General features: G+C 53.2%; 218 protein-coding genes, 2 tRNA genes and 4 pseudogenes. 115 read left to right on the plus strand and 109 right to left on the minus strand.

Going from position 1 to position 210,262, the window contains the following annotated elements; all coding sequences use genetic code 11:
- Window positions 1–172: 172 nt before the first annotated feature.
- Window positions 173–925 carry a pirin family protein gene (locus J1782_RS24175; protein ID WP_217154053.1) on the minus strand — a complete coding sequence of 251 codons (753 nt, stop codon included), beginning with the start codon at window positions 923–925 and terminating at the stop codon, window positions 173–175.
- Between the two features lie 81 nt (window positions 926–1,006).
- Window positions 1,007–1,588 carry an isochorismatase family protein gene (locus J1782_RS24180; RefSeq protein ID WP_152326018.1) on the minus strand — a complete coding sequence of 194 codons (582 nt, stop codon included), beginning with the start codon at window positions 1,586–1,588 and terminating at the stop codon, window positions 1,007–1,009.
- Between the two features lie 187 nt (window positions 1,589–1,775).
- Between J1782_RS24180 and J1782_RS24185 the strand changes: the two genes are divergently transcribed.
- Together J1782_RS24185 and J1782_RS26600 are read left to right on the plus strand one after the other, a co-directional pair.
- A complete protein-coding gene (locus J1782_RS24185; protein WP_217154054.1) occupies window positions 1,776–2,645 on the plus strand; it encodes a LysR family transcriptional regulator in 870 nt (289 codons plus the stop codon).
- A 39-nt stretch (window positions 2,646–2,684) separates the two neighbouring features.
- A pseudogene (locus J1782_RS26600) lies at window positions 2,685–2,804 on the plus strand (alpha/beta hydrolase); the annotation flags it as partial.
- Window positions 2,805–2,858: 54 nt separating this feature from the next.
- On the opposite strand, the pseudogene J1782_RS24190 reads toward J1782_RS26600, so the two are convergent.
- A pseudogene (locus tag J1782_RS24190) lies at window positions 2,859–3,078 on the minus strand (transposase); the annotation flags it as partial.
- 163 nt (window positions 3,079–3,241) lie between these two features.
- On the opposite strand from J1782_RS24190, the gene J1782_RS24195 reads away from it, so the two are divergent.
- Window positions 3,242–3,880: a dTMP kinase gene (locus J1782_RS24195; RefSeq protein ID WP_152326020.1), complete on the plus strand. Its 639-nt coding sequence runs from the start codon at window positions 3,242–3,244 to the stop codon at window positions 3,878–3,880.
- 91 nt (window positions 3,881–3,971) lie between these two features.
- Here J1782_RS24195 and J1782_RS24200 read toward each other — a convergent pair.
- The 3 genes from J1782_RS24200 to J1782_RS24210 all read right to left on the minus strand — a co-directional run bounded on the left by J1782_RS24200 (window position 3,972) and on the right by J1782_RS24210 (window position 6,711).
- Window positions 3,972–4,047, minus strand: a tRNA-Asn gene (locus J1782_RS24200).
- Window positions 4,048–4,190: 143 nt separating this feature from the next.
- The gene (gene mtfA / locus J1782_RS24205; protein ID WP_152326358.1) at window positions 4,191–4,967 is read right to left on the minus strand and encodes a DgsA anti-repressor MtfA; all 777 of its coding nucleotides are present in this window, start codon (window positions 4,965–4,967) and stop codon (window positions 4,191–4,193) included.
- A 208-nt stretch (window positions 4,968–5,175) separates the two neighbouring features.
- Window positions 5,176–6,711, minus strand: coding sequence for an EAL domain-containing protein (locus J1782_RS24210; RefSeq protein WP_259228668.1), 1,536 nt, complete (start codon window positions 6,709–6,711; stop codon window positions 5,176–5,178).
- A gap of 259 nt (window positions 6,712–6,970) precedes the next feature.
- Between J1782_RS24210 and aqpZ the strand changes: the two genes are divergently transcribed.
- Both aqpZ and J1782_RS24220 read left to right on the plus strand, forming a co-directional pair.
- Complete coding sequence (aqpZ, locus tag J1782_RS24215; RefSeq protein ID WP_217154055.1) at window positions 6,971–7,666, plus strand: aquaporin Z; 696 nt, start codon at window positions 6,971–6,973, stop codon at window positions 7,664–7,666.
- 105 nt (window positions 7,667–7,771) lie between these two features.
- Complete coding sequence (locus tag J1782_RS24220; RefSeq protein ID WP_152326022.1) at window positions 7,772–8,785, plus strand: alpha/beta fold hydrolase; 1,014 nt, start codon at window positions 7,772–7,774, stop codon at window positions 8,783–8,785.
- Window positions 8,786–8,861: 76 nt separating this feature from the next.
- On the opposite strand, the gene J1782_RS24225 is transcribed toward J1782_RS24220, so the two are convergent.
- The gene (locus J1782_RS24225) at window positions 8,862–9,368 is read right to left on the minus strand and encodes a phenolic acid decarboxylase (RefSeq protein WP_217154056.1); all 507 of its coding nucleotides are present in this window, start codon (window positions 9,366–9,368) and stop codon (window positions 8,862–8,864) included.
- A 160-nt stretch (window positions 9,369–9,528) separates the two neighbouring features.
- Between J1782_RS24225 and J1782_RS24230 the strand changes: the two genes are divergently transcribed.
- Window positions 9,529–10,425 (plus strand): LysR family transcriptional regulator, encoded by an 897-nt coding sequence (locus J1782_RS24230; protein ID WP_217154057.1) that lies wholly within the window; start codon window positions 9,529–9,531, stop codon window positions 10,423–10,425.
- A gap of 33 nt (window positions 10,426–10,458) precedes the next feature.
- Here J1782_RS24230 and J1782_RS24235 read toward each other — a convergent pair whose 3' ends face one another.
- Window positions 10,459–12,093, minus strand: coding sequence for a phosphoethanolamine transferase (locus tag J1782_RS24235; protein WP_217154058.1), 1,635 nt, complete (start codon window positions 12,091–12,093; stop codon window positions 10,459–10,461).
- 373 nt (window positions 12,094–12,466) lie between these two features.
- Between J1782_RS24235 and lpxA the strand changes: the two genes are divergently transcribed.
- The gene (lpxA, locus tag J1782_RS24240) at window positions 12,467–13,255 is read left to right on the plus strand and encodes an acyl-ACP--UDP-N-acetylglucosamine O-acyltransferase (protein ID WP_254303157.1); all 789 of its coding nucleotides are present in this window, start codon (window positions 12,467–12,469) and stop codon (window positions 13,253–13,255) included.
- 18 nt (window positions 13,256–13,273) lie between these two features.
- On the opposite strand, the gene J1782_RS24245 is transcribed toward lpxA, so the two are convergent.
- From J1782_RS24245 to J1782_RS24260, 4 genes are all read right to left on the minus strand, one after another.
- Entirely contained in the window at window positions 13,274–14,290 is a 1,017-nt protein-coding gene (locus J1782_RS24245) for a DUF2891 domain-containing protein (RefSeq protein ID WP_217154060.1), read from the minus strand.
- A gap of 12 nt (window positions 14,291–14,302) precedes the next feature.
- Window positions 14,303–15,253: a DUF979 domain-containing protein gene (locus J1782_RS24250; RefSeq protein WP_208950806.1), complete on the minus strand. Its 951-nt coding sequence runs from the start codon at window positions 15,251–15,253 to the stop codon at window positions 14,303–14,305.
- Window positions 15,250–15,939 (minus strand): DUF969 domain-containing protein, encoded by a 690-nt coding sequence (locus J1782_RS24255; protein WP_152326028.1) that lies wholly within the window; start codon window positions 15,937–15,939, stop codon window positions 15,250–15,252. Before J1782_RS24255 ends, J1782_RS24250 begins: the two co-directional genes overlap by 4 nt.
- 361 nt (window positions 15,940–16,300) lie before the next feature.
- Window positions 16,301–16,960: an epoxyqueuosine reductase QueH gene (locus tag J1782_RS24260; protein ID WP_152326029.1), complete on the minus strand. Its 660-nt coding sequence runs from the start codon at window positions 16,958–16,960 to the stop codon at window positions 16,301–16,303.
- 183 nt (window positions 16,961–17,143) lie between these two features.
- Between J1782_RS24260 and J1782_RS24265 the strand changes: the two genes are divergently transcribed.
- The 6 genes from J1782_RS24265 to dsrB all read left to right on the plus strand — a co-directional run bounded on the left by J1782_RS24265 (window position 17,144) and on the right by dsrB (window position 22,113).
- A complete protein-coding gene (locus tag J1782_RS24265; protein ID WP_152326030.1) occupies window positions 17,144–18,154 on the plus strand; it encodes an AI-2E family transporter in 1,011 nt (336 codons plus the stop codon).
- A 224-nt stretch (window positions 18,155–18,378) separates the two neighbouring features.
- The gene (locus J1782_RS24270; protein WP_152326031.1) at window positions 18,379–19,440 is read left to right on the plus strand and encodes an NAD(P)-dependent alcohol dehydrogenase; all 1,062 of its coding nucleotides are present in this window, start codon (window positions 18,379–18,381) and stop codon (window positions 19,438–19,440) included.
- 165 nt (window positions 19,441–19,605) lie between these two features.
- Window positions 19,606–19,944 carry a hypothetical protein gene (locus J1782_RS24275; RefSeq protein WP_152326032.1) on the plus strand — a complete coding sequence of 113 codons (339 nt, stop codon included), beginning with the start codon at window positions 19,606–19,608 and terminating at the stop codon, window positions 19,942–19,944.
- Between the two features lie 152 nt (window positions 19,945–20,096).
- Window positions 20,097–20,972, plus strand: coding sequence for an ion transporter (locus J1782_RS24280; protein WP_217154061.1), 876 nt, complete (start codon window positions 20,097–20,099; stop codon window positions 20,970–20,972).
- 298 nt (window positions 20,973–21,270) lie between these two features.
- Window positions 21,271–21,480, plus strand: a complete 210-nt coding sequence (cspE, locus tag J1782_RS24285; RefSeq protein ID WP_013575246.1) for a transcription antiterminator/RNA stability regulator CspE — start codon at window positions 21,271–21,273, stop codon at window positions 21,478–21,480.
- Window positions 21,481–21,915: 435 nt separating this feature from the next.
- The gene (gene dsrB / locus J1782_RS24290; RefSeq protein WP_217154062.1) at window positions 21,916–22,113 is read left to right on the plus strand and encodes a protein DsrB; all 198 of its coding nucleotides are present in this window, start codon (window positions 21,916–21,918) and stop codon (window positions 22,111–22,113) included.
- 97 nt (window positions 22,114–22,210) lie between these two features.
- On the opposite strand, the gene J1782_RS24295 is transcribed toward dsrB, so the two are convergent.
- From J1782_RS24295 to J1782_RS24315, 5 genes are all read right to left on the minus strand, one after another.
- Window positions 22,211–23,911 (minus strand): methyl-accepting chemotaxis protein, encoded by a 1,701-nt coding sequence (locus J1782_RS24295; RefSeq protein WP_152326034.1) that lies wholly within the window; start codon window positions 23,909–23,911, stop codon window positions 22,211–22,213.
- 245 nt (window positions 23,912–24,156) lie between these two features.
- Window positions 24,157–24,771: a transcriptional regulator RcsA gene (gene rcsA, locus J1782_RS24300; RefSeq protein ID WP_152326035.1), complete on the minus strand. Its 615-nt coding sequence runs from the start codon at window positions 24,769–24,771 to the stop codon at window positions 24,157–24,159.
- Between the two features lie 390 nt (window positions 24,772–25,161).
- On the minus strand, window positions 25,162–26,352 hold the full coding sequence (locus tag J1782_RS24305; protein ID WP_217154063.1) for a glycoside hydrolase family 88 protein: 1,191 nt from the start codon (window positions 26,350–26,352) through the stop codon (window positions 25,162–25,164).
- 22 nt (window positions 26,353–26,374) lie between these two features.
- Window positions 26,375–27,661 (minus strand): oligosaccharide MFS transporter, encoded by a 1,287-nt coding sequence (locus J1782_RS24310; protein WP_152326037.1) that lies wholly within the window; start codon window positions 27,659–27,661, stop codon window positions 26,375–26,377.
- A gap of 52 nt (window positions 27,662–27,713) precedes the next feature.
- Entirely contained in the window at window positions 27,714–29,552 is a 1,839-nt protein-coding gene (locus J1782_RS24315) for a DUF2264 domain-containing protein (RefSeq protein WP_217154064.1), read from the minus strand.
- A gap of 265 nt (window positions 29,553–29,817) precedes the next feature.
- On the opposite strand from J1782_RS24315, the gene J1782_RS24320 reads away from it, so the two are divergent.
- A complete protein-coding gene (locus tag J1782_RS24320) occupies window positions 29,818–30,669 on the plus strand; it encodes an AraC family transcriptional regulator (RefSeq protein WP_165057271.1) in 852 nt (283 codons plus the stop codon).
- Between the two features lie 16 nt (window positions 30,670–30,685).
- Here the strand turns inward: J1782_RS24320 and J1782_RS24325 are convergent, their stop codons facing one another.
- Window positions 30,686–32,110, minus strand: coding sequence for a pyridoxal-dependent decarboxylase (locus tag J1782_RS24325; protein ID WP_217154065.1), 1,425 nt, complete (start codon window positions 32,108–32,110; stop codon window positions 30,686–30,688).
- Between the two features lie 91 nt (window positions 32,111–32,201).
- Window positions 32,202–33,602 (minus strand): CoA transferase, encoded by a 1,401-nt coding sequence (locus J1782_RS24330; protein WP_217154066.1) that lies wholly within the window; start codon window positions 33,600–33,602, stop codon window positions 32,202–32,204.
- Window positions 33,603–34,001: 399 nt separating this feature from the next.
- On the opposite strand from J1782_RS24330, the gene J1782_RS24335 reads away from it, so the two are divergent.
- Window positions 34,002–35,660: a glucan biosynthesis protein D gene (locus tag J1782_RS24335; RefSeq protein WP_152326041.1), complete on the plus strand. Its 1,659-nt coding sequence runs from the start codon at window positions 34,002–34,004 to the stop codon at window positions 35,658–35,660.
- 281 nt (window positions 35,661–35,941) lie between these two features.
- On the opposite strand, the gene J1782_RS24340 is transcribed toward J1782_RS24335, so the two are convergent.
- On the minus strand, window positions 35,942–36,124 hold the full coding sequence (locus J1782_RS24340; protein ID WP_152326042.1) for a hypothetical protein: 183 nt from the start codon (window positions 36,122–36,124) through the stop codon (window positions 35,942–35,944).
- A gap of 382 nt (window positions 36,125–36,506) precedes the next feature.
- Here J1782_RS24340 and J1782_RS24345 point away from each other — a divergent pair, with 382 nt between their 5' ends.
- Window positions 36,507–37,604 carry a glycerol dehydrogenase gene (locus J1782_RS24345; protein WP_165057278.1) on the plus strand — a complete coding sequence of 366 codons (1,098 nt, stop codon included), beginning with the start codon at window positions 36,507–36,509 and terminating at the stop codon, window positions 37,602–37,604.
- 57 nt (window positions 37,605–37,661) lie between these two features.
- Here the strand turns inward: J1782_RS24345 and J1782_RS24350 are convergent, their stop codons facing one another.
- On the minus strand, window positions 37,662–38,948 hold the full coding sequence (locus tag J1782_RS24350; RefSeq protein ID WP_217154067.1) for a DUF445 domain-containing protein: 1,287 nt from the start codon (window positions 38,946–38,948) through the stop codon (window positions 37,662–37,664).
- A gap of 172 nt (window positions 38,949–39,120) precedes the next feature.
- Between J1782_RS24350 and J1782_RS24355 the strand changes: the two genes are divergently transcribed.
- From J1782_RS24355 to J1782_RS24365, 3 genes are all read left to right on the plus strand, one after another.
- On the plus strand, window positions 39,121–40,779 hold the full coding sequence (locus tag J1782_RS24355; RefSeq protein WP_217154068.1) for a multidrug ABC transporter permease/ATP-binding protein: 1,659 nt from the start codon (window positions 39,121–39,123) through the stop codon (window positions 40,777–40,779).
- A 22-nt stretch (window positions 40,780–40,801) separates the two neighbouring features.
- Window positions 40,802–41,620 carry a hypothetical protein gene (locus tag J1782_RS24360; protein ID WP_217154069.1) on the plus strand — a complete coding sequence of 273 codons (819 nt, stop codon included), beginning with the start codon at window positions 40,802–40,804 and terminating at the stop codon, window positions 41,618–41,620.
- A gap of 166 nt (window positions 41,621–41,786) precedes the next feature.
- Complete coding sequence (locus J1782_RS24365; RefSeq protein WP_152326047.1) at window positions 41,787–44,213, plus strand: DUF3772 domain-containing protein; 2,427 nt, start codon at window positions 41,787–41,789, stop codon at window positions 44,211–44,213.
- Between the two features lie 600 nt (window positions 44,214–44,813).
- On the opposite strand, the gene J1782_RS24370 is transcribed toward J1782_RS24365, so the two are convergent.
- From J1782_RS24370 to J1782_RS24400, 7 genes are all read right to left on the minus strand, one after another.
- Window positions 44,814–47,963, minus strand: coding sequence for an efflux RND transporter permease subunit (locus tag J1782_RS24370; protein ID WP_217154070.1), 3,150 nt, complete (start codon window positions 47,961–47,963; stop codon window positions 44,814–44,816).
- Window positions 47,960–49,210, minus strand: coding sequence for an efflux RND transporter periplasmic adaptor subunit (locus tag J1782_RS24375; protein ID WP_217154071.1), 1,251 nt, complete (start codon window positions 49,208–49,210; stop codon window positions 47,960–47,962). Before J1782_RS24375 ends, J1782_RS24370 begins: the two co-directional genes overlap by 4 nt.
- Window positions 49,210–50,463, minus strand: coding sequence for a TolC family protein (locus J1782_RS24380; protein ID WP_217154072.1), 1,254 nt, complete (start codon window positions 50,461–50,463; stop codon window positions 49,210–49,212). The genes J1782_RS24375 and J1782_RS24380 overlap by 1 nt, the downstream gene beginning before the upstream one ends.
- A gap of 14 nt (window positions 50,464–50,477) precedes the next feature.
- Window positions 50,478–50,735: a copper-binding protein gene (locus J1782_RS24385; RefSeq protein ID WP_254303158.1), complete on the minus strand. Its 258-nt coding sequence runs from the start codon at window positions 50,733–50,735 to the stop codon at window positions 50,478–50,480.
- Window positions 50,736–50,910: 175 nt separating this feature from the next.
- Window positions 50,911–51,330, minus strand: coding sequence for a hypothetical protein (locus tag J1782_RS24390; protein WP_165057292.1), 420 nt, complete (start codon window positions 51,328–51,330; stop codon window positions 50,911–50,913).
- 175 nt (window positions 51,331–51,505) lie between these two features.
- A complete protein-coding gene (gene corA, locus J1782_RS24395; RefSeq protein WP_152326052.1) occupies window positions 51,506–52,513 on the minus strand; it encodes a magnesium/cobalt transporter CorA in 1,008 nt (335 codons plus the stop codon).
- 121 nt (window positions 52,514–52,634) lie between these two features.
- Entirely contained in the window at window positions 52,635–53,468 is an 834-nt protein-coding gene (locus tag J1782_RS24400; protein ID WP_208950821.1) for an oxidoreductase, read from the minus strand.
- A 159-nt stretch (window positions 53,469–53,627) separates the two neighbouring features.
- Between J1782_RS24400 and J1782_RS24405 the strand changes: the two genes are divergently transcribed.
- On the plus strand, window positions 53,628–54,569 hold the full coding sequence (locus tag J1782_RS24405) for an AraC family transcriptional regulator (protein ID WP_254303159.1): 942 nt from the start codon (window positions 53,628–53,630) through the stop codon (window positions 54,567–54,569).
- 7 nt (window positions 54,570–54,576) lie between these two features.
- On the opposite strand, the gene J1782_RS24410 is transcribed toward J1782_RS24405, so the two are convergent.
- Genes J1782_RS24410 through J1782_RS24420 form a run of 3 tightly spaced genes read right to left on the minus strand, consistent with a single transcriptional unit; the run spans window position 54,577 to window position 58,923 of the window.
- A complete protein-coding gene (locus J1782_RS24410; protein ID WP_217154074.1) occupies window positions 54,577–56,184 on the minus strand; it encodes an efflux transporter outer membrane subunit in 1,608 nt (535 codons plus the stop codon).
- Window positions 56,168–57,736: a DHA2 family efflux MFS transporter permease subunit gene (locus J1782_RS24415; RefSeq protein WP_152326056.1), complete on the minus strand. Its 1,569-nt coding sequence runs from the start codon at window positions 57,734–57,736 to the stop codon at window positions 56,168–56,170. The genes J1782_RS24410 and J1782_RS24415 overlap by 17 nt, the downstream gene beginning before the upstream one ends.
- Window positions 57,733–58,923 (minus strand): HlyD family secretion protein, encoded by a 1,191-nt coding sequence (locus tag J1782_RS24420; RefSeq protein ID WP_152326057.1) that lies wholly within the window; start codon window positions 58,921–58,923, stop codon window positions 57,733–57,735. The genes J1782_RS24415 and J1782_RS24420 overlap by 4 nt, the downstream gene beginning before the upstream one ends.
- A 263-nt stretch (window positions 58,924–59,186) precedes the next feature.
- Here J1782_RS24420 and J1782_RS24425 point away from each other — a divergent pair, with 263 nt between their 5' ends.
- Entirely contained in the window at window positions 59,187–60,098 is a 912-nt protein-coding gene (locus J1782_RS24425) for a cation diffusion facilitator family transporter (protein ID WP_152326058.1), read from the plus strand.
- A 96-nt stretch (window positions 60,099–60,194) separates the two neighbouring features.
- Here the strand turns inward: J1782_RS24425 and J1782_RS24430 are convergent, their stop codons facing one another.
- The 19 genes from J1782_RS24430 to J1782_RS24520 all read right to left on the minus strand — a co-directional run bounded on the left by J1782_RS24430 (window position 60,195) and on the right by J1782_RS24520 (window position 81,661).
- On the minus strand, window positions 60,195–60,341 hold the full coding sequence (locus J1782_RS24430) for a DUF2474 domain-containing protein (protein ID WP_152326361.1): 147 nt from the start codon (window positions 60,339–60,341) through the stop codon (window positions 60,195–60,197).
- 36 nt (window positions 60,342–60,377) lie between these two features.
- Window positions 60,378–61,385, minus strand: coding sequence for a cytochrome d ubiquinol oxidase subunit II (gene cydB / locus J1782_RS24435; RefSeq protein WP_217154075.1), 1,008 nt, complete (start codon window positions 61,383–61,385; stop codon window positions 60,378–60,380).
- 2 nt (window positions 61,386–61,387) lie between these two features.
- Entirely contained in the window at window positions 61,388–62,806 is a 1,419-nt protein-coding gene (locus tag J1782_RS24440; protein WP_217154076.1) for a cytochrome ubiquinol oxidase subunit I, read from the minus strand.
- 188 nt (window positions 62,807–62,994) lie between these two features.
- Window positions 62,995–64,095, minus strand: a complete 1,101-nt coding sequence (locus J1782_RS24445) for an iron-containing alcohol dehydrogenase family protein (RefSeq protein ID WP_217154077.1) — start codon at window positions 64,093–64,095, stop codon at window positions 62,995–62,997.
- A gap of 74 nt (window positions 64,096–64,169) precedes the next feature.
- Window positions 64,170–65,018, minus strand: a complete 849-nt coding sequence (locus tag J1782_RS24450) for a MurR/RpiR family transcriptional regulator (protein WP_217154078.1) — start codon at window positions 65,016–65,018, stop codon at window positions 64,170–64,172.
- A 3-nt stretch (window positions 65,019–65,021) separates the two neighbouring features.
- Window positions 65,022–66,341, minus strand: a complete 1,320-nt coding sequence (locus tag J1782_RS24455; protein ID WP_217154189.1) for an MFS transporter — start codon at window positions 66,339–66,341, stop codon at window positions 65,022–65,024.
- A gap of 211 nt (window positions 66,342–66,552) precedes the next feature.
- On the minus strand, window positions 66,553–66,891 hold the full coding sequence (locus J1782_RS24460; RefSeq protein ID WP_104922154.1) for a hypothetical protein: 339 nt from the start codon (window positions 66,889–66,891) through the stop codon (window positions 66,553–66,555).
- A 116-nt stretch (window positions 66,892–67,007) separates the two neighbouring features.
- The gene (fhuF, locus tag J1782_RS24465) at window positions 67,008–67,772 is read right to left on the minus strand and encodes a siderophore-iron reductase FhuF (protein WP_152326064.1); all 765 of its coding nucleotides are present in this window, start codon (window positions 67,770–67,772) and stop codon (window positions 67,008–67,010) included.
- Between the two features lie 130 nt (window positions 67,773–67,902).
- Window positions 67,903–68,817 (minus strand): dihydrodipicolinate synthase family protein, encoded by a 915-nt coding sequence (locus tag J1782_RS24470; RefSeq protein ID WP_217154079.1) that lies wholly within the window; start codon window positions 68,815–68,817, stop codon window positions 67,903–67,905.
- Window positions 68,818–69,323: 506 nt separating this feature from the next.
- Window positions 69,324–70,931, minus strand: coding sequence for a gamma-glutamyltransferase family protein (locus J1782_RS24475; protein WP_217154080.1), 1,608 nt, complete (start codon window positions 70,929–70,931; stop codon window positions 69,324–69,326).
- 23 nt (window positions 70,932–70,954) lie between these two features.
- The gene (locus J1782_RS24480) at window positions 70,955–71,830 is read right to left on the minus strand and encodes an ABC transporter permease (protein WP_217154081.1); all 876 of its coding nucleotides are present in this window, start codon (window positions 71,828–71,830) and stop codon (window positions 70,955–70,957) included.
- A 1-nt stretch (window position 71,831) separates the two neighbouring features.
- The gene (locus tag J1782_RS24485; RefSeq protein WP_152326067.1) at window positions 71,832–72,776 is read right to left on the minus strand and encodes an ABC transporter permease; all 945 of its coding nucleotides are present in this window, start codon (window positions 72,774–72,776) and stop codon (window positions 71,832–71,834) included.
- A gap of 16 nt (window positions 72,777–72,792) precedes the next feature.
- A complete protein-coding gene (locus tag J1782_RS24490; protein WP_152326068.1) occupies window positions 72,793–74,310 on the minus strand; it encodes an ABC transporter substrate-binding protein in 1,518 nt (505 codons plus the stop codon).
- Window positions 74,307–75,434, minus strand: a complete 1,128-nt coding sequence (locus J1782_RS24495; RefSeq protein WP_217154082.1) for an ABC transporter ATP-binding protein — start codon at window positions 75,432–75,434, stop codon at window positions 74,307–74,309. Before J1782_RS24495 ends, J1782_RS24490 begins: the two co-directional genes overlap by 4 nt.
- Complete coding sequence (locus J1782_RS24500; RefSeq protein WP_152326070.1) at window positions 75,431–76,453, minus strand: ABC transporter ATP-binding protein; 1,023 nt, start codon at window positions 76,451–76,453, stop codon at window positions 75,431–75,433. The genes J1782_RS24495 and J1782_RS24500 overlap by 4 nt, the downstream gene beginning before the upstream one ends.
- A complete protein-coding gene (locus J1782_RS24505) occupies window positions 76,446–77,177 on the minus strand; it encodes a FadR/GntR family transcriptional regulator (protein ID WP_152326071.1) in 732 nt (243 codons plus the stop codon). Before J1782_RS24505 ends, J1782_RS24500 begins: the two co-directional genes overlap by 8 nt.
- Before the next feature lie 596 nt (window positions 77,178–77,773).
- The gene (locus J1782_RS24510; RefSeq protein ID WP_165057322.1) at window positions 77,774–79,858 is read right to left on the minus strand and encodes an EAL domain-containing protein; all 2,085 of its coding nucleotides are present in this window, start codon (window positions 79,856–79,858) and stop codon (window positions 77,774–77,776) included.
- A 351-nt stretch (window positions 79,859–80,209) separates the two neighbouring features.
- A complete protein-coding gene (locus tag J1782_RS24515; RefSeq protein WP_165057324.1) occupies window positions 80,210–80,443 on the minus strand; it encodes a hypothetical protein in 234 nt (77 codons plus the stop codon).
- Between the two features lie 195 nt (window positions 80,444–80,638).
- Window positions 80,639–81,661 (minus strand): LacI family DNA-binding transcriptional regulator, encoded by a 1,023-nt coding sequence (locus J1782_RS24520; protein WP_217154083.1) that lies wholly within the window; start codon window positions 81,659–81,661, stop codon window positions 80,639–80,641.
- Window positions 81,662–81,921: 260 nt separating this feature from the next.
- On the opposite strand from J1782_RS24520, the gene ascF reads away from it, so the two are divergent.
- Together ascF and J1782_RS24530 are read left to right on the plus strand one after the other, a co-directional pair.
- On the plus strand, window positions 81,922–83,397 hold the full coding sequence (ascF, locus tag J1782_RS24525) for a PTS cellobiose/arbutin/salicin transporter subunit IIBC (RefSeq protein ID WP_217154084.1): 1,476 nt from the start codon (window positions 81,922–81,924) through the stop codon (window positions 83,395–83,397).
- A gap of 14 nt (window positions 83,398–83,411) precedes the next feature.
- Window positions 83,412–84,842 (plus strand): 6-phospho-beta-glucosidase, encoded by a 1,431-nt coding sequence (locus J1782_RS24530; RefSeq protein ID WP_165057326.1) that lies wholly within the window; start codon window positions 83,412–83,414, stop codon window positions 84,840–84,842.
- Window positions 84,843–84,899: 57 nt separating this feature from the next.
- Here J1782_RS24530 and J1782_RS24535 read toward each other — a convergent pair whose 3' ends face one another.
- The 3 genes from J1782_RS24535 to J1782_RS24545 form a co-directional block, all read right to left on the minus strand.
- Window positions 84,900–85,394 carry a DUF3828 domain-containing protein gene (locus J1782_RS24535; protein ID WP_217154085.1) on the minus strand — a complete coding sequence of 165 codons (495 nt, stop codon included), beginning with the start codon at window positions 85,392–85,394 and terminating at the stop codon, window positions 84,900–84,902.
- Window positions 85,394–85,762 carry a hypothetical protein gene (locus tag J1782_RS24540; RefSeq protein ID WP_152326078.1) on the minus strand — a complete coding sequence of 123 codons (369 nt, stop codon included), beginning with the start codon at window positions 85,760–85,762 and terminating at the stop codon, window positions 85,394–85,396. Before J1782_RS24540 ends, J1782_RS24535 begins: the two co-directional genes overlap by 1 nt.
- A gap of 237 nt (window positions 85,763–85,999) precedes the next feature.
- Entirely contained in the window at window positions 86,000–87,007 is a 1,008-nt protein-coding gene (locus J1782_RS24545) for a LacI family DNA-binding transcriptional regulator (protein WP_217154190.1), read from the minus strand.
- Window positions 87,008–87,207: 200 nt separating this feature from the next.
- Between J1782_RS24545 and J1782_RS24550 the strand changes: the two genes are divergently transcribed.
- From J1782_RS24550 to J1782_RS24580, 7 genes and pseudogenes are all read left to right on the plus strand, one after another.
- Window positions 87,208–88,287, plus strand: a complete 1,080-nt coding sequence (locus tag J1782_RS24550) for a cellulase family glycosylhydrolase (protein ID WP_152326079.1) — start codon at window positions 87,208–87,210, stop codon at window positions 88,285–88,287.
- Window positions 88,288–88,329: 42 nt separating this feature from the next.
- Entirely contained in the window at window positions 88,330–89,727 is a 1,398-nt protein-coding gene (locus tag J1782_RS24555) for an MFS transporter (protein WP_217154086.1), read from the plus strand.
- Between the two features lie 424 nt (window positions 89,728–90,151).
- Complete coding sequence (locus tag J1782_RS24560) at window positions 90,152–90,994, plus strand: ABC transporter substrate-binding protein (protein WP_165057334.1); 843 nt, start codon at window positions 90,152–90,154, stop codon at window positions 90,992–90,994.
- Between the two features lie 24 nt (window positions 90,995–91,018).
- A complete protein-coding gene (locus J1782_RS24565; protein WP_152326082.1) occupies window positions 91,019–91,849 on the plus strand; it encodes an amino acid ABC transporter ATP-binding protein in 831 nt (276 codons plus the stop codon).
- Window positions 91,846–92,607 carry an amino acid ABC transporter permease gene (locus tag J1782_RS24570; RefSeq protein ID WP_217154087.1) on the plus strand — a complete coding sequence of 254 codons (762 nt, stop codon included), beginning with the start codon at window positions 91,846–91,848 and terminating at the stop codon, window positions 92,605–92,607. Before J1782_RS24565 ends, J1782_RS24570 begins: the two co-directional genes overlap by 4 nt.
- The gene (locus tag J1782_RS24575; RefSeq protein ID WP_165057336.1) at window positions 92,597–93,289 is read left to right on the plus strand and encodes an amino acid ABC transporter permease; all 693 of its coding nucleotides are present in this window, start codon (window positions 92,597–92,599) and stop codon (window positions 93,287–93,289) included. The genes J1782_RS24570 and J1782_RS24575 overlap by 11 nt, the downstream gene beginning before the upstream one ends.
- A gap of 305 nt (window positions 93,290–93,594) precedes the next feature.
- A pseudogene (locus tag J1782_RS24580) lies at window positions 93,595–93,921 on the plus strand (ArsC/Spx/MgsR family protein); the annotation flags it as partial.
- Window positions 93,922–93,928: 7 nt separating this feature from the next.
- On the opposite strand, the gene J1782_RS24585 reads toward J1782_RS24580, so the two are convergent.
- Genes J1782_RS24585 through J1782_RS24600 form a run of 4 tightly spaced genes read right to left on the minus strand, consistent with a single transcriptional unit; the run spans window position 93,929 to window position 99,032 of the window.
- Complete coding sequence (locus tag J1782_RS24585) at window positions 93,929–95,560, minus strand: ABC transporter ATP-binding protein (protein ID WP_217154088.1); 1,632 nt, start codon at window positions 95,558–95,560, stop codon at window positions 93,929–93,931.
- Complete coding sequence (locus J1782_RS24590) at window positions 95,557–96,396, minus strand: ABC transporter permease (protein WP_217154089.1); 840 nt, start codon at window positions 96,394–96,396, stop codon at window positions 95,557–95,559. Before J1782_RS24590 ends, J1782_RS24585 begins: the two co-directional genes overlap by 4 nt.
- The gene (locus J1782_RS24595; protein WP_217154090.1) at window positions 96,393–97,388 is read right to left on the minus strand and encodes an ABC transporter permease; all 996 of its coding nucleotides are present in this window, start codon (window positions 97,386–97,388) and stop codon (window positions 96,393–96,395) included. Before J1782_RS24595 ends, J1782_RS24590 begins: the two co-directional genes overlap by 4 nt.
- Before the next feature lie 21 nt (window positions 97,389–97,409).
- Window positions 97,410–99,032, minus strand: coding sequence for an ABC transporter substrate-binding protein (locus J1782_RS24600; protein ID WP_165057344.1), 1,623 nt, complete (start codon window positions 99,030–99,032; stop codon window positions 97,410–97,412).
- Window positions 99,033–99,342: 310 nt separating this feature from the next.
- On the opposite strand from J1782_RS24600, the gene J1782_RS24605 reads away from it, so the two are divergent.
- Window positions 99,343–100,635 (plus strand): NtaA/DmoA family FMN-dependent monooxygenase, encoded by a 1,293-nt coding sequence (locus J1782_RS24605; RefSeq protein WP_152326089.1) that lies wholly within the window; start codon window positions 99,343–99,345, stop codon window positions 100,633–100,635.
- Window positions 100,636–101,540: 905 nt separating this feature from the next.
- On the opposite strand, the gene J1782_RS24610 is transcribed toward J1782_RS24605, so the two are convergent.
- The 3 genes from J1782_RS24610 to J1782_RS24620 all read right to left on the minus strand — a co-directional run bounded on the left by J1782_RS24610 (window position 101,541) and on the right by J1782_RS24620 (window position 104,519).
- Window positions 101,541–102,881, minus strand: a complete 1,341-nt coding sequence (locus J1782_RS24610) for an LLM class flavin-dependent oxidoreductase (protein WP_217154091.1) — start codon at window positions 102,879–102,881, stop codon at window positions 101,541–101,543.
- Between the two features lie 68 nt (window positions 102,882–102,949).
- Complete coding sequence (locus tag J1782_RS24615; protein ID WP_152326091.1) at window positions 102,950–103,510, minus strand: GNAT family N-acetyltransferase; 561 nt, start codon at window positions 103,508–103,510, stop codon at window positions 102,950–102,952.
- Window positions 103,511–103,520: 10 nt separating this feature from the next.
- Window positions 103,521–104,519, minus strand: a complete 999-nt coding sequence (locus J1782_RS24620) for an LLM class flavin-dependent oxidoreductase (protein WP_217154092.1) — start codon at window positions 104,517–104,519, stop codon at window positions 103,521–103,523.
- Window positions 104,520–105,039: 520 nt separating this feature from the next.
- On the opposite strand from J1782_RS24620, the gene J1782_RS24625 reads away from it, so the two are divergent.
- From J1782_RS24625 to J1782_RS24635, 3 genes are read left to right on the plus strand one after another with little or no spacing between them, the layout of a single operon-like run.
- Window positions 105,040–105,936, plus strand: a complete 897-nt coding sequence (locus J1782_RS24625) for an ABC transporter substrate-binding protein (protein WP_217154093.1) — start codon at window positions 105,040–105,042, stop codon at window positions 105,934–105,936.
- The gene (locus J1782_RS24630; RefSeq protein WP_228389045.1) at window positions 105,933–106,871 is read left to right on the plus strand and encodes an amino acid ABC transporter permease; all 939 of its coding nucleotides are present in this window, start codon (window positions 105,933–105,935) and stop codon (window positions 106,869–106,871) included. Before J1782_RS24625 ends, J1782_RS24630 begins: the two co-directional genes overlap by 4 nt.
- Window positions 106,864–107,625: an amino acid ABC transporter ATP-binding protein gene (locus J1782_RS24635; protein WP_152326094.1), complete on the plus strand. Its 762-nt coding sequence runs from the start codon at window positions 106,864–106,866 to the stop codon at window positions 107,623–107,625. The genes J1782_RS24630 and J1782_RS24635 overlap by 8 nt, the downstream gene beginning before the upstream one ends.
- Here the strand turns inward: J1782_RS24635 and J1782_RS24640 are convergent.
- Genes J1782_RS24640 through purB form a run of 4 tightly spaced genes read right to left on the minus strand, consistent with a single transcriptional unit; the run spans window position 107,612 to window position 112,044 of the window.
- Window positions 107,612–108,949: an MmgE/PrpD family protein gene (locus J1782_RS24640; RefSeq protein WP_217154094.1), complete on the minus strand. Its 1,338-nt coding sequence runs from the start codon at window positions 108,947–108,949 to the stop codon at window positions 107,612–107,614. The genes J1782_RS24635 and J1782_RS24640 overlap by 14 nt on opposite strands.
- A gap of 14 nt (window positions 108,950–108,963) precedes the next feature.
- The gene (locus tag J1782_RS24645) at window positions 108,964–110,127 is read right to left on the minus strand and encodes an amidohydrolase (RefSeq protein ID WP_152326096.1); all 1,164 of its coding nucleotides are present in this window, start codon (window positions 110,125–110,127) and stop codon (window positions 108,964–108,966) included.
- Between the two features lie 10 nt (window positions 110,128–110,137).
- Entirely contained in the window at window positions 110,138–110,665 is a 528-nt protein-coding gene (locus J1782_RS24650; protein WP_152326097.1) for a GNAT family N-acetyltransferase, read from the minus strand.
- A complete protein-coding gene (gene purB / locus J1782_RS24655) occupies window positions 110,662–112,044 on the minus strand; it encodes an adenylosuccinate lyase (RefSeq protein WP_217154095.1) in 1,383 nt (460 codons plus the stop codon). The genes J1782_RS24650 and purB overlap by 4 nt, the downstream gene beginning before the upstream one ends.
- Window positions 112,045–112,390: 346 nt before the next feature.
- On the opposite strand from purB, the gene J1782_RS24660 reads away from it, so the two are divergent.
- Genes J1782_RS24660 through J1782_RS24670 form a run of 3 tightly spaced genes read left to right on the plus strand, consistent with a single transcriptional unit; the run spans window position 112,391 to window position 116,011 of the window.
- On the plus strand, window positions 112,391–113,470 hold the full coding sequence (locus tag J1782_RS24660; protein WP_217154096.1) for an iron-containing alcohol dehydrogenase family protein: 1,080 nt from the start codon (window positions 112,391–112,393) through the stop codon (window positions 113,468–113,470).
- Window positions 113,471–113,479: 9 nt separating this feature from the next.
- Window positions 113,480–114,784, plus strand: a complete 1,305-nt coding sequence (locus tag J1782_RS24665; protein WP_152326100.1) for an LLM class flavin-dependent oxidoreductase — start codon at window positions 113,480–113,482, stop codon at window positions 114,782–114,784.
- A 15-nt stretch (window positions 114,785–114,799) separates the two neighbouring features.
- The gene (locus J1782_RS24670) at window positions 114,800–116,011 is read left to right on the plus strand and encodes an aminotransferase class I/II-fold pyridoxal phosphate-dependent enzyme (RefSeq protein ID WP_152326101.1); all 1,212 of its coding nucleotides are present in this window, start codon (window positions 114,800–114,802) and stop codon (window positions 116,009–116,011) included.
- A 122-nt stretch (window positions 116,012–116,133) separates the two neighbouring features.
- Here the strand turns inward: J1782_RS24670 and J1782_RS24675 are convergent, their stop codons facing one another.
- Window positions 116,134–116,307, minus strand: coding sequence for a hypothetical protein (locus tag J1782_RS24675; protein ID WP_165057359.1), 174 nt, complete (start codon window positions 116,305–116,307; stop codon window positions 116,134–116,136).
- Window positions 116,308–116,731: 424 nt separating this feature from the next.
- Between J1782_RS24675 and J1782_RS24680 the strand changes: the two genes are divergently transcribed.
- The 5 genes from J1782_RS24680 (at window position 116,732) to J1782_RS24700 (ending at window position 121,918) form a co-directional block, all read left to right on the plus strand.
- The gene (locus J1782_RS24680) at window positions 116,732–117,835 is read left to right on the plus strand and encodes an ABC transporter ATP-binding protein (protein WP_217154097.1); all 1,104 of its coding nucleotides are present in this window, start codon (window positions 116,732–116,734) and stop codon (window positions 117,833–117,835) included.
- A 64-nt stretch (window positions 117,836–117,899) separates the two neighbouring features.
- Complete coding sequence (locus J1782_RS24685; RefSeq protein WP_217154098.1) at window positions 117,900–119,180, plus strand: ABC transporter substrate-binding protein; 1,281 nt, start codon at window positions 117,900–117,902, stop codon at window positions 119,178–119,180.
- Window positions 119,181–119,189: 9 nt separating this feature from the next.
- Window positions 119,190–120,113 carry a carbohydrate ABC transporter permease gene (locus J1782_RS24690; protein ID WP_152326104.1) on the plus strand — a complete coding sequence of 308 codons (924 nt, stop codon included), beginning with the start codon at window positions 119,190–119,192 and terminating at the stop codon, window positions 120,111–120,113.
- On the plus strand, window positions 120,110–120,955 hold the full coding sequence (locus J1782_RS24695) for a carbohydrate ABC transporter permease (protein WP_193333125.1): 846 nt from the start codon (window positions 120,110–120,112) through the stop codon (window positions 120,953–120,955). The genes J1782_RS24690 and J1782_RS24695 overlap by 4 nt, the downstream gene beginning before the upstream one ends.
- An 18-nt stretch (window positions 120,956–120,973) precedes the next feature.
- A complete protein-coding gene (locus tag J1782_RS24700) occupies window positions 120,974–121,918 on the plus strand; it encodes a metallophosphoesterase (RefSeq protein ID WP_217154099.1) in 945 nt (314 codons plus the stop codon).
- Between the two features lie 45 nt (window positions 121,919–121,963).
- Here J1782_RS24700 and J1782_RS24705 read toward each other — a convergent pair whose 3' ends face one another.
- Window positions 121,964–122,956, minus strand: coding sequence for a 2-hydroxyacid dehydrogenase (locus J1782_RS24705; protein WP_165057367.1), 993 nt, complete (start codon window positions 122,954–122,956; stop codon window positions 121,964–121,966).
- A gap of 237 nt (window positions 122,957–123,193) precedes the next feature.
- Here J1782_RS24705 and J1782_RS24710 point away from each other — a divergent pair, with 237 nt between their 5' ends.
- From J1782_RS24710 to J1782_RS24720, 3 genes are read left to right on the plus strand one after another with little or no spacing between them, the layout of a single operon-like run.
- Window positions 123,194–125,920, plus strand: coding sequence for a YdbH family protein (locus J1782_RS24710; protein ID WP_217154100.1), 2,727 nt, complete (start codon window positions 123,194–123,196; stop codon window positions 125,918–125,920).
- Window positions 125,917–126,111 (plus strand): YnbE family lipoprotein, encoded by a 195-nt coding sequence (locus tag J1782_RS24715; RefSeq protein WP_152326108.1) that lies wholly within the window; start codon window positions 125,917–125,919, stop codon window positions 126,109–126,111. The genes J1782_RS24710 and J1782_RS24715 overlap by 4 nt, the downstream gene beginning before the upstream one ends.
- 8 nt (window positions 126,112–126,119) lie before the next feature.
- Window positions 126,120–126,458, plus strand: coding sequence for a YdbL family protein (locus tag J1782_RS24720; RefSeq protein WP_235937309.1), 339 nt, complete (start codon window positions 126,120–126,122; stop codon window positions 126,456–126,458).
- A gap of 125 nt (window positions 126,459–126,583) precedes the next feature.
- Here J1782_RS24720 and J1782_RS24725 read toward each other — a convergent pair whose 3' ends face one another.
- Complete coding sequence (locus J1782_RS24725; protein ID WP_152326109.1) at window positions 126,584–127,201, minus strand: FMN-dependent NADH-azoreductase; 618 nt, start codon at window positions 127,199–127,201, stop codon at window positions 126,584–126,586.
- A 300-nt stretch (window positions 127,202–127,501) separates the two neighbouring features.
- On the opposite strand from J1782_RS24725, the gene hrpA reads away from it, so the two are divergent.
- The 3 genes from hrpA (at window position 127,502) to J1782_RS24740 (ending at window position 132,427) form a co-directional block, all read left to right on the plus strand.
- The gene (gene hrpA / locus J1782_RS24730) at window positions 127,502–131,395 is read left to right on the plus strand and encodes an ATP-dependent RNA helicase HrpA (RefSeq protein ID WP_217154101.1); all 3,894 of its coding nucleotides are present in this window, start codon (window positions 127,502–127,504) and stop codon (window positions 131,393–131,395) included.
- Window positions 131,396–131,624: 229 nt separating this feature from the next.
- A complete protein-coding gene (locus tag J1782_RS24735; RefSeq protein WP_217154102.1) occupies window positions 131,625–132,092 on the plus strand; it encodes an STM2901 family protein in 468 nt (155 codons plus the stop codon).
- On the plus strand, window positions 132,092–132,427 hold the full coding sequence (locus J1782_RS24740; protein WP_165057375.1) for a DUF1493 family protein: 336 nt from the start codon (window positions 132,092–132,094) through the stop codon (window positions 132,425–132,427). Before J1782_RS24735 ends, J1782_RS24740 begins: the two co-directional genes overlap by 1 nt.
- Before the next feature lie 26 nt (window positions 132,428–132,453).
- Here J1782_RS24740 and tssD read toward each other — a convergent pair.
- A pseudogene (gene tssD / locus J1782_RS24745) lies at window positions 132,454–132,744 on the minus strand (type VI secretion system tube protein TssD); the annotation flags it as partial.
- A 292-nt stretch (window positions 132,745–133,036) separates the two neighbouring features.
- Here tssD and J1782_RS24750 point away from each other — a divergent pair.
- On the plus strand, window positions 133,037–133,234 hold the full coding sequence (locus tag J1782_RS24750; RefSeq protein WP_165057377.1) for a hypothetical protein: 198 nt from the start codon (window positions 133,037–133,039) through the stop codon (window positions 133,232–133,234).
- Window positions 133,235–133,458: 224 nt separating this feature from the next.
- On the opposite strand, the gene J1782_RS24755 is transcribed toward J1782_RS24750, so the two are convergent.
- From J1782_RS24755 to rstA, 5 genes are all read right to left on the minus strand, one after another.
- Window positions 133,459–134,340: a serine protease gene (locus J1782_RS24755; protein ID WP_165057379.1), complete on the minus strand. Its 882-nt coding sequence runs from the start codon at window positions 134,338–134,340 to the stop codon at window positions 133,459–133,461.
- 346 nt (window positions 134,341–134,686) lie between these two features.
- On the minus strand, window positions 134,687–135,166 hold the full coding sequence (gene asr, locus J1782_RS24760; RefSeq protein ID WP_195815867.1) for an acid resistance repetitive basic protein Asr: 480 nt from the start codon (window positions 135,164–135,166) through the stop codon (window positions 134,687–134,689).
- Window positions 135,167–135,671: 505 nt separating this feature from the next.
- Complete coding sequence (locus J1782_RS24765) at window positions 135,672–137,153, minus strand: carboxypeptidase M32 (protein WP_217154103.1); 1,482 nt, start codon at window positions 137,151–137,153, stop codon at window positions 135,672–135,674.
- Window positions 137,154–137,155: 2 nt separating this feature from the next.
- Window positions 137,156–138,481, minus strand: a complete 1,326-nt coding sequence (rstB, locus tag J1782_RS24770) for a two-component system sensor histidine kinase RstB (RefSeq protein ID WP_152326118.1) — start codon at window positions 138,479–138,481, stop codon at window positions 137,156–137,158.
- Complete coding sequence (gene rstA / locus J1782_RS24775; protein ID WP_152326119.1) at window positions 138,478–139,209, minus strand: two-component system response regulator RstA; 732 nt, start codon at window positions 139,207–139,209, stop codon at window positions 138,478–138,480. Before rstA ends, rstB begins: the two co-directional genes overlap by 4 nt.
- A gap of 360 nt (window positions 139,210–139,569) precedes the next feature.
- Here rstA and J1782_RS24780 point away from each other — a divergent pair, with 360 nt between their 5' ends.
- Window positions 139,570–139,989, plus strand: coding sequence for a hypothetical protein (locus J1782_RS24780; RefSeq protein WP_104922006.1), 420 nt, complete (start codon window positions 139,570–139,572; stop codon window positions 139,987–139,989).
- Between the two features lie 78 nt (window positions 139,990–140,067).
- Here J1782_RS24780 and J1782_RS24785 read toward each other — a convergent pair whose 3' ends face one another.
- From J1782_RS24785 to J1782_RS24795, 3 genes are read right to left on the minus strand one after another with little or no spacing between them, the layout of a single operon-like run.
- A complete protein-coding gene (locus J1782_RS24785) occupies window positions 140,068–141,303 on the minus strand; it encodes a cytochrome c (RefSeq protein ID WP_152326120.1) in 1,236 nt (411 codons plus the stop codon).
- Window positions 141,300–143,063 (minus strand): GMC family oxidoreductase, encoded by a 1,764-nt coding sequence (locus tag J1782_RS24790; protein WP_165057389.1) that lies wholly within the window; start codon window positions 143,061–143,063, stop codon window positions 141,300–141,302. Before J1782_RS24790 ends, J1782_RS24785 begins: the two co-directional genes overlap by 4 nt.
- Before the next feature lie 15 nt (window positions 143,064–143,078).
- Entirely contained in the window at window positions 143,079–143,828 is a 750-nt protein-coding gene (locus J1782_RS24795) for a gluconate 2-dehydrogenase subunit 3 family protein (RefSeq protein ID WP_152326122.1), read from the minus strand.
- Between the two features lie 543 nt (window positions 143,829–144,371).
- On the opposite strand from J1782_RS24795, the gene J1782_RS24800 reads away from it, so the two are divergent.
- On the plus strand, window positions 144,372–145,805 hold the full coding sequence (locus J1782_RS24800; RefSeq protein WP_254303161.1) for a YchO/YchP family invasin: 1,434 nt from the start codon (window positions 144,372–144,374) through the stop codon (window positions 145,803–145,805).
- A gap of 3 nt (window positions 145,806–145,808) precedes the next feature.
- On the opposite strand, the gene narL is transcribed toward J1782_RS24800, so the two are convergent.
- Window positions 145,809–146,459, minus strand: a complete 651-nt coding sequence (gene narL / locus J1782_RS24805; protein ID WP_152326124.1) for a two-component system response regulator NarL — start codon at window positions 146,457–146,459, stop codon at window positions 145,809–145,811.
- Entirely contained in the window at window positions 146,456–148,246 is a 1,791-nt protein-coding gene (gene narX / locus J1782_RS24810) for a nitrate/nitrite two-component system sensor histidine kinase NarX (protein WP_217154105.1), read from the minus strand. The genes narL and narX overlap by 4 nt, the downstream gene beginning before the upstream one ends.
- Before the next feature lie 362 nt (window positions 148,247–148,608).
- Between narX and J1782_RS24815 the strand changes: the two genes are divergently transcribed.
- A complete protein-coding gene (locus tag J1782_RS24815; RefSeq protein ID WP_152326126.1) occupies window positions 148,609–150,027 on the plus strand; it encodes a NarK family nitrate/nitrite MFS transporter in 1,419 nt (472 codons plus the stop codon).
- 55 nt (window positions 150,028–150,082) lie between these two features.
- Here the strand turns inward: J1782_RS24815 and rcnR are convergent, their stop codons facing one another.
- Entirely contained in the window at window positions 150,083–150,355 is a 273-nt protein-coding gene (gene rcnR, locus J1782_RS24820; protein ID WP_217154106.1) for a Ni(II)/Co(II)-binding transcriptional repressor RcnR, read from the minus strand.
- 121 nt (window positions 150,356–150,476) lie between these two features.
- Here rcnR and J1782_RS24825 point away from each other — a divergent pair, with 121 nt between their 5' ends.
- Window positions 150,477–151,385, plus strand: coding sequence for a nickel/cobalt efflux protein RcnA (locus J1782_RS24825; RefSeq protein WP_217154107.1), 909 nt, complete (start codon window positions 150,477–150,479; stop codon window positions 151,383–151,385).
- 101 nt (window positions 151,386–151,486) lie between these two features.
- Here J1782_RS24825 and J1782_RS24830 read toward each other — a convergent pair whose 3' ends face one another.
- The 3 genes from J1782_RS24830 to J1782_RS24840 form a co-directional block, all read right to left on the minus strand.
- The gene (locus J1782_RS24830) at window positions 151,487–151,759 is read right to left on the minus strand and encodes a YqjD family protein (RefSeq protein ID WP_101078878.1); all 273 of its coding nucleotides are present in this window, start codon (window positions 151,757–151,759) and stop codon (window positions 151,487–151,489) included.
- Window positions 151,760–151,870: 111 nt separating this feature from the next.
- Entirely contained in the window at window positions 151,871–152,674 is an 804-nt protein-coding gene (locus J1782_RS24835) for a DeoR/GlpR family DNA-binding transcription regulator (protein WP_217154108.1), read from the minus strand.
- Between the two features lie 23 nt (window positions 152,675–152,697).
- Window positions 152,698–153,735 (minus strand): alcohol dehydrogenase catalytic domain-containing protein, encoded by a 1,038-nt coding sequence (locus J1782_RS24840; protein WP_152326131.1) that lies wholly within the window; start codon window positions 153,733–153,735, stop codon window positions 152,698–152,700.
- A gap of 190 nt (window positions 153,736–153,925) precedes the next feature.
- Here J1782_RS24840 and J1782_RS24845 point away from each other — a divergent pair, with 190 nt between their 5' ends.
- From J1782_RS24845 to J1782_RS24870, 6 genes are all read left to right on the plus strand, one after another.
- The gene (locus J1782_RS24845; protein WP_217154109.1) at window positions 153,926–154,381 is read left to right on the plus strand and encodes a PTS sugar transporter subunit IIA; all 456 of its coding nucleotides are present in this window, start codon (window positions 153,926–153,928) and stop codon (window positions 154,379–154,381) included.
- 117 nt (window positions 154,382–154,498) lie between these two features.
- Window positions 154,499–155,923 carry a PTS fructose transporter subunit IIC gene (locus tag J1782_RS24850; protein ID WP_217154110.1) on the plus strand — a complete coding sequence of 475 codons (1,425 nt, stop codon included), beginning with the start codon at window positions 154,499–154,501 and terminating at the stop codon, window positions 155,921–155,923.
- Window positions 155,924–155,949: 26 nt separating this feature from the next.
- Window positions 155,950–156,219 carry an HPr family phosphocarrier protein gene (locus J1782_RS24855; protein ID WP_152326134.1) on the plus strand — a complete coding sequence of 90 codons (270 nt, stop codon included), beginning with the start codon at window positions 155,950–155,952 and terminating at the stop codon, window positions 156,217–156,219.
- An 80-nt stretch (window positions 156,220–156,299) separates the two neighbouring features.
- Window positions 156,300–156,977, plus strand: a complete 678-nt coding sequence (deoC, locus tag J1782_RS24860; RefSeq protein ID WP_217154111.1) for a deoxyribose-phosphate aldolase — start codon at window positions 156,300–156,302, stop codon at window positions 156,975–156,977.
- A 66-nt stretch (window positions 156,978–157,043) separates the two neighbouring features.
- Window positions 157,044–158,063, plus strand: coding sequence for a Gfo/Idh/MocA family oxidoreductase (locus J1782_RS24865; RefSeq protein ID WP_217154112.1), 1,020 nt, complete (start codon window positions 157,044–157,046; stop codon window positions 158,061–158,063).
- A gap of 441 nt (window positions 158,064–158,504) precedes the next feature.
- Window positions 158,505–159,719, plus strand: a complete 1,215-nt coding sequence (locus J1782_RS24870) for a site-specific integrase (RefSeq protein ID WP_217154113.1) — start codon at window positions 158,505–158,507, stop codon at window positions 159,717–159,719.
- 406 nt (window positions 159,720–160,125) lie between these two features.
- On the opposite strand, the gene J1782_RS24875 is transcribed toward J1782_RS24870, so the two are convergent.
- The 27 genes from J1782_RS24875 to J1782_RS25005 all read right to left on the minus strand — a co-directional run bounded on the left by J1782_RS24875 (window position 160,126) and on the right by J1782_RS25005 (window position 172,033).
- Entirely contained in the window at window positions 160,126–160,656 is a 531-nt protein-coding gene (locus J1782_RS24875; protein ID WP_217154114.1) for a hypothetical protein, read from the minus strand.
- Window positions 160,657–160,852: 196 nt separating this feature from the next.
- Window positions 160,853–161,134 carry a hypothetical protein gene (locus J1782_RS24880; RefSeq protein WP_254303162.1) on the minus strand — a complete coding sequence of 94 codons (282 nt, stop codon included), beginning with the start codon at window positions 161,132–161,134 and terminating at the stop codon, window positions 160,853–160,855.
- Complete coding sequence (locus J1782_RS24885) at window positions 161,131–161,355, minus strand: hypothetical protein (protein ID WP_217154115.1); 225 nt, start codon at window positions 161,353–161,355, stop codon at window positions 161,131–161,133. Before J1782_RS24885 ends, J1782_RS24880 begins: the two co-directional genes overlap by 4 nt.
- A gap of 218 nt (window positions 161,356–161,573) precedes the next feature.
- On the minus strand, window positions 161,574–161,786 hold the full coding sequence (locus tag J1782_RS24890) for a hypothetical protein (protein ID WP_217154116.1): 213 nt from the start codon (window positions 161,784–161,786) through the stop codon (window positions 161,574–161,576).
- Window positions 161,787–161,942: 156 nt separating this feature from the next.
- Window positions 161,943–162,356 carry a hypothetical protein gene (locus tag J1782_RS24895; protein ID WP_217154117.1) on the minus strand — a complete coding sequence of 138 codons (414 nt, stop codon included), beginning with the start codon at window positions 162,354–162,356 and terminating at the stop codon, window positions 161,943–161,945.
- Window positions 162,353–162,841, minus strand: coding sequence for a hypothetical protein (locus J1782_RS24900; protein ID WP_217154118.1), 489 nt, complete (start codon window positions 162,839–162,841; stop codon window positions 162,353–162,355). The genes J1782_RS24895 and J1782_RS24900 overlap by 4 nt, the downstream gene beginning before the upstream one ends.
- A complete protein-coding gene (locus tag J1782_RS24905) occupies window positions 162,834–163,586 on the minus strand; it encodes a Dcm methylase (protein WP_217154119.1) in 753 nt (250 codons plus the stop codon). The genes J1782_RS24900 and J1782_RS24905 overlap by 8 nt, the downstream gene beginning before the upstream one ends.
- Window positions 163,579–163,746, minus strand: a complete 168-nt coding sequence (locus J1782_RS24910) for a hypothetical protein (RefSeq protein WP_217154120.1) — start codon at window positions 163,744–163,746, stop codon at window positions 163,579–163,581. Before J1782_RS24910 ends, J1782_RS24905 begins: the two co-directional genes overlap by 8 nt.
- Window positions 163,743–163,958 (minus strand): hypothetical protein, encoded by a 216-nt coding sequence (locus J1782_RS24915; RefSeq protein ID WP_217154121.1) that lies wholly within the window; start codon window positions 163,956–163,958, stop codon window positions 163,743–163,745. The genes J1782_RS24910 and J1782_RS24915 overlap by 4 nt, the downstream gene beginning before the upstream one ends.
- Window positions 163,955–164,485 carry a hypothetical protein gene (locus tag J1782_RS26445; RefSeq protein WP_254303163.1) on the minus strand — a complete coding sequence of 177 codons (531 nt, stop codon included), beginning with the start codon at window positions 164,483–164,485 and terminating at the stop codon, window positions 163,955–163,957. The genes J1782_RS24915 and J1782_RS26445 overlap by 4 nt, the downstream gene beginning before the upstream one ends.
- A gap of 21 nt (window positions 164,486–164,506) precedes the next feature.
- Window positions 164,507–164,785: a hypothetical protein gene (locus J1782_RS24925; RefSeq protein WP_217154122.1), complete on the minus strand. Its 279-nt coding sequence runs from the start codon at window positions 164,783–164,785 to the stop codon at window positions 164,507–164,509.
- A 3-nt stretch (window positions 164,786–164,788) separates the two neighbouring features.
- Window positions 164,789–165,469: a YqaJ viral recombinase family protein gene (locus J1782_RS24930; RefSeq protein ID WP_208950676.1), complete on the minus strand. Its 681-nt coding sequence runs from the start codon at window positions 165,467–165,469 to the stop codon at window positions 164,789–164,791.
- A gap of 234 nt (window positions 165,470–165,703) precedes the next feature.
- Window positions 165,704–166,633 carry a recombinase RecT gene (locus J1782_RS24935; protein ID WP_217154123.1) on the minus strand — a complete coding sequence of 310 codons (930 nt, stop codon included), beginning with the start codon at window positions 166,631–166,633 and terminating at the stop codon, window positions 165,704–165,706.
- Entirely contained in the window at window positions 166,630–166,905 is a 276-nt protein-coding gene (locus J1782_RS24940; protein ID WP_217154124.1) for a hypothetical protein, read from the minus strand. Before J1782_RS24940 ends, J1782_RS24935 begins: the two co-directional genes overlap by 4 nt.
- On the minus strand, window positions 166,902–167,105 hold the full coding sequence (locus tag J1782_RS24945; RefSeq protein ID WP_217154125.1) for a hypothetical protein: 204 nt from the start codon (window positions 167,103–167,105) through the stop codon (window positions 166,902–166,904). The genes J1782_RS24940 and J1782_RS24945 overlap by 4 nt, the downstream gene beginning before the upstream one ends.
- A 121-nt stretch (window positions 167,106–167,226) precedes the next feature.
- Window positions 167,227–167,361, minus strand: a complete 135-nt coding sequence (locus J1782_RS24950; protein WP_217154126.1) for a protease FtsH-inhibitory lysogeny factor CIII — start codon at window positions 167,359–167,361, stop codon at window positions 167,227–167,229.
- An 88-nt stretch (window positions 167,362–167,449) separates the two neighbouring features.
- Window positions 167,450–167,884, minus strand: a complete 435-nt coding sequence (locus J1782_RS26450) for a hypothetical protein (RefSeq protein WP_254303164.1) — start codon at window positions 167,882–167,884, stop codon at window positions 167,450–167,452.
- Window positions 167,871–168,026 (minus strand): hypothetical protein, encoded by a 156-nt coding sequence (locus J1782_RS24960; RefSeq protein WP_217154127.1) that lies wholly within the window; start codon window positions 168,024–168,026, stop codon window positions 167,871–167,873. Before J1782_RS24960 ends, J1782_RS26450 begins: the two co-directional genes overlap by 14 nt.
- A 63-nt stretch (window positions 168,027–168,089) precedes the next feature.
- Window positions 168,090–168,341 (minus strand): DUF551 domain-containing protein, encoded by a 252-nt coding sequence (locus J1782_RS24965; RefSeq protein ID WP_217154128.1) that lies wholly within the window; start codon window positions 168,339–168,341, stop codon window positions 168,090–168,092.
- Complete coding sequence (locus J1782_RS24970) at window positions 168,338–168,508, minus strand: hypothetical protein (protein ID WP_217154129.1); 171 nt, start codon at window positions 168,506–168,508, stop codon at window positions 168,338–168,340. Before J1782_RS24970 ends, J1782_RS24965 begins: the two co-directional genes overlap by 4 nt.
- Window positions 168,509–168,530: 22 nt before the next feature.
- Complete coding sequence (locus tag J1782_RS24975) at window positions 168,531–168,851, minus strand: hypothetical protein (protein WP_217154130.1); 321 nt, start codon at window positions 168,849–168,851, stop codon at window positions 168,531–168,533.
- 39 nt (window positions 168,852–168,890) lie between these two features.
- The gene (locus tag J1782_RS24980; protein WP_217154131.1) at window positions 168,891–169,166 is read right to left on the minus strand and encodes a hypothetical protein; all 276 of its coding nucleotides are present in this window, start codon (window positions 169,164–169,166) and stop codon (window positions 168,891–168,893) included.
- 63 nt (window positions 169,167–169,229) lie between these two features.
- The gene (locus tag J1782_RS24985) at window positions 169,230–169,529 is read right to left on the minus strand and encodes a regulator (protein WP_217154132.1); all 300 of its coding nucleotides are present in this window, start codon (window positions 169,527–169,529) and stop codon (window positions 169,230–169,232) included.
- An 86-nt stretch (window positions 169,530–169,615) separates the two neighbouring features.
- A complete protein-coding gene (locus J1782_RS24990; RefSeq protein WP_217154133.1) occupies window positions 169,616–169,945 on the minus strand; it encodes a hypothetical protein in 330 nt (109 codons plus the stop codon).
- A 552-nt stretch (window positions 169,946–170,497) separates the two neighbouring features.
- Window positions 170,498–170,758 carry a hypothetical protein gene (locus J1782_RS24995; protein ID WP_217154134.1) on the minus strand — a complete coding sequence of 87 codons (261 nt, stop codon included), beginning with the start codon at window positions 170,756–170,758 and terminating at the stop codon, window positions 170,498–170,500.
- 11 nt (window positions 170,759–170,769) lie between these two features.
- Window positions 170,770–171,018 carry a hypothetical protein gene (locus tag J1782_RS25000; RefSeq protein WP_217154135.1) on the minus strand — a complete coding sequence of 83 codons (249 nt, stop codon included), beginning with the start codon at window positions 171,016–171,018 and terminating at the stop codon, window positions 170,770–170,772.
- 334 nt (window positions 171,019–171,352) lie between these two features.
- Window positions 171,353–172,033 carry a helix-turn-helix transcriptional regulator gene (locus J1782_RS25005; protein WP_217154136.1) on the minus strand — a complete coding sequence of 227 codons (681 nt, stop codon included), beginning with the start codon at window positions 172,031–172,033 and terminating at the stop codon, window positions 171,353–171,355.
- Window positions 172,034–172,142: 109 nt separating this feature from the next.
- On the opposite strand from J1782_RS25005, the gene J1782_RS25010 reads away from it, so the two are divergent.
- The 56 genes from J1782_RS25010 to J1782_RS25285 all read left to right on the plus strand — a co-directional run bounded on the left by J1782_RS25010 (window position 172,143) and on the right by J1782_RS25285 (window position 210,119).
- Complete coding sequence (locus tag J1782_RS25010; RefSeq protein WP_217154137.1) at window positions 172,143–172,367, plus strand: helix-turn-helix domain-containing protein; 225 nt, start codon at window positions 172,143–172,145, stop codon at window positions 172,365–172,367.
- A 107-nt stretch (window positions 172,368–172,474) separates the two neighbouring features.
- The gene (locus J1782_RS25015; RefSeq protein WP_217154138.1) at window positions 172,475–172,771 is read left to right on the plus strand and encodes a CII family transcriptional regulator; all 297 of its coding nucleotides are present in this window, start codon (window positions 172,475–172,477) and stop codon (window positions 172,769–172,771) included.
- Between the two features lie 171 nt (window positions 172,772–172,942).
- Window positions 172,943–173,803 (plus strand): replication protein, encoded by an 861-nt coding sequence (locus J1782_RS25020; protein WP_254303165.1) that lies wholly within the window; start codon window positions 172,943–172,945, stop codon window positions 173,801–173,803.
- Between the two features lies 1 nt (window position 173,804).
- Complete coding sequence (locus J1782_RS25025; protein ID WP_217154139.1) at window positions 173,805–175,151, plus strand: replicative DNA helicase; 1,347 nt, start codon at window positions 173,805–173,807, stop codon at window positions 175,149–175,151.
- Window positions 175,151–175,381, plus strand: coding sequence for a hypothetical protein (locus J1782_RS25030; protein ID WP_217154140.1), 231 nt, complete (start codon window positions 175,151–175,153; stop codon window positions 175,379–175,381). The genes J1782_RS25025 and J1782_RS25030 overlap by 1 nt, the downstream gene beginning before the upstream one ends.
- Complete coding sequence (locus tag J1782_RS25035; protein ID WP_217154141.1) at window positions 175,378–175,578, plus strand: hypothetical protein; 201 nt, start codon at window positions 175,378–175,380, stop codon at window positions 175,576–175,578. The genes J1782_RS25030 and J1782_RS25035 overlap by 4 nt, the downstream gene beginning before the upstream one ends.
- Window positions 175,571–175,960 (plus strand): DUF551 domain-containing protein, encoded by a 390-nt coding sequence (locus J1782_RS25040; protein ID WP_217154142.1) that lies wholly within the window; start codon window positions 175,571–175,573, stop codon window positions 175,958–175,960. Before J1782_RS25035 ends, J1782_RS25040 begins: the two co-directional genes overlap by 8 nt.
- Window positions 175,957–176,208 carry a hypothetical protein gene (locus J1782_RS25045; protein ID WP_254303166.1) on the plus strand — a complete coding sequence of 84 codons (252 nt, stop codon included), beginning with the start codon at window positions 175,957–175,959 and terminating at the stop codon, window positions 176,206–176,208. The genes J1782_RS25040 and J1782_RS25045 overlap by 4 nt, the downstream gene beginning before the upstream one ends.
- A complete protein-coding gene (locus J1782_RS25050; protein WP_217154143.1) occupies window positions 176,177–176,644 on the plus strand; it encodes a recombination protein NinB in 468 nt (155 codons plus the stop codon). The genes J1782_RS25045 and J1782_RS25050 overlap by 32 nt, the downstream gene beginning before the upstream one ends.
- Window positions 176,644–177,189 (plus strand): phage N-6-adenine-methyltransferase, encoded by a 546-nt coding sequence (locus J1782_RS25055; RefSeq protein WP_217154196.1) that lies wholly within the window; start codon window positions 176,644–176,646, stop codon window positions 177,187–177,189. The genes J1782_RS25050 and J1782_RS25055 overlap by 1 nt, the downstream gene beginning before the upstream one ends.
- Window positions 177,189–177,620 carry a hypothetical protein gene (locus J1782_RS25060; RefSeq protein WP_217154144.1) on the plus strand — a complete coding sequence of 144 codons (432 nt, stop codon included), beginning with the start codon at window positions 177,189–177,191 and terminating at the stop codon, window positions 177,618–177,620. Before J1782_RS25055 ends, J1782_RS25060 begins: the two co-directional genes overlap by 1 nt.
- The gene (locus tag J1782_RS25065) at window positions 177,617–177,967 is read left to right on the plus strand and encodes a phage protein NinX family protein (RefSeq protein ID WP_217154145.1); all 351 of its coding nucleotides are present in this window, start codon (window positions 177,617–177,619) and stop codon (window positions 177,965–177,967) included. Before J1782_RS25060 ends, J1782_RS25065 begins: the two co-directional genes overlap by 4 nt.
- The gene (locus tag J1782_RS25070; RefSeq protein ID WP_217154146.1) at window positions 177,960–178,163 is read left to right on the plus strand and encodes a hypothetical protein; all 204 of its coding nucleotides are present in this window, start codon (window positions 177,960–177,962) and stop codon (window positions 178,161–178,163) included. The genes J1782_RS25065 and J1782_RS25070 overlap by 8 nt, the downstream gene beginning before the upstream one ends.
- Window positions 178,164–178,166: 3 nt before the next feature.
- The gene (locus J1782_RS25075; RefSeq protein WP_217154147.1) at window positions 178,167–178,514 is read left to right on the plus strand and encodes a DUF5448 family protein; all 348 of its coding nucleotides are present in this window, start codon (window positions 178,167–178,169) and stop codon (window positions 178,512–178,514) included.
- Window positions 178,515–178,784: 270 nt separating this feature from the next.
- Window positions 178,785–179,012: a hypothetical protein gene (locus tag J1782_RS25085; protein ID WP_217154149.1), complete on the plus strand. Its 228-nt coding sequence runs from the start codon at window positions 178,785–178,787 to the stop codon at window positions 179,010–179,012.
- Window positions 178,990–179,592, plus strand: coding sequence for a recombination protein NinG (locus J1782_RS25090; protein ID WP_217154150.1), 603 nt, complete (start codon window positions 178,990–178,992; stop codon window positions 179,590–179,592). Before J1782_RS25085 ends, J1782_RS25090 begins: the two co-directional genes overlap by 23 nt.
- A complete protein-coding gene (locus J1782_RS25095) occupies window positions 179,589–179,975 on the plus strand; it encodes a hypothetical protein (RefSeq protein ID WP_217154151.1) in 387 nt (128 codons plus the stop codon). Before J1782_RS25090 ends, J1782_RS25095 begins: the two co-directional genes overlap by 4 nt.
- Complete coding sequence (locus tag J1782_RS26485; RefSeq protein ID WP_256443934.1) at window positions 179,972–180,106, plus strand: hypothetical protein; 135 nt, start codon at window positions 179,972–179,974, stop codon at window positions 180,104–180,106. Before J1782_RS25095 ends, J1782_RS26485 begins: the two co-directional genes overlap by 4 nt.
- Window positions 180,103–180,717, plus strand: coding sequence for a hypothetical protein (locus J1782_RS25100; RefSeq protein WP_217154152.1), 615 nt, complete (start codon window positions 180,103–180,105; stop codon window positions 180,715–180,717). The genes J1782_RS26485 and J1782_RS25100 overlap by 4 nt, the downstream gene beginning before the upstream one ends.
- Before the next feature lie 420 nt (window positions 180,718–181,137).
- Window positions 181,138–181,211, plus strand: a tRNA-Gly gene (locus J1782_RS25105).
- 65 nt (window positions 181,212–181,276) lie between these two features.
- On the plus strand, window positions 181,277–181,420 hold the full coding sequence (locus tag J1782_RS25110; protein ID WP_217154153.1) for a hypothetical protein: 144 nt from the start codon (window positions 181,277–181,279) through the stop codon (window positions 181,418–181,420).
- A gap of 184 nt (window positions 181,421–181,604) precedes the next feature.
- On the plus strand, window positions 181,605–181,850 hold the full coding sequence (locus J1782_RS25115) for a phage holin (protein ID WP_217154154.1): 246 nt from the start codon (window positions 181,605–181,607) through the stop codon (window positions 181,848–181,850).
- Between the two features lie 3 nt (window positions 181,851–181,853).
- Window positions 181,854–182,369 (plus strand): lysozyme, encoded by a 516-nt coding sequence (locus J1782_RS25120; protein ID WP_217154155.1) that lies wholly within the window; start codon window positions 181,854–181,856, stop codon window positions 182,367–182,369.
- A 3-nt stretch (window positions 182,370–182,372) separates the two neighbouring features.
- Entirely contained in the window at window positions 182,373–182,795 is a 423-nt protein-coding gene (locus J1782_RS25125; protein WP_217154156.1) for a hypothetical protein, read from the plus strand.
- Between the two features lie 111 nt (window positions 182,796–182,906).
- Complete coding sequence (locus J1782_RS25130; RefSeq protein ID WP_217154157.1) at window positions 182,907–183,119, plus strand: hypothetical protein; 213 nt, start codon at window positions 182,907–182,909, stop codon at window positions 183,117–183,119.
- Window positions 183,116–183,430, plus strand: a complete 315-nt coding sequence (locus J1782_RS25135; RefSeq protein ID WP_217154158.1) for a hypothetical protein — start codon at window positions 183,116–183,118, stop codon at window positions 183,428–183,430. The genes J1782_RS25130 and J1782_RS25135 overlap by 4 nt, the downstream gene beginning before the upstream one ends.
- Window positions 183,431–183,615: 185 nt before the next feature.
- Window positions 183,616–184,143, plus strand: a complete 528-nt coding sequence (locus J1782_RS25140) for a KilA-N domain-containing protein (RefSeq protein ID WP_217154159.1) — start codon at window positions 183,616–183,618, stop codon at window positions 184,141–184,143.
- The gene (locus J1782_RS25145) at window positions 184,140–184,376 is read left to right on the plus strand and encodes a hypothetical protein (RefSeq protein WP_217154160.1); all 237 of its coding nucleotides are present in this window, start codon (window positions 184,140–184,142) and stop codon (window positions 184,374–184,376) included. Before J1782_RS25140 ends, J1782_RS25145 begins: the two co-directional genes overlap by 4 nt.
- A 196-nt stretch (window positions 184,377–184,572) precedes the next feature.
- Complete coding sequence (locus J1782_RS25150; protein WP_217154161.1) at window positions 184,573–184,797, plus strand: hypothetical protein; 225 nt, start codon at window positions 184,573–184,575, stop codon at window positions 184,795–184,797.
- A 185-nt stretch (window positions 184,798–184,982) separates the two neighbouring features.
- Window positions 184,983–185,147, plus strand: coding sequence for a hypothetical protein (locus J1782_RS25155; RefSeq protein WP_217154162.1), 165 nt, complete (start codon window positions 184,983–184,985; stop codon window positions 185,145–185,147).
- A 5-nt stretch (window positions 185,148–185,152) separates the two neighbouring features.
- Complete coding sequence (locus J1782_RS25160) at window positions 185,153–185,533, plus strand: hypothetical protein (RefSeq protein ID WP_217154163.1); 381 nt, start codon at window positions 185,153–185,155, stop codon at window positions 185,531–185,533.
- Window positions 185,534–185,536: 3 nt separating this feature from the next.
- Window positions 185,537–186,055 (plus strand): hypothetical protein, encoded by a 519-nt coding sequence (locus J1782_RS25165; protein WP_217154164.1) that lies wholly within the window; start codon window positions 185,537–185,539, stop codon window positions 186,053–186,055.
- Window positions 186,055–187,539: a terminase gene (locus tag J1782_RS25170; RefSeq protein ID WP_217154165.1), complete on the plus strand. Its 1,485-nt coding sequence runs from the start codon at window positions 186,055–186,057 to the stop codon at window positions 187,537–187,539. The genes J1782_RS25165 and J1782_RS25170 overlap by 1 nt, the downstream gene beginning before the upstream one ends.
- 12 nt (window positions 187,540–187,551) lie before the next feature.
- The gene (locus J1782_RS25175; RefSeq protein WP_254303167.1) at window positions 187,552–188,946 is read left to right on the plus strand and encodes a DUF4055 domain-containing protein; all 1,395 of its coding nucleotides are present in this window, start codon (window positions 187,552–187,554) and stop codon (window positions 188,944–188,946) included.
- Between the two features lie 117 nt (window positions 188,947–189,063).
- Entirely contained in the window at window positions 189,064–189,828 is a 765-nt protein-coding gene (locus tag J1782_RS25180) for a DUF6651 domain-containing protein (protein ID WP_217154166.1), read from the plus strand.
- 144 nt (window positions 189,829–189,972) lie between these two features.
- Window positions 189,973–191,139: a P22 phage major capsid protein family protein gene (locus tag J1782_RS25185; protein WP_217154167.1), complete on the plus strand. Its 1,167-nt coding sequence runs from the start codon at window positions 189,973–189,975 to the stop codon at window positions 191,137–191,139.
- Between the two features lie 47 nt (window positions 191,140–191,186).
- On the plus strand, window positions 191,187–191,354 hold the full coding sequence (locus J1782_RS25190; protein WP_217154168.1) for a hypothetical protein: 168 nt from the start codon (window positions 191,187–191,189) through the stop codon (window positions 191,352–191,354).
- Between the two features lie 70 nt (window positions 191,355–191,424).
- The gene (locus J1782_RS25195; protein ID WP_254303168.1) at window positions 191,425–191,751 is read left to right on the plus strand and encodes a hypothetical protein; all 327 of its coding nucleotides are present in this window, start codon (window positions 191,425–191,427) and stop codon (window positions 191,749–191,751) included.
- Between the two features lies 1 nt (window position 191,752).
- Window positions 191,753–192,394, plus strand: a complete 642-nt coding sequence (locus J1782_RS25200) for a hypothetical protein (protein WP_217154170.1) — start codon at window positions 191,753–191,755, stop codon at window positions 192,392–192,394.
- A 1-nt stretch (window position 192,395) separates the two neighbouring features.
- Window positions 192,396–193,217: a hypothetical protein gene (locus tag J1782_RS25205; RefSeq protein WP_217154171.1), complete on the plus strand. Its 822-nt coding sequence runs from the start codon at window positions 192,396–192,398 to the stop codon at window positions 193,215–193,217.
- Between the two features lie 3 nt (window positions 193,218–193,220).
- A complete protein-coding gene (locus J1782_RS25210) occupies window positions 193,221–193,418 on the plus strand; it encodes a hypothetical protein (RefSeq protein WP_217154172.1) in 198 nt (65 codons plus the stop codon).
- Window positions 193,419–193,479: 61 nt separating this feature from the next.
- Complete coding sequence (locus J1782_RS25215) at window positions 193,480–195,024, plus strand: phage tail protein (RefSeq protein WP_217154173.1); 1,545 nt, start codon at window positions 193,480–193,482, stop codon at window positions 195,022–195,024.
- A 67-nt stretch (window positions 195,025–195,091) separates the two neighbouring features.
- On the plus strand, window positions 195,092–195,502 hold the full coding sequence (locus J1782_RS25220; RefSeq protein WP_254303169.1) for a hypothetical protein: 411 nt from the start codon (window positions 195,092–195,094) through the stop codon (window positions 195,500–195,502).
- A gap of 12 nt (window positions 195,503–195,514) precedes the next feature.
- Window positions 195,515–195,895, plus strand: coding sequence for a hypothetical protein (locus J1782_RS25225; RefSeq protein ID WP_217154175.1), 381 nt, complete (start codon window positions 195,515–195,517; stop codon window positions 195,893–195,895).
- 175 nt (window positions 195,896–196,070) lie between these two features.
- Window positions 196,071–196,559: a hypothetical protein gene (locus J1782_RS25230; RefSeq protein ID WP_217154176.1), complete on the plus strand. Its 489-nt coding sequence runs from the start codon at window positions 196,071–196,073 to the stop codon at window positions 196,557–196,559.
- A 62-nt stretch (window positions 196,560–196,621) separates the two neighbouring features.
- Entirely contained in the window at window positions 196,622–196,945 is a 324-nt protein-coding gene (locus tag J1782_RS25235) for a hypothetical protein (protein WP_217154177.1), read from the plus strand.
- A gap of 66 nt (window positions 196,946–197,011) precedes the next feature.
- Window positions 197,012–199,165, plus strand: a complete 2,154-nt coding sequence (locus tag J1782_RS25240) for a hypothetical protein (protein ID WP_217154178.1) — start codon at window positions 197,012–197,014, stop codon at window positions 199,163–199,165.
- Between the two features lie 10 nt (window positions 199,166–199,175).
- Window positions 199,176–200,168 carry a hypothetical protein gene (locus J1782_RS25245; RefSeq protein ID WP_217154179.1) on the plus strand — a complete coding sequence of 331 codons (993 nt, stop codon included), beginning with the start codon at window positions 199,176–199,178 and terminating at the stop codon, window positions 200,166–200,168.
- Entirely contained in the window at window positions 200,168–201,283 is a 1,116-nt protein-coding gene (locus tag J1782_RS25250) for a phage late control D family protein (protein WP_217154180.1), read from the plus strand. Before J1782_RS25245 ends, J1782_RS25250 begins: the two co-directional genes overlap by 1 nt.
- An 8-nt stretch (window positions 201,284–201,291) precedes the next feature.
- Window positions 201,292–201,909: a phage baseplate assembly protein V gene (locus J1782_RS25255; protein ID WP_254303170.1), complete on the plus strand. Its 618-nt coding sequence runs from the start codon at window positions 201,292–201,294 to the stop codon at window positions 201,907–201,909.
- Window positions 201,910–201,916: 7 nt separating this feature from the next.
- A complete protein-coding gene (locus J1782_RS25260; RefSeq protein WP_217154182.1) occupies window positions 201,917–202,318 on the plus strand; it encodes a phage tail protein in 402 nt (133 codons plus the stop codon).
- A gap of 4 nt (window positions 202,319–202,322) precedes the next feature.
- On the plus strand, window positions 202,323–203,450 hold the full coding sequence (locus tag J1782_RS25265; protein WP_371819831.1) for a baseplate J/gp47 family protein: 1,128 nt from the start codon (window positions 202,323–202,325) through the stop codon (window positions 203,448–203,450).
- Window positions 203,451–204,899, plus strand: a complete 1,449-nt coding sequence (locus J1782_RS25270) for a hypothetical protein (RefSeq protein ID WP_217154183.1) — start codon at window positions 203,451–203,453, stop codon at window positions 204,897–204,899.
- Window positions 204,900–204,922: 23 nt separating this feature from the next.
- Entirely contained in the window at window positions 204,923–206,953 is a 2,031-nt protein-coding gene (locus J1782_RS25275) for a right-handed parallel beta-helix repeat-containing protein (protein WP_217154184.1), read from the plus strand.
- 9 nt (window positions 206,954–206,962) lie between these two features.
- Entirely contained in the window at window positions 206,963–208,369 is a 1,407-nt protein-coding gene (locus J1782_RS25280; RefSeq protein ID WP_217154185.1) for a hypothetical protein, read from the plus strand.
- Between the two features lie 67 nt (window positions 208,370–208,436).
- Window positions 208,437–210,119 carry a phage tail protein gene (locus J1782_RS25285; RefSeq protein ID WP_217154186.1) on the plus strand — a complete coding sequence of 561 codons (1,683 nt, stop codon included), beginning with the start codon at window positions 208,437–208,439 and terminating at the stop codon, window positions 210,117–210,119.
- Window positions 210,120–210,262: the final 143 nt, after the last annotated feature.

Here is a 210,262-nt window from a genome sequence, read left to right on the forward strand (position 1 = left end):
ATATATAAATAAATTCAAAGATACTTGATTTATAATGTCGAATTAATATAAAAACATTCCCGATAAAAGGGTGATAAAACATCCGGCGTGTTTTTTTTGAAAAATTAAAATATTGTATTTCTCCGGTAATTGGAAAGAATACTGTTCAGCCCGTAATATTTTAGAAACACCCTTACAGGCGCGGGCGCATGTTTCCACTGAACATACCGCCACGAAACACTTTTGCAGCCGGGTCAGTAGTGAAAAGTACCATATCAGTGGTTTCCATCGCGGTGAGAGTGTGAACTTCGTTGTCTTCGATAAGGATGCTTTCACCCGTACTAAGGGCAGTTTCACCAATTCGGGCCGCGCCCTCAAATACATATAACAGGCGCACTACGCTATCGTTCGGAACCGCCGGTAGCGTCAGCTCACCACCGCCAGCAAGTCGTGTGTCCTGTATCCACGTCTGAGAACGAAAAGTTAACGGCGCATTTTCAGGGCCGGCAATCAGCCGCCAGTTATTGTCACTGTAAGGCGTGCCGAAATCATGAAACTGCACCTGAGGTGTCAGGTTGGTTTCTGAGGGGCGAATGAAAATCTGCAGACATTGCATTGATTCACCTTTTTCACCCAGAATGCGTTCCTCATGCTGGAAGGTATGTCCGGCGTTCATGAGCATCAGTCGGGTATCAGTAATCTCTTCCTCATTACCGACCGTGTCCAGATGCAGCATTCTGCCTTTACGCATGTAAGTGAGAATTTCATCATCCTTATGAGGATGCATTGGAATTACCGTTCCCGCTTTTACGTTCGCCTGGTCAATACGACCAATTGCACCTATACCGCTGTCGTATGAATTCTGCACCATACCCGGCCAGAGGATATCGATGCCGAAACCGCCAGAACCATGTTGATGTTTACTACTGTTTTCAATTTTAAGCATTGTCGTTACTCTCCTGTCCGGGAGGGCAGACTCACACGGAAGGCGTAAAATCGCTTCCGCACGAGCCTGCTGGCTCATTCATTACTGGAAGGACTCCATCAATACCTGGACCAGTTTCTCCCCCTGAGGTGTTGCCCAGCTTCCTGCCAACTCAGCAATCAGCTGGTTGGTTGTGGTGAGCGTAATGCCATTTTTGTCCATGCGGCGCAGCGCAATGTCATCAGCCATTTTGGTTGGCGAGGCACCGGCGTCAGCAACGACCTGCACGTCAAAGCCTGCTGCAACCAGTGTCAGTGCCGGGTATACCGTACAGACGTCATTGGTTACACCCGCAATAATCAGTTTCTTTCTGCCGGTGGCTTTAACCGCGGCGGCAAAGTTCTCATCGTCCATGGCGTTAACGATGCCCAGGCGCTTGATTCGTGCTTCAAACTCTTCCGGCAGAATGGTTTTCAGTTCTTCAACCAGCGGGCCCTGGGCATACTCTTCCATGCTTGAGGTCAGCACCACCGGCATATTCAGAATTGCAGCAGATTTGGCCAGCATCAGCGCATTACGTTTTAACTCTTCAAAAGGCATGGATTTTGCCCAGCCCATAGTGCCGACCTGATGGTCAATTAACAGCATGGCAGCGTTGTCAGCGGTGAATTTTTCAAAGCTCATGATATCTATCCTGTAAGTTATGGTTAAACACCTGATAAATAGAAACTTTTATCAGAATCAAGGCAGGGTTTTATTCATTTCTCCTGCGAATGATTAAAGTATAGCCTGTTACTTTTTGGTATAAATAGCTAATATCAGAATTGAATATTCCATCATTGGCACAATTAACATGGAACTACTTAACCATATGTCTTACTTTGTCGAGGTCGTCAAAGCACACAGTTTTCGTGGTGCTGCTGAGGCGCTCGGCATGCCTAATTCCACGCTGTCCCGTAAAATAAACGAGCTTGAAAAATTTATCGGCCTGAGGCTGTTACACAGGACGACACGTAAGATTGAACTGACCGAAGCCGGTCAGATTTATTACGAACGAAGCCGGCGTATCATTGATGAAGCGCGTCTGGCGCATGAACAGTTGGGTTCTCTCCTGGCTCAGCCACAGGGCATGCTGCGGGTCTCTTTACCGGCCGATTTTGCGGTGATTATTCTTGCTCCCTTTATTAAAGAATTTTCAGACTGTTATCCTGGTATCAGCTTCGATTTCGACTTAACGCCGAGAAACGTTGATTTGGTATCGGAGCCCTATGATCTGGCTGTTCGCATGGGGAGTCTGCCCGATTCCGGACTTATTGCGCGCAAGCTCGGGTCGCTTTCGCGCAGTCTTTACGCGTCCCCCGACTATTTAGTTCAGAATGGCAATCCGGGTAACCCAGATGAGCTGACGGATCATGAATGTATTGGTATGCGGCAGGATAAGCCCGGTTACTGGCACTTACATCGCGAAGAAAGCCGGATTAGCCTTAGAATTTCCGGACGCTTTCAGATGAACAGCATTGGTATGATGCGTCGTTTTGCCTCAATGGGAGCAGGCATCGCGATTTTACCTGACAAAATTGTCGGTGAAGACGTTGCGGACAATAAATTGACCCGGATATTGCCTGAATGGAAGGCGGACGCGGTCACGATTTATGCTCTGACTGAAACACGGCTGCTACCCGCGAAAACTCAGGTGTTTATTGAATTTATGCGTGAGAAACTGAGCGAGGAGGTGGGCTGACACGCCTTGTGTTGCTTCCTGTCATGCTCATCACTGTGACCGGGGGTTGATACTTCCCCCATCGGTCTGCTGGGGTATTTGCGGAGGGGCGGGTATTCATTCGTTTGTGCTGAGACAGACAAACGGCTCAAATCGATTGCAATCATCAGCATGTTTAATATTTTGTTTACTATTAATGCGATGTAGTTTCTTTGGCTCACATATCTTGATTTATTCCGGAGTTATCGGGGAAGATTTTGGTGTTTTACCCTAACGCTCAGCACGCAGTTGTTTGACCCATTTCGTCATCGTGGAAAGGCCAACTTTCATAGCCCTCAGCAGCGTCAAAGACGGTGTAATTTTGGTCGACAACCTACTGAGAGGATGCGCGTTTGAATTCAGGACTAAATTTCTTCTTTTCATTGGAGCACCTGTGTTGTTCTGGGGTGAGCATATCACCTCTGTTCAGGTGGCCAAATTCAGTAAACCACTACAATCCCTTTATCTGCTTCATCGCTGATGAACGACAGGGTGGCCCGCTATTTATATGAAGGAAATAAGATGTTTTTGCCAGATTCAGGTTTTACAAAAACCGCATATCAATCGTCTTCACAAGCATGAATCGACAACTGTTTGTTTCTCTGGACGGGCCTAAGGGAACCGGTAAAACCACTCTGCTGGAAGCCATTACGAAAGTACTCAGGGCAGACAACAAGAAGGTAATCCGACTTTGCGAGAAAAAAAGTGATCCCTTCAGGGGGGAAACAATGGCTATCGTTAACCGGCTCGCAAGAAATCCCTCCCTGGATTTAGAATTGGAGGTTTGTGCGCGCTTTGCGGATAGTCGTGCATGGATTTCCCGGAAAGTGCTGACTAAACAGCCACCGGACAGCATTATCTTGATGGATCGCTGGTACCCGTCGGATGCCGCGTTTCGCAGGATGGTGCCATTCGCAGAGATTTTGCAGCTTAATATTGAACGAAATGTGAGAACGCCAGACCTGCATGTCGGGGTTGTTACTGCGCCGGATATTTCATGGGCGAGAGCCGCGGCGCGGACCCGTGGGCTAAGTAGTACGGTGATTCATAATCTGGAAGAACATGTCGCTTGTACTCAAGCGTTCGAGCGGGAAATGGCTGGTCAGGGCTGGGTTTTATGCCGTAATGAAGGAACGATTGAAGACGCAACGAGGCAGGTGATCGTTGAGATTTACAACGCGCTTGGATGTTCTGCCGGCACCGGTTTGGCGTGCTGATCTTCCGGCGTATGCGCCAGTCATTACGGCAACCTGTTTCCACAAAACCAAAAAGCCCGCTTAAGTTTCCTTAAGCGGGCTTTTCTAAATATGGCTCCTCTGACTGGACTCGAACCAGTGACATACGGATTAACAGTCCGCCGTTCTACCGACTGAACTACAGAGGAATCGTGTGAACGGGGCGCATGTTATCCAGAGGGGCGCAGAGTGTCAACGCTAAAATTACGAAAACCTTCCGACTGCTCAGCAACTAATCAATGCGGCGATAAAACAGGACTTTTCCACTGAAAATCGCCGTGTATCACGCGTGTTAACAATCGCAGCGCTGGCCGCGAAGTTGCCTTGCCAGCGGGTCCTGCTGATAAAAACGGGCAAAATGACCGTATACCAGCGGAAAACGTTCTGAAAGCAGTTCTGGCGCACTAAAAAAGTATTCCGATAATACCGCAAAGCATTCTGCCGGATCGGTCGCGGCGTAGGCATCCATGCTGGCGGCTTCTTCGCCGACGGTGTCGATCTCATCTTGCAGATTTTGCATGGCGGCCTGCAAATCATGTTCCCACGCGACCACTTCCCGCAGCGGGATTGGCGGGATCCCGCTGACTTCGCCGCCGTTGCGCATATCGAGCTTATGCGCCGCTTCGTGGATCACCAGATTGAAACCGGAGTTGTCGAACGAATCTTCGATGTCCTGCCAGTTCAGCACAATCGGACCCTGATCCCAGCTTTGTCCGGCGTGGATTTGCGAACCGGCGTGAACCAGCCCGTTTTCATCCTGCCACGGGGAATCGACGACGAAAGGGGAAGGGTAAAGCAGAATCTCATGAAAACCATCGAGCCACGATGCGCCCAGTTCCATCACCGGAAGGGCAAACAGCAAGGCGATGCGCGCCTGCATCTGTTCTGTCAGTTCGACGCCCTGCAACGGAACCAGCCGCTTTTGCGTCAGCAGCTGACTGGCGACCTGAATTAGCCGCTGTTTCTCCTCCTCGTTTAGGGAAGATAATAGCGGGATATTCAGAGCGTCATTCCACGCGTCCGATTTTTCAATTTTCAGGTCATTCGCTTTCCACGGCCACTTAATCATCATCTTGCTCGCAAAGTGATCATTCGAATTTTCAGCAGAGTTTACTGACTGACTACGTCAATACATGTAACTTCAACAAGTTAGCCGCTCTGCCGGGCTGAGTCTGTGTGGATGTTACACATCGGCGGATTTTTAGCAAAAAGCGCACGCATCTTATAAGACGTAGCTCACGTTATTATTCTAGTCGCAGAATATAAGGCTGTTATCGTTACAGCCATTTTTCCATAAATTCTGTTGCCGGCACCGGCTTTCCGAAAAAATAACCCTGAAAATAGTCGAGATGGAAGGGCGTCAGATAGTCGATCTGCTCCTGAGTCTCGATGCCTTCCGCCACAATAATCAACTGCAAACGCTTCGCCAGATCAATTACGTTATCCACGATATGCCCGGCCAGCGCGTCCGTACCGATGCGGCCAATAAAGCTCTGGTCGATTTTGAGGATATCGATGTGGAATTTTTGCAGGTACGTCAGGCTGGAGTGGCCGGTACCAAAATCGTCCATGGCAATCAGCACGCCCATTCTGCGCAGCGCACTGAACAGACTGTGGGTGATTTCACTCGATTCAATCAGCTCGCGTTCGGTCAGCTCCAGCACCAGGCGGATCGGTTTATCTTTGAACGCATGCAGGAACGCTTTGCAGTCTTCGATCAGCGTCAGGTCTTTGAAATGTCCGGCGCAGATGTTGAAACCGAAATGGAAATCATCCGGCAGTTGCGCGGCAATCGGCCCAAACTGATCGCGCACCTGCGCCATCATCAGGCGGGTCATCGGCACAATCAGCCCGCTCTCTTCGGCTAATGGAATGAAATGATACGGCGGGATCAGGCCCGATTGCGGATGCTGCCAGCGCATCAGCACTTCGCCGCCGGTAAGCCGGTGATTTGTGCCGTCCACCACCGGTTGCAGGAACGGAACAAATTGCTTTTTCGCCAGCGCATCTTTCAGCGTGGAGATCGGGCTACCCACGCGGCCAAGCAACATGTAGGTCATCAACGCGATGAAAATGCTGACCAACGGGAACAACACCAGGCTGACAGCCGCGTAATCAAACACATATCGCCACTGGTCACTGTTACGGATCACCAGCCGCATGTTGTAGGGATAACGCACCGACGCCAGCGCCATTTTTGTTCCATCCGGCCAGCCCTCACCCTGATGAATTTTGCCCTTGCTGTCCATCCACTGATCGCCGACCTGCAGAATCAGGTAAGCGTGCGTGCTGAGCAATTCAAGGATGTTATGCAGGAAATAGCCATCCACGCCAATCAGTATGCCGTTGCCCTTAATATCGCGACGATAAGCAATCAGCGGATGGCCCGGTGTGACAGGATTACCGCTCATGAGGAGTAAGGTTTCGCCTGCGTATTTGTTGGTGGAAACGTAGTCGATCTTTTTACCAAACAGCGAGGTGCAATAAATGGTATCGCCGCGATAAAGGTTGACGGTTCTGACGTTCGGCACGCGTGCGACTTCCCAGCGTAAGGCCTGAATGACGTCCTGATCGCAGTCATGACCGACCAGATGCTGGACGGAATCGGCAGCGGTCGAGGCGTTGTTGAGCGTCATATCCACAAGGCGGACAGATTGCGCCAGACTGGCGGCGGTATCGCGGCGTAATCCCTGTGAGGTTTGCCAGGAAATGGCCAGTACACCCAGTGCAGCCACAATGAAAAATGCCAGAACGGAAAGGCAAATCCGGATATACGGTCGGTTTAACCAGTTTAAGGCCAAAGGGAGTTCCACCAGTGAGCGCCACAGAGAGAAGTTTCGTTAGGTTAATAATAACCTATAAAGACTCAATCCTCTGTGACACCACACTTTTAAGATATTTGCCGCCCTGATAATTAACCTGCATTTGATGTAAATCATGAACGCTTTACTGTTTCCAAATATTAGTGTCTTTCCGAATTGCCAAGAGTATTATCCCGCCGATCACCTTACATTAAGCTATTTAGTGTGGTTAAAGGTGAATTTATCAGATTATTCTAACGGGTATCTTGTCATGTTCAGGAAATTATCTGCCGAGTTTATCGGCACATTTGTTTTGGTATTTGGTGGGTGTGGTAGTGCGATTTTCGCGGCGGGCTTTCCCGGCCTGGGGATTGGCTTTTCAGGCGTGGCGCTGGCATTCGGTCTGACCGTTCTGACCATGGCTTTCGCCGTCGGCCATATTTCCGGCGGTCATTTTAACCCGGCGGTTACGCTCGGATTATTCGCGGGCGGACGCGTTCCTGGCCGCGACGTGATGCCTTACATCATCGCGCAGGTGATTGGCGGGATTGCAGCAGCGGCGGTGTTATACGTTATCGCCAGCGGCCATGCTGGTTTTGACGCAATGACCAGCGGCTTTGCTTCCAACGGCTACGGCGAACACTCACCGGACGGCTACAGTCTCGCGGCGGCGATGGTGGCGGAAGGCGTTCTGACGGCTATCTTTCTGATCGTTATCCACGGCGCAACCGACAAACGCGCACCGGCGGGCTTTGCTCCGGTCGCGATTGGTCTTGCGCTGACGCTCATTCACCTGATCAGCATTCCGGTGACCAATACCTCTGTTAACCCGGCGCGCAGTACCGCAGTGGCGATTTTCCAGGGAACCTGGGCGTTGGATCAGCTGTGGATGTTCTGGCTGATGCCCATTGTGGGCGGTGTGACCGGCGGCCTGATTTACCGCTGTATTCTGGCCTCTAAAGACTAAAACCAGTTCGTGCTGTTTCGGTTTTATCGGGTTTTACTGGCGGCTTAAAGTTTGTAGCATAAGGCTTTAAGCCGCCTGTCCGATAAACGACAATAGGACTGAACGATGTTTTCGCGTTTGAAATTGCTCTTTTGCACTGCTGCTTTATCCCTTTGTGTCACCGCGCCCGCTTTTGCGGCCGATGCGCCTTCCTACGGTCCGCAATTACAGGGTTTTGATTACCCTTATCCGATCAAACAATATTCCTTTACCTCGCAGGGTGCGCCGCTGCAAATGGGCTATCTCGACGTCGCGCCGACCGGGCATAAAAATGGCCAGACGGTGGTGCTGATGCATGGCAAGAATTTCTGCGCCGCGACCTGGGGCGATACCATCCGCGCGCTGGCGGTGAAAGGTTACCGCGTGATTGCGCCCGATCAGATTGGGTTCTGTTCCTCCACCAAGCCGGGGCATTATCAGTACAGTTTCCAGCAGCTGGCGAACAATACGCATGACCTGCTGAAAAGCCTCAATATTAAGAAAGCGGTAATTGTCGGGCATTCCACCGGCGGGATGCTGGCGACCCGATACAGCCTGATGTTTGCGCCGGAAGTGTCAAAACTGGTGCTGGTTAACCCGATCGGTCTGGAAGACTGGAAAGCCAAAGGCGTGCCTTACCGCACGGTCGATCAGTGGTATGACCGCGAGCTGAAAACCTCGGCGGACAGCATTAAACAGTACGAGCTGAAAACCTATTATGTGAATAAGTGGAAACCGGAATATGACCGCTGGGTTGATATGCTGGCAGGGTTGAATAACGGGCCGGGGCATAAACTGGTAGCGTGGAACTCGGCGCTGATTTACGACATGATTTTCACGCAGCCGGTGTTTTACGAATTTAAAAATATCCGCGTTCCGACAACCTTAATGATCGGGACGTCCGATACCACGGCGATTGGCAGTGATATCGCGCCGCCTGCGGTAAAAGCGAAAATCGGCAATTACAAAGTGCTGGGTAAACAGGCTGCGAAGCTGATCCCACACGCGAAGCTGATTGAGTTTGCCGGATTAGGGCACGCGCCGCAGATGGAAGAACCGGAGAAATTCAACGCCGCGTTGCTGAAAACGCTGGCGCGCTGATTTAAAGAAACTCAGCAGAAAGAAAAGCCGCAGCACATCACGCGCTGCGGCTTTTTTATTGTGTTAATGACATGAATTAACGCAGGTTATCAGGGAAGTTGGCCGGTAGTTCACTGGCGGCACAGTTGATGACGGTATCGTTATCCGCGCCGCAGTCACGTACAAAAGTGATGGTGGCGAATTCGTCGATCACTTCGGTCGGGTACGCCGGGCCAGCATCGCGGTAAGAATTCATCAGCGGAATATGGTCGTTCTGGAAGCAGACGGTTTTTTCCGGATTGTTCATGATCCAGCGCGGGAAGAAGATGGTGCCGTGGAACACGTTGTCGGCCAGATTCACAATCAGGCTGACGTCGGTGCCGGTCGGTTCAGTCCATGAAATTTTGTAGACGTCGGACGCCACGCGGACGATATAAGCGCGCTGGTCTTTCACCCAACGGTTGCCGACCAGGCCGCTGTGAATACGGTAATCCAGCGTTTCGGCGTTTTTCACATAAATTTCGTAGTTCCAGCCGTTGTCGTAAGTGTAAACAACGTGTTTGCCCACAAAACCGCTCAGGTCATGTTTATCGAAGCTGCTCATCGTAATTCTCCTTAACTCAGTGTTGGGATGAAACGTTTCGTTTCGTTGAGAAGAAGATTACACTTCATAAATCAGATATAAAAACGCTGATTTTCGATGTAAATCATCTGAAAATCAGAACGGTTATGTGCTGAAAAACGCATTCGGCAAGGAAAACTTTATGGCACTTCCGCGTACAACGCTGGAACAATGGGTGGTTTTACAAACGGTTATCGAGCAGGGCAGTTATGCTCAGGCGGCGCAGGTGCTTAACCGCAGCCAGTCATCGGTCAGTTACGCACTGAGTGGTTTGCAGGAACGCCTCGGGCTGTCGTTGCTGGAAATCCACGGACGTAAGGCAGTGCTGACCGAACAGGGGCGCGCGTTGCTGGTTCAGGCCAGCCCGCTGATCACCGCGTTTTTGCAACTGGAGCATCGCGCCGCCGGTTTGAAAGGCGGCGTACGCACGGAACTCAGTCTGGTGGTGGACAGCGTGTTTCCGAAAAATCGCCTGTTTCGTGCGCTGAAAGCGTTCCAGCAGCTTTTTCCCGATACGCGCGTCCATCTGACGGAGATCCTGCGCGGTGAAAACATCGAACAGCTTAACGAGCGGTCGGCGGATTTGTACATCACCACGCTGGCGCCGGAGAATGCAATCCACGGGCGCTTTTTGCTGGATGTCGATTTCGTGCCGGTGGCGAAAAGCGATCATGCGTTGCTACAACTTCCCGTTCCTCTGACGGCGCAGGATCTGGCGCGCTTCCCGCTGATCAGCGTCGCGGACCGGCCTATGCCGCGCACCGATAATCACGCTTCCGGGACGATTGCTAACTGGACATTTACCACCGTTGGCGCAGCGATGGAGGCGATTGCGGTGGGAGTAGGATACGGCTGGCTGCCGCTGGAAAGTGTGCAAAGTGCGCTGGATAGCGGGCAACTGAGTCGTCTGGCGTTATCGGCCAGAACGGTGCGGCAAACGGCGCTGTATATGATGCTGGATAATGAGTCGGAGCGGTTTGATCAGACCGTCAGCGCGCTGGCAAAAAGCATTGTGGCGGAATGTGGTTTGCTGCCCTGAAGCAGGCAGCAAACCCTCAGGTTAAAACGAAAGTCAGGCGTGCGGGGTTTTGCAGGCTGCAAGAATATCCAGCTGCGGGTCACGTTCCGTAGTCTGCACATTCATGACACTGAGCACGGTGTGGAACAGGTTATCCTGCGACACATCGTCTTTCGCCGCATTGGCCTTCAGGCATTGCAGATCGATGCCCTGCGCTTTGGTGTAGCCGTCAGACAGCCAGAAAAGCATCGGAACATGCGTCTGCTGGGCAGGTGCCACGCTGTATGGCGTACCATGCAGATACAGGCCGTTTTCACCCAGCGATTCACCGTGATCGGAAAGATAAATCACCGCCACGTTGTATTTATCCTGATACTGCTTCGCCTTTTCAATCACCTGAGATACCAGATAATCGGTATACAGCAGGGTGTTATCGTAGGTATTCACCAGCTGTTCCTGCGAACAGTTTTCGATATCGCTGCGCTCGCAATCGGGCATGAATTTGCGGAATTCCGGCGGATAGCGTTTGTAATACGTCGGGCCGTGGCTGCCAATCAGGTGCAGCGCAATCAGCGTATTTTTACCGTCCGGACGGATGTCGTCGTCGATATTCTGCATCAGCGCCATGTCGTAACAGGTATCGCCATCGCAATATTTGCCGTCTTTTTTCGTGTCGATAATGACGTTCGGCACGCGGTCACACACGCCTTTACAGCCTTCGTCGTTGTCTTTCCAGAAAACAGAAACCCCGGATTTATGCAGAATATCCAGCAATCCTTCGCTGTTACGCGCACGGTTGGCGTCGTAGTGGGTGCGTTTCATATTCGAGAACATGCACGGAACGGAAATCGCCGTCGCCGTCCCGCAGGACGTCATTTTGTTGAAATACACCACATCAGGGATTGCCTGCGTGTACTGATTGGTCGGTTTGGCGTAACCGTTCGACGACTGATTTTGCGCACGCGCGGTTTCACCCACGACCAGGAAGACCAGATTGGGTTTCTGCCCCGGCTGCTGCACCAGTTTGGCGTCGTTACCCAGCGTCTGGAACGGCACTTTTGGCGTGAAATAACGGTGATTCATGTACTGGAAGGCGCTGTACAGGTAATTCGTCGGCACGATTTCCAGATTCAGCGTGCGGTTGTTACGGCCCACGGAAGCGTAATCTTTGTAGAACACACCGGCTATGGACGCGACCACCAGCAGGGAAATCACCATCGACACCAGACGTACACCCAGACGGCGGAGCAGGGTTTTTTCATAGGTGACGGGGGTTAAAAACAGCAGGATCGCGGGCAGGATGCCGGTGAAGACAAACCACAGCAACACTTTCAAATTCAGGTAAGACGCCGCTTCGGCAGACTGGGTGTCCAGAATGTTTTCGATCATGCCGCGGTCAAACACCACCTGATAGGTCATCATCGCGAAACTGGCCAGCGCACTGACCGGCAGCACAATGATAAAGAAAGGCTTAAGCAGCGGGCGGAAAGTGAATGGCGTGAACACAAAGTTCAGCGCGGCAAAAAGCACCACCGGAATGGTCAGCGCGAACAAAAGATTGCAGGCAGGCAACGCATGAAGAATGCGGTAAAAGTGCAATAAAATCGGCAAATTAACGACAAAAGTAAAATACAGTGTCAACAGTAAAGTCAGCTTGAAATAGCTGATCTTCGGCAATATATAGCGCAATGAAAACTCCCAACATGCTGAGGTCGCGGGCGTTAATGTGATGGAAACATAACGTGCAGAAATGATTTTGCGCGAATCATATAACTGCAAGCTTAAGAAAGCCTTAATGCTGCTGTAACAAAATACTGATCCTTTCCTTACCGTTTACATTTATAGAAAAGGTTCAGAAAATAAATAAAATATAACAGGCTGGGTTAGTGGCCTGAAACCCTTATGCTGTGCGGCATGGCGAAGCATGTGGCGAAAAAATAACCGCTTCGTTTAAACCTTTCTGGGTGCGTTTCCTCCGCTCATTTTGACTTCCCTCCCTGATTAATCCCGACAGGCTTAATTCACTACTGGTAGCGCCTCAGCTATCAGAAGGATGTACGCGTTGATTTCATCTTCGGCCTCCATTGCGGCCAGCAGTATCATTGAACCCGGTGTCGTTATCGGCCCGCAGGTGGTTATCGGGCCTTTCTGCTTTATTTCCGCCGGTGTTCACATCGGTGAAGGGACGCACATTGCCTCCCACGTCGTGATTAACGGCAACACCCGCATCGGGCATAACAACATGATAGGAATGGAATCTTCAATCGGGGAAGTCAGTCAGGATCTGAAATATGCCGGGGAAGCCGCCGGGCTGGAAATCGGCGACGACAACCGGATTGACCGTCACGCAACGATCCACCGCGGCACCGCGCAGGGCGGCGGGTTCACGCGGATTGGTAACCGGAATATTTTCGACGGCGGTGTGCATATCGGGCATGACTGCCAGGTGGGTAACGACACGTTTATCGGCGAAAACAGCGGGCTGGCGGGGCACGTCACGTTGGGCGACGAAGCACGGATCGACGCCATGTGCGCCGTGCATCAGTTCTGTATTGTTGGCGCGGGCGCACGACTTTTGCAAAGTACCTGCGTGGTGCAGGATGTGCCGCCTTACGTGCTGGCCGCTGGCAACCGCGCCGTGCCGCAGGGCATTCATGAACAGGCGGCAGCATATCTCGGCAGCGATGTGATGCAGCAGAAGGTGATCAGGCATTTGTACGATTTGCTGTATCACCAGCAGACGGCGGTCGAAGCGGTGAAGCAGGAGATTGAACGGCTCAGTCAGGAATATCCTTTATTGCGCCATTTTAATGAATTTTTCACCCGTTCAGCGCGCGGTATTATTCGCTGAACGGGTGAAATGAAGGAGTCAGGCTTCGAGTGCTAAAAGCGCAAACGTCGCCAGCCAGTGCTCACCCATATAGGTGCTGTCAAGGTGATCCAGCGCGCTGTGAAGATGCGCTTCTGCGGTCTGACGCAGCAGCGCCGCACGCGGATCGCCTGCCGGTAATGCCGCTGCAAGGGAACGCTGGCACCAGGCGCGGCTGAGGTTCAGCCCGTCAAGATGGCCGATTTTCCCGTCGCTGCGGTCGGTGACCGTGGCCGGTGTGAACAGCGTCGCCGGCTGGCTGTGCGCTAAGTCCGGCAGGAACCGCCCGAACCATGTCACAAACGCATCGCCCGGTAGCACGCGGCGCATCAGTTCTGCTTCCATCAGCGACGGCGAAAGAAACTCATCGCCGCCCGGTTCCCACGCCTGACAATGGACATCTTCCAGATGCCAGCGCAGCGCCGTTTCTTCAATCAGTTCCGCCAGTTTGTGATGCTTCACGCAGCGGGCATAACCGAGCGTCAGTGCCAGCGCAAAGGCCGTATTGAAGTGGCTGCCGACGCGCAGCGGATAGGTGGCTTTCGGCAGGAAATTCGCAAAACTTTTCTCAAAGAACCGGCTCATCGGTGCCAGCGTTTTTGCCCACTGCGCCGCCTGCGGCAACGCCATTTCGTTCAACTGCTGCGTCAGCGCCAGGAACCAGGCCCAGCCGTAAGGCCTTTCAAATCCGGCGTGCTGCGGCTGGCGCAGATAGGCCATCTCGCCGGCTACGTTCTCGTCGGTGAAATGCGCGCTGACCACGGCAATAATCGCACCGGCTTCCGGTAAATCCGGGAAGCGATCCAGCAAACGTAATAACAGCCAGTAGCCGTGGACGCAGGAATGCCAGTCGTAGCTGCCGTAAAAAATCGGGTGCAGCTGGCGTGGCGTCTGCGCATCGGCGGCGCTGCTCATGGCGTGCATCAGTTTATTCGGAAACTCACGCGTCAAATGATTCAGCGCCAGCGAGGCAAAGCGCGACGCCATTTCCGGCGTCAGTGAAGTCGTCATCGTCATCTCATTTCCTTATCAGAAGCGGAACACAAACAGGTACATGAACGCGGTGTTAACCAGCAGCAGTAACACGCCGGTTTTCCACTGCACCTTGATTACGCCGTTTTTATCCTGCAATTCGAGCAACGCCGCAGGCACGATATTGAAGTTGGCCGCCATCGGCGTCATCAGCGTACCGCAGAAGCCGGACAACATGCCGATGGCGCCCATAATGGCCGGATTGCCGCCGAGCTGATTGACGATAAGCGGCAGGCCGATACCGGCAGTCATCACCGGGAATGCCGCAAAGCCGTTGCCCATAATCATCGTGAACAACGCCATGCCGAAGGTATACGCCACTACAATCGCCAGCGGTGAACCGAGCGGAATAATATTTTTGACCAGCTCCGACACCACGCCACCGACGCCTGCCAGCGCAAACAGCGCGCCGAGTGCGGCCAGCATCTGCGGCAGAATGGCTGCCCAGCCGACGGTATCCATCGTCTGACCGCCCGCTTTAATGGCTTTTACCGGCGAATCACGCAGCATCACCAGCGCGACGATAAACGCCACCAGCGTGCCGATCACCAGCGAAATCAGCGTGACGTTTTTGGCTTCCACCAGCGGCGTGTATTTCAGCGTCAGCGTGCCAATCAGCGTCACAATCGGAATGAGCAGGGCAGGGACAAACAGCTTATTGCCGAAACGCTTCGCACCGGCTTCGCGTTTTTCCACCAGCTGTGGCTGTTCGCTGTCAGATTTACCTTTGCCGAGCTTGCCAGTTCCGGCAATGACCGCCAGCAAAATGGCCATGCAGCCGGTGACGAAATGCGGTAACTCGCCGCCAAACAGGAAAGTGATGCCGTAAACGCCCCAGAACAGCGCGTTGACATAACGGCGTGCATTGCTTTTATCGCGCAGGTTAAAGAAGGCGTAAGCGCAGAACATCAGCCCGGCAAGGATGTACACGGTTTGCAAAGTGATCATTTCGCGGCACTCCCGTGTTGGGTATCAAAGCGTTTTGCCAGCGAGCGGTCGAGCAGCCAGAGCCGGATAAAGTGGATAATCAGCGCCGCAATGGCGGTTGGGATCGCCCACACGGAAAGGTGCAGGGGTTCGACGTTAATGCCGTACTGATCCAGAAAACCTTTAATCAGCAGGATGGACTGCACGGCGATAAAGATATCCTCGCCAAAAAACACCGCGACGTTGTCAGCAGCGGCAGCGTGCGCGCGGATCTTCTGACGCACGTCGTTAGGCAAATCGCCGTATTTGGTGGTAGCGGCGGCTTCGGCCATCGGCGCAATCAGCGGACGCACCATCTGCGCGTGTCCGCCCAGAGAGTTCAGCCCCAGCGCGGCGGTCATCTGGCGCAGGAAAAAGTACAACATCAGCACGCGGCCGGTGGTCGCCGCATGCACTTTGGAAATCAGGTGTCTGGCCTGTTCTTTCAGCCCGCTGCGTTCGAGCAGGGCGATGACCGGCAATGTCAGCCAGATCAGGCCCATGTAGCGGTTATCGGTGAACGCTTTTCCGAAAGCACTGATAATCTCGACGGTTTGCATACCGCCCGCCAGGCCGGTGGAAATACCCGCCACGGTGACCACTAATAATGGATTGAACCGCAGCGCAAAACCCAGCACGACGATCGGAATGCCAATTAAAACCCACATGATTTGTCCCTCAATAATGTTGTGTTTGCTTTATTTTTTTGGTGAATATCGGCGTTAAAAATACGCAGGTAATTACTGCGTGTAATAAGTTAGTGCTAATTAGCATAAAAATGCGTGAGGCGGAAAGTAACAAGCGTTAACTGTGAACGCAAGATGCAAAGCAAAAGGGCGTCATAGGAAATTATTCTATTATTCAGAGGCCTTGTTATCGGACAAAATAAACCACTGGCGGGTGATTTATTTCCGGAGAATCTGACGGGGCGTGGCGGGGAACATCAGAATAATTAACCCGGCAATTTGGCCGGGTATAATGAAAACAAACGACAGAAAGCGGGTAAGCAGGAGGAGGAATAAACCGGGTTTATTCGTCGTCTTCGTCACCGTAATATTTGACGCCGAGTTTGATCAGCCCGCGCCCCTGGGATTTTCGGTGTAAGTTGCTGTCGCGCAGAGAGTAAACGCAGCCGCAATATTCCTGCTGGTAAAAACGTTCACGTTTGCTGATTTCAATCATGCGCGAGGAACCGCCTTTTTTACGCCAGTTGTAATCCCAGTAAACCATGCCCGGATAAGGCGCGACGGCGCGCTCGCCGCTGCCGGTAATTTGTTTCATGTCCTTCCAGCGTGAAATACCCAGACAACTGGTCATTGCGCTAAAGCCATGTTCCCAGGCGTACAACGCCGTGCGTTCAAAACGCATATCGAAACACATTGTGCAGCGCACGCCGCGTTCAGGTTCATTTTCCATGCCTTTTGCGCGCGCAAACCAATTATCCGTGTCGTAATCGGCATCGATAAACGGAATGCCGTGCTGCTCTGCAAACCGCATATTTTCTTCTTTGCGCAGCAGATATTCTTTTTGCGGGTGAATATTTGGATTGTAGAAGAAAATCGTGTAGTCGATCCCCGACGCCTGAATGGCTTCCATCACTTCTCCCGAACACGGCGCACAGCAGGAGTGCAGCAATAACTTATCGTGACCTTTGGGAAGTTCGAGTTTTTCACGGAGTAATTCAGACATACTGTTCACCAGATTCTAAGATTTTCTTTATGTAATGTTCATCGGGGATAATAGAAGATCCTGCCGGACTGTCAAAAATTAGTTAACTGTTTAAGTTTGTGGCGGATTGTGCTCTGCCGTTCGGTGCTATGATGTGATTCATCAGGGTTATGACCGGTACTCAAAGGATTAAGGATGCAGGCAATGCAAATAGTGAGATCGAATCAGATTCGCTGGCTCAGTGTATTCATTGTGATGGGCGGGCTCTTGTTGGTTCTTCCTCTTCATTTACTGGCATGTTTTATTGCCGGTTTTTTGGTGTATGAACTGGTCAACGGACTGACGCCTTATTTTCAGAAAATCATCAGCGGCGAAAGGGCGCGCTGGGTGGTGGTGGCTTTTATCAGCACGGTGGTGGTGAGTTTCCTGACTATTGCCGTTGCCGGACTGGCCGATTTCCTGATGGAGGATATGAAGAATCCGGTGGCGTTTAACGCGATGGTGTCGCGTCTGCTGACGGATGCGCAAAGCCGCTTGTCGCCGGTACTCCTGCATTACCTTCCGGCCAATATCGAAGAGTTGCAGCGCAGTTTCCTGCAATGGCTGCGTGAACATATCGTGATGATCCAGACCTTCGGTAAAAACGCCGCGCACGTTTTCGTTACCATGCTCATCGGGATGATCCTTGGCGCGATTATTTCACTTCAGCATCACACGCAGGGCGAGCACCACGCGCCGCTGAAAAAAGAGCTGCTTCAGCGCGTACGTTTACTGAGTGACGCTTTCCGAAATGTGGTGTTTGCGCAGTTCCAGATTTCCCTGATTAATACCGTGCTTTCCGCCATTTTCCTGTTCGGGATTTTGCCGCTGTTCGGTATTCATCTGCCGCTGGCGAAAACGCTGGTCGTCGTGACGTTTGTCTGTGGTCTGCTGCCGGTGGTGGGGAACCTGATTTCGAATACGCTGATTTTTATCGTCGGGCTTTCGCTGTCACTGTGGGTCGGTGCGCTGGTGCTGGCGTATCTCATCATTATTCATAAAGTGGAATACTTCCTGAATGCGCGGATTGTCGGCGGCCGTATAAAGGCGAAATCCTGGGAAGTGTTGCTGGCGATGCTGGTGTTCGAAGCCGCATTTGGCATTCCCGGTGTGGTCGCTGCACCTATCTATTACGCGTATCTGAAAAGCGAACTGAAGGACGCGGGCCTGATCTGAGTTTGCGCTAACGTGGCGCCGTACTCTCACGGTGTCACGGTTTATCCTTTCTTTGTCATCTCATTGCAACATTCTCTCCCATTCGCCAAAAATCCTGAAAAAAACAGATTCAGGCAAGTAATGGCGAGAATCGTTATACCCGTCTGTCATCGTAAAGGGGCATACTTTCGCGATGCCAGTTTCTGCTGGCATGCTGTATTCCGTTAGCCTATCAGGAGAAAAAAATGACTCTTAACGTTCGTGGTTTCGCTGCACTTTCAGCGGATGCGCCTCTTGCGCCTCATAATTTTGTTCGCCGTGACCCGCGTGATACCGACGTTGTTGTCGACATTCTGTATTGCGGCGTTTGCCACTCAGATATCCATCAGGCCCGTAATGAATGGCATCAAAGCATTTATCCGATGGTTCCGGGGCACGAAATTATCGGCCGCGTGAAGCAGGTTGGTGCGAAAGTCACCGGCTTCAAAGTGGGTGATACCGTCGGTGTAGGCTGTATGGTCGATTCTTGTCAGCACTGTGAATCCTGCGCGGAAAGCCTGGAACAGTACTGTGAAGAAGGCGCGACCATGACCTATAACAGCCATGATCGTCATGACAACATGATGACCTACGGCGGTTATTCCGAACAAATCGTTGTTTCAGAAAAATTCGTTCTGCGTGTTTCTGAAAAACTGGACATCAAATCTGCCGCACCGCTGCTGTGCGCCGGTATCACCACGTACTCTCCGCTGATGCACTGGAAAGTCGGTAAAGGCCACAAAGTCGCGGTCGTTGGTCTGGGCGGTCTGGGCCACATGGGGCTGAAATTTGCCAAAGCGCTGGGCGCAGATGTCACCCTGTTCACGCGTTCTAAAGGTAAAGAGCAGGAAGCGTACCGTCTGGGCGCAGACCACGTTGTGCTGTCTACCGATGAAGAACAAATGGCTGCGGTGAAAAGCCACTTTGACTTCATTCTTGATACCGTGCCGAATCCACATGACCTGAACCCGTATCTGGATACGCTGAAACGTGACGGTACGCATATTCTGGTGGGCCTGATTGAGCCAATCGAACCTGCGCTGCACAGCGGTAAACTGGTCATGGGCCGCAAAACGGTTGCCGGATCTCTGATTGGCGGCATTGCAGAAACTCAGGAAATGCTGGATTTTTGTGCTGAACACGACATTTCTTGTGATGTTGAAATGATCGACATGCAGGACATCAATGGCGCTTACGAACGTATGCTGAAAAGCGACGTGAAATACCGCTTTGTTGTCGACATGGCCTCACTGAAAAACGCCGGATAATCAGCCATCTGATTAAATAGCGACCTGATGCGCCTTTCCCGGTGTTCATTGTGAACGGCAGGGCGGGCGCATTGTGACGAAATTTACTCTTTACGCATTTCTGTGGCTTCTCGGCTTGTAAGCGCGGTGGTATCCTGCTGCCTTTCGCCGGGCGAAGGAAAACCAGTGGCTAAGAGTTTTGATGAACTCATCAGAGACATGGATCTGATGATTGAACATGTGGACAGGCTGAAAAACTTGCCACCACGGGCAGCTCAACCAACAGCTGCTGACAAACCTGCGTACGACTCTTTCGGTGAAATTTTCGCCCTGAAAGCCGTGATGCGGGCTTTTATCTCTTCAGTCGACACCATTGTTAAAGTGCAGATTGCGAAGAAAGTTGAGCAGGATATCGGCCATCTGGAGAGCACGGTGCGGTCCATTGGCGGCGGCAGCGCTGACGCCGAAGACGTCGCGCAGATTACGGCTTACGTCCGCAATGCTGTCTCTGAGCTGATGGATTAATATTCCACCAGCACATCACGTTTCAACAAACGCCGGTCACACCACGTCTTACAAGACATTGTGTGACCGGCGTTTTTTTTGGCGTCAGCTACGATAGGCGGCGCGGCAAAAAGCGTTTATTCTTCAGGATATCTTTATTGCGGGTGTTGACTATGTCACAGGACTTTCGTTTTCTGGCTTCCCCACGGCGCAGATGTTACGCGCTTTTATTTGAGCACCGCACACGCAGTGGCCGCCGGATGGAGACGTTCTGGATTGTGGCGTCGCTGCTCAGCGTGTTTATTCTTTTCTTCGAATCCAGCGCCACCGATTTATTCCCCGATACGCCGGATATTCTCTGGCGGTTCGGTCTGGCCGAAGCGGCCTTTACTGCGCTGTTTACCGTGGAATACCTACTGCGGGTGTTTTCATCCCCGCGCAAAACGCGTTATCCGCTGAGCTTTTTCGGCATTATCGATCTGCTGACCATCTTGCCGATGTACATCATCTGGCTGATCCCGTCCTTTGGCACTGCCACGGATCTGATTGTGCTGATACGGTTGCTGAGGATTCTACGCGTTCTGCGGGTGCTGAAACTGCTGCGATATATGAGCGACGCCGGGATTTTGTGGCGCAGCCTGATGCGGGCGAAACGCAAACTGGGCATCTTTTTTGGCTTTGTGGCGATCATCTTGTGTTTATTTGGCGGGCTGATGTTTGCCGCAGAAGGCGGGAAGGACGGATTTACCTCGCTCGGCGCGTCCGTTTACTGGGCGGTAGTGACGCTGACCACGGTGGGATATGGCGATATTACGCCGCATACGGCGATCGGCAGAATGCTGGCGTCTGTACTCATCCTGCTGGGCTATTCCATTATTGCCGTGCCGACCGGGATTTTAACGGCTTATATGTCACAAGAGTTGGATAAAGGGCGTGCCGCCCGTTCTTGTCAGACTTGTCTGCATTCCGGCCATGAAATTGACGCGAAATTTTGTGCGCACTGTGGCGCGGTTCTGTCCTTGGAAACTTCTCAACCTATTGAAAAATAGCCCGTTAATTGTACGCAAATTGTACTACATGGTACATAAACTGGCTAATTTCGGACTTTACTCGCGCATTGCATTAAAAAGAGTTGCTATTAAAGGGCAGTCATGAGTAAATACATACCGGCCTGTGGTACAGACCTATTTATGCACGACATCCTGAGTAAAGTTGTTCCAATTTAAAGCGTTATCCATGATAACCCTGCTCTGACGAATTTCCTTCTTAGTGCCTCCATAAGTAACGACTGAAATCCGGCTATAACATGCCCATGGTGGCGAAATTTATTTTTAAAAGGTAATTCCTATGTCAATGATGAAAGGTCAGGTTAAGTGGTTTAACGAGTCTAAAGGCTTTGGCTTCATCACTCCTGCTGACGGCAGCAAAGATGTGTTCGTACACTTCTCCGCTATCCAGGATCAAGGTTTCAAGACCCTGGCTGAAGGCCAGAACGTACAGTTCACTATCGAGAACGGTGCTAAAGGTCCGTCTGCGGCTAACGTTACCGCTATCTAATCTTGCTTTCTCGCTGTTTCAGCGATAATTGCAAAGATGACAAAAACCCGCATGCGCGGGTTTTTTTACGTCTGTTGTTTGTGAAAGGTTGTTTGTGAATAGCTATAGTTTGTGAATATCCGTTCTGAAGCCCGCCATAACTCCCCGCATCATCCCCATCTCGATAAAATTCCCTGAATGGCAGGCAAAAAAATGCCCGCATAGAGGCGGGCAAAAATATTTCTTATGACATTCATTATGTACTCCCTCGGGGGTGAGCACGCAGGCAGTATAAAAGAAGTGAAAGTCAGGATTCTGGCATCAAAATGTTAAGAAAATGCAAATTAGTAACGCAGGGTCATTTTCTGATTTTCAGCCCGACTTTCAGCTTGCGCGGTGCCTTTGTGGGGCGGTCTGTACTACAATAAAGATAATTGAAAACCATGGGATAACCTGATGAAAGTTAATGATCTTGTGACAGTGAAAACCGACGGCGGCCCGCGTCGTGAAGGTAAAGTGTTAGCCGTAGAGGAATTTTACGAAGGCGTCATGTATCTGGTGTCGCTGGAAGATTATCCGGCAGGGATATGGTTCTACAATGAAGGCGATACCAAAGACGGCACGTTCGTTGAACCGCGCGAAGGTTCTGAGTAAATCGCATACCCGCACAAATCCTGAATAAAAAAATACCGGTAGTCAATGTACCGGTATTTTTTTGTCTTCAAACCGGGTTAACCGGCGTGATAACACATCAGAACGTTTCCCAGTTTGGCTCTTCGTTCACATTTTTAGACGCGCGGGCAGAAGGGGATGTGAGTGCGCGCGTGGGTGGCTGGCGCTTTGCAGAAGAATTTTGTGCATGCGCGTCGAGGCGGAACACTGCAACAGCCTGCGTCAGACGTGCGGCCTGTTCTTCCAGTGAGGCCGCGGCAGCCGAGGCTTCCTGCACCAGCGAGGCGTTCTGCTGGGTCACGCCGTCCATTTCTGAAACTGCCTGGCTTACCTGGCTGATCCCGCGGCTTTGTTCATCAGACGCCGATGCAATTTCGCCCATAATATCTGTCACATGGCTAACGGCTGTCACGATTTCTGACATCGTATCCCCGGCGTCGCCCACCAGAATGCAGCCTTCACCGACGTAATCTACCGATTCTTCAATCAGCACTTCGATTTCTTTGGCGGCCTGTGCGCTGCGCTGCGCGAGATTGCGCACTTCGCTGGCGACGACGGCAAACCCGCGGCCCTGTTCGCCCGCACGGGCGGCTTCGACGGCGGCGTTAAGCGCCAAAATGTTGGTCTGGAACGCAATGCTGTTGATGACGTTGGTAATTTCAGCGATTTTAGACGAGCTGCGCGAAATTTTATCCATAGTCGTCACCACGTCTGCCACAATATCGCCGCCTTTCTGCGCTTTGTTCGATGCATCCGCCGCCAGTTTGCTGGCGTGATGGGCGTTCTCGGAGTTCTGTTTTACCGTTGCGGTCAGTTGTTCCATGCTGGCAGCGGTTTCTTCCAGCGCGGCGGCCTGCTGTTCGGTACGGGAAGAAAGATCGGTATTGCCCGACGCAATTTCCGTAGAACCCTGATAAATCGACACCGCGCCTTCGCGCACGGTTCTGACCGTTGAAGACAGCGAGCTTTGCATCTGCTCGACATTACTGCTCAGCACGCCAATTTCATTGCGGCCATAGCTTTCTGCCGGTTGGGTCAGATCGCCTTCAGAGATTTTCTGAATACGCGTCACCAGACGGTTCAGCGGATTGATAATGACTTTGCGCATCACCAGATAAGTGATGAACGTCAGCACCAGCGCAATCACAAACCCTCCGCTCATCAGCATATAGCCGAGTACCGCATTGCGCTGCGCCTTGTCATTAATCGCATTAGCCGTTTCGGTACGGTACGCAATCGCCGCCAGCAGCGGAACGTTGTTGGCCAGATCCAGCCCGCGTACGGTTTCCGCTTCCTGTGAAATCACTTCTTCGAAATGCGCCTGCTGCGCGGATTCCAGCATCGGCGCCATGCCTTTGGTCAGATAGGCGGTGTAGGCTTTTTTCAGTGGTTCATCCAGCGCCAGATCTTTGTCTGTTTTATTCGGGCGGTTGATATAACTGTCAAAACTCGACTGCGATTGTTTAATCCGGCTGGCCGCATCCGTCAGGTTTTGTTTGAAGACGTCCTGATCGCCGATCCGCGCCGCGGCTGCCGCCTGAATCAGCAACAGTCTTGCGGTGCGTAAATGATTAGAACTGTTCGACAGCGCCAGACGGATCTGCAATTCCTGCGTGGCATTCGCCAGCGCTGCATTACTCTGTTTTAAAAAGAAACTGGATGACCCGATGGACAGGGCGAACAGAAAGAGGATCCCGGTGAGAATCAGACTAATCAGGGTGATAAGTCGGATATTACTGATAAAAGAGGTGCGCGTTGTAGAGAATGTAGGAGTATCCATTTTATTTTGTTCCGCTCAATTGATCCTGCATACCGCCTGTTCCCGGCGGTGATAAACAGCGATAAAGGCATTGCCAGCGGGGCAAGTCCGGCCGTGACGAAAAGAAAACGCCATATAAAGGACATCGGCATTTCGCCGCAGGGATTCAATTTATATATGAGAGCTGGATCGCATTTTAGGGTTTATGTGGGGCGCTACAGGCGAAGCGCGCGCTCAGCCTGTAGCGAAAACCAGAGGTGGGAATATCAAATCGCGTAGATGCCGTTATTGAGCTGGTCGCACAAACGGACGACGTGATAAATAATGTGTTTGTTCGGTGATTTAATCTTCCTTTTAATATTTCCTTTGTATGAAGACACCGTTTTGGTTTTGATTTGTAGTTTATCGGATATTTCAATGGTCCCGTCGCCTGACATCCACATTTTCAACATTGCGGATTCAGAGCGGCTGAGCATGACCGGCCGGATATCCAGCACGGCACAGCTGGCCGGGTTTTGCGCCTGAGGCAGTGACGGGTGATTTAACAGCTGTTTGAGCGTTTCCGCCTTAATGGATTTCGAGGTGATAATGACGTTCTTACGAACGAAAATATATTCTTCAAAATGAATACGCGTGCGTGACATAAAGATAAAAAACAACGTATCAGGGTATTCGGCGATCAGTGCACCCAGCCGTTCTTTGCTGTCCGGATGCGAAGACATGCAATCCTCATTAATGAATACCACGGAGGGATTGAGTTTTGCACATCCCGCCTGAAGCTGATCGAAGCGATCAACGTCAGTGATCTCCCGTTCGCTGGTGAGAAATTGTTGCAGGCCGAGTCGGGTATACCGGCATGGATCCAAGATTATCGTTTGCATAGTAAGTCCTCATAGGACGTCCTTGTTCTGCATAATGATTGGACGCGATAGGGTCAGCACAAATTTTTCATACAGCGTGCTGAATCTACTTTTTGCATGAAAAACGTCAGTGTGGAAGTCTTATTTTTTGAGGACTAACGGGGAGATGCGCTTAGATTAATTTGATTTATGTCACGTTTGATTTTGATACTGAACAAAATTTTAACGCAAATTAAGACTATTCCTAATGGATGTAATGACATACAAGAAGTGTTTGTTTACAGGGGTGTTACCGTAACACGAGGGAACTGTTCGCAGTAAAATGATGAGGCACATTATCCTTTAAAATAATTCACGAATGAAAAATGGCAACAAAACCAGACGCAGCGTGTAAACACTGCGTCTGAAAACTCACCAGTAGGATTGCCAGCACTGCGTCAGGCGTGTCAGCGCCTCAACGTAAAAGTAATCTCCCCAGCTGCAACATTCATCCACGCCTTTTCTGCTGCCCATATGATAGACAGAATGCTTAAGCAATCCGTCACAATCTTCCTGATCCCCCGCCAGATAACGCTCTGTCAGCGAATCCATGATGCGCAGCGCCATCTCTTCATAATGAGCGCGCTTATCGTCGGTGGCGGGCAGGGCGATGGCCAGTTCCAGCAATCCGCAAACCGCAATCGCCGCCGCCGAACTGTCACGCACCGCATCGGTGCCGAGCAACGCCAGATCCCAGTGACACACATCGTCTTCCGGTAAGCGATTGAGGAAGTAATGCGCGAGACGGCGTGACAGCTCGACCTGCTCCGCATCGCCGGTGTAACGGTAGCTGAGCAGGAATCCGTAAATCCCCCACGCCTGACCGCGCGACCAGCAGGAATCGTCGGAATAACCCTGATGTGTATTGCCGAAACGCGGCTCGCCGGTCACCGTGTCCATGTAAAACGTGTGATACGTCGAGGCATCCGGGCGAACGATATACTTTGCCGCCTGTTCCGCATGCGCCCGCGCGGCCTCGGCAAAGCGTGGTTCGCCGGTTTGTTCACTGGCCCAGTACAGCAGCGGCAGATTCATATTGCAGTCAATAATCATGCGCCCGGCCTGTTCCGGATCGTTCAAATCTCCCCAGGCCTGAATGATTTTGGCTCTTGTGTTGAAACGCTCCATCAGCGCTTCGGCGGCCAGCAGCGCAAAACCGCGCGCCTGACGGTTACCGGTCAGCTTAAAGGCGCTCACGCACGAGAGGCTGTAAAGAAAACCGAGATCGTGCGTCGCGGTATCAATCAGGTTGGCGATACGGTTGCCGAAAGAGGTCACCTGTTTTTCGGCCGCTGAACGATAACGGTCATCGCCGGTCATTTCCCACGCCAGCCACAGCTGTCCGGTCCAGAAACTGGTGGTCCATTCCACATTGCCGGTCAGCGGATAATGACCTTTCTCGCAGTTTTCCGCCGGGAATTTATCGCCGAATTTAGCCAGATTGCGCGAGATTTTGCTCAGCACAGTCTCGCGGGCGCGCTGCATTTTTTGCGCGAAAGCAATCCGGTCCAGCTGGTTAAGTTCTACAGGGCGTAACTTTTCATTAGCGATGTTCAGTGTCATCAGTTCTTCCTTTTTAATGTGTTCAGCGTTTTAACGGTGCCAGTTCAGGGCTGTTTTCACGTGTTTCAGCGGGGGCCGGTGAGCCGTTACGCAGGCTCTGGCAGGCGGATAACGTAAAGGCGGAGATCAGCGTAAAGCACAGCGCAATACCGCCCATAAACAGATAAGTGTGTTCAAATCCGATGCGGTCGTAGAAATATCCTGCAGGCGGGGCGACGACGATGGAACCGACGTAAATCATCGCCTGGTAGCCGAGCAGGTACATGGTGGCGTTCACGCGTTTGCTGAAATGCTCTGCGATGTATTTGAACACCGACACCAGCAGCAGCGCGATTTCCAGCCCGTAGAAGGGTTTGATAATGGAAATCAGCAGCGGATCGCTGGTCAGCCCGGACGCAAGCAGGCGCAGCCCGACAAGTCCGCCGACCAGCAGCAGGCTCTTTTTGGCACCGAAATAGTTCACCAGTAACGGGATCACCATCATCATCAGAAACTCAAGACCGGACTGCACGGTGCTCAGATAGCCGTACCACGCATTGCCTTGCTCTTTGGTATCGAAGAAGGTGACGAAGTAGCGCGAGAACTGCTGTTCGGCGACAAACATCATCCACGCGACACCGGCGACATACAGCGAGAACATCCAGAACTTGCGGTTTTTAAGCAGTAAAATCACATCGCTGAACATTATTTTTTGCTGGGAAATCACATCGTTGTCTTTGAGTTCTTCATCACCAATTTTCAGTGACAGCAGCACCGCCAGCATCACGAGCGATGTCGCGCTGCTCAGGCCAAAATTCCAGGCCGGGGACAAATTAAACAGCACGCCGGAAAAAGATGCAGCCAGCGCCCAGCCAAGTGAGCCCCACATACGTACCTGGCCGAATTCCATGTGATACAGGCGGCTGAAGCGGTCGGCGTAGGATTCCGACGCCGCCACACCGGCGTACCAGCCGAGGCTCAGATACAGCGCGCCGACAATAATCCCGGTCATCAGATGGCTGTCGAGCAGCGGCTGATACACGAAGATAAAGAAGGGCGCCATCAGGGCCGAGATCAGCACAACAAAATAGAGCAGGGATTTGCTCATGCCGATCTTATCCATGATGTAGCCGTAGACCGGTTTCATGATCACCGCGAACACGCCGTTGACCGCGAAGACCGTGCCGATGGTGACGCTGTCCAGCCCGGCTTTCTGACCGAGCCACAAGGCGTATAGACCGAAGCTGGAAGACCAGGTGAAGAAGTAGAGAAATAAAAAGCCACTCATTTTGTAATACGCCGGTTTACTGGCGGTTTTTATCGCTTTCATAATGACTCCTGAAGACTGAACTGGCAGCCCTGACGGTATAGCGCGGTGGCTCTTAACGCAGCGTGATTTGCCCGCTGTGCCCCTGATAGTGCCAGCGTAATTGCTGCCCCTCGCGGATCACTTCCGGTACACCTTGCGCGCAGATATCCTGTGTGGCGGAGGCACAAACGGCGGTGATCAGCCAGTGTGAACCGGCGGGAAGTGCGCCGGTCAGCACCGGAACGGAGGCAGTTTCGGCAAACATAATGCTGCTGTTCGGCGGAGTGATAACGGTGGCGGCGTCGCGCGGTGTGGCCTCGTCGAGACACACAATCCGGCTGACGCCGTTGCGTGCGCTGACGGTGACGGCACGTTGGTCCGCTGTCATCTCTGTGCGCGTTGCCGTTTCCTGAATCACCGCGAAACCGCCTTCCGCCGAGGTCAGTGGCCGCCGGTTTTCGATATGGTGAACGCGCAGATGCCAGTCGCCGCAGGGGATCAGCCAGGTGCACACCGTGACGTCGTGCCACGGCAGCCAGCGGGAATAAATCATCGATTCTGTGATGTGTGTTTCTGCGCAGTCGCGGCGTCCGCGGTAATAACCGTCGTCTTCCGAGAACATCAGCATCGAATCACAACCGGCGTGATTCAGCCCGTAGCGGCCACGGTCGAGGGTGAAACCAAACTGGCTGGAGTAGGCGAACTTTGTGTATTTGGCTTCGGTATTAACGAAATTATTCAGTTCGATTTGCCCGGACGTGAGCATCACCACGTGCTGGCCCTGTGCGTCGCGCGTCAGGATCTGGCTGGCGTGCGCAATACAGTGTGTGGCCGGAATGTCGGGCAGCGGCGCTTCTTCTGCCTGCCAGAATGCATCGTCCTGCGGCAAGGCCAGTACCAGAAACAGTTTGCAGGCCCAGTAGGGGGAACCCGGCGCGTTATAGTCTTCGGCCATCACCAGATTTGGCGTGTGATAGCCAATGCTCAGCACGCCGTCACGGTCAAAAATAGGCTCTTTCAGCCAGTGCCGCAGATGGCGCAAAATCACCCCTTTCACGATGCCCGGTGTGAACACGTCCAGTTTGCTGTAGGCGGCAGCGCTCCAGAAAGCGGCTTCGGCAAACCGATAAGTCAGGCTGCGGCCAAACGGCACGGCGGCACCGCTGGCGGAAAACATCGTGATGAAATCCTGAGCAAATTGCCGTGCGCGTTCCCTGAGCACGGCGGCGCGCGGGGCATCCACGTCGGCCATATTCTGTGCGTAAATCAGACCGTAATAATGAAAGGCCATCGAAATATAGTAATCACGCGGGCGTCCCGGTCCGTCGGAATACCATCCGTCGCCGAGGTAATAGGTTTCCATCAGCGCAAAACGTGCAGCCACGGCGGATTTATCCCACGGCATTCCGGCCTGCCTGAAGCCCATCTGCACCATGATCGGGAAAAAATTCCAGTTGTTATTAGGAATAACGGCGTCGCGTCCCTGATTCAGCCAGTCAGCCAGATTTTGCTGTTCCTGCGCAGAGAAATGGGTCAGCAGGCGCTTATCCATCAGGGCCAGCCCGACGCCAAACGCCGCCATTTCTACGCAACGCTGGTCGCAATCGCGGATTTCTCCCCAGTATTGCGGATGCTGCGGATCGGTACCGAAGCGGATCGCATTAATGTAAAACGGCAAATCCGGGCATTCACCGCCACCGGCCAGCAGCGGGAAAATCCCCCACAGCATGCGTGAAAGTGCTTCCATTTTGGCAATCTCTTTACCGTAATGCGTGGTGGTATTGCCGAGGTCGATTCCACTTTTGCCTTCTTCGGTGTAGGGCGAAACGGCGGACAGCAGATCGTTTAGCAGGTGTTGTACATCGCCGCGGGTACGCAGCGGATTGCCGGTATTTATTTTTTTCAGCGTCATAAAGGGACTCCCGGTGACGTGATGGGTACCAGAAAATAAGGGTTTATTAATTTGAAATATTATTTCAGTTCTTTGTGTCGCGAATGAAATATAGAGAACTGGCGATCTCTGATTGTTACCTGCTTCACAGAATGCGGTGATTTTTGAAATTGTGATTATTAAATTGGCGGTAAAACGGCTTAAATTATAAAAAGCTGACTGAAAATTGTGTTTTGTTGTCCTGGATAAAAAAGACGCAGAAATACACTAAGAGGAACCCGCCATAATGCCGGCATCAGATTATCTCGAACGTATTGCCCTTAACGAACGTCAGGTTTCGTTTAACCGGATGAACCGCGGCAGTGCCAATTATTTTCACTGGCATCAGTGTCTGGAATTACTTTTTGTCAGTCAGGGCTATGGCATTGTGATTGTCGATAACCAGCAATACACGCTGCGGCCAGGCCGGATGTTTGTCTTCCCGCCTTTTAAATTGCACAAAGTGTTTGTCGAAGCCGATGAGAAAAATGCCTATCTGCGTACGACCATTCATCTCGATCATCAGTTGCTGGACGGCTGTCTGCAATCTTTCCCGCAGCGTCGCCGGCGATTTGCCAGTTTGTGGGATGCTGACCGTGCTGCGCATATTTTTGACCTGAGCGCCCACGCCAGCCATATCGAACTCATTCTGGAAAAGTTTAATCAATTGCCGGAACCGCAGGCGGATCAGTGGGAAGAAATCGCCATGCTTATCCTGCAACTGATGGTGTTTATGCCCGAGGAAGACGGTCAGCCGAAAACTATCAGCCGCACAACGGCCTCCAAAGTCATGCAGTGGATCGAAGAAAATTACGTGCAGAAGTTTGCGCTGGCCGATCTTTCGGCTGCACTGGGGCTTTCGGAAAGTTATCTGTCGCGGGTCTTCGGACAGGAAACGGGCGGCTCGATTCAGGATTATCTGGCCACGCGGCGGGTAAAACGTGCCTGTGAACTGCTGCGCTCAACCGACCGTTCGGTCGAAGCGATCGGGCTGCAATGCGGTTTTTCAGATGCACCGTATTTCATCACCCGGTTCAAGAAAATGATCGGAAAAACGCCGCTGCAATATCGCAAGGCGGCATTTTCACTCTTGTCATAAGACGGTCAGGAACGTCTCAAACCTCTGCGCGGCAGGCTTTCAGGGAATCCAGTGCCAGACGAATATCCGATTCACGGGTCATCCAGTTTACCAGCGCAGCGCGCATGCCAGGCTTTCCATTAAGTGACGTGGCGGTACAGCGTACCACGCCCGCATTATCCAGTAATTTCAGAAACTGATTACGCTGCTCAAGGGCCCGCGGTGAACTGTCAGTGGTATCCAGCGCGAAGCACACCACATTCAGATTCACGGGTGCGAGCAGGGTAAATCCGGGCGTGTTTGTCAGCTGCTCACCGAGCAGTCTGGCCAGCGCGACATTACGATCCACGACTTCTGCCAGACCGTCACGACCATAGGCTTTCAGCGCCATCCAGACCGGCAGCGCACGAAAACGCCGGGAGTTTTCGGGTGTCAGATGCAGATAATTGTCAGGGCGGACAGCAGGCAGCGCCAGATAGGGCGAATGATTCTGGAACACCTGAACCTGAAGAGCCAGGTGCTTTTGCTGCGTGAACTGAAGCGCGCTGTCATAGGGAACGTTCAGCCATTTATGCGCATCAATGGTCACTGAATCGGCCTGCTCCCAGCCTGCAAGCAGCGGCGCATAACGCTTTGATGCCGCCGCCACGCCGCCAAATGCGGCATCCACATGCAGCCAGAAATCGTATTTTTCACGCAATTTCAGCAGCGCAGGCAAATCATCAAACGCCACGGTGTTTACCGTCCCTGCGCTGGCGAGCACCATCGTCGGCACCGAAGGGGCGCTTAACAGTATTTGCTCCAGTGCAGCGGGATCGATAGCTTCGGTGCCCGGTAATGTGGCGACGCTAACCAGCGCATCGCGACCCAGACCCAGCATACTCAGGGCTTTCACACTGCTGGAATGTGCAGAAGCAGAAAGCACCCGCACCGGGCCGAGCGCAGCCAAACCCTGCTGTGCGACATCAATTCCCCGCTGTTCGCCGAGCCACTGACGGGCAATCGCCATGCTGACAAAGTTTGCCATCGTCGCGCCACTGACAAACGTACCGCACAGCGACTCCGGAAGACGGAACAGTTGTTTCAGTTGTGCAACGGTTGCCAGTTCAATGGCCGGAGCAATGGTGTCGAAATTCAGTTGCGCATTCTGATCCACCGTGCTGACCAGCCAGTCAGCGGCCAGTGCTGCGGGCGTGCCGCCGCCGGTCACAAAACCGAAATAACGCGGGCCCGCACTGGCAGACATTCCGCTGGCGTACCGGTTCCAGAAATGCGTCAGCGCGGCCTGCGCACCGATGCCACTTTCCGGCAACCGGTCGTCTTCATCTTGCAGATTTTGCGCGCTGGCGGGCGGACAGGTGGAACGCTCCGGCAGCGTTTCGAGGAAAGAAACCGCCGTGTCGCAGGCCTGACGCAGGATTTCAGGCAGGGTATCCAGATCGTGCTGAAGCAGTGGGTGCATAGAATTCCGTTATCGCTCAAAAGATTGTAAAGGTTGATTAACTTACCTGATCAGTCACAAGCAACAAACTGACATATTTTCATTTCTAAATTCATTTTTCCTGCGGGTCTGACTGCCAGCTGGCTGCACCTGAACCGAGCGGCGACGCCGGTAAATGCCAGTGCATTGTCGTGTTTTCCAGCCAGACGGGCGCAAGTAAACGCCGGGCATTTCCCCAGACTGTGATTTCCGCTTGTGCTGAGAAGTCTGTTTGTTCTGCGGATCCAATCAGCGGTTCGTGTTGGGGCGCGGATGCACCACCGGCCATAAGTTCTGAGGCAGTACGTGCCAGTGACAGACGGGTTTCGCTGCCCTGACCGGTTTCCACACGCTGTGCTAAACCGTGCAACACCGCAGCTGCCATCAGATATCCGGTAGAGTGATCGAGCGCCTGTACCGGCAGTGGCACCGGTTTGTTGCTGCCTGAAAGTGCCATTCCCTGCTGGGCAATACCGCAACTCATCTGCACCAGACTGTCGAAACCGCGCCGCTCGCGCCAGGGACCGCTCCACCCGTAGGCATTGAGGCAAACATCCACCAGACCCGGCGCTATGGCACGACGCTGCTCGCTGCCATAGCCGAGTTTATGCAGCGCACCGGCACGATAGCCGTGCACGACCACATCTGCATCACGCAATAATTCCTCGAAACGATGCCTGTCCTGAGGGTTATGCAGGTTCAGCCGCGCACAGTGTTTCCCCAACGTGACATCGGCTTCCTGACTGGTTTCATCCCAGCCGTAAGGATCGATACGCAACACATCGGCGCCCAGTCCGGCCAGAAAACGCGTGGCGACGGGCCCGGCAATAATCCGTGTCAGGTCGAGAATTCTTATACCAGCCAGCGGCTTTTCGCGAGATAACGCCCATTGAGGAATTGCTGCTGGCGACGTCAATGCGCGTTGAAATAATGGCTCATTGTGCAGGGATTTACCCTGCATATGCTGCTGCCACTCATCCGGTCTGAGCATCTGCGCGGCGCATCCCCCCGCCTGTACCACCGCCTGCTCCAGTTCTGCCTTTTTCCAGGTCATCACCTGCTGTGCAAGAATTTCGCGACTTACCGCTTTTCCAAACAGAGATTCCACCACTTTGCGGTGCGCAGGTGCATTGGTATGCAGACGGATCCAGCCATCGGCCGTGGCGTAGTCGCCTGCCAGGCTGTCCCACGCCGGCGGGATTTCCCAACCTTCAGGCTTAATACTCGTTTTGCACCAAAGCGACGCCAGCCGCCGGTTAACGGTAACCGTTTCATACTCGCCATGTTTTATCGCCAGTAATCGCGACAAAGTCATTCCGGCTAGCGCCACTGACGCGGTGATTAGCGGTGTGACCGGATAATAGGAAGGCAAATTCCCTGCACCCTCAATATGAAGCGGGCAGGGAAGTGAAATCCCGCCGGTGAGCTGAACGAAAAGTGCCCGTGCTTTCTGCTGGATAGGATCATCTGACATGCGTTAACTCCGGTGTGAGGCATTTAAGCTTTACAAATTTATAACATCTCTGAGGCAATGTAGGAAATCGATGAGTGACACTGTCACGCAGTGCTGTGCAACTTACTGGTAACAGAATGCTCCTAAAGTCCGCTCAGCGTTAGTCACGCCATCAGGGGAACCATTACCGTGCAATCCCTTCTTTCCAAAAACCCTCTCAGCCCCTGTCACGCGGGGAATGAGCGCAGTCATATGCGTTGACTTTTTCAAGTAAAATATTAGCTGAATGCTTTCAATTTCTGGTACTCGGCTTGTGAATTTTACGTTAGCCTTGGGGTCGAAAATTTTGAATACGCGGGGACTGCGTTTTTGTGACGTAGTCCCCAGATTTTTTTGCCCAGTACAGGAAACGATTCTGGCATGGAACGAAGAGCATTTATTAAAGCATCAATGGCATTCGCCGCCTGGTGTGGTGTGCCGGCTATGTCCACACTGTTCACCCGTTCCGCAGAAGCGGCAGAGGCGAATGTGGCAGACGGCGGCGAATTGCCGTTTGATTTCAATGCGCTGAAGAAAATGGCGAAAGATCTCGCGGATAAACCCTATGGTGGCGCACCGCAACCTTTGCCTAAAACGCTGGCTGAACTGACGCCGCAGGCTTACAACGCCATTCAGTACGATCACGCGCATTCCCTGTGGAATGGCCTGCCGGACCGCCAGCTTGACGTCGAATTATTCCACGTCGGCATGGGGTTCCGCCGCCGTGTGCGCATGTACTCTGTCGATCCGGTGAAACATCTTGCGCGCGAAATTCATTTCCGCCCGGAGTTGTTCAATTATCACGACGCCGGTGTTGATACCAAACAGCTGGAAGGCTTCTCGAATCTCGGGTTCGCCGGTTTCAAAGTCAACAAAGCCCCGGAACTGACGCGCCGCGACGTGGTGTCATTCCTCGGTGCCAGCTACTTCCGTGCGGTAGACGACACTTATCAGTACGGCCTGTCCGCGCGCGGCGTGGCGGTGGATACCTTCACCGACCAGCCGGAAGAGTTCCCGGATTTCACCGCTTTCTGGTTTGATACGCCGAAACCCGGCGATACCACCTTTACTGTGTATGCGCTGCTGGACGGCATGAGCATTACCGGTGCCTATAAATTCGTGATCCACTGCGAACCGACCCGCGTCGTGATGGAAATCGAAAACCACCTCCATGCCCGTGAGGACATCAAACAGCTGGGTATCTCTCCGATGACCAGCATGTTCAGCTGTGGCACCAACGAACGTGGGCGCTGCGACACGATTCATCCGCAGATCCACGACTCTGACCGCCTGCAAATGTGGACCGGCACCGGCGAATGGATTTGCCGTCCGCTGAATAACCCGCAGCGTCTGCAATTTAACGCCTACAGCGATAACAATCCGAAAGGATTTGGCCTGTTGCAGCTCGACCATGAGTTCAATAATTATCAGGACGTGATTGGCTGGTATAACAAACGACCGAGCCTGTGGGTGGAACCGGTCGGTAACTGGGGGAAAGGGGCCGTCAATCTGATGGAAATCCCAACCACCGGCGAAACGCTCGATAACGTCGTTTGCTTCTGGCAGCCGGAAACCCCGGTGAAGGCCGGTTCTGAATTCAATTTCAGCTACAAACTTTACTGGAGTGGCGAGCCACCGCACCGCAGCCCGATGGCTAACGTACTGGCGACCCGCACCGGTATGGGCGGTTTCCCTGAAGGCTGGGCACCGGGCGAGAATTATCCGCAAGTCTGGGCGCGTCGTTTCGCCATTGATTTTGTCGGCGGCGAGCTGAAAGCCTTTGCCGATAAAGGCATCGAGCCGGTGATTAACGTCTCGGCGGGTAAGATCAAAAACATCGAAATTTTGTATGTGCAACCGTTCGACGGTTACCGGATCCTGTTCGACTGGTATCCGGACAGCGATTCCGTCGCGCCGGTTGAACTGCGCATGTTCCTGCGTTCCGGCCAGAAAGCGTTGTCGGAAACCTGGCTGTATCAGTATTTCCCGCCAGCGCCGGATAAACGCAAATATATCGATGACCGTCAGATGACGAAATAATCTTCTTCGTCATTCACGCCGCAGGGGTGTCGGCTGTCGTCGTTCACCCGAATCACTGACGTATATCAGCTCACTCGCTTGCCGCCTGCCTGCCACTTGAAGGATTTTGAGGATCGAAAGATCAAAAAACAAAAAGCCCCGATTCGTCGGGGCTTTTGCTTTCTTACTTTTCTGTTTATCTGTCATTTGCAGGTGAACCAGACACAGGAACTTGCAAAATACTTCAAAGGGTAAAGCAAGGGTAACGCACGGTACTCAACTGCTGAAGGCCAAGATGGCGATCAAAACGCCTTCACCAGCATTCCGTTTTGCGGTTGTTGCTGAGGATTTTTCAGCGCCGCGTCGAAGGATCTCTCGATCTCTTTCAACTGTTGTAAGAATTCTTGTGGCGAGAAATCGTGTGATTTGCCGCTCATGTAGGCCAGGGCCAGTTCTTTGGCGTTGTAACGTTGGAAGTTATACATGCTGTCAGTTCCTTATTAATCAAAAAAATATTAACGGGATGGCGAACAGCGAGCTGGCTTATAACCACTGCTTACGACGTGCTGCCAATGCAATGCATTCTACGGAAAAGATTGATAAGTGAAAGTTGGTGTTGTTTATGCATTCAATAGTTAAAACCTAACTTAGTAAGGGGTTTTTGATTGCCTATCTGAATAGTCATTTCTGGTGATTAATTCATCGGATGGCTACTTTGCGTGGCGAAAGGTTCAACCTTATGAAAGATAAAATTTCTTTTCGAGTCATGCTGTTAATGTGAATTAAAAGGGTTGGGCTTTACAACCTGCTGGGGTACCCTCAGGGAAGTTATCCACGGATCATTATCAACGAAAAGAGGTTTTTATCATGAGTAAATTTATCTTCTCTTCGCCAGGAAAATACGTTCAGGGCAGCGGTGTTCTGGATGAGTTGGGTGATTATCTGCCTGCGTTAGGCGGAAAATCATTTCTGATAGCTGATGATGTCGTTTGGGGAATTATCGGCGATCGCGTGAAAGCGTCGCTTAAAAAAGCCCAGGTTGAATTCCATTTCGAACGTTTTAACGGTGAAGCCTCTGCCAGCGAGATTACCCGTCTGGCGGAAATTGCCCGTAAGGCCGGAACACACGTCGTGGTCGGTCTGGGCGGGGGTAAAACGCTCGATACCGTCAAAGCCATTGCCGATGAACTGAAACAGAATGTGGTAATTGTGCCGACCGTGGCGTCTACGGATGCGCCGTGCAGTGCGCTGTCGGTGATTTATTCTGACAACGGCGTTTTTGAATCCTACCGTTTCTACCACAAAAACCCGGATCTGGTGCTGGTCGATACCCACGTTTGCGCACAGGCACCGGTTCGTCTGTTTGCTTCCGGCATTGCCGACGGTCTGGCGACCTTTGTGGAAGCGCAGGCGGTGCTGCGTTCTCATTCGCAATCGATGGTCGGCGGTGACCCGACAATTGCCGGTATGGCGATTGCCGAAGCCTGTGAGAAAACGCTGCTGACGTACGGTTACAGCGCGTACACGGCGGTTGAGCAGAAGCTGGTGACACCGGCCGTGGAAGCCGTCGTGGAAGCCAACACGCTGCTTTCCGGCCTCGGCTTTGAAAACGCCGGTCTGGCAGGTGCGCACGCCATCCATAACGGCTTCACGGCGATTTCCGGTGACATTCACCACCTGACGCACGGTGAAAAGGTGGCGTATGGCACGCTGACACAGATGGTGCTTGAGCAGCGTCCGGACGAAGAAATCGCGCGGTATGTGCGTTTCTACCGTTCCATCAAAATGCCGACCACGCTTAAAGAGATGCATCTGGAAAACGAATCGTTCGCCAGTCTGGTGAAAATCGGTGCGCTGGCAGGCGGCGAGGGCGATACCCTCGGCAACCTGAACCGCAACTTGTCTGCCGAAGATGTCGCGAATGCGATTCTGGCCGTGGACGCGTTCAGTAAAACCGTGAAATAAGGTTACGCAAAGCAAAAAGGCCGGTTATCCGGCCTTTTTTACGCGCTGATTTTGCCCCTAAATCCGCGCCATCACCCACGGGATTGCCACCGGCAGCTGCGACAGCAGATACAACGCCAGCCCGATAAACGCACCGACCAGCGTGCCGTTGATGCGGATAAACTGTAAATCCTTCCCGATATTGAGCTCGATTTGCCGCGACATATCCCGCGGATCCCAGCCTTTTACCGTGTCGCTGATGTGACGCGTCAGGAATTGCGCGAAGTCCGGTGCCATTTTCTCTGCGATGGTTTCCATTTGCTGATTCAGCGAACTGCGCAATTTCTCGTCCTGCGCCAGCGCGTTTCCCAGCCACTGGCCGGATTCAGTGACTTTCGCAAATACCCGCGAATCTTCGCTTTCCAGATCTTCTTTCAGCCAGTTACGCATGTCGCCCCACAACTGCAACACGTAAACATTCAGCTTCTCGTCATCTTTCAGATACTGCTTAATCTCTTCGGCTTTCTGCGCGGTTTCCGGGTCGTTTTGCAGCTTCCAGATAAAGTTCTGTACCGAACGGTCGAAGCCTTTGCGGAAAGCATGGGTTTTGTCATTGCCCATATCATCGAGCACCGAATTCACCGCGTTCGACACCAGATCGGCACCGTTTCGCCCCAGCCAGCCGGTGGGCAGAAGTTTGGCGGTCAGCGGATGTTCGCGTTTCATCCAGCCGACAATTTGCGCGGAAATAAACTGCCGCGTGCTGTCTTTTGCCAGCAGGATTTCCAGCTGATCCATCGCCTGATCCAGCAGTTGCTGATGGCGGCCGCCTTTGGTCAGACTTTCCAGCAGTGTGGCAACCGACGCGGACAGGTCAATTTTATCAATAACGCGGTAAAGCGCGCGGCGGATAAGTTGCGCGATGCGCTGATCGTCCGTGACATCGAGAAAACCGCGGATCATCTTCACCGCGTATTTCGCGAAACGCTGTGCGTTGTCCGGGGCGTTCAGCCAGTCCGTGAGCATCCGCGCCGGATCGTGCTGGCGGATAAGATTGATGAGCGTCGCGGGCGCAAGGAATTTTTCCTGCACAAACACCGCCAGATTGTCGGCAATTTTGTCTTTGTTCCTGGGAATAATGGCCGTGTGTGACGCCACAAATGGCACCGGCACGCGGCGAAACAGCGCCACCACGGCGAACCAGTCCGCCATTGCGCCGACCATCGCGGCTTCGGAAATGGCTTTCAGGCCGGAAACCCAGAAGTTAGGCGGCATGAAAAGGGTGATGACAAACAGGGCGGCGGCAATCAGCAGCAGCCCGAGCGCGTTACGTTTACTTCGGCGAAGTTCTTGTTCTTTATCCATTAGCTCAGTTTAGGAAGCGTCAGGCAGGCTGTCAGCTTTTTTCTTGTCTGCGGCTTTTATTTCGGAATGAAGCCGGAACCGCGCCTAAAATGAGAATTGTTCTTGATATGACAAGGTGTGTCATTAAACTGCGTGCAGCATTATTCCCCTGCATTCAGAATGAGACCAATTCATGGAGTTGTTACGCGTTGTATTTAAACAATATCGCTGGCCGTTTTTAGGCGTAATGGCGCTGAGTCTGCTCAGCGCCGTACTGGGCATCTGCCTGATCGCGTTCATCAATCTTAAATTGATTGAAACTACGCAGGGTTCCCTGATGGTTTTGCCGCAGTTTCTCGGATTATTACTGCTGCTGATGGCTGTTACGCTCGGCTCTCAGCTGGCGCTCACCGTGCTCGGACACCACTTTATCTACCGCCTGCGCGGGCAATTCATCAAACGTATTCTGGATACGGACATCGAACGCATCGAGCAAATCGGTAATGCGCAACTGCTCGCCAGCCTCGGCAGCGACATCCGCAATATCACGCTGGCCTTCGTGCGTTTACCGGAACTGGTGCAGGGCATCATTCTGACCATCGGCTGTGCGGGCTATCTGGCCTGGCTTTCCCCGGAAATGCTGCTGGTCACCGTTATCTGGCTGCTGATCACCATTTTCGGTGGTTTCAAACTGGTCTCACACGTTTACCGCCATCTGGCGAAAGTGCGTGATGCCGAAGACAAGCTGCAAACGGATTACCAGAAAGTGATTGAAGGGCGCAAAGAGCTGGCGCTGAACCGCGAACGTGCGCGCCATCTTTTTGACGACGTCTACCGCAAGGACGCCGAAGAATACCGCCATCATATTATCCGCGCCGATACCTTCCATCTCAGCGCCGTGAACTGGTCGAATATTATGATGCTGGGCGCGATTGGCCTGGTGTTTTTCATGGCGAACACGCTCGGCTGGTCGAATACGGACGTCGCTGCGACCTATTCGCTGACGCTGCTGTTTCTGCGTACGCCGATGTTGCAGGCCGTGGGCGCATTGCCGACGCTGCTCAGCGCGCAGGTGGCTTTTGGCAAACTGAAAGCGCTGAAACTGGCCGAACACCATGACGCATTCACGCCTGCGGTTGCTGCGAAAAAATGGCAGACGCTGGAGTTGCATGACCTGACGTTCAGCTATGCCGGAAAAGAAGAAGGGGCGGGTTTTGGTATCGGGCCGCTGAACCTCCGGATTTCCCGTGGCGAGCTGGTCTTCCTGATTGGCGGTAACGGCAGCGGAAAATCCACCCTGGCGATGTTGCTGACCGGGCTGTATCAGCCGCGCTCCGGGCAAATCCTGCTGGACGGTGTGCCGGTCACGGCGGAAAACGCCGAACAGTATCGCCAGCTTTTCTCGGCGGTCTTTACCGATTTCCACCTGTTCGGCCAGCTTATCGGCCCGGAGGGCAAACAGCCGGATCCGCTGCTGGTGGAAGACTGGCTGCAACGCCTGAATATGAAAGAAAAACTTCAGTTCACCGGCAACGAAGTGACCAACCTTCAGCTTTCCGCCGGACAGCGAAAACGCGTGGCCTTACTGCTGGCGGCGGCCGAAGGGCGCGACTTCCTGCTGCTCGACGAATGGGCGGCAGATCAGGATCCGCAATTCCGCCGGACGTTCTACCGCGAACTGCTGCCACAATTGCGCGATATGGGCAAAACCGTGCTGGCAATCAGCCACGATGACCACTATTTTGAACACGCCGATCGTTTGCTGGAAATGCGTCAGGGCAAACTGAAAGAACTGCACGGGCAGGAGCGCGCCGACGCCAGCCGTGATGCGGTCGCACAAATCGGTCTTTAACCGTTTATAAAAAGGAACAGGAATGAACTGGACTGAAGGGGTGGTGTGGGGCGTCAGTGCCGTCGTAACAGGCTTACTGATCGGCCTGCTATATAAAAAAGGCGTGCTGAGCCGTGTGCCTGCGGTGATCGTGTTTCTGGTGCTGTTTATCGGTGGCAATCTGCTGTGGAGCGCGGTCGTAAAGCCGCATCTTGTCAGCAACAGTGAAGAGCAAAAGGTCGATCAGGCGCTGGCTGAACTGCCGCTTTACACCACGATAAAAGCGCAGGAACCGGCGCTCTATGCGCAGATTCGCAGCAATATTCTCAAGCTTCGCAAGGAAGGTAAATCGCAGCAGGACGCCATTAATACGGTGAAACCGATGGTCTCCGTGTTGCTGACACAGCGCATCAGCCATGCGCCGGATGCCAACGTGAACGAGGCGATGCAGGTGAATCTGGAAGAGATGCAAACCTTGCAGGCGCGCAAGGACGGCAGCTGCTTTAAGTTCCTGTATCCGCAGGTCAGCGGTGGTATTAATACCGCGCAGGTTCTGCCGCCGGAGCTGTTCCAAAAAGATCTCAATACCATGAATGACCTGCTTCTGGCGACCGGCAGCGGGCAGACTGAACAACCCGCAGCGGTCAGCACTGAACGCGTGATCGCCATGATGGCACCGGTGCGTGAGGCGCTGGGCAACATGTACGGCGAGCAGTTGCAGATGTTCAGCGACCTGACCCAGCCGGACGTCGATCGCGAGAAAGTTTGCGAGATTTCCATCAGCCTGTATTCCGGTATTCTTGCACTGCAACCGGCAGACTCGGCGGCAATCTTGCGACAGATGCTGGGTGCGAAACCCTGAATTTCCCGCCGGGCTGCGCGTCTGAACGTGCAGCCCGGCGCGGCCTGACGGCAACATAAACAGACAATCCCTACTATTCTTCTTAACAGGAAAGGGTATTCTTACGCCGTTCATCTAAAACACTTTTGTTTCGTAAAAAATAACGAGCTCCCGGAACCATCCTTCTATGCAAAAAATGTTTAGAGTGCCGTTTTTGTTACTGGCATTGTTGTCATGTCTGCTGTTAACGCCTGCGCTGAGTCAGGCCGATGACAGCACCGGTCAATCTGCCGCCGAACAGCCGGTCAAAATTAACGCCAGCACCGCGCTGCCGGCGTTGCAAAAACGTCTGGATCAGCTGAAACAGCAGGTCTCTTCGGCGAAAACAGATAAAAAATTCACCGGCCTGACCGATGCCGCGCAGGCACTGGCCGAAGACGCCGATAAACTGGCGGCGGCGCTCGCGCCCGATCTGACGCAGGTTCAGGCACAGCTCGATGTCCTTGGCCCCGCGCCTGCGCCAGGTACGCTGACCGAAACGCCTCAGGTGATCAGCCAGCGTAATAAACTCAACAACAGCAAAACCCTTCTCACCACGCAGATTGAACAGACCAAAGCCATCGGCGTGGGCGCGCGGAACCTGTCTTCACAGATTTCCGGGCTGCGCCGTGACGCGCTGAAAACCCAGATTGCCCTGAACACCGGCAGCATTCTGGGCGGGAATTTCTGGGCACCGTTGTTCAAGCCTAACGATGACGATTCTGCACGCTTCAGCGATTTTGGCTCGCAGGTGAGCGATGCCTGGACGCAGGCGTGGAGCCCGGAATGGCGCGCCGGCTCGGGCATTTATCTCCTGCTGGCACTGGTACTGGGCATTTTTGGCCGCCGCGTGCTGGATAAACCGATGAACTGGATCCTCCCGCGCTGGTTGCCGCAGGGCCGCTTCCGCCGCAGTTTCCTCGCCTGTTTCACCACGCTGAGCACCACCCTTACGCTGGGTTTCAGCGTTCAGCTCATCGGTTACATCTTTACCCGTCTGCCGGATACCTCCGCGTGGGTGAATGAGTTCGCCGAACAGCTGGTCGAGCTGACGTACTTCTCCGCGCTGATTGCCGGGCTGGGGATTGCGCTGCTGTCGAACAACCATCCGTCCTGGCGCTTGCCGGGCATTGCCGATCCGCTGGCCAAAACGCTGGCCTCGTTTCCGGTGCTGCTGGCGACCTTTATTTTCCTGTTCGGCATTATCGAGCAACTGAATAACCTGGTCGGTGCCAGCGTTGCCGCAACGTTATTCGGTAACGGTCTGGCTGCGTTACTGGTGGCGCTGAACTGCCTGATTGCGCCGGTTCGCGTCAACAGAATGCGCCGTAAAATGAAAGCCGACGGCGAGCAAACCGAGGCCCGCTCCACGCTGGCCGGGTTGATCCATCTGGTGATCAGCATTACCGCTGTCGTTATCATGCTCGCGCTGCTGATTGGTTATATCCCGCTGGCGCGTTTCGTCACCTTCGAACTGCTGTGGATCGGGCTGGTGCTGAGCTGCCTGTATCTGCTGATCCACTTCGTGGTGGATTTCTTCGAAAGCCTGTTCGCGCCGGGTACGCACAGCGGCAAAATCATCAAAAGCACCCTGAGCGTCAATGACCGCCATCTGTCGCTGGCGGCCACGCTGTTCTCGGCCATCGGGAAAACCGCGCTGCTGTTGTTTGCCGCCGTTGCACTGCTCAACGGGACGTTCGGCTCCACGACACCGCTGGAATTGCTGGCGAAAATTGTCGATATCTGGGGCGGTAAAGGTCTCGAAGGGGTCAACATTATTCCGGCGCACGCGGTAAACGCGGTGCTGTGTCTGGTGATCGGCTGGTACGTCCTGCGTTCCGCCCGTCGCTGGCTGGATAATGATTTCCTGCCGAAAACCATGATGGATCGCGGGATGCGCGCCTCTCTGGTGACGCTCTTTACCAACGTCGGTTACGTACTGATCATCCTGCTGACGCTGTCGTCACTGGGTATCGAATGGAACAAACTGGCGTGGATCGTGAGCGCCTTGTCGGTCGGTATCGGTTTTGGCTTGCAGGAGATTGTGAAGAACTTTATCTCCGGCCTGATCCTGCTGACCGAGCGTCCGGTGAAGGTAGGCGACTTAATCAGCATCAGCGGCGTGGAAGGGGATATCCGCCGGATCAACGTCCGTGCGACTGAAATCCAGCTCAGCGATAAATCCACCGTGATTGTGCCGAACTCCCAGCTGATTTCTCAGAACGTGCGTAACGCCACTATGGGTAACGCGCAGGGCGTGGCGACCATCGCGCTGACATTCCCGCTCGACATCGACCCGGAACAGGTACGCAGTTTGCTGCTCGACGCTTACAATGCGCACGAACAAATCCTCGATACGCCTGCGGCGTCCGTCAGCTTTAAAGAACTGGGACCGACCGGCATCATCCTGAGCGTGACCGGCTACGTGAGCAGCCCGCGCATTGTGAGCGGGACGCGGAGTGATTTGTTGTATGAAATCCTCAAAATGCTGCGTGCAGCGGGGATCAGTCTCAGTCAGACTCAGACGATGATTTTGGAAAAACCGGCGGAGAGGGCTGCTCCGTTAGAGGAGTGACTGGGGTGGGATTACGGTCCCACTTGCCGTTTTAACTTCAACTTCAAATTCGAATTCGAATTCAAATTCAACACCTTGGGCTCGCCGCCCAAACTGGCCCAGAGGACGCGTAAGCGCGCGCCCTCTGGACTCCCACGCTTCCTCACTGCGCGCTATCGCCGGGACGATGGACATGTTCCGGCACATTGGTGATTGGCGCAAATCCAGGTGCTTCGCACTGCCTTCTCTCGGTCTTCGAGCCATAGGTCTCGAAGCCGCTCCGTTCAGCTGAATTTTGAGCACGCCAATCAACTTTTCTAAAAGACTAAAATCATCGTTTTTTTGAATTTAAGATCCTGCGGGCGTTTCAGAAAGCTTGCTGAATGAGAGGTTGCGGGCCTGAGGCTGCAATCCAGAAATGAAGGCACCGCGCAGCGGCAAGATTTCCAGCCTGTCACAGAGGTAACTGAAACATGGCCAGCGGGCGAAGCGCGAAGTAAAAAAGCGAGGAGGAATCCAAAGGAGGAAAAGCACTTTCCTCCTTTGGGCGGTTTCGGCGCAGTGCGTCAGGTGAGCACTGCACATGAGAAACCGAAATCTTCCCGATCCGCTATCAGCACCTCACTGCAAGTGAGAAACCGAAGTTTTCCCACGTCTCCTCCGATGCAACAGCAAATACACCGCCGGTATTACCAGCATCGATAACAACGGCGCACTCAGCATCCCCCCAATCATCGGCGCAGCGATACGTTGCATGACCTCTGAACCGGTGCCGCCGCCCCACATGATGGGCAGTAATCCCGCCATAATCGTCGCAACTGTCATGGCTTTTGGCCGGACGCGCAGAACCGCGCCGTGGTGGATAGCGTCACAGAGTTCTTCCTCGGTCAGCGACTGGCCGGATTTTTGCTGGCGCTGCACGGCCTGATTCAGATACAGCACCATAATTACGCCGAACTCAGCGGCGACGCCGGCCAGCGCGATAAAGCCGACGGCGGCGGCGACGGAGAGATTGTAATTAAGCAGATACAGCAGCCAGATCCCGCCGGTCAGCGCAAACGGCAGCGTCGCCATGATCAGTGCCGCATCGCGCACGCTGCTGAAGGTGACATAGAGCAGGACAAAAATGATGAGAAGCGTGACCGGCAGGACGATTTTCAGCTTTGCCGTCGCACGTTCCAGATACTCAAATTGTCCCGACCAGCTGACGGTGACGCCTTCCGGTAATTTCACCTGCTGATTCACCGCCTGCTGCATATCTTCCACCGCAGATTTCAGGTCACGTCCGCGCAAATCGACATAAATCCAGTCTGACAAGCGCGCGTTTTCACTTTTCAGCATCGGCGGCCCGTCGGTGACATTGACCGAAGCCAGCGCTGACAGTGGCACCTGGGCGCCGGACGCGGTCAGCACCGGCAGATCACGCAGCGCCTGCACGTTGTCACGCAGTTCACGCGGATAACGCAGGTTGATCGGATACCGTTCGCGGCCTTCCAGCGTTTCACCGATATTTTCGCCCCCGACCAGCGTTGAAACCAGTGACTGCAATTCGGCAACCGTGACACCGTAACGCGCAGCTTCACGCCGGTTGATGTCGATGTCCACGTAGCGGCCGCCCTCGAGACGCTCGGCCAGCGCCGACGTCACGCCGGGAACCTGCTTCACGATATGCTCGATTTGCTGCGCCACCTGCTCAATTTGCGCGATATTATTACCGTTCACCTTAATCCCCACCGGGCTTTTAATGCCGGTCGCCAGCATGTCCAGCCGGTTGCGAATGGGTGGCACCCAGACGTTGGCAATGCCCGGTAATTTCACCGCGTTATCCAGCTCCGTCACCAGTTTGTCGGGCGTCATGCCGGGCCGCCACTGGTCGCGCGGTTTGAAGCGGATCGTGGTTTCAATCATGGTCAGCGGCGCGGGGTCGGTGGCGCTGTCGGCGCGTCCGGCCTTGCCAAACACGCTGGCGACTTCCGGCACGGTTTTGATCAGCCGGTCGGTTTGCTGTAATAATCTCGACGCTTCGCGGGCGGAAATCCCCGGCAGCGTGGACGGCATATACAGCAAATCGCCTTCGTCGAGCGGCGGCATAAATTCACTGCCCAGTTTTGACAGCGGATAAAGCGATACCAGCAAAAACAGGCCGCTGCATACCAGCGTGGTTTTCGGGCGTTTCAGCACCGCAGAAAGCACCGGCTGGTAAGCGCTGATGAGCCAGCGGTTGATCGGGCTGGCATTTTCATCCGGGATTTTGCCGCGAATAAAATAGCCCATCAGCACCGGTACCAGCGTGATCCCAAGGCCGGCGGAAACGGCCATGGCGTAGGTTTTGGTAAACGCCAGCGGCGAGAACATCCGGCCTTCCTGCGCTTCGAGCGAAAACACCGGAATAAACGACAGCGTGATGATCAGCAAACTGCAAAACAGCGCAGGCCCGACTTCGATGGCAGCCCGTTCAGAAACCTGCCAGTAATCCGCGGATGTCGGCTTCAGGCCGGGGTGATCATGCCGCCATTGTTCGAGCACTTTGTGCATGTTTTCAATCATTACGATTGCGGCGTCCACCATCGCACCGATGGCAATCGCAATGCCGCCGAGCGACATAATATTGGCGCTGACGCCCTGATAATGCATGACGATAAACGCGCCGAGAATGCCGAGAGGCAGCGTAATGATCGCCACCAGCGCCGAGCGGAAGTGGAACAGAAACAGTGCGCAGACCACCGCCACGACGATGAACTCTTCCACCAGTTTGTGCGACAGCGTTTCGACGGCGTGTTCGATCAGCGGCTGGCGGTCATACACCGGCACGATTTCCACACCGGCGGGCAGCGTGCGGGCCAGGGCGTTCAGGCGAACTTTTACCGCTTTCAGGGTTTCCAGCGCATTTTTGCCCGAGCGCATGACGATAACGCCGCCCGCCACTTCGCCTTCACCGTTGAGTTCCGCTACGCCGCGCCGCAGTTCCGGGCCGGTGCGCACGGTTGCGACGTCAGAAAGCAGCACAGGAATTCCGCTGTTAACGGCCACGACCACGTTGTTGAAATCGCCCAGACTTTTCAGGTAACCGGAGGTGCGCACCATATATTCGGCTTCGCCCATTTCCAGAAGCGATCCGCTGCTTTCCTGATTAGCGCTTTGCAGGGCGCTGACCAGTTGCTGATGCGTCACGCCGCGTGCGCGCATCCGCTGCGGGTCGGCGACCACCTGATACTGTCGCACCATGCCGCCGATGCTGGCAACTTCAGAAACGTTGGGCACCGTTTTGAGGTCGTAACGCAACGTCCAGTCCTGTAACGCCCGCAGCTGTTCCAGGCTGTGTTTCCCGGTTTTATCGACCAGCGCGTATTCATAAATCCAGCCGACGCCGGTAGCATCTGGCCCCAGCGATGCTTTTGCACCCGGTGGCAGCGAGGACTGCACCTGGCTGAGGTATTCCAGTACGCGGGAGCGCGCCCAGTATGGCTCAGTGCCGTCATCAAACAGCACATAAACGTAGGCATCGCCGAACATCGAAAAGCCGCGCACGGTTTTCGCGCCGGGCACCGACAGCAAAGTGGTGGTCAGCGGATACGTCACCTGATCTTCAATGATTTGCGGCGCTTTGCCCGGATAACTGACGCGCACGATCACCTGTACGTCGGAGAGATCCGGCAGGGCGTCGAGCGGGGCTTTTTGTAAAGACCAGATGCCCCAGCCCGCCATCATCAGGGCGGCGAGCAGCACCAGAAGCCGGTTGCGCAGCGACCAGCGGATCACGGTGGCAATCATAAATGGCTCCCGTGCTGATGCGCGTCTGGCGTGGTTTCAGCACCGGCAGCGGCGGGGAGCGCGCTGCGCAGGCTGGCTTCTGAATCAATCAGGAACTGGCCGGAGGTCACGACAGATTGGCCTTCGCTGAGGCCGGAAAGGATTTGCGTCCAGCCGTCGCGCGTTGCCCCTGCGGTGACCGTCTGCGGCGTGAAATGCCCGTTGCCGTCGTCGAGCAACACGGTATTGCGGGTGCCGGTCTGAATCAGCGCTTCCTGCGGGATTGCCAGCACCGGCGTTTGTGCCGGTGCATCCAGCGTCAGGGTGAGATACATGCCGGGGCGCAGCTTTTGCTGCGGATTATCAATCACCACGCGGGCTTTCAGCGTGCGGTTGACGGCGTCGGCATCGGGCAGTAATTCACTGACCACGCCGCGAAATACGTCGCCCGGCTGGCTGTCGCTGTTGCCGCTGACCCGGCTGCCGACCTGAACCTGCCCGGCGGCGGACGGCGGATAATCCATCACAATCCACACCTGTTTCAGGCTGGTCAGCTCAAACAACGGCTGCGCGGCGGCCACCTGCGCGCCTTCGCGCACACTCAGCTGGCTGAGATATCCGTCTTCCGGTGCCACGACGTCAATGCGCGTCTGTGGCTGGCCGGTTTTATCGATACGTCTGAGAATATCCTCCGGCATAAATTGCAGTGCCAGACGCTGGCGGGCGGCGGCGCTCAGGCTGCGGTCACCGAGCTGACGCACCGCCAGATATTCCTGCTGCGCGGCGGTCCAGTCGGGGATCCACAACGTCGCCAGTTTCTGACCTTTTTTCACCTGTTGCTGGCTGGCGGCAACGTAGAGTTTTTCCACCAGACCGCCTGCGCGGGCTGCCACCGTGCGCAGGCTGCGTTCGTCGGCTGTGACCGTGCCGTAAACATTCAGCGGGGAGGAAATGACGCGGCGCTCAACTTTCGCGCTGCGCATTCCGAGATTCTGCTGCTGACGGGCGCTGACCGTAACGCCGCCGTCGTCGGCCACTTCGTCGGCGTAACGGGGCATCAGATCCATATCCATAAACGGCGATTTGCCCGGTTTATCAAAACGCTGATCCGGCGTCATCGGGTCGTACCAGTACAACACTTTTCGTCCGGCAGGCGCAGTCGCCGTTTTTGATTCAGCAGGTGGATTATAACGTCCGGCCTGGTAACCCACGGCCAGCGCGGCCACGACGCAAAGCGCCAGCAGGCCGTAAGTTTTAACGGTAGTCATCAGTTTTTCTCCTGAGGTGCCAGATAGCGCAGGGCGACCCAATAGCGGGCGACGTCCAGTTCGGCATTCCGCTGGGTAATCTGGCTGTCGAGCAGGCTGCGGCGGGCTTCCAGTACGTCATTCAGGCTGCTTTTTCCGGCGCGGTATTGCGCCTGAATCACGCTGACGCGTTGTTGTTGCAGCGGAACAACATCATTTTTCTGCCGCTGCCACAGGGTATTGGCCGCCTGATATTGCGCGAGCAGCGTGGTCAGTTGCGTCTGATGCGTGCGGATGAGCTGCGCCAGCCGGTCATTACTTTCCATAGCCATCGACTGATCGGCGGCGTGATCTTTGTCCTGACGTGATGCGGTAAACAGCGGCAAATCAACGGTGACCATCACGCCCGCGAGGTCGTCATAATTGTCGGCGCGGCGACCGTAATAGACTTCAACGCCGATATCCGGCAGTGCGGCAATCGCTGATTCTGACGATTTTGCCTGCGCCACTTCCGCCTCGCGCCGCGCCTGGAGAATTTCAGGATGCTGGCTGATGCTGTCGGCCTGCGTGGCTTCGGCGGGCAGTTCGCTGACCGGCGGAATGGCACCGAGAATTTCGGGCTGATCGATGCCGGTCAGCTGGCTCAGCCGGGTGCGTGCCAGCTGCACGTCGCGTCCGGCTTCGGTGAGTTTATCCTGCATGCTGAGGAGCGTCAGACGTGCGTCGAGGACCGACGCAGGCAAGGCGCTGCCACTGCTGACGCCGCCGCGCTGCACGCCAATTTGCCGCTGACTTTCATCCACCAGCGCCTTCAGCTGCTTTACGGTTTCATTGCCAATGGCCAGTTCCATCCAGGCCTGCGCTGTATCGCGCTGTAGCTGAGCACGAATGCTCTGGCCGTTCGCCGCCGCCTGCCGGGATTCGGCGCGCAATGTACCGGCCTTACGCTCGCGCTTACTGCTGCTCACGTAATCCTGCATGATGCCAATCCGCTCCATGGTCATGCCTTCGCGGGTGAAACGCTGGTCGTTACTGCCGCCGACGGGCAGGTTTTCAATCCCGAATTTCAGCTTCGGATCCGGCAATTGCATGGCGGAATCCGCCCGGTTTTCCAGCGCGTTAATCTGATGGCGGCTGGCAGAAAGCTCAGCCGAATATCCCTGCGCGGCCACCAGCGCCTGCGGAAGAGAAACGGGTGTGGCAAAGGCGCTGACCGGCATAAAAGCCAGCAGCCAGTGCCACGTCAACCAAGGGTGACGCGGTAAATTCAACATGGTGTTTCTCCCGTTCAGCGTTTCAGCGGTGTCAGCGTTAGTAACTGATAAGCCGTGTCCGTTTTGACAAAGCTGAACGCCACCGGCGTACCGGCGGGCAGGGAGTTCGCGGCGATTTCCGGTGGTAACCGGAAATTCATGGTCATGGCGGGCCATTTAAGGGCAGGAATGGCGTGATGAGAAATTCCCACGCGGTCGGATTCCCATTGCGTGATCACACCTTCAGATTCATAGGTCTGAACGTTTTCCATCGCCATAGTGTGGCCATCCATTTGCATCGTTTCTGCAAAGGAATAAGCGGAAATAAAGAAAAGACTAAAGACAAAACTATTTAAAATTGTACGCATGGGAATAACTCCAATACTGTCATATCAGATAAAAGCCGTTATTACGGCAGATAAATAAGATTATTCAGATGCAAGGAGATGCATCCTCTGACAGCAGGGGCTATTCCCGGTATCGGCAGAACTGAACTTCAGCAGGGGGGGCTGTGACTTGTGGAGCTACCCAGTCGGCGGTGGTGACCGCCACGCTGGCATCGAGGGTAATGACGGCGAGTGCCGGGACAACCGGAAGCGCTAAAATGGGCACATTTCCGTTGTCTGTCTGGGTTCTTTCCGGTACGCAGTGCTTTTCACACAGCACTGACTGACTTTGCATATGCTCAGGTGAATCAGGCATTTGCATATATTCATTGTGCGACATCGTGGTGTTTTCTACCGGCGGGCGCATGTCGCACTGATGGCTGGCGAGGGCCAGCTGAGAATTCAACAGCAGCCAGCACAAGGCGAACAGCAACGCACTGATCCGCTTGCCGGGCAAGCGCAGTGAATGCATAAACTGTGAAATCGCGGAACGCACTGACATATTAAGGTTATTTCCGTAAAGGAAAGATGCGAAGGAGTATATAAGGAAATAACGCACAGAGGGAAGGGGAAATAGAATAAGTCTGCGGTAAATTTGTCAGGATAATTAAAGAGAGCGAATAACAGCGGCTTCTGTTATTCGCATGTTAATTAACGTGTGGCTTCAGGTGATAATATCAGAGCCAGCCCGATTTTTTGAGTTTCCAGTATAACCATGCACAACCGGCGATCGTGACACCCAGCGTGACCGGATATCCCCACCAGTCGTCCAGCTCCGGCATGTTTTTAAAGTTCATGCCGTACAGGCTGAATACCACGGTCGGGATCGCCAGAATTGCCCCCCAGCCCGCGAGACGTTGCACCACTTCATTCTGATGCACCGACACCAGCGCCAGATTCACGTGCATGGCGTTCGAGAGCATTTCGCGCATATCGTCAGTGGTACGGATCACCTGATTCGCGTGATCCTGCACGTCACGCACATAGGCACGCAGGCTTTTCGGCATCAGTTCTTCATAATGGTGGCTGAGCTGGTTACAGATATCCTCCATCGGCACGGCGGCGTTGCGCAGCGAGAGCAGATCGCGGCGCAGTTTATACACCTGCTGCACGGCTTGCTGGTTAAACGTGTTCTGGAACATCAGCTTTTCGATGGCGTCGAACTCTTCGGTGTAGCGGTGCAGAATTTCCAGATAGTTATCAACGATGGAATCGAGCACGCAATACAGCGCGTAAGCCGGTCCCTTGCTCATCATGTCCGGGCGTTCTTCGGCGTGTTTGCGGATTTGCTTGTAGCTTGACGACGCGCCGTGGCGGATGGTGATCAGGAAATTTTTGCCGAGAAACAGATGCGTTTCGCCGTACTCGATCGTTTCATTCACCTTTTGCGCGGTGTGCGTGACAATAAACAGCGACTCGCCGTACTGCTCGATTTTCGGCCGCTGATGGGCGGTCAGCGCATCTTCAATCGCCAGGTCATGCAGCCCGAATTCCTCCTGAATACTGCGCATGTACGCATCTTCCGGCTGCCACAAACCGAGCCACACAAAGGTGTCCGGCTCTTTCAGCACTTCGCTGATGTCTTCGACGGTGACATCCTGCAACCGCTTGCCGTCACGGTAGGCAACGCTGTTGATTACTGAATCGCAGCTGGGTTTTTTATCTTCGTTAGAAATGTCGTTCATTTTTTTACCCGATTGTTATTCAGACGAAAATCCCGCCCGCAGGCAGGATTGTTTTCAATGTCTGAACAGAATAGCGCAGTCTGATGGAAATGCGTTTATCGGGAATTCTGAAAAAGGTTTTTCAGCCATCGGTTGAGCGACTGAGCGTTTCCCACGCATCAATATCCGCATTCATCTGTAGCAGTTTTTCCCTCACATACGTGACAGCATCGCTGCCCAGCAGCAATGAGGCCGGTGGCGCAGGGCTGTCAATCAGCGACAAAATGGCCGCTGCGGCTTTCAGCGGATCGCCGGGCTGATGGCCGCTGCGTTTTTCACGTGTGTCGCGGATCGGGCCGAAAGTGTCGTCATAATCCGGAATGCTTCGAGGTGAACGCACCATTGAACGTCCCGCCCAGTCGGTACGAAAAGATCCCGGCTGAATGGCGGTGACGGCAATATTAAAAGGTTTCAGCTCTTTGGTCAGCGTCTCGGAAATCCCCTGTAATGCAAACTTACTGCCGCAGTAATAGCTGATCCCCGGCATCGTAATAAAGCCGCCCATGGACGTGATATTGAGAATATGGCCGCGGCGGCGGGCACGAAAGTAAGGCAGAAACGCTTTGATTACGGCCACCGCGCCAAACACGTTAACGTCAAACTGGTGTAACGCCTCGCTGAGCGGCGATTCTTCCATAATTCCTTCATGTCCGTATCCGGCATTATTGACGAGGATATCGACAGGGCCGGTTTCGCTTTCAATGGCCTCCGCCAGCGCCGAAATGCCGGCAAAATCAGTCACGTCGTGGATATGTCCAAAGCTTCGCCCAGGGGCAATCGCGTCGAATTCTTCTTTGGCCTGCTGGTTACGCAAAGTCCCAGCGACACGGTGACCGGCTTTCAGCGCTTCTTCTGCCAGCGCACGGCCAAAGCCGCTGCTGACGCCGGTAATAAAAAAGAGTTTTGAATGGCTCATAAAATGCTCCTCAGTAACGGGAAACCAGAGTAGGGCGCAGGGCGTTAAATCCGTAGCCCGGATCCTCTCGAATGTTTGCCTGATCCTATGAGACGTCTGGACGGGAATATCGCCCGCTGCCACACTGTTGTGACTTTTCTGTTCACCTCCGGGGGAAACATGACAATCCCATTATCCGCAACCACGAGTCAGATGGTTGCGCTTCTCGATAAGCTGACGCCGCGGGAGGGCTACAATCTCACGTCTCTGCCCGACGTGCGTTTTCTGCGTTCGAACCGCCCGCTGATGCGCACGCCGGTTTTATATGAGCCGGGAATTGTGATTGTGGTGCAGGGAAGAAAACGGGGATTTCTCGGGAATGATGTCTATTTGTATGATGCGCAGCATTATCTGATGGTTGCGGTGCCCGTGCCGTTTACCATGGAAACCGATGCCAGTGAAGATGAGCCGATGCTGGCGATTTACATGCGGCTCGATTTCAGCCTGGCGGCAGATATTTTGTTGCAGCTGGAAGCATATCCGTATCAGCCGGTGGAATTGCCAAAAAGTATGGTGTCCAGCCCGATGGATGAAGCTATGCGCGCGTCCGTATTGCGTTTTTTACAGATAATGGCGTGCCCGCAGGATGCAGAAATTCTGGGAAAAGCGATGCTGCGTGAACTGTATTATCGCGTGATGACCGGTGTGCAGGGCGGCGCGCTGCGCAGTGCGCTGAGGATGCAGGGGCAGTTCGGCAAAGTGATGAAGGCGCTGCGAAAGTTGCATACAGAATACGCTACGCATCTGGATGTGAATGCGCTGGCGAAAGAGGCGGGAATGAGCCTGCCGACTTTCCACAGTCATTTCAAAAGCATTACCGATACGTCGCCGATACAGTATCTGAAATCCACCCGTCTGCATCAGGCCAGATTACTGATGTTACGCAATAATCTGACGGCTTCAGCAGCGGGTGTGCAGGTGGGTTACGAAAGCGTTTCTCAGTTCAGCCGCGAATTTAAACGTTTATTCGGGCTGACGCCGGTAAACGAAGTTGAGCGAATGAGGCTGAATTTTTCTTTACCTGCCCCGGTCACGCCTTCGGATTTTATCTCGTCACATTAAACCGCCTTTACGGCGTTATCCCCGACGTCGTTTTGACTTTCACATCCGTCGCTGCCGCCGGACCAAACACGGTGTAGGTCGGTAAATCGACGTTCTGGTACGGCTCCCAGCCGCCGCCGAGGGCTTTGTACAGTGACACCAGATCGGTGCTGGTTTTCACTTTCGCTTCGGCGGATTGCTGATGCGCCTGCGCGAGCTGGCGCTGGGCGTCGAGCACGTTGATGAACGTGGAAAGTCCCTGACGGTAACTGTCGCTGGCGAGATCAAACGCCGTCTGTAACGCTTCGGTCGTCTGGTCTAATCCGTTCACCTGATCCTGATCCGTGCGGTAATTCACCAGCGCATTATCGACGTCCTGAAGCGCGGTCAGCACCGTCTGTCGATAGTTCAGCGCGGCATTGGCCTGCTGCGCACGGGAAAGATGCACGCTGGAAACCAGACGTCCGCCCTGGAAGATCGGCAGCGTGACCTGCGGGCCAAAGGAGTAGAAATGGCTGCTCCAGTTGTCGAGATAACTGACGTCAGTGTTACGCATCCCGAACTGACCGGTGAGGGAAATACTCGGGAACATCTGCGCGACGGAGACGCCGATATTGGCCGTCGCCGCGTGAAGATCGGCTTCGGCTTTACGCACGTCCGGGCGACGACGCGCCAGCTGCGACGGGACGCCAACCGGGACGGCGGCGGGCAGGGCAGGCATCGGTTTTGGTGCGGTCAGTTCGGCATCCAGCGACCCCGGCGTCTGGCCGAGCAGAACCGCCAGCCCGTTCATCGCCTGACGCTCCTGCGCCTGATACTGCGGCAACTGGGCGCGCAATGAACCCAGCTGTGCGCGGGCATTTTCGACATCCAGCTGTGGAGAAAGGCCGTTCTTCTGGCGGTTTTGCGTGAGATCCAGCGTCTGCTGCGCCACGTCGATTTGCGTCTGAATCGCCGCCGTCACGCTTTGCGCACCGCGGAGTTGCAGATACGTGCGGGCGACTTCGGCTTCCAGCGACACCAGCGCATCGTTACGCTGTTCGACGGAAGACTGCGTCTGCGCATTCGCGGCCTCAACCTGACGCCGCGTGCCGCCAAATAGATCCAGCTCCCAGCTGGCATCGAAACTTCCCTGATACAGATTGACCGGGCGTGTCGCCGTATCAATGGCGCTGGACGCTTCCGGGCTGAGATCGTTCAGCTGCTGTGAAGCCCCGCTGGAATCCAGAATGCCCTTCAGGCCAAGCTGCTGACGCGTGGCTTTCGCGCTGCCCTGAACCGACGGCAGCCAGGCGCCTTCAGCCTGTTTGACCTGTTCGCGGGCACCGGCAATGCGCAGCACCGCCTGTTGCAGGGAGATATTCCCGGCAATCGCACGGGTGATCAGGCTGTCGAGCTGCGGGTCGTTAAACGCTTTCCACCATAACGGATTCGGCTCTGACGGCAGGGCGATAGAGGCGCCGTCGGCGTCTTTCGGCTTCGTCATATCGTTATAAGCGCCCGGCGTGACCGGATTCGGTTTCTGGTAATCAGGGCCCACTGAGCAGCCCGCCAGCGCCAGCGTGAGAGCCGAAACGGTAAACAGCGTGGTCTTATTTAACTTCCGGGTCGTATTCAACTTAATGTGCTCCGGCATTACCTTCGCTCTTAACCGGCGAAAGCAGGAAACAAAATGGGATCAAAATAACAGCGACGATGGCGCAATAGCCGAACACATCGATGTAAGCCAGGATGCGCGATTGCGAGATCATTTCCTGATACATCTTCACGGTGGCGAGCTGCATCGGGTCGCCGGCGACGTGGGCGAAATCGCGGATCGCGGCGGCACTTTTGCTGACGGCCTGATTAAACTGTTCATTCAGCGGCGACATGTTGTGCACCATGTGTGCGCTGTGTGCCTGCGTTCGTTCGGTCACACCGGCCGTTGCCAGCGAAATCCCGATCGAGCCTGCGACGTTACGGAACATGGTAAACAGCGCGGCGGCGTCGGCGTTCATCCGCTGCGGAATAGTGATGAACGCGATGGTCGTCAGCGGCACAAACAGGAAGCCCAGCCCGATCGACTGCGCGCTGCGGTACATCACCAGCGTTGTGAAATCGACGTCCGGCGTCAGCGTGGCAGAATAGATAAACGACGCGGCGAGCAGGAAGAAGCCGAAAGCAATGATGTAACGCGTCTGCACAATCGGCATCAGTTTCAGCACCAGCGGGATCGACAACACAATCAGCACCGCGCCGGGCGACATCACCAGCCCGGAGAGCGTGGCGGTATAGCCTAACTGTTGTTGCGCCAGCTGCGGAATCACCACCGAACTGCCGTACAAAATCATCGCCATACCGGCCATCAGTAAACCGGCGACCGCGAAGTTTTTATCCTTCATACAGCGCAGATCGACCACCGGTTTTTTGGCATAAAGCAGCCAGTAAATCGCGCCGACAATGCCGGTGGCCGCCAGCACCGCAAAGGTGACGATGAAGCCGGATTTAAACCAGTCGTCGTCCTCACCGCGGTCCATCATGACCTGCAAACAGCCCAGCCCGAGCGCAATCAGCCCGATACCGATGTAATCAATACTGAGTTTGCCTTTGGCTTTACGCTCCCACGGCGGATCTTCCAGCAACTGATAAATCGCCAGCAGGGCGATAATCCCCACCGGAATGTTGATGAGAAACACCCAGCGCCAGCTGAAATTATCGGTGATGTAACCGCCGAGCGTCGGCCCGACAACCGGGGCCACGATGATGGCAATCGATGAAAGGCCAAACGCCTTGCCGCGATCTTCCGGCTTGAAATAATCCAGCAGCACCGATTGCTGGATCGGCTGTAAACCGCCGCCGAAGAACCCCTGCAACACGCGGAACAAAATCATCTGCCACAGCTCAGTGGCGATACCGCACAGGAAAGAGCAAACGGTAAACATCGCGATACAGATCAGAAAGTAGGTTTTGCGGCCCATCACGCGGCTGAGGAACGCGGAAATCGGCAACACAATGCCGTTGGCCACCAGATATGACGTTAAAACCCAGGTCGATTCGTCATAACTGGAGGACAGCGAACCGGCGACGTGCGGCAGCGCCACGTTAACGATGGTGGTGTCCAGGATTTCCATGAACACCGCAATGGTTACGACGGCGGCAACTGCCCACGGATTGGCCTTGGGTTTCCAGTAGCTGCGATCTTCATTCATTCGACGGTCACCGTCGGTTCAACAGACAGGCCGAGCGGCAGATGATGATTTTCATCCAGGCCGCTGTCGATGACGATTTTGACCGGAACGCGCTGCACAATTTTCACATAGTTACCGGTGGCATTTTCGGCCGGGAAGGCCGAGAAGCGTGAGCCGGTGCCTTGCTGAATACTGTCGACGTGACCATGAAGTTTGATATCCGGGAACGCATCAACGGTGATTTCAACTTTATTGCCCGGACGCATGCGCTCAAGCTGCGATTCTTTATAGTTGGCGGCGATCCAGATCTCTTTCGACACCACCGAGAACAGCGACGAACCGGCCTGCACCAGCGTACCGAGCTGCACATTACGTTTGGTGACGTAGCCGTCGAACGGTGCGCGAACCTGCGCATACGAGAGATTCAGTGTGGCGTTTTCGAGCTGCGCTTTGGCCTGTTCAACCTGTTGCTGACGGGCTTCAACGTTGGTTTCGGCCTGACGAATATTCAGCTGAACCTGCGCGGCGACCTGCACCTGCGCTTTGGCATTTTCCAGGTCTGCGGCGGCTGAACGCACCTGCGCGTTGGACGTATCGATATTCTGTTGCGTGGTCGCCCGCGGATCGACACCACGCTGACGACGGAAATCTGCCGTAGCGTTAAGTAAGTTGGCTTCCGCACGCGTCTGCTGAGCCTTTGCCTGCGCCAGCTGCGCCGGATACTGCACTTTCGCCAGATCATACTGAACCTGCGCCTGATGCAGTTGGGCAACCGCCAGCCCAAGCTGCGCCTGCGCGGCATCGCGCTGCGCGGTGGCATCACGGGGATCGATTTCGACCAGCAGATCGCCTTTATGTACAAACTGGTTATCTTTCACCGCCAGATTAGTGACATAACCGGCGATTTTCGGCGCGATGGTCACGGCGTCGCCTTCGGTAAAGGCATCGTCGGTGCTGATCTGATCTTTAGTCATCAGCCACCAGACCAGCGCCACGACCAGCATGACAACTACAACAATACCGAGAATAATCAGCGGCTTTTTGCCGGGGCCTTTGCGTTTCTCGTCCGGTTCTCCGGCGTCGTTATGGGAAGATTTATTGTCCTGTGTGTGGCCTTCTCCTGATTTCACCTGGCTGGAGTCGAGTTCTGACTGTTCGGAACGTGCGTCATCTGACGCGGAAGGTTTTGCATTGTTATCGTTTGTCATAGTGCTCTTCTGGTTATCGGCGACCGCGCGCCGGAACAAAGAAATCTTGTTTTAAGCTAGATTGTATTGATGTAAATGCAAGTAAATATAGGTCAATAAACCTTAGTCAGGGCACGAAGATCCAAACCATAGGGAAGGTCTTAAAAAATGAAAATGGGTTATAATGCCGGACTGGTATTTGTATTTATCAAATTTAGTTGATCCTCTGCTTCAGGAATTCCTGTGAATAATTCTCAAAAAAACCGGCTTGTCCGGAGCCATTCATGAGTCGCCCGGCCCCTTCCTATAAAGGGCTGACGCGTATCGCTTCTCTGGTTTCTGTCTGCGTGGCGCTGGTGCTGGTGTGCATCAAAGTCTGGGCGTGGGTGGCGACGGGCTCTATTGCTTTGCTGACGTCGGCAGCAGACGGGCTGGTCGATGTGCTGGCGTCCATGGTGACGCTGATTGGCGTGCGTTACGCGCTGCGTCCTGCCGACAAAGGGCACCGTTACGGGCACGGCAAAGCCGAAGCCGTCGCCGCTTTTGTTCAGGCGTTGTTGCTGGGTGCAGCCGGGCTGGTGCTCGGCGGGGAATCCATCGGACGCATTATTAACCCGGCGCCGCTGGCGCAACTCGGGCTGGGGATCTGGGTCATTATCATCAGCTGTGTGGCGGCGACCGGCCTGGTGCTGATGCAAACGTACGTGGTGAAGCGCACCGGTTCCACGGCGATTGCCGCTGATCGCGCGCATTACATCACCGACGTTGCGGTGAATATCGCCGTGCTGCTGGCGCTGATTTTCGAACGCTATTTTGGCTGGACGCGTTCTGACTCCATCGGCGCGTTGCTGATTTCTTTCTATATGATCTGGAATGCACGCGGCATGGCGGCGGATGCGCTGACGCAGTTGCTGGACCGGGAGCTGAGCGCCGATGACCGTAAACGCGTCAAAGAAGCTGTGCTGAGCGTGACCGGCGTGAAAGGCGTGCATGATATCCGCACCCGTAACGGCGGCGACCGCGTTTTTGTGGAGTTCCATGTGGAAGTTGACGGCAACCTGAGCGTGGATATCGGGCACGATATCGGCGACGCGGCCGAAATGGCGGTGGGCAAATTGTTCAAGTTTGCCGATGTGACGGCGCACCTTGAGCCGGACGGCATCGACGACGATCGTCTCGATAACCTGCTGCGCTGACTGGCTGTCGTTATCCGCTGTCGTTATCTGCAATAAAGAAAACCTCCGCCAAATTTGACGGAGGTTTTTTGTTTGGTGTTAATAAACGTCAATAAATCAGTGCGTGCGCATTCCCGCCGCGGCCATCAGCAATTTAAACACCGAGGCGACAACAAACAGCGCCAGTACGCTGCCCAGCCAGATAGTCGCCATCCAGCCGACGCGTTTCCAGAAAGGCTGACGGATAACGGTTTCATCATCCATTTCCCTGATGAGCTTCTTCATTTACTCCTCCGTATCTCAGTGATAGCCCTGTTCCGGCGTCACTTTCCCTCTGAACACGTAATAGCTCCAGAAGGTATAAACCAGAATAATTGGGATAATAAACAGCGCGCCGACCAGCATGAATCCCTGACTTTGCGGCGGAGCGGACGCCTCCCAGAGGGAGACGGACGGGGGAATAATGTTCGGCCAGATGCTGATCTCAAGGCCGGTATATCCGAGGAAAATCAGCGCCAGCGTCAGCAGGAACGGCGAGTGGTGTGCCTGACGGTTTACCGCGCGCAACATCCAGAACGCCACCACTAACACCAGCACCGGAACCGGCAGGAACCAGAACAGATTCGGCACACTGAACCAGCGCGTGGCGATGGCGGCGTGCGTCAGCGGCGTCCAGATGCTGATGATCACCAGCACGGTCAGAAAGGTGAAAAGCAGCGGTTTTGCGCAGCGGTGCATGCTTTCCTGCAGGCGGCCTTCGGTTTTCATAATCAGCCACGTACAGCCGAGCAGGGCGTAGGTCACGACCAGCCCGAAGCCGCAGAACAGATTGAACGGCGTCAGCCAGTCCAGCGCGCCACCAGCATAGGCACGGTTAGCCACCGGAATGCCGCCGACGACCGCGCCGAGCACCACGCCCTGGCAAAACGTTGCCAGCACTGAACCGGCGATAAACGATTTGTCCCAGACGTGGCGCTTTGCCGCACTGGCTTTGAAGCGAAATTCAAAGGCCACGCCGCGGAAAATCAGGCCGAACAGCATTAATGTGAGCGGAATAGTCAGCGCGTCGAGCACCACGGAATACGCCAGAGGAAACGCGCCAAACAGCGCCGCACCGCCGAGTACCAGCCAGGTTTCGTTACCGTCCCAGACAGGCGCCACGGTGTTCATCATCACATCGCGCTCATGCTCTGCTTTCACCAGCGGGAACAACAGGCCGATGCCCAGATCAAAGCCGTCCATCACCACGTACATCATCACGCCAAAGACGATGATCAAAAACCAAATCAGCGGAAGATCGATACCCATTTTCAGACTCCTTCGTCGTTCAGCGGTTCTTTAATAGCCGACAGCGGACGCGCCGGTGTGCGATGTTGCCCCAGTCCGCCGTGATCCTGACTCTGACCCTCATGCGGCTGCGGCCCTTTGCGGATAAGCTTCATCATGTAGAGATAACCGACGCCAAACACCGAGGAATAAATCACCACGAACAGCAGCAGGCTGATGCTCATCTGCATCTCGCCGTGGCTGGAAACGGCGTCTTTCGTGCGCAGCAGACCATAAACCACCCACGGCTGGCGGCCAATTTCAGTGGTAAACCAGCCCGCCAGCAGGGCAATCAGACCAGACGGCCCCATCAGTAATGCAAACCGCAAAAATGCTCTGTTTTCATAAAGATTACCGCGCCAGCGGAGCCAGAGGCTCCACAATCCCAGCACGATCATCAGCATGCCGAGCCCGGCCATAATGCGGAAACTGTAGAAAACGATGGTCGGGTCAGGCCGGTCTTCTTTCGGGAATGATTTCAGCGCCGGGATTTGCTGCGTCAGGCTGTGCGTGAGGATCAGGCTGCCGAGATAGGGGATTTCCAGCGAATAACGCGTTTCCTCGCGTTCCTTATCCGGATACCCAAACAGAATCAGCGGCGACGGCTCGCTGTTTTTATTCTCCCAGTGGCCTTCAATTGCCGCGATTTTCGCGGGCTGATATTTCAGCGTGTTCAGCCCGTGCGCGTCGCCAATCAGCGCCTGAACCGGAGAAACGATCAGCGCCATCCACATTGCCATCGACAGCATGGTGCGCATCGCCGGGGTATTGCGCCCTTTAAGCAGATGCCAGGCGGCAGACGCGCCGACGAAAAACGCCGATGACAGGAATGCGGCGGTGGTCATATGCAGCAAACGGTAGGGAAACGACGGGTTGAAAATGACTTTCAGCCAGTCCACCGGCACCACCTGATTGTTGACGATCTCAAAGCCCTGCGGCGTCTGCATCCAGCTGTTAGACGCGAGGATCCAGAACGTGGACATCAGCGTGCCGAGCGCGACCATACAGGTGGCGAAAAAGTGCAGACCGGGGCCGACACGGTTCCAGCCGAACAGCATCACGCCCAGAAAACCCGCTTCAAGGAAGAAGGCGGTCAATACTTCGTAAGTCAGCAGGGGGCCGGTAATGCTGCCTGCAAATGATGAGAAAAAGCTCCAGTTAGTCCCGAACTGATACGCCATCACCAGCCCGGAAACCACGCCCATGCCGAAATTCACGGCAAAGATTTTTGACCAGAAATGATAGAGGTCGCGATATTCCTCTTTTTTGGTTTTAAGCCACATCCCTTCAAGCACCGCCAGAAAACTGGCCAGCCCGATGGTGATGGCGGGGAAAATTATATGGAAAGAAACGGTGAAAGCGAACTGTATACGCGCCAGTTCGAAGGCATCTAAACCCAACATGAGAGGACCTATTTTTATAGCAGATGATGAAAGGGGATTTAACCATGAAGGGGAGTGGGTATAACAGGAACAGTATTATGATAATCAGGTATAACAGTTTCGACCTGGAGGTGGTTTTAATAGCAGTTCAAGACGATTTCAGTTTCTCACTTGCAGCGGGGGCTGTCGGCGGACTGAGAAAGTTTCGGTTATTTAAAACCAAGACCCGTTTGGGCGGCGAGCCCTTCAACTCTCTCAATCGCCCCCCTCACATCTGCGAAACAGACATCCCCCGGCATGTTCGCCATATCCGGCGTACTCAGACACCGGTCGATAATCACTGCCAGATCCTGCTCCGTCAGGCCCTGCGCGATATGTGAAAGCTGCGTCGGGATCGCGCTGGCACGCGCCAGGGCTAAGGCGGTTTGCAGCTCTTCATCGCTGCGGCCTTCGAGTGCCAGCAGGCACAGATTCCCGTAGCCTACCAGCAGACCGTGGGCGACGTGGCGGGTTTTAGCGCAGGCGGTGAAACCTTCGTATAACGCGTGGGATGCGCCGGTGTGTGCGCCGTTGCTCATAATGGACGTCAGTCCGGCGTAGAGGAAAATCGCATCGAGAACCTGTTCGAGCGCGTTGTTGGCTTTGCCGTCCTGCACCGCGAAGCAGGCGTCGGCGGCGAAGTGTTCGATGAGCGTATAGCAAAGTTCACTGTTGGTTCTCGCAACACCGGCAAGGCCGGTGAGCCGGGTCAGGTCACTGATGGCACGGTATTCGTACCATTTTGCCAGCGTGTCGCCGATACCGGCTGAAAGCCACGGCAGCGGAGAAGCTGCGAGCAAATCAGCGTCGATCACCGCTGCCGCCGGGCCGCAGGGAAGCGGAACCATGTCTCGGAACTCGCCGTCCTCATGATAACGAAACGCCAGCGAGGTGACGGCGGAGCAGGTGCCCGCGATGCTCGGCAACGTGACGACCGGAATATTGCAGGCGACGCCCGCCGCTTTGGCAGTATCCAGCGCCTTTCCGCCGCCGGTGGCGATAATCACTTCAACGCCCTGTGTGCGGAAAACGTCCGCCAGCCGGTTGATTTCCTGCTGGCAACATTCGCCGTTGAAGATTTCACTGCCGAGATAACTGACCATCTGTTGTTCGAGCTGATCGGCGACTTTGGCTTCCACGCTGGCAATTGCCCGTTTACCGCCGACCAATAACGTCCGCTGGCCGAGACGTCCGCACATTGCGCCTAAATGTTTAATCGCTCCGCGTCCGCGAAGCACGCTGGCAGGAAAAACCAAACGGTGGGTGAACATGGCTGCCCTCAGATAAACGCATAAAACGGGGTGTTTTATGAAGTATAGAAGGCGCGTGGTGAAGTGCCGGAATATCAGCGGCGGCGCTGGCGCACGGCGTCATGGGTTTTGCGTAAGGCGTCCCGCGCGCCGGGTAAACGCTGCGCGACGCCGATATACAGGCAATCGATAATCAGCAACTGGCTGGTGCGGCTCGCCATCGCGGCGGCGCGGAAACCCAGTTCGCGGCTGCTGGTGAGCAGCACAATGTCGGCTTTGCGCGCCAGCGGTGACCGGCCATTGGCGGTGATGGCGAGCGTTGCCGCACCGGCGTTTTTCGCATGCAGCAGGGCGTCCAGCACGCCCGCCGTTTCGCCGGAATGGGAAATCGCCAGCGCGACATCCGCCGCCGTTAACTGACAGGCGCTCACCAGGCTTTCATCGGTGCTGCCGAACGTCTGGGCGATAAGGCCGATGCGGCGCAGTTTCTGGCAAAAATCCTGTGCTACAAGCGAAGATGCGCCTGCGCCGTAGACGTCAATCCGCCGCGCCTGAGCCAGCGCCGCAACGGCTTCTTCCAGCGCTTCGCCTTTCAGCAACTGCGCCGTCGCCGTCGCGCCTTCCACCTCAAACGCCAGCAGCTTATGCAGGATTTGCTTCGGCGAATCGGTTTCATTAATGTCTGCCGCCAGTGGCGATTCAGCGTGTGGTAGCGCAAGGGGCAATTCTGCCGCCAGCGCCAGCCGCAGCGCGGGGTACCCCTCAAACCCTAATCGTTTGCTGGTTCGCACCACCGTGGCGGTACTGGTTTGCGCAAGCTGCGCCAGTGCCGTTACGCTCAATTTTGCGACATCCGGCGGGCTCAGCATAATGAGGGTGATGATCCGTTTTTCAGCCGGTGAAAAGCTGCCCTGCAAAGCCTGTAAACGCGATTGCAAATTCATCGGTTATTTTTCCAGTTCGCGAAGATGGTCGTCTTTGCGCAGCGTCATCAGCGCAAACAGGCTGACCACGCAGGTTGCCACCACGTAATACGCCGGAATATCCAGATTCCCGGTTTCTTTAATCAGGCCGGTGATGATAAGTCCGGCGCAGCCGGAGAACACGGCGTTCGACAGCGAATACGACAGCCCGAGGCCGGTATAGCGCACGCGGGTTGGGAACATTTCAGCCAGCATTGCCGGGCCGGGGCCTGCAATCATGCCGATGGTTGCACCGGCAATCAGCACGGCGACGCCTTTTGCCAGCAGGCTGCTTTCCGGGTTTTGCAGCAGATGCAGCAGCGGAAAGCTGAGAATAATCACCGCCAGCACGGCAATCATCATCACTTTTTTGCGGCCGATTTTGTCACTCAGCCAGCCCGATGGCAGGATCGCAATCGCGAAACCGACGTTCGCCAGCACGGTCGCGACCAGCGCCTGCAAAAACGTGGCGTGAAGCGAGGTTTGCAGATACGACGGCATCACCACCAGGAAGGTGTAACCGCCCGCCGACCAGCCCATCATGCGGCCAATCCCCAGCGCGATAGCTTTGGCGGTTGCCAGCGTTGAGGCTTTTTCTTCCTCCGTGCGCGGCGCGTTTTTTTCCGGTTTCTGGCTGGCAATAAAGGTCGGTGTTTCGTCAAGTTTAAGGCGCAGGTAAAGCGCCACCAGCCCCATCGGCAGGGCCAGCAGGAACGGAATGCGCCAGCCCCAGGCTTTCATTTCAGCATCCGGCAGCCACTGCACCAGAATGGCCACCAGCGCCACGCCGGTCAGCAGGCCGAGTGAAACGGTGAAAGACTGCCACGCGCCGTAAATTCCGCGTTTGCCTTTCGGGGCGAACTCTGTCATCAGCGAAACTGCGCCGCCAAATTCACCGCCTGCAAACAGGCCCTGGAACATGCGCATCAGCGTCAGTAACAGCGGCGCGGCGACGCCAATTTGTGCGTAAGTCGGCAGGATACCGATGATGGCGGTGGCGAGGGTCATCAGTAATACCACGGCAATCAGCGTGGGCTTACGGCCAATGCGGTCGCCGATGCGGCCAAAGATAATGGCGCCAATCGGGCGGCAGAAAAAGGCCAGTGCAAACGATGCGTACGTCAGAAGCAAACCGGTCATGCCGGTCTGGCCTTCGAGCGTGAAAAAGTTACCGGCGATCAGTGTCGCCAGATAACCGTAAACGCCAAATTCGTACCATTCGATAAAGTTGCCCACTGAACCGGCGACTAACGCGCGGCGTGACTGGCTGGCAGAGGCAGGGGAAAGCTGTCCGGTGCGGGTCATCATTAACCTCATAAAAGGAGAGAAACGGCGGGAATAGAATGTAAATAATTTTCTAAATTCAGGTGATTATTATGTCAATAATTTTCATGTTTTGAACAAAATAAAAGCGGAATCTGTGGGGTAAGGCAGATTTTTTGGCAGAAACGGCAGAGTTCAGGGCATAAAAAAAGGCTGCGCCCGTGAAGGTGCAGCCTGTTTAAAGAAGAGGGCGTTACAGCGTGTGGATATCGATACCGTCGCCGATATTACTTTTCTGGTAATAAGCCCGCGGGACTTCTACCTGATACTGTTTGTCGGCGTAGGCGACTTCCAGAATAAAACGTTCGTTCTCATAAGATTCTACCGGAATAAATCCGAAGAACCCTTCCGTTACGCTGATGGTGCGGGTAGACGGAATCGCATAACGATGAACAATCCTTGCTCTGAGCGGCTGCTGATTGCCGGTTAACGTGTTCCATACGCGGTTAACGGGTTGCGCCAGAGTATCAATCACCTCTGAGGCCAGCGAGTTAAGAGCGGATGGCCAGCTCTTAGGTTTTTTCATTGTCATGATGAATACCTCGTTGGTCTATATAACCCAATTCATATAATTATCCGCTGCTAAGATCCAATCATTTTTTACGCTAAGTTTATTCAGCTTTTGTAAGTGGCTGGCAGATTTGCAAATTACTCCGCGAGAGTTTTACGTCTTTTGCCGGATTTGCGTTCTGCTAGCAATAACGGGCAGGAAGGGCACATGGCGTGATCGGCCAGATCGTAGCGCAGACAGCATTGTTTGCGATACTGCGGGCTGTCAGGATCGGAAGGGTCTTCGGCGCGCATCGGCTGAAACAACGGGTTTTTGCCGCCGTAGCGCAGCTCGCGTGATTCCATCAACGTCATACCGTCAGAAATATCAGCATCAACCAGTTCCGCCTGTTTCACGCCCCAGCCAACGCGTATCGCCGCATTGCTCCAGTAAATACCCGGTTTCAGCCCGGAGAATTCTGCCAGTGCTTCGCAAATCGGGCGCAGCTGCTGCTCGATCATCACGTCAAACCGCGCCATGGGCTCCTGTGAAATCAGCGCTTCGCCTTCGCCATCCAGATAAATCTGCGCCGGTAAGCCTTCTTCCTGCATACACAGATAGACATTTTCAGCGGCGATAGGTAACTGCCAGCCGTGGCGCAGGGAAACGATTACCCAGCTTGGCAGCAGGGTAGCGAAATACCATTGTGACCACATCGAGATACGTGCGCGGCGGGTATCGCACTTTGCGGCATCGGCCGCATTGGCGTCCAGATAGCGTTTGAGCACGCTGGCACAGCCTTCCGCCGTCGTGAGGTGCGACATCGGCACGGCATTCGTCACCAGCGGCGACATAGGTTTGAAAGTATCGGCAACCCAGCTGACCGGCGTTTCGCGGAAACTGTCGAGGAGTGTTTGCATCATTGCGTTATAAACGTCATTCGGCTCTGTAAATCATGGGAATAGAGTATCGAATATTAAAGCGGAATAGTAATGATTTCGATTTAGATTGAGGGTTTTCGCCTCCCGTTACGAAGGGGGAGGCGCAGAGGGCTTAACCGGCGACACTGACGCCGGCTTGTTTCAAAATATCACGCACAATTTTTTGTTTATCACTACTCAGTGGCAACGCCGGTTTCAGCGAATAAACAGGTACGTCGATACCGACCTGCGAGATGGCGTATTTGATGACGTTGTAAATGGGCGTATCCAGCGTGTAGAGCGACGGCAGGAAAGATAACCGCTGTTGCAGTTCTACCGCAGTGGCGAAATCTTTCTCTTTAAAAGCGCGGTAAATTCCGCAAGTGAGGTACGGCGCAAAGTTGGCGCTGGCGGGAATAGCACCGTCCCCGCCGAGAATTAGCGTACCGAACAGATATTCGTCATAACCAGAAAATACCGCGAAATCAGGGCGTTCAGGTTTCACGGCCTGTATCGTTTCGCGAATATGATTGAGACTGTCGACGGTGTCTTTCAGTCCGACGATGTTCGGGCAATCCAGCGCCAGGCGTTTAATCAGACTGACGGGAATCGGCTGACCTGTCAGCGCCGGATAGTTATACAGAATCACCGGCAGACCCGCGTTTTCAGCAAGGGTGCGGTAATGCAGATACAGCGCTTCTTCGGTCAGCGGATTGTAATAGGGATTCACCACCACCACGCCGTCCGCCCCGACGCTTTTAGCGTGTTGTGCGAACGCCAGCGTTTCCGCCGTGCCGGGATGTGCAGCTCCGATCAGCACCGGCACGCGTCCGGCAACGTGTCTGGTGCAAAATTCGGCGACTTCATGCCGCAGTTCGCGGGACATATGCGCAAATTCTCCCGCGCTGCCGAGGAAAAACAGGCCGTTTACGCCGCCTTCAATCGCAAAATCAATCAGGCGCGCCATACCCTGACGGTCAAGCTGTTCGTTTTCATTCAGGATTGTTGCGACCGGTGGGATCACGCCATGAAACAGTGGACGGGTCATATATTCGTTCTCCATATGAAAGTGCAAAGTACTCAACACTCCATTTATAGAACGGCGTTTCAAATTTTTATAGCGATGGGATCGAATTACATCGTTTTAGCGAAGATTTGGAAGGGGAGTCACAAAGAGGGAGTTAACTCCCCTGCGAAGTGGGAGGAGCAAAAAAGCCCGTTCGGCTCCGCTCTCCGCTAAGGAAAGTGGGGTATCAATGCCATCTCCGAAATGACCCTCTTTTTCGCACTTTCGCTAACGTATTGATTTCAATGAATCACTTATTGCATCAAAAAAAGAGGGTATTTCTTCCCAAAGAGGAATAATCTTTTGCAGTTCAGAGTCTAAACCCCGAAACCTAACAGTTCACTGCCGCACAGGCAGCTTAGAAATAGCAAATGCAGCTGATAAATGCCGATTAAAAGTTCACTGCCGCACAGGCAGTCGCTTGCGTTCATGATGTGTCCGGTCTGAACATCCCCCTTTGCAGGGGGAGGAACAAGGTAGATCCAAAACTACATCACCAGCGCCTGACCGTCTTTGCGGGATTCCGTCCCGGCCAGATACCCGCCTGCCGGATTCACCACAATCACTTGTGCGCCGCCGAACGAATGGCCGCCAAGCGGATCTTCGACAATCAGCTCATGCCCCATCGCCCGCAGCGCGGCCAGCGTATTGTGGTCATACGTGGCTTCCATCGCGACCTGACGGCCACCGTTAATCCGCCAGCGCGGCGCATCGATGGCGGCCTGCGGATTTTGCTTGTACAGCATAATTCGCAGCGCCAGTTGCAGATGTCCCTGCGCCTGCATCGGGCCGCCCATCAGGCCGAAGGACATCAGCGGTTTGCCTTCGCCGTCCTGCGCAAACGCCGGAATAATGGTGTGCAGCGTGCGTTTATTCGGCGCGACGCAGTTGGCGTGCTGCTGATCGAGCGTAAAGCCGCAGCCACGATTTTGCATACTGATGCCGGTTCCCGGTACGACAACGCCGGAACCGAAACCCATGTAGTTGGATTGAATAAACGATACCATCATGCCGCTGGAATCGGCGGTGGTGAGGTAAACCGTGCCCCCCGGACGCGGTGCGCCGTAGGTCACGTCGCTGGCTTTCGTGCGGTCAATCAGGCGCGCACGTTCTTCCAGATACGCATCGTTCAGGAACAGTTGCGGGTCGAACTGCATGTGGTCGTTATCGGTGACGTGCTGATCCAAATCGGCCAGCGCCAGTTTCATTGCTTCGATGCACAGATGCGTGGTTTCGACGGAATCCACCGGTTTATCGCCGATGTTAAGCTTACCGAGAATGCCCAATGCAATCAGCGTGGCGATACCCTGACCGTTTGGCGGCAGTTCGTGAACCGAACCGCCTGCGAACGATTGTTGCAGGGTTTCCACCCAGTCGGCTTTGTGATTCGCCAGGTCATCGTGGGTTATCGCACCGCCAAATTCCCGGCTGTGGGCGATCATTTTATCGGCCAGCTCGCCGCGGTAGAACGCTTCGCCTTCGGTTTTGGCGATCAGCTCCAGCGTATCGGCCAGCTGAGGATTACGGAAGATTTCGCCGATTTTTGGGGCACGACCTTCCGGCGCGAAACATTCCATAAAACCCGGCTGATTGTGCAGTTTTTTCACCGCTATTTCCCACAGGCGGCCAATCAGCGGCGATACCGGAAAACCGTTACGGGCGTAATCGATCGCCGGTTGTGCCAGCGTGGTCAGCGGCAGGGTGCCAAAACGTTTTGCCAGCGCCACCCAGCCGGAAACCGCGCCCGGCACGGTGACGGCGTCCCAGCCATAGGTCGGCACGGCTTCATAGCCTTTAGAGGCGAAATACTCCGGCGTCCACGCCGCCGGTGAGCGGCCCGATGCATTCAGGCCGTGAGCTTTTTTACCGTCCCAGATAATCGCAAAAGCGTCGCTGCCCACGCCGTTACCGCTGGGTTCCAGCACGGTCAGCGCGATGGCGGTGGCGATGGCCGCATCGGCCGCGTTTCCGCCGAGCATCAGCATTTTCATCCCGGCCTGTGCTGCCAGCGGCTGGGAGGCGCAGACCGCATTGGCCCCCATCATCGTCGGGCGCAGGGTAGGATAAGCGGCGTTAAAATCGTAATTCTCAGACATCATTATTCCTTTTAGAAAACGCGTTATTCAGAGCGGGGATCGAGCGCATCACGCAGCCCGTCACCCAGCAAATTAAAACCTTGTACCGTCATAAAAATCGCCAGACCGGGGAAAATCGACATCCACGGCGACTGTTCGAGGAAGCTGCGCGCGGTATTAAGCATCGCGCCCCACGAGGCGTCCGGCGGTTGCTGCCCCAGCCCGAGAAACGACAGGCTGGCTTCGGTAATGATGGCCGACGCCACCGCCAGCGTGGCCTGCACCAGAATTGGCGACAGCACGTTGGGCAGCACATATTTCAGTAAAATCCAGCGGTCTGGCAGGCCAATCGCCCGCGCGCCTTCGATGTATTCTTCATTGCGGATGCTCATGACCTGCGCGCGTGTCAGACGGGCAAAAATCGGCATCGCAGATAGCCCGATGGCAATCATCGCATTCCCCAGACTTGGCCCGAGAAATGCGCCGAGCGCAATCGCCAGCACCAGAAACGGACAGGAGAGCAGCGCCTCAACCACGCGGGAAATAATCCCGTCCAGCCAGCCCTGCCAGTAACCGGCAATCAACCCCAGCGGAACGCCAATCACAATCGCGATAATCACCGACACGCAACCGGCCATCAGCGACGTGCGAGCGCCCCAGAACAGACGCGACAAAATATCGCGCCCCAGTTCGTCGGTGCCCAGCCAGTGCAGGGCGGAAGGCGCTTTTCGCACCTCCATGAAATTGGCTTTTATCGGATCAAACGGTGATATCCACGGTGCCAGAAGTGCCAGCAAAGCGAACGTCAGCACAAGGATCGCGCCGATGACCGCGCTTTTATTGCGCAAAAACTTACGCAGAACGCGGTTTGGCTCGCGGGTGTTGAGTGACGTTGTCACGGGAATAACGGAAACACTCATTTCAGGCTCTCCGCATACGTGGATTAACCAGAACATACAGCACGTCGGCCAGCAGATTCATCAGCAGAAAACCGACCGCCACGACCATCACCACACCCTGAACCACCGCGTAATCACGGTTAAAAACGGAATCAACAATCATCTTGCCGAAGCCGGGAATGGTGAAAACCTGTTCGCTGAGCACCGCGCCGCCCAGCAGTTCGCCGAACAGCAATGTCGTCAGCGTAATGATCGGCACCAGCGCATTACGCAGTGCGTGTTTCATGATGACTTTTTTCGGCAACAACCCTTTGGCGCGCGCCGTCCGGATGTAATCCGCTTTCAGAACCGTAATCATCGCCGCGCGGGTATGACGCATCAGCGTGGCGGAAAGCCCTGTGCCGAGCACCGCCGCAGGCAGCAGCATGGTTTTCAGGTTTTGCAGCGGGTCTTCCGAGAACGGCACATAACCGGACGCCGGAAGCCAGTGCAGCTTGACCGAGAAGAACATAATCAGCAGCACCCCCAGCCAGAAATGGGGGATCGAAATCCCCGACAGCGCCAGAAAGTTGGTGCCGTTATCAATCCAGGTGCCTTTATTGACCGCCGCCAGCACGCCCATCGTGATGCCAATGATCAGCGCGACAATCATCGCCAGCATCGACAGTTCCAGTGTCACCGGCAGTTTGCTGGCAATCAGCTGCAACACCGGTTCCTGCGTGCGCAGCGACGTGCCAAAGTCACCGCGAAGCGCGTTGCCAACCCAGTGGAAATACTGGCTGGGGATCGGATCGTTGAGATGGTATTGCTCGCGCAGCTGGGCAATGACCGCCGGATCACGTTCCTCGCCCGCCATCGCTGTGATCGGGTCGCCCGGCAGTAATTTCTGCATCGAAAAAACCATTAGCGTGACCAGAAACAGCGTCGGTACGGCTGATATCAGCCTTTTAACCACCAGTTCTAACATCGCAAATCCTCGGCAATTATTTGTTCAGTGCCAGACCCTGCAACCGGATCAGACCGTCGGCGTAAGGTACAAAACCGGTGACTTTCTTACTGATACCGAAAATGCGCGGTTCGAAGTACAGATACACCAGCGGATCGTCGATGTTTTCCTGCTCAACCACCTGTTTGTATAGCGCTTTACGCTGCGCCACATCGCTGGTCAGACGCGCTTCCTGCAACCATTGATCGACTTTCGGGTTGCTGTATTTGCCATCGTTGAGGCCGCCTTTGGTGCTCAGGAACGAGAAAATATTGCCGTCAGGATCCGGACGGCCAGACCAGCCGGACATACTCATCTGGAAAGCGCCACTTTGCTGGCGGTCAAGCAACGTGGCGTATTCGGTCATTTGCAGATTCAGGTTGATGCCCGCCTCGCTGACCATCGCCTGAAGTACCTGTGCGACCTGCTGGGACGTCGGGTTATTCGCCACCAGGAAATCAATAGTCAGCGGCGTCTTCACTCCGGCTTCGGCCAGTAATTTTTTGGCCTTTTCAATGTCGCGTTTGGGAACCGGAATATCGGCGTGATACGGGCTGGCAGGCGAAAATGCCTGATTCGCCGGGGTATATTGCCCCTGGAAAACCACCTGATTGATGGCGTCGCGGTCAATCGCCAGCGACAGCGCCTGACGCACGCGGGCATCTTTCGCCAGCGGCGTATTGGTATTGGCGGTGCCATTGCCGACGTTAATCGTCAGCCCCATATAACCGAGGCCGGTGGTGCTGGCGAGTTGCAGATTGCTGTCGCCTTTGACCGTCGCCGTATCGCTGGCGGCAATCCCTTCAGTGATATCCAGATCGCCCGCGCGCAGGTTGGCGAGACGCACGGACGCATCCGGGATGGGCAGGAACACCACTTTGTCGAAGTGATAGGCGCCTTTGTTCCAGTAATTATCAAAGCGTTTTAATACGATGCGATCCTGTTGCACGCGGCTGACGAATTCATAGGGGCCGGAGCACACCGGATGCGCGGCCACGTTACCTTTTGCCGTCGCTTCAGGTGCGAGGATCGTGCCTGCGCGGTCGGTCAGTTGCATCAGCAGGGCGGCATCGGCGGTTTTCAGGTGGAAAACCACGGTGTACGGCGCCGTCACTTCCACGGAATCCACCGAAGATAGCTCGCTTTTGCGCAGAGAACCCGGCAGCGTCAGATAGCGCTCAATATTGAATTTAACCGCTGCCGCATCGAATTTTTCGCCATCATGGAACGTCACGCCTTCGCGCAGATTCATCGTCAGCGTTTTACCGTCATCACTGAACGTCCAGTCTTTCGCCAGGCCCGGCACGATTTGCAGATGCTGATCGACATCCACCAGCCGTTCGCACATCGCACTGAACACAAAACGCCCGTAATAGGTGCGTGCTGTGGCGGGATCGAGCATGTCCGGATCGCTGCCAAGACCGATGCGCAGGGTGCTTTCCGCATGCGCAAGGCTCGCGGTGGTCAGCAACAGTAACGCCGGAATGCAGGCGCTTAAGCGGGGTGCAAATTTCATGGTCGGGTTCCCAGAGTTGAAGTTAATGTCGAAGTTGGATCGGAGGATGAAAGCCGTGACTGGCTCGCCTGTTCAAACAGCGCACGCCGTAAGATAAAAGCGGCAGACGGCGGAGGAACCAGCGCGGAAGTCCGGTCGCGCTGTAATTCGCTCCAGCGGTGGCAGGCCACCATGCGGTTAACACTGACGGTTTCCAGCGGCGGTTCGACCTGCCGGCATTCGTCGGTGGCGTACGCGCAGCGGGTATGAAACCGGCAACCGGAAGGCATACTGGACGGATTGGGCATATCCCCCTGAAGCAGCGGCACCGGGCGTTTTACGCCGGGCGTCAGCAGCGGTGCAGAAGCAATCAGCGCCTGGGTATAAGGATGCAGCGGCTGATCAAAAATATCGTCCGTGCTGGCCAGTTCGACGATTTGCCCGAGATACATTACCGCCACACGGTCGCTCATGTGGCGGATCACCGCCAGACCGTGGGCGACGACAATCATCGTCAGGCCAAACTGCTGTTTCAGGTTTTCAAGAAGATTCACGACCTGCGCCTGCACCGAAACATCCAGCGCAGAAACCGGCTCATCGCCGAGCAGAAGTTTCGGAGAAGAGGCCAGTGCGCGGGCAATACCAATACGCTGACGCTGGCCACCGGAAAACTCATGGGGATAACGGTTGCTGAAAGCGGCGGGCAGGCCGACAGTGGTCAGCAACTCGCGCACCCGCGCCTGACGGTCGGCTTTACCGCTGACAATGTTGTGCAGCCACAACGGTTCGCCGACGATCTCTTCCACCGTCATGCGCGGATTAAGTGACGCAAACGGATCCTGAAAAATAATCTGTAAATCACGGCGCAGGTTTTTCATCTGTTCGGTGGAAAACTGCCGCAGATTCCTGCCTTCATAAAAAACGTCGCCTTCGCTGGCGCTGAGTAACTGCAACAACAACCGGCCGAGTGTGGATTTCCCGGAACCGGATTCCCCGACGATCGCCAGCGTTTCACCGTGCCAGACGCGCAGCGAAACACGATCGACCGCCTGAACATTTTTAGGTTTACTGAACACTGACGCCGGGCCTTTGAAGATTTTGCTCAGCCCGGCGGCTTCCAGAATGGGGCGAGGTGCTGGACTCATGCGCAGGCTCCTTCCGCTGATAATGCGAAAAAGTTTTCCAGCGGTGCGTAGAAACAGGCCACGCGGTGAGGAGACTTATGCAGCGCGCGCAAAGGCGGCCTTTCCTGATGACAACGGGTATCCGCAAACGGGCAGCGTGTCGAAAAACGGCAGCCTTTTGGCATATCGCGTGGCAGCGGAACCGCGCCGGGAATGGTAGAAAGTGCGCCCTGGCGCGATGCCAGCGAGGGCATCGACCCCATCAGCCCGATGGTGTAAGGGTGCTGCGGATTGTTAAAAATAGCTTCAACCGCGCCCTGTTCCACGATTTGTCCGGCGTACATCACCGCCACGCTGTCAGCCACTTCGGCGACCACCCCCAGATCATGAGTGATCAGCAGCAGGGCGCTGCCGGTTTCTTCCTGGATCCGGTTAAGCAAAGAGAGGATTTGCGCCTGGATCGTGACGTCCAGCGCGGTGGTCGGTTCATCGGCAATCAGCAGCTGCGGGCGGTTGATCAGCGCCATCGCAATCATCACGCGCTGACGCATCCCGCCGGAAAGCTGGTGCGGATAGGCATCCATCCGCAGTTCCGGTGCCGGAATTTGTACTTTTTTAAGCATCTCCAGCGCCTGCGCACGCGCCTGTTTTTTATCGGTGTTCTGGTGACGCATCACAGCTTCCGCCAGCTGATCGCCCAGCCGCAGCGCCGGATTCAGTGACGTCATTGGCTCCTGAAAAATCATCGCCAGTTCCTCACCGCGCAAATCCGCGTACTGACGCTCAGAAAGCCCGCGCAGGGACGTCCCGTTCAGGTGAATTTCGCCGTGTAACACGTTCGCGCTGGCGGGCAATAATCCCATGAGCGCCAGCGACGTCACGCTTTTTCCGCAACCGGATTCCCCCACCAGCGCCAGCGTTTTACCGGCCTCCAGTTGCAGGGAAATACCGTCCAGGACTGTGGCCGGAGAGCCGGAAAACTGCACCTGTAAATTGTCGATCTGTAACAGCGGCGTGACGGAGCCGTCCGGGTCAGTCATCAGTGAAATCCTCATCGTCATTCAGGGTGGAAAGGAATGCCTGTTGCAGGGCAAGAAGGTGCTCGCGCATCACGCGCGCAGCTTCTTTGGGCTGGCGCGCGGCGATGTGTTCAACAATGCGGTGATGGTGATCGTCGTAGCGGCTCAGACGTTCCTGATTTCGCGCTGCATCACGTACCGCCTGCCAGCTCGGATCACGGCGAATGGCATCGACAGCGTCGAAAAGCCCGAGCAGCAGACGGTTACCGGCAGCATCGGCAATCGCACGGTGAAACGCGCTGTCCCAGAGTTCAATCTGATCCGCGTCATCGCGGGAAATGCTGTTCACGCGATCCAGCAAACGGCGCATCAGCTGAATTTGCTCCGGCGTGGCGCGCAGGGCGGCATATTTCGCCAGCCCCGGCTCAATCTGGAGACGGGCTTCCATCACTTCCTGCAAATTCGATTGTTTCGGTAGCGCCTGTAAACTCAGCGGCTGCGCCGGACCGTTCGGGCCGGTAAACGTGCCTTTCCCCTGTTTGCGCCACACGCGGCCTTCCTCTTCCAGCACATCCAGCGCACGGCGAATTTCACGGCGTCCGGCATCAAACATCTGCATCAGATCGCGCTCTGCCGGCAGTGGCTGAGTCTGATCCGGATGCTGCTGTATCAGTTGACGCAGCTGTTCCAGCGCTGAATTCGACGTTCCGTTAGAAGGGGGCAGCGCCCCGGCGTTTGTTGGCATTGTTCAGTTTCCCGCTGGGTATTAACTCGTTAATCAGTCCTTTGCATTTTCTGAACCAATTTTGTAATGGTTCGTGAAAAAGTTTTGCAGAAAGGAGAATTTGTTTTTAATTTCAAACGAATAAAAAATACGCTCTTTAAACGGAAGATCGGTTTTCGTATTCATAACATATTGATATTGCGCTGATATGCACAAGTGTAGTGCGTTAAATTAATGTTAACGGATCGTAATGGTGCGTAATTTCGCGGTATGAGAAGTAGATCAAATAAGCGTAATAAGTGGGCTAATGGTTCGCTATATCGTTGCTTCACGAAAGAAGGAAAGGGTCGGGACGGCTATTAAGGAATAATTCGCACGTCGCGGCAGGCACGGGCAGTCAGATCGTCTGCAAGTTTGTGAATTATGGTGAGGGTGTCGCAAGTGGAGATGAGTGGATTCAGGTCAGCGAAGGGGAGGGAATTGCCGGGGCATTATGGTTTTGCTCTTTACTCTCCCCCGGCGAAGGGGAAGAGTAAAAACAATCGTCAGAAATAATAGCCTTTTGCGCCCTTTTTCCCGCGATCATTTCCGGCAAATACCCTGTCTAATACCTATCATCAGAGAGGTGTAAACCCAGTCAGGCGGGATTCTGAGGGCTGAGGCCGTCCAAAATAATATCCCTGGAACAAACTACAACCTTCTTCTTTCAGACGCCTGAACTGCTCGGGGGTTTCGACGCCTTCTGCTGTGGTCTGAATATCCAGACTGCGGCTCATGCCAGTGATGGCGCGGATGATCGCCAGCGCTTCACGGCTGTCCTGCATATCGTTGATGAACGAGCGGTCGATTTTGATTTTGTCGAACGGGAACGAGCGCAGATAACTCAGCGACGAATAACCGGTGCCGAAATCATCCAGCGCGATACGCACGCCCAGCGCTTTCAGTTTTCGCAGGGTATCGATATTGCCCAGCGTATTGTCGAGCAATACGGACTCGGTGATTTCCACTTCCAGCCGCGACGGATCCAGCCCGGACGCTTCAAGTGCGGATTCCACCACAGAAACCAGTCCGCTGTTTTTGAACTGAATCGGTGAGAGGTTCACGGCGACGGTCTGCGAGCCGGTCCAGGTTGTGGCTTCACGGCAGGCTTCGTGTAACGCAAAAGATCCAAGGCTGTGGATCAGGCCCGTTTCTTCGGCAATCGGGATGAAATCTACCGGCATAATCAGCCCGTTTTGCGGGTGATGCCAGCGCATCAGCGCCTCATAGCCAATGACCGCATCGTGTTTGGCATCGGTAATGGGCTGGTAGTAAAGACGCAGCTGATTGCAGGTAATCGCGTCGCGCAAGTCCATTTCGACCACGCGGCGTTTGCGGGCGGCGGCGTCCATTTCAATACGGAAATCTTCGTACCGGTTGCGGCCATTACGTTTGGCTTCGTACAGCGCCATATCCGCGCAACGCAGCAGCTGATCCGGCGTGTTCTCGGTGGAATCCGCCAGTGCGATGCCGATACTCAGGCCGACCGAGAGCGAGTGACCGTCGATAATGACCGGCGGGCGCACGGATTCAATCAGGCGTTTGGAAATCTGATGCGCCGCGGAGATATCTTTCAGGCCGGGCAGCACGACGGCAAACTCGTCACCACCGATGCGCGCCAGCGTGTCGTCATCGCGCAGCGTCATCCGCAGACGTTTGGAAATCGCCCGCAGCAGTTCATCGCCGACCTGATGGCCGAGCGCGTCATTCACGTTTTTGAAATTATCCAGATCCAGACACAATGTAGCCGTGTGGCTGTGCGTATAGCTGTCGCGCTGCAACGCTTCGTTAAGACGCTGGCTGAAAAGAATGCGGTTGGGCAGGCTGGTCAGATTATCGTGGTGCGCCATGTGATGGATACGCGCATGCGCGGCCTGCTGATCGGTCACGTCGTCAGCAATCATCATCACATAACTGGTTTGAGGATCGTGCCCGCGGATCACCGAACTGGTGGTTTGCAGCGTACGGTCGCCGATGGCCGTCAGCAGTTGTTGCTCGCTTTTATGCACACCTTCAGCGCGCAGACATTCGTCCGACTGCTTATTAATAAAGTTGCTGAGCCCGAATCCCATGCAATCCTGCGGACGTTTGCCGAGCATTTTCTCGCGCGAAATCCCCAGCAGGCGTTCGGCCTGACGGTTCACCAGCAGAATTTCCCGCGAAACGGCATTTTCAACGATCACGGAAGAGGGAATATTGGCGATCACCGTGTTCAGAAATTGCGATAAAGAAGAGAGCTGTTCGCTGTTGGATTCGGCCAGTTCTTTGGCCTTCAGCAACTCTTTTTCGGTTTCACGCCTTTGCGTTACGTCACGGGTGATCTTGGCAAAACCAATGATTTCACCGGCTTCGCGCAGGGCTTCAATAATGATGTGCGCCCAAAAAAGCGAGCCATCTTTGCGCTGTCGCCAGCCCTCAGATTCATAGCGGCCCGTTGAACGCGCGGTCTCCAGACCGTGCTGCGGCCAGCCACTTTTCTTATCTTCTTCCGTGTAAAAGCATGAAAAATGCTTCCCCACGACTTCTTCAGGCGTATAGCCTTTTGCCCGCTGCGCGCCGGCATTCCAGTTCGCAATGGTGCCGTCCGGTGTCAGCATATAGATGGCGTAATCTTCTACGCGTTGGACCAGCAACCGATACAGTACATCAGAATCTTCGCTCATTTTTTTTGCCTGGTAGCCTGCCGTCTCTGCCCGGATTCCGTCCAAATCAGAGTGCGGCTAAATAGTGCGCCTGTCCCGACGCATTTTTGCTGTGATGTGCTCATGAAACGTTAGCATAAGATAATTCTTAGTTCGCCAAATTTTGCTTCTAACATGCTTAAAATTAAGCGTTTTTAGCTAAAAGATCGGACTTAAGTTAAATTGCACTTTTGAGTTTGAGTGACCAGATTCGTTATCGGCGCAACAGGAATGAAACTTTAGCGGAATGGCATAAAAAGCTAAGGAAAATATGAGGGGATCCAATGTGTTAAATAAAAAGGCCGCAAACTATTGCGGCCTGTTAAATTTTGGTTACGGACGCGGCGGTTTGGGTTCGTGCTTCACCGGTGGTTTTGGCTTCGCTTTAGGGTGAACCGGCGCAGGTTTAACCTGATGATGCGGTTTTTTGTGTTTCACGACAGGCTTGTGAACTTTATGAACCGGCTGCGGTTGACTGACCGGCCCGTTGTGCGGGCCTTCAGCGTAAGCACTCAGGCTGGCGGTCGCCAGCAACGCACACAGAACAACTATTCCTGACTTAATCATTGTATTCCCCGTTCCCGTTTTGACGGTGTTTTCTGATAACACACAGACTTTGCGGGGCAAACGGGAAAACGACAATTCGGATAAGGCTTAATAAAGGGGGTTTAACGGAAAATTTAAACTGCGTTTACGTAAAGCTGAGGGAGGTGCAGGGCGCTTACGGTATTTCCTGCAAGCGCGCCGGTAAACTTTCGGGAATTACTGCACGACTTTATAAGGGCCGTCGGTCACTGACTCGCGCAAAATAAGCTCAGACACAAACTTATTCTTTTCGGATAAATAGCCGCCATCGAGCATGGAAATAATCTGGCTGATGACTTCGCTGACCATGTCGCTCACCGGATCTTTCACGCTCGACAGTGCCGGAATAAGAAAAGGCGCGGTCGGAATATTATCAAACCCGATCACCGAAACCTGCGCAGGCACGGCAATTCCGGCGATGCTGAGCTGCTTAATCGCACCGATCGCCATTTCGTCATTGCTGGTAAGCAGGGCGGTGAAGGGTAGCCCGGACGACAACAACGTTTCCACCGCCGCCGCGCCACTGGCCGGTGACCATTTTCCCTTAACGATCAGCGATTCTTTTACCGGTAAACCGGATGCCGTCAGCGCGTCGCGATAACCGGAAAGCCGCTCAATGGCGGTCGGGGAATCCATCGAACCGGTGATAAACGCAATATCCCGATGTCCGCGTTCAATAAGCGCCTGCGTGGCGTTAAAACTCGACCCTTTGTGGTCGCAATAAATACAGTGGCTCTGATGTTTGCGTAATTTGCGGTTCACGACCATCACCGGTTTTTTATATTTGTCGATGAGCAAATCCATTTCATCGACCGATAAAAAACGCGGATAAATAATAATGCCGTCGCAGCGCAAATCGTGCAAAAACTGAATGGCGTCCTGTTCTTCTTCCGCGCTGTGTTTACCATCCACCAGAATCAGCTGGCGTCCGTTGGCGTCGAGTTTTTTCGCAGCCTGAGAAATTAATTCACTGAAATAATGCCCGTTATACAGCGTATTCGTCACCACCAGCCCGATGCACATCGATTTGCTGGTTGCCAGATTTCTTGCCAGTAAATTGGGCCGGTAGCCCGCTTCCTCAATGGCTTTATAGACCTGATCTTTGGTTTCCTGGCTCACATAACCCTTGCCGGAAAGCACACGGGAAACCGTGGCTTTCGAGACGCCCGCTTTGGCTGCAACTTCCTGCATTGTCGACATCAGGCACCTTCCGGATGAGAAAAATTATTCGTCATTCTACACATTCCGCGCGTGCTGAGACGATTTCACTTCGCAAGGAGATCGTCATCACAAAAATGAAACGGTGTTGTATTTATTTATTGAAGTCAGAAGAAGAACTGAACATTCTCGTGTGAAACCGGTTACCTACTGTTTCGGAAAAAGCCCGCTACGTTTCATAAAAAAGGCTTCCCGGAAAGATAATTATTCATAACCCTATGAATCCGAGAGAGTTATCACTCATGGCTAAAAATTTTGCAGCAATTTCCAGGTCAATCGTCGATGCCATCGGCGGAGCGGGCAATGTGGTTGCGGTTACGCATTGCATGACGCGCCTGCGCTTCGTGCTGAACGACGAATCCGTCGTGGACGCGGCGGCGCTGAAATCCATCACCGGCGTGATGGGCGTGGTGCGCAATGAAAAACAGTGCCAGGTGATCATCGGCAATAACGTGTCGCAGGCTTACGCCGAAGTGCTGGAACTGCTTCCGGAAGGCTTTGCGGCGGCCAGCGATGCACCTGCCAAAAGCAAAATTACGCTCAAGCGGATTGGTGCAGGAATTCTCGATGCGCTGATTGGCACCATGTCGCCGCTGATCCCGGCGATTATCGGCGGTTCGATGGTCAAACTGCTGGCGATGATTCTGGATATGACCGGCGTGTTTGAAAAGGGCGCTTCAACGCTGGTGATCCTCAATACCATCGGCGACGGCGCGTTTTTCTTCCTGCCGGTGATGGTGGCCGCGTCGGCGGCGGTGAAATTCAAAACCAACATGTCGCTGGCGATTGCGATTGCCGGGATCCTGGTGCATCCGGCGTTTATCGACCTGATGGCGAAAGCCGCGCAGGGGCAGAAAGTTGAATTCATCGGCATTTCCGTCACGGCGGTGAAATACACCTACACCGTGATCCCCGCGCTGTGCATGACGTGGCTGCTGTCCTACATCGAAAAATGGGTGGATCGCATTACGCCGGTCGTCACCAAAAATTTCCTCAAGCCGATGTTGATCATGTTGATTGCCGCACCGATCGCCATCGTGCTGATCGGGCCGCTGGGCATCTGGATTGGTACCGGTATTTCCGCCGTGGTGTACACCGTTCACAGCTATCTCGGCTGGCTGTCGGTGGCGATTATGGGCGCGGCCTGGCCGCTGCTGGTGATGACTGGCATGCACCGCGTGTTCACGCCAACCATTATTCAGACCATTGCTGAAACCGGCAAAGAAGGCATGGTGATGCCGTCAGAAATCGGCGCAAACCTGTCACTGGGCGGTTCATCGCTGGCCGTGGCGTGGCGGACGAAAAACCCGGAGCTGCGCCAGACCGCGCTGGCAGCGGCGGCTTCCGCGATTGTGGCCGGGATTTCAGAACCTGCGCTTTACGGCGTGGCGCTGCGGCTTAAACGTCCGCTCATCGCCTGCTTAATCAGCGGTTTTATCTGCGGCGGTATTGCCGGTTTAGGCGGCCTCGCCAGCCATTCGATGGCGTCGCCGGGCCTGTTTACCAGCGTCCAGTTCTTCGACCCGTCCAATCCGATGACCCTTGTCTGGGTGGCGGGCGTCATGATCCTCGCGGTGGTGCTTTCGTTTGTCATCACCCTGTTACTCGGATTTGAAGATATTCCCGTGGAAACCGTGACGCCGAAAGAGGGCAAAACGGCAGAGATCACAACGCCTGCGCCGTTGCCGGTGGCAGCCGACGCAGCGCGTTCACATTAAAGGAGAAGTAATTCATGGCAGCATCTTTATTTCCTGACGGCTTTTTATGGGGTGGCGCGATTGCCGCAAACCAGGCCGAAGGTGCCAGTTTTGAAGGCGGCAAAGGCCTGACGACGGTCGACATGATCCCGCACGGTGCGCACCGTCTGGCGGTAAAAACCGGTCAGGAAAAGCGCTTCCGTCTGGACGCGACAGAGTTTTACCCGAGTCATCAGGCGATTGATTTCTATCATCGTTATAAAGAAGACATCGCGATGATGGCCGAAATGGGCTTCACCGTATTTCGTACTTCAATTGCCTGGAGCCGTCTGTATCCTGATGGCGATGAGTTAACGCCGAATGCGGAAGGCATTGCGTTCTACCGTGACGTTTTTGCCGAGTGTAAAAAATACGGCATCGAACCGCTGGTTACGCTGTGTCATTTCGATGTGCCGATGCATCTGGTGATTGAGTACGGTTCATGGCGGAACCGCAAAATGGTCGAGTTTTTCGCCCGTTATGCGCGCACCTGTTTTGAGGCGTTCGACGGGCTGGTGAAATACTGGCTGACGTTTAATGAGATCAATATCCTGTTGCACAGCCCGTTCTCCGGCGCGGGTTTAGTGTTCGAAGAGGGCGAAAATCAGGAGCAGGTCAAATATCAGGCGGCGCACCATGAGCTGATTGCCAGCGCGCTGGCCACGAAAATTGCCCATGAAGTGAACCCTGAAAATCAGATCGGTTGCATGCTGGCGGGCGGGAATTTCTATCCGCGCACCTGCAAGCCGGAAGATGTCTGGGCGGCGCTGCAAAAAGACCGCGAAAACCTGTTCTTTATCGACGTTCAGGCGCGTGGCGCTTATCCGTCCTACACCCGCCGCGTATTCGCTGAAAAAGGCATCGTCATCGATAAACAGCAGGGTGATGACGAAATTCTCAAAAACACCGTCGATTTCGTGTCCTTCAGTTATTACGCCTCGCGCTGTGCGTCCGCTGACATGAACGACAACAACAGCAGCGCGGCGAACATCGTAAAATCACTGAAAAACCCGCACATCGAAGCCAGCGAATGGGGCTGGGGAATTGACCCGCTTGGCCTGCGCATCACCATGAACATGATGTACGACCGCTACCAGAAACCGTTATTCCTGGTGGAAAACGGCCTCGGCGCAAAAGATGAAATCAACGCGCAGGGCGAAATCGTCGATGATTACCGCATCAGTTATTTGCGCGAACACATCAAAGCAATGGGCGAAGCCATCGCCGACGGCATCCCGGTCATCGGCTACACCTCGTGGGGCTGCATCGATCTGGTTTCCGCCTCCACCGGCGAAATGAGCAAACGCTACGGCTTTGTCTACGTTGACCGTGACGACAGTGGCAACGGCACGCTGGAAAGAACCCGTAAGAAATCGTTTTACTGGTACAAAAAAGTGATAGCCAGTAACGGAGGGGATTTGGGGTAGTTATTACGTCAAAGGCCAGAATACTCTGGCCTTTAAAATTCAAAAGATGACGATTGTTTAATTGTTATCCGCATAATGACGGGCAGATGAAATGGCGTAATCATCAAAGATATTCTGCTCGTCATCATCGCTGACATTGCGCACGCGATATATTTTCCATTCCTCATCTTCTTTTTTAAGGTACACAGCTAGTTTTAGCGTTTTGCCTTCTTCAATACCTATATTCACATCGGCCAACTTGCCGCCCATAAAATCATGAATGTTAGTCACGCTAAGTTTATCAATCCATTCGGGCGCATAATCTTGAGTATAAGTGAAATAATCGGAGCTTATGATTTCCTGTTCGGGAATGGCGAGTATTTCAGAAATTCGATGGCGTGTATCGACAGCGATATATTCATCATTCAGTGGTGAATTAATGTTCATGTCTTGATCAGGTTTCACTAAGCTATTCAGATGCTGCCTGTAAAAAGTTTCAACTCGCTGTTCTGCGCTCTGGTGCGCAGCGCAACCGGCAAGACTGAGCATTATCATTAAAATAAAGGAGCGCATTAGTTTTTCCTGTAAATAACATAGTGTGGGCGGGCGTTTCTGTAACCCGGACCGGCCCACATATCCCTTTGACGAAAATCAGAATACCAGACTTGTCCGTCAAAGATTGCCATATGTCCTTCGGGACGCCCTCCTGCATAAGGCTGAATGATCACAACGTCACCTTCCCGTGGATCCTCACCGGAACCTAAGGGTCTGAATCCTGCACTTTCAAGCAGGCTTCCATAGTTTCTGGCGTCGTGAGTATGTCCGATATTGACGCCACCGGCTTCAATGGCTTCTCGTGTAAATGTCGCGCAATTACCTGTAGATGTCGAGCCTGCACGCCAGCGTGCGTGTGCAACGGCAGCCGTTTTATTCCATGACATAAAATATTTCCTTATAAAGTCATTCTGACTGGGCAGGTAAATTATTATTTCTAACTAAAATAAAATATGCCTGATTTCACAATAACGCGCATAAGATAATATTTTATGGGGTATGCTAAGTTCTGATTTATCAAAGTATGTAATCAGTATTATTTAGTGAAAGGGGTATTGAACCCCTTAGTTTGTTTTTCTGACTATTATCAATGTCATACTTTAATCGTCATTAAAACAGATAATTTACCTGACCGTACTCGCCCGAACCTTCAATTTCCCCGCCATAATAACGCGCGTGGCGGCGTCTTCGCCTGAGCACAAATATTCCACCGCCATCCGGCCTAATTCGTTATACGGCAACTGGACGCTGGTGAGTTTTGGCGTCATCTGATCGGCGATGCGCTGATCGTCGTATCCGGCGACCAGAATGTCCTGCGGAATTCGCAGATGCAGTTCGGTCAGCGCCTGATAACAACCGATGGTCATCCAGTCGCTGGAGCAGAAAATCGCATCCGGTGGTTCGGGCTGATCCATCAGTTGCAACGTTGCGCGATAGGTTTCATTGAGTGACCAGTTGGTGGCCTGCACCAGCCCGTCGTCGGGCGTCATTCCCGCCTGCGTCAGGGCTTCGCGGTAACCTTCGAGACGCTTTTCACACGCTTCCATCCAGTTATCACCCATGATGTGTGCGATTCGCGTGGCTCCCTGATCAATAAGATGGCGTGTAATTTGCAACGCGTTTGCACGGTCGTCAGGCAGGAAAGTGGGCAGCAGCGGATACGCGCGGTCGTACACATTCAGCAGGACGACCGGTAACGTCGTCTGGTTAACAAAGGGAGAGAAATCAATGGACTGTGTAACGGGCGACGCAATAATTATGCCTGCACAACGCCGCTGATTGAGTTGTGCGATGATCCGCACGGCCAGTTCTGCGTCGTCGCCGTAATCGTAAATCGTCAGCAGCGTATCATGCCGCCAAGCGGCTTCCCGGGCTTCGCTGAGGGCATCAACAAACGGGTCATAGCTGGGCATCCCGTTGATCAGCAGTGCAATTTCTTCCTGACCGTTGTCCCTGTGGGGGGCTGGCATTTTTTTGTAACCCAGCGAGAGCGCGGTATTAAACACGCGTTCACGGGTTTCTTCGCTGAGTTTGACGGAACGTGAATTGTTTAAAATCAGTGAAACGGTGGCCTGCGAAACCCCGGCTTCCCGCGCAATATCACTCATCGTGACTTTGTTTTTCTTCTCCATTTCCCTTTTCCCGTCTGCCATTTATCTCTCCTTTTTCACTATATCACAGCGGTCTTTTTTGCCAGACCACCACGCAGGCTGGCTAAAAAGAGTGTGATCTCACCAGCAGAACCCGCATGACGGATTTGCAGCAATGCCAGTCAGGTAATAAACATTAGCTAATAATATTAGTCAATGAACGATAATGCGAGGAAAAAACGATGAAAGAGCAATGGAATGAACAGCAGGCAGCACAGTGGAGCCAACAGCAGGGATGGATTTGCGGATTCAACTACTTACCGCGCACGGCGGTGAACTGGACGGAACTCTGGCAGCGCGAAACATTCGATGCGCCGACTATCGACCAGGAACTGGGCTGGGCGCACGACGCCGGTTACAACCAGCTGCGCATCAATTTGCCGTTTATTGTCTGGCAGGTTGACCGCGACGGGTTGCTGGCGCGCATCGATCAGTTCCTGAGTATCGCGGCACGTCATCAGATAAAAGTGATGCTGACGCTGATGGACGACTGCGGTTTTTCTGGCGATGAGCCGTATCTCGGGCCGCAAAAAGCGCCGGAGCCGGGAAAACATAACAGCCAGGCGGCAGCGAGTCCGGGGCGCGACGTGGTGTGTAACCGCGAAATGTGGCCGCAGATTGAGGATTATGTGCGCGACCTCATCCGCCATTTTCGCACTGACACCCGTATCGCTATCTGGGATTTGTACAACGAACCGGGTAACCGCGGCACGTTTGCGACCGGGCTGGAAGAAGTGTTGTATGACGAAAAGCTGGAAGTCTTCGCGCTCGATCTGATGCAAAAGGCGTTTGTCTGGGCACGTGAGGAAGACCCGCAGCAACCGCTGACCGTCGGTGCGTGGCATTTCTCGCAGGATTTGGATCAACCGGAAAGTGAGTTTTTCACGCACCCGATTGATGTCGCAGCGGCAAAACTGTCTGATGTCATCAGCTTTCATGCCTACGTCGCCACGCCAAAACTTCTGCAGGCGCTGCGTTTCTGGCAGAAATTCAACCGCCCGATGCTGTGTACCGAATGGCTGGCGCGCCACGTCGGCAGCGTTTTCGAAGAGCAATTGCCGCTGTTCAGCGCCTTCAACGCCGGGTGTTATCAGTGGGGGCTGGTGCGCGGAAAAACCCAGACCACGCTGCCGTGGCCGGTAGTGCGTAAGGGCAATCATGATTACGCCCATTTGTGGTTCCACGATGTGCTGGACGAATACGGGATCCCGTTCCGCCGCGCTGAAATGGATCTTGTCCGCCGTTTAACGCGTATGAAATAACCCTTCAACATGTTGCACAGGGAAGTGCGAGGCTGAATAAAAATGACGATTTCAATGAAAATCCCGTCCAGGGAATTGTGGTCTTATTTTGGTTACGGGCTGGGGCAATGCTTCAGTTTCGGATTAGTGGGTTCCTTTATTAACTATTTCTACACCGATGTATTGGGTATTTCCGCGCTGGCGGCGAGCACGATATTTCTGGTCGCCCGCGCGTGGGATGCCATACACGATCCGTTATTTGCCAGCGTCATGGATACCATCCAAACCCGCTTCGGGAAATTTCGTCACTTTATGTTGCTGGCGCCTTTCCTGATTACGCTGGTCACGCTGGCCTCGTTTTATAATATTGATGCGCCGATGGGGACGAAAATTCTCTACGCCGGTGCAACTTATATATTATGGGGCACGTTGTACGCCATTTCGGATATTCCTTTCTGGTCGATGAGTTCGGTGATGAGCTCGGAGCCGAAAGAGCGCACCAAAGCGGTCACCGCTGCCGTGCTGGGCGTGAACGCCGGTATCGCTTGCGCGTCGATCTTCTTCCCTCGGCTGACGGCATTTTTCGCGCCGGGCTCCGGCGATCACGGTTACTTTATGGCGACTGTGGTGATGATGGTGATCGGCTTGCTGCTGATGATTAACGGGTTCTGGAATATCAAAGAACGTGTACCGCCAAGCAGTGAAAAAGTCACCATGCGCGATACGTTTCATAACCTGAAAAATAACCGGCCACTGTTCTTTGTTCTGGCGGCATTCTTTTTCTGTGTCCTGCACAATATTGCCAACGGCATTTACATCTATTTCTTTATTTATAATATGGGCGATGGTGCATTACAGGCGGCAATTGGAGTGATGGGAATATTAGCGGCGATTGCCTGTCTGACTGCACCGTTATTAACGCGGCGTTATAAAAAACGTTCCCTGTTTATTGTGCTTTGCGCACTGGATATTGTGGTGCGCGTCATCTTGTGGTTCAGCGGATATCACAACATGACCTGGCTGTTTATTCTGCTGGGCCTCAGCACGGTATTTGTCATGATGAGCAACCTGTTTACCTCCGCGATGATTGTCGACACCATCGAATATGCCGAATACAAAACCAATAAACGCTGCGCGGCGATCACGTTCTCCGGCCAGACGTTTACCGGGAAGATGTCCGTTGCGGTCGGCGGCGGACTGGTAGGGATATTCCTGACCGCGATTCATTACATTCCGCAGGCCGCTCACCAGACGGAAAGCGTGATGAATGGCTTGTTCTTCGGTATCAGCCTGTTGCCCGCAATCGGCTCATTAATCCGCATTGGCTTCATGTGGTTCTTCGATTTCACCGAAGACAAACACGCTGAAGTGCTGGCCATTCTCGAGCAACGCCGCAAATCCGGTGAAGTGTTCGAAGAGCCTCAGCAACCGGGGGAATTATTGCCTTCCGGCAGGGCATAACGGACATTTTTGGTGCAAAAAATCACCAGTACTAAAATTTTTCCTGGCTAACGTTCTGAATTTGTTAGGACGGTTAAGTTGGCATACAAGCTGCATTAGCTTTTATGACATGAGTGAAATACGTCAGTACAGAGAGATTACGGATGAAGGCGTCCGTTAGCGTTCAGGTCGCTGAGCGCTAACAGGACGCTTTTTTTTATGGGTTTTGGCCACGAGCCCAAGCTTTGACCAGAGATGCGCCCCCGCATCTTGCCAATCAGATCCAACCCTTATGCATTAATCATCCATCTATATCCTTTTTTGTTAGTGGCAGCCGCCCGTTCCTATATGCAATTCTCTGACCTACAAAACAAAAACGTTATTTACCTGCCAGATTATAAATTTAGGGCGCGAGCCCTCTTAAGATGACTTATAAGGAAAAACTATGGCTGCTTCTTCAGTAATCAAAAATAAATTCAATAAAAGCGTTGTTTCCGCCGGTCTGTTTTTGGCGCTCAGCGCAGTTTCAACTTTTGCAGCCCATGCAGATCAGCTGGCTGATATCAAAAAAGCCGGCGTGGTGAAAGTGGCGACGTTTGATTCCAATCCACCGTTCGGTTCTGTGGATGCCAAAACGCACGATATCGTCGGTTATGACGTTGATTTTGCGAAAGCGCTGGCGAAAACGCTGGGCGTAAAATTACAACTGGTGCCGACCAATCCGGCGAACCGTATTCCGTTATTGCAGTCCGGCAAAGCCGATCTGATTGTGGCGGATATCACCATCACGCCGGAACGCGCGAAAGTGGTCGATTTCTCCCTCCCTTATTTCGTGACCGGCCAGCAGTTCCTGGTGCCGGCCAGTTCACCGGATAAACTCGACGCCTACGCCACGGCGCGTATCGGCGCGGTGAAAGGCACCACCGGCGAGCAGGAATTGCATAACCGCTTCCCGCAATCGCGCGTGTTGTCTTACGACGATATACCTCTGGCACTTTCTGCGCTGCGTAACGGCAACGTGCAGGCGATTACGCAGGACAGCACCATTCTGGCCGGATTGCTGGATGGCGCGCCGGACAAGGCAAAATACAAGGTCTTGCCTGAATTACTGAGCAAAGAAGAGATTGGCGTTGGCGTGAAAAAAGGCGAAACCAGCCTGCTGAAAGTGGTGAATGACGAGCTGCTGAATCTGGAGAAAAACGGTCAGGCGGTGAGCATTTATAACGTCTGGTTTGGCCCGCAGACAAAATCTCCGCAGCCACGTCTGTTCAAGATTGAAGCCAAATAATCCGCTTTATGCAAGGTAATGCACATGCAGCAAGACTCCTTATCAACCGCAGCGACGTCTGCGGTTTTTTCACATTCAAACGCCGCTAAAACCACGGCGGTTGAATTTCGTCAGGTCAGTAAATCTTTCGGTCATCACCCCGTGATCCGGAATGTCAGTCTGAGCGTCGCCAGCGGCGATGTGGTGGCGGTCTGCGGGCCGTCCGGCTCGGGGAAATCCACGCTCATCCGCCTGATTAATCAGCTGGAAACCGTCACTGATGGCGAAATTCTCATCCACAACAAACCGACACGCGGCCTGAACGGACCCGCGCTACGCGAATTACGTACGCACATCGGTTTTGTGTTTCAGCAGTTCAACCTGTACGCCCATCTGACCGCGCAGGACAACGTCAGCCTCGCGCTGATTAAAGTCCACGGCTGGAAGAAAAGTGATGCACGCGGGAAGGCGCTGGCGCTCCTGACCCGCGTCGGTTTGCAGGACAAAGCGCAGCATTATCCCGAGCAGCTTTCCGGCGGACAGCAGCAGCGCGTGGCGATTGCCCGGGCGCTGGTGACGGATCCGGACATCATTTTGTTCGATGAACCGACGTCGGCGCTGGATCCGGAGATGATCGGCGAAGTCCTGCTGGTTATGCAGGAACTGGCGAAAAGCGGCATCACGATGATTGTGGTGACGCACGAAATGAGTTTTGCCCGTGAAATTGCCGATCGGGTGATTTTCATGGACGGCGGCGAGATCCTGGAACAGGCGGAACCGGAGGATTTCTTCCTGCGTCCGCAGCATCCGCGTGCGCAACGTTTTCTGCAAAAAGTCCTGTTCCCGCTGCATCCTGAAACAGGAGCGGGGCAATGATCTGGCATCCTGACTGGGCTGGCGTGCTCACCGGCCAGCCTTTGCAGTGGATTATTTCCGGCTTTCTCACCACGCTTTACGTCAGTATGGCGGGCAGTGTGCTGGCGACACTTCTGGTGGTGTTACTGATCGCGCTGCGCCTGAGTCAGTCGCGTCTGGCGCGCGGTGCGGTAGCGGCGTTTGTGTCGGTTTTCCGCAACACGCCGCTGCTGGTTCAGCTGCTTTTCTGGTATTTCGCTGCGTATGGCGCACTGCCGCAAAGCTGGCGTTTTTACATCGGCGATACCCATGTGTGGGCGGTATTCCCCGGTAATATTGCGTGGCTCACACCGGAATTTGTGTGCGCCGCGTGGGGGCTGGGATTATTCACCGCCGCGTTTCTGGTGGAAGAAGTGCAGGCGGGGCTGAATTCGGTGCCGAAAGGCCAGACCGAAGCCGCGATTTCACAGGGCTTCAGCCGCAAAACGCTGCTGCTTTCGATCCTGTTACCGCAGGCGCTGACCAACGCCTGGCAGCCGATCACCGGGCAATATCTCAACCTGATGAAGCTTTCCTCGCTGGCGACCGGCATCGGATTTTCCGAGCTGACGTATCAGGTCAGTCAGATTGAAAGTTACAACGCGCACGCCTTTGAAGGTTTTGCGGTCGGTACGTTGCTGTATCTGGCGCTGGGGATGATCCTTGGCGGACTGATGACAGTATTTGGCCCGAAACGCCCGCAACAAAGGCCGCAGGCGGAGGTGAACGATGGAATTTGACTGGTCGGTTCTGCACGATAACTTCACCTACATGCTGTGGGGAAGGCTGGCCGACGGCGAACCGGGCGGCGTTTTACTCACGCTGATCATGGCCGTTTCTGCTGGCGTGCTGGCGTTAGTGCTGGGCGTCGCAATGGCCGCGTTAGCCTGGCGTTTCGGTGGCTGGACGCGAAAATTGCTGTTTTTGTGGGCGTCGTTTATTCGCGGCATCCCGCTGATTTTTGTGATTTTCTGGCTGTATTTCCTGCTGCCGGTGGTGTTTGGTGGCTCGATCCCCGGCCCGCTGACGGTGATTATCGCACTTGCCTGGTTTACCTCGGCGGCGGTGATGCACTCCACGCTGGCCGGGCTGGAGTCACTGCCGCGCGGGCAAACCGAAGCGGGGATTGCGTCCGGCATGAGTTACAGCCAGGTTTTGCTCAATGTCCTGCTGCCGCAGGCGTGGCCGAACCTGTTGCCGTCGTATCTCGGGTTGCTGATCTCGCTGGTGAAAGACACCTCGCTGGCGTTTATCGTCAATGTGCCGGAGCTGACCACCGTCGCGGGGCAGGTGAATAACCGGGTGCAAATCTACCCGGCAGAGATCTTCCTGTTTGTCGGCCTTATGTACTACCTGCTGTGCGCATCGCTGGCGTATGTTGCGGGCAAATCGATTAAACGCCGTCAGGCATCGCGGGCGTAAACAGGCCATAAAGCCATCTGTGAAATCTCATATTTTCGCCTGATTCACACGGGCAGAAAGTTCCTGATGGCTTTCCTTTCTTTCGCGGTAACCTACAACAGATGAGTTCCAAGAATTGCGCTGTGTGTGATGCCATTGACTAGCTTAGAAGGCAAAGAAAACATGGCCACCCTGAAATGCGTGTAGCCTTGTCTTACCCGATGAATCAGCGTTAAATAACGTTCCTGACCTTGATAGAAAGCCCGCTTCTGAACTTATTGAATTTGTTTTCGCAAGATTTGCCAGCTTCTTTACCTCGCTGACAGTACCTGGAAACGCCGCCTTCGCGTGAAGAACTGGTGAAACCGTTTGCCGCGATGGGCATTTCTGTCAGGGAACTGCTACGCGTTAACACCGCGCCTTATGGCGAACTCGGGCTGGATAATCCGGACTTCACCGATGCGCAGCGCATTGACGCGATAATTTTGCATCCAATCCGGATGAACCGCCCGGAAGTGGTGACGCCGCTCGGGGCCGCGCTGTGCCGCCTGTCAGAGAAGGCTCTGGATATTCTTCCGGATGCGCAGAAAGGCGCGTTCACCAAAGAAGACGGCGAATGCGTGGTGGATAAAGACGGCAAGCGGCTTGTCTGAACGGTGTTTAAAACGCTGCCGCCGTTTGCCGGTTTGAACTCACCACCGGCAGGGCATTAATCAGCTTTTGGGTCCACGGATGAGCAGGGCGGTGGAAGACGTCATCGACCTGTCCGTGCTCGACCACGCTGCCGTCTTTCATCACCATCACCCTGTCCGCCAGATGATGTACTACGCCGAGATCGTGCGAAATAAACAGCAGCGCGGTGCGGTGTTCCGCCTGCATTTCGGCCAGTAAATCCAGCACCTGCGCCTGTACGGAAACGTCCAGCGCGCTCACCGGCTCGTCGGCCACGAGTAATGCAGGATTCGGCGCAAAAGCGCGGGCGATCGCAACACGCTGGCGCTGGCCGCCGGAAAGTTCACGCGGATACCGCCGTAAAAATCCTTCACCGAGCTGCACTTCATCGAGCAACTGAAGGATACGGCGACGTCGTTCATCGCCAAAAATGCCCACGCTGTCGAGGCTTTCCCCGATGATTTTTTCCACGTTATAACGCGGATCAAAAGAGCTGAGCGGATCTTGTGCGATCAGCTGAATCCCGCGGCGTTGCAGTCTGCGGACGGATTCGGGGATCTGACTCCAGCGCTGCCCCTGAATAGTAATCGTACCGGAACCGGGTTCAGTCAGGCCGAGCACCATTCTGGCCAGCGTGGTTTTCCCCGAGCCGGATTCACCCACAATCCCCAATGTTTCGCCCGCCGCCAGCGTCAGGCTGACGTGGTTAACCACGGCTTTTCCCGCGTAATGCTTGCTCAGATTGCGCACGTCCAGCACCGGTTCGCCGGTGGCGATATTTTTGACGGGCAGCGGCCTGCCGCTCTGGCCGGAGAGTTTCAGCCCTCGCGTGGCAGGGCCGGGAATGGCGGCGAGCAGCTGGCGGGTATACGGGTGATCCGGCCTGCTCAGCAGTTTTTCGCCCGTGCCTTCTTCCACCACTTTGCCCTGATGCATCACCAGGATCCGGTCGGCGAGTTGCCCGACCACGGAAAGGTCGTGGCTGATCAGCAGCAGGCTTTCGCCCCGGTCACGGCGCTGTTGCAGCAGATCCAGAATCTGCTTCTGCACCGTCATATCCAGCGCCGTGGTGGGTTCATCGGCAATCAGCAAACCGGGTTTCCCGGCCAGCGCGGTGGCAATCAGCACACGCTGACGAAGCCCGCCGGAAAGCTGATGCGGATACGCCGTCAGCCGGTTTTCAGCATCAGGAATACCCACCGACTGGAGCAGCGAAATGCTTTGCGGATGCAGCTCCTGCGGCTTACCGGCACGGTTCGCCTGCAACGCATCACGTAGCTGCTGGCTGATGCGGCGCAACGGGTCAAGCGACACCAGCGCATCCTGCAAGACATAGCCAATTTTGCTGCCACGAATTTTACGCCAGCGGCGCTGGCTGGCGCCAAGCATATCCTGCCCGTCGATCACAAAACGGTCAGCGGTGATACGCGCTTTGGCGTCCTGTAGCCCCAGCAGGCTGCGGGCGGTGACGGTTTTACCTGAGCCGGACTCGCCGACGAAAGCGATGGACTCCCCGCGTCTGAGCTGTAAATTCAGGCCGCTGACGGCCGGTTTTTCGCCGCCTGCTGAGGGAAAGGTGATCGAAAGATTGCGGATATCAATAAACAGTGCGTCGCTCATGGCTGTTTCCCTTCAAAAGTGGCCTGCCAGTAGCGGCCAAGCGTGTTCACAGAAATTACCGTCAGGGTGATCGCCACGCCCGGCCAGACGCCAATCCACCACGCATTGCGCAGATAATTACGGCCTTCGGCCAGCATCAGCCCCCATTCTGCGGTCGGCGGTTGCGGCCCCATGCCGAGAAAACTTAAACCTGCCGTGCCGATAATTGCGGTGCCCAGCCCGAGCGTAGCCAGCGCCGGAACGTGCGCGATAGCGTGCGGAAGCACATGCCGCCAGACCAGAACGTGGCGTTTGAGGCCCAGCGTGCGTGCCTGTTCCACGTAACCGGAGGACATCACCACAAAGGTTTGTGCCCGCACCACGCGGGTGAAGCGAGGCACAGAAGCGACGCCTAGCGCGAAGATCAGATTGGTGGTGCCGGGGCCGGTGAACGCAATCAGCATCAGTGCGAGCAGTAAATCCGGGAACGCGGAAACCACGTCCACGGCGCGGCTGATCAGCTCATCGGGCGGGCCTTTGAATAATCCGGCGAGTAAGCCGAGCAGGCTGCCGATGCTGACCGCCATGGCCATCGCCGCGAGGCTGATCAGCAGGGAATACCGGCTGCCGTAAATGATGCGCGCCAGCACGTCGCGCCCGAGCTGGTCGGTGCCCAGCCAGTGTTCAGCGGTAGGTGGAAGTTGCGCGTTAACCGGATCGGCGTTCAGCGGGTCGAAATGCGTCAGCCACGCGGGGAAAATCACCGCCAAAGCGACCAGCAGCAAATACACGGCAGCGAGAAGGTAACCGGTGGAAAACCGGCGCTTCACGCCGCCTGAAATCAGCAACTGGCTCATGCTTTTTCTCCGTCATTCTGGCCGTTATCCCGCAGGCGCGGGTCGATAAACAGATATAAAATATCCACCAGCGTACTGAGCACGACGTACACCAGCGCGGAGAAAATCGCCACCGCCAGCACCACCGGCAGGTCTTTACCCAGAACGGCGTCGACGGTGATTTTGCCCAAACCGGGGCGGCCAAACACCTGCTCGGTGATCACCGCGCCGCTGAGCAAACCGCCAATCAGCCAGCCGGTCAGCGTGACGGCGGGCAGGGCGGCGTGGCGCAGCGCGTGGCGTAAACGGATAATGCGGTTGCCCAGCCCCCACGCGCGCAACGTCAGCACAAAGGGTTCGTCGAGCGCATCTTCCAGCCCGCGCCGCAATACCTGAGAAACCACCGCACCCTGCGCCAGTCCGAGGGATAACGCCGGTAATACCAGCGAGGAAAAACTGCGGTCGCCCGCCACCGGGAACCAGCGCAGCGTAAAGCTGAAGATAAACAGCAGCACGATGCCGAGCCAGAAAGAGGGCGTCGAGGCCAGAACCAGCTCGATGCCGCCCGCAATGCGTTGCCCCCAGCGGCGGTGCGCGGTCGCCACTGCCATCACCACGGCAAACACCAGGCTGACGACCAGCGCCAGTCCGGTGAGTTTGAGAGTCGGCCACAGCTGCGATAGCACCAGCGAACTGACGTCGGTATTGAGCATATAAGAACGGCCAAAATCACCGTGCAAAACGCGCCAGAGATAGTGCAGATATTGCATATACAAGGGTTGATCCAGCCCCCATTCGGCGCGGATCGCCGCTTCAATCGCCGGTGTTTGTACCTGTTCGCCCATCAGCAAACTGACAATATCGCCCGGCGCGAGATACACGCTGATAAAAGACAGCGTGACCGCGGCCCACAGCACCAGCATGCCGCTCAGCAACCGCCGGACAACGCGACCGCACCATGAAGGCGCTGACTTAGGCCGCTGCGGGGGAATAAAGGTACTTTCAGCCGACATAATAAAGCTCCTTACTTCTGATTAATGCTTGCTCAGCCAGACGTCGTAGGCGTTTTCCGGCATCTGTTTGAACGGTCTGAAACCCACGCCGTGAACGTAAGACGCCGCCGCAATCTGGTCTTCCGGCTCGTAAAGCGGGATCGCCAGCGCCTGCTGCAATACGGCAAAGTTTTGCAACTGGCTGTAGAAGGTTTTACGTTCTGCGTTATCCAGCGTTTGCGACGCGCCTTTCAGCAGCGGAATGATTTCCGGTGCATCGGTGCGGCTGTAGTTGATCGAACCACCGGCATTGACCGGCAGGTAATGGTTCTCGATATCGATGCCGTCGGTGTCGGTATTGGAGTTGGCAATTGAGCCAAACTGACCGGATTTTCTGACTTCGGTATAGGTCCCGGAATCGACGTAACGGATTTTCAGATCCACGCCCAGCCGTTGCCGTGCCTGTGCCTGCAAGGCCTGCAACAGGACGTCACGCTGGTCACGCACGGTGGCCTGTGCCTGAATAATTTCGATGCTCAGTGGCTTGCCGTCTTTGGTGCGGATGCCGTCAGCGCCTTTGGTTTTCCAGCCTGCTTCGTCCAGAAGCTGGTTCGCCAGCGCCGGATTATTGCCGTATTTGCCGGTCAGGCTGGCGTCATACAAGGGATCAACCGGCGACGTAATGCCCCAGACGCGCGTGCGTTCGCCGCGATAAATCGATTGAAGGATCGGAGAAATATCCAGCCCCTGTAAAATCGCCTGTCGTACTTTCACTTCCTGCGTCGGGCCATATTGCACATTCAGGAACAGCGAATACGGCGTGCCGGTGTTCAGCGCGTGCTGATAGCTGAAATCCGCGTTGTCCTTGAATTCGCCCGCATCGTTGCCGGACACGCCTTCAATGACATCCACCTGACCGGAAAGCAGCGCGCCGGTGCGAACGGAAGATTCCGGCAGGAAACGGTACGTGACGCTTTCGAGATACGCCGGGCCCTGATGTTTCGCATTCGACGACGCCCAGTGGTAATCCGGGTTGCGCACATATTCAATCTGCTGGCCTTTCTCATAACGCTTAAGAATGAACGGGCCGGTGCCTGCGATATCTGTGCCACCGGCTTTCAGTTGCGGCGATGTCCACGACGACGGTGAGATCAGTTTCAGGCCGGAAGCAAAAGAGAGGAACGGGCTGTAAACCTGCTTCAGCGTGAGGGTAACCGTGTGCTCGTCCGGTGTGGCGATGGTGTCGATTCGCCCGGCCAGCGCACAAATACTCGAACCCGCGCAATACGCCGGATCCTGTGCATGTCGGAAGTTTTCTGCCACGGCGGTGGACGTCAGTTTTTCCCCGTTGGAAAACTTCACGTCATCGCGCAGGGTAAAGGTGTAAGTTTTGCCATCACCGGAAACGTGATAACCGGTCGCCAGCCACGGGATATACGCGCCGTCCGGCGTGCGCGCCAGCAGTGATTCATAGGCAACGCGCAGGATAAGCTCGGCTTTGGATTGCCCGTTTAACTGCGGATTCAGCGTATTGGGCTCGGTTTCGACGCCCCACGTCAGGCTTCCGCCTTGCTGAGGTTGTTCAGCGGCATACAGCGACTGCCCGGAAGAAAGCACCAGAAGTGTTAAAGCAGAAAGAGAACGCACACCAGCAAAAGATTTCATACATTTCCCGTCAGGTCATTAATCATGAATTATTCGAATAAGCGCATAAATAATAAGGATGCCGCGCTATTAACCGGCGGCTGAAAGGAATTATTAAGGGCAGGTTACTAAGTTGTAAAATCACAATATTTGCTTATCAGCGAAAATAAATGACTTAGCGAAAAATTATTTTTTTGATCAACCAGGGAATAATCAGCAAAATCCGGCTTATCCATATTCAGGATTATGAAATGCTTTTTTCTTCGTGGCTTAATCACCTCTGTTCTCTATTTTTAACGCAGGTTTATCTTTCCCGTTAAAGGAGATCAGTTTGACCAGTTCATCCCGCAGACGTTTAAAAACCCTGGCCGGAGCAGGGAGCGCGATCTACGCCTCTGATGATCCGCGCCCGGATACCGGTATTTCCCGTGCTGTTACGCTGGCTAAAAAAGCGGAGAAAGAGAAATTCACTGCGCTTTTCACCGCCGATTTATTGCAGGCGGATCCCGACGGGCTTTCCGGTTCAACCGGCAGTCAGGATCCGATTGTCACACTCGCCGCGCTCAGCCAGGTGACGTCACAAATCGGGCTGATCGCCACCGTTTCAACCACTTATCAGCACCCGTACAATCTGGCGCGACTGATTGGTACGCTTGATCACGTCAGCGGTGGGCGGGCGGGCTGGAACGCCGTGACGTCCTCGGTGGGTGAGGAAAACTTTGGTGACATTCAGCTCCCCGCGCCGGAAGTGCGTTACGCCCGCGCGACGGAATTTATTCAGGTCATCAATGCCTTATTTGACGCCAATCAGCCGGACGCGGTGACGCGCAATAAGAACGGTTCGGTGAAAATTGACCCGCGTAAACTGCACCCGATTAATCATCACGGGGATTTTTTCCGCGTACAGGGCCCGCTGAATGTACCGCCGCCGCCACAGCGCAGGCCGGTACAATTTCAGGCCGGGCAATCCGAAGAAGGCCTGAAACTCGGTGCGAAATACGCCGAAGTGATCTACACCTCGCAGCCGACGCTGGAAGATGCCAAAGCCTTTGTTGAGCGCGTGCATCATCACGCCGATGCGTCTGGCCGCCGCGAAAACCGGCCACTGATCATGAACTCGTTCCATTCGATCATCGGCGAAAGCCCGTCAGACGTGGCGCGCCGTCTGTTCGAAAAGCACGAGCGGATTGATTATCAGCAGGGGCGGCTCAAAGTCGCGGATATGTTGGGCGGCGAAATAGACCTGCGCGATTCCCCGCTGGATCAGCCGATCCCGCTGCGGTTACTGCCGGACGTCGAACAGGTCAACCGCCGTCGCGGGCGTGCGGAAATCTTCAAACGTTTCGCCTTACAGGGGCTGACGCTGCGCGAACTGATCATCCAGGCACAGGAAACCGGCCACTGGTTTGTCGCCGGAACGCCGGAATCGCTGGCGGACGCCATAGAAGAGCGCTACCGCGCGGGTGTGCTGGATGTGATTTCATTACATGGATTGGGTCAGGCGGATCAGGAGGATTTACTGTTGAACGGGTTATTGCCGGAGTTGCGGAAACGGGAGCTAATCGACCGCGATTACAACGGGGGGGATTTTCGGGCAAATCTTGGTTTGCCCGGACCGCTTTAAAATCGGATTTTTACTTGCAGTGAGGGCTGACAGTTGATCGTTGATCGAGAAGATTTCGGTTTTTCACTTGCAGTGTGAGGCTGTCGAGAGATCGAGAAAGTTTCGGTTTTTCACTTGCAGTGTGACTATGTCGAAAGATCGAGAAAGTTTCGGTTTTTCAATAACTGTGATTACTTAACTCACAGCGCCGAAACCGACCAAGAGAGGGAAGTGCTTTCCCTCTCTTGCATCTCTCCCCGCTTTTTCAACAAGCGCTATCGCTCGCTGGCACTGTTTCAGGTGCTGCAACTATTGCCGCGAAAACTTGCCGCTGCGCGGTTCCCTTTCTCGGTTTCGAGCCATAGGTCTCGAAACACTTCGTTCGGCAAGCTTTCTGAAAGCGGCCATGGGCTATGTAATATAGCAAGCTTACTGAAAGCGGCCAGAAGCATAATTAAATTCAACGGCATTCTCTTTTCTTACTTAAATTCTAGTCGAAACGTCTGTTCATTTTATAAATCACAATCAGCGGTAAGGTTGCGAACTAGAAAATTTGTGGCCGCTTTCAAAACGACGTCGAGTAAGGAGTGAGAAACAGCGAGAGTGTTTTTTCGAGCAGGTTCGAACCCGAGGCGAGAGAACCGCGCAGCGGCGGCGTTTGCGGCACTAGCCGGAGTTACTGGAACTTAGCCAGCGAGCGGAGCGCGCAGTAAAAAAGACGCGCAGATTCCAAAGAGGGCGCGTCATAGCCCTCTTTGGTCGGTTTCGGCGTCAGCCGCTGAGTGATCACTGCAATTGAAAAACCGAAATCTTCTCGATCAATTTATTGCCCCTCACTGCAAGTGAAAAACCGAAATCTTCTCGATCAATTTACTACCCCTCACTGCAAGTGAAAAACCGCCTTTTGCTGCGGTCTCAGCAAAAATTTAAACCGTCAGTGCACCGGAATGCACAACCTCAGCAAACTGATTCTCCGGCTCCCGTAACCCCAGATTCCCGCGAAGCGTCCCTTCTTCGTACTCGGTACGATACAACCCGCGTGCCTGTAAAATTGGAATGACGGAGTCAGTGAAGTCATCAAACGCCGTCGGCGTGCCACCGCGAACGATAAACCCGTCCGTTGCTCCTGATGTAAACCAGTGCTCCAGCCCGTCGGCAACGTGTTCGGCGGTGCCGAAAAATGTCGGGCGCGGCGTGGCCGCTTCCAGCGCGGTTTGCCGTAATGTCAGTCCGCGCTCTTTCGCATTGCGTTTGATCTCATCGGTAGTACTGCGGAAACTGTTCTGGCCTAAATCGCCGATGTCCGGGAACGGCGCATCCGGGTCGTACTGCGCGAAATCATGATGCTCAAAGTAACGGCCCAGATAATCCAGCGCGCTTTCCAGCGTCACCAGTTGCGCGGTTTCCTGATATTTACGCTCGGCATCCGTGACGGTGTCACCGATAATGACGCTGATGCCCTGAAAGACGCGGATGTCGTCGGCGTCGCGGCCATTTTTGACCAGCTGACGGCGGACATCTTCGCGGAATTCGCGTGCCAGCTCCGGCGTTTCCTGACGGGTGTAAATCGCGTCGGCAGCTTCAGCGGCAAACGCTTTTCCCTGTTCGGAAGCACCGGCCTGGAAGACGACCGGACGCCCCTGCGGAGAACGCCCCACGTTCAGCGGGCCCTGTACCGAGAAATATTTGCCGTGGTGATTAAGCGTATGCAGTTTGTCCGGCGCAAAGAACTGGCCGGTGGCTTTGTTGCGTACAAACGCGTCCTTTTCCCAGGAATCCCATAAGCCTTTGACCACGCTGACGTATTCGCTGGCAATGCGGTAACGCTCGTCGTGTTCCGGGTGTTTGTCGCGTGAGAAGTTTTTGGCAGAACCTTCCAGCGGAGAAGTCACGACGTTCCAGCCTGCGCGGCCGCCGCTGAGATGATCGATGCTGGCGAACTGACGCGCGACGGTGAACGGCTCGCTGTACGATGTGGAAAGCGTGGCGACCAGTCCGATTTTTTGTGTCACCAGCGACAACGCTGAAAGCAACGTAATCGGTTCAAAACGGTTAAGAAAATGCGGAATCGATTTCTCAGTAATAAACAAACCGTCAGCCACAAATAAGAAATCAAATTTTGCCTGTTCGGCTTTTTGCGCTAATTGCTGGCAGAACTGAATATTAATACTGGCGTCGGCAATGGCATCCGGATGCCGCCATGCGGACATATTTCCCGACGCACCCTGAATAATAGCGCCAAGACGTATCTTTTGTTTTTGAGTCATTTTCTTTCCCTTTCATGGACGGCTCTTGGAAATAGAACATTGATGAATTAAATAGCGTTGATACGCGATCACACCAGCGTGCGTAATTCCGCGATGGAGCGCACCAGCGGAGCCTGTTCCTGCGCGTCGAAAGCCTGCTGAATCAGCACTTTTCGCAGATAAACCAGCTCGACGCCCAGCGGATTAGTCGCGGTATGAAACGGCTCGTAACCCCGGCGCTGATACAAATCCGTCAGCCACGGGTGTTTGATGGCTGTCGCCAGATACACGGCGGGGGATTTCAGCGTGTCGCGCAAAAAGGTTTCTTCGACATAACGGATAATCTCGCTGCCAAAACCTTGCCCTTTGGCATGTTCCGCCACGGCAAACCAGTGAACAAAAGGCCAGGGCGCGAGATGATTTTTCGCCGGTGTCCACAGAAAACGGGTCGTCAGCGTGGCCGTCAGTTCGCCGTCTTTTTCCAGTACATAAGTGGTTTCATTGCGGATCACATCCCGCACATCCTCCACACTGGCGCGGGTGATAGTGAAATGGATGCCGTGTTCGAGCAGTGGTTCATAGGCTTTTTGCAGCAGCGAATGCAGCGCCGCGGCTTCAGATTCCTGGGCAAGGCGGATCAGATGGCTCATGTTCGGTTCCTTATGCCAGCGCCATGCTGGACGCGGCTAACAGTTCGAGTGAACGCAGGCGCGCCTGTGGCTGTGCGACCGGTGTGTCGATAATGAATTCTTCCACGCCGTAACGGGCCTGCAACGCTTCTAACTGGCGGTGAACGTCCTCGCCGGTGCCGTGCAGCACGTCAGACTGGCGTTCTTCAATCTGATGCGACGCTGCGCCGGATTGCCGGATATACGTTTCCGCCTGTTCGAGACTGCCGACATTTACGCTCTGGCCGTCGCTGCCGGTCACACGGTAACGCTGGGTGTTATCCACCAGACGCGCGGCCTGAGCGGCGGTGTCGGCGACAATCACCGGCACGGCGAGCAGGGCGCGTCGCCCGTTGCTGTCGTAGGAATAAGCGGAAAGGGCGCTGGAAATATCGCGTTCGTCGGCATTAAGGTGCGCCGCAAAAACAAATTCCCAGCCGAGACTGGCTGCCAGCCGGGCGCTTTGTTCGCTCGCGCCAAGCAGAAAGCGCGATGCCGACTGCGGCGGTTGTGGCGTGGCCGAAAGGGAATCCACGCCGCGCCCGCGAACCGGCACTGAAAGCCAGTCATCGAGCTGACGCAGCTGATCCGCAAACTCGCCTTTGCGCGCCGGATCGACAGCGTATTGCAGCGCGTGAGTAGAAAGGGGCAATCCGCCCGGCGCTTTGCCGATACCGATATCGACACGACCGGGCGCGAGTGACGCCAGCTGATTAAAATTCTCGGCGACTTTATACGGGCTGTAATGTTGCAGCATCACGCCCCCTGAGCCGACCCGCAGTTTTTGCGTATGCGCGAGGATCCAGGCGATGACAATTTCCGGCGAGGAGATCGCGAGTTTGTCGGTGTTGTGATGTTCCGCCAGCCAGAACCGGTGATAGCCCCAGCGTTCCGTCAGCTTCGCCAGTTCCAGCGTCCGGCGCAGCGCCCCGGCGGCATCCTCATGTTCATCCAGCGGACTTTTTTCCAGCAAACTTATGCGGTATCCCATCGTTTTCCCTTGTAATCGCAACACATCATTAACAACGATTATTAAAGTCAGGGGGAAGGGATGTAAAAGAACAATAGTAGCTATGGAGTTGCGGAAATTGGAAAACCTGTGGGTTCGCCGCCCGTAAGGGGTTTACGTCAGGTTCAGGTTCAACGTCGTTTTGAAAGCGGCAAGATTTCGCGGCAATAGCTGTGGCACCTGAAACAGTGCCAGCCAGCGGCAGCGCGCTTAACGCGCTCTCTGGACCAGTTTGGGCGGCGAGCCCAAGGTTTTAAAGTTTTGTCGCTACAACCCAAGGTGTGAATTAGCCACGCGCCCGCGTAATAACCATTCCCATATTTGTGAAATCCTTATCTCATTTTCTCATTTGTCACCAAAAGGTATATACCCGCAAAATCAGTTCTATCGGCAGGTCGGGCGTTAATTCAGATATGAAATATAAACAGCAATGACCTTGTCGCTTTTACCACATTATATTTGTGGTTTTTCACAGGTATTACACCAGGAAAAAGGTCCCGTCATGACATTATCCAAGTTATTGCTCCCGCTGCTGATTGCCGGGAATTTATCGACTGCATGGGCAGCCGGGCAAATTGTTCCGTCTGCTACCACTTTCCATGTATCCGCCGATGAATCGCTGAAAAGTAAACTGCCAGCCGATATTGCCAAACGCGGATATATTGTCGCGGGCACCAACCCGAATACCCCGCCAACCACGTTTTTCCAGGAAGACAATAAAACCCTCGCGGGCCGCGAAATTGACGTGATGAATGCCGTTGCGGCACGTCTGGGCGTGGAAGTGCGCTGGCAGGATACCGGCGGTTTCGACAACATTATTCCCGGGCTGAAATCAGGCCGCTATGACGTGGCGCTTTCCAATATCAACGCCACCAAAAAACGCCTCGAGCAGGTCGATTTTGTCAGCTATTACGATGCGTCGCGTCTGGGCGTGATCTCCCGCAAAGACGCCAATATCGCGCCGTTTACGTCTTTTGATGCCGTTTGCGGGCAGGAAATCGGTGCCGGTGCGGGCACGACGCAAATCGGACGTCTCGAAGCGGCCAGCAAAACCTGTACGGATGCAGGCAAACAGCCAATCAAAATTGCCGTTTTCCCGGACCGTCCGTCAGGCGTGCAGGCCGTGGTCAGTGGTCGCGTGCCGATGTTCTTTGGCCCGTATGAAGGCCTGACGTATCAGGTCAGCCAGGTGAAACCGCTGGCGCTCTCCGGCACCATTCATGTGGATGACGCACCGGTTTCGGTTGCGTTCCCGAAACAATCTGCGCTGGAAGAGGCCGTTCAGGCATCGCTTAACTCGCTGATTAAAGACGGGACTTATCAGAAGATCCTCGATAAATGGTCGATTGGCTTTGGCGCAGTGAAAGAATCCAAGCGTAATGAAGAGATTTTCGGATGAGCACTGAAACACACGGTCAGCAGCCGGAAGAGCTGCGGATCGTCGGTAAGAAATACATCGGGCGCTGGATAAGCGCCCTGATCGTCGTTCTGGTGCTGGGCGCTGCCGCCCATTCAATGCTCAACAACCCGCGTTTTGAATGGTCAGTGATTGCAGAAAACTTCACCGGTCCGTCGATTTTGCAGGGTGTTTTGATGACGTTGCAGCTGACTGCCATTTCGGTGATTTTCGGCTTTGCCGGTGGCACCGTGCTGGCGCTGATGCGGTTATCGTCCAATCCGGTGCTGGTCGCCGTGAGCTGGGGATATACCTGGTTTTTCCGCGGCGTGCCGATGCTGGTTCAGCTGTTTCTCTGGTACAACATTGCCGCCCTGTATCCCACCATTTCGTTTTCACTGCCCTGGGTAGGGGAAATCTGGAGTGCGTCGGCCAACTCATTAATCAGCCCGTTCAGCGCCGCCGTGATTGCGCTGGTGATGCACCAGTCGGCCTATGCCGCTGAGATTATCCGTGCGGGGATCCAGAGCGTGGGCACCGGCCAGATTGAAGCCGCGCGTGCCCTCGGTTACCGGCCTGCTTCCATATTCCGCCATACCGTGTTGCCGCAGGCGATGCGGGCGATTCTGCCACCCGCCGGTAATGAAGTGATCGGTCAGCTGAAAACCACTGCGGTGGTGTCGGTGATTTCACTGCAAGACGTGCTGTTTTCCGCGCAGATTATTTATCAGCGCACGTATGAAGTGATCCCGTTATTGCTGGTCGCGACGCTGTGGTATCTGGTGCTGACGTCGCTGCTTTCGGTGATTCAGTATTACGTCGAGCGTCATTTCAGCCGCAGCAGTTTGCGCAAGGTGAAGCGTAAATCTAAACCGCGTGACGAGACGCCGCGGGCGGTGAATACCGGCCTGAATGCAGGAGAAACCAGCCATGGGTGAGGCGATTGAGTTTCGGAAAGTCACCAAACGTTTTTCAGGAAACACCATTCTCGACGAAATCAGCCTGGATATTCCGGCGGGTTCGGTGACGGTGATTTTAGGGCCATCCGGTTCCGGGAAATCCACGTTGCTGCGCTGCATTAATCATCTGGAAAAACTCGACGGCGGCACCATCCGTATCGGTGGCGAACTGGTCGGCTACCGGCAAAAAGGCAATGCGCTTTATGAACTGAGCAGCGGGAAAATCGCCGCTCAGCGCAGCCGTACCGGTATGGTGTTTCAGCAATTTAATCTGTTCCCGCACCGCACGGTGCTGCAAAACATTACCGATGCGCCGCTGCGCGTGAAGAAACAAAACCGCCAGCAGGTGCTGACCAAAGCCCGTGCACTGTTGCAGCAGGTGGGGTTAGCCAGCCGCGAAGATGACTGGCCGCAGCAGCTTTCCGGTGGGCAGCAGCAGCGCGTGGCGATTGCCCGTGCGCTGGCGATGGATCCGGAAGTGATGCTGTTTGATGAACCGACATCGGCGCTCGATCCCGAACTGGTGGGCGAAGTGTTGCAGGTCATCAAAAAGCTGGCGCATTCGGGGATCACCATGGTGATCGTGACGCACGAAATTGGCTTTGCGCGTGAAGTCGCCGATAACGTGATCTTTATGGAAGGCGGAAAAATCGTGGCGTCGGGGCCGGTGAAAGCCGTGCTGGATGAAGCGGAGAACGTCCGTGTCCGCAATTTCCTGTCTACCGTATTGTAGAGTCTGCTCTGAAAAGTAAATCACACAGCTGCGGCAAACTGTCGCGGCTTTCCAGCCTGCTCAGTGCCACAATATTGGCCCGCTGTGCTTCCGTCATATCCGGTAAACAGGCGCGCAACTTCCCCGGTAAATCGAACGCAATCGCCAGACTTTGCTGACGCGTAAAGCGTTTTTGCCGCGTTTCTCCGTTGCGTAAAAATACCGTAACCTGATGAAAACGCGCAGCCGGGTTGAGCTCATCCGGCGGGGCGCTAAGATCCGGATGACGCGTGACACGGGCGGCCAGCGCGGCAATTTCGGCATCCGGCGGGTTTTCTGAGAAATCCTGTATCAGCAAAGCGTCGCGCAGCAGGCTGGCGGCAATTACGTATTCCAGGCTGAAACGTGCCTCGATACCGTTCGACGGCTCGCGCACTGACGCTGCAATATCACCGCCCGGCGGGAAAGACACTTCAATCCGCTCCACCGCATTTATCAGGTCGCTGAGCGGATCCCCCTGTTGCAGCCAGTCCTGGCGGATTGCCCGTGCGGCATCGGCGGCGCTGTGCGTGCCGCCACAGGTCGGATACGGTTTGAATTCCAGCCCCGGTGAGACGATACGCCACGGCGCGCCCCAGCTTTCGGTGAGTTTTTCCGGCTGCTGCTGACCGGCGCAGTAAGCAGTGAAAAAGCTGTCGAGCACGTTTTCTGACTGACCGTGAAAACCGGCCAGCGTCAGCAGGGTGGCCGTGACCGCAATTTGCGCCGCCAGCCCGGCGTGCAGCGGTTTAACCGCGCTGCCAAACTGCGCGCGTAAACCGCCCGCCTGCGTAGCCGCCGTCCCCAGAATAAGGGCCGTTTCCGGTTCGCTGGCGCCGGCCAGCCGCGCACAGGCCGCCGCCGCGGCAATCGTGCCGAGCGTGGCGGTATTGTGGAAACCCAGTTTGTAATGCTGCGAACCGGCGGCCAGCCCGAGGCGACCGGCGGTTTCCACGCCCGTCACCCAGGCATTGAGAAACTGCTCGCCGCTGATGTCTGGGCGCCCGGCCGCCAGCGCCAGCAAAGCAGGCAAAATCACCACGCCGGGATGACCGCGAAAGTCCGGGTGAAAATCATCGAAATCCAGCGCATGTCCGGCGTAACCCAGTAACACGGCGCGCGTCTGTGCATCGTCTGCACGGTAAACCTGTTGCAAACTTTTCAGCCCGGAATCGCCGGCTTCGCCGCGCACAACGGGCAGGGTGACGGCCAGAAAATCGAGCAATCCTTCGCGGGCATTTTCACGCGCTTCGGCGGAGGGACGCGCACTGACAATAAGCTTTGCCAGCGATGAAGTCAGTGTCATGTGTTTTTCCTGTTTCAGGCCTGCGGGCTGAGATGTTCAAGGGCGTTAACGGCCAGCTGCGCGAGATAATGTGCGGTCGGGAAGAGCGCGCGGTCATCGACGCGAAATTCCGGGTGGTGCAGTGCGAACGGGCCGCCGGAGCCGATCATCAGGAATGCGCCGGGCAGTTTTTGCTGATAGAAGGCGAAATCTTCGCCAATCGGGCTGGCTTCCACGCGACGCGCTTCAAAGCCCGAACCGGCGGCCTGCGCCAGTGCAAAATCCACCCATTCAGCGGTATTCACCACCGACGGCGGGCCGGGCTGCCAGTCGAGTTCAATTTGCGTATCAAAGGCACCGGCGATGCCTTTGAGCACCTGACGTAAACGGCGTTCAATAAGCTCGCGGGTGTCCTGATTAAACGAACGCACCGTGCCTTCGAGCCAGGCAGAATCGGGGATCACGTTCCACGTACTTCCGCTGTGAACCTGCGTGACGGACACCACCGCGTTGTGATCTGACGGCACGTTGCGCGCAATCAACGTCTGCAATGCGCCGATGATTTGCCCGGCAATAATAATCGGGTCATTGCCTTCATGCGGGCGGGCGGCGTGACTGCCGGTGCCTGAAATGGTGATGGCAAAACGGTCGACGCCCGCGGTGAGTGCGCCGTCTTTGCTGCCGATAATGCCGACCGGCAACGTCGGGTCGTTGTGAATACCAAAGATGACGGCGGCGTCGTCGAGCGCGCCGGTTTCAATCAGCGCGGGTGCGCCGTGGCCGGTTTCTTCTGCTGCCTGGAATAAAATGCGCACGGTGCCGGCAAGCGTTTCCTCGCGTTCTTTGAGCAAAATCGCCGCGCCGAGCGCCGCCGAAGTGTGGAAATCATGGCCGCAGGCGTGCATGACGCCGGGGTTTTCCGAGGTGTATTCCACGCCCGATTTTTCTTCGATCGGCAGGGCGTCGATATCCGAACGTAACACCACCCGCTTACCGGCTTTCTGGCCGCCAATTTCGGCCACCAGACCGGTTTTCAGCGGCAGATTCAGAACGCGGATCTGATGACTTTCCAGCACGGCTTTGATGCGCGCCGTGGTCTCGAACTCCTGATTGGAAAGCTCAGGATGGCGGTGCATGTTATGGCGAAAATCCTCAATGAATTTCGCCAGCGCCTGATGTTCCTGACCGGTATTCAACATGTAAAACTCCTTAAGCGGGCTGACGCGCCAGCCATCCGGCATGGCGTTCTTCGTCGAGGATCTTTTTCAGATACAGCGTGATATGGCCTTTGCCGAGGTCTCTTTCGAAGACCGGCTGAAAACCCAGTTTGATATACATTTCGCGCAGCCACGGATGGCTGGTAGCGGTGCCAAGCGAATACGCCGGGGCTTTGAGTTCGCCGATAAGAATGTGGTCTTCCAGCCATTCCAGCAGCCGTTTACCGAGATTCTGGCCTGTGTATTCCGGGTGCGTGCCGAACCAGCCAATATGCGGCAGACCCATCGGGCCCGGCAGGGTGCCCCACGGGAAACGCAAAGTGACCGAGGCTGCCATGCGCTGACCGTCAAACAGGCCAAATACCGCATGTTCATCGAGATGTTTCGTCACCCGCGCCAGATCGGCGGTGGCCGCATCAAACTGAATGCCGAGGGCTTTAATCGGGGCGTATGCGGCCAGCATCAGCGACAGATATTCGTGCCTGTCGTCTGAACTGAGCCGCCGGAAATGTGGGGTCATATCGCAGGTTTCTCCGGGGATGATAAATGACCGGACTGTTCGGCGAAGCGGATCACGTCATCCACTTTTTGCGGCGCACAGCCGATGTAATTTGCCGGATCCAGCCAGTGGTCCAGATCTTCTTCTGAGATGCTGGCGGCCAGAACCGGGTGTGCTAAAAGCACGGTTTTAAAAGATAGACGGTTCTCGAACGCCTGCATAGCGCACTCGTAAACCAGATGATGCGCCGTCTGTTTGCCGAGTTTTTTACCGGCTTCAAACATGACCTTTTCCGACAGCAGCAGGCCGTCCTGCATCTGCAAATTCGCCAGCATGCGGGCTTTATTGACCGTCAGGCCGGATAAAATAGCGCGGGCATTTTGCAGCTGGGCAGAAAGGTAAATCGAGATTTCCGGCAGGGCGATCCACTCCGCGCGCCAGCTCATGGCATCGCGTTCGTGCTCGACGTGCATCGACTGATAAATCAGCGACGCGCTGTGTAAAAGCGGGGCGGTCAGGCTGGCTAAGCCTTCGATGGCGGCCGGGTTACGTTTATGCGGCATGGTGGTCGAGCCGATTTTCCCCGCGCTGAACGGTTCTTCGACTTCATTAATTTCGGTGCGCATCAGGTTATAAAGTTCGTTGCCGATTTTGCCCAGCGTGCCGCTGATGAGCACCGCCGTGCTGGCGTATTCGGAAAAACGGTCGCGCGCTGCCTGCCAGCCGATATTCGGCGTATTCAGGTTCAGGCGTGCCAGCGTGCGGCGTTCGACTTCCGGGCCTGCTTCGCCGAGCGCGGCATATGTGCTGATCGCGCCGCTGAGATTGCCGGTCAGCAGACGCGGCGTGATGGCCTGAAGGCGGTCGAGATGGCGGATAAATTCATCCAGCCAGACGGCGACTTTAAAGCCGAACGTGGTCGGCAGCGCCTGCATTCCGTGGGTGCGGCCCGCCATCAGGGTGTACTGATGCTCACGCGCCAGATTTTTCAGCACGTCCGCCAGCGCGGTGGCGTCACGCACGATCACTTTCATTGTCCGGGCGAGCTGTAAAACCGTGGCGGTATCGACGATATCCTGCGTGGTCGCGCCGTAATGAATGTATTCCCCGGCCTCGCCGCACTGTTTTTGCAGCGCCGTCAGCACCGGCATCAGGGAATGTTTCATCTGCGCACCGGACGCGGCGATGTCGTCAATATTCAGCTGGCTGGGGTCGGCCAGTTCCGCTATCGACAGTGCTGCCTGTTGCGGGATCACCCCGAGCTCACCTTCGGCTAATGCCAGCGCCACTTCGACATTTATTTGCTGCGTCAGACGATTTTTCTCTGACCAGATTTCCCGCATTTCCGGTGTGCCAAAATTATTGCCAAGTAAAAGAAAATCAATCGGATGTGAGGCCATAATAATCTCTGTTTTTCTGAGGGTTAATTAATGAGTTTGGCAAAAACAATAATAAATACCGGGATAATACCGTTGCCGATATTTCTGTTTTTGTTTATTAAATTAACCCTTTATAGCGCTATCATTTCTTTGATCCAGCACAGGATGCAAGGGGTTTTGATGCTATAGCTAAAATTCATCTATTCTATTGCGAATTAGTGAATAAGGATCCGCAATCAGAACTTTGTTTATTATTTCAATTCTCGTACGATGTTTATATAACGACTTAATATATTCAATATCCGAATTCCTGTTTATTACGGGCAGGCAGTTTATTCAATTACTGACCAGAGAATAGGGCATCATCGTGTTCGCTATAAAATCACCGCAAACCTATCACCATCAGCCGGGGCTGCGTGCCCGCACCGGCGAACTTCTTGCCGTTCACTCGAATGAAATCGCCATTATCACCAGCCCGAAAGCCTGGCAGGCGGTGAATCCGCAGCTGGAAAACAGCCTGCGTGAGGCGGGGATCCGCTGGCAGGTGAATTTCCTGACCACCGGATGCACCGATGCCGCGATTGAAACGCATCTCAACGCCGTACGGGCGCAAAACGCCACGCTGGTGCTGGGTATCGGCGGCGGACGCGTGCTGGACTGCGCGAAAGCCATTGCGAATCTGATTGATGACATTGTGCTGGTGACGCTGCCGACGGTGGCCGCCACCTGCGCCGCCTGGTCGCCGGTCAGCATTATTTACAACGCGCACGGCGGGCACGTCCGCAGTCAGCCGTTATCGCGTATGCCGCTGATGGTGCTGGTCGACAGCGAAGTCATCGCGCAAAACGACGTCCGTTATCTGAAAGCGGGCATCGTGGACGCACTGGCGAAGTGGTACGAATTCCGGCCGTATAAACAGAAAAGCGACGACAGCCTGGCGCTGAATCTCAAAATTCAGGCGGCAAAACTGGCGGTGGAAACCTTTGAGAAATACGGGGCGCAGGCGGTGCTTGATAACGCCCGCCATGAAGTGACACCGGCGCTGATAAAAGTGATCGACGCCAATATCGCGGCGGCGGGCATGGCAAACAGCATGCGCGATGAAACGCCTGCACCGGGCGTGGCGCACGCCATTCACAACCGTTTTACCCATCAGCCTGAACTGCACGACTGGCTGCACGGCGAGAAGGTCGGTCTCGGCCTGCTGGTGCAGTCGCTGATGGAAAGTGACAACGGTGAACCGGAGCCGGAACTGCTGGCGCTGCTGCGGCAGTACGATGCGCCGCTGGCGCTGCCGGAATTCAACGGTAACCGCGATGAAATCCTTTCAACTATTGCCCGTGAAGTGAAGTTCTCCGCCGAAAACGCGGCGCGCCTGCCGTTTTCCATGGCCGCTGAACACATCGAAAAAGCCCTGCGGGCGACAGAAAATCAACATTATTCTTAGGAACATTTCATGACTTCTTCTTCAGAAAACACCAGAAAGCTGCGCCTCGGCCTGTTTGTTCAACCGCTCGGGCATCACGTCAGCGGCTGGCGTTTAACCGGACAGCTCGGTTCGCCCACGGACGTTGAATGGCTGACGTGGATCGCCAAAAAAGCCGAAGAAGGCAAGTTCGATATGTTTTTCATCGGTGACGCGCTGGCGACCAGCGTTTACCGCCTGCCTTCTACTATGGCGCGCCTCGAGCCGCTGACGTTGCTGGCGGCGCTGGCAGTGCAGACCCGTCATATCGGGCTGGCGGCAACGGCCTCTACCACGTTTACCGATCCGTTTAATCTGGCGCGCAGCTTTTCGTCGCTGGATCACATCAGTCATGGCCGTGCGGCGTGGAACGTGGTGACATCGTTTTCCACCGACGTGGCGCGCAATTTCAGTCGTGAAGATATGCCGATGCACGCCGAGCGTTACGCCGTCGCGCACGAGTTTCTCGACGTGGCGTTTAAGCTGTGGGAAGGCTGGCAGGAAGGCGCCGTCGCGCCGGACAAAGACAGCGGCCAGTATTTCGTGAATGAAAAAATTCAGCCGGTTAATCATCGCGGGAAATATTTCCAGGTGCAGGGGCCGCTGAATATCACCCGTTCACCGCAGGGACGTCCGGTGATTATCGAGGCCGGTTCTTCCGCTGACGGCCAGAAGCTGGCGGCCGCCACCGCCGAAGTGGTGTTTACCGCCGCCGCGACGCTGGAAGAAGCGCAGACGTTTTACCGTTCGCAGAAACAGCAGGTGAAAGACGCAGGGCGCAATCCGGATCATGTGCTGATCCTGCCCGGTGTGATGCCGATCGTGGGGCGCACGCGGGAAGAAGCGCGTGAAACCTGGCGTGAACTCAACTCGCTGGTGGATATCGATAACGGCATTCGTCAGCTTTCGACCCGCTTTAATATGGATCTCAGCCAGTTCCCGCTCGACGGCCCGGTGCCGGATGTGCCTGCCGGAGAAGGCAATCAGAGCCGTGTGAAACTGCTGACCGATCTGGCCTACCGCGAAAATCTGACCCTGCGTGAACTGGCCGCGATTGCTGCCGGTTCACGCGGACACCGCGTGCTGGTGGGAACCGCCGAAGATATCGCCGATGATTTCCAGCACTGGCTGGAGCTGGGCGGCGCGGACGGTTTCAATATTATGCCGGCCATCATGCCGGAGCAGCTTTCGCTGTTTGTCGAGCGGGTGATCCCGGAATTACGCCGTCGCGGGTTGTTCCGCGAAGAGTATGAATTCAGCACATTGCGCGAAAACCTGGGTTTGCCCGCGCTCTGATATAAGGATAACGGTATGACGATTTCGTTGTCACAGCGCGTGCAACGCGTTTCGCTTTCGGCCAACGCGGCGGCAAAGCAGCGCACTAATGATCTGAAAAAGGCCGGTGTCGATATTCTGGATCTCACCACCGGTGAACCGGATTTCGATACGCCGGAGCACATCAAGCAGGCGGCGTATGAGGCGATTGCACGCGGGGAGACCAAATACACGCCAACGCCCGGGATACGTGCACTGCGAGAGGCGGTGCAGCGAAAATTGCAGCAGGAAAACCGCCTGGAATTTGGCATTGATAATCTGATGATTGCCAACGGCGCGAAGCAGGTCATTTTCAACGCGTTTGCGGCGACGTTAAACGACGGCGATGAAGTGATTGTGCCGGTGCCGTACTGGCCGACGTTCCCGGACAGCGTGCGTTTTAACGGCGGCACGCCGGTGTTTGTGGAATGCCATCTGGAGCAGGGTTATAAACTTTCGCCGGAGCAACTGGCGGCCAGCATTACGCCGCGTACGCGCTGGCTGGTGCTCAATCATCCGGGGAATCCGAGCGGTGCGGTGTATTCAGCGCAAGAATTACAGGCGCTGGCCGTTGTGCTGCGTGCACATCCGCAGGTGCGGGTTATGCTCGATGATTTATACGAACACATTCTGTTTGATGGCCGCGAACACCGTAATTTGCTGAACGTGGCAGGCGATTTTCAGGCGCGCAGTTTGCTGGTCGGTGGCGTGTCTAAAACCTACGCCATGACCGGCTGGCGTATCGGTTTCGGTGCCGGGCCAAAAGATCTGATCACCGCGATGACCGTGGTGCAGTCGCAAATCAGTTCGGGCGCGAGTTCTGTCAGCCAGGCCGCGGCGCTGGCGGCGTACACCGGCGGGCTGGATTTCCTCGCGCCACAGGTGGCGGCCTATCAGCAGCGGCGCGATGACATCACGGGCATCCTTTCCGGCGTTGACGGGCTGGAACTGATACAGCCGCAGGGCGGTTTCTTCGTCTTCTGCCGCTGTGCGGGGCTGATCGGGCGTTACCGCCCTGGCGGCGCGAAAATAGAAAACGAAGCCGATGTGATGGACTATCTGCTGGAAAACGGCGTCTCCGGTGTGGGGGGCAGTGCGTACGGCTTGTCGCCATACTTCCGGCTGTCGATTGCCACAGACAACGCCACGGTGATTGAGGCCGGGCGGCGTATTGCGGCAGCGTGCGGACGGTTAAGCCCGGTGCTTTAGCCCGGTAAACCTGTGGGTTGGTGCCCGTACGGGGGTTTACGTCAAGTTCAAGGTCGTGGGCGTCGGCCCACACCGACTTGGGGGCGGCATATCGCCGCCGCCCCCAAGACCCCCGGGCTCTTTCACTGCGCGCTATCGCTGGCTGGCCATGTTTCAGCCGCCACCGTTATTGCCGCGAAAACTTGCCGCTGCGCGGTACCTTCATTTCGGTCTTCGAGCCTTTCGGTCTCGAAACACTCATTCAGCAAGCTTTCTGAAAGCGGCTGGAGGCTTTTCAATTCAAAATCAGCCTGCATAAATCTTCCGAATTACATAGCCTCTGGCCGCTTTCAAAACGACGTTGAGTGAGTGGTGAGAAACGGCGAGAGTCTGTTTTCGAGCAGGTTCGAGCCCGAAGCGAAAGTACCGCGCAGCGGCGACGTTTGCGGCAATAGCCGGAGTTGCTGAAACATACTTTACAAGCGATAGCGCGCAGTTAAAAAGACGCGGAGATTCAAAAGAGGGGCCGTCTGGCCTCTCTTTTGTCGGTTTCGGCGCAGTGAGTTAAGTGATCACCGCAATTGAGAAACCGAAATTTTCTCGATCCCGCCATCAATGCAATTGAAAACCGAAACTTTCTCGATCCCGCCATCAATGCAATTGAAAAAAACCACATTTCATAAAAGCGTCACTTAACCCCGCTAGGTTATGCCCATCACCGGTCAGAGACGGGCAACGGACATGAGTTATTTATCACTCCATCACATACACAAAACCTGGGGCAATAAAGTTGCGCTCAATGACATCAGTTTTGATGTGGAAGAGGGCGAATTTATTGCGCTGCTGGGCCCTTCCGGCTGCGGAAAATCCACCATGCTGCGCACGATTGCCGGGCTGGAATCGGCCGACAGCGGAGCGATTTATTTCCAGCAATCCGACGTCACCGCGCTGACGCCGTCGCAACGTAAGTTGTCGATGGTGTTTCAGTCTTATGCCTTATTTCCACACATGAGCGTGCGGGAAAATCTGCTGTTCGGGCTGCGGGCGCGTGGCGAAGATAAGCGGCAATTTGCTTCGCGGCTGGCGGATGTCAGCCGGCTGATGGAGCTGGAGCCGCTGCTGGACAGATTGCCTGCGCAGCTTTCCGGCGGTCAGCAACAGCGCGTAGCGCTCGGGCGGGCGGTGATCGCCAATAACCGGCTGTGCCTGATGGATGAGCCACTGTCCAATCTCGACGCCAAACTGCGCCAGAGTATGCGTCGCGAAATCCGGGCGATTCAGAAAAAACTCGGTCTGACGATGGTGTACGTCACCCACGATCAGACCGAAGCGATGAGCATGGCGGACAAAATCATTCTGCTAAACGACGGGCGCATCGAACAGCACGACACGCCGGACAATCTCTACAACAACCCGGAAAGCATTTTTGCGGCGCAATTTATCGGTGCGCCGCCGATGAATATCCTGCCGCTGACGCGTCGTGGTGAACATCATTATCTCGCCACTATGCCGGTTCCGGTGGTGGAAATGCCGGGTGTCCCCTCGCTCAGCCTGGGGCTGCGCGCCGAAGATATTCAGCTGACCGACGCCACGCAGGCCGGGCTGACGGCGCAGGTGATCAGCCACGAATATATGGGTGCCGATACGCTGGTGGTATGTTCCATCGCCGGTGCCGCAGAGCCGCTGACCGTAAAAGTGGCCGGTATGAAACGTTTTGCCGAGGGCCAGCCGGTCGGGCTGCAATGGCTGTCCAGCGCACAATATTTTTTCTTCACGACGGGCGGAAAGCGCTGTTATGACGCGGAGGAATTTTGTTTGCCCTCCGGCCAGAGAGTCGCCGTCTGACGGCCATTTATAGTCGTGAATTCATTTTTCTACACTTACAACAACACTTGCCGAAGGGAAAATCATGTCACTTGTTCATCGTTTTTCACGCCTTGCTACCGCTGTTTTGCTGATCACCGGAACCTCTGCTTTTGCGTCGGAGCCGGTGAAATTGCAGATGTACTACCCGATTGCCGTGGGCGGAAAAATCAGCCATACGGTCGACACGCTGGTGGAAGATTTTCAGAAAACGCACCCGGATATCAGTATTCAACCGGTGTATACCGGGGATTATGCAACGACGGTAACGAAAGCGCTGACGGCGTTTCGCGGAGGCAACGCGCCGCAAATGGCGGTGATCGGTGACATTGAGGCCTATTCACTGATTGATGCGGGCGCGATCGTGCCGGTGAGCGATCTCGCTAATGACGCGGAAGGGAAAAAGTGGATCGACGGCTTCTATCCGGCCTTTATCCGTCACATTCAGGACAAAGTCTGGAGCATTCCGTTCCAGCGTTCGACGGTGGTGTTGTACTGGAATAAACAGGCGTTTGAGAAAGCGGGTCTGAACGGCGACACACCTCCGGCCAACTGGCAGCAGGTGGTGGATTTCGGTAAGAAACTGGTGGTGCGTGACGGCAACGACGTCAAACAGTGGGGCATCGAAATCCCTTCTACGCCAAACGGTTACTGGAATTTCCAGGGCATCGCCGCCACTAACGGCAGCCATCTGGATAACGGCAAAGGCACCGCCGTCACGTTTGACACGCCAGCCAACGTGGAAGCGCTGCAATGGCTGACGGATCTGGCGCAGAAAGACGCGGTTTCCCCGAAAGGCGCGATTGCCTGGGGCACCACGCCGCAGGATTTCATCGACGGCAAAACGGCCATGATGGTGACCACCACCGGTAACCTGACGACGGTGCGTGACAACGCCAAATTCCCGTTCGGCGTAGCGATGTTGCCGGAGAAAACCCAGCGCGGCAGCCCGACCGGCGGCGGCAATCTGTATGTGTTCAAAAACGCGACGCCTGAGCAGCAGAAAGCGGCGATGGAGTTTATCCGCTGGGTTTCCGCCCCGGAACAGGCGGCGCGCTGGAGCATCGCGACCGGTTATGTTGCGACGTCGCCTGCCGCGTGGGAAACGCCGGTGATGCAGGATTACGTGAAACAGGTTCCGCAGGCGCTGGTGGCGCGTGAGCAGCTGAAATATTCACAGCCGGAACTCTCGACGTACAACAGCGTGCAGATTCAGGAGCTGATGAACCATGCGATTGAAGCGGCGGTGACGCAGGCGAAAACGCCAGCCGACGCGCTCAGTTCTGCACAAAAACAGGCGGACCGTCTGTTGAAACCGTATCAGTAAGGCTCGCGGATGAGCATTCCTCACAGCACGCTTCACGCTGTTGCACCGGCAGCCCGCACACGCGGGTTGTCTTTGCAGATTTACGGCTATCTGCTGATTTTGCCCGCGCTCGGTTTTTTGCTGCTGTTTACCCATTATCCGGCGCTGGCAACGATTTGGGAAAGCGTATTCAGCGCAGCACGCAACGGGCATCCGGCGCAGTTTGTCGGGCTGGATAACTACCGTGCGCTGCTTGATGACGACACCTTTATGTTGTCGCTGCGCAACAACCTGCTTTATGCGGTGATCACCATTCCGCTGTCGGTCGCGCTCGCGCTGATGATGGCGCTGGCGGTCAACCGCCGTTTGCGCGGTAACGCGATGGTCCGCGCAGCGTTTTTCATTCCTTCTTTATTACCGATGGTGGCGATCGCCAACCTCTGGCTGTTTTTCTATACGCCGCAACTCGGGTTGCTTAACAAACTGATGGCGCTGTTTTCGCTGCCCGCCGTTAACTGGCTCGGTGAACCGGGCACCGCGCTTTACAGCCTGATGGTGGTTTCCGTCTGGCGCGAAGCCGGGTTCTTTATGATTTTTTATCTCGCGGCGTTGCAGCAAATCGATCCGCGTCTGGCTGAGGCGGCCGAAATAGAAGGGGCGTCGCGCCGCTACTTTTTCCGCCGCGTGCAGTGGCCGCTGCTGATGCCGACCACGCTGTTTATTCTGATCAATGCGTCGATGAACGCCTTCCGCATCGTGGATCAGGTGATTGCGATGACCAACGGCGGGCCGAATAACAGCACCAGTCTGCTGCTGTTCTATATCTACCGCACCGCGTTCAGCTACTGGGATTTGCCGTACGCCTCGGCGATGACCGTGGTGTTGCTGGCGATTCTTGCCACGATTGCGCTGATCAAATTCAATCTGCTGGATAAAAGGACGCACTATCAATGAGCAGCCTGACGATGACGTTAACGCCGGTGCGGACGTTTTCCGCAGGCCGCCTGTGCCTGAATATTGCCATCTGGCTGGCGGCGTTTTTGTGGTTTTTGCCGGTGCTGGTGTCGGTCTGGGTCGCGATTCATCCGGCATCTGAACAGGGGAGTTTTTCCCTGTTTGCACCGCTGACGTTGCAGAATTTTATCAACGCCTGGCAAGCCGCGCCGTTCGGGCGCTATTTTCTCAATACCACGCTGCTGGTGCTGATGATTGTGGTGTGCCAGCTGATTTTAGCGACGCTGGCTGCCTACGCGCTGGTACGGTTTAAACTTAAAGGCGCGGGGATCATTTTTGCGCTGGTGCTGTTGCAACTGATGATCAGCCCCGACGTTCTGATCCTCAACAACTACAAAACGATCGGCGCGTTCGGCCTGCGCGATAGCCTCCTCGGGATAGCGCTGCCGTATTTCGCCTCGGCGTTTGCCATTTTCCTGTTGCGCCAGACGTTCCGCAGCATTCCGCTGGTGCTCGAAGAAGCCGCGATTGTGGAAGGGGCCAGCCGTTTTTACATTCTGCGCAAAATCTATATCCCGCTGGCGAAACCGGTGTACGTGGCGTTTGCGCTGGTGTCGGTAAGCTTTCACTGGAACGATTTCCTCTGGCCGCTGGTCATTACCGATTCCGTAAAAGTGCGGCCGATTACCGTCGGGCTTCAGCTGTTTTCCGCGCCGGAACAGGGCGTGCAGTGGGCGCTGATCGGCGCGGCAACGCTGATGACGGTGCTGCCGTTATTGGCCTTATTCCTTATTTTTCAACGTCAGTTCGTTCAATCCTTCATGCGGGCTGGGATTCGTTAAGAACAACCGGAGCATCTTATGACCGTCATCACCTCATCCCCTTTGTTATCGCAAGCGCAGGAACGGGCTCTGGGCAACGTGAGTGCTTTGTATCAGCTGCCGGATATGCATGACGCGGCGGTTTCAGGCGTCAGGCTGCGTTTCGGGCTGATAGCGGACCCGCAATACGCCGATGTCGATGTACAAAAAGAGCGTCATTACCGCAACAGCCTGAATAAACTGGCGACCGCGATTAATGAGCTGAATGATTTAAAGCTCGATTTCGTGGTTACGCTGGGCGACCTGGTGGATCGCGACTGGAGCAGTTATCAGGCGGTGCTGGCGCGCTACGAAGCGTTGCGCCATCCGCACGCCGTGCTCATTGGTAACCACGATGCGCAGGTGATTTCCCAACATCTGGCGGCGCAGTCTCCTGCGCTGGGATTGCCGAAAAGCTATTACCAGTTCAGCCTGCCGGGCTATCGTTTTCTGGTCATTGACGGCAACGACGTCAGTTTGTACTGCAATCATGCCAATGGCGAAGACCGTCAGCTGGCAGAATTTATGCTCGATGAACTGACCGAATGCCAGCAGTCGCAGGCGCAGCCGTGGAATGGCGCGGTAGGGCGTAAACAGCTGGAATGGATTGAGCAAAACCTGAAACAGGCGCGTGCGCAGGGCGAAACGGTGCTGGTGTTCGGCCATTACCCGCTGACGCCGGTGAACACGCATAACCTGTGGAACTGCGAAACGCTGGTGGAATTGCTCTGCCGCTATAACGTGCGCGCGTATTTCGCCGGGCACGATCACCGCGGGGGCTATGACCGGGTGGAAAACACCGATTTTATTACGCTCAAAGGCATGGTGGACGGGGAAAGCAGCCTGCCATTTTCATCCGTCACGCTGAACGGCGAAGTTCTGACAATCACGGGATACGGGCCAGAGGTGAGCAGGGTGTTGAGCCGCCAGGTTGAGTCTCTGTAACAAGCAAAAAGCCCGCCGTAGCGGGCTTTGAACATCATGACAGGGCTACGCCGTGAGCAGGTTCGGGCAGTTCTGCCCTTTGATCAGCTGATCGATGTTCATCAGCGTGGTTTCAGAAATGCTGGTCAGCGCGTCACTGGTCAGGAATGCCTGATGGCCGGTGAACAGCACGTTGTGGCATGAAGACAGGCGGCGGAAAACGTCGTCGAGGATGACTTCGTTTGAGTTGTCCTCGAAGAACAAATCGCGCTCGTTTTCATACACGTCCATACCCAGCGCGCCGATTTTTTGTTTTTTCAGCGCGTCAATGGCGGCCGTTGCATCCAGCAAAGCGCCGCGGCTGGTGTTCACGATCATCACGCCGTCTTTCATTTTGGCAAAGGACTGAGCGTTAAGCAGATGATGGTTTTCCGGCGTCAGCGGGCAGTGCAGGGAAATGACGTCGGATTCTGCGTAAAGCGTATCCAGATCGACATATTCTGCGCCCAGCTCCAGTGCCAGCGGGCTTGGATACGGGTCAAAAGCCAGAATCCGCATTCCAAAACCTTTCAGAATCCGCATTGTTGCCACGCCGATTTTACCGGTGCCGATGATACCGGCGGTGCGCTGGTACATATTAAAACCAATCAGCCCTTCGAGTGAGAAGTTGGCTTCGCGGGTGCGCTGATAAGCACGGTGAATGTGGCGGTTAAGACACATCATCATGCCGACGGTGTGTTCTGCGACGGCTTCCGGTGAATAGGCCGGAACGCGCACAACGGAAATGCCCAGTTCTTTCGCCGCCTCAAGATCGACGTTGTTAAAGCCCGCGCATCGCAGCGCCAGCGTTTTTATCCCCAGAGAAGCCAGTTCCTGCAACACTTCACGGCTGCCGTCATCATTGACGAAAATACAGACGGCATCTGCACCGGCTGCGGTTTTTGCAGTTTGCGGGGACAGCAGAAAATCGAAAAATTCCAGTTCATAGCCGTAATGTTCATTGACCAGTTCCAGATATTTCCGGTCGTAATTTTTAGTACTGTAGACAGCCACTTTCATGGTGTTTCTCCGCAGTGAGTTTGAATCTCTGACGAAACCGTTTCCGACTGTTTTATAAGGAATAAACATTTTCAGAAACAATTCGCAATATGCCACCAAACTAACAGAGCATCGGGGTGCCGACAATTTTTCCTGTGCTATTTGGGTGCCGGATACTGGTATTTCAACCATCAGTTGTTACGCTAATTATGATATCTTGCGGGCGGTCAGACGATTAAGTGCAAAACAAGGCAAGTCATGAGGAACGGACTGAAGAGAAGCGCGCAAATTATCCTGAGTATAGTGGTGATTCTCGCGCTGCTGATGTGGGGGTTATGGAAAACGGTGCCGCGCTGGTTGCCGCCGGTTGCCAGCCACTGGCTCCCGAAAGGAACACAACTGACGCTCAGCGGTGCGCCGCACTGGTCGGACGGCGTATTGCAATTGCCGGGGCTGCGTTATTCCGCCGGTGAATGCGCGCTGGCGACTGCGGAAAATGCACACCTGAGCAAAGAAAGCGGGCACTGGGCGCTCAATATTGATGCGCTAAAAGTCGATACCGCCTGTCTGGCGCAACTGCCAAAAAGTGACGCCTCAACGCCGCTTTCCGTGGCGGATTTACAACATCTGCTGCCCGACGGGCGCGTCAACGTGACGCAACTTTCCGTTACACCCTGGCAGCGTTATGCGGGGCAAGTTCAGCTCAGCAGCGAAGGCGGCGTACAGCATCTGACCGTGAGCGGCGACGCGCTGAAACTCGACGCCGTACTCGGTGCCGACCGTACGCTGGCGATCCATTCGTTTAGCCTGATCCCGCCCGGCAGCGAACAACCTGTCACGCTCAGCGGCAAACTTCTTCTGCCCGCCACGTTCGATCAGCTGCCGGAATCCGGCGAGCTTCATGCAGAAATTCAAACCGCGCAGGTTACTTCTCCGCTGGACATTCTTCTCAGCTGGCAGACAACGGAAGGCGAACTGACGCTGACGGAAAAAGGCAGCGATAAGCCGCTGGCGATTCTGCCGTGGAAACTCAACGGTAATGCATTGCAGATTTCGCAAGGGCAGTGGCGCTGGCCGTATGCCGCGCAGCCGCTGGCCGGTGGCGCTAACCTGACGCTCAGCGACTGGTCACCGGCGTTTGATCAGACCAATATCACTGCACGTCTTAACGTGCTGACGCAGGGCCACAACGGTAAAGCTAACGTAGTGCTGAGTATGGGGCCGGGGCGCATCGGGCTGCTCGACAGCCATTTAGGTTTCCGGCTGACCGGGCAGGCAAATTTGCAGGCGACGTCTCTGAGCGCCTCATTGCCCGGCGAACTGAGCGGTTCCGTGCTGAACCCGACGCTTTTACTGCGCAGTGGTTCGCTGCTGCGCGCCTGGGGAAAACCGACGCCGGAGCTGACCATCAGCGACGCGCGCTGGCCGCTGGCGGGTGTGAAAGTGTCGGCGCAGGGCGTGAGCGGGCCGTTGCAGGCGATTCTGAAAGCCAGCCACCGTTTCTGGGGGAAATTCGATCTGCACCTCAGCGGTAAATCGCAGGAATTCTGGCCGGACGCCGGGCAGTGGGATTTCAACTACTGGGGAAACGGGCATCTGCCTCCGCTCAGCGGTCGCTGGGATATGTCCGGCAAAGGGCAATGGCACGATAACCGGATCAGCATTAACAGCCTTTCGACCGGTTTCGACCGTCTGCACTACGGCCTGGTCGACGTGGAAGCGCCGCGCCTGACGCTGGATAAACCCCTGATCTGGCTGCGCCCACCGGCTGCGCGATTCAAACCGCAATATCCTGATTTACCGACAGTATTCAAAGGCGACATCAAACTGGTGGCGAAGAAAATTGCGCTCACCAACGGCGGTTATCTGCCGCCTGCGACGCTGGTATTGCAGCTCAGCGGCGACAGCCCGGATCGTTTTGGCATGCGCGGTATGCTGGACGCCAGACCGATTGGCCCGATCCGGCTGACCGGACGCTGGGACGGCGAGCGTCTGCGCGGAGAGGCCTGGTGGCCGAAGCAGCAACTGACGTCTTTCCAGACACTGCTGACGCCAGATCTCAACATCAAACTGCGCGATGGGAGTTTCTACGCGCAGTCGGCGTTTTCCGCCGCACGGGGTCAGGGTTTTGTCGCCGGTGGTCACTGGGTGGTGAAAAATGGCGGGCTGTGGATGAAAGATGGCGACCTGAGCGGACTGGATTTCAGTCTGCCGTACCGTTTGCAGGATTCCGTCTGGCAGCTCGGCGTGAAAAAGCCCGTCACGCTGCGTATTGGCGAGGTTAATAATCTGGTGGCGATGAAAAATATCACCGCCGATTTACAGGGGCATTATCCGTGGAGCGAAGGCAAACCGCTGACGCTCACCAATCTGGGCGTGGATATGCTGCGCGGGCATCTGAGCCTGTCGGCGCTGAGAATGCCGCAACACGATGCGGCGGTGCTGAAACTGGAAAAAATCAATCTCAGCGAGCTGTTTACGGCGCTGAAACCCAAACAACTGGCGATGTCCGGCGTGATTTACGGCGAACTGCCGCTGTTTGTTGAGAATCCAAAATGGATCATTCAGAACGGGTGGATCAAAAATGACGGCGGCCTGACGTTGCGTCTGGATCCGCAATTTGCCGATGCAATGGCCAGCGGTAATTTTGCCAATAAAATGGTGGTGAGTCTGTTGCGTTACATGGAAATCAGCCGTTCCGACGCGCAGGTTAGCCTCGATAATCTGGGCATGCTGACGATGGCGGCGAAAGTCGACGGCGTGAACTACACCGATACGACTCACGGCGGCGATAAGGAAAAGCGAGAAATCGTGCTCAATTACACCCATCAGGAAAACATTTACCAGCTGTGGCGCAGTTTGCGTTTTGGCGACAACCTTCAGGACTGGCTGCAACAGGAGGTGTCATTGCCTGCTGATGCGCTGTCGAAAGGTCCGGTTTCTGCCGGACAGAAAAAGGAACAAACAGTGAGGAAGGAACAATGAAACTGCGACTCGTCGGGCCATCTCTGGCGCTCAGCGTGATGATGCTCAGCGGCTGTGTTCCGCGCATCGAGCTGGCGGCGCCGAAAGAGCCGATCACGATAAACATGAACGTTAAAATCGAGCATGAAATTCATATCAAAGTTGATAAGGATGTCGAGAACCTGCTGAAAAATCAAAGCGATTTGTTCTAGGAGCCTGTATGTCCGGAGTATTGTTCAAAAGATTCAGCCTGATGATCCTGGCCAGCGGTTTACTGTTTTGCAGCCAGGCTTTTGCGTTAACGCTCAATGAAGCCAAACAGCAGGGGCGCGTGGGCGAAACGCTTTCCGGCTATCTGGCGCCCGTGAAGCAGGATGCAGAAAGCGTCGCGCTGGCGGCAAAAATCAACGATGCGCGCAAACAGCAATATCAGCAGGTGGCGCAGGATAATAACGTCAGCACCGACGACGTCGCCAGGCTCGCCGGGCAAAAACTGGTCGCCAGAGCCGCATCAGGCGAGTACGTGCGCGGCATTAACGGGAAGTGGTTGCAGAAGTAAAAGCAGGGCAGACGTGGCCCGAAAAAAAGCGCGCCTTTCGGCGCGCAAGTGTTTTATCACAACCTCATCTGAGCGGGTCTGAAAGATTCTAAAATGAATGATGGCTCAGATTGTGATAACAGATGTTATGCAGCAGCCAGTTCTTTGATAGCTGCATCGATCGCTGCTTTCGCGTCGGTTTGTGCTTTAGTCGCCACTTCCGGACCGTAAGCAATACCTTCCGCGTAAACGAATTCTACGTCGCTCATGCCCAGGAAGCCCAGGAACAGAGACAGGTAAGGGGCAACCAGATCGCTTGCGGTGTCTTTATGGATGCCACCACGGCTGGTCAGAACGATAACGCGTTTGCCTTTCACCAGACCTTCAGGGCCTTTCTCGGTGTATTTGAAGGTCACGCCAGCACGAGCAACCAGGTCAAAATAGTTTTTCAGCTGAGTAGGGATGTTGAAGTTGTACATCGGTGCAGCGATAACGATCACGTCATGCGCTTGCAGTTCTTCAATCAGGGTGTTGGACAGTGCCAGTGCTTCTTCCTGACGTGGAGTCAGTGGAGCGTCGGATGGACGCAGTGCGCCAACCAGCTCGCCGTCAAGAACAGGGATCGGGTCAGCAGCCAGGTCACGAACAGTTACGGTAGAACCGCTGTTAGCGGCCTGATACTGTGCAACCAGGTAATCGGCCAGTTGGTTAGACTGAGAGAAGTTAGCCAGAATGCTTGATTTCAGAACGAGTACTTTGCTCATTATTGAGTTCCTTAACTGTGTGAACATAGGGGAGCAGATTTTTTAACCTGAACCTCCCCGGAATGGAACTTACTTTATTCACAAAGCTTATTCAGTGATAGCGCAATATTTCGAGACCTCCGTTCAGTATTTTTGAACAAGACACGAAAGGCTAAAAACGTCGAACTTTCTTCATCCTCAATAGCTTGTGTTAACATATTGGCAAACAGGCTCGTATGAACCCGCCTCAAATCATTTCTACTTCAGATGACGGATGCTTTGCTCATTCAGTCCGCTGACTTGCAACAAGGAATATCGAACGTGAAATCACCGCTCGCGGCATTATCAGCGCAGTTAGACGGGCTGATGCTACGTGACCGGCAACGCCTGCAACGTCGTTTGCAGGGTGCCAAAAAGACTTTTGATCAGAACACCAACCCTCAGGCCGTTGAAGCATTAACGGCTGAGCTTCAGAACGCCATTTCCGAAAGCCTGAAGAAAGTCACTGCCCGTGAAGCATCGCGGCCAAAAATCAGCTATCCGGAAAATCTGCCGGTCAGCCAGAAAAAAGATGACATCTTTAAAGCCATCCGTGACCACCAGGTGGTGATTGTCGCCGGTGAGACCGGTTCCGGTAAAACCACGCAGATCCCGAAAATCTGTATGGAACTCGGGCGCGGTATTAAAGGTGTTATCGGGCATACGCAGCCACGTCGTCTGGCGGCGCGTACTGTCGCCAACCGCATCGCCGATGAGCTGGATACCACGCCCGGCAATACCGTCGGTTATAAAGTTCGTTTTAATGATCAGGTCAGCGATAACACGCTGGTGAAGCTGATGACAGACGGCATTCTGCTGGCGGAGATCCAGCAGGATCGTATGCTGATGCAGTACGACACGCTGATCATCGATGAAGCGCACGAACGCAGTCTGAACATCGACTTTATACTCGGTTATCTGCGCCAGTTGCTGTCGAAACGTCCGGATCTGAAAGTCATTATTACGTCTGCGACTATCGATCCGCAGCGGTTCTCCCGTCACTTTAATAACGCGCCGATCATTGAAGTTTCCGGCCGTACTTATCCGGTTGACGTGCGTTATCGCCCGATTGTGGATGATGCGGACGACGTTGACCGCGACCAGTTGCAGGCGATTTTCGATGCTGTGGATGAACTGGGTCGCGAAAGCATGGGCGATATCCTGATCTTCATGAGCGGTGAACGGGAGATTCGTGATACCGCCGATGCGCTGAACCGTCTGGACTTGCCGCATACCGAGATCTTGCCGTTGTACGCACGGTTGTCGAACAGCGAACAGAACCGCGTGTTCCAGTCACACGCCGGCCGCCGTATCGTGCTGGCGACCAACGTCGCGGAAACCTCGCTGACCGTGCCGGGCATCAAATATGTGATTGACCCTGGCACCGCGCGTATCAGCCGTTACAGTTTCCGTACCAAAGTGCAGCGCCTGCCGATTGAGCCGGTTTCGCAGGCGTCGGCCAACCAGCGTAAAGGCCGTTGCGGACGCGTTTCCGAAGGTATCTGTATCCGTCTGTATTCGGAGCAGGATTTCCTGTCGCGCCCTGAATTTACCGATCCCGAAATTCTGCGTACCAACTTAGCCTCCGTTATTTTGCAAATGACGTCGCTGGGGCTGGGCGATATCGCGGCATTCCCGTTTGTGGAAGCGCCAGACAAACGCAATATTCAGGACGGCGTGCGCCTGCTCGAAGAGCTGAACGCCATCAATAATGCGGTCGATGGCCGTTACTCGCTGACGCCGCTGGGCCGCCAGCTGGCGCAGTTACCGGTCGATCCGCGTCTGGCGCGCATGGTGCTGGAAGCGCAGAAAAATGGCTGCGTGCGTGAAGTGATGATTATCACCGCCGCGCTGTCGATTCAGGATCCGCGTGAGCGTCCGATGGATAAACAGCAGGCGTCTGATGAAAAACATCGCCGTTTTGCGGATAAAGATTCTGATTTCCTGGCGTTCGTGAATTTGTGGGATCACCTGAAAGTGCAGCAAAAAGAGCTGTCTTCGGCGCAGTTCCGCAAGCTTTGCCGCAGTGACTTCCTCAACTATCTGCGCGTGCGTGAGTGGCAGGATATTTACACTCAGCTGCGTCAGGTGGTGAAAGAACTCGGGCTGCCGGTGAACAGTGAACCGGCGGAATACCGCGAGGTGCATTGCGCATTGCTGACCGGTTTGCTGTCGCATATCGGGCAGAAAGATGCGGATAAACAGGAATATACCGGCGCGCGTAACGCCCGTTTCGCAGTGTTCCCGGGTTCCGGTTTATTCAAAAAACCGCCGAAATGGGTGATGGTGGCCGAACTGGTCGAAACCAGCCGCCTGTGGGGGCGTATCGCCGCCCGCATTGAGCCGGAATGGATTGAGCCTCTGGCGCAACATCTGGCAAAAAGCAGTTACAGCGAGCCGCACTGGGAAAAAGCGCAGGGCGCGGTGATGGCGACGGAAAAAGTCACGCTGTACGGTCTGCCGGTGGTCGCTGCGCGCCGGGTGAATTACGGCACGATTGATCCGGTGGTCTCGCGCGAGCTGTTTATCCGCCACGCGCTGGTGGAAGGCGACTGGCAGACGCGTCATGCGTTTTTCCGTGCCAATTTGCGTCTGCGTACCGAAGTCGAAGAACTGGAACACAAATCACGTCGCCGCGATATTCTGGTCGATGACGAGACGCTGTTCCTGTTCTACGAGCAGCGTATCGGGCAGGAAGTGGTGTCGGCGAAGCACTTCGATACGTGGTGGAAAAAGCAGCCGCAGGACAGCCTGAACTTCGAAAAAAGCATGCTGATCAAAGAGGGCGCGGGCAACATCAGCGCTCACGATTACCCGAACTTCTGGCATCAGGGCAATCTCAAGCTGCGTGTGACCTATCAGTTTGAGCCGGGCACTGACGCCGATGGGGTCACGGTGCATATCCCGTTGCCGCTGCTCAATCAGGTGAACGAGGAAGGTTTTGACTGGCAGATCCCCGGCATTCGCCGCGAGCTGATTATGGCGCTGATCAAGTCATTACCTAAACCGGTTCGCCGCAATTTTGTGCCTGCGCCAAATTATGCCGATGCGCTGCTCGGACGCATCAAACCGTTCGAAATGCCGCTGCTTGATGCGATGGAAAAAGAGCTGCGCAAGATGAGCGGGGTGACCATCGACCGTGAAGACTGGCATCTGGATCAGGTACCCGATCATCTCAAAATGACGTTCCGCATTGTTGATGAGAAAAACAAAACGCTGCGCGAAAGCAAGGATCTGACAGCGCTGAAGTCTGGCCTGAAAGAGCAGGTACAGCAGACGCTGTCTGCTGTAGCGGATGATGGCATTGAGCAGCGTGATTTGCATGTCTGGAGTTTCGGCACGCTGCCGGAACGCTACGAGCAAAAGCGCGGCGGTTATGAAGTGAAAGCGTATCCGGCGATTGTCGATGAGAAAGACAGCGTCGCGATCCGCCTGTTTGACAGCGAACTGGAACAGCAACAGGCGATGCTCACCGGATTGCGGCGTTTGCTGCTGCTGAATATCCCGTCGCCGGTGAAATACCTGCATGAAAAGCTGCCGAACAAAGCCAAGCTGGGGCTGTATTTCAACCCTTATGGCAAAGTGCTGGATCTGATTGACGACTGTATTTCCTGCGGTATCGATAAACTGATCGCGGAATCCGGCGGGCTGGTGTGGCGTGAGGAAGATTTCGCGAAGCTCCACGAACATGTGCGCGCTAATCTCAATGACACCGTGGTGCAAATCGCGATTCAGGTTGAGCAGATCCTGACGACGGTCTTTAACATCAATAAACGGCTGAAAGGGCGGATTGATATCACGATGGCGCTGGCGCTTTCTGATATTAAAGCGCAGATGTCCGGCCTGATTTATCGCGGGTTCGTGACGCAAAACGGCTGGAAACGGCTGCCGGATACGTTGCGCTATTTGCAGGCTATCGAGCGGCGGATGGACAAGCTGGCGATGGATGCTCACCGCGACCGCGCGCAGATGCTGAAAGTCGAAAATATCCAGCAGCAGTGGCAGCAATGGCTGAACAAATTGCCGCCGGTTCGTCAGCAAAGCGAGGATGTGAAGGAAGTCCGCTGGATGATTGAAGAACTTCGCGTCAGCTATTTTGCCCAACAGCTGGGCACGCCGTACCCGATTTCAGATAAACGAATCTTGCAGACGATGGAACAGTTAGTCGGTAATTAATTGTATTTATTGACTTTAAAATTACCGGTTTTCCCTTAGTGGCACTCTGGGGCTGATGCCTCATAGTGCCATTTTTGCATCGAGTAGTTTGACCTTCGCATTATCATTTCATTCATCGCTGTTTTTGCAATCTCTTGATAAGCCAGACATGGAGACGTTCATTCGATTTATTGAAAGTGGTTTAAGCGCGGCGTATTCTTAAGCCCTTCTAATCAAATGGATATTGAGAATGGATACTACTGAAGAGTTGGGTGGAACTTATTTTTATCATGGTCATGCGAATGTAACTGCTCAGGAATTATTCTTGCTCATCTACGTCGAACGGTTATCAGAACACCTTGGTTTAGATGTAACCACGACAGCGATGATTTTAGGTGGCCAGCCATGGATTCCTGTATCAGGGAAACTTTCCGCGATAAACAACACACCTGGAACAAGCGTTGTATCTAAGCTGGCACGCGTCTTACTTAAAGAGAAAAGAATACCTTTCGGTTTAAGACTCTCAGCTCCTATGGGAAAAGGAGCAAAAATAAAACTTGTTCCAACTAGCAAGATGGCTCCTTTTATTGGTCGCTGGATTCCGTGGTTGGGATACGCGCAGATTGTCATCATGCTTGAAATGGTTGGCAGGAGTACCAGAAACAAATACAACCTCATCGCAAGACCTGAACACCGAATCGCATGGACGTATTTCTAATGGACGAGAGGGATTTTGAAACGGAAATTTGTGAATATCTGACCAAGCATTATGGTTTCAGAAAGAGCTGGCGTGACCCTGAAATTGTTCCTGTTCAAAAACACTGGGGCATAAACGAAGGGGAATTTAACTTACTTCCCGAAGACGCCGAAGACATGCTTTTGGACGTTTTCACTAAGTACAGCGTCGATTATTTAGATTTTGACATGCTAAATTATTACGAAGCGGAGAGAGCCTTTTGGCAAAAGAAACTGCCACAACGAGAGTTAAAACCGCTAACTGTCGAAATGATTATTGAAGCTGTTAAAGTTGGGCGATGGTTTTACGACGATTAAAGAAAGGGACTTTCGTCCCTCTCAAACTAAGCTGTCTGACGGTCATTCCATGAATCGGCAAAGATGATATTGCCGTCGTTATGCTTCCACGTGATTTTCTCATACCGCAGTTCTACGGTTTCCAGATGGTTATCCTGAGGGTTATCGCTGGCAGCCATTGCCGGAGAAATCGCAACTATCCGCACTTTCTCCAAAAGCATGTTGAAATATTCCACTTCCTGACCGGCATCATTAATGCGGTACCACTTAATCTCAGCTGATTCGAGGTTCTGGCCTGTTGCCACAGCCTTGTAAATATAAGGGCTTGAGCAGTCGAAAATTTCCTTGAGTTTATGAAAATTTGAATAAACGTACGCCCGGAGATATGAGAGAGCAATGAATCGAATGCTGGGGAGGATATTTCAGAAGTTTATTATTGCTTGCCAGCCATGATTGAAAGCGAGGTTCCGGCGGATAAAATAGGGACACTCCGGAAGCATGAAAAGGGACATCCAAAATTGCAGACAATGGAACAGCGGGTCGGAAATTATGGGATTCGGAATGCAACCCTGGTGAAAAGCTTAAAATTTCTGCTAATTTTGAAACGGGCTTATTACCAGGGTGAATATTGTGATTGATGAAAAAGAACAAACCGGTTTAATTGGTCTGGCGATCGGCGCCGCCGTGATGGGGCTGATATCCGGTCAGACACCCATAAACCGCGAAAGTCTGATTGAAGAACTGCAAAAGCTTGGCCGTCAGAAAGGCGACGGCGTTGAGGATGAAGTCTTCGTCAAGGCCGCGCAGCTGGTGAGTAAAGGGCTTTAAACTGTATCAAATTGCAGGCAAAAAAAAGCCCGCAACCAGTGCGGGCAAGACGACATCAGTATTCGAAAACCTTGTTAGGGCAGAACAGAACCATCATACCCTCTGTGCAAAAATCTCATTCGTGAGTAAACTGCATAAATAGCACGGTATTTAAGTGATTAGACCAGTTAAAAAATCAAAAAGGTCGCTTTTCAGCGACCTTTTTCGTTTTCGGATTCAATAAACTATTGCGCGGCAGGGGCAGCCGGGGAGCTGGCGCTGATCACACCGGAAGACAGTGTGCTCAGGGCGTCGCGTATTGCCGGCACGGCCAGCGCGCGGTTGTCAGCCAGATAACGATCCTGCGCCGCTGGTGCAGAGCTTTGAATCGCAATCAGCGACCAGCCTTCTGCATTTTTGATCAGAAGCGGAGAACCGCTGTCGCCCGGCAGTGTGTCGCAACGGTGCGAAAGCACGCCAGGCTGCGCCCAGCCGGTGATCTGACAGTCCTGATGGACATACAAGTCATCCAGATGATCTTCCGGATATCCGGCCTGCGTCACCTTTCTGCCTTCCTGTTTCAGCACGGCGGTCAGGTCGTCACGCGAACCTTCCCAAAGTGGTAATGGCTTGATCGGCAGCGCAAGTTTTTCATCTGTCAGGCGGATCAGCGCGAAATCAAACGGTGCCGCTTTCGGTGGCACAATCCAGCCTTCGCCATCAGCCTTTAGTTTCTTGCCCAGTTTAGGGTCAACCAGCGTTTGTAATGCGGTGATCTGATAACGCCATTTCTGGTTATGCGAAATGAAACGCAGGGCGATCACTTTGTCGATTTTCCCCGGTGGCGCCAGTACACAGTGGCCTGCGGTGAGAACCAGATGTTTAGAAATTAAGGTTGCGGTACATAAATTGCCGCTTTCCGTTTCAATCTGACCAATTGCCTGCCACGGCCAGTGTGCGGCGGCAGCAACGGGAGTGCGCTGATCGTGTCCGAAGAACAGGGCGGTTTTTTCTTTAAGGCTGATAGCAGGTGCGTCGCTATCTGCATCATCCGGAGAATCTGCATGAACGAGAGGGCTGGCGGTAAAACAGAAAAAGCACAAAAACAGCGGTAACGCGATGCGCATAACATTCTGACCTTGAAACAGGGAGAACCCGTGAACCAGTTATTATGGAACGATTATAGACGGTTATCTTTCGTGATGGATATATTTGTCTGATAACTCAATCTTTTGAGCAGACGGCGGGTGCCATCTCAGGGTACTTCACAATGACATCAGAAGTAGAAGAACAGGGTGATCAGACCGCAGAGGATCAGAGAGCACAGGGTGATTTCGAACAGGTAGCGGCGCAGCATCTTCCATCAGTACCTCAAGATAAAGAACCGGAGAAAAAAACACCCGGCGAACCGGGTGTTAAGTCATCAGTCTTGATAATGGTGAGTAGATACGCTCACAAAGACTTCTTTACGACTTATGCTGCTGGAGTTGCTTTTGCAGCTGGAGCAGCTTTCTTAGCATGTTTCACGTGTTTTTTAGCAGCCTGCGCTTTCTGAGCTACCGGAGCAGCTTTTTTAGCGTGTTTCACGTGTTTTTTAGCAGCCTGCGCTTTCTGAGCTACCGGAGCAGCTTTTTTAGCGTGTTTCACGTGTTTTTTAGCAGCCTGCGCTTTCTGAGCTACCGGAGCAGCTTTCTTAGCGTGTTTCACGTGTTTTTTAGCAGCTTGCGCTTTCTGAGCTACCGGAGCAGCTTTCTTAGCGGCTTTTTTGTGTTTTTTAGCAGCCTGAGCTTTCTGAGCTACTTTCTTATGAGTCTTGTGCTTAGCAGCATGCGCTGGAGCAGCAGTAGTCGTTGCAGCAGCGGCTGGCGCTGGAGTTGCTGTAGTTTCAGCAGCGAAAGCGACAGAAGACAGACCCATTGCAGCGGCTACAACCAGAGCTAATACTTTTTTCATCTTTAATTCCTCGGAATTTCGTTTAAGTGTCCACCCCACTGCGGGGCCGGTATGAAGAATACTAGGCGGGTTCACTCACGAAGTCCGTGAGTGATTGGTTTCGGCGTGTAACGGAATGTACAAACTGGGGATTTCAGGGAAATCAGTGAGTTATGCGATGGGGCGCAGCGCTGGCGGCTCGGTACCTTTTAGAAAGGTGAAATTTTGGTTTTTCATGTGCCGGTGCCGCGGCACTGGCGGCTTAACATTATTTGGACCGAGAAAGTTCCGGTTTTTCAATAACAGTTATCACTCAGCGGCTCGCGCCGAAACCGACCAAAAGGGGACCGCGCAGCGGCAAGTTTTAGCGCCAATAGCTGTGGCACCTGAAACATAGCCAGCGGCAGCGCCCAGTGAAAGAGCCCGGGATTTTTAGGGGTGGCGGCGATAAGCCACCCCTGAGGCCCGTTTGGGTGACAACCCAAGGTCTTGAATTTGAATTCAAATTCAATGCCAGGCTGCTGCCTTACAGGTATCTATTCTCCAGGTGTGCCCTGAAGAACCCCGGATTCAGTGTCTCCCCTGTGGCATTTTTAATCAGCTGATCCGTCGAGAACCGGCTACCGTGTTGCCAGATATTCTGCTGCAACCACTGGAACAATGCCGTCAGGTCGCCGCGGGCGATATCTTCCTGCAAAGTGGGGATCGCTTTGTTGGCGAACTGGAACAGTTGTGCGGCGTACATTGCGCCGAGCGTGTAGGTCGGGAAGTAACCAAAACCGCCGTCGGTCCAGTGGATATCCTGCATACAACCGTCGCGGTAATTCCCCACGGTATCGATACCCAGATATTCCTTCATCTTGCTGTTCCACAAGGCCGGGATATCGTCGACTTCGATTTCGCCTTCCATCAGCGCTTTTTCAATTTCATAACGCAGGATGACGTGCGCCGGATAGCTGAGTTCATCGGCGTCAACGCGGATGAAGCCCGGCTGGACGCGCTGGTTCAGCTTGATGAAGTTGCTTTCGTCCAGCCCCTGACGCTGACCGAACTGTTCAATAACCAGCGGATATACCGACTTCAGGAACGGTTCGCTGCAACCCAGTTGCATTTCAAACAACAGGCTTTGCGATTCGTGAACGCCCATTGAACGTGCGTTGGAAACCGGCTGGCCCAGCCATTCTTTCGGCAGGTTTTGCTCATAACGTGCATGACCGGTTTCATGGATCACGCCCATCATGGCGCTGAGGAATTCATTTTCGTTGTAACGCGTGGTGATACGCACGTCTTGCGGAACACCACCGCAGAACGGGTGAGCGCTGACGTCCAGACGACCGGCATCGAAATTAAAGCCCAGGCGATCCATGACTTTCAGGCCGAGCTGACGCTGTTTTTCGATGTCAAACGGGCCTTGCGGCGCAATGCGGGATTCGGTTTTCTGCTTTTCCACCACGGTTTGCAGCAGGTCCGGCAGCCAGGTCTTCAGGTCGCCGAACAGAGCGTCGAGTTTCTGCGAAGTCATACCCGGTTCGTACAAATCGAGCAGGGCGTCATAACGGCTGATACCCGCGGCCTCTGCGCGCAGTTTGGCTTCTTCACGGCTCAGTTTTACGACTTCTTTCAGGTTATCGGAGAAACCTTCCCAGTCGTTGGACTTGCGCTGAATACGCCATGCCTGTTCGCAACGTGCGCCAGCCAGTGATTTTGCCTGTACCAGACTTTCCGGCAACAGTGCTGCCTGCTGATAATGACGGCGCATTTCACGCAGGTTCGCCTGTTCCACATCGTTCAGCTGCTCGCCACCGGCCTGTTCCAGCCATTCGCCGACCTGTTTCGCAGTGAGGATCTGATGCGTCAGCACGCTCAGTTCAGCCAGCGCTTCGGAGCGCGCCTGGCCGCCTTGCGGAGGCATCATGGCCGCTGCATCCCAGCCTGCAATCGCCGATAAATGGCCGAAGCGGGATAAACGGGCGAAGGTGTCATGCAATTTTTTATACGCGATGGTCATTATTAGCTCCCTTCCTGGTTTTGGTCAGGCTGTTCAACAGCCAGATTGAATAGGGGTTTTACCGGCCAGCTGAAACGCATGCTGGCTCCGCCGAGTGAACTGCTTTCAACCGCAATGCGTCCCTGATACGCCACGGCGATAGAGTGGACGATTGCCAGCCCGAGCCCGCAGCCACCGGTTGCGCGGTCGCGGCTTGGATCGAGGCGGACAAAGGGTTCGAAGATGCGTACGCGTTCTTCTTCCGGAATACCGGGGCCGTCGTCTTCGACCTGCAAATGGGCTATTTCGCCATCGAGCCACAGGCTGATGCGCAGCATTTCCTGAGAATAACGCAGGCCGTTGTTGACCAGATTGTCGAGCACGCGCTCCATCAGCCGTAAATCGACGCCGCCGAAATCGAGGTTTTCCGGCGCCTGATAAAGGATAGAGCGTTCGGCGTTGATCAGTCGGAAATCATCCACCTTGTCTTCCAGCCAGTGCGCCAGATTCACTTTTTCCAGATTCAGCGCCACCTGCGGGCGATCCAGACGGGCGTAGGTCAGCAGCTCATCAATCAGGGCTTCGAGTTGCCCGATGTCGCGGTTAATGGCGTTTTGTTCGGACTCCGGCAGGTTCTCGCTGATGGCCAGCCGGTAACGAAGACGTACCAGCGGCGTGCGGAGTTCGTGGGCGATGCCGTCAATGAGCTGTTTTTTACTCGCGACCAGCGTGCTGATATTGTCCGCCATCTGGTTAAATGCGACGCCCAGCCGGTTGAGGCTGGAGGTCGAATCAAAATCGATGCGTTCGTCGAGATGACCGTTACCGAGGCGCAGCGCGGAGTTTTCCAGCCGCAGCAAATCCTGCCAGTGCGGACGCATCCACAGGAAAACCGGCAGCGCGAGAGACAGGCCGATGAAGATCAGTAATCCCAGGTCGAGCAGCCGCATTTCGTGCATGTAAAACAGATACGGGATCGGCCCGACCACCAGCACGTAATGGCTGCGCGGGACACGCTGGATAAAGGTGTATTCGTCGTCGAGGGCAATAATCTCGCCGTCTTTCAGGCGCTGATCCAGCGCCGGGCTGAGTTTACGCTTTCCAAGCGGTTCAATGTGGAGTTTGAAAGACAGGTTCAGATCCAGCGTGTTGATGGTCTTGTTCCAGTCTTTAATCGGAATTTCCCTGAGCTCACTGCGCATCAGGTAAAGCGAGCTTTTCATCAGGTCGTTCATGGACTGACGGCCGGTGCGTTCGGCGGTGACTTTGTACACCAGGCCGACCAGCATCGCCATCACCAGGAAACAGACCAGCAGTAACAGAAAGAACTGAACGAAAAGCTTTCTCATTCCTGCAGAGACTCCCAGGCGTTCGGAGCAAACAAATACCCTTTATTGCGCACGGTTTTGATGCGGAAAGGTTCGAGGGTATTGTCGTACAGTTTTTTGCGCAGGCGTGAAATCGCCACGTCAATGCTGCGATCCAGCCCGTCATAGCTCACGCCGCGCAGGTTTTTCAGCAACGCTTCGCGATCCATGATGCGTCCCGCGTGTGTCGCCAGTTCCCACAGCAAATCAAAGTCTGAAGTGGAAAGGATGATGGTTTCATCCACCAGCGTGACTTCGCGGTTCACCGGATCAATGCACAGCTGACCGAAGTGGAGGGCGTTGCCGCTTTTCAGCGTCTGAACCGGTTGTTCATTTTGCGCGGATTGCACCGGATTCTGGCGCAAATGCAGCCGTAACCGTGCCAGGAGAACGGCCGGCGGCGTGGTTTTAAGGATGTAATCGCTGGCGCCCATTTCGAGCGACAAAATGTGGTTCATATCGCTGTCGAGCGAGGTCAGCAGCACGATCGGGCCGGGGAAAATAGGGCGCAAATCGCGGCATAACGTCATGCCATCTTTGCCCGGCAGCATGATATCCAGCAGGACAAGATCGGGTTTTTCTTTCTCAATACGCGCCTGCGCCGTGTCACCACGGGGCTCGACCAGCACATCGATATCATGTTTACCCAGATAGGCGGCGATCAGGTTGCCGACTTCTGCATCATCTTCTACAAAAACGATTCTATTCATTGGCTTGCTGTTATAAGAAATCCGGTGAGTAGCATAGCGTGACACGTCTGCTGACGCTATCGCGGTAGCGTAATAGAACGTGACATTTTTGCGGCATAAATTCCATATCCGCTAAATACTTTGGCTTAATTCTGAAATGCTAGCAAAGTGCGTTTCAGTGACGGAAAGCGCCTGAACCGACTGGCAAAGTGTTGTTGAATTATGCCATTATACAGACGAATAAATTTAGCTTCATAAATTGATCTGCATTATCTATCTGCCGGCAGATTCTTTGTCAGCAGGCAGAGCACTGAGCACACCTTCGCACGTTCTGTACAGACGTTCAAATGAACAGGCCCTGACCAGGAAGAGGAAACGGGGATGAATGAAAATCGCCTGGTACCCGATGCGCGCAGTCAAAAAGCGTCCTTTGACTACATGGAATATTTGTCCGCATCCTGCAAAAAGAAATGGAGTTTTGTCGACGCTATTTATGGCGTGATGCCGTTCTTCGGCATGGTTCTGAAATCCCGTTCAAAAAAAGATAAATCGAAGCAGGAAGCCTTGCGGGCACTCGCGTTGCAGGTGGTTTCCACGCAGGTCAGCGACGAAACGAACATCGTCCGGCTGATTGAACTGGCAGAGCAGCAAAATATGTACAGCATCGATATCAACCTGCCGTACTCGCTGACCGACGACCAGCTCACCGCTATCAAAGTGGAATGCAAACATCTGGTACAGCTGAGTCAGAACAACGATCACCTGTTAGTGCAGATTATGCAGATGCCTTCTCAGCACTGACCGTTCAGCGCCAAAATCTTCAAACGTCTGTAAGAAAAAAGGCCGCTTTCGCGGCCTTTGTCCTGTCTGACGTCCGGGTTATTTCTTCAGCTCTGCGCGTAAATCTTTCACATCGCTTGCCGAAACCGGTGCCGCGGCATTTCCCCAGCTGTTACGGATGTAAGTCAGCACGTTCGCCACGTCCGTATCACTCATATTGGCATCAAATGACGGCATAGACGGCGCGGTCGGTTTGCTGTCGGTCGCTACCGGACGGCTGCCTGCCAGCACAACGCGGATCAGGGATGTCGCGTTTGGCTGGTTGATCAGCGCGGAATCGGCAAGGCGCGGGAACAACCCTTCCTGACCCATGCCGGACGGCGTGTGGCAGGCGGAACAGCGGTCGGCATAAATATTTTTACCGGCGACCATCGCGCTGTCTTCGGCTTTGACCGGAGAAGGCGCGGTGCTGCCGCTGTCGTGACCGCTGTCTTTCAGATAAACCGCGACGGCTTTGAGATCCGCATCCGTCCAGTGCTGCGACGAATTCGTCACTTCTTCTGCCATCGGGCCGGAGGCAATATCGAAACGGTTAGAACCGGTTTTCAGATATTGCATCAGATCTTCCTGCGTCCAGTTGCCGATACCCGTGTGTTTATTGCTGGTGATGTCCGGCGCAACCCAGTTTTCCACCACAGCGCCTTGCAGGAACTCGCTGTCTTTATCGCCGCCAATCATGTTTTTCGGCGTATGGCAGGTGCCGCAGTGGCCGAGCCCTTCAACCAGATACGCGCCACGATTCCATTCCGCGGATTTATCCATCTGCGGTTTGAATTCGCCTTTTTTGAAGTTCAGCCAGTTCCAGCCCATCAGGCTGGCGCGCACGTTGAACGGGAACGGCAACTGATTGGTTTCCACTTCGTGATGCACCGGTTGCAGGGTTTGCAGATACGCCCAGATGGCGGCGTTATCTTCGCGGGTCACTTTGGTGTACGCCGTGAACGGCATCGCGCCGTACAGACGTTTACCGCCGTGGCCCACGCCTTCGGACATCGCGCGCTGGAAGTCATCGAAAGACCATTTACCGATACCCGTTTCCGGATCCGGCGTGATGTTGGCACCGACTAAACGGCCAAACGGCGTTTCGATCGGCACGCCACCGGCGAACGGTTTGGCATCTGGCGTTGAGGCAGTGTGGCAGGCCGCGCAGTCGCCGACGGTGGCCAGATAGCGCCCCCGTTCAACCTGCTCGAAAGAGCCGTCACCGGCGGCGTGTGTCAGGCCGGAAACGCTGAGTGCCAGCAAGCCGAGTGAGAATGACGTTAACTTTTTCATGCGATCATCTCTCCCGGTTTTTTCAGGTAATAGTTACGGATCGCATGAGCGGCTTTAAACGCCAGTGCGCCAACGGTGCCGGTCGGGTTGTATCCCGGGTTCTGCGGGAAGGCCGATGCGCCGACCACAAACAGGTTCGGCACGTCCCAGACTTGCAGGTGTTTGTTCACGGAACTGGTGGACGGATCTGCACCCATCACAAATCCGCCGACGACGTGAGACGACTGATACGGCGTACCGTTCCAGTGGCCTTTCATCGGGTTGGCAACAAGCTGACGCGGGTTCATCGCTTTCGCAATTTCTGCCACTTTACCGGTGCAATACGCCGCCATTTTCAGATCGTTTTCCGGGAAATCGAATGTGACACGCAGCAGCGGGCGACCCAGACGGTCTTTGTAGTTCGGATCGAGTGAAAGATAGTTGGTTTTGGTGGTGTAGCTGCTGGCCTCACAACCGATAGACATCGAACTGAGATAGTTGGCCACGGTGGCTTTTTTCCACTCGGAACCCCATTTCGGCGTTCCCGGCGGAACAGGGCGGTAGCCGATTGGCGCGCCACCGATTGGCGTGACGCGGATACTGCCGCCGCCGAAGAATCCGAGGCCACTGTGGTCGAAGTTATCGTTGTTAAAGTCATCAATGCCCATCCCGACCGCACCTGCGCCGATGAACGGGTTGAAGTTCTTGTCATCGAAGAACAGCTGCACGCCGTTGGCCGTCTGATACGCGTAATTACGGCCGGTAGTGCCCTCTAACGTGACCGGATCATAAGGTTTACCGATGCCGGAAAGCAGCATCAGGCGGACGTTTTCAAAGGTGAAGGCGCTGACGATCACCAGATCGGCAGGCTGTTCCCATTCGTCGCCGGAAGAGTCGATGTAAACCACGCCCGTCGCGCGTTTGCCGGTGGAATCTTTCAGCACCTGCATCACTTCACAGTTGGTGCGGGCTTCGAAATTCTCTTTGCGGATCAGCGCCGGCAATACGGTAGTGATGGCGCTGGCTTTGGAGTAGTTGGCGCAACCGTAGTTGGTGCAGAAACCGCAGAATGTACACGGCCCCATTTTGACGCCGAGCGGGTTGGTGTAAGGCTCGGAAATCAGCGAAGAGGGGACCGGGAATGCTTTGTAGCCCATGTTGCGCGCGGCTTCGGCAAACAGCGTCGGGCCGTAAGGTTGATCCATCGGGCGGGTCGGATATTCAATCGAGCGCATGCCTTCATACGGGTTACCGCCGTCGCGATGCTCGCCGTTCACGTTGCTGGCTTTACCGGAAACCCCGGCGATGCGTTCAAACGAGGCGTAGTGCGGCTCCATTTCTTCCCAGTCGGTTCCCCAGTCCTGCAACACCAGTTCTTCAGGAATGGCTTTTGCGCCGTAACGTTCGGTCAGATGGCTTTTAAGGCGGAATTCGTCCGGCTGGAAGCGGAAAGTAATGCCCGCCCAGTGGTTGCCTGCGCCGCCGGTGCCGTTGCCCGGATGGAATGAGCCCCATTCACGCATCGGTAAGGCGGTTTGTGCCGGGTTGTTACGGATAGTAATAGTGTTCTGACGCGTGCGTAACATCAGTTCCTGGCGGGAGTTGTAACGCAGTTCGTCGGCGACGGTGGCTACGTTAAAATCGCGCGCCGTATCACGCCACGGGCCGCGTTCGATAGCCACAACGTTGAGACCTTCGTCACACAGTTCATTGGCGATGATCGAGCCGGCCCAGCCGAGCCCGATAACCACCACGTCGGTTTTAGGTAATTTCTTTGCCATAATGTTTTTCTGCCCTTAGCTCTTCATTTTCCATGCGTCGCCGCCTGAAATGCTCAGCGGTTCCAGATCGAGTTTCTGGTTATGTTTGCCGACATATTCGCGGTAATCGTAGCGTGCGCCGGGGAAGCCCAGCATTTTCCACGACACCATGTTGCGGTTACCGCCATAAATCGGATCAGCGAAGAAACCTTCCATGGTGTTCTTGAGCGCAATGGCGAAGAACAGTTTGGAATCGATCCCATCGAGAGCAATTTTTCCGTTTTCCAGACCGGACAGAATTTGATCCTGCTGGTCACCTGGCAAGTCTTTGAACAACTTCTGGTGCTGAGACCGGGTATATTTATCCAGCGCGGCCAGGCCGAGACGATATCGCTGCTGAGGAACTAATGGAGACTGGTCGCCCTGTTCCGGTGTGCCGTCCTGGAACGGGCCTTCCATGTAAAGGCGGGCGTAGGTGCCGTAGAAACCGGCCAGCTGGCGGTCGATAAACACTGCGCATCCGGCGTCTTTACCTCCGACGCTCAGATTGTCGGCGGGTACCAGTCGGTCAACAATGGCTTCCATGGCGGCGGCTTCGGCGTCGGTGAAGAACGCCCAGCCATCGATATCAATTTGCGGAGGCGGGCTGGCGTCAAAGGGGCTCCACACGGGGGTTCCTTTGAGGGTTACCGCGTTTGCGGCCTTGGCCGCGCCCAATACTGCGGAGGCTGCCGTGAACGAGAGAATTTGCCTGCGGGTGACGCCCGGTAACGTTTTTTTGCTCATTGATGTTCCCTGTTTTTTATGTAGCAGTATGCAGCTATAAATGGCGCACATCCCGTCGTCTTCCGGGCGGAAGAAAAGGGGAGAGGGACGCGTGCAGAAGCATTTTTTACGGCATGACGGCTGCCATTAAAAATGCCGGTCAGAATTCAGGTGCGCTCTGCAAAAGCAGTCGGGTGGCACCGGAATAAATCGTTAACCTGCTAAGGATAAATGAAAATGACCTGTAAAGATAAATGGTTAATTTGTTAAAAATGTTATGAAATGTGTGCTAATGGTTTTTAATGTTGTAATTTTAGACGTTTTTTTGTGATGTGCGTGGATTTTAACCGTACATATTGCAGGGAATACCCCCGCATAATTCCACTTTATGAAAAGGGTTATGTGGCCATTCATGGCATGAAGGTTGAAATATGTCGTTTGTCAGGTAAGATCAAACCTTACGTTTAAAATGTGTAAGGCATGACAAAGGTCACAGATTTTTTTTCCTATTTATTGAAGCGTTATGCGGGCTCAACCTGCTTCTTTCTGCTCGTGGCAGGGGGATTGGCTTTCTATGCTGGAAGTGCCTCTGCGCTGACGGCAGACCCTTCTGAAGTTGCTTCCGGCACCCGGGGGCTTTCGTATGATCTCTCCGGTTTCCTGCCTGCGGGTGATGAACAGTCCGCCTTCAATACCGGAAACATCCGGCAATCCAATGTGTTACCCAGCCTCGGCAGTCAGTACATTAAAAATGACAATGCGCCGAGCGCGACGGAAAAACAGCTCGCCACCACGCTGAAAGAACTCGGCACGACCACATCAGACAGCGACGATCCGCTGCGTTTGCAGGCGGAAAATATTGCGCTCAGCCAGGCCGCCAAACTGGTGCAAAAAGAAACCAGCAGTTTGCTTTCGCCGCTGGGCACTGTCAGCACGACGCTGGATGTCACCGGTCATAATCTGGATGGCAGCTCCGGCCAGCTTTTCAGCCCGCTGTACAATTCAGAGAATAATCTGGTCTACAGCCAGATCGGTCTGCAAAGCGCGGCGGATGCCACGGTGGGGAATTTCGGTCTGGGCCAGCGTTTTAATACCGGCGCGTGGATGCTTGGCTATAACGCGTTTATCGATAATGATTTCGACCATCAGCTGACACGCGGAAGTTTGGGCGCGGAAGCCTGGACGGATTATCTGCGATTTTCCACCAACTATTACCATCCGCTGACCTCGTATCGCGCGGACAGCAGCACGTCTGCACAACTGCGGCGTCAGGCGCGCGGTTACGACATCACCACCAAAGGCTATTTGCCGTTTTACCGCCAGCTTGGGGCATCGCTGAGCTACGAGCAGTATTTTGGCAATCAGGTGGATTTGTTCGGCAACGGTACGCGCCAGAGCAATCCTTCGGCGGTTTCGTTCGGGCTGAATTACACGCCGGTGCCGCTGGTGACCGTGATGGCAGAACATCAGGCCGGACAGGATGGCGATAATCAGGATGTGGTGAAACTGACGCTCAATTATCGTCTGGGCGTGCCGCTGGATCAGCAGTTGTCATCGCGCAACGTAGCCGCAGCGAGTTCACTGCGCGGCAGCCGGTTTGATAGGGTCGATCGCAATAACATGCCGGTGATGGAGTTTAAACAGCGGAAAACCCTGTCGGTATATCTGGCGACGCCGCCGTGGTCATTGCAAGCGGGCGAAACGGTGCCGCTGAAACTGCAACTGCGAGCGCTCAATTCCGTTGTCGCGCTGAGCTGGCAGGGCGATACGCAGGCGCTGAGCCTGACACCGCCGGCTAATAACCGTAACGCGGAAGGCTGGAGCGTGATCGTGCCGCAATGGGACAATTCGCCGGGCGCCACCAACAGCTACCGTTTATCGGTGACGGTGGAAGACAGTAAATCGCAGAAAGTAACGTCAAACTGGATCACGCTGACCGTTTCCCCACCGCTGACGGCGCAACCGCAATACGGCGATGACGCGGGGCTGAATTTCTAAACGTTAAATCACGTTACTCTGCAATACCCAAACTGCCGCTTCGACGCGGGATTTCAGCTTCATCTTTTTCAGCAAATGCTTCACGTGAACTTTCACTGTGCTTTCGGTGATGTTCAGGCGACGGGCAATCATCTTGTTCGGCAAACCTTCGGCAATCAGCTTGATGATGTCGCGTTCGCGTGGCGTCAGGGACTGGATATCGCGATCGCCGCTCGGACGGCTTTCACGCAAACTTGCCGCCAGCACCGGCGTCAGCGCTTCGCTCAGCACCATTTTGCCCGCGGCGGCGTTGTGCAGGGCGGCCAGTAAATCTTCCGGCTCCATGTCTTTGAGCAGATAGCCGTCCGCGCCGCGTTTTAACGCCGTCACCACGTCATCTTCATGATTGGATACGCTGAACACCACCACGCGGCCAGACAGTGAGGTCTGACGCATGTTGTCGAGCGTATCCAGCCCGTTCATACCGGGCATATTCAGATCCAGCAGGATCAGGTCCGGGTCGAGCTGTTTCGCCAGTTCGACACCCTGTTCGCCGTTGCTGGCTTCGCCAATGACTTGCAGGCTGGCGTCGAGCGCAATCAGCTGTTTCACGCCGTTGCGCAGCATAGGATGATCGTCAATCAGCAAAATGGTGGAAGGGGTGATGTCGTTCATACTTGCTCCTGGGGATTAATGGGTAACGCTTCCGGACGGAAACGGACCGTGACTTCTGTGCCACCGTCCGGACGTCGGGCAACCCGACATTGGCCGTGTAATGTGCTGGCGCGATCCTGCATGATGATCAGGCCGTAATGATTTTGCCGTTCTGCGTCCGGGGAAATACCTTCGCCGTTGTCGCAGATGCTCATGGTGATTTCGCCTTCACTGGCGTGCAGCGAAAGGGAAACCTGCGTCGCTTTCGCGTGTTTATAGGCATTGTTCAGCGCCTCGCGGGCGATGTGTAACAGGTGGATGCCCTGATTAGCCGGAACCGATCGCGGCGGTATCTGGTAATCGAAATCTATCGCCAGCCCCATACGGCGCGAGAATTCGTCCACCGTATGTTGCAGTGCAGCCCGCAGGCCGGGTGTGTTGAGCGTCAGGCGGAACGTCGTCAGCAGTTCGCGCAGCTGTCGGTACGCGGTGCTCAGTTCCTCGCGCATCTGCTGTAACAGCGCCGCATCTTCCTCGCACAATCTCTCCTGATGCATCTGCAAACAGGCCACCTGAATTTTCAGGCAGGAGAGGGACTGTGCCAGTGAATCGTGAAGCTCGCGGGCGATGGCCGAACGTTCTTCCATCAGCATCAGCTGCTGCTGATCTTCAGCCTGTCGCGCCAGCATTAATGTACTGGTGAGCTGTTCAAGCAGCGTATTCACCAGCTGTTGCTGATCGTCATTAAGATGTTGCCCCGGCGGCAGCTGCGCCAGCAGAACGCCGTAGTTTTCGCGCTCATCGCGCAGGCTCCAGCTCAGGGATTCCCCGGTTTCGCCCGCATGTTCGCCCACTTTCGGGCTGACCGGGTGGCGTGGTGACGCATGACTGAATTCATTAAACACTTCCGCGCCGTTATTTTCGTATTGCCGCACCTGCACGCCACTGAGCGGCGTCAATGATTGTAACTCTTTCAGCACCGGCTGCATCCGCATTTCCAGCGGTGCGCTGGTGTGCAGCTGGCGGCTGACGCGGTACAGGTAATCCAGCACCCGGTTTTTTTGTTGCAGATCGGCGGTTTTCTCCGCCACGCGCTGCGCCAGGTTATCGACCATTTCACCCAGCGCCACCGACATGCTGTTGAGCGAATCACCGAGTATATCCATCTCGTTATGCGCATTGCCGGTCGCCACGCGTTTGCGTTCATAGCGGCGGGTGAAGTCACCGGCGGTGATCGCGCTGGCCTGAGAAAGCAGGCTGCGCCACGGCGTCAGCAGATGGCGGCGCAGGAACCAGATGGTCAGCGCCAGCAGGATCAGGGTGAAAGCCACCAGGCCGCGCTGGATCAGCGCAATCTGCTGTAAATGGTATTCGGTTTTGTGTTCCAGCTCGGCGACCAGCGTATCGAGCTGGCTGACAAACACTGCCATATTCGCGGAGACGTCCTGCGGATGTTTCGCCGCCAGAACCTGATCGCGCAAAGTGGTCTGCCAGTAATGGCGCAGGGCAAAAAATTGCGGCTGGAGATTTTCACGCTCGACGGCCTGCAATAAATCGGCGCTGTTCTGGTCAACTTCCATCTGGCGGATATACGCGGCGCTTTTGCCGTTCAGCGGCACTTCGGACAATAACCGGTAACTCTGCATGCGCAGTGAACCGGCTTTGTTAATGGCGTGGGCGTTACCTTCAATACTTCCCGCCATCCACGCTGCCATGCTCATTCCGCCAATGCCCAGCAGGCCGAGCAGCAGCATCAGCATGGTGATCTGGCTGACCAGCGACAGAGAAGGCAAAGCGCGTTTAAACATAACTGGGTTCCTGGATCTGTGTCGGAAGCGGTGAATACCGTGAAAAGCTGAAACGATATAATTACGGAGTGGCATTTTTTATGATCAGGGGGAGTTTCCCTATACCTCTTTGTGATTACTCCTTTATTTCCATCGGAGTGATGCCCCTGATAATTCAAGGGAGATTGAATGACCAACGCAATGAATCTTAGCACTTTATCTGAAACGCGCCCGATACTCACAAAGGATCCGTGGTCTTTTTTTCGCCTTTTTTCACCTGCCGTTGCGTTGATTTGCATCAACATGCGGAAGCGGTGCTCTACCTAGTGTGTGCGACACAACTCAGTCATTACAACGATAACGCGCTGCTACACGAGGTACTTATGTCACAAACATCTGCTCCATCAAGGGAAAAGCCGTCACGCCTGCTACAGGAATGGCGGCCGGAAGATCCGGCATTTTGGGAAAAAACCGGGCATAAAGTGGCGAGCCGGAATCTCTGGATTTCAGTGCCTTGTCTGTTACTGGGTTTCTGCGTCTGGATGCTGTTCAGCCTGGTGTCAGTAAACCTGAACAAAGTAGGCTTTAACTTCACCACCGATCAGCTGTTCATGCTGACCGCCATTCCTTCCGTTTCCGGCGCACTGCTGCGCGTTCCGTACTCGTTCATGATCCCGCTGTTTGGCGGCCGTCGCTGGACGGCGCTCAGCACCATCTTCCTGGTTCTGCCGTGCGCATGGCTGGGCTTCGCGGTGCAGGACGTCAGCACGTCTTACAACACGTTCCTGATTATCGCACTGCTGTGCGGTTTCGGCGGCGCAAACTTCGCGTCAAGCATGTCCAACATCAGCTTCTTCTTCCCGAAAACGAAGCAGGGCGGCGCACTGGGTATTAACGGCGGTCTGGGTAATCTGGGCGTCAGCGTAATGCAGCTGGTTGCTCCGCTGGTGATTTCTCTCGGCGTGTTTGCTGCGTTCAGTGACAAACAAACGCTGGCGAACGGTGCTGACATGTGGCTGCAAAATGCGGCGTGGATCTGGGTACCGTTCCTGATTATCGGCACGATTGCCGCATGGTTTGGCATGAATGACCTGGCGACGTCTAAAGCGTCTATCCGCCAGCAACTGCCGGTACTCAAGCGCGGTCACTTGTGGATCATGAGCGTGCTGTATCTGGCGACATTCGGCTCGTTCATCGGCTTCTCTGCCGGTTTTGCGATGCTGACCAAAACCCAGTTCCCGGAAATAAACATCATTTCGTACGCGTTCTTCGGTCCGTTTGTTGGCGCACTGGCTCGTTCTGCGGGCGGCATGCTGTCTGACCGTCTGGGCGGTATCCGCGTGACGCTGGTGAACTACATTCTGATGGCTGTTTTCGCCGGTTTGCTGTTCCTGACCCTGCCGGTGAACGGCGCGGGTGGTCACTTCCCGGCCTTCTTCGCCGTCTTCATGGTGCTGTTCCTGACGGCCGGTCTGGGGAGTGGTTCGACTTACCAGATGATTGCGGTGATCTTCCGTAAAATCACCACCGATCAGGCGAAAGCGCGCGGTGCAACCGACGACGAAGCGCTGCGTGAAGCCGTCACGGACACGGCGGCGGCACTGGGCTTTATCTCTTCGATTGGTGCGATCGGTGGCTTCTTCATTCCGAAAGCCTTCGGGACGTCTCTGGCACTGACCGGTTCACCGGCGGGCGCGATGAAAGTCTTCCTGGTATTCTACGTGGTGTGCGCGTTGATCACCTGGCTGGTGTACTGGCGTAAGCTGAACAAAGGTTTTGCGACCAAACAGGTCAGAAAATAAAGACTGACAGACACTAATGAAAAGGGGCTTTGGCCCCTTTTTTCATGGGCGCAATTCACTTCACGTAAGAATTCAGCACATTCAGCACGACATCCAGATCGGCCTCGCGCTTCGCCACATCTTCTTCATGCACCAGATGATCGGTCAGATGTCCCCTGATCACTTCGCGCATCAGCCCGTTGACCGCGCCCCGGATTGCCGCAATCTGCTGCAAAACCGCTGAACATTCGTGCGGTTCATCCAGCATTTTATTTAATGCCACAACCTGTCCCTGAATCTTGCTGGTACGCGCTTTCAGCTTCTGTTTATCGCGAAGGGTATGTGACATGTTAACTCCCTGATGGCCGTGAATACGCGGACAGCATAACATCCTCAGGATACTGGGGGGTAGTATATGATACTGGGGGGGAGTACAATCGTCTGCGCCACTTCCATTGAGAATGATAAAGATGAACGACTTTGCCACATTGTTGCAGCAGGGGAATGCCTGGGTATTTATTCCCAGCGCTATATTGTTAGGGGTTTTGCACGGCCTGGAGCCGGGGCATTCGAAAACGATGATGGCGGCATTCATCATCGCGATCAAAGGGACTGTCCGGCAGGCTGTGATGCTGGGGCTGGCGGCTACGGTTTCGCATACCGCCATCGTCTGGCTGATTGCGTTTGGCGGGATGGTTATCAGTCACCGTTTTACTGCCGAATCGGCGGAACCCTGGCTTCAGCTGATCTCGGCTATGATTATCGTCGGGACGGCCACATGGATGTTCTGGCGCACTTATCGCGGAGAAAGCGCATGGAAACAGCAGCAAAACGGCGTGCGGCATACCCATAATCACGGCGCTCATGATCACCCTCACGATCATCAACATGACCACCATCACGGTCACGGAATTCTTCAGGCGGCCAGCGTACCTCATGCGATTCACACCAAACCGGCGAGCCTGACAGGGTTTCGCGTTAACGTCGCAGCGCAGGAATATCAGGACGCACACGAAAGGGCGCATGCGGGAGATATCGCGCGGCGGTTTGCGACCCAGAAAGTCACCAACTGGCAGATTCTGTTCTTCGGCCTGACCGGCGGGCTGATCCCGTGTCCGGCGGCGATTACCGTGCTGCTGATTTGCATTCAGCTGAAAGCGCTGGCGCTGGGTGCCGCGCTGGTGGTCTGTTTCAGCCTCGGGCTGGCGTTAACGCTGGTGACCGTGGGTGTGGGGGCGGCGGTGAGTGTCCGTCAGGTTGCCAAACGCTGGAGCGGATTCAATACGCTTGCCCGGCGCGCACCGTATTTTTCAAGCGTACTGATTGGCGTTGTCGGAATTTATATGGGCGTACACGGTGTTATCGGGCTGACGTCGTAGTCGTAAGGGAGGGAACCGGCGGGGGATTCACGAGGCAATAAAACAAAGAAAGCCCGACGGGCTTTCTTTTGCTGAAGCTTAACACGAGTTAACCGTAAGGCTTATTTGCGGCCAAGCAGCAAACCGAGCACAACGCCGATAGCGCCAGCGGCGATCAATCCTGACAGCGGATTTTCTTTAATCTTTTCTGCAACATCTGAAACCGCATCACTTGCCTGAGCAGAGTATTTTCGCGCCGCGCCTTTCAGCTGATGTTTAGGTGAGTCCACAAAGTCCCCAAATTGCTTCTGCGCTTCGCCAGCAAACTCGTTCGCTTTGTTTTCAACCTTATCAGCCAGACGATCTGCATCATTATCGAATTCTTGAGATGACATTTTAGTGCTCCTTTGTTTGTGTCAGTTTTTAAGCGTAGTCGTAAAACCTGATGTCTGCCGGTTTCGCGCACAACGGCATGGCACAATTAGGAGGATTACCCAATAGCAATATTACCCGCGGTTTTTCGCTGAGCCGTCGCAGACCAGCATTCCCTGTGCTTCCAGCCCTGAGCGCACGTCATCTTTAATGCTGTCAGTGATGAAAATATGGATATCGGAGATATCGGCAAATTTGGCGAATGCGTCACGGCCGATTTTGGTTGAATCTGCCAGCAAAATCACGCTGGTCGAACAGGTAATCATCTTCTTTTTAAACGCGGCCTGACGCACATCTGGGGTTGTCGCGCCATTTTTTAGCGTAAAACCGTTGGTGCCCATAATGGCTTTATCGATGATCAGATCAGACAAACTGTTGTCGTTACTAAACGGGATCACGCAATGAAGTTGCTTGCGCACCGCGCCGCCAATAAAGAACAGATTTACCACGCCCGGCGAATCTTCCAGCGTCAGGGCAATTTTTAGATCATTAGTGATCACCGTCAGTTGCTGGCGTTCACCCAGAATTTTCGCCAGTTCCAGCGTGGTGGTGCCGGTATCGAGCAACAGCGTATCGCCGTCTTCAATCTGCTCAAGTGCGAGCTGTGCAACCATGACTTTCGCATCATGATTGCAGACTTCTTTTTCGGTGGACATCATCTCCACGCCGGTTTTACTGCGGATCAGCACGCCGCCGTGCGTCCGCGTGACCAGCATGTTCTTTTCCATTTCACGAAGATCATTACGGATCGTGGAAGTCGAGACTTTAAAGATCTGGCAAAGTTCGGCGACCGTGGCTTTCTTGTTTTCCTCCACAAACGCCAGAATGGCCTGCTGGCGTTCGAGTGAAAAAACTTTATCTTCCGAATGATCGTTCATGATTTTTCTCAGTGTCCGGCGGGTTATAAAACGAAGGCCACTTTCAGCGCCTGTCCTGAACGGGCGGCGCTGAAAGCCTCGTCATATTGTTCAAGAGTGTACTTGTGAGTCAAGATTTCTTTCAGATTTATCAGTCCATTGGAAATCATTCTCAGGCTTTCCCGATACTGACGTAAATTCTGCCCGCTCATGCCCGTCACCGTGATCTGCCGGTAATGAATAATGTTGGTATTCAGGCTGACCATTTCTTTACCGTGCGGCAAACCGCCGAAGAACAGCACGCGGCCATTCAGCGCCGTCAGTTCAAACGCCAGCGACTGAATTTCCGCACTCGACGCCGCCGTAATCACCACGTCACAGCCGCGATTTTGCGTAATACGCATGACGTCCGCCAGCGTATCGGTACCGCTCACGGGCACAAAATCCGCATCAAAATGACACGCCATCGCCAGCCGTTCCGGGTTGATGTCGCTGATCAGCACTTTTCCGGCACCCGCCGCTTTATGCAACATGGCGTGCATCAGGCCAATTGGCCCCGCGCCAATCACCAGAACCGTATCGCCGACGCGGGTATGGCAGCGCTCAAAGGCATTATAAACACAGGAGAAAGGCTCAATCAGCGCGCCTTCTTCAAACGAAACGTGATCCGGCAACGCCACGATATTTCCCTGCTGCACGGCGCGGGCGGGGATCACCACATAACGGGCAAACGCGCCGTTTTTCTGAATACCCAACGCCTGGAATTCCTTGCAGGTTTGCGTATTGCCGCTTATGCAGCTGTCGCAGGTGCCGCACCCGTAGTTAGGGGCAACCGCCACGCGCATTCCCACACGCCATTCAGGGCTGACGTTCGCCCCGGTTTTCTCAATGATGCCCGATAATTCATGCCCCAGCGTTAGCGCCTGTGGCGACTGGCGATGGCCGTTGGCGAACATCCGCAAATCGGTACCGCAAATCGCCCCGACTTTACAAGCCAGCAGCACTTCGTCTGGCGCGATTTCGGGTTCTGGCAGGTCGGTTAAACGGAGTTCACCTTTGGCAAATAACTGAATTGCTTTCATAACAGCCTCTCAATGGTTACAGGACGGAGCGTCTTTTGCTAAACGGGGTGTTGATCAAAAAATCGACTCAATGTGAATTCTTGTGAGTTTAGTCATGCAATTACCGATGTCAATCGTTTATTATCGCTTTGCTCTTGATGTACGCATAAACGATAACAAACGATAATTAACAGCAAAAGGGAAAGCCAGTATGAGGATTTTTTCAGAAGACACCGTGATGTTGGATCTGGATGTTCAGGATAAAGACGACGTTCTGCGGCAGATGGGCAAAAAGATAGAAGCGACCGGGTGCCTGAAACCGGGCGGTTTCGATCACTTCATGGCGGCCATCCGTAAAAGAGAAGTTGAGTTCTCAACGGCAGTCGGCCACGACTTCGCAATCCCGCACGGCAAGAGTGACGCGGTTACATTGCCGGTTATCGCTTTTGCACGACTGGTGAAGCCGGTGTTATGGGATGCCGAAGAAAATGACCGCGCGCAGTACGTCTTCATGATTGCCGTTCCGGAAGAAAGCGCGGGTGATGAACACATCAGGATCCTGATGAAACTCGCTGGCGCGATTATGGAAGATGATTTCCGTGACCCGATTGCTGCGGCAAAGGATCAAGCGCAGGTCATTGAAATTATGACCCGTTACGTTGATTAACCTCTTCACATTCTGCTCTGACCTGCATTTAACTGATATCGATAGTAAACGATAATTAACAGGGTAAATCAGCAGTAAATGACAGATCGGAGAAATCACCCTTATGGAGCCAGAATCATGTCTACCAGAGAAAAGTTTTTTGTCGCAGTAACGGGATGTCCGACGGGGATCGCCCATACGTTTATGGCGGAAGCCGCGCTGACAAAGGCCGCAAAAAAAGCCGGTGCGGGGATCCGCGTTGAAACCAACGGGGCCGTGGGCATTGGAAACGCGCTGACGGCAGAAGAAATCGCCCGGGCCGATATGGTGATTCTGGCGTCCGACAAGGCGGTGGAAATGGCACGATTCGACGGTAAGCCGTTAATCCGCGCGTCGGTCGGCCACGGCGTTAAAAAAGCCACTGAACTGGTGGCCCGGGCGATGGCCGGTGAAGAAGCCGTTTACCGGCACGAACAAACCGCAACGCCTGATAATGAAAAACCTGCCGCCGAAAAAGCAGAGCGCCAGGGCGCGGGGCGGTCTGTCTATATTTCCCTGATGAACGGCGTGTCGAACATGTTGCCGTTTGTGGTCGCAGGCGGTGTGTTAATCGCCATTTCCTTCTTCTGGGGGATTTACTCATTTGACCCGACCAGCGCGCAATATAACCCGATTGCCGCCAGCCTGTTTAAACTCGGTAAACTCTCGTTTTCATTAATGGTGCCGGTCTTCACCGCGTTTATCGCGTACTCCATTTCGAACCGCCCTGGTTTTGTAGCCGGATTCGTCGGCGGCCTGCTGGCGACCGATATCGGCGCGGGCTTTCTTGGTGGCATTATCGCGGGCTTTTTCGCCGGTTATTTCATGAAATGGATGCTGCATATCACCCGTTCATTTCCCCGTTCGCTGGAAGGTTTCAAGTCTATCTTCCTGATGCCGCTGATTGGTGTTCTGGTGGTCGGCGTCTTCATGCTTTCTGCCGGTTCGACCATCGCGGCTTTAAATAAAGGCATGATGGTGTGGCTGGCCGGGCTGGAACACGCGAACCCGTTATTGCTCGGCATTGTGATTGGCTGTATGAGCGCGTTTGACCTCGGTGGCCCGGTGAACAAAGCTGCGTATGTGACGGGAACGATGTTGCTGGCCGAGCAGGGCAACGCATTATTTATGGCCGGCGTCATGACCGCCAGCATGGTGCCGCCGCTGGTGATTGCCTTTGCGACTGTGATGTTCAGAAAGTATTTCGAAAAAGAGGAGCAGGCCGCCGGGCTGGTGAACTTTATTCTCAGTGCGACGTTTATTGCCGAGGGCGCGATTCCCTTTGCTGCAAAAGATCCGCTGCGTGTGATCCCGATACTCATGCTGAGCGCCTCGATCGGTGCCACGCTGACCTTCTTCTTTAAAGTCGCGGTGCCAGCCCCGCACGGCGGGCTGATTATTCTTCCGCTCGTCACGCACGGTTTACTTTGGGTAATTGCTATTCTCAGCGGCGGACTGACCGGTGGAATTATTTACGGATTATACCGAAAGGCGAAATTTAATAAATCCGCGCTGGCTGTTTAAAAACATTAATAAGGAGGCAGAACGTTATGATTGCATCGAAAATACGCTTTATTAATCCCATGGGATTTCACAGTCGTCCCTGCGCAACATTTTCGAAAATGGCGAAGAAATTCGACTGTAATGTCAGGCTGGTGAATAAAGAAAAAGAGGCCGATGGCAGAAGTATGCTGGCACTGATGAAACTCGGCATCGTTCATAATTCAGCAATTACTTTACTCTGCGAAGGCGAACAGGAAAAAGAGGCCAGCGAAATACTAAGCCAGTATTTATCTACGCTGGTGGAAGAAGCGGGCTGAATCCCTTTTTGTCGTAATCCATAAATTTATTTGCCGGCAGGCAACTCCCTGAATACTGAAACCTGATTAAGGAATAGAAAATGAAATACTCTGCTGAAAAACTGGCCGCATTCTTTGACCATACCAATCTGCATGCGTATGCGACCAAAGAAGATTTCCAAAAACTGTGTGATGAAGCGAAGGAATACGGTTTTGCGTCTGTTGCTATCAACTCCTGGCCAGTCGCCACCTGCCGTCAAATGCTGGAAGGTTCATCCGTGCTGACCGGCGCGGCGATTGGTTTCCCGCTGGGGCAGATGACCATTGCCGCCAAAGTGTTTGAAGCACAGGACGCCGTTAATAATGGCGCGCAGGAATTCGATTACCTGCTGAATGTCGGCAAAGTCAAAGAGCATGACTACGCTTATATCAGAGAAGAAATGGCGGCGATGGTGGCTGTCGCCAATAAAGCCGGGATTGTGTCGAAAGTCATTTTCGAAACCTGTTACCTGACGACAGATGAAATTATTCAGGTCGCCAAAATCGCTGCTGAAGTGAAACCGGGCTTTGTTAAAACCTCCACAGGATTCGGCACTGCGGGCGCAACGGCTGAACACGTCAAATTAATGAAAGAACACGCGGGCGAACACGTTCAGGTTAAAGCTGCGGGTGGAATTCGCACGCTGAGCGACGCGCTTGCCATGATTGATGCAGGCGCAACGCGTCTGGGCAGCTCTGCCGGAATAAAAATCGTTAATGAACTTCTCGCTGCCAAATAGTATTCAGAAAACTGGCCTGTGATACAGGCCGGTAAATAACGAAACATGCCCTGACTGAGGCTGAAAATGAATAAAATGATTAATGTGTGTCTGATTGGTTGTGGCCGCGCGGGGATGATTCATGCCCGGAATTATAACGGTAATCTTCGTCATGCCCGGTTAATTGCAATATGCGATCCCGACGAGGGGAATCTGGCGGAAGTGCAGAAAGAACTTCAGGTGGAATATCAATATACCGATTATCGCGAAGCCCTGAAAAACGCAAATATTGATGCCATTGTGGTGGTGACACCGACGCATTTACACCGCGATATTGTGGTTGCCGCCGCGAAAGCCGGAAAACATATATTCTGCGAAAAGCCGATGGCCGGAACGGAAGAAGAATGCAACGACATGATCGACGCATGCCGGGAATATAACGTCAAATTACAATTAGGTTTTATGCGCCGTTTTGATGAGAATTTTAAAACGGGCAAGGAGGTGATTGAAAATAAAACTGTCGGCGAAGTGACGTTACTAAAATCACTGACCCATGGGCCGAGCGAGCCTAAAGAGTGGATGTTCGATATTTCCAAAAGTGGCGGGCCGGTTGCTGAAGTGAATAGCCACGATCTCGATACGCTCAGGTGGTACGCCGGAGCCGAAGTGAGCATGATCCACGTCATCGGCCATAATTTCCGGTCACCGGAAAAAGCCGCGGAATACCCCGACTATTATGATACCTGCGCCGTCATGATGCAGTTCACCAACGGCATCATCGGCATGATCGACGGCGCGCAGTACGTCCGTTACGGCTACGATGCCCGCGCGGAAATTCTCGGCACGCATGGCATTGTCAAAGTTGGCCGGCAGAACAGCAATAATGTTGAAGTGGTGACGCAAGACAAAACCATTCAGGCGCAATCCATGCCGTCCTGGACGAAGTTATATCTGGAAGCCTACGTGCGCGAAGCCGAAGCCTTTATCGACGCCATCCGTCACGACACCGGAACACAGGTCACCGGTCACGACGGAAAAATGGCGCTGATTCTGGTGCGGGAAGGGCTGAAGTCCCTTCGCGAAAAGCGCCCGGTCTTTATTGAATAATCTGCCCGTATGAATAATCTGCGAGTTATAAGATAAGTAAATGTGATTCCGGCATGATTTCCCGCGTATCCCGAAAAACAAATTTCGTGAATGTGGGATATCATGCGGTATGCGTAATCCGGGACGTGGCTTTTCGCGGGCAATTCCGTTCACATTGTGTTCTGAATTAATCACTGTAACTCAATGAATATTCAATAAAATGGACATCAAACAGCTTATTTATCTCTGATATCAATGATTAGCCAACTTGATATCATCCCTTCCAACTAAACCTCACTAAAATCCACGCTAACCCCAGATCAAATAACTAATCATCCTCATACATACCAACCTAACCTCACGATTCATCATCATTACCAACGGAAAAGTATGTACACCTCAAAGTACATAATCTAATGTTCCTCGCATTGGATTTTATCTTATGTACTAAAAGAGGACGTCATGGCTCTTACTGATAGTTACCTGCGGTCTGTGTTAGGAAAGGATTCTGACAGCGTTTTTGAAAAATCAGACCGTGATGGCCTGTCTGCCAGAATTAGCCGCAAGGGCAAGGTTGTCTTCCAGATACGCTATATGCTGGCCGGAAAGCAGCGGCGGTTAGATATTGGAACGTATCCTGGCATGAGCCTGAAAGAAGCCCGAGACGAAAACATTAAGTTAAGAAGGGTGCTTGAAGAGGGGCAGAACCCATCGGAGTATCTTGCTAACAGGATCCTCGAAAGACAAACCGCTATGAGTGTTGAGGACGTTGTCAGGGAATGGATCAGGGTTTATGCCTCCGCAAACGTGAAGGGGCACGCTCAGATTCTGCGCTCGTTTGAGTTGCACGTATTTCCAACGATAGGGAAGATGAAGCATGATTCTGTCAATCAGCATGTATGGCTCAGATTGATAGAGGGCGTTCAAAAAGAATCGCCATCGATTGCAAGACGGTTGTTATCAACTGGATCACAAATTCACTCGTGGGGTGTAAGGCGAGGGGATATTACAACGAAGCCGCTGGAAGGAATTTCAGCGCAGGATATGGGGATAAAGCGAGGGGTAACGACCAGGGTACTTGATGATGATGAAATCAGGCTGGTCTATGACGCGCTCAAGCTTTCCAAAATGACTGAGAAGAACAAAATTCTTGTTAAGCTAGTCATGCTATTTGGCTGCCGATCAGGTGAAATCATATCTTCTAAGGTGAAGCACTTCGATTTTGTTAAAAACGTTTGGACTGTTCCTCCGGAGAACCACAAGGGAGGGAAAACAGGAAAGTCGATTTTAAGACCAATAATTCCAGCTGCTAAAGAGCTTATCAAGGAGGCCATGAGGCTTAATGGCGGTTCTGATTACCTCTTTGAGCGCGCATTCAATGAGCCACGAATAAGCCGCCCCATGGATAGCTCCGCCGCGCTGTCATTGCCAAAAACAATTATCGCTTGGACATACCGACACAAAGGCATACTTATGCCGCATTGGACAATGCATGACCTGAGGAGAACAGCAAGAACGCGATGGTCAACGCTCGCAGCCCCTCATGTATGCGAAGTTATGCTTGGGCATAAGTTGCCTGGAATATGGTCTGTTTACGATCACAACGACTATATGGAAGAGCAGAGGAAGGCTTATCAAGCGTGGGATGATGAACTGGTGAGGATACTTGCTGGTTGAGCGTTACGCTGTAACTTTCCGAATTGCTCTATTTCCTCTCTTAAATAAAATCCTCGAAAGACCGGATCAGGAAAGCTCTTCATGTGCTTCTGTCCGGTTCTTCTGTCTCTGCTGTTCCAGTTATGAATCGTCTCGGGCTTTCTGCGGAAAAGCTCAGCTACTTCTTTGGTGCTCATATATGGAGATTGCATGCTTACCTCTGCTATTTACCTGCGAACACCCGATAGACATGCACATTCAGCCATAGCCATGGTTCATGCCGCTGCGGGCAGAATGGCCTAGCTTGAGGTGAGTATTTATCGAGTAGTTCGCGGAGTGATTGAGTGTTGTCTTTACTGCGGAGTTCGGTGAGGAGTTTCTTTGCGATGCTTCTGACTGCGTTTTCGGCCTCTTCTGGCGTCATGGTCTACTCCATCTTGCGGTAACCTGCGTTGTAGAGTGCGGCCATCTCTTCTTTAGTAAATCTGATTGCGGCTGGCAGCGTGTAGCCCACATCACGCATTGCCTCGATAGCCTCATCCCTTGCCACATCTTCAGGTGAGCGGATAGGGCGGAAGCTTAGTCTGGCGTTACTGTAAGACTCGACATTGTCGCTTCGGTAATCATGTAAAACCACCACATCGCCACGCATATACTCAACTCGAAACTCCGTCCAGACACGTGAATCATCGCACTCAAAATGGACTTCTACATTGACTCCCGCAGGTATTGGATATTCGCCATCCCAAACCTGAGATGGCTTACTGATAATCAAACCCCTGCATTTTCCACCATTATCCGAATGGTCGGTTCCACACGTTTTACAAATCGCTAAACCTTTCATTTCCACACCCCATAAGCAAAAAGACTTACAGCAACCCAGCACAATCCGCAGAACGCCACGCCGATTGCCCACAAAGCCCAAACTGGTAATTTGTTCATTTCGTAACTCCCACATATTTCCATTCGCCTTTGCCATCCAGATACGGACATGCGCCGCCTCCTGGAGCTATCACTAATCTTCCAATCCCATCATCGTCAATTATCCTGCAAGTCATCCCGTACTTGCTCCAGACTGGGTAATACTTCCCTGCGGTGAAATGCTCACTTCCGATGTAAGCAGTTTTGATGTACACGTCAGGGTCGGTCATAATTTATTGTCCGAGTGCTTTGGCGATGACTGCCTTTGCTGCATTGAAAACGTCAGTGTCACGGTCAGCAATTGCAATGACAGACTGCAACGCTTCAAGCAACTCTGGGGCGGCGGCAATCACCGGCATATCCCATTGACTGACATTGACGCAGACCATTCCATCAGAGGCTTTAAAGGCGTGAATTACATCGCCATCTTTGCCGGTTACCTCACTGCTTAAACGGTTGTGGCTATTACTGGTAAACCACTTCCATGGATAAGGCGTTCCCATAAACTTAGTCATGCTGCATCTCCAAATTCAAACACGCGTGATTTGTTCTTGCTCTTGGCCTTCTTCACAGGCTTAGCTATTCCCGCTACCTGCTTGCATGGCGGCATCACACAATTACCACCAAGCCGAACTCTTGCCCGTGCGTTCATGTTGAATATGTGCCGTGCAGTCCAGTCGCATCCGTCGTCGGTGTAGTCGGGGCGAGTGTTGATTCTCAGGTCGTCTTCAAACATGGTCAGCCCCTATGCGGAATCTTTATCTGTTGGGTTAATGAGAATGCCGTGCTTCACTATCTCTAAGCAGCCGATGCATTCAGCCACTCCAAGTTCTCCGTTGTATTCGTGAATCAACTCGTTCATCCGCTGAACAAGTTCGGCACAAAGTGGAAATTTCCGCTCGGTAGATAAGTGAAGAACTGTCATGGGCTTTCTCCAGATGTAAAAAAACCGCTCTAGGCGGCTGGTTTGTGCTTCGTTCTGATGCTCGGCGCTGCTAGCGTCTCCATCGCTTTTGCATATCCCTCTGCCACGCCATCACTTCGACCGCGCTCGTAAACCTCTCTGGCAAAGTGCGTCCGTGGGATGCTCATTTCATCCTTGCGAAATATCGGCACTCCTGCGACTTCACCGACTTTCTCGTTGAGATAATCTTCAAATGATGGCATGGGGATACCTCATGTTGCAGGCGTAAAAAAAACCGCGTTACGCGGCTATTGGTTTTGCTTTTTGGTGGCTATTTATTCCACCATTGAATAACGAGTAAAACGAGAAGACCGATGATGCACCATGTTCCACCACTGATTTCGGAAAGGTATTCCATATCACTCGCCATCCTTCACGATGCCGCCAGCGGCTTTAATTGCTGCATTCCATCCAACTGCAATGAATTGCGCTTGAGCAGGTTCGCAATCATAAATCTCAGCCAACTGTTTAAACCCCATGCTTATTTTACTCGGCAACACGACCGGCTTTTGCGGGGCAGTGAATAACGGCACATCGCTGTCAAATCTTTTCATAAACCATAGGCATGACTCATAACAAAGATTGTTTTTATTGCTGTACTGAGAAATAGCCCTTGCATCACTCGCGCTAACCCAAGCCACCGGCACCTGATCGCCTTTCAGCTCACGGATGGCGATCAGTTCGTCGAGTGCTGAAACATAGCTGTCATGGCACAAAGAGGCGGAATGCTTGCGCATCTTTTTCAGTTCTTCAATGCTCAGTTGTTTCATCATTCCACCTTAACCGTAAAACCGGCTGCGTTGATTGCTTTAATAGCGTCTGTATATGTCAGGATTGCCGGGTCTGAATCACGCCTATTAGGCAGCGCCACGGGATTAGCCAGTTTGGCTTTCAGCTTTGCAATTTCCTCCCGAGCCGCAAGCAATTTGCGTTCCGCTGCTTTCTCGCGATGCAATGCCTTATGCAGCTCTTCCTCTGAACCGGCAGCCCGCTGGCGTTCTGCTTCGAGCTGTTCGCGCAACTGCTTGTTTTCGTCAAATAGTCTATTGCTTTCAATAGCCAGTTCGCCAACTGTGCGGCCACCTTCTGGGGATGCCGCAAGTTTAAATCCTAACCACATGTCGTCAATCTTCTCGTTAGCGTAGCCGCCTGACGTAATGCGAAGCGACTGTATATAAAACAAGCTGCACTTTTCCTGCCGAGCGGTGAGGTTTTCAAACATATCACGCAGCGCCTTGATATCTGTTTTGTCAGTCATGATTAGCCTCATATACAGCGATTGCGAACCCGCGCGGAGTTGCGCTGCGGATGTTCTTTGTTTTCAGTGACTTGCCCCCCAGGCGTTCATATTGCTTTGAATATCCAGGGTCGCAATAAACTGGCTTCCTATCCGGCATCACAAATCCGTTCCCGCACCATATGCCTGTGTTTTTTGGGTACGCATCGCGGGCGTTAATGTAATCGGGATACGTGGGATGCACGTCGTCCTCTGGCAGGTACCCGCCGTATTCCCACGGATTAAATTTATATTCCGGCCTGGCGTATTGAGTATTAAGCACGTTCACCGCTGGATTTTCTGATGCAAACGGGCATCCAATTAAATCCGCAACCGCTTTCGGCAACTTAAATAACTCAACAGCCTGCTTCTGCTTAACCCTTCGGTCTGGGTGCATTGGGTGCGGCCTGCGTTCCTTAAATGGCAGATGCTTATCATCGGGGTGATAAAGCCACCTTGCTCCCGTCGTGGTAAGGTAGGTACATTCAGGAAAGCCGACGACAATCCGAACTCCACCACCAACCATCTCGGCAATATCCACCGCGTGCTGATGAATCTGGTCATGATGGAACCACATGCCCACCTTAAGAAGATTGCCCTCACGCTTAACGCCTGGCTCATGCTGACCATCGAACAGCCAGCACTCATAACCTGCATCAATCCACGGTTGTGCCATCAGGCCGGTGAAGTCGTAGAGGAAGATGGCCTTCTTGGTTGTGTCAGTCATGAGGTTGCTCCTTCAGTTTCATCACGATTCCGTCACCAAATTTGCGATTAATGAGGCTGGACTCATCGACTACGTAGCCTTTCGCTTCGTACTCGGCAATCTTCGCTCGCTCTGATTTTTTACTGTTGCAAAACAGGGTTGCTGTGGGTGCGTTACTCATGATGTTGATCCTGGATTTGTTACGCAAACTGAAATCCGATAATAATCGCCAGCATCAAATACAAAACCTCTCGCAAAATCAGACAGACCATCCTTAATAGTTTTCTTTGCTTTCTTGTCAGCCAATGCCTGCACTTGTTTTTTGCTCATCTTCATGATGTTGAAGTTTGCATCTGTTAATGGGCCGCCGATTCCATAAACTGGCTTAATCATCCCTTCCTCCCAGCGCGCAGATTGGCGGCGAACTCAACGCCACTGAAAATTATGCTTTTCAGGACTTTGTAGACGTTGCTGGAAGTGGAAAGAATTGCTGCTTTAGCGCCCAGCCTGGTAGTGAACTCATCCACACCCTGTGCGCGGAGTTCTGCGGTGAATGCGTCGGTGGCTGGCGTTTCAGTTGAACGGTACAGCGCTACAATATCGTCCGTCTCGCAAGGCTCTTCGTGAGAGCAATTTTCGCAGACAACGAATCCGGCTGCGTGTTGCTCGATTAATTCCTTCAGCGCAGCATTTTCAGCCACCAGCCCATGCACGTACTCAATGACCAGCTTGCTGTGTGCGCCTTCACCTTTGATGCCGAGTGCTGCGGTAACGTTATCTTGCGACAGCTTCAGCTCAAGATTTTCACGCAACAGTTCCTGTATTTGTTGCCGGTAATACTCTCCACAATAGTGATGTCCACTCATGCCGTGTACCCATGAGAAGCCGCAATCACAGTTGTGTGTTTTCACTTCACTCATAATGTGTTCCTTGAAAGAGGGTTATGCGGCCTTAAGCCGACTTAGCTTCATGCGTATAGATTGCAGAGTGCGGCCTGTTTGGGCGGCTGCTTCTTCGGGCGGGAGTGTCTGGGCGATATGCAGGTCTTCCGCTGACCATCGATTCATCGGCTGAGTAGGCTGAATGCCAAGTTCGTAAGCCTTTCTGATTACCCCTTCCTCTGTCCTGTTCAGATGCTTTGCTAACTCAGGAAGCGGCATTGTTTTGATGTTTTTGCTGAGGAATTTAATCTCTGTTGTGAGCCAGAATTTGTAGGCCACGGGTCACCTCCATTGCTCTCCGAACTCAAACCCAATCTCAGCAAGTGCTTCATCCATTTTGCTGATGAACTCCGGCACCATCTCGTCAAATTCATCCATGAACTTCTGGTCGCGCTCGACCACAACGTGATGCAGGCCTTCACGCTTCATGCGCGGGTCGTAGTTTGCGAAGTACCAGGCATCCTTACCGGTGACCCAGAGGCTGTACTGAATCTGTGCCATGTACTCTGCCTTGATGGCGTCAAAACCACCCAGTCTGAACTTCATAAACACTGCGCTGGTGTACGGGCTCTTCAATTCCAAGCCTTTCCCGTCGCTACAATCACCATCAGGTGAGCAGGCACAGCGAAGTGTTTCGTCTTTGAAGATGATCGGCACATCGGTAACTTTCACATCAGTGGTAAACTCAAACAGCGACCTTGCTGATGCTTCGTATTCTTTCCCCCACGCCAGAGGCTTTGCATTTACCTCAACCACATTCCCTGTGCAAACCTCACCTAACAACGTGTAGAAGTAAGTGAGCTTGGTATCTGTCCACTTGGTGCCGCTGCGTGGCTTTGAGATGACCTTTCCGGCTTCCGATGCCGTAATGACGCCTAGTCTTAGTCGTAGCCAGTCAATGCTTCCCTGCTGCGTGGTGCGGACGTCAATCCCTGTCCGCTGCAAGATGATTTCTGGTGTCATGTCAAACCTCTATGGATTTGCGTATTTTGTAACTGTTGGTTTTCGCCCCGCCTGATTCAGAGAAATTATTTATTCTCTCGATGTATGAATCCCGAACCAACAAGCGGATGCAGCTGCTAACCATGGTTATCTGAAGCCCAGTTTCACGAGCTATTTCCTTATAGGTAACCGTGATAAGGTTGCCATTCCTTTGGCCTGACTTTATTGCTTCATAAACCAACTTCATTGACCGTGTCATGCGGCTGCCTTCTTCTTCAGGAAGTCCACCACCTTCAGTGCTTCAGGTTCGGTGAGTTGATCCGGTGATGAGATAGGGCGTTTGAATATCTGCGAGCAAATAGGGAGCAAGTCTGCATCCCATGTTTTATCCATTTGCAGGAGCAATTCATTAATCGCCTGAATGGTGTCGTCGGTGGAGGGTGATATATCCTTTTCCTGCCCGCGTTCCTGGCTAAAGTTGATGCCTTCTCCTCCTTCGGTATTCACGTAATCAACAGCCGCATCGAGACGCTCACGGCGAGGCCAGTATTTGGTGGCCTGTTTCACGACTGTCTTCAGGATCATCTGCTCTTCATCAGTGACCCAAGGGCAGCGCTTAGTGTTATCGGTTAGGTATTTCTTCCATGCTTCTGACCGGTCGCGAATTGAGAAGATATCTTCAGCTCGCATGGTGTGCGTCAGGTAGTCGCCTTCATCCGTTTTAACTACCGTGTAAGCTCCTACCACTTCACCGCGCTGCTCAATGGTGTCGAACTCGTTGAATTCATGCGTTGGCGGTCGGTCAATGCTGGTACGCATGAAACGGTCGTTCTTCCTGACAATCGCTGACTGGCACCATTTGATTGCACCTGACTGCTGGGCAATGTGCATCAAACCCATGTAGCTGATGTCCAGACAGATAGCGCCTTTCCGTGGCACTAAATACGCGAGCTTTTGGGCTGGGTTTAGAGAAATACCAATCGCTGCAACGTTCATTATCGCGCTGCGGGTCGATACGCTATTCTTTGCTGCCACACCTGCCAGATAGTCATTATTTGCGAATATCTGCATCGCAAACTCTGACTCACGTTTAAAGGTCAGGCTGGGCTCAGAGCAAACCTGTTCGAACTCAGCCCTGAGTGGGTTAACGATGTTAAAGACTTGCTCAACCAATTGCTGGTTCATGCTGCGCTCTCCATTTTCGATATTCTTCCGTGAGCCTCGTGGCCGCTGATTGCATCAATGAACTTTGCGTACTCGTCCTGAGCCCATTCATTGTCCAGCGCGTGAATCTGCTGAGCTGTGAGTTTTGATTTGTCTGCAAATTCGAGAGGTGTTTCAGGATAGGTTTCTGCAATCTTCATCGTGCGCTGGCGAAGGTCTTCTTCCACCCGTTCGATTGCAGCGTCCAAATCTTCCTGCTGGTCTCTGATGTAGTCGTAGCTGCTGTATCTCATGCTGCGTCCTCCTGTTTCATCAACACCAGATACCCGCGCGACTCCATGAACTCGCGAATGTTTGCCTCATCCATAAAGGCGAGCATTTCTTTGTCAGGGAGTGCGTAGTGCAGCTCAGCACCTTCAACCTCAAGCTTTACGCCTCGCCCCATGGTGCCACTGGAAATCTTCACGTCGGCGCATTCAAAGGTGATATTCATACGAGCCCCTTACTCTTGCAGAACGCCCGAGCCATCAACTTGTAGCCGAGCGGGTTATTCGGAAACGACTGTTCGCTGCCGTCTATGAGGATGTGAAGCAGGGTGCCGATGATTTGAAATCTCATAGCGGGTTGCCCGGTTGGTTTAGGATTTCAATGAAGCGCTTTGCAGCGTTCTTGGCATTGCGACAAATGCGGTCTAACAGTGATTCAGAGCAGCCCACGCAAGGCCACCCTGCTATACAAAAGGTATGCATGGGATACTCCGTTTAGTTGATTTAAGTGATGAAGAAGCCAGCTCTTGAACTGGCTTTTGCATCCATTAAAAAAGCCTCGCGAGGAGGCTTATATTTCGATCACTTCTTTTTGTCCGTTTACCCAACCTTCCTGATAATCCGCTTCCCCCTTGCTTACACATACCGCGAGGTGCTCTACGTCTTCCCAGTTCATGTTATTTGCTGCCCAGTCTTCAATGTCATATGGGCTTCCAGCAAAGAGTGGGCGGGTGTCATTTTCAAGGCTTTCTTCAATGGTTATGCCGTCATGCTTGGCATAGTAGACAGCCCTGTTCATTGCGATAACTTCGACAGGCACAGCCCATTTGCTGCCGTCTGGCATTTCAATCTGTAGGTGCAAGGCCATATTTACTCCAGTTATAAAAAAGCCCTGCGGGGTGACAGGGCGAAGTGGTTCACAGCATGAAGGTTGATAAGGGGCGCTTATCACGATGCGCACTCTGTGAATGCGCAGCAGGAAGGGGCTCATATTAGTAGTCGCCATCGACTATTTTTTGGTGGCAAGTCCAATCGTAAATTTCATCAGCGGTGAATGTGTGCCCATCAACCTGAAGTTGTTCAAACTCAGCAACTATTCGCTTCGATTCTTCAATTTCTTCTTCTGATACTTCTGCTTTAACTGTCATGGTCAATTTCCTTTATTTCAGGTTTATGCGAACAAGCCATCTCGTTTGAATTGGCTCGCAGATTTATTTTGTTGGCAGTTCCGGGTAAGGCATCCAGTGCGTTATGCCCTGTGATAAGTACCGCTTTGTGTAAAGTTGATTACCCCCCTGATCCAGTCCATTTGTTATGTCGTCAAAATAGTCTTGAATGTGAACCATATCGTAGCCGCCAGCAGGAAATCCTTTACCGTCAGGCGTACCGCTCGCCGAATAAACCAGAACTGAGTTATCTTCTGATTCTGGAATTCGATCGCTGCACTTAATCCACTCGCTCATACTTCCTCCTCAACCTTAATTTCAGGTTTGCGCAAGAACCTCTCATACTGCTCATGACTCATTCGAACAGATGAGCGTTCTGCTTTGTTTTTAAGTACATATTCGTAGCCGTTAGCCATCCTTACGACGCAAAGACGCTCACCGGTTAAAGTGTTTACAAGCTTCATGGGGATGACTCCGGTAGGGTGTTTAGTAGAAACTGTCTGGAAGGTCAGTGGCTTCTTGTAGCTGCTTGATTTTGTTTTTCAGGGTCTGAATCTGCTTTTCATTTTGGTCAATGTCTGCCTGAAGCTTTTCCCTAATAAACTCAGCCCTTGCGACAGGGTAATTATCATAAAATTTGCAGACTGAAGGTCGCTCAGGTCTAACGTATGAGCCAGAGCGCTTAATTTGAATCTGTGCTGCTGTAACTTTCTCCACTGTTCCTTTGTAGAACTCAGGAAACTGAACGCCCAGCTTGACGACATACACCACATCGTCAGGCTTAAATTGTGAAATCTGCTTACTCATATCGGTAGTCTCAGTTAGTTATGTGATGCGGGGTGGGGGTTATCGAAGCTCCCAGAAATTGAATTCATTCAGGCTTTCCCTATCCTGATGAAAGAAGTAATCCCAAACCTCTTGGTGCTTATCCCGACGCACGAGTTGCCATTTCCAACCAGTGGCGTCACGAACGCGCCGAATATTTCTTTTTTCGAGCCTGTCGATGTCGTAAATAACACCACCGCCAGATCCAATGCCATTGCGCACCACATCAAGCTCAACCTCAATAACTCGGTACATTCTGGGTAACTCACTTGCTGCCATTACTTGGTCAAGCGTCATCTCTTACCTCATAGTGCAGTTACTGTTTAAGTGAGTAGTCAACTTTAAGATGACTACTGAATGTTAAGCTGCGTTTGGCTCGCGTGGCTGGTAATTGAATACGTGCCAGTTATCGCGAAGCTCAATCACGTTGTAGCTATCACGGCGCTCAGCAAAACCAAGCTCTACAGCCAGCGCATGCAGCTCATGACGTCGTTTAATCATGTCCATGCCAATCCAGTCTTTATCAGCTGAAATCTTCTGAGCCTGCTTCGGTGTTAAATCGCGATAGTCCTTGTCGCTAAGCTTTGACATGCGGCTGATTCCTGATTTCAATTCGCGAAGCTGGCGAATCATTGCGTCAATCTTCTCGATGTCATTCATCTCAACTTCTCATAACGTGATATGCATGCTCGTATTTATCGCTGCGATGACCGGCGCGAATGATTTTTGGTAATAAAAAAGGCCGCCTAAGCGACCTCGAAACCGGTTATTCCTCCGTGCGATTCGATAACTTGCTCTAGAATATCTCTGGGAACGTACGCATATACAGTTTCTGTCGGGTCGCTTTCATCTTCTGCATATGGCATGAGCTGGGTGTCTGCTGACGACGGAAAACCCAATTCAAAAGCACTATAATTTCCGACATGATGCTCAGTAATACGCGGGATGCAGTAGTGTCCACTGCTTGCCTGAATGCTTACAGAATAACCATCTGCGCAAGTAACTCGCCTGGTCAAAACAAACTCAGACCCGGTGTTTTTTCGGCCTTCATTCAGCCAATCGTTCATAGTTTTCATTCTGTTACCTCGCTGTAATCGTTTCTGTTGGCTTGCGATGACCGGCGGCGAATGATTGAACTTCTAAAGACTCTCGTGAAAGCCTTGATAACTTCATAAAGCCCCACTTCCGCAGGGCTATATGGTCACTTAGAGCACTTAACGTCTCGTGACACGACCAGGCAATATTCCTATTAGGATTTTGATTTAAATTTGCGCATTCACATAAATCCTCCCGACTCAGTTGACATGTTCACGTTGCGGTCATGCTCCGCTTTTAAAAGATAATTCCAGACTCGTATGTTTTGGCTTTGATGTCTCTAATCACAGAATCTGAAATTCTGCGCCTTCTGCACACTTAAGTGCTCAGGCCGGATGACCATGCCAACAACTACCAGGATGTGTCGGCTCGTTCCTGCATTGCGCCAAAGCCATAACGCTAGCAGTAGAGACAGGAGATAGAGTTTCTGCATTAGAACTCCTGTCAGTTAAATTCGTGATTATCTAGCTGAAATCGTTTCTGTTGGCTTGCGATGACCGGCGGCGATGAATTTCAGGCATAAAAAAGGCCACCTAAGCAGCCAGTGATAATTCATCTTGCGACATTCGATCCCTTAGCAAGAAAGCGAATGGCTTGCCGAGAAAATCTTCCTTTTCTTCTTTGTCTCCCGGCCAAACCGAGATAAGTACCTTCTGACAGAACATGCCGGTATCCATGGCGTCCTGCGCCGTAGCGAAATACATAAAGCTACCGGCTAGCTCGTTACTTACGCGAGATACCTGATTGGCTGTCCGATAGGTAACTTTGTACATCGGAGCTAAGACCTTTCCCATATATCAACACCTCATCTGGCTGTAATTGTTTCTGTTGGCTTGCGGAATCCCGCGCTGAAGATTGCAACATCTGGAAGGCAGATATTGTCTGCGCTTGCCTGTTCTTTACTGCGCAACGGTAAACTCATCGTTGCTTTGTAGACTCTCGCTGAGCAGCCTGAGAGGCTTATAGCAACGTTCTTTTCAAGGGTGATATCCTTGTTTGCTTCTGCTGCACATTTCGCTCTGTAGCGTGCAATGCGGCGCTCTCTTGAGTTCATGGTGATTCTCCAGTGGATTGGCTTTAGGGATGACGTGCCAGATGCTTATCTTCTGGTTGCTTCAGTGAGCTGCAATTCGCGTCATCTCCAAAGCCAACTGCACTTTGGTGCCCTCGTGTCAGGGCAATCATATTGTTAAAGAGCGTGACTTCCGTTTCGTACTGCACCAGCTCCTTGCTGATGGACTAACTGTACAACCAAACCTGTAACCTGTAAACAGGTAAAACTGTATATTCATAGAAAATACCTGTATTTGCTTGTTTTTGTATGAAATTTATTTTTATTTAGGCAACAAAAAACCCGCCGAAGCGGGTTTATGTTTAATAGTGTTGCTTTATCTGATGGTTACGCCGTACCAGAAGACAGCGCCTACTACTTTTATTTTGTTCGTTTCCTCACCAAGATAAATTTCGTCTGGGTATTCTTCAGTGTTGAATGATCTTAAGCGTATGCCTCCACCGGGCAGTCTGTACATTATTTTTACGCGAGCCATTCCTTCGTGATCAAGTGCATAAATCTTACCGTCCTTGATTTCAGTGTTTCCCATATTAATTGCGACTGTAGCTCCGTCGGGTAGCACCGGATCCATGCTATTACCCCAAACCGACATACACGCCGCCTCCTCAGGCTTAACACCTAGATTTTTAAGGCTACGCAATGAGAACTTAAGTTTTTTTCCGTCACAGTCTAGCTCTACCACTCGGCCATCACCTGCGGCAAGTTGTGCTTCTTTGAAGAACGGGAGAAAAACATCATCATCTTCTTCAATGCTTTCCTCATCCCAGAGAGATATGCCCTCAAGCTTTGTAGCATTCGACTCTTGTATTCCGGTCTTTAGCCAACTGGCTGAACACTTTAATGCTTGAGCGAGTTCGAAAATTTTTCTGGTATTTTTCGTCTCTCCATTCTCGATACTAGCAATAGATTGCTGCTTTATTCCAACCTTATCTGCCAATTCTGTCTGCGTGATCCCAAGCGCCTCACGCCTTTCTTTTACCCGCTGTGCGAGGCTCATGTTTTTCTCCTGGTGGTTAAAATCAAGCGCAAATATTCTCACAGCAAAACCTGTATTTGACAAACAGGTCTGTCTGTATGACAATACAGATAAACCTGTAGGAGGATGTATGGAAACAGATGAAACCATTTCCCAACGTGTAAAGCAGCGACGAATCGAGCTTGGAATGACCCAAGCTGAGGTCGCTGAAAAAGCTGGCATCCGTCAGCAGTCATACCAGCAACTCGAAGCTGGACAAACAAAACGCCCGCGCAATCTTCTTGAAATCGCCAGCGTTTTGAAGTGCAAAGCGCAGTGGTTGTTGTACGGGACTACCAGTAAGAAAGCAGCATAGAACCACCGCTCTTTAAAAACCTAGCCGCCCTGATTCGAGGGCTTTAACCAACTGGCAGCCTTAACGGACTGCTTATGTATTAACTAACCACAACGGAAGTATCGCAAATGGACGTCACAAACACCCGCAACAAGGCTCGCAACATCGAGAGTCAGCTATTGAACAAGATTGCACTACGAGGAGTGACAGAAGTCGCTGAGGCCATCGGAGTAGACAAGTCTCAGGTGTCACGCTGGAAGGAATCACTAATACCGCGGATGAGCATGTTACTGGCAGTTCTGGAGTGGGGAGTCGTTGACGATGACCTTGCAAGGCTGGCTAAGCAAGTAGCTCTGATGCTCACACAGCAAAAAGCCCCGACTGCGGTGACAGACGAGGCTTCTCAACTAACAATTGATTTTTAACTGGATCAATCAACAGGAGTAATTATATGCAAAAGAGCAGAAAACTCAAGCAAGAAGAGGAGCGGCGTTATCCAGACTCACCCGACCCAATCCTAATGGCAGCCGCCACAAACAAGCCGTTCGCTGAACGGTTTATTGGTTGTTTCAGACTGGCTAAAGCAGGGGTGAAGAATGGGCAACGCAGCTAGACATTTACAGCTAGTACCGACATCTACAGATGTCATGGAGCGGCGCGTGGCGGATACCGATGATGGTTACACACGCATAGCTAACGAACTCTTAGAAGCGGTTATGAGCGCTGATTTAACGGCTCGACAGCTCAAGGTTGCGTTAGCCGTTATGCGCAAAACATACGGCTTCGGCAAGAAGACAGACCGGATCACAAACACTCAGATAGCAGGGATGACTGGCATTCACCACACGCATGTGTGTACCGCTAAGAATGAGATGATTGCGATGAACGTCATCATCACTTCTGGCAGTCAGATTGGAATTAACAAGGTGGTTTCTGACTGGAATTTCAATATTAGCCAAGTCAGCGAAACATTAGCCAAGTCAGCTAATAAAACATTAGCCGAAGTAGCTAACGACCATTCGCCAACTCAGCTAAACACAAAAGAAACTTATCAAAAGAAAAAAGAAAATACCCCTAAATCCCCAGAGGGGAGTGATGAAGTGGCTGAGAAGAAAACCCCTTCCAAGTCGAAGAAAAAACCCTCCCTTGAGTTCGACAGGGAACGTTTCAAAAACACCTGGAATTGCAAAGCCGAGAAGCACGGACTGCCGAAGATTAACGGCGTCTCTGCCACTACCGAGAAATCCCTTAAATATCTCTACGAAGCCCATTTGAGGAATTGCACTCAAAACGGCAGAAAGCCCACCGACATGGATACCCTGTTCAACGGATACATCGAATTTGGTTATCAGCCAACCGCGTGGGCTATGGGCAACAATCCTGATGGCAAAGTATTCGGTATTGCGACCGCGCTTCGCCAAGACAAGATTGATGAAATCCTGAATTCGGAGGTTTGACATGGAAAGTTATGAATTCGAGGAGTTGCTCGTAGGTTCGATGATCGTGAAAGGAGACCACATCGACTGCCGAGACATCGCTGGGAAACTTCCTGCTGAAGCCTTTGAAAACTTCCACCTCCGCCGTATGTACACCGTCATCGTCGCCCTGCTGAGCAAAGCCGAGCCGACAGACATGTTCACCGTGCAAAGCAGCGTTCCTGCCGAGACGAAAGATTTCGTGCTTGAAGTAGCTACCCGCTGCCGTTCTGCGGCAAACATCAAGGCATGGGCTAAGCGTGTTCGCCAGTGCTGGATGCTGCGACAGGGTGAGGCTGAACTGCTCAAAGCAGCTGATTTACTCCGCGGCGCGTCCACTCATGATTTGGGTGAACGTCTGGCAGAAGTGTCTGGGATGCTTTCCAAGCTTCAGTTTGAAACCAATGACCGTTTACCGCGGCGAATTGGCGACATGCTGGACGATTACATGGAGGTGCTGGAGAAACGCATGAAAGGCGCTGAGTCAGGCATGTACCTGAAAACCGGCATTGATGCGATGGATGATGAGTACGGTGGTTTCGACCGCACAGACCTGATCATCGTAGCCGGTCGTCCAGGCATGGGTAAGACGGAACTGGCGATCAACATCGGTAACTCAATTGGCCAGCAGAAGGGAAAAGGGCTGATGGTTTCGATGGAAATGTCTGACATGCAGGTAGTGGAACGCCACGTTGCTGACCGAGCTGGCTTGTCAGTTGGTACGCTGCGCAACCCACTAAACATGCTGGATGAGCAATACAACAGGCTAACCGTGGCAACCGGTACATTGCTGAACGAAAACAACTACGTTATCGACGGGTCATTCACGGTAGACGAAATCATCGCTCACGCTGAGCGCATGAACATGGACGGCGGCCTAAGCTTCCTGACGATTGACTACCTCGGCCTGATGAAGAAATCCAAGGCAGAGCGTAACGACATCGCCATCGGGGACATCACCAGCAAGCTCAAGCAGTTCTGTCTTCGCAACAAGGTTCCCGTAATCCTTCTATCCCAGCTTAACCGCGGCGTTGAGTCACGCCTTGATAAGCGTCCCGGGTTGAGTGACCTGAAGGACTCCAGCTCCATTGAGCAGGATGCAGATGTGATTATCTTCCCTTATCGAGATGAAGTTTACGACGAGCGCAGCGATATGAAAGGCATCGCTGAAATCATCGTGGGCAAATACCGGTCAGGCAAGCCAAAGACGTTTTACATGGGCTGGAAGAGTGGTCACTTCGTCAATATCGATCAGGCAGACGCTGCAAAGCGTTACGCGGAAAACACAAAGAAACCGACTGACAATAAGTCATGGCGGGGAGGTGAGTGATGGACACTAAGGCAGCATTTGAGAAGTGGTGGATGGAACCTAAACAAGACGAGATTCGATTAAGCATTCATAAATCACTGGGATATAGCGTATGGCAGGCATCCCGTGAGGCAATTGAGATTAATCTACCTCCCGAGCATTACCGAGTAACTGATAAAGCTTTCTATTCTAAAGAAGTAATTGAGGCCATCACAACCCACGGAATCAGAATTAAGGGGAAGACGGAATGAAAGAGCTTAAAGAGTCTGTGATAGCAATAATTGTTCTTTTTACTATGTTAGCGGTTGGATACAAAGTCGGGTATTTCTACGGAATGGATGATGGGGTTTCACTGGCAAAGGGCGAGAAGTGGGATTGTGCGTGGTCTGATTCAACTGGATTTGCCCTCTGCAACAGAAAGCCACAGGAGAAATTGAGCCATGAATAACGATTTAGAGCAGTTCAGCTCACCAATGAAAATCCAACTGACAAAAGCCGCTGCATGGATAAGCCGAGTGCGACAGCAAAACCCATTCATGAAAGAAGCTAAAACATGCGATGAAATCATTTCGCAGTTACTGGCGGCAATTGATCTTCAAGATGGCACCACCCCACAGCCAGCCCATACAGAGCAGGATGGGTGGATTAAGTGCAGCGAGCGGATGCCGCCGAGTAGTGAACCTGTATGGGCCTATGCTCAACCCAGCTTTGAGTATGCGGTAGAAGCTTATTGGGATGGTAACTGGTATCGAACACTAACTGATGAGCCTGAATACAACATCACCCACTGGATGCCACTACCCGCCGCCCCTAAACCGGAGAGTGAATGATGACCAATGTTTACTGCAAGGTGAGGTCGGCCACACCTGAATGGCTTGAATTTATGTCTGCTCAGGAACGGTTATTTGCAAATAATCATGGCGAGTATCACGAGTTAAATCCAATTGACGAAAGGCACCGATGGATGGCTGGTGTAGCCATGAAGATGATTTCTTGTGGTGAGCTTTATGTGCTGACCAGCCCTAAATTTGGAGGAGAGCTGATAAGTGGACAAACAAACGTTCTACCTACGAAGTGAAGATATCCGGCGAAACCTAATAGACCACCTCAAAAACATCCAGCTAGACCAGTCAAAACCTTTCGAAGTTGAAGTATCCCCTCCAAAAAGAACCCTCTCTCAGAATCGAAAAATGTGGCCTCTGCTGCACGACCTTTCTGTGCAGGTCATTTGGTTCGACCAGAAGTACGACGAGGAAGACTGGAAGGATTTAATCACCGCTCTGGTCGCAAAAACCAAAAAGGAGGAACAGCGCACGGCTCCTGGCATCGGCGGCGGCGTTGTGATGTTCGGTCAGCGTACCAGCAAGATGCGCGTAGCTCAGATGGTTGAAGTCATTGAGGCTATCTACTGGTTCGGCACAGAACATGGCGTCAAATTCAGTGAAGAGTCCAAGTTAAACATCGAGTGGGCAAATCGTTGGGGTGAATCAAACAAACTTAAGCAGGTGGCATGATGACAGATAAATCGAATACACCAGCCGAACACAAAGACAGCTGGAGAACCCCACCGGAATTATTTTCCGCACTCAATGCAGAGTTCAGCTTCAACCTTGATGCGGCAGCAAGTTCGGCCAACGCGCTTTGCCACCACTTCATTACTGAAGAACAGAACACGCTGGAAACATCGTGGAACTGGGTCAGGCCAGATATCCCTGGATACGTTTGGCTAAACCCACCATACAGCGATGTAAGCCCATTCGTTAAGAAAGCCTCTGAGGAAAATCATAAGCACGGCATTGGCTGCGTGATGCTTCTCAATGCTGACACATCAGTAGGCTGGTTCCGTGAAGCAATTTCTACTGCCCACGAAGTGAGATTCATCACAGGAGGCAGGCTTGCGTTCCTGAGTGCTGAAACAGGCAAGCCGGTATCAGGCAACAACAAAGGGCAGATGCTGATTATCTGGCATCCGTGGCCTCGCACTCACTGCGAGATGAAAACTATCGATCGTGATGTGCTCCTGTCATTTGGGTCACGACTGATTAAGAGGGCAGCCTAATGAACACTCAAGACAGCATTGAGCTATTCGAAACCAGAAAAGCAGCCATCAAGAAATTTGTGTCTGCGCACAATGGCGTTCGTCGCAAAGAGGTGCAAATCAAGCTTGGCCTTGGCGATACGTTTACGGCAGAGCTGCTGACCAAGATAATTCAGCTTGGTGAACTCTATCGCTCTGGCAACGGATCAAATATTCGTTACTGGATTAGCGAAGAGCGCATGAACGAATACAACGCTTCTCAGGTTGAGCCACCAAAGCCCAAGACGAAGCCACCGATTATCGTTGGCAGAAGAAAGCCAAACAACAACCCTACGATGATATTCCTCAGTAGAAAACGACCGGCTGGCATCAACACGGTATTCGAAGAGTGCAAACAGAACTTCCGCATTTTGCCTGTGCTTCAGGTAATGGCAGCAAGGAGAGTGGCATGAAAGATTATTCAGCGATGAGTGACTATGACATCAACCTTCTTGTCAATCGGTCTTTAGGGTTGAAGCATTACCCAAACGAAGAGAAAAAAGTCATTGAGGTATTTGGTGACATAGTCATTTTCGACCCCTGCAACAACCCAGCCGACGCATGGCCGATCATTTTGAATAGTGGAATCAATATATTTACAGACATGATTCCTCACGGCCTTCTCGGTCAAGCTAGGGTTTCAGTAATTAATGGGAAGCGAATCGGCGCTGAATGTCTTATCGCAAAAAATAAAAACCCACTCCGCGCCGCTATGGAAGTCTACCTCAAGATGAAAGAAGCGGAGAAAGGCCATGGCTAAATCTACATGGTTCACTCACGAAATCATGTCCACCCAGCAAGCCGAAGACCTCATCAAGCAGTACACCCTCCGAAACATCCAAACGAAAAAGCAGCTCTCAGCCGATTACACAGGCTGGTACGTCTCTGCTTTGTTACCCGAATACAAATCCGAGCCAAGGCAGAGTTACGTCTGGCAGAACCCTATGTGGAGATAAATCATGTCCAATCTGGAAAAGCTAAATAGCAACGAGCTAACTGACCTGAAAAACAACGTTGAGCGGGAGTTCAAGCGACGAGAGAAAGGGCCGATGATTCCCTATTATTACGTGCTTTCTTGCATTTCCGATTTGGAATATTTCCGAGATATCAATTGCGCTATCAGGGCTCTCAAGCAGCGGACGGAAGATCTTCAGCAGTACATATCAGAGTCACCTGACAACCTTGCTTATGTGAATAAGTGCACGGGGATAGTTGGCGTGAAGCTATGCGTAAAAGAGATGACACAAGCTGATATGGACATACGTATTGCGGAGAAATATTTCGATGATATTTGCTACCCAGAATAAAAACCAACCACGCTGCTGCCGCTGCCACGCACCCCTCAACCAAGAGGAACAAGACTACTACGGGCATTCATGTGAAGAGTGCGAAATAGATTACATGCTAATTACTGACGAGATAACCGGATATGACAGATGGAAAAGAACCTGTTTCTACACCGTGCGCCGCCTGTGGCATGGCCTTGGCAGGGGACGAGACGCACTGCTGCAACGATTGCGCGAGCTTCTTCGAAATGGGCGGCGTCGAGGTTTCTGAACATCTGAGGAGTGAGAGTGATGAGTAGAGTAATCGCATGGCTAATCATCGGTCGATGGGCGGTCGTAGCAACAGCATTGGAGCAAGACTACTTTTTCAATCATCGGAAAGTAGCGGCTATGAAAGCTTTCTATCTGGCGATGGTTCAGAACAATTTCTGCGGCTCATTGCACAGTGATTTCATCCGGCGCGACATGAAACGAATTCTTGGCATAGGAGGATGGGATGAAACCACCGAAAAGCCGTAAATGCAAAGTCTGCGGAGATAAGTTCAAGCCAGCAACCCTGTATGACTGGTGGTGCAACGAAGAACACAAGGAAGAGCTAATCACCAAGTTAGCCAACGAAGCCCGACAGAAGCGCATACAGCAACAGGAGCGACAGCGAAAGGAAACCACCCAGCAGGAACGACGAAGCCTCAAGATTCGAAAGCTCGCAGTACAGCCCCGCAGTTACTTCATCAAGCAAGCCCAGCAAGCCGTAAACGCCTACATCCGTGAAAGAGACAAGCACCTTCCCTGCGTTTCATGTGGAACGTTGAGCGCTGCTCAATGGGATGCCGGCCATTACCGAACTACGGCCGCAGCCCCACAGCTAAGGTTCGATCCTCGCCAAATCTGGAAGCAATGCAGCGTATGCAACCAGCACAAAAGCGGGAATCTGGTTCCGTACCGGGCAGAACTCATCAGGCGCATTGGTCTGGCTGAAGTGGAAAGCATCGAAGGAAACCACGACAGGCACCGCTGGACGATTGAAGAGTGTAAGGCCATCAAGGCTGAGTATCAGCAGAAACTAAAAGACCTCAGACAACTCGGAGATGCAGCATGACTACCGAAACAGAAACTGAACTTGGAAACGTAGTGGCGTTCCCGCTGGCAGACGACTCAAACCCCAAGACAAAAATTAACTTCCTGCTGGAGAGTGAAGGTCATTTTTGCCTGCATCCGGGTTACACCATCAACGAACAGGAGCGGCAGGTTAAATGCAAAAAATGTGGGGCAGTTATCGATCACTTTGACCTGCTGATGCAGATCGCCAAAAAAGAAACTCACCTTGCTAATGACATTAGTGAACTAAGGCGTGAGGAGAAGCAGCGCCGGATAAATATCGACAAGCTGATTCTGATTGAGCGTAACGCCAAGGCTCGAATTCGGAAGTCGGGAGTGAAGGGCGATCTTCCAAGCTGGCAACTCCAAAAGGTGAACTCATGACTCAATACGAAAGATTCGAACTTGCCCGGCTAGCTGAAGAAGAAAAGCTGATAGAGCAAAAGCTAAATCGTATTCGTGAGCAGCGCCGCGAAATCATCAACCGAACAGATGCCAATAAGGTGAAGGTATGAGAAAGCAAGATGCTATTTACGCTCTCCCGTGGGTCGTGAAGCAATCAGATCTTCGCAGGGTATGGTGCAATGGCCGTAAAACTATCACTCCATCACAGCGCGTCTGGACTCGTTATTTGCTGTGCGTTTGGGGTCGAAATTTAGGCGGAGACGATGCCCCTGCAGGATGTGTGAATGTCATCGGAAGATTGATGATCCGCACCGAATGGTCACAGACCCAATCAGAACGAATCGTTCAGGTTGTGGAAAGCTTGCATGAGCAGGGTTATCGCGGTGATGAACTATTCAAGAAGTCACGTGAAGTCGTAATGCCTGGAACATCAGTAAGCAGCATCATCGCTCTCGCCAAAGAATCAGATGATGCCGCTTTTGTTGAATCAGTGATGCACAAAGTCATTAAACGAGATAGTCCGATGCGCTCAGTGGCTATTAAACGGTACTGTGACCGCAAATGCCCGCAAGACATCGCGAGGGATATTAATTACCACACCGGCTGTGATGTTCAAGCGGCACGTAAAAGGGTGATTTGGTGCGAAGAAATACTCGAAGAGGAAATGTTTTACGGTATTAAGCGTAGTATGGAGGAAGAAATTACCCAGAGTGCAGCATAAGTAGAAATATATTTTCATTTTGATTGCAAATCGAGAAATGAGACTGTATATTTTTATGTAAGCTCGGGAGCAATTGCGAAAGAGCGATGAGTCAGGGAATACGCGGCAGCGCCTGACTTATTGAAACTGCCGAATTGGTCACTTCGCCGGAAGGCTGGAACTCCAATCGAACTGGCTGAGAGGTCAGGATAACAAGCCCTTACAGAGATGTGAGGGCTTTTTCGTTTCTGCGTATCAGGTAAGAGTATCGACTTGGTAATCTGGGATAGTTCCGGCCAGTCAATGGGGTTTGTGCTCTTTCCGATGCATAGAAATATGCCGCTCTTATATGTCAACCAAGACCCTCTATGTGTTAAGCACCTCCACACATAACAATTTTCAAGCCTCGCAGATTGCGGGGCTTTTTGCTTTTAAGAATTCGCATCTATGGTGAAGAGGTATCACACCTGCCTTCCAAGCAGTGGTCGCCAGTTCGATACTGGCTAGATGCTCCAGAACCTGCTACCTCAGGAGTCGGCCTTAGGGCGCTGGATAAACGTCACCAGCAAAAGACCATGCCATGGAAGTTGACCCCTTCGAAGGCATGGCACCCATTCCCCGAATTTACCGTCACGCCAAAACCAGTCATCACCCGCAAAAATACCCTTATCTGCTCAGTGACAACGGTGCGGCGGTAAACCTCTATGTGTTTAGTCAGAAATGAAGCGTCGTGAAAATGGGCGACGGGAAGATGCTTGAACATCTCCCCGCCATCAGCTCGTGCTTGAAATCACGAACAAACCGAAGACCCATCCGTCTGATCAGACACGATGAACTTATATCGGATTTGTTCAAGCCACAACGTGAAAATTCTCAATTTTGAACAAGTCCCCAAAATGGGGGTGGAAATGAAAATCATGCCGGACAAAATCGCATCAACAGCAAGCTATTGCGTGTCAGGCACACTTGTATGTGGAGGCAGCGTGTCCCAATGGTTGAGCGCAATCGACTGGAATACCGTTGCTGTGATAGGCGGTCTCATGGTGGGTGTTGCAACCTACCTAACCAATATCTACTTCAAGCGTCGCCAAACCAAAGCGTATGAAGCGGCGTTAAATCGCGGCTACATCACGCCACCACCGCAAGAGGATTAACTCATGGCTGCATCGGTTAGAAAAGGCATAGTTGGAGGCACGTGTGCCGTGATGACCATTATCGCTATTGTCGTCTCTAACGGTGCTGTAAGAACGAGCGAGCCAGGACTCGAACTTATAGGTGACGCAGAGAGCTGTCAGCGTGACCCATACGTTTGCCCAGCTGGTGTACTTACAGACGGCATTGGAAATACGCACGGTGTAAAGCCCGGCGTAAGAAAGAGTGACGCTCAAATAGCTGCTGACTGGCAGAGGAATATCCTGCAAGCAGAAGCCTGCGTAAACAAATACGCAAACGGCAAGAAGTTGAACCAAGGCCAGTTTGACGCCACGGTATCAGTGACCTTCAACGTCGGCTGCGGCACGATGCAAAAGTCCACGATGTTCTGGTTGTTCAGGCAGGGAAAGATGAATGATGCGTGCAATGAGTTTCCCCGCTGGGTTTATGGCGACGGCAAGAAATTGCCCGGCTTAGTTATCCGACGTGAAAAAGAAAAGGCCATGTGCCTGAAGGGGTGAGTGATGGTCATTAATTATTTCCGGATCGTCATCACCATCCTCTTCGCGCTAATCATCGGCGTTCTGCTCTGGGCAGCCTTTCACTATTACGGAAAGACCATCACCCAGCAGTCAGAAATATCAGTAGCAACCCAAGCGAAAGAACAGGCCGAGTTCATCACAAAAACTCAGGCTCTTTCGGTGAACATCTTCAACACTATTGCTGGAGCAACTCTGGATGAACAGAAAACCAATGTTGCTTCAAGTCAGGCGCGTCAGGTCATCATTAAAACGATTCTGCAAACAGAGCCGTGTGCTGTGGTTGTTGTTCCTGCTGCCGCTAATGACCAGCTGCTCTCGCACTACAACACAATACGTTCAGGTGCCGGTAACGCCGATACCAGCCAGCCTTCTCCAGTTGTGTCTGCCATCTCCACCACCAAGTGACCCGTTAACCTATGGCGCTTCAGTCATGTGGAACGAGCTCCTGCTCACTGAAATACAGAACTGCAACACACAGATATCAGGCATCAAGCAAATCGAAGAGGCCAGACAGAAATGACTAAGAAAGAGTTTTTCCTTCAGGCTTATCTTGCGGCACTTGCTGGCAACCCAATCAACCGCGGCATGATGTCTTGTGGAGTTAGTAGTTCCGGCGGTGGCTTTAATAATACAGAAAGCCATGTGCGTCTTTGTTCGTCTATTGCGGCTGCGGCCACAAAGGAAGTCGAAGAGCGAGGTTTATTTGAAGTCTCAGAGGATCAGCCATGATTAGCAAAATTCTCGCGTGGCTATTCGCATTCTTTTACACACCAGTCCCTAACAAAGTAATCCAGCCCCCAGAGGTAGAAACCATGTCCGAACCATTAGTAGATGAAGTAGCAGCGCCTGTAGTCGCCCCTGTAGTTGAAGCAGCCCCCGCCGCAGTAGTCAGCGTAACGGTCACCCCGGCAGTTGCCGACGAAGTGAAAGCAGGCGTTGCTGATTTCGAAGCAGCATTTAGCTTCGTAGAAAGCGGCATCGCTCAGTTGGGTGAAGCTGCAAAAGACGAGCTGAAAGAACTGGCTAAGAAATACCTGTAACAACCCAGATCATGAAGAGGCTGCCTACGGGCGGCCTTTTTTATGTCTGGCACCAAACGCGCATCTCACGCGCAATTCCACGAGAGCCTTTCAGTAAGCGAGCCTGAGAACAGCCGTTATAGGTGGCGACCTCTCTCGGGCGGCTTTTCTGTGAGACAGGCTCACTTTCTAAAAGGTAATTCGCTATGAAATATCCGACAGTAATTGTTAACGGCGTATCTGTCCGAGTCGATGCTCAAGGGCGATACAGCTTGAATGATCTCCATGCTGCTGCGGTTCTCAAAGGAGAAGCTACCGACTCACAACGACCTAGCCTCTTTATGCGTAGCTCTCAAATTAAACGATTCGCCCAAGCTTTGACCGAAGCACAAAAATGCGCTTCGGTAGAAATCATCAAAGGCGGGTTGCAGCAGGGCGTTTGGGGGTTGGAACTGATAGCCATTAGATATGCGGCATGGCTAAGCCCTCAATTCGAAATCAGGGTTTACGAGACATTTCGCGAAGCAGTGTTAAACGGTATCAGTAACATGAACAGGTTGAACCGGTTAGATCTCCTCATTGCTCATGAAACCGAAGCGGTCAGTGATTGTGCTCGCAAAATGAACCACTGGGGAGTTGGTGGACGCAAGAAGCTCTTAATCTCAACCCGCGAAAACATCATAGAGCAGATCGACCCGGACATGGTCGCCATAATGCAGGGGAAAGCAGCATGACAGAAGCAACGAAATTAAATATCGACGTATCAGTAAATACTCATTACCCAAATGAGCAGGAGATTCAGGAAGTCATCGAAGACGTTCTTTCCAGCCATATCGGAGATACGTGGGGTGAGAATATGCTAAATACAATGCGCAAAGAAATAACAGCCAGAATATTGCCAGCAATCAGCTACGACATTGTTATTCATGACCGCGGGCAACGGCATCACATTGACATCAAGTTCTAATAACAGATGGTCATTACAAAGCGTCTTCCAACCAAGGCGCTTGATAATGACGTATTCCCCCCGACAAGGGATTAGGTGTGTTGCCTACGCAGGAGGTGATCTCATCTGGCTGACGGGTAAGCCGTAAGTGGCACATTAACTGCGTGAGCCGTGATGAATGCTGCGAAACCTCATTCAATTATCATCGGGGTGAACCATGGAACTATTTGAAGAAGACATGGGACGCATTATTGAGAATCACCCCATGATAGGCCAGCGCCGCTACATCCCCAATGTGGAAGGCGTCATCACCGTAGAGAGTGCCTGGCTGATAGAAGGCGAGGTGCAGCTCTTCGGGATAATCTCACCGCCGCTCGACAATGATGGCGAGATGATTGACCACATCGAAGTTCCTGTTTATCTCAGTGAGCCCATTCACTAAAGCAGACTCACGAGTTTCCCATTCGCGAGCCGCTCTGTCTCGCCTCCATCCATGTTAGCTATGACGCATCTCCTCACTGCAGAGCGCATGGATTATTGGATAGCGGAGAATGCCCCGAAGTTACCGGTCATAGCAGCCCGAGCAAGCTGTGGCAGAAGAATTGTGAATACACACCGAGGTTAACCATGGCAAAGGTATATGCGCATATTGGGTTGAAAGCGAAATGGTGGGTAAAGCCATACCTTCTTTGCTGTAAAGCTGCCGCCTATTCAAGACTGCTGCGTGAAAAACATATCGATGGAGTTACTCGCTTTATCGTGGAAAACGGATTCAACATCATCGCAAGGTGAAACCCATGGCACTGAAAGCAACGAAAGAAATAACAGTGCCACTGTATGGCGTGCAAGTCGTCATTTGCTCTTCCGCAGACGCAGCTGATAAGAAGTTCGGGAAAGGGTTTCTATATCGAAACTATACCGCGCAAGTATCAGTGGTTACTTGCCCAAAATATCAAATAGACATGGTGGCTATCTGCTTCTCAAGCCCTGATAGTTACAACGCAGAATGCCTGACCCATGAATGCGTACACGCAGCATGGAGAATACTTGAACTCGTTGGCATCAAAGTATCAGTAGATAACCAAGAGCCTCTCGCCTATCTGGCAGGCTGGTTATCTCGTCAGGTGAACAACTTCATGATGAACCACATAGAGGCTCAGCAGCAGCCGAAGGAATAACGAATGACCAAACCAGATTGGGAGGCCATCGAATCGGCGTACCGAGCTGGTTCCTTGTCTATCCGGGCAATTGCAGAAAAACATGGTGTGAGTGATACCGCCATCCGTAAGAAAGCGACACTTCACAACTGGCAGCGCGACCTTACCGAGAAGGTAAAGACGGCCACCAAGTTAAAGCTTGTTCGCACAGAGGTTCGCAATGACGGTTCGCAGTCAAAGGTGCGAACTGATGAAGAAATCATTGATGAAGCATCTGATGCAACCGCCGAATTAGTGCTAAGCCACCGAGAGGGGCTTAAAGGCTGGCGAGAGATTACGAATAAGCTCAGAGAGTTTGTGGAAGACACAGTAATCACGGCTGAGAATCACGCTTCAATGGCTCGCACAATTGCTGCCGGCGTTGACGCTCAAATCAAAGTGATCGCCGCTGAGCGCAAAGCCTATAACCTCGATACTGACGAGGGAAACAAAACGGTCAATAACATCTCTGACCTGATGGATTCATTGTCTCAGGGGGCGTAATGAAACCTGAGCACCTCAAGTTGCTGGCAGACAAAGACTGGCGACTGAATAATCTCTATTGGATTACGGACAAAGAAGGCAAGCCTGTACGCTTCAGGATGACACCTGAGCAGCGCGAGTACTTCGAAGGCATCCACACACGCAACATCATTCTTAAGGCTCGCCAACTCGGCTTCACGACTGAGGTTTGTATCATTCAGTTGGATGCTGCTTTGTTCGAGTCTGCAAAGTGCGCCCTGATTGCCCACACGTTGAACGACGCTAAGCGACTGTTCCGTGAAAAGGTGAAATACGCCTACGACAAATTACCCGATGAGATTAAAGCAGCTAACCCTGCGAGCAATGACTCTGCCGGGGAGTTGGTATTCAAGAAGGGCGGCTCACTCTACGTCAGCACGTCATTTCGTGGCGGCACGCTGCGCTACCTGCACGTTTCAGAGTTCGGCAAGATATGCGCCAAGTATCCAGACAAAGCTCGTGAGATTGTCACAGGCGCGTTTGAAGCGGTATCAACCGGATGCTTTGCCACTATCGAAAGCACTGCTGAAGGTCGCGCTGGTTACTTCTTCGATTACTGCCAGACGGCTGAGAACGCTCAGTTGCAAGGCAAGCCGTTATCTCCACTGGATTGGAAGTTCTTCTTCTTCTCTTGGTGGAAGAATCCGCTGTATGCAATTGACCCTGTTGAAGCGCTCCCTGACCGCCTCACTGATTATTTCGATGAAATGCTTGCCAAGCATGGCGTAGTTCTCAATGAACGCCAGAAAGCCTGGTACTACGCCAAAGAGAAAACGCTCGGCGATGACATGAAGCGGGAATATCCAACTATCCCTGCTGAGGCATTTCAGCAGTCTGTCGAAGGCGCTTACTACGCCCAACAATTCCGCTTCCTCTACACCAACAAGCGCATCGGCACCTTGCCTGATAACTCACACCTTCCCGTTCACACGTTCTGGGATATCGGTGTTGGTGACTCTACGGCCATCTGGTTTGTACGTGAGGTTGGAGAAGAGTTCCACATCATCGACTACTACGAAAACTCCGGTGAAGGTTTGAGGCACTACATGAAAGTGCTTAAAGACCGCGGCTACAACTATGCACAGCACTGGGGGCCACACGATATAGAAAATCGTGAGTTTGGTTCTGACGCTAAGTCGCGTAAGCAACTCGCTAAAGAAGGCTACGAGATTGACGGTCAGATGCACTCAATGACCTTCACTGTCGTTCCGAAAGTCGGCGTTGATACCGGCATAGAGTCTGTGCGTGAAATCTTACCTCGCTGCATCTTCGATGCTGCTAAATGCGAAGTAGGCGTATCGCACCTCGAAGGCTATCGGAAAGAGTGGGACGACAAGCGCGGGTGCTGGAAAGATAAGCCTCTCCATGACTTCACATCTCACGGCGCTGATGCATTCCGTTACTTTGCAGCAGCCAAAAACAACAAGAAACCAATCAAAACTACGGTTCGCCCATTCTCTGCTTAATTGGACAATAAAATGACTGATGACGTTCGTAAAAGGTCAGCAAAAATCGAGGCCATCGCCACGTGCTGGCCGATGATTACTGCCTTGCTCGGCGGCACACCAGCAATGCGGCAGGCAGGAAAGACATATTTGCCTCAATGGCCGAATGAGGATGAGGGCTTTTACAAAAACAGGAAAGACACGGCTACGTTATTCCCTGCGTTTCCTCGCACGGTTGAAGTGTTGAGCGGGAAGCCATTTTCCCGTCCAATTACAACCGGCGATGACGTCCCTAAAAGCATTCAAGCAATGTTCGACGACATCGATTTGCAAGGCACCAATCTGCATAGCTTCCTGGCTAACGTTTGCGAGGCGGCTCTCGGGTACGGTATTGCAGGCATTCTGGTTGACTATCCACATTCAGAAGGCGTCAAAACTATCGCAGAAGAAAAGGCTCTTGGACTCCGGCCTTACTTTGTGAAGATTGACGCCGAGTGCCTGCTTGATTTCCAGTCACAGCGCATTAATGGCTATGAGACGATCACCAAGCTGCGTTTCGTGGAAATGGTGGCCGAGACGTCGCCAGAAGATGAGTTCAAAGAAGAAATCATTGAGCAGGTGAGGGTGCTGGATATTGGCCGGTGGCGGACATACCGCAAGAAAGAAGACCCGGTTACGCACGAGAAAAAGTGGCTACTGCATGAAGAAGGCACTACCAGCCTTCAGAAAATACCTTTCGTGCCGATTTACGGCGAGAAGATTGGCTTCATGCGCTCACGCCCACCGATGGCAGAGCTCGCTTACCTGAACGTAGAGCACTGGCAAACGAAAAGCGACCAGCAGACCATTCTGCATGTTGCCCGTGTACCAATCCTTTTCGGCAAGGGGATGGATAGCGAGCAGGACATCACGGTAGGGGCTGCAAGCGCGGTAATTTCTGACAAAGATAATGCCGACCTTAAGTATGTTGAGCACTCAGGCAAGGCAATTGAGTCAGGCCGCCTCTACATACTCGACCTTGAAGATAAGATGCGGCAAATCGGCGCAGAACTCCTCGTGGTTAAGCCAGGGCGAATCACCGTAGCCCAGACAATGGCTGAAGATGAGTCTGGAACCTGTGCATTGCAGCGCATCGTTGGCGACCTACAAGATGCCGCTAATCAGGCAATTCAGTTGCTCGCTGACTGGATTAAAGAGGCCAAAGGCGGAAGCATATCTATCTTCCGAGACTTCGGCGCAGCATCGCTTGCAGAAGCCTCTATGGATATCCTCATGGAGATGAACGTCGCAGGTACGCTGTCGAATGAAACTCTATTCTCCGAAGTGAAACGCCGAGGGATGATTAGTCCTGACGTGGAATGGAAAGATGAGCAGGAAAAAATCAAATTACAACCGCCTAAGCCGGGAACTACTCAGCTCAGCGCGTAAGTAATTCACCCCATACCAGCCCATGCATAACGCGTGGGCTTTTTTATTGCTGAAACCTGCGGATGCAGACCAGCGCACCGAGTCGGATGGCTCACGAAATAAGGTTGGATGACCAGTATGAAACTGAAACTCGACGAACAAGGCCATGTAGTTGTTCAAGATGGCAAGCCTGTATACGTGCATGACGATGGCAAAGAAGTGGCTTTCGATGCAGTGGGTACTGTATCCACCATCGGGAGACTCAATGCTGAAGCAAAGTCTCACCGTGAACGCGCGGAGACAGCAGAGAACACGCTGAAATCCTTCGATGGGATTGCAGACCCTGATGCTGCCCGAAAGGCGTTGAAGGTTATTGAGAACCTCGACTCTAAAAAATTGGTTGATGCCGGTGAAATCGAAAAGGTTAAAACCGAAGTCGCGAAAGCTTTAGAGCAGAAATATCAGCCATACGTTGAGAAATCTGAGCGTCTGGAAGCAGAGTTGCACGGCGAGAAAGTCGGCGGCGCATTTACCCGCTCAAAACTCATCGGCGAGCGTTTTGCAATTCCGGCTGACTTGGTACAGGCCAAGTTCGGTAGCGCATTCTCTCTGGAAGAAGGGAAGATTGTCGCTAAAGACAGTTCTGGTAACAAAATCTATAGCCGCTCATCACCTGGCGAATTGGCAGGGTTTGATGAAGCGCTGGAAATCCTCGTGGATGCCTATCCCCACAAAGACCACATCCTTAAAGGTAGTGGCTCATCCGGTAGCGGAGCTCAGGGTGGTGGTTCGCAGGGCGGTAAGCGCACAGTGACCCGATCTCAGTTCGATAGCATGTCACAAACAGATCAACTAGCGATGGCGAAGTCAGCCCAAAAAGGCGAAGTCACCATCGTTGATTAACACCAGCCGTAACTAGTGCCAAAGCCAAGCCTAAAAACTTGGCTTTTTTTATTGGAATTATCCCCGGATGGGGCTCGCGAATGGGCTGGATGGCTCGACGCAAAGAAAAATTCACTCATTTAAACAAATCTGGAGATATGCCTCATGGCAAACACATTGACGGGTCTCATCCCGACTATTTACGAAGCGCTGGATGTTGTTTCTCGCGAGCAAATCGGCTTCATCCCGGCTGTATCACGCAACTCAAGTGCTGCACGCGCTGCGTTGAATGAAACAATCATGATCCCAATCGCACCACAAGCGGCGCTGGCGGATAACACCCCTGGCGTAACTGCGCCAAACACCGGCGATCAGACCATCGGCAACGTCACCATGACCATCAGCAAATCGAAGCACTATCCGATTCGCTGGAATGGTGAAGAACAGCGCGGTATGAATAATGCTGGTACATACGGCGGCCTGCTGATGAACCAGTTCTCACAGGCATTCCGTACGCTGTCCAACCAGATTGAAGTCGATTTGTTCAACACCGCATATCAGGGCGCATCACGTGCTTACGGCACCGCTGCAACTGCACCATTCGGTGTCGCTGGCGATCTGTCTGATATTGCTCAGGTTCGTAAGATTCTTGACGACAACGGTGCTCCGCAGTCTGACCTTAACCTCGTTCTGGGTTCAAGCGCGATTGCAAACCTGCGTGGTAAACAAAACGTCCTGTTCAAAGTTAACGAATCCGGCACTGAAGACCTGTTGCGCCGTGGCGTGATTGGTTCTCTGGAAGGTCAGATGATCCGCAACTCTAACGCCGTTCAGGCAGTAGCAAAAGGTACCGGTGCAAGTTACACCACTGATACCGCTGGTTACGCTGTAGGTGCGACTGCAATAACCCTGATCACCGGTACCGGTACCGTTCTGGCAGGTGGCACCGTGACCTTCGCTGGTGACGCAAACAAATACGTCGTTGCTGGTGGTGTTGCTGCACCGGGCGTCATCACTTTGGCGGCTCCTGGTTTATTGCAGGTCATCCCTGCTGCTGCTACCGCAGTGACTTTGGGCGCTACAGCTACGCCTAACCTGTCATTCAGCTCAAGCGCTATTCAGCTGATCACCCGCTCACCGCAAATGCCTATCGGGCCAGATGGTCGCGCGATGGACATGGCTGAAGACGTCATTCAGGTTACTGACCCAGTGTCAGGCATCGTGTTTGACATCGCAGTGTACCGTCAGTACATGCAGTTGGTTTACCACGTGCGCCTTGCATGGGGTTGCCAGGCCATCAAGTCAAATCACATCGCAATGCTGCTGGGTTAATCAAAGATACAGGGGGCGAACTTTGCCCCCTTACCTAAGGATTAAGAATGATTATCGAAACTGTAAAGGTTGCCGCAGACACTACGGATGAAAATCCTCTGGGGTATGTGGTGATCAACAAATCTGACTTGACCGAAGAGCACGCGCTTTTCGAAGAGGCAGGGAAGAAAAAGACCAAAGCCAAAGGCTCGGAAGCATCAACTGAGGGTGAATGAGATGGCCTTAACAGACGCTCAAATGACTGACGTTCGCCGGTACATGGGTTATCAGCTTAGCGGAACCACAATGCCTATTACGGTCAATCAAGACTTGGTTTACGTGAAGTTCGGCATGGTGACTATGTCGCTGTATCAGCGCTTAACAACGCTCAGTGCCAGTGAAGAAAGCGTTATGGATAACTATCTCTCCAAAATTAGCGCGCTTGAGACGGCTGTTACAGACTCAAGCGACAACCTTGATACTGATCAGGCCGCTGTTTGGTACCACAATAAAAACGAAGTGAATGACCGCATGAAGCTTTACAACCTGTGGCGGCGGCAGATGTGTGAGTTTCTGGGTGCCGCTCCAGGGCCATCTCTCGGGCAGGGCGGAACGCGACTTGTAAGGGGCTGATATGGACGCTGCAAAGCTGAGAAACAAAGTCTATATCGGCTATGGTAAAGCAGCGCAGAGGATTGGCTACGTGGCTCAGCAGTTCAGGGCTGCCAGCGCATTCAATCCACTGCAAACTACGCCTCTGCAATCTCTCAACGCTTCATTCACCACCAATTTCAACTACAGCGCGCCGAACAAATACGGACAGGCTACATGGCTTGGTGTATTCGACGGACGTCAATTTGTTGTCGGTGATTTCCTTTCCTCACCTGAGGATGGCGTTTTCTTTGTGGCCGCAATGCAAACCACGCTGCCGATTTACTGCGTTCAGGCTAACCGGACTATTTCGGTGCTGAGAACAAGTCAGGAAGATGCGGGCGGCGTGATTGGTTACGGCGGAACAACAGCGGAAAACGAAGTCGCGTTGATGACTGGATGGCCTGCAAGCATTCTGAATGGTACGAAGGGTGAGAAATCACCTGTCAACCTGCCGGCAGACGCGAAAACGCCGTGGTATCTCCTGCTGTTCCCGTCCTACGGTGACATCATCCTGCGAACGAGTGACGTCATCACCGATGACATTGGGCGCAGATACATAGTTTCCAGCGCTGAACTCACTGATATGGGGTGGCGTGTAACTGCCATGCAGGGCTTGGTGTGATATGGCTGACCAATCAGACGTAATGAACCTGCTTGCTGCGAAAGCTGCGGCAGTGGCCTACCCGAACGGAACCGGCTCACCCAGCATTACCGGGGCTATCGTGAAAGTCTATCCGGGCTGGCCTGTACCAAACAAACTTCAGGCTGACATCAACAATGGCGGCGTACACATCACCATTTACCCGCTGCCAACTGAGAAAAAAATCAGCTCAACGCTTGGCAGGCCTTACCGTGTTATCACAACAGGAACGCCAACGCTAATCGCTACCGTTTCAGGCCAGACGGTTACCTTCAGCGGTGCGGTATCAACGCCAACTAACGTCTATTTCCTGATTGATAAAGTCGGCTATCACTACTCAGTACAGAGCAATGACACGCTGACGACTATCGCAACGGCAATGGCAATTCAGATAGTCGGAGCAACGAGTGTCGGCGCTGTCGTGACAATTCCAAGCGGGATTTCAATCGTGGCTCGTACTGGTGGCATCGGTACAGCGGCCAGAGAGCTACGCAGACAGGCTAAAGACTTCCAGATAACCATCTGGGCACCTACGCCAGCGCTGCGTGACACGATAGCCTCAGCGCTCGATATAGCCCTATCAGAAGAGAGCAATATTTCACTCTCTGACGGAGCGCCGGCGTATATGGTTTACACCCGTTCGTTTCAGTCCGATGCCAGCGAGAACTATCTCGTTTATCGTCGCGACTTTATCTACACCGTTAATTACGCAACAACCCAAACAATCGATGCCGCTCAGGTCGTCGCACCTGTCATGCATATTACAGACACATCAAACAACCCCATCAAAACAATTCTGGAGTAAACCATGGCAGATTCTGACGATTTGGCACCCGCTGCCACTTCAACCGTAACCAGCTCATCGAACAAAGGACTTGGCTTTATCTTGGTTGTTCGCCACGCCTTTGCTGATTACCAAATCGGTGAAGAGATTACGGACGTATCACAGATTAAAGAGATCATCGAAGGCGAGCAGGCTGTATACGTGATTAAACGCGCCGCTTAAAACCTCTCCCTAAATTCACATCAGAACCCGCCTTGAGCGGGTTTTTTATTGGAGTAAAAACATGCCGATTTATCAGTCAGGCAGTTTAAATACGACGGCGCTCACGGCTCCTGATTTGTACGTTCAGGTGGTGGCTCCGAAAACCCGCTATATCAACGGCGTTGCCACTGATGGTCTCGGTATTGTAGGGATTGGCAGTTGGGGGCCAGTAAACAGCGCTTATCTCATCGGCTCAGCTAACGATCAGACTCAATATCTCGGCGCTCAGCAAGTGCGGAAATATGACCTTTCCACTGCGGTCGCTATTTCGCTTCAGCTGGGAGCGACAAACATCAACGCTGTACGCGTGACAGACGGCACTGATGTAGCGGCAAGCATCCCGCTCAAGGACGTGGCAACCACGCCGGTAACTGGTGCAACGCTTACTGCTATCTACACCGGCATACGTGGTAATACGATGCAGGCAGCGATTACGGCTGGCACCGCGAATAACACGTTCAAACTGACGATTAATCTGCCTGGTCAAAGCGCAGAGGTGTTCGATAACATCGCAGGAACCGGCGCAACACTTTGGGCGAATTTGGTCAGTGCTGTGAACAACGGTCAAACAAGTGTTCGTGGTGCAAGTCAGTTGGCTGTAGCAACCATTGGCACGAGTACTGCTCTGCCAAACGTCACGCTTACCTACACAATGACCGGCGGCACTGACGGTGCGACAACCATCACCGATACCATTTTGCTGGGTACAGATGGCACAAGTACAACACGCAAAGGGATGTATGCGCTGCGCGGCACCAACTCGCAGGTCATCAACCTTGTCGATGTGACTGACACCACGTCATGGCCTACCATGGCGACCTTTGCGCTGGCTGAGGGCTCTTATGCTATCGGGCAGGGCGCGGCAGGCACCACATATTCTGCGCTGGCAACACTGCTCAATACCGCAGGCGTGGACAGCTATGCATTCAAAGCCATTGTCGGTGACTGGCCTTACTGGGTAGACACGGTTAATGGCATCAATCGCATGATTGCGCCGGCAACCTTCGAGGCTGCCAATATTGCCTCACGCGCACCGCACATCTCAACGCTGAATAAGTCCATCGGCACAGTGGTTTCCACACAGCGCAATCTGGCTAACCAGCCTTATTCAATCGCTGAAATCGGCGCGATTAACTCAGCGCGTTTAGACGTCATCACTAACCCATGCCCGGGCGGTAATTACTACGGCATGCGTTCAGGTCGAAATACCAGCTCTCTGAGCACGACCAACGATGACACCTATACCCGCATGACCAACTATCTGGCACTGACACTTGCAGCAAGCTTCGGCGATGTTGTAGGCCAAGACCAGACTGTAGACCTACGCCGCGAGACAAAAAGCACCATCGAGTCATTCCTGTCGAACCTTGAACTGCAAGGCATGATTGGCGATCCGAATGGTGGTCCAGCGTTCTCTGTGAAAATCGACGCTTCAAACAACCCAGACTCACAAGTCGCGCTTGGCTACATGATCGCCGACGTACAGGTCAAATACCTCAACGTGGTTCGCTACTTCCTGATCAACCTGGAAGGCGGCGGCAGCGTCTCCGTCACAGTTTCTAACTAATAACCCCTAGACCCGCTTCGGCGGGTTTTCTTTTTGGAGTGCGCCAATGCCTAGCTTAGGTTACACAATGGGTCGTGATGTCGCCGTCGACATCAACACGCCTACCGGAAAACTTCGAATTCCTAAAATCATGGACTTCGACTCAAAACCTCAGTTAACCACCAACAAAATCACGCCGCTCAACGGCATCACCGATGAATTGCAAATCCCTACTGGTTGGAACGGCACCATCACTGCTAAGCGCATGGATGGGACGCTCGATGACTTCTGGGCACAATGGGAAGATAACTACTTCAACGGTATTGACCAGCAGCGCGGCACCATCACTGAAACCATCACCGAATCTGACGGCACTGTAAGCGTATATCGCTATGAAGGTGTCTCATATCACCTCACTGACGCCGGTAAAAAGTCCGGTGACAAAGAAGTCGACCAAGTCCTTTCATGGACTGCTAACCGCCGTAAGAAAGTCGGCTGATAAGGGAATAAAATGGCTAATGTAAAAGTGCATCAGAACCCAGAAGAAAAAGTGAAAGTCGCTGTAGAGGACAAACCGAATCAGGTAGTCGACGCACAAGGTCGTGTCATCAAGTTTCGTGACCTAAACCCTCTGCAAGAATCTCGCTTAGTTCTCGCCGTGGGGTCGGAGGCCGCAACCAATAACGTCTACATGTATACGTTTGCTTTCCCAGCAGCAAAAGTTGAGAGCATTGATGGCGATGAGTATGCCTGCCCGTCTAATCAGGCTCAGATTGATGGCATGATCACCATTCTTGGTAAAGATGGCATGGCTGCTGTGCTCTCTCATTTCAATGAACTGGCAGAGACAGCGATTGCTGCAAAAGATGGACATGCAGCAATAAAAAACTAGCCCAGAACCCCGATTTTCGTAGTAGATGTTGGATTATGAAAAACGGGGTTCCTTTTAGCGTGGTTTTTGATGTCAAAACCCTCATGCCACATGAGAGGGACGCGATGTCTATCGTATTTTCTGAGCTTGAAGGAGCTAAATTCAACTGGCATTCATGGGAGTGGGAGAAACAAGAATGAAAGAATTAGATGGATTTCTTGGAGCTGCACTTCAGTTTGCTGCTGTTGATATAGCGATAAAGGCTAATTTGCATAATGCGCTTGAAGAAGCCGCAAAACGCATTGAGGCTTCAGCTAAAGCTGAGATTGGACACTATCAGCCAGCCGCAGGCCCATTCAATGAGTGGGATCAGTTAGCTGATAGTACCGAAGCTGATAAGGCGAGAAAGGGATTTCCATCAGATGCTCCATTAGAAAGAACGGGACAATTCAAAGAGTCATGGGAGCATGAAACTGAAGGGCTTGAAGCTGTCATCGGCTCCAAGGATGAGCGAGCGCCTTGGTTTGAGTTCGGAACTCCCAAAATGCCGCCTAGACCGGTACTCGGTCCGGCAGTTGTGCATAACGGTGAGTTCATCAAAAAGATTATCGGGAAAGCCACTGTGAACGGACTAATAGGCGGCTCGCCAATTCATCCTGATGCTGGATATGACGACCTCGTATAAATTGCGCACCTTTGCATACTGGCGGTGCTAGTGTTTATGAAGATAAATAGCAGAGGTGATTTATGAGATATCTATTCCTATCCGCCATGCTGCTGCTTGCCTTCGATGGCTCCGCAGCAGGTATGGATGAAGTCTATGCGAAAATAAATGGCACATGCACGGCGCAGACCTGCCCGCCAGGTTCATTAGTGCAGGTGGTGGCGACGCCGAGTGATACGGGCGACGCGCAAGGCTCTGACGGCGAGATTTACCCATTACTCAGTCTTACCGGCATTAAGTTGCGAGTAGTAAGGCAAGATGAAAAGTGCAGCGTTTGCGCGGTGACATCCGTTGCTGGTGGCATGTCATATTCAATTGACAGGGCTTTCCTGAAACGAGCCAAGTAAGCAAAAACAATTCAATTAAACCTCGCTCCGGCGGGGTTTTTTAATGCCAAAATTCCGGAGCACGCAATGGATATTGAAGCCTATAAAGTCGCGGTGAAAGTATCGCTTACTGAGAATGTAACAGCCGGATTACTCGCAATCTCTCGTAAGTTCGGCGACACGAATAAACAGGCGCAATTGTTCCAAGAGCGCATGGCTCAGATTGGCAAGATGACGCTGGCAGGCGGAGCTTTGGTTGGTGTTGGACTGATGATCACCAAAGGGCTGGATGCAACCATTAAGGCTGCAAACGACCTTGTGAAGGCCCAAAACGACTTCAAAACACTGAATCTTACAGTTCAGGAAAATGCGCAAGTTAACTCGACGGCGCAAAACGTTTCGCATCAGATCCTTGGAACGACGATTGCCGGTAACATCCGATTAATTCAAGACTTGCACACAGCTTTAGGTGACCTGCACCACTCAATCGAACTGGCACCAATGTTTGCCAAGTACGAGTCAACCATCGGAATGGCACTTGGCGAGCATGCTAAAGACGGCATGGTGAACGCCGCGGCAAGAGCGCTTGAGCATCGTGGCGGCGCGGTGGTTAACAATCCAGCAGAGTTCCAAAAAGAATTAGAATGGATGTCCCAGGTGCAACTGGCATCTAAAGGCCGCGTAAGTCCTAAAGATTTCCTTTCGGCATCGCAGTCAGGGAAGATGGCCTATACGCTTCTTGATCCGCAATACCTTTACGGCGCGTTCTCTGGCCTAATGTCAATGAATGGCGGGTTCCAATCAGGTACGGCATTAATGACTACGTTCAGTTCTCTGATCGGTGGTCATATGGACAAAAAAGCAAAAGGATTCCTTGCTGACCTGGGGATGTCAGAAGAAAGCGTCAGTAAAGACCGCATGACGATGATGAAAAATGCCATGAAAGGCATGTCGCCAGAAGACAGAAAAATCTACATGCAAAGCTTGGGGGGAGAGTCGCTTCTGAGCGGCGGCCTTAAGCCGGAATACGTGAAGATGTTTTCGAATCCAGACCAGTTAGCTGCAGTCATGGCAGATAAAATTAGAGCAAGGTTTGGTAAAAATCTGACTGACACTGAAGTCGCAGAGATGATCGCTAAGAACTTCAACCGTAATACCGGTGGATTCCTTGGACAGCATATTCTTAACGCGCAGAAACTCCGAAAGGATGCCGCTATCTTCCGTCATTCCCAAGACTTCGGGGCAGCTTACGACACCTACTTAAACTCACCAGACGGCGCTGGAATGGCCTTGTCATCAGCATGGACGAATTTCAAGGCAGTGCTCGGTATGCAACTTATCCCAATGTTAACAAGTGCGACTATGGGCATGGCTAAATTCGTAGATACGCTGAGCAAGCTTGCTGAAGATCATCCTCTGCTGACCAAGTTTGGCATGTATGCCGCGGCGGTAACTGCTGGCCTAACAATCATATCTGGCGGGGTAATGCTTTTAGGCGCAACCATCATGGCTGCAAGGCTGGTTGGCTCGTTAGGGGTGGTAAGTTCTTTCGCTACTCTGCTTGGTGGTCCCGTCGTATGGGCAATTGTAGCTGCAGCCGGTGCATCGTATTTGCTCTATAAAAACTGGGACAAAATCAAACCAGAAGCCAAGAAGATGGGTGATGAGTTTGGTGGGATAATGAAGGATATTATCAAGAGGGCAGCACAAGTTGGTGACTACATGAGTCACTGGGGTTTATGGAAGTCTCTTGATAACTTCTACAATAATTTGGTCATTGGTTTTAATAATGTGTTCGATACGATCATCGGATATATGAACCGCATTCCAGGTGTAAATCTGCTTACCTCCCAGCAAAGTGCCGTCAAGAATCGCGGAATGGATTTGCTGGGAGACGTCAATCTTTTAACAGGCGGTCCAAAGAAACCAGCAGCGATTGATACGTCGACCTATGGCGGTGCTTATGCCAACGCTGTTGGCTCTCAGGGTAAATCATCATCCCAGAGCTATGCCGACGGCATGAAATCGATGTATCAGAATTCCTCTGTCCCAGTGCCAGGGAAAACCGGTCAGACAATCCAAGTTAACAGCACGATTAATATGGATGGTAAGCAGATAGCGACCGGTGTCACCAAGCATCAGACGCGAGAAGCGACAAAAGCCCCATCTGGCCCAAGTGCTTTCGACTCATCAATGCTGATGACTTACCCAGGTCAAGTAAGCGCGGTCTCAACCAACTAACGGAGTGATCATGTCGTTCACAAGCGCACTGAATAACTTCGCACAGGGGTTAGATCCAACGGTTACTCGCCTAATTCTCGGGGGCTTCGAGTTTCTTGATTTCGAAGTCCCTGAGCGTATAGCGATACCTGGCAAACAGAAGACAGTTCTGCATCAGATGATCGGCGGCAAACGCACGATTGATGTTCTTGGTGTTGAGTATGACCCGCTGTCATGGTCAGGTATTTTTACAGGGGCGCAATCGGGTGACCGGGTAACGCAACTGGAGAGAATGCGAGATGCAGGCGAGCAGGTGACACTGACGCTTGATGGCTACAGCTTCACCGTGGTCATCACTGCGTTTACGCCAACGTATGAGTTCATCTACCGCAGGCCATACACGATTGAAGTGGCCGTAGTATCGAGCAACGCTTCACCTCTGCGCGTGGATGCCCTTACCGGCGCTCTGGACGCTCTGGTGAATAGCGATGTCGGTACAGCATTGGGGCTGTCAGATGTAATCAACGTTTCATCTGTAACTTCTGCGGTAACAACTGTTCAGACTGCGGTTAAAGCCGTTACTGACATCGCACATGCCACTGTGGACACCGTTCAGACGATAGTCAGGCCGATAGTAGCGGCACAGGTCATCGTGCAGCAGACAATCGGACAGCTTGAATCAGCGGCTAACGATATCACTACGCTTGGTGGCCTTGTTCCGGGCAATCCAATTTCAAAAACTATCAGCAATCTGCTTACGCAGGCCGATTTAACAACACGTACACCTGCGCTTTACAGCCTTCAAAGTGTGCTCGGCAGACTGAACAAAAACGTGCAATCTGGGCAGACGGCTGACGGCGTGAAGACGGTGACACTCAGCGGCGGAAATCTTTATCAGGTCGCATCAGACCAGTATGGAGACGCATCTCTGTGGAGTAGTCTGGCATCAGCAAACAACCTGACCGACCCGCAACTGACCGGTATCAACACGATCATCATCCCATCTAACCCAACGAGCCAATAATGGACGTAAACAATCCGATTATTACCTCCAGCGCCCGCCAAATCAGCGGGCGTTGTCTTTTGAATGGGGTGGAGGTTCCTTTTGTCTCGTTTGATGTTGAGAACAACTCATTCAGAGGTGCGGGAACGTTTAACCTGACTTTGGCAACATCGGCATTACCGGCAGATATGGGTTTGCTGAGTTACTGGGCGGCGCAGACCACGATTAAAGTTGAGCTTTCAGTTTCTGTTATCAGTCAGTCCGGCACAGATGAAAAGCGTCTTATTGTTGGCAACATCGACACCTGGCACTTTGACCCAGCACGATTTGAAATAACTGCTGACGGGCGCGACCTGACAGCACTGATGATTGATGCCAAATCAGCAGGTGAAAGCTTTAAGAACTACACCAGTTCGCAGATAGCGACAATTCTTGCTCAGCGGCACGGCCTGACGCCAGTAGTCACGGCAACGACTGGCAGGTTTGGCGAATTCTACCAAATAGACTCAGCGCACCTGACCGGTGAACAAACGGAATGGGACTTGATAACCACGCTGGCAGGCATAGAGAACTTCAATGTTTACGTCGATGGCGAGAATCTGGTGTTCGCGCCGGTAACTGACCCAGCAAAAGCTGATAACTACGTGATCCGCTGGCAGCCGCCGGGCATGCTCGCTTACCCGCAATGCAACATGTCAGAAGACCTTTCATTCTCCCGTGCGCTGACGATTTCCAAGGGCGTGACAGTGGAAGTGCTGAGTTGGAATGCTAAGCGTAAAAACAAACAGTTTGTAGCCTCTTACCCCAAGTATGCCAAAGGCACAACACCAGGCAATGCGACGTCGAAAACTCAGGTTTACAGGGTTATTCGCAACGGCCTTTCACCTGAAGCAGCGACCGCGCTGGCTCAAAAAATCTACCGTGATGTCATCCAGCATGAGATGAAATTTACCGGCTCGACTGCTGGCGACAATCTGCTTACTCCTGAAACGATGGTGCGTATTGAGGGGACAGCAAGCCCGTTTGACCAACTTTACTACTGCGACAGCGTGCGCCGTACATTGAGTTGGGATACCGGATACACGATGACCATCTCAGGGAAAAACCACAGTCCTGCATTGGAGGTTTCACAGTGAGAGCATTAATGAATGCCGTAACTGGCAGGGCTCAGCAAGCTAATGCTGGGTTTACTGGAACACGTCAGGGAACGGTAACCGCTTACGACCCGAAAACCTACTCAGTCAAAGTTCAGTTACAGCCAACTGGAGAGGAGACAGGATGGATACCGCTCGCTACAACGTGGGTTGGCAACGGATACGGTTTAGTTGCTGGACCAATGCTTGGCGCGGTTATTTCTGTCGAGTTTGATTCTGGGAATGCAAGTAACGGAATGGCAGTTGGTCAGTTCTTCAATGATGTCGATCGCTGTCCGGGTCCGCCTTCTGGTCAGTTCTGGGTTATCGACTCATCGGGCTCCTCAATCAAGCTCACCAATAACAAAAAGGTGACCGTAACCGATGGTGGCGGCTCAACAGTTGTCATGAACGGCGATGGGACTGGCACACTGAATTTCGCTTCCGGTCTGACGATCAATGCAGCAAACACACAGGTGAACGGTGATCTTCAGGTTTCTGGAAGCATCAAAGACCAGAACGGAGCTAAAGACACGGTTCAGAAAATTCGTGACATATTCGACGCTCACGTCCACAACGGCGTTCAGACCGGCGGCGGATCAACAAATATCCCGACCACTCAGATGTAGGTGACCCATGTATGACCTTTACCACTATATCGGCGGTGACATTAGCACCTCGCCGACGGGTGACCTGCGCCCAGTTTCAGACACCGAGCGTGGAAAACAGCGCCTATTAAGGCGATTGATGACAAATCCAGCAATGCCAGCAAATGATAATGAAGCAAGCACTTCACCAGACTATATTTTCCATCCTGAATATGGGGCTGGTCTAGGAAAAAAGGTTGGTCAATCAATCAACCTCAACGAATGGAAGTCTCTAATACTTGGGCAGGCGCTACTTGAGGATTGCGTAGCAACGTCGCCCGAGCCGGTCATCACTCTGAATCTGATAGATGGGGGCGTCAGCTGTTCAATTCAGTACACAGATGCCGTTTCCGGCACTCCCGCAACACTCAGTTTTGACGTGACGAGGTAATCGCGTGGCATCTATAAACATTAAAGCGTTCTCTGATCTGGTGAGCGAACAGGTCACTGCATTGCAGGCAAGCGCTGCCGGACTTGTTGATCTGGCAATCGGTAGTATTTTGCGGGCTATTGTCGAGTCAAACTCCGCAGTTGCGATGTGGATACAGAAACTCATTGTTAATTTGCTTGTCACTACACGAGCCGCCACCTGCTCCGGCGCAGACCTTGATAGTTGGATGGCAGATTTCAGCTTCACTCGACTGTCAGCGGTACAGGCTACTGGACTGGTGACATTTAGCCGTTTCACAGCCACCAATCAGGCATTGGTTCCTGTGGGTTCCGAGGTTACAACCACTGACGGAACGCAGATCTACACAGTCACTACCGATACGACCAATGCGGCCTATGACCCTACACAATTGGGTTATGTTATTGCCGCAGGTGTGAGCTCACTGATAGTGCCAGTACAGGCTAACACCGCAGGCGCAGCAGGTAATGCGCAGGCTGGCACTATCACTGTAATTTCTGGCTCAATTCAGTACGTCGATACGGTGACAAACACCACCACTTTCACAAATGGTGAAGATGCTGAGTCAGATGATGCCTTCAGAGCACGCTTTGTTCTCTGGATCGCGTCATTATCCAAGGCGACAAAAGCAGCCATTGGGTATGCCTTATCGAGCATGCAAACCGGCGTTACCTACACCCTGACAGAGAACTACGCCTATAACGGAACGCCGCAGCCCGGCTATTTCTACGCTGTAGTTGATGATGGTAGTGGCTCGCCATCGAGCACCTTCCTCTCAGCCGCGTACGCTGCCATTGATGCGGTGCGCGGTTTCACGGTGACGTTTGGTGTGTTTGCGCCGACGCTGGTAACGGCGAACGTTGTTATGACTATCACGACTGACCCTTCAGCTACTCACTCAGACATCGTTACGATCGTCACCAATGCGCTTCAGACCTACATTGCCAGTCTGTCACTTGGACAGCTTCTTCCATACACGCAACTGGCGACCATTGCGTACGGAGCAAGTTCTCTCGTAACAAACGTCTCAGCAGTTACCCTCAACAGTGGCACTTCTGACCTCGCAGCCTCAGGGAAGCAGGTTATTCGAGCCGGTACAATTTCGGTGAGCTAAATGGCTACTGGTGATCAAGATGATATCCTCGCACGCCTGAAGGCGTTACTTCCTCCAACATGGTTCGGTGATGACCATCCATTTCTCACCGCAATCCTTACCGCTTGTGCTCAGGCGCTGACTTGGTGTTACTCGCTGTATATTTATGCTCAGCTTCAGACGAGAATAAACACGGCCACTGATGGCTGGCTCGACCTTATTGCTTATGACTTCTTTGGAACCAATTATGGAAGAACGTCGGGGCAGTCAGATGATGTGTTCCGCAATGGAATAAAGATTAACTTGTTCCGCGAGCGGGGAACCCGGCATTCAGTGCAGAAAATACTGGAGGATTTGACAGGGAACACGCCTTTCATCTTCGAACCACAAAGGCCGCTGGATACAGGCGCATATGGTGCGGCAGTAGCTGTGTCTCGAAGCACGATTGGCTCGTATGTCGATACATTTGGGATCGTGCGATATGCCGAGCCTAACACTGTTAGATATGATGCCAATCCATACTCATTATCAACAAATGGATTATTAGTTGAGCCTTCTAATACAAATATAGTCCCATTTTCTTCTGATTTTATTGCGGCTACATGGGGAAAAACAAGATGCACTCCAGTTGCCTACGCAGGGATAGCTCCGGACGGCACTAACAATGCCACCTACCTAGTGCCTACCACTGATAACAATACACATGTATTAGGTACGCAGTCTTTAAGTGCCTCTGGAGGATCCACTTATGTTTTCTCAATTTATGTTAAGTCAGGCGCTTATTCACAATTAAGGATTCGAGCGGGGGACTCTGCAGGATTTCTGTTGGATACGGTTGTAGATACATCAACTGGTTCAATTGTTGCAGGAACGGTAACCGCCAAAGTAACCGCCTTAGCCAATAGTTGGTACAGAGTATCCCTACCAGTGACGACGTCAGCAGCAGCCTCATTCGTAACGATGCAACTGTGGGTATATTTATCTGGCAGCGCGACATTTGCAGGAGATGGTAGCTCAGGAATATTAATTTATGGGGCACAGATAGAGTCAGGGTCTTCAGAGACAAGTTATATTCCCACTCTGTCAACCTCATTCATGAGAGGTGCCGACACCCCTATAAACAACATGACCACCAATTCAACCTTCCTCGGTGGCTATGGACTGACTGGCGGATACGGCTCACAACTCATCCCCTATCAGGCATTCGTCACCGCATATCGCCCTTCAGGCGCAGGCATTCCATTTGTCGCCGGTTACAGCTCAACACCTTCAGGCTACAGCATCGCCTCACGCGGCGAGTACGCTTCTCAGACCATGCTTACAGGCTCTGTTACTGATGCTCAAATCTATGCCGCCGTTGCTTCTGTGAAAATGGAAGGGACGATCGCATGGGTGAATATTTTGTCTCAGCCAGACCCAGCTAAACGAAGGGTAGGGATTGATTTTGTTATCGGCGAATCTCAGCTCTAACACAACAGTTTCGGGAGAGTAGCATGTCATTTGTTGATGGTGAAATTCCAAAGGCCGCCAAGTTTAATGATCTGGCAACTAAAGCAGATTTAGCTGATGCGGTCACGGCTAAAATTACAGAGCTTAGTGGGTATCAAATAGCGGCGTCAGCCTCTGCGGATGTAGCGGCGCAAAATAGCCAAGTAGCTCAAAACGCTATGGCGGCATCACAATTGGCGGCAGCTAATGCACAGTCAATTTCTGATGGTGGAACGACTTATGCTACTTCTGCCGCTGGGCTGGCATCCACGACATCTGGTCAGTATTTCAGGGTGCCACAGGGGACCAGCAGCGAAACCAGCTTCATCTACTACCTGAATAATGCCGGGGTTGCTCTTGCCGTTGCTCAACAGGTCGGTAGTTCGGCTCTTAATGCCAGATTTAACCTGAGTACTTCAAAACTCATCTCAAGCACGCAGGACTCAACTGGCTTGCCAACTCTCGTTCAGGACGAACTCGGAGGCCTGTATTTGCCCGGTAGCACTGAGACAGTACAGGCTCAATTATCTCGGTTGAAAAAGAACAGCTCTCCGTACTTGAACCTGATGAGTGATAGCAACAGTGCGGTTTTCAATGTGGCTGATGAAATGGGAGGGATATCTATCCCTGATCTGCCAGGAACAATTCAGTCGAACATCAAGAGAAACCAAGAGCAATTACTGAATCTGATCGCAAACCGTCAGGTATATGATGCGCGGGATGCTGGACTGCGCAATGAACTTGGGGACAGGAACGAATTCATCCTCAATAATCTTGCGGCAACCGTAAGTGCTAATGGGGGAGGAGTCATATATGTGCCAAAAGGAAATTGGGGGGTAATTAAACCCATCCTTCCACTGAATGGGGTTAGCTGGGTAGGCGATGGTATGGATGCGACCATCTTCAGGCCGATGGGTAGCCTGTCGGCGTTCGATGCTGAGTCCACTGCGGCATACCTCACTGGCTGTGTTTTCTCTGACTTTGGCATTGATGGTCAAGATCAGGTAACAGTCACATCTGGCTATACATCAAGCATCAAAGGGATGTATTTCCAGTTCTTCAAGCGCTGTTTCTTCAACCGGTTGAAGATAATTAATACGGGTGCGACCGGGCTCGGCATTGACTACGCATATGACTCAACAATTACTAATGTGATCACTGAAAACTGCGGGAGACTTGCTCCGGCTGCTGATGGCTCACCCGGTGCTTCCGGCATTGGTATAGGCGTTGGCGGCAACCTTGATGAACCGCTTTACATTGCAGGAACGGTGAACAGGAACAACAAAAACTTCGGCATATTCTTCGAATGGCAGCAGCGCACAAACTCAACGAATCACAGTCGTTACACCATCGTTTCAGGCAATACCTGCACGGGGAATTATGGTGGCCTCGGCGATTGCGGACTTGATGGACTCGTAGCGATTGGTAATCATCTTTGCGGTAATCAATACGGGTTTCTGCTGAATACCGGTACATTGGTTCCTACCTCAGACGGAAGACCTGCCCCCGGCTCCCGAGGGATATTTCAGGGTAATGATGTCAGCCGTAACGTGCTATCGGGTATTAAGTATGATGGCTCTAGCGTTGCGGGCGCGGGTTATGACTGGAAGGGAAATAAAATTGAGGATAATGGTGCTTATGGTATTGAAATGACTATGGGCTCGAACGGATATTCTGACGCATGGATTGATGGAAATAGCATTGCCAGAAATCAGCTTGATGGAATAAGGCTGGTTAATGGAAGCGTGACCAATTTGGATATCACGAATAACCGAATCTTCAATAACGGACAAAACACATCAACTGGCGGGTCTGGAATCGTGCTAAATGCCAGCGTTACATACGGCTCCATATCAGCGAATAAATTAAGAGACACCCAAACGACGGCAACGCAGAAATATGGGATTGCGGGGACGGGCGCTCTGACAAGCATTGATATTGCTGAAAATCATTTTGTAAGAAACACCACCACACCTGTAAACCTGACTGGAACCCAGACAGGCGTCACCTTTGGTAGAAATCCTGGGTACAACTAAGGATAAATAATGGCTACGAATGTGATATCAAACTCGGCTTATAAAGGAGACTCGTCGGTATTACCGGCTGCAAATGCTCCAATGCCGAATAATGCCTCTCTATATCTGGATTTCGCGTCAGGTCTTTATATTGGTAAAGACATTTCAACAGGTAACGTAACCCGAACGACGACGCCTTCAGATCTGCTAGGTTTCTCAAGAGCATCTGTTAAATCTGTAATCGGAGTTGATGGCATTATCAGGCAGGCTGCATCAGGCGAACTTGCCATTCAGTATGATGCCGTAACCAAGAATAGGCTTGGATGCACTATTCATAATTCCAGCGCCAATCTTGCTATTTACAGCGAAGATTTCTCTCAATCATCGTGGACAAAAACAGGCGTAACAACAACTGCCGCGTCAGCAATAGCACCTGACGGGAATGCGTCCGCGACCCTAATAAGTGACGGCTCAGCTTCTTCGCTCCACACGATAGAAGAGACGAATGCCACAGCAACGGCAACGGGAAACTATCTGACCTTTAGTATTTACGTGAAGCCAGGCACGGCACGGTACGTTCAGTTGTATGCGCTGGCGACGCTATCAGGTACGACCTACGCAAACTTTGACCTACAGACCGGCAGGTGTGTAAAAATGTCTGCCAATGCTGTTCAGGCGGGGATCACTGCTGAGCCAAATGGCTTTTACAGAATTTCCCTGTCGATAAAAGTGTATGCAACGTATTCCGCTGGGGGCGCAGGCCTTGCGTTCATCAATAATGCTCCCGGAAGCACAATGCAACCGTCTTACACAGGAACAGGATTAACTGCTTATGTCTGGGGAGGTCAGCTTGAAGTTCGTGAGGCACCTACGCCTTACATGGTTACCAGCGGTGCATCATTTACCAGGCCTATTGATGTACTTAATGCCAATGTTTCAACAATAAACTTCCTTTCACTCACCGGTGGAACAGTTTTCGTTGAGGCTTATATGCCCGGAGTCAATCAGTCACCGGCAGGGGTTATGGTTCTTGGCAATTCATTCTTTGGATTAGAAAACACAGATGGTTCAGCAAACTATTTGTTCTTCACACAAAAGCCGCTAACGACCAACAATGGTTCTGTGCAGGTTTCAAGTTATGTTTCATCGGCCTCAACATTTCTTAACACGAAGCACAACGTGGCACCCGCAGGGAAATTATACAGAGGGATGGTGGCTTTCGATTCAGGAGACGTCATTACATATGACGATTTTGGCTCTACAGAAGCATCATTAGCAACTTCTGTTGGTTCATTCGGTAGGCTTTTAATTGGGAGGGGATTTGGGACTAGTAATAGCACCTCCCTCCCGTTTAATGGAACGATAAAGCGAATTATTTATTTCCCTTCGAAATTAACGATTGCTCAGATGTCAACTTTTTATAACTCAATGGTCTGAATTACACCCCACCTCCAATCACAGAAATAACCCGCTCCGGCGGGTTTTTTATTGGGAAAAATAAATAATGGATCGTCAGATAATTTATCCGGGGGCTATCCCCCTTGAAACAGATTTACTGAACACAAACAAATACACGATGGTTGCATTGAGCAAGCTTGCAGCTACGGTAATGGGCACAAACACGTATCTGCGAGGTCTGACAGCGGCTCCAACAAGTCCGGCATCAATGGTTGTTACCATTGATCGCGGTGAAATCTACAGCCTTCAGAACGTGGATGCTACAGCTTATTCTTCACTGGCAGCTGATACCGTTAATACCATCCTGAAACAGGGGATTATTCTCAGCCAGACATCGTTCACACTTACCGCGCCGACCACGGCAGGGCAGAGCATCAATTATCTGGTTCAGGTGACATACAGCGATGTTGACTCCGGTGCTACCGTGCTGCCTTACTACAATGCAGCCAACCCATCAGTAGCCTACAGTGGGCCAAATGGGTCTGGTACTGCCCAGAACACTGTCCGTTCAGGCGTTTGTACTGTAGCACTGAAAGCAGGTGTAGCGGCTACGACTGGCACCCAGACAACGCCGTCTGTTGATACAGGGTATACGGCAGCATGGGTAATAACCGTACCTCAGGGCGCGACCACCATCACCGCAGCAAACATTTCCTTGGCTGCAAATGCGCCTTTCCTGCCGGTTTCCGGCATTGTCGATGCTATCCAGAAATGCACCATGACCTATGCGGCCGACACCGGTTCAGCAAATACCTACGTGGCATCGTTTGTGCCGAAACTTCCAACACTTGTTGATGGGATGCGCCTGACTTTCAAAGCAAAAACGGCCAACACTGGGGCGTCAACTTTTGCACCGAATGGCAATACTGCATATCCGCTTTATTCTCATGCAAACCAAGCGCTGCAGGGGGGTGAAATCATCGCTAATGGTCTTATCGAGGTAGAGTGGAATAGCACGCTGACAGCATGGGTATTGTGCGGAAATTCAGGCGGGGCTCTGCCCGTTGCTTCGCCTACGCAATCAAACCATGCAGTACCATTGTCATTACTCAATAGCAGCCTTGCAGCACAGTCTGTTGGTAGGCTTCTAAATATCCAAACCTTCACATCTAGTGGAACCTACACGCCGACCCTTGGCACTACAAAAATCAGGTGCAAGCAGGTCGGTGGTGGTGGTGCTGGTGGTGGTACCCTTTCAACATCAGGCTCTCAAATTGCATCAGGCGGCGGTGGTAATGGTGGCACATATGGAGATACAGGGCTTATGGCTGTCCCATCATCTTCTGTTTCTATCATTGTCGGAACCGCAGGTGCTGGCGTAGCAGGTGGAAATGGTGGGTCGGGTGGCAGTACGTCATTTGGAGCATACTTAGTATCTCCAGGTGGTGCTGGTGGCCCAGTAGGTGCAGCTGGCGGAGCTGGTACTCTTGCCTCTGATAATATTTCGAGTCTCGTATCAACAGGAACGAATGTTTCTATCTCGCTTCCTGGTGATAAAGGAACTGGAGCATTCAACATTTCAGTTGCAAGTAATGGAATAAAATCAGGCGGAGGTGGTGATAGCCAGTTTGGTATCGGTGGCGGTGGAATTAATGGAACAACCTCCCCGAATATTGGAAGAGGTTATGGATCAGGTGGTGGTGGAAATGCCGCTGGTCCGGGTGCTGCATCTAGTATTGCGGGTGCAAATGGTGCTTCAGGAATCTGTATTATAGAGGAATATGCATAATGACTGTATCGCTCGCGATGATCCCAAATGGTTCAATTCAAGTAGCAAATACAATTGTTGCAAATGATGATTCATTTAGCATTGAAGGGTATTACTTTGTAGATATGACAGATAAATTCTGTGAAACAGGGATGTATTATAAT

Origin of the sequence: Rahnella sp. BCC 1045 (assembly GCF_019049615.1) — a bacterium.
Taxonomy (GTDB): Bacteria; Pseudomonadota; Gammaproteobacteria; order Enterobacterales; family Enterobacteriaceae; genus Rahnella; species Rahnella contaminans.

Coding starts and splice junctions, on each gene's coding strand:
- J1782_RS24175 (WP_217154053.1), bottom strand. CDS start 925: ATGCTTAAAATTGAAAACAGTAGTAAACATCAACATGGTTCTGGCGGT.
- J1782_RS24180 (WP_152326018.1), bottom strand. CDS start 1,588: ATGAGCTTTGAAAAATTCACCGCTGACAACGCTGCCATGCTGTTAATT.
- J1782_RS24185 (WP_217154054.1), top strand. CDS start 1,776: ATGTCTTACTTTGTCGAGGTCGTCAAAGCACACAGTTTTCGTGGTGCT.
- J1782_RS24195 (WP_152326020.1), top strand. CDS start 3,242: ATGAATCGACAACTGTTTGTTTCTCTGGACGGGCCTAAGGGAACCGGT.
- mtfA (WP_152326358.1), bottom strand. CDS start 4,967: ATGATTAAGTGGCCGTGGAAAGCGAATGACCTGAAAATTGAAAAATCG.
- aqpZ (WP_217154055.1), top strand. CDS start 6,971: ATGTTCAGGAAATTATCTGCCGAGTTTATCGGCACATTTGTTTTGGTA.
- J1782_RS24220 (WP_152326022.1), top strand. CDS start 7,772: ATGTTTTCGCGTTTGAAATTGCTCTTTTGCACTGCTGCTTTATCCCTT.
- J1782_RS24225 (WP_217154056.1), bottom strand. CDS start 9,368: ATGAGCAGCTTCGATAAACATGACCTGAGCGGTTTTGTGGGCAAACAC.
- J1782_RS24230 (WP_217154057.1), top strand. CDS start 9,529: ATGGCACTTCCGCGTACAACGCTGGAACAATGGGTGGTTTTACAAACG.
- J1782_RS24245 (WP_217154060.1), bottom strand. CDS start 14,290: ATGACGATGACGACTTCACTGACGCCGGAAATGGCGTCGCGCTTTGCC.
- J1782_RS24250 (WP_208950806.1), bottom strand. CDS start 15,253: ATGATCACTTTGCAAACCGTGTACATCCTTGCCGGGCTGATGTTCTGC.
- J1782_RS24255 (WP_152326028.1), bottom strand. CDS start 15,939: ATGTGGGTTTTAATTGGCATTCCGATCGTCGTGCTGGGTTTTGCGCTG.
- J1782_RS24260 (WP_152326029.1), bottom strand. CDS start 16,960: ATGTCTGAATTACTCCGTGAAAAACTCGAACTTCCCAAAGGTCACGAT.
- J1782_RS24265 (WP_152326030.1), top strand. CDS start 17,144: ATGCAAATAGTGAGATCGAATCAGATTCGCTGGCTCAGTGTATTCATT.
- J1782_RS24270 (WP_152326031.1), top strand. CDS start 18,379: ATGACTCTTAACGTTCGTGGTTTCGCTGCACTTTCAGCGGATGCGCCT.
- J1782_RS24280 (WP_217154061.1), top strand. CDS start 20,097: ATGTCACAGGACTTTCGTTTTCTGGCTTCCCCACGGCGCAGATGTTAC.
- cspE (WP_013575246.1), top strand. CDS start 21,271: ATGTCAATGATGAAAGGTCAGGTTAAGTGGTTTAACGAGTCTAAAGGC.
- dsrB (WP_217154062.1), top strand. CDS start 21,916: ATGAAAGTTAATGATCTTGTGACAGTGAAAACCGACGGCGGCCCGCGT.
- J1782_RS24295 (WP_152326034.1), bottom strand. CDS start 23,911: ATGGATACTCCTACATTCTCTACAACGCGCACCTCTTTTATCAGTAAT.
- rcsA (WP_152326035.1), bottom strand. CDS start 24,771: ATGCAAACGATAATCTTGGATCCATGCCGGTATACCCGACTCGGCCTG.
- J1782_RS24305 (WP_217154063.1), bottom strand. CDS start 26,352: ATGACACTGAACATCGCTAATGAAAAGTTACGCCCTGTAGAACTTAAC.
- J1782_RS24310 (WP_152326037.1), bottom strand. CDS start 27,661: ATGAAAGCGATAAAAACCGCCAGTAAACCGGCGTATTACAAAATGAGT.
- J1782_RS24315 (WP_217154064.1), bottom strand. CDS start 29,552: ATGACGCTGAAAAAAATAAATACCGGCAATCCGCTGCGTACCCGCGGC.
- J1782_RS24320 (WP_165057271.1), top strand. CDS start 29,818: ATGCCGGCATCAGATTATCTCGAACGTATTGCCCTTAACGAACGTCAG.
- J1782_RS24325 (WP_217154065.1), bottom strand. CDS start 32,110: ATGCACCCACTGCTTCAGCACGATCTGGATACCCTGCCTGAAATCCTG.
- J1782_RS24330 (WP_217154066.1), bottom strand. CDS start 33,602: ATGTCAGATGATCCTATCCAGCAGAAAGCACGGGCACTTTTCGTTCAG.
- J1782_RS24335 (WP_152326041.1), top strand. CDS start 34,002: ATGGAACGAAGAGCATTTATTAAAGCATCAATGGCATTCGCCGCCTGG.
- J1782_RS24340 (WP_152326042.1), bottom strand. CDS start 36,124: ATGTATAACTTCCAACGTTACAACGCCAAAGAACTGGCCCTGGCCTAC.
- J1782_RS24345 (WP_165057278.1), top strand. CDS start 36,507: ATGAGTAAATTTATCTTCTCTTCGCCAGGAAAATACGTTCAGGGCAGC.
- J1782_RS24350 (WP_217154067.1), bottom strand. CDS start 38,948: ATGGATAAAGAACAAGAACTTCGCCGAAGTAAACGTAACGCGCTCGGG.
- J1782_RS24355 (WP_217154068.1), top strand. CDS start 39,121: ATGGAGTTGTTACGCGTTGTATTTAAACAATATCGCTGGCCGTTTTTA.
- J1782_RS24360 (WP_217154069.1), top strand. CDS start 40,802: ATGAACTGGACTGAAGGGGTGGTGTGGGGCGTCAGTGCCGTCGTAACA.
- J1782_RS24365 (WP_152326047.1), top strand. CDS start 41,787: ATGCAAAAAATGTTTAGAGTGCCGTTTTTGTTACTGGCATTGTTGTCA.
- J1782_RS24370 (WP_217154070.1), bottom strand. CDS start 47,963: ATGATTGCCACCGTGATCCGCTGGTCGCTGCGCAACCGGCTTCTGGTG.
- J1782_RS24375 (WP_217154071.1), bottom strand. CDS start 49,210: ATGACTACCGTTAAAACTTACGGCCTGCTGGCGCTTTGCGTCGTGGCC.
- J1782_RS24380 (WP_217154072.1), bottom strand. CDS start 50,463: ATGTTGAATTTACCGCGTCACCCTTGGTTGACGTGGCACTGGCTGCTG.
- J1782_RS24385 (WP_254303158.1), bottom strand. CDS start 50,735: ATGGATGGCCACACTATGGCGATGGAAAACGTTCAGACCTATGAATCT.
- J1782_RS24390 (WP_165057292.1), bottom strand. CDS start 51,330: ATGTCAGTGCGTTCCGCGATTTCACAGTTTATGCATTCACTGCGCTTG.
- corA (WP_152326052.1), bottom strand. CDS start 52,513: ATGAACGACATTTCTAACGAAGATAAAAAACCCAGCTGCGATTCAGTA.
- J1782_RS24400 (WP_208950821.1), bottom strand. CDS start 53,468: ATGAGCCATTCAAAACTCTTTTTTATTACCGGCGTCAGCAGCGGCTTT.
- J1782_RS24405 (WP_254303159.1), top strand. CDS start 53,628: ATGACAATCCCATTATCCGCAACCACGAGTCAGATGGTTGCGCTTCTC.
- J1782_RS24410 (WP_217154074.1), bottom strand. CDS start 56,184: ATGCCGGAGCACATTAAGTTGAATACGACCCGGAAGTTAAATAAGACC.
- J1782_RS24415 (WP_152326056.1), bottom strand. CDS start 57,736: ATGAATGAAGATCGCAGCTACTGGAAACCCAAGGCCAATCCGTGGGCA.
- J1782_RS24420 (WP_152326057.1), bottom strand. CDS start 58,923: ATGACAAACGATAACAATGCAAAACCTTCCGCGTCAGATGACGCACGT.
- J1782_RS24425 (WP_152326058.1), top strand. CDS start 59,187: ATGAGTCGCCCGGCCCCTTCCTATAAAGGGCTGACGCGTATCGCTTCT.
- J1782_RS24430 (WP_152326361.1), bottom strand. CDS start 60,341: ATGGATGATGAAACCGTTATCCGTCAGCCTTTCTGGAAACGCGTCGGC.
- cydB (WP_217154075.1), bottom strand. CDS start 61,385: ATGGGTATCGATCTTCCGCTGATTTGGTTTTTGATCATCGTCTTTGGC.
- J1782_RS24440 (WP_217154076.1), bottom strand. CDS start 62,806: ATGTTGGGTTTAGATGCCTTCGAACTGGCGCGTATACAGTTCGCTTTC.
- J1782_RS24445 (WP_217154077.1), bottom strand. CDS start 64,095: ATGTTCACCCACCGTTTGGTTTTTCCTGCCAGCGTGCTTCGCGGACGC.
- J1782_RS24450 (WP_217154078.1), bottom strand. CDS start 65,018: ATGAATTTGCAATCGCGTTTACAGGCTTTGCAGGGCAGCTTTTCACCG.
- J1782_RS24455 (WP_217154189.1), bottom strand. CDS start 66,341: ATGACCCGCACCGGACAGCTTTCCCCTGCCTCTGCCAGCCAGTCACGC.
- J1782_RS24460 (WP_104922154.1), bottom strand. CDS start 66,891: ATGACAATGAAAAAACCTAAGAGCTGGCCATCCGCTCTTAACTCGCTG.
- fhuF (WP_152326064.1), bottom strand. CDS start 67,772: ATGATGCAAACACTCCTCGACAGTTTCCGCGAAACGCCGGTCAGCTGG.
- J1782_RS24470 (WP_217154079.1), bottom strand. CDS start 68,817: ATGACCCGTCCACTGTTTCATGGCGTGATCCCACCGGTCGCAACAATC.
- J1782_RS24475 (WP_217154080.1), bottom strand. CDS start 70,931: ATGTCTGAGAATTACGATTTTAACGCCGCTTATCCTACCCTGCGCCCG.
- J1782_RS24480 (WP_217154081.1), bottom strand. CDS start 71,830: ATGAGTGTTTCCGTTATTCCCGTGACAACGTCACTCAACACCCGCGAG.
- J1782_RS24485 (WP_152326067.1), bottom strand. CDS start 72,776: ATGTTAGAACTGGTGGTTAAAAGGCTGATATCAGCCGTACCGACGCTG.
- J1782_RS24490 (WP_152326068.1), bottom strand. CDS start 74,310: ATGAAATTTGCACCCCGCTTAAGCGCCTGCATTCCGGCGTTACTGTTG.
- J1782_RS24495 (WP_217154082.1), bottom strand. CDS start 75,434: ATGAGTCCAGCACCTCGCCCCATTCTGGAAGCCGCCGGGCTGAGCAAA.
- J1782_RS24500 (WP_152326070.1), bottom strand. CDS start 76,453: ATGACTGACCCGGACGGCTCCGTCACGCCGCTGTTACAGATCGACAAT.
- J1782_RS24505 (WP_152326071.1), bottom strand. CDS start 77,177: ATGCCAACAAACGCCGGGGCGCTGCCCCCTTCTAACGGAACGTCGAAT.
- J1782_RS24510 (WP_165057322.1), bottom strand. CDS start 79,858: ATGAGCGAAGATTCTGATGTACTGTATCGGTTGCTGGTCCAACGCGTA.
- J1782_RS24515 (WP_165057324.1), bottom strand. CDS start 80,443: ATGATTAAGTCAGGAATAGTTGTTCTGTGTGCGTTGCTGGCGACCGCC.
- J1782_RS24520 (WP_217154083.1), bottom strand. CDS start 81,661: ATGTCGACAATGCAGGAAGTTGCAGCCAAAGCGGGCGTCTCGAAAGCC.
- ascF (WP_217154084.1), top strand. CDS start 81,922: ATGGCTAAAAATTTTGCAGCAATTTCCAGGTCAATCGTCGATGCCATC.
- J1782_RS24530 (WP_165057326.1), top strand. CDS start 83,412: ATGGCAGCATCTTTATTTCCTGACGGCTTTTTATGGGGTGGCGCGATT.
- J1782_RS24535 (WP_217154085.1), bottom strand. CDS start 85,394: ATGCGCTCCTTTATTTTAATGATAATGCTCAGTCTTGCCGGTTGCGCT.
- J1782_RS24540 (WP_152326078.1), bottom strand. CDS start 85,762: ATGTCATGGAATAAAACGGCTGCCGTTGCACACGCACGCTGGCGTGCA.
- J1782_RS24545 (WP_217154190.1), bottom strand. CDS start 87,007: ATGGAGAAGAAAAACAAAGTCACGATGAGTGATATTGCGCGGGAAGCC.
- J1782_RS24550 (WP_152326079.1), top strand. CDS start 87,208: ATGAAAGAGCAATGGAATGAACAGCAGGCAGCACAGTGGAGCCAACAG.
- J1782_RS24555 (WP_217154086.1), top strand. CDS start 88,330: ATGACGATTTCAATGAAAATCCCGTCCAGGGAATTGTGGTCTTATTTT.
- J1782_RS24560 (WP_165057334.1), top strand. CDS start 90,152: ATGGCTGCTTCTTCAGTAATCAAAAATAAATTCAATAAAAGCGTTGTT.
- J1782_RS24565 (WP_152326082.1), top strand. CDS start 91,019: ATGCAGCAAGACTCCTTATCAACCGCAGCGACGTCTGCGGTTTTTTCA.
- J1782_RS24570 (WP_217154087.1), top strand. CDS start 91,846: ATGATCTGGCATCCTGACTGGGCTGGCGTGCTCACCGGCCAGCCTTTG.
- J1782_RS24575 (WP_165057336.1), top strand. CDS start 92,597: ATGGAATTTGACTGGTCGGTTCTGCACGATAACTTCACCTACATGCTG.
- J1782_RS24585 (WP_217154088.1), bottom strand. CDS start 95,560: ATGAGCGACGCACTGTTTATTGATATCCGCAATCTTTCGATCACCTTT.
- J1782_RS24590 (WP_217154089.1), bottom strand. CDS start 96,396: ATGAGCCAGTTGCTGATTTCAGGCGGCGTGAAGCGCCGGTTTTCCACC.
- J1782_RS24595 (WP_217154090.1), bottom strand. CDS start 97,388: ATGTCGGCTGAAAGTACCTTTATTCCCCCGCAGCGGCCTAAGTCAGCG.
- J1782_RS24600 (WP_165057344.1), bottom strand. CDS start 99,032: ATGAAATCTTTTGCTGGTGTGCGTTCTCTTTCTGCTTTAACACTTCTG.
- J1782_RS24610 (WP_217154091.1), bottom strand. CDS start 102,881: ATGACTCAAAAACAAAAGATACGTCTTGGCGCTATTATTCAGGGTGCG.
- J1782_RS24615 (WP_152326091.1), bottom strand. CDS start 103,510: ATGAGCCATCTGATCCGCCTTGCCCAGGAATCTGAAGCCGCGGCGCTG.
- J1782_RS24620 (WP_217154092.1), bottom strand. CDS start 104,519: ATGGGATACCGCATAAGTTTGCTGGAAAAAAGTCCGCTGGATGAACAT.
- J1782_RS24625 (WP_217154093.1), top strand. CDS start 105,040: ATGACATTATCCAAGTTATTGCTCCCGCTGCTGATTGCCGGGAATTTA.
- J1782_RS24630 (WP_228389045.1), top strand. CDS start 105,933: ATGAGCACTGAAACACACGGTCAGCAGCCGGAAGAGCTGCGGATCGTC.
- J1782_RS24635 (WP_152326094.1), top strand. CDS start 106,864: ATGGGTGAGGCGATTGAGTTTCGGAAAGTCACCAAACGTTTTTCAGGA.
- J1782_RS24640 (WP_217154094.1), bottom strand. CDS start 108,949: ATGACACTGACTTCATCGCTGGCAAAGCTTATTGTCAGTGCGCGTCCC.
- J1782_RS24645 (WP_152326096.1), bottom strand. CDS start 110,127: ATGTTGAATACCGGTCAGGAACATCAGGCGCTGGCGAAATTCATTGAG.
- J1782_RS24650 (WP_152326097.1), bottom strand. CDS start 110,665: ATGACCCCACATTTCCGGCGGCTCAGTTCAGACGACAGGCACGAATAT.
- purB (WP_217154095.1), bottom strand. CDS start 112,044: ATGGCCTCACATCCGATTGATTTTCTTTTACTTGGCAATAATTTTGGC.
- J1782_RS24665 (WP_152326100.1), top strand. CDS start 113,480: ATGACTTCTTCTTCAGAAAACACCAGAAAGCTGCGCCTCGGCCTGTTT.
- J1782_RS24670 (WP_152326101.1), top strand. CDS start 114,800: ATGACGATTTCGTTGTCACAGCGCGTGCAACGCGTTTCGCTTTCGGCC.
- J1782_RS24675 (WP_165057359.1), bottom strand. CDS start 116,307: ATGCAGGCTGATTTTGAATTGAAAAGCCTCCAGCCGCTTTCAGAAAGC.
- J1782_RS24680 (WP_217154097.1), top strand. CDS start 116,732: ATGAGTTATTTATCACTCCATCACATACACAAAACCTGGGGCAATAAA.
- J1782_RS24685 (WP_217154098.1), top strand. CDS start 117,900: ATGTCACTTGTTCATCGTTTTTCACGCCTTGCTACCGCTGTTTTGCTG.
- J1782_RS24690 (WP_152326104.1), top strand. CDS start 119,190: ATGAGCATTCCTCACAGCACGCTTCACGCTGTTGCACCGGCAGCCCGC.
- J1782_RS24695 (WP_193333125.1), top strand. CDS start 120,110: ATGAGCAGCCTGACGATGACGTTAACGCCGGTGCGGACGTTTTCCGCA.
- J1782_RS24700 (WP_217154099.1), top strand. CDS start 120,974: ATGACCGTCATCACCTCATCCCCTTTGTTATCGCAAGCGCAGGAACGG.
- J1782_RS24705 (WP_165057367.1), bottom strand. CDS start 122,956: ATGAAAGTGGCTGTCTACAGTACTAAAAATTACGACCGGAAATATCTG.
- J1782_RS24710 (WP_217154100.1), top strand. CDS start 123,194: ATGAGGAACGGACTGAAGAGAAGCGCGCAAATTATCCTGAGTATAGTG.
- J1782_RS24715 (WP_152326108.1), top strand. CDS start 125,917: ATGAAACTGCGACTCGTCGGGCCATCTCTGGCGCTCAGCGTGATGATG.
- J1782_RS24720 (WP_235937309.1), top strand. CDS start 126,120: ATGTCCGGAGTATTGTTCAAAAGATTCAGCCTGATGATCCTGGCCAGC.
- J1782_RS24725 (WP_152326109.1), bottom strand. CDS start 127,201: ATGAGCAAAGTACTCGTTCTGAAATCAAGCATTCTGGCTAACTTCTCT.
- J1782_RS24735 (WP_217154102.1), top strand. CDS start 131,625: ATGGATACTACTGAAGAGTTGGGTGGAACTTATTTTTATCATGGTCAT.
- J1782_RS24740 (WP_165057375.1), top strand. CDS start 132,092: ATGGACGAGAGGGATTTTGAAACGGAAATTTGTGAATATCTGACCAAG.
- J1782_RS24755 (WP_165057379.1), bottom strand. CDS start 134,340: ATGCGCATCGCGTTACCGCTGTTTTTGTGCTTTTTCTGTTTTACCGCC.
- asr (WP_195815867.1), bottom strand. CDS start 135,166: ATGAAAAAAGTATTAGCTCTGGTTGTAGCCGCTGCAATGGGTCTGTCT.
- J1782_RS24765 (WP_217154103.1), bottom strand. CDS start 137,153: ATGACCATCGCGTATAAAAAATTGCATGACACCTTCGCCCGTTTATCC.
- rstB (WP_152326118.1), bottom strand. CDS start 138,481: ATGAGAAAGCTTTTCGTTCAGTTCTTTCTGTTACTGCTGGTCTGTTTC.
- rstA (WP_152326119.1), bottom strand. CDS start 139,209: ATGAATAGAATCGTTTTTGTAGAAGATGATGCAGAAGTCGGCAACCTG.
- J1782_RS24780 (WP_104922006.1), top strand. CDS start 139,570: ATGAATGAAAATCGCCTGGTACCCGATGCGCGCAGTCAAAAAGCGTCC.
- J1782_RS24785 (WP_152326120.1), bottom strand. CDS start 141,303: ATGAAAAAGTTAACGTCATTCTCACTCGGCTTGCTGGCACTCAGCGTT.
- J1782_RS24790 (WP_165057389.1), bottom strand. CDS start 143,063: ATGGCAAAGAAATTACCTAAAACCGACGTGGTGGTTATCGGGCTCGGC.
- J1782_RS24795 (WP_152326122.1), bottom strand. CDS start 143,828: ATGAGCAAAAAAACGTTACCGGGCGTCACCCGCAGGCAAATTCTCTCG.
- narL (WP_152326124.1), bottom strand. CDS start 146,459: ATGAACGACATCACCCCTTCCACCATTTTGCTGATTGACGATCATCCT.
- narX (WP_217154105.1), bottom strand. CDS start 148,246: ATGTTTAAACGCGCTTTGCCTTCTCTGTCGCTGGTCAGCCAGATCACC.
- J1782_RS24815 (WP_152326126.1), top strand. CDS start 148,609: ATGTCACAAACATCTGCTCCATCAAGGGAAAAGCCGTCACGCCTGCTA.
- rcnR (WP_217154106.1), bottom strand. CDS start 150,355: ATGTCACATACCCTTCGCGATAAACAGAAGCTGAAAGCGCGTACCAGC.
- J1782_RS24825 (WP_217154107.1), top strand. CDS start 150,477: ATGAACGACTTTGCCACATTGTTGCAGCAGGGGAATGCCTGGGTATTT.
- J1782_RS24830 (WP_101078878.1), bottom strand. CDS start 151,759: ATGTCATCTCAAGAATTCGATAATGATGCAGATCGTCTGGCTGATAAG.
- J1782_RS24835 (WP_217154108.1), bottom strand. CDS start 152,674: ATGAACGATCATTCGGAAGATAAAGTTTTTTCACTCGAACGCCAGCAG.
- J1782_RS24840 (WP_152326131.1), bottom strand. CDS start 153,735: ATGAAAGCAATTCAGTTATTTGCCAAAGGTGAACTCCGTTTAACCGAC.
- J1782_RS24845 (WP_217154109.1), top strand. CDS start 153,926: ATGAGGATTTTTTCAGAAGACACCGTGATGTTGGATCTGGATGTTCAG.
- J1782_RS24850 (WP_217154110.1), top strand. CDS start 154,499: ATGTCTACCAGAGAAAAGTTTTTTGTCGCAGTAACGGGATGTCCGACG.
- J1782_RS24855 (WP_152326134.1), top strand. CDS start 155,950: ATGATTGCATCGAAAATACGCTTTATTAATCCCATGGGATTTCACAGT.
- deoC (WP_217154111.1), top strand. CDS start 156,300: ATGAAATACTCTGCTGAAAAACTGGCCGCATTCTTTGACCATACCAAT.
- J1782_RS24865 (WP_217154112.1), top strand. CDS start 157,044: ATGAATAAAATGATTAATGTGTGTCTGATTGGTTGTGGCCGCGCGGGG.
- J1782_RS24870 (WP_217154113.1), top strand. CDS start 158,505: ATGGCTCTTACTGATAGTTACCTGCGGTCTGTGTTAGGAAAGGATTCT.
- J1782_RS24875 (WP_217154114.1), bottom strand. CDS start 160,656: ATGTGGGAGTTACGAAATGAACAAATTACCAGTTTGGGCTTTGTGGGC.
- J1782_RS24880 (WP_254303162.1), bottom strand. CDS start 161,134: ATGACTAAGTTTATGGGAACGCCTTATCCATGGAAGTGGTTTACCAGT.
- J1782_RS24885 (WP_217154115.1), bottom strand. CDS start 161,355: ATGTTTGAAGACGACCTGAGAATCAACACTCGCCCCGACTACACCGAC.
- J1782_RS24890 (WP_217154116.1), bottom strand. CDS start 161,786: ATGCCATCATTTGAAGATTATCTCAACGAGAAAGTCGGTGAAGTCGCA.
- J1782_RS24895 (WP_217154117.1), bottom strand. CDS start 162,356: ATGATGAAACAACTGAGCATTGAAGAACTGAAAAAGATGCGCAAGCAT.
- J1782_RS24900 (WP_217154118.1), bottom strand. CDS start 162,841: ATGACTGACAAAACAGATATCAAGGCGCTGCGTGATATGTTTGAAAAC.
- J1782_RS24905 (WP_217154119.1), bottom strand. CDS start 163,586: ATGACTGACACAACCAAGAAGGCCATCTTCCTCTACGACTTCACCGGC.
- J1782_RS24910 (WP_217154120.1), bottom strand. CDS start 163,746: ATGAGTAACGCACCCACAGCAACCCTGTTTTGCAACAGTAAAAAATCA.
- J1782_RS24915 (WP_217154121.1), bottom strand. CDS start 163,958: ATGATTAAGCCAGTTTATGGAATCGGCGGCCCATTAACAGATGCAAAC.
- J1782_RS26445 (WP_254303163.1), bottom strand. CDS start 164,485: ATGAGTGAAGTGAAAACACACAACTGTGATTGCGGCTTCTCATGGGTA.
- J1782_RS24930 (WP_208950676.1), bottom strand. CDS start 165,469: ATGACACCAGAAATCATCTTGCAGCGGACAGGGATTGACGTCCGCACC.
- J1782_RS24935 (WP_217154123.1), bottom strand. CDS start 166,633: ATGAACCAGCAATTGGTTGAGCAAGTCTTTAACATCGTTAACCCACTC.
- J1782_RS24940 (WP_217154124.1), bottom strand. CDS start 166,905: ATGAGATACAGCAGCTACGACTACATCAGAGACCAGCAGGAAGATTTG.
- J1782_RS24945 (WP_217154125.1), bottom strand. CDS start 167,105: ATGAATATCACCTTTGAATGCGCCGACGTGAAGATTTCCAGTGGCACC.
- J1782_RS24950 (WP_217154126.1), bottom strand. CDS start 167,361: ATGCATACCTTTTGTATAGCAGGGTGGCCTTGCGTGGGCTGCTCTGAA.
- J1782_RS26450 (WP_254303164.1), bottom strand. CDS start 167,884: ATGGCGACTACTAATATGAGCCCCTTCCTGCTGCGCATTCACAGAGTG.
- J1782_RS24960 (WP_217154127.1), bottom strand. CDS start 168,026: ATGACAGTTAAAGCAGAAGTATCAGAAGAAGAAATTGAAGAATCGAAG.
- J1782_RS24965 (WP_217154128.1), bottom strand. CDS start 168,341: ATGAGCGAGTGGATTAAGTGCAGCGATCGAATTCCAGAATCAGAAGAT.
- J1782_RS24970 (WP_217154129.1), bottom strand. CDS start 168,508: ATGAAGCTTGTAAACACTTTAACCGGTGAGCGTCTTTGCGTCGTAAGG.
- J1782_RS24975 (WP_217154130.1), bottom strand. CDS start 168,851: ATGAGTAAGCAGATTTCACAATTTAAGCCTGACGATGTGGTGTATGTC.
- J1782_RS24980 (WP_217154131.1), bottom strand. CDS start 169,166: ATGACGCTTGACCAAGTAATGGCAGCAAGTGAGTTACCCAGAATGTAC.
- J1782_RS24985 (WP_217154132.1), bottom strand. CDS start 169,529: ATGAATGACATCGAGAAGATTGACGCAATGATTCGCCAGCTTCGCGAA.
- J1782_RS24990 (WP_217154133.1), bottom strand. CDS start 169,945: ATGAAAACTATGAACGATTGGCTGAATGAAGGCCGAAAAAACACCGGG.
- J1782_RS24995 (WP_217154134.1), bottom strand. CDS start 170,758: ATGGGAAAGGTCTTAGCTCCGATGTACAAAGTTACCTATCGGACAGCC.
- J1782_RS25000 (WP_217154135.1), bottom strand. CDS start 171,018: ATGAACTCAAGAGAGCGCCGCATTGCACGCTACAGAGCGAAATGTGCA.
- J1782_RS25005 (WP_217154136.1), bottom strand. CDS start 172,033: ATGAGCCTCGCACAGCGGGTAAAAGAAAGGCGTGAGGCGCTTGGGATC.
- J1782_RS25010 (WP_217154137.1), top strand. CDS start 172,143: ATGGAAACAGATGAAACCATTTCCCAACGTGTAAAGCAGCGACGAATC.
- J1782_RS25015 (WP_217154138.1), top strand. CDS start 172,475: ATGGACGTCACAAACACCCGCAACAAGGCTCGCAACATCGAGAGTCAG.
- J1782_RS25020 (WP_254303165.1), top strand. CDS start 172,943: ATGGGCAACGCAGCTAGACATTTACAGCTAGTACCGACATCTACAGAT.
- J1782_RS25025 (WP_217154139.1), top strand. CDS start 173,805: ATGGAAAGTTATGAATTCGAGGAGTTGCTCGTAGGTTCGATGATCGTG.
- J1782_RS25030 (WP_217154140.1), top strand. CDS start 175,151: ATGGACACTAAGGCAGCATTTGAGAAGTGGTGGATGGAACCTAAACAA.
- J1782_RS25035 (WP_217154141.1), top strand. CDS start 175,378: ATGAAAGAGCTTAAAGAGTCTGTGATAGCAATAATTGTTCTTTTTACT.
- J1782_RS25040 (WP_217154142.1), top strand. CDS start 175,571: ATGAATAACGATTTAGAGCAGTTCAGCTCACCAATGAAAATCCAACTG.
- J1782_RS25045 (WP_254303166.1), top strand. CDS start 175,957: ATGATGACCAATGTTTACTGCAAGGTGAGGTCGGCCACACCTGAATGG.
- J1782_RS25055 (WP_217154196.1), top strand. CDS start 176,644: ATGACAGATAAATCGAATACACCAGCCGAACACAAAGACAGCTGGAGA.
- J1782_RS25060 (WP_217154144.1), top strand. CDS start 177,189: ATGAACACTCAAGACAGCATTGAGCTATTCGAAACCAGAAAAGCAGCC.
- J1782_RS25065 (WP_217154145.1), top strand. CDS start 177,617: ATGAAAGATTATTCAGCGATGAGTGACTATGACATCAACCTTCTTGTC.
- J1782_RS25070 (WP_217154146.1), top strand. CDS start 177,960: ATGGCTAAATCTACATGGTTCACTCACGAAATCATGTCCACCCAGCAA.
- J1782_RS25075 (WP_217154147.1), top strand. CDS start 178,167: ATGTCCAATCTGGAAAAGCTAAATAGCAACGAGCTAACTGACCTGAAA.
- J1782_RS25085 (WP_217154149.1), top strand. CDS start 178,785: ATGAGTAGAGTAATCGCATGGCTAATCATCGGTCGATGGGCGGTCGTA.
- J1782_RS25090 (WP_217154150.1), top strand. CDS start 178,990: ATGAAACCACCGAAAAGCCGTAAATGCAAAGTCTGCGGAGATAAGTTC.
- J1782_RS25095 (WP_217154151.1), top strand. CDS start 179,589: ATGACTACCGAAACAGAAACTGAACTTGGAAACGTAGTGGCGTTCCCG.
- J1782_RS26485 (WP_256443934.1), top strand. CDS start 179,972: ATGACTCAATACGAAAGATTCGAACTTGCCCGGCTAGCTGAAGAAGAA.
- J1782_RS25100 (WP_217154152.1), top strand. CDS start 180,103: ATGAGAAAGCAAGATGCTATTTACGCTCTCCCGTGGGTCGTGAAGCAA.
- J1782_RS25110 (WP_217154153.1), top strand. CDS start 181,277: ATGGAAGTTGACCCCTTCGAAGGCATGGCACCCATTCCCCGAATTTAC.
- J1782_RS25115 (WP_217154154.1), top strand. CDS start 181,605: ATGAAAATCATGCCGGACAAAATCGCATCAACAGCAAGCTATTGCGTG.
- J1782_RS25120 (WP_217154155.1), top strand. CDS start 181,854: ATGGCTGCATCGGTTAGAAAAGGCATAGTTGGAGGCACGTGTGCCGTG.
- J1782_RS25125 (WP_217154156.1), top strand. CDS start 182,373: ATGGTCATTAATTATTTCCGGATCGTCATCACCATCCTCTTCGCGCTA.
- J1782_RS25130 (WP_217154157.1), top strand. CDS start 182,907: ATGACTAAGAAAGAGTTTTTCCTTCAGGCTTATCTTGCGGCACTTGCT.
- J1782_RS25135 (WP_217154158.1), top strand. CDS start 183,116: ATGATTAGCAAAATTCTCGCGTGGCTATTCGCATTCTTTTACACACCA.
- J1782_RS25140 (WP_217154159.1), top strand. CDS start 183,616: ATGAAATATCCGACAGTAATTGTTAACGGCGTATCTGTCCGAGTCGAT.
- J1782_RS25145 (WP_217154160.1), top strand. CDS start 184,140: ATGACAGAAGCAACGAAATTAAATATCGACGTATCAGTAAATACTCAT.
- J1782_RS25150 (WP_217154161.1), top strand. CDS start 184,573: ATGGAACTATTTGAAGAAGACATGGGACGCATTATTGAGAATCACCCC.
- J1782_RS25155 (WP_217154162.1), top strand. CDS start 184,983: ATGGCAAAGGTATATGCGCATATTGGGTTGAAAGCGAAATGGTGGGTA.
- J1782_RS25160 (WP_217154163.1), top strand. CDS start 185,153: ATGGCACTGAAAGCAACGAAAGAAATAACAGTGCCACTGTATGGCGTG.
- J1782_RS25165 (WP_217154164.1), top strand. CDS start 185,537: ATGACCAAACCAGATTGGGAGGCCATCGAATCGGCGTACCGAGCTGGT.
- J1782_RS25170 (WP_217154165.1), top strand. CDS start 186,055: ATGAAACCTGAGCACCTCAAGTTGCTGGCAGACAAAGACTGGCGACTG.
- J1782_RS25175 (WP_254303167.1), top strand. CDS start 187,552: ATGACTGATGACGTTCGTAAAAGGTCAGCAAAAATCGAGGCCATCGCC.
- J1782_RS25180 (WP_217154166.1), top strand. CDS start 189,064: ATGAAACTGAAACTCGACGAACAAGGCCATGTAGTTGTTCAAGATGGC.
- J1782_RS25185 (WP_217154167.1), top strand. CDS start 189,973: ATGGCAAACACATTGACGGGTCTCATCCCGACTATTTACGAAGCGCTG.
- J1782_RS25190 (WP_217154168.1), top strand. CDS start 191,187: ATGATTATCGAAACTGTAAAGGTTGCCGCAGACACTACGGATGAAAAT.
- J1782_RS25195 (WP_254303168.1), top strand. CDS start 191,425: ATGCCTATTACGGTCAATCAAGACTTGGTTTACGTGAAGTTCGGCATG.
- J1782_RS25200 (WP_217154170.1), top strand. CDS start 191,753: ATGGACGCTGCAAAGCTGAGAAACAAAGTCTATATCGGCTATGGTAAA.
- J1782_RS25205 (WP_217154171.1), top strand. CDS start 192,396: ATGGCTGACCAATCAGACGTAATGAACCTGCTTGCTGCGAAAGCTGCG.
- J1782_RS25210 (WP_217154172.1), top strand. CDS start 193,221: ATGGCAGATTCTGACGATTTGGCACCCGCTGCCACTTCAACCGTAACC.
- J1782_RS25215 (WP_217154173.1), top strand. CDS start 193,480: ATGCCGATTTATCAGTCAGGCAGTTTAAATACGACGGCGCTCACGGCT.
- J1782_RS25220 (WP_254303169.1), top strand. CDS start 195,092: ATGGGTCGTGATGTCGCCGTCGACATCAACACGCCTACCGGAAAACTT.
- J1782_RS25225 (WP_217154175.1), top strand. CDS start 195,515: ATGGCTAATGTAAAAGTGCATCAGAACCCAGAAGAAAAAGTGAAAGTC.
- J1782_RS25230 (WP_217154176.1), top strand. CDS start 196,071: ATGAAAGAATTAGATGGATTTCTTGGAGCTGCACTTCAGTTTGCTGCT.
- J1782_RS25235 (WP_217154177.1), top strand. CDS start 196,622: ATGAGATATCTATTCCTATCCGCCATGCTGCTGCTTGCCTTCGATGGC.
- J1782_RS25240 (WP_217154178.1), top strand. CDS start 197,012: ATGGATATTGAAGCCTATAAAGTCGCGGTGAAAGTATCGCTTACTGAG.
- J1782_RS25245 (WP_217154179.1), top strand. CDS start 199,176: ATGTCGTTCACAAGCGCACTGAATAACTTCGCACAGGGGTTAGATCCA.
- J1782_RS25250 (WP_217154180.1), top strand. CDS start 200,168: ATGGACGTAAACAATCCGATTATTACCTCCAGCGCCCGCCAAATCAGC.
- J1782_RS25255 (WP_254303170.1), top strand. CDS start 201,292: ATGAATGCCGTAACTGGCAGGGCTCAGCAAGCTAATGCTGGGTTTACT.
- J1782_RS25260 (WP_217154182.1), top strand. CDS start 201,917: ATGTATGACCTTTACCACTATATCGGCGGTGACATTAGCACCTCGCCG.
- J1782_RS25270 (WP_217154183.1), top strand. CDS start 203,451: ATGGCTACTGGTGATCAAGATGATATCCTCGCACGCCTGAAGGCGTTA.
- J1782_RS25275 (WP_217154184.1), top strand. CDS start 204,923: ATGTCATTTGTTGATGGTGAAATTCCAAAGGCCGCCAAGTTTAATGAT.
- J1782_RS25280 (WP_217154185.1), top strand. CDS start 206,963: ATGGCTACGAATGTGATATCAAACTCGGCTTATAAAGGAGACTCGTCG.
- J1782_RS25285 (WP_217154186.1), top strand. CDS start 208,437: ATGGATCGTCAGATAATTTATCCGGGGGCTATCCCCCTTGAAACAGAT.